General features: G+C 60.5%; 206 protein-coding genes, 5 tRNA genes, 1 pseudogene and 4 riboswitches (1 of these 216 cut by a window edge). Of the genes and pseudogenes, 96 read left to right on the top strand and 116 right to left on the bottom strand.

Annotation, left to right across the window (positions count from 1 at the left end; all coding sequences use genetic code 11):
- Both msbA and P0N66_RS01050 read right to left on the bottom strand, forming a co-directional pair.
- On the bottom strand, window positions 1–1,459 hold the 5' portion of the coding sequence (msbA, locus tag P0N66_RS01055) for a lipid A export permease/ATP-binding protein MsbA (RefSeq protein ID WP_275802097.1). It extends 263 nt beyond the left edge of the window; 1,459 of the gene's 1,722 nt are visible here — the first part of the coding sequence; its start codon is at window positions 1,457–1,459; the stop codon falls past the left edge of the window.
- Window positions 1,460–1,469: 10 nt separating this feature from the next.
- Window positions 1,470–3,128, bottom strand: coding sequence for an ASKHA domain-containing protein (locus tag P0N66_RS01050; protein ID WP_275802096.1), 1,659 nt, complete (start codon window positions 3,126–3,128; stop codon window positions 1,470–1,472).
- A 95-nt stretch (window positions 3,129–3,223) separates the two neighbouring features.
- Here P0N66_RS01050 and crcB point away from each other — a divergent pair, with 95 nt between their 5' ends.
- The 8 genes from crcB (at window position 3,224) to P0N66_RS01010 (ending at window position 9,806) form a co-directional block, all read left to right on the top strand.
- The gene (crcB, locus tag P0N66_RS01045; RefSeq protein ID WP_275802095.1) at window positions 3,224–3,607 is read left to right on the top strand and encodes a fluoride efflux transporter CrcB; all 384 of its coding nucleotides are present in this window, start codon (window positions 3,224–3,226) and stop codon (window positions 3,605–3,607) included.
- A complete protein-coding gene (locus P0N66_RS01040; RefSeq protein ID WP_275802094.1) occupies window positions 3,604–4,788 on the top strand; it encodes an LptF/LptG family permease in 1,185 nt (394 codons plus the stop codon). Before crcB ends, P0N66_RS01040 begins: the two co-directional genes overlap by 4 nt.
- The gene (locus P0N66_RS01035) at window positions 4,785–5,870 is read left to right on the top strand and encodes an LptF/LptG family permease (RefSeq protein WP_275802093.1); all 1,086 of its coding nucleotides are present in this window, start codon (window positions 4,785–4,787) and stop codon (window positions 5,868–5,870) included. The genes P0N66_RS01040 and P0N66_RS01035 overlap by 4 nt, the downstream gene beginning before the upstream one ends.
- 161 nt (window positions 5,871–6,031) lie before the next feature.
- Window positions 6,032–6,832 carry a hypothetical protein gene (locus tag P0N66_RS01030; RefSeq protein WP_275802092.1) on the top strand — a complete coding sequence of 267 codons (801 nt, stop codon included), beginning with the start codon at window positions 6,032–6,034 and terminating at the stop codon, window positions 6,830–6,832.
- Window positions 6,829–7,488 carry an ATPase gene (locus tag P0N66_RS01025; protein ID WP_275802091.1) on the top strand — a complete coding sequence of 220 codons (660 nt, stop codon included), beginning with the start codon at window positions 6,829–6,831 and terminating at the stop codon, window positions 7,486–7,488. The genes P0N66_RS01030 and P0N66_RS01025 overlap by 4 nt, the downstream gene beginning before the upstream one ends.
- Window positions 7,485–7,676: a uracil-DNA glycosylase gene (locus P0N66_RS01020; protein WP_275802090.1), complete on the top strand. Its 192-nt coding sequence runs from the start codon at window positions 7,485–7,487 to the stop codon at window positions 7,674–7,676. The genes P0N66_RS01025 and P0N66_RS01020 overlap by 4 nt, the downstream gene beginning before the upstream one ends.
- A 7-nt stretch (window positions 7,677–7,683) precedes the next feature.
- Window positions 7,684–8,757, top strand: a complete 1,074-nt coding sequence (locus P0N66_RS01015; RefSeq protein ID WP_275802089.1) for a KamA family radical SAM protein — start codon at window positions 7,684–7,686, stop codon at window positions 8,755–8,757.
- A 98-nt stretch (window positions 8,758–8,855) separates the two neighbouring features.
- The gene (locus P0N66_RS01010; protein WP_275802088.1) at window positions 8,856–9,806 is read left to right on the top strand and encodes a universal stress protein; all 951 of its coding nucleotides are present in this window, start codon (window positions 8,856–8,858) and stop codon (window positions 9,804–9,806) included.
- A 106-nt stretch (window positions 9,807–9,912) separates the two neighbouring features.
- Here the strand turns inward: P0N66_RS01010 and P0N66_RS01005 are convergent, their stop codons facing one another.
- The 3 genes from P0N66_RS01005 to P0N66_RS00995 are packed head-to-tail and all read right to left on the bottom strand — an operon-like array spanning window position 9,913 to window position 14,857.
- Window positions 9,913–12,294, bottom strand: a complete 2,382-nt coding sequence (locus P0N66_RS01005) for an ATP-binding protein (RefSeq protein WP_275802087.1) — start codon at window positions 12,292–12,294, stop codon at window positions 9,913–9,915.
- Window positions 12,295–12,296: 2 nt separating this feature from the next.
- Window positions 12,297–13,475 (bottom strand): ABC transporter substrate-binding protein, encoded by a 1,179-nt coding sequence (locus P0N66_RS01000; RefSeq protein WP_275802086.1) that lies wholly within the window; start codon window positions 13,473–13,475, stop codon window positions 12,297–12,299.
- A gap of 35 nt (window positions 13,476–13,510) precedes the next feature.
- Window positions 13,511–14,857, bottom strand: coding sequence for a sigma-54-dependent transcriptional regulator (locus P0N66_RS00995; protein WP_275802085.1), 1,347 nt, complete (start codon window positions 14,855–14,857; stop codon window positions 13,511–13,513).
- 460 nt (window positions 14,858–15,317) lie between these two features.
- On the opposite strand from P0N66_RS00995, the gene fdnG reads away from it, so the two are divergent.
- The 12 genes from fdnG (at window position 15,318) to P0N66_RS00935 (ending at window position 31,477) form a co-directional block, all read left to right on the top strand.
- Complete coding sequence (gene fdnG, locus P0N66_RS00990) at window positions 15,318–18,317, top strand: formate dehydrogenase-N subunit alpha (RefSeq protein ID WP_275802084.1); 3,000 nt, start codon at window positions 15,318–15,320, stop codon at window positions 18,315–18,317.
- Window positions 18,314–19,141: a 4Fe-4S dicluster domain-containing protein gene (locus P0N66_RS00985; RefSeq protein WP_275802083.1), complete on the top strand. Its 828-nt coding sequence runs from the start codon at window positions 18,314–18,316 to the stop codon at window positions 19,139–19,141. The genes fdnG and P0N66_RS00985 overlap by 4 nt, the downstream gene beginning before the upstream one ends.
- A complete protein-coding gene (locus P0N66_RS00980; protein WP_275802082.1) occupies window positions 19,119–19,760 on the top strand; it encodes a formate dehydrogenase subunit gamma in 642 nt (213 codons plus the stop codon). Before P0N66_RS00985 ends, P0N66_RS00980 begins: the two co-directional genes overlap by 23 nt.
- 8 nt (window positions 19,761–19,768) lie before the next feature.
- The gene (locus P0N66_RS00975) at window positions 19,769–20,746 is read left to right on the top strand and encodes a formate dehydrogenase accessory protein FdhE (protein WP_275802081.1); all 978 of its coding nucleotides are present in this window, start codon (window positions 19,769–19,771) and stop codon (window positions 20,744–20,746) included.
- A 29-nt stretch (window positions 20,747–20,775) separates the two neighbouring features.
- Entirely contained in the window at window positions 20,776–21,042 is a 267-nt protein-coding gene (locus P0N66_RS00970) for a hypothetical protein (protein ID WP_275802080.1), read from the top strand.
- A complete protein-coding gene (gene fdhD / locus P0N66_RS00965; protein WP_275802079.1) occupies window positions 21,042–21,905 on the top strand; it encodes a formate dehydrogenase accessory sulfurtransferase FdhD in 864 nt (287 codons plus the stop codon). Before P0N66_RS00970 ends, fdhD begins: the two co-directional genes overlap by 1 nt.
- Before the next feature lie 77 nt (window positions 21,906–21,982).
- Complete coding sequence (locus tag P0N66_RS00960; protein WP_275802078.1) at window positions 21,983–23,293, top strand: molybdopterin molybdotransferase MoeA; 1,311 nt, start codon at window positions 21,983–21,985, stop codon at window positions 23,291–23,293.
- Window positions 23,294–23,397: 104 nt separating this feature from the next.
- Window positions 23,398–25,323 carry a molybdopterin biosynthesis protein gene (locus tag P0N66_RS00955; protein ID WP_275802077.1) on the top strand — a complete coding sequence of 642 codons (1,926 nt, stop codon included), beginning with the start codon at window positions 23,398–23,400 and terminating at the stop codon, window positions 25,321–25,323.
- Window positions 25,324–26,958 (top strand): transglutaminase-like domain-containing protein, encoded by a 1,635-nt coding sequence (locus P0N66_RS00950; protein WP_275802076.1) that lies wholly within the window; start codon window positions 25,324–25,326, stop codon window positions 26,956–26,958.
- A gap of 283 nt (window positions 26,959–27,241) precedes the next feature.
- The gene (locus P0N66_RS00945) at window positions 27,242–28,096 is read left to right on the top strand and encodes an ABC transporter ATP-binding protein (RefSeq protein ID WP_275802075.1); all 855 of its coding nucleotides are present in this window, start codon (window positions 27,242–27,244) and stop codon (window positions 28,094–28,096) included.
- A gap of 155 nt (window positions 28,097–28,251) precedes the next feature.
- Window positions 28,252–29,913, top strand: coding sequence for a putative ABC transporter permease subunit (locus P0N66_RS00940; RefSeq protein WP_431189982.1), 1,662 nt, complete (start codon window positions 28,252–28,254; stop codon window positions 29,911–29,913).
- 40 nt (window positions 29,914–29,953) lie between these two features.
- Window positions 29,954–31,477 carry a YifB family Mg chelatase-like AAA ATPase gene (locus P0N66_RS00935; protein WP_275802073.1) on the top strand — a complete coding sequence of 508 codons (1,524 nt, stop codon included), beginning with the start codon at window positions 29,954–29,956 and terminating at the stop codon, window positions 31,475–31,477.
- Window positions 31,478–31,503: 26 nt separating this feature from the next.
- On the opposite strand, the gene P0N66_RS00930 is transcribed toward P0N66_RS00935, so the two are convergent.
- Window positions 31,504–32,397 (bottom strand): glycosyltransferase family 2 protein, encoded by an 894-nt coding sequence (locus P0N66_RS00930; RefSeq protein ID WP_275802072.1) that lies wholly within the window; start codon window positions 32,395–32,397, stop codon window positions 31,504–31,506.
- Window positions 32,398–32,614: 217 nt separating this feature from the next.
- Between P0N66_RS00930 and P0N66_RS00925 the strand changes: the two genes are divergently transcribed.
- The 6 genes from P0N66_RS00925 (at window position 32,615) to dnaE (ending at window position 40,408) form a co-directional block, all read left to right on the top strand.
- Window positions 32,615–32,995: a helix-turn-helix domain-containing protein gene (locus P0N66_RS00925; protein ID WP_275802071.1), complete on the top strand. Its 381-nt coding sequence runs from the start codon at window positions 32,615–32,617 to the stop codon at window positions 32,993–32,995.
- Window positions 32,996–33,017: 22 nt separating this feature from the next.
- Window positions 33,018–34,196, top strand: coding sequence for a homoserine O-acetyltransferase MetX (gene metX / locus P0N66_RS00920; RefSeq protein ID WP_275802070.1), 1,179 nt, complete (start codon window positions 33,018–33,020; stop codon window positions 34,194–34,196).
- Window positions 34,197–34,326: 130 nt separating this feature from the next.
- On the top strand, window positions 34,327–34,926 hold the full coding sequence (gene metW, locus P0N66_RS00915) for a methionine biosynthesis protein MetW (RefSeq protein ID WP_431189987.1): 600 nt from the start codon (window positions 34,327–34,329) through the stop codon (window positions 34,924–34,926).
- Between the two features lie 405 nt (window positions 34,927–35,331).
- Window positions 35,332–36,261, top strand: coding sequence for a cysteine synthase A (gene cysK / locus P0N66_RS00910; RefSeq protein ID WP_431189986.1), 930 nt, complete (start codon window positions 35,332–35,334; stop codon window positions 36,259–36,261).
- 13 nt (window positions 36,262–36,274) lie between these two features.
- Window positions 36,275–36,448, top strand: a complete 174-nt coding sequence (locus P0N66_RS00905) for a Trm112 family protein (protein ID WP_275802067.1) — start codon at window positions 36,275–36,277, stop codon at window positions 36,446–36,448.
- A gap of 390 nt (window positions 36,449–36,838) precedes the next feature.
- Complete coding sequence (gene dnaE, locus P0N66_RS00900; protein ID WP_275802066.1) at window positions 36,839–40,408, top strand: DNA polymerase III subunit alpha; 3,570 nt, start codon at window positions 36,839–36,841, stop codon at window positions 40,406–40,408.
- 148 nt (window positions 40,409–40,556) lie between these two features.
- Here dnaE and P0N66_RS00895 read toward each other — a convergent pair whose 3' ends face one another.
- The 5 genes and pseudogenes from P0N66_RS00895 to P0N66_RS00880 all read right to left on the bottom strand — a co-directional run bounded on the left by P0N66_RS00895 (window position 40,557) and on the right by P0N66_RS00880 (window position 48,964).
- The gene (locus P0N66_RS00895) at window positions 40,557–40,952 is read right to left on the bottom strand and encodes a type II toxin-antitoxin system VapC family toxin (RefSeq protein ID WP_275802065.1); all 396 of its coding nucleotides are present in this window, start codon (window positions 40,950–40,952) and stop codon (window positions 40,557–40,559) included.
- Window positions 40,952–41,224 carry a ribbon-helix-helix domain-containing protein gene (locus tag P0N66_RS00890; protein WP_275802064.1) on the bottom strand — a complete coding sequence of 91 codons (273 nt, stop codon included), beginning with the start codon at window positions 41,222–41,224 and terminating at the stop codon, window positions 40,952–40,954. The genes P0N66_RS00895 and P0N66_RS00890 overlap by 1 nt, the downstream gene beginning before the upstream one ends.
- Before the next feature lie 277 nt (window positions 41,225–41,501).
- A complete protein-coding gene (locus P0N66_RS00885) occupies window positions 41,502–44,480 on the bottom strand; it encodes a beta strand repeat-containing protein (RefSeq protein WP_431189985.1) in 2,979 nt (992 codons plus the stop codon).
- Window positions 44,481–44,642: 162 nt separating this feature from the next.
- A pseudogene (locus tag P0N66_RS12820) lies at window positions 44,643–45,131 on the bottom strand (flagellin N-terminal helical domain-containing protein); the annotation flags it as partial.
- Between the two features lie 245 nt (window positions 45,132–45,376).
- Window positions 45,377–48,964 (bottom strand): flagellin N-terminal helical domain-containing protein, encoded by a 3,588-nt coding sequence (locus P0N66_RS00880; RefSeq protein WP_275802062.1) that lies wholly within the window; start codon window positions 48,962–48,964, stop codon window positions 45,377–45,379.
- Window positions 48,965–49,393: 429 nt separating this feature from the next.
- Here P0N66_RS00880 and P0N66_RS00875 point away from each other — a divergent pair, with 429 nt between their 5' ends.
- Window positions 49,394–50,632 carry a Fic family protein gene (locus P0N66_RS00875; RefSeq protein ID WP_275802061.1) on the top strand — a complete coding sequence of 413 codons (1,239 nt, stop codon included), beginning with the start codon at window positions 49,394–49,396 and terminating at the stop codon, window positions 50,630–50,632.
- A gap of 40 nt (window positions 50,633–50,672) precedes the next feature.
- On the opposite strand, the gene P0N66_RS00870 is transcribed toward P0N66_RS00875, so the two are convergent.
- The gene (locus P0N66_RS00870) at window positions 50,673–53,489 is read right to left on the bottom strand and encodes a 6-hydroxymethylpterin diphosphokinase MptE-like protein (RefSeq protein ID WP_275802060.1); all 2,817 of its coding nucleotides are present in this window, start codon (window positions 53,487–53,489) and stop codon (window positions 50,673–50,675) included.
- Window positions 53,490–53,557: 68 nt separating this feature from the next.
- On the opposite strand from P0N66_RS00870, the gene P0N66_RS00865 reads away from it, so the two are divergent.
- The 15 genes from P0N66_RS00865 (at window position 53,558) to P0N66_RS00795 (ending at window position 69,348) form a co-directional block, all read left to right on the top strand.
- The gene (locus tag P0N66_RS00865) at window positions 53,558–54,730 is read left to right on the top strand and encodes a LegC family aminotransferase (RefSeq protein ID WP_275802059.1); all 1,173 of its coding nucleotides are present in this window, start codon (window positions 53,558–53,560) and stop codon (window positions 54,728–54,730) included.
- Window positions 54,731–55,369: an acetyltransferase gene (locus P0N66_RS00860; RefSeq protein ID WP_275802058.1), complete on the top strand. Its 639-nt coding sequence runs from the start codon at window positions 54,731–54,733 to the stop codon at window positions 55,367–55,369.
- On the top strand, window positions 55,366–56,391 hold the full coding sequence (gene neuB, locus P0N66_RS00855) for an N-acetylneuraminate synthase (RefSeq protein ID WP_275802057.1): 1,026 nt from the start codon (window positions 55,366–55,368) through the stop codon (window positions 56,389–56,391). The genes P0N66_RS00860 and neuB overlap by 4 nt, the downstream gene beginning before the upstream one ends.
- A gap of 8 nt (window positions 56,392–56,399) precedes the next feature.
- Window positions 56,400–57,590, top strand: a complete 1,191-nt coding sequence (neuC, locus tag P0N66_RS00850; RefSeq protein ID WP_275802056.1) for a UDP-N-acetylglucosamine 2-epimerase — start codon at window positions 56,400–56,402, stop codon at window positions 57,588–57,590.
- Between the two features lie 77 nt (window positions 57,591–57,667).
- The gene (locus P0N66_RS00845) at window positions 57,668–58,732 is read left to right on the top strand and encodes a nucleotidyltransferase family protein (RefSeq protein WP_275802055.1); all 1,065 of its coding nucleotides are present in this window, start codon (window positions 57,668–57,670) and stop codon (window positions 58,730–58,732) included.
- Window positions 58,729–59,430: an acylneuraminate cytidylyltransferase family protein gene (locus P0N66_RS00840; RefSeq protein WP_275802054.1), complete on the top strand. Its 702-nt coding sequence runs from the start codon at window positions 58,729–58,731 to the stop codon at window positions 59,428–59,430. The genes P0N66_RS00845 and P0N66_RS00840 overlap by 4 nt, the downstream gene beginning before the upstream one ends.
- Window positions 59,431–59,449: 19 nt before the next feature.
- Window positions 59,450–60,460: an NAD-dependent 4,6-dehydratase LegB gene (locus P0N66_RS00835; RefSeq protein ID WP_275802053.1), complete on the top strand. Its 1,011-nt coding sequence runs from the start codon at window positions 59,450–59,452 to the stop codon at window positions 60,458–60,460.
- 240 nt (window positions 60,461–60,700) lie between these two features.
- Window positions 60,701–61,114, top strand: a complete 414-nt coding sequence (hepT, locus tag P0N66_RS00830; protein WP_275802052.1) for a type VII toxin-antitoxin system HepT family RNase toxin — start codon at window positions 60,701–60,703, stop codon at window positions 61,112–61,114.
- On the top strand, window positions 61,111–61,494 hold the full coding sequence (gene mntA, locus P0N66_RS00825; RefSeq protein ID WP_275802051.1) for a type VII toxin-antitoxin system MntA family adenylyltransferase antitoxin: 384 nt from the start codon (window positions 61,111–61,113) through the stop codon (window positions 61,492–61,494). The genes hepT and mntA overlap by 4 nt, the downstream gene beginning before the upstream one ends.
- Window positions 61,495–61,738: 244 nt before the next feature.
- Window positions 61,739–63,544: a DEAD/DEAH box helicase gene (locus P0N66_RS00820; protein WP_275802050.1), complete on the top strand. Its 1,806-nt coding sequence runs from the start codon at window positions 61,739–61,741 to the stop codon at window positions 63,542–63,544.
- A 132-nt stretch (window positions 63,545–63,676) separates the two neighbouring features.
- A complete protein-coding gene (locus tag P0N66_RS00815; RefSeq protein WP_275802049.1) occupies window positions 63,677–64,309 on the top strand; it encodes an NAD(P)H-dependent oxidoreductase subunit E in 633 nt (210 codons plus the stop codon).
- Window positions 64,306–66,255 (top strand): NuoF family protein, encoded by a 1,950-nt coding sequence (locus tag P0N66_RS00810; RefSeq protein ID WP_275802048.1) that lies wholly within the window; start codon window positions 64,306–64,308, stop codon window positions 66,253–66,255. The genes P0N66_RS00815 and P0N66_RS00810 overlap by 4 nt, the downstream gene beginning before the upstream one ends.
- A complete protein-coding gene (hoxU, locus tag P0N66_RS00805) occupies window positions 66,252–66,977 on the top strand; it encodes a bidirectional hydrogenase complex protein HoxU (protein ID WP_275802047.1) in 726 nt (241 codons plus the stop codon). The genes P0N66_RS00810 and hoxU overlap by 4 nt, the downstream gene beginning before the upstream one ends.
- A gap of 145 nt (window positions 66,978–67,122) precedes the next feature.
- Entirely contained in the window at window positions 67,123–67,653 is a 531-nt protein-coding gene (locus P0N66_RS00800; protein ID WP_275802046.1) for an NADH-quinone oxidoreductase subunit B family protein, read from the top strand.
- Between the two features lie 141 nt (window positions 67,654–67,794).
- The gene (locus P0N66_RS00795) at window positions 67,795–69,348 is read left to right on the top strand and encodes a Ni/Fe hydrogenase subunit alpha (protein WP_275802045.1); all 1,554 of its coding nucleotides are present in this window, start codon (window positions 67,795–67,797) and stop codon (window positions 69,346–69,348) included.
- On the opposite strand, the gene hgcB is transcribed toward P0N66_RS00795, so the two are convergent.
- The 60 genes from hgcB to aprB all read right to left on the bottom strand — a co-directional run bounded on the left by hgcB (window position 69,337) and on the right by aprB (window position 117,285).
- Window positions 69,337–69,618, bottom strand: coding sequence for a mercury methylation ferredoxin HgcB (hgcB, locus tag P0N66_RS00790; protein WP_275802044.1), 282 nt, complete (start codon window positions 69,616–69,618; stop codon window positions 69,337–69,339). The two genes, P0N66_RS00795 and hgcB, sit on opposite strands and share 12 nt — an antisense overlap.
- 11 nt (window positions 69,619–69,629) lie before the next feature.
- On the bottom strand, window positions 69,630–70,769 hold the full coding sequence (gene hgcA / locus P0N66_RS00785) for a mercury methylation corrinoid protein HgcA (protein ID WP_316244673.1): 1,140 nt from the start codon (window positions 70,767–70,769) through the stop codon (window positions 69,630–69,632).
- Between the two features lie 83 nt (window positions 70,770–70,852).
- Entirely contained in the window at window positions 70,853–72,142 is a 1,290-nt protein-coding gene (locus P0N66_RS00780) for an IMP cyclohydrolase (RefSeq protein ID WP_275802042.1), read from the bottom strand.
- A 217-nt stretch (window positions 72,143–72,359) separates the two neighbouring features.
- A complete protein-coding gene (gene thiH, locus P0N66_RS00775; RefSeq protein ID WP_275802041.1) occupies window positions 72,360–73,598 on the bottom strand; it encodes a 2-iminoacetate synthase ThiH in 1,239 nt (412 codons plus the stop codon).
- The gene (locus P0N66_RS00770) at window positions 73,591–74,364 is read right to left on the bottom strand and encodes a thiazole synthase (protein WP_275802040.1); all 774 of its coding nucleotides are present in this window, start codon (window positions 74,362–74,364) and stop codon (window positions 73,591–73,593) included. The genes thiH and P0N66_RS00770 overlap by 8 nt, the downstream gene beginning before the upstream one ends.
- Before the next feature lies 1 nt (window position 74,365).
- Complete coding sequence (gene thiS / locus P0N66_RS00765; protein WP_275802039.1) at window positions 74,366–74,587, bottom strand: sulfur carrier protein ThiS; 222 nt, start codon at window positions 74,585–74,587, stop codon at window positions 74,366–74,368.
- A gap of 367 nt (window positions 74,588–74,954) precedes the next feature.
- On the bottom strand, window positions 74,955–75,353 hold the full coding sequence (rplQ, locus tag P0N66_RS00760) for a 50S ribosomal protein L17 (protein WP_275802038.1): 399 nt from the start codon (window positions 75,351–75,353) through the stop codon (window positions 74,955–74,957).
- A gap of 30 nt (window positions 75,354–75,383) precedes the next feature.
- Complete coding sequence (locus tag P0N66_RS00755; RefSeq protein WP_275802037.1) at window positions 75,384–76,409, bottom strand: DNA-directed RNA polymerase subunit alpha; 1,026 nt, start codon at window positions 76,407–76,409, stop codon at window positions 75,384–75,386.
- Window positions 76,410–76,461: 52 nt separating this feature from the next.
- Entirely contained in the window at window positions 76,462–77,091 is a 630-nt protein-coding gene (gene rpsD, locus P0N66_RS00750) for a 30S ribosomal protein S4 (protein WP_275802036.1), read from the bottom strand.
- 315 nt (window positions 77,092–77,406) lie between these two features.
- Window positions 77,407–77,799: a 30S ribosomal protein S11 gene (gene rpsK, locus P0N66_RS00745; RefSeq protein ID WP_275802035.1), complete on the bottom strand. Its 393-nt coding sequence runs from the start codon at window positions 77,797–77,799 to the stop codon at window positions 77,407–77,409.
- Between the two features lie 136 nt (window positions 77,800–77,935).
- Window positions 77,936–78,304, bottom strand: coding sequence for a 30S ribosomal protein S13 (rpsM, locus tag P0N66_RS00740; RefSeq protein ID WP_275802034.1), 369 nt, complete (start codon window positions 78,302–78,304; stop codon window positions 77,936–77,938).
- A gap of 23 nt (window positions 78,305–78,327) precedes the next feature.
- The gene (rpmJ, locus tag P0N66_RS00735; protein WP_013163652.1) at window positions 78,328–78,441 is read right to left on the bottom strand and encodes a 50S ribosomal protein L36; all 114 of its coding nucleotides are present in this window, start codon (window positions 78,439–78,441) and stop codon (window positions 78,328–78,330) included.
- A gap of 26 nt (window positions 78,442–78,467) precedes the next feature.
- Window positions 78,468–78,695 (bottom strand): translation initiation factor IF-1, encoded by a 228-nt coding sequence (infA, locus tag P0N66_RS00730; RefSeq protein WP_013163653.1) that lies wholly within the window; start codon window positions 78,693–78,695, stop codon window positions 78,468–78,470.
- A 113-nt stretch (window positions 78,696–78,808) separates the two neighbouring features.
- The gene (map, locus tag P0N66_RS00725; protein WP_275802033.1) at window positions 78,809–79,567 is read right to left on the bottom strand and encodes a type I methionyl aminopeptidase; all 759 of its coding nucleotides are present in this window, start codon (window positions 79,565–79,567) and stop codon (window positions 78,809–78,811) included.
- 15 nt (window positions 79,568–79,582) lie between these two features.
- Window positions 79,583–80,887, bottom strand: coding sequence for a preprotein translocase subunit SecY (gene secY / locus P0N66_RS00720; RefSeq protein WP_275802032.1), 1,305 nt, complete (start codon window positions 80,885–80,887; stop codon window positions 79,583–79,585).
- A 10-nt stretch (window positions 80,888–80,897) separates the two neighbouring features.
- Window positions 80,898–81,344, bottom strand: coding sequence for a 50S ribosomal protein L15 (gene rplO / locus P0N66_RS00715; protein WP_275802031.1), 447 nt, complete (start codon window positions 81,342–81,344; stop codon window positions 80,898–80,900).
- Window positions 81,344–81,529, bottom strand: coding sequence for a 50S ribosomal protein L30 (rpmD, locus tag P0N66_RS00710; RefSeq protein ID WP_275802030.1), 186 nt, complete (start codon window positions 81,527–81,529; stop codon window positions 81,344–81,346). The genes rplO and rpmD overlap by 1 nt, the downstream gene beginning before the upstream one ends.
- A gap of 27 nt (window positions 81,530–81,556) precedes the next feature.
- Window positions 81,557–82,054: a 30S ribosomal protein S5 gene (gene rpsE / locus P0N66_RS00705; RefSeq protein ID WP_275802285.1), complete on the bottom strand. Its 498-nt coding sequence runs from the start codon at window positions 82,052–82,054 to the stop codon at window positions 81,557–81,559.
- A 36-nt stretch (window positions 82,055–82,090) separates the two neighbouring features.
- Window positions 82,091–82,456: a 50S ribosomal protein L18 gene (gene rplR / locus P0N66_RS00700; protein ID WP_275802029.1), complete on the bottom strand. Its 366-nt coding sequence runs from the start codon at window positions 82,454–82,456 to the stop codon at window positions 82,091–82,093.
- A gap of 168 nt (window positions 82,457–82,624) precedes the next feature.
- Window positions 82,625–83,161, bottom strand: coding sequence for a 50S ribosomal protein L6 (rplF, locus tag P0N66_RS00695; protein ID WP_275802028.1), 537 nt, complete (start codon window positions 83,159–83,161; stop codon window positions 82,625–82,627).
- Between the two features lie 74 nt (window positions 83,162–83,235).
- A complete protein-coding gene (gene rpsH / locus P0N66_RS00690; RefSeq protein ID WP_275802027.1) occupies window positions 83,236–83,634 on the bottom strand; it encodes a 30S ribosomal protein S8 in 399 nt (132 codons plus the stop codon).
- 41 nt (window positions 83,635–83,675) lie between these two features.
- Complete coding sequence (locus P0N66_RS00685) at window positions 83,676–83,861, bottom strand: type Z 30S ribosomal protein S14 (RefSeq protein ID WP_275802026.1); 186 nt, start codon at window positions 83,859–83,861, stop codon at window positions 83,676–83,678.
- Between the two features lie 24 nt (window positions 83,862–83,885).
- The gene (gene rplE / locus P0N66_RS00680) at window positions 83,886–84,425 is read right to left on the bottom strand and encodes a 50S ribosomal protein L5 (RefSeq protein ID WP_275802025.1); all 540 of its coding nucleotides are present in this window, start codon (window positions 84,423–84,425) and stop codon (window positions 83,886–83,888) included.
- 65 nt (window positions 84,426–84,490) lie between these two features.
- Entirely contained in the window at window positions 84,491–84,826 is a 336-nt protein-coding gene (rplX, locus tag P0N66_RS00675; RefSeq protein WP_275802024.1) for a 50S ribosomal protein L24, read from the bottom strand.
- 14 nt (window positions 84,827–84,840) lie between these two features.
- Window positions 84,841–85,209: a 50S ribosomal protein L14 gene (gene rplN, locus P0N66_RS00670; RefSeq protein ID WP_275802023.1), complete on the bottom strand. Its 369-nt coding sequence runs from the start codon at window positions 85,207–85,209 to the stop codon at window positions 84,841–84,843.
- An 89-nt stretch (window positions 85,210–85,298) separates the two neighbouring features.
- Entirely contained in the window at window positions 85,299–85,562 is a 264-nt protein-coding gene (gene rpsQ, locus P0N66_RS00665; protein WP_275802022.1) for a 30S ribosomal protein S17, read from the bottom strand.
- 91 nt (window positions 85,563–85,653) lie between these two features.
- Window positions 85,654–85,845 carry a 50S ribosomal protein L29 gene (rpmC, locus tag P0N66_RS00660; protein ID WP_275802021.1) on the bottom strand — a complete coding sequence of 64 codons (192 nt, stop codon included), beginning with the start codon at window positions 85,843–85,845 and terminating at the stop codon, window positions 85,654–85,656.
- Window positions 85,842–86,258, bottom strand: a complete 417-nt coding sequence (gene rplP / locus P0N66_RS00655; RefSeq protein WP_275802020.1) for a 50S ribosomal protein L16 — start codon at window positions 86,256–86,258, stop codon at window positions 85,842–85,844. The genes rpmC and rplP overlap by 4 nt, the downstream gene beginning before the upstream one ends.
- Before the next feature lie 75 nt (window positions 86,259–86,333).
- Window positions 86,334–86,999: a 30S ribosomal protein S3 gene (gene rpsC, locus P0N66_RS00650; RefSeq protein ID WP_275802019.1), complete on the bottom strand. Its 666-nt coding sequence runs from the start codon at window positions 86,997–86,999 to the stop codon at window positions 86,334–86,336.
- A gap of 57 nt (window positions 87,000–87,056) precedes the next feature.
- Complete coding sequence (rplV, locus tag P0N66_RS00645) at window positions 87,057–87,389, bottom strand: 50S ribosomal protein L22 (RefSeq protein ID WP_275802018.1); 333 nt, start codon at window positions 87,387–87,389, stop codon at window positions 87,057–87,059.
- Window positions 87,390–87,431: 42 nt separating this feature from the next.
- Window positions 87,432–87,704, bottom strand: coding sequence for a 30S ribosomal protein S19 (rpsS, locus tag P0N66_RS00640; RefSeq protein WP_275802017.1), 273 nt, complete (start codon window positions 87,702–87,704; stop codon window positions 87,432–87,434).
- Window positions 87,705–87,730: 26 nt separating this feature from the next.
- Window positions 87,731–88,552, bottom strand: coding sequence for a 50S ribosomal protein L2 (rplB, locus tag P0N66_RS00635; protein ID WP_275802016.1), 822 nt, complete (start codon window positions 88,550–88,552; stop codon window positions 87,731–87,733).
- A 93-nt stretch (window positions 88,553–88,645) separates the two neighbouring features.
- Window positions 88,646–88,936: a 50S ribosomal protein L23 gene (gene rplW / locus P0N66_RS00630; protein WP_275802015.1), complete on the bottom strand. Its 291-nt coding sequence runs from the start codon at window positions 88,934–88,936 to the stop codon at window positions 88,646–88,648.
- Window positions 88,933–89,556 carry a 50S ribosomal protein L4 gene (rplD, locus tag P0N66_RS00625; RefSeq protein WP_275802014.1) on the bottom strand — a complete coding sequence of 208 codons (624 nt, stop codon included), beginning with the start codon at window positions 89,554–89,556 and terminating at the stop codon, window positions 88,933–88,935. The genes rplW and rplD overlap by 4 nt, the downstream gene beginning before the upstream one ends.
- Before the next feature lie 43 nt (window positions 89,557–89,599).
- Complete coding sequence (gene rplC, locus P0N66_RS00620; RefSeq protein WP_275802013.1) at window positions 89,600–90,232, bottom strand: 50S ribosomal protein L3; 633 nt, start codon at window positions 90,230–90,232, stop codon at window positions 89,600–89,602.
- Between the two features lie 38 nt (window positions 90,233–90,270).
- Window positions 90,271–90,579, bottom strand: a complete 309-nt coding sequence (gene rpsJ, locus P0N66_RS00615) for a 30S ribosomal protein S10 (protein ID WP_041719496.1) — start codon at window positions 90,577–90,579, stop codon at window positions 90,271–90,273.
- Window positions 90,580–90,605: 26 nt separating this feature from the next.
- Entirely contained in the window at window positions 90,606–91,796 is a 1,191-nt protein-coding gene (tuf, locus tag P0N66_RS00610) for an elongation factor Tu (RefSeq protein ID WP_275802002.1), read from the bottom strand.
- A gap of 58 nt (window positions 91,797–91,854) precedes the next feature.
- A complete protein-coding gene (fusA, locus tag P0N66_RS00605) occupies window positions 91,855–93,942 on the bottom strand; it encodes an elongation factor G (protein ID WP_275802012.1) in 2,088 nt (695 codons plus the stop codon).
- A gap of 96 nt (window positions 93,943–94,038) precedes the next feature.
- Entirely contained in the window at window positions 94,039–94,512 is a 474-nt protein-coding gene (gene rpsG / locus P0N66_RS00600; RefSeq protein ID WP_275802011.1) for a 30S ribosomal protein S7, read from the bottom strand.
- 17 nt (window positions 94,513–94,529) lie between these two features.
- Window positions 94,530–94,901 carry a 30S ribosomal protein S12 gene (gene rpsL / locus P0N66_RS00595; protein ID WP_013163680.1) on the bottom strand — a complete coding sequence of 124 codons (372 nt, stop codon included), beginning with the start codon at window positions 94,899–94,901 and terminating at the stop codon, window positions 94,530–94,532.
- 283 nt (window positions 94,902–95,184) lie between these two features.
- Window positions 95,185–99,240 (bottom strand): DNA-directed RNA polymerase subunit beta', encoded by a 4,056-nt coding sequence (rpoC, locus tag P0N66_RS00590; RefSeq protein WP_275802010.1) that lies wholly within the window; start codon window positions 99,238–99,240, stop codon window positions 95,185–95,187.
- Window positions 99,241–99,309: 69 nt separating this feature from the next.
- Window positions 99,310–103,431 (bottom strand): DNA-directed RNA polymerase subunit beta, encoded by a 4,122-nt coding sequence (gene rpoB / locus P0N66_RS00585; protein ID WP_275802009.1) that lies wholly within the window; start codon window positions 103,429–103,431, stop codon window positions 99,310–99,312.
- A 227-nt stretch (window positions 103,432–103,658) separates the two neighbouring features.
- Window positions 103,659–104,045 carry a 50S ribosomal protein L7/L12 gene (rplL, locus tag P0N66_RS00580; RefSeq protein ID WP_275802008.1) on the bottom strand — a complete coding sequence of 129 codons (387 nt, stop codon included), beginning with the start codon at window positions 104,043–104,045 and terminating at the stop codon, window positions 103,659–103,661.
- Between the two features lie 35 nt (window positions 104,046–104,080).
- The gene (gene rplJ, locus P0N66_RS00575) at window positions 104,081–104,602 is read right to left on the bottom strand and encodes a 50S ribosomal protein L10 (RefSeq protein ID WP_275802007.1); all 522 of its coding nucleotides are present in this window, start codon (window positions 104,600–104,602) and stop codon (window positions 104,081–104,083) included.
- 426 nt (window positions 104,603–105,028) lie between these two features.
- Window positions 105,029–105,739 carry a 50S ribosomal protein L1 gene (gene rplA / locus P0N66_RS00570; RefSeq protein WP_275802006.1) on the bottom strand — a complete coding sequence of 237 codons (711 nt, stop codon included), beginning with the start codon at window positions 105,737–105,739 and terminating at the stop codon, window positions 105,029–105,031.
- A 50-nt stretch (window positions 105,740–105,789) separates the two neighbouring features.
- A complete protein-coding gene (rplK, locus tag P0N66_RS00565) occupies window positions 105,790–106,215 on the bottom strand; it encodes a 50S ribosomal protein L11 (RefSeq protein WP_275802005.1) in 426 nt (141 codons plus the stop codon).
- 147 nt (window positions 106,216–106,362) lie between these two features.
- The gene (gene nusG / locus P0N66_RS00560; protein ID WP_275802004.1) at window positions 106,363–106,893 is read right to left on the bottom strand and encodes a transcription termination/antitermination protein NusG; all 531 of its coding nucleotides are present in this window, start codon (window positions 106,891–106,893) and stop codon (window positions 106,363–106,365) included.
- A gap of 25 nt (window positions 106,894–106,918) precedes the next feature.
- Complete coding sequence (gene secE, locus P0N66_RS00555) at window positions 106,919–107,101, bottom strand: preprotein translocase subunit SecE (RefSeq protein WP_275802003.1); 183 nt, start codon at window positions 107,099–107,101, stop codon at window positions 106,919–106,921.
- Between the two features lie 315 nt (window positions 107,102–107,416).
- Window positions 107,417–107,493 (bottom strand) — tRNA-Trp (locus P0N66_RS00550).
- A 14-nt stretch (window positions 107,494–107,507) separates the two neighbouring features.
- Window positions 107,508–107,657, bottom strand: coding sequence for a 50S ribosomal protein L33 (gene rpmG, locus P0N66_RS00545; protein ID WP_013163689.1), 150 nt, complete (start codon window positions 107,655–107,657; stop codon window positions 107,508–107,510).
- A 28-nt stretch (window positions 107,658–107,685) separates the two neighbouring features.
- A complete protein-coding gene (tuf, locus tag P0N66_RS00540; protein WP_275802002.1) occupies window positions 107,686–108,876 on the bottom strand; it encodes an elongation factor Tu in 1,191 nt (396 codons plus the stop codon).
- 62 nt (window positions 108,877–108,938) lie between these two features.
- Window positions 108,939–109,014: transfer RNA gene (locus P0N66_RS00535), tRNA-Thr, on the bottom strand.
- 60 nt (window positions 109,015–109,074) lie between these two features.
- Window positions 109,075–109,150 (bottom strand) — tRNA-Gly (locus tag P0N66_RS00530).
- A gap of 56 nt (window positions 109,151–109,206) precedes the next feature.
- Window positions 109,207–109,291: transfer RNA gene (locus P0N66_RS00525), tRNA-Tyr, on the bottom strand.
- A gap of 62 nt (window positions 109,292–109,353) precedes the next feature.
- Window positions 109,354–109,429 (bottom strand) — tRNA-Thr (locus tag P0N66_RS00520).
- 184 nt (window positions 109,430–109,613) lie between these two features.
- The gene (gene qmoC, locus P0N66_RS00515; RefSeq protein ID WP_275802001.1) at window positions 109,614–110,807 is read right to left on the bottom strand and encodes a quinone-interacting membrane-bound oxidoreductase complex subunit QmoC; all 1,194 of its coding nucleotides are present in this window, start codon (window positions 110,805–110,807) and stop codon (window positions 109,614–109,616) included.
- Window positions 110,808–110,959: 152 nt separating this feature from the next.
- Window positions 110,960–113,218 carry an FAD-dependent oxidoreductase gene (locus tag P0N66_RS00510; RefSeq protein WP_275802000.1) on the bottom strand — a complete coding sequence of 753 codons (2,259 nt, stop codon included), beginning with the start codon at window positions 113,216–113,218 and terminating at the stop codon, window positions 110,960–110,962.
- 6 nt (window positions 113,219–113,224) lie between these two features.
- Window positions 113,225–114,484 (bottom strand): CoB--CoM heterodisulfide reductase iron-sulfur subunit A family protein, encoded by a 1,260-nt coding sequence (locus P0N66_RS00505; protein ID WP_275801999.1) that lies wholly within the window; start codon window positions 114,482–114,484, stop codon window positions 113,225–113,227.
- 286 nt (window positions 114,485–114,770) lie between these two features.
- Window positions 114,771–116,786 carry an adenylyl-sulfate reductase subunit alpha gene (gene aprA / locus P0N66_RS00500; protein ID WP_275801998.1) on the bottom strand — a complete coding sequence of 672 codons (2,016 nt, stop codon included), beginning with the start codon at window positions 116,784–116,786 and terminating at the stop codon, window positions 114,771–114,773.
- A gap of 70 nt (window positions 116,787–116,856) precedes the next feature.
- Window positions 116,857–117,285: an adenylyl-sulfate reductase subunit beta gene (gene aprB, locus P0N66_RS00495; protein ID WP_275801997.1), complete on the bottom strand. Its 429-nt coding sequence runs from the start codon at window positions 117,283–117,285 to the stop codon at window positions 116,857–116,859.
- A gap of 456 nt (window positions 117,286–117,741) precedes the next feature.
- On the opposite strand from aprB, the gene P0N66_RS00490 reads away from it, so the two are divergent.
- Entirely contained in the window at window positions 117,742–118,710 is a 969-nt protein-coding gene (locus tag P0N66_RS00490) for a YkgJ family cysteine cluster protein (protein ID WP_275801996.1), read from the top strand.
- Between the two features lie 44 nt (window positions 118,711–118,754).
- On the opposite strand, the gene P0N66_RS00485 is transcribed toward P0N66_RS00490, so the two are convergent.
- The 16 genes from P0N66_RS00485 to mraZ form a co-directional block, all read right to left on the bottom strand.
- Window positions 118,755–120,212 carry a two-component system sensor histidine kinase NtrB gene (locus P0N66_RS00485; RefSeq protein WP_275801995.1) on the bottom strand — a complete coding sequence of 486 codons (1,458 nt, stop codon included), beginning with the start codon at window positions 120,210–120,212 and terminating at the stop codon, window positions 118,755–118,757.
- The gene (locus P0N66_RS00480; RefSeq protein ID WP_275801994.1) at window positions 120,205–121,980 is read right to left on the bottom strand and encodes a radical SAM protein; all 1,776 of its coding nucleotides are present in this window, start codon (window positions 121,978–121,980) and stop codon (window positions 120,205–120,207) included. Before P0N66_RS00480 ends, P0N66_RS00485 begins: the two co-directional genes overlap by 8 nt.
- Before the next feature lie 12 nt (window positions 121,981–121,992).
- Entirely contained in the window at window positions 121,993–123,159 is a 1,167-nt protein-coding gene (ftsZ, locus tag P0N66_RS00475; protein WP_275801993.1) for a cell division protein FtsZ, read from the bottom strand.
- A gap of 84 nt (window positions 123,160–123,243) precedes the next feature.
- Window positions 123,244–124,476 carry a cell division protein FtsA gene (gene ftsA, locus P0N66_RS00470; protein WP_275801992.1) on the bottom strand — a complete coding sequence of 411 codons (1,233 nt, stop codon included), beginning with the start codon at window positions 124,474–124,476 and terminating at the stop codon, window positions 123,244–123,246.
- A gap of 42 nt (window positions 124,477–124,518) precedes the next feature.
- Window positions 124,519–125,355, bottom strand: a complete 837-nt coding sequence (locus tag P0N66_RS00465) for a cell division protein FtsQ/DivIB (RefSeq protein WP_275801991.1) — start codon at window positions 125,353–125,355, stop codon at window positions 124,519–124,521.
- Entirely contained in the window at window positions 125,352–126,413 is a 1,062-nt protein-coding gene (locus tag P0N66_RS00460) for a UDP-N-acetylmuramate dehydrogenase (RefSeq protein ID WP_275801990.1), read from the bottom strand. The genes P0N66_RS00465 and P0N66_RS00460 overlap by 4 nt, the downstream gene beginning before the upstream one ends.
- The gene (murC, locus tag P0N66_RS00455; RefSeq protein ID WP_275801989.1) at window positions 126,413–127,804 is read right to left on the bottom strand and encodes a UDP-N-acetylmuramate--L-alanine ligase; all 1,392 of its coding nucleotides are present in this window, start codon (window positions 127,802–127,804) and stop codon (window positions 126,413–126,415) included. The genes P0N66_RS00460 and murC overlap by 1 nt, the downstream gene beginning before the upstream one ends.
- Window positions 127,805–127,808: 4 nt before the next feature.
- The gene (gene murG / locus P0N66_RS00450; RefSeq protein WP_275801988.1) at window positions 127,809–128,945 is read right to left on the bottom strand and encodes an undecaprenyldiphospho-muramoylpentapeptide beta-N-acetylglucosaminyltransferase; all 1,137 of its coding nucleotides are present in this window, start codon (window positions 128,943–128,945) and stop codon (window positions 127,809–127,811) included.
- A 52-nt stretch (window positions 128,946–128,997) separates the two neighbouring features.
- A complete protein-coding gene (gene murD, locus P0N66_RS00445) occupies window positions 128,998–130,488 on the bottom strand; it encodes a UDP-N-acetylmuramoyl-L-alanine--D-glutamate ligase (RefSeq protein WP_275801987.1) in 1,491 nt (496 codons plus the stop codon).
- Window positions 130,489–130,651: 163 nt separating this feature from the next.
- Window positions 130,652–131,731 carry a phospho-N-acetylmuramoyl-pentapeptide-transferase gene (mraY, locus tag P0N66_RS00440; RefSeq protein WP_275801986.1) on the bottom strand — a complete coding sequence of 360 codons (1,080 nt, stop codon included), beginning with the start codon at window positions 131,729–131,731 and terminating at the stop codon, window positions 130,652–130,654.
- Entirely contained in the window at window positions 131,731–133,242 is a 1,512-nt protein-coding gene (locus tag P0N66_RS00435) for a UDP-N-acetylmuramoyl-tripeptide--D-alanyl-D-alanine ligase (protein ID WP_275801985.1), read from the bottom strand. Before P0N66_RS00435 ends, mraY begins: the two co-directional genes overlap by 1 nt.
- Window positions 133,243–133,317: 75 nt before the next feature.
- On the bottom strand, window positions 133,318–134,943 hold the full coding sequence (locus tag P0N66_RS00430) for a UDP-N-acetylmuramoyl-L-alanyl-D-glutamate--2,6-diaminopimelate ligase (RefSeq protein ID WP_275801984.1): 1,626 nt from the start codon (window positions 134,941–134,943) through the stop codon (window positions 133,318–133,320).
- Entirely contained in the window at window positions 134,943–136,934 is a 1,992-nt protein-coding gene (locus tag P0N66_RS00425) for a PASTA domain-containing protein (RefSeq protein ID WP_275801983.1), read from the bottom strand. The genes P0N66_RS00430 and P0N66_RS00425 overlap by 1 nt, the downstream gene beginning before the upstream one ends.
- Window positions 136,935–136,958: 24 nt before the next feature.
- Window positions 136,959–137,285 (bottom strand): hypothetical protein, encoded by a 327-nt coding sequence (locus P0N66_RS00420; RefSeq protein WP_275801982.1) that lies wholly within the window; start codon window positions 137,283–137,285, stop codon window positions 136,959–136,961.
- Complete coding sequence (gene rsmH / locus P0N66_RS00415; protein WP_275801981.1) at window positions 137,282–138,193, bottom strand: 16S rRNA (cytosine(1402)-N(4))-methyltransferase RsmH; 912 nt, start codon at window positions 138,191–138,193, stop codon at window positions 137,282–137,284. The genes P0N66_RS00420 and rsmH overlap by 4 nt, the downstream gene beginning before the upstream one ends.
- A 5-nt stretch (window positions 138,194–138,198) precedes the next feature.
- Entirely contained in the window at window positions 138,199–138,678 is a 480-nt protein-coding gene (gene mraZ, locus P0N66_RS00410) for a division/cell wall cluster transcriptional repressor MraZ (RefSeq protein ID WP_275801980.1), read from the bottom strand.
- 347 nt (window positions 138,679–139,025) lie between these two features.
- Between mraZ and typA the strand changes: the two genes are divergently transcribed.
- Window positions 139,026–140,798, top strand: a complete 1,773-nt coding sequence (gene typA / locus P0N66_RS00405) for a translational GTPase TypA (RefSeq protein ID WP_275801979.1) — start codon at window positions 139,026–139,028, stop codon at window positions 140,796–140,798.
- A 164-nt stretch (window positions 140,799–140,962) separates the two neighbouring features.
- Here the strand turns inward: typA and P0N66_RS00400 are convergent, their stop codons facing one another.
- On the bottom strand, window positions 140,963–141,385 hold the full coding sequence (locus tag P0N66_RS00400; RefSeq protein WP_275801978.1) for a secondary thiamine-phosphate synthase enzyme YjbQ: 423 nt from the start codon (window positions 141,383–141,385) through the stop codon (window positions 140,963–140,965).
- A gap of 263 nt (window positions 141,386–141,648) precedes the next feature.
- Here P0N66_RS00400 and P0N66_RS00395 point away from each other — a divergent pair, with 263 nt between their 5' ends.
- Window positions 141,649–142,827, top strand: a complete 1,179-nt coding sequence (locus tag P0N66_RS00395; protein ID WP_275801977.1) for a type IV pilus twitching motility protein PilT — start codon at window positions 141,649–141,651, stop codon at window positions 142,825–142,827.
- Between the two features lie 82 nt (window positions 142,828–142,909).
- Entirely contained in the window at window positions 142,910–143,671 is a 762-nt protein-coding gene (locus tag P0N66_RS00390) for a hypothetical protein (RefSeq protein WP_275801976.1), read from the top strand.
- A gap of 41 nt (window positions 143,672–143,712) precedes the next feature.
- Here P0N66_RS00390 and P0N66_RS00385 read toward each other — a convergent pair whose 3' ends face one another.
- The 4 genes from P0N66_RS00385 to P0N66_RS00370 all read right to left on the bottom strand — a co-directional run bounded on the left by P0N66_RS00385 (window position 143,713) and on the right by P0N66_RS00370 (window position 147,876).
- The gene (locus P0N66_RS00385) at window positions 143,713–144,465 is read right to left on the bottom strand and encodes a hypothetical protein (protein WP_275801975.1); all 753 of its coding nucleotides are present in this window, start codon (window positions 144,463–144,465) and stop codon (window positions 143,713–143,715) included.
- A gap of 128 nt (window positions 144,466–144,593) precedes the next feature.
- Complete coding sequence (locus P0N66_RS00380; RefSeq protein WP_275801974.1) at window positions 144,594–146,048, bottom strand: DegQ family serine endoprotease; 1,455 nt, start codon at window positions 146,046–146,048, stop codon at window positions 144,594–144,596.
- Between the two features lie 361 nt (window positions 146,049–146,409).
- On the bottom strand, window positions 146,410–147,270 hold the full coding sequence (locus tag P0N66_RS00375) for a zf-HC2 domain-containing protein (RefSeq protein ID WP_275801973.1): 861 nt from the start codon (window positions 147,268–147,270) through the stop codon (window positions 146,410–146,412).
- Between the two features lie 36 nt (window positions 147,271–147,306).
- Entirely contained in the window at window positions 147,307–147,876 is a 570-nt protein-coding gene (locus P0N66_RS00370) for an RNA polymerase sigma factor (protein WP_275801972.1), read from the bottom strand.
- Between the two features lie 355 nt (window positions 147,877–148,231).
- Between P0N66_RS00370 and P0N66_RS00365 the strand changes: the two genes are divergently transcribed.
- The 4 genes from P0N66_RS00365 to P0N66_RS00350 are packed head-to-tail and all read left to right on the top strand — an operon-like array spanning window position 148,232 to window position 152,433.
- A complete protein-coding gene (locus P0N66_RS00365; RefSeq protein ID WP_275801971.1) occupies window positions 148,232–148,630 on the top strand; it encodes a hypothetical protein in 399 nt (132 codons plus the stop codon).
- A 25-nt stretch (window positions 148,631–148,655) separates the two neighbouring features.
- On the top strand, window positions 148,656–149,681 hold the full coding sequence (thiL, locus tag P0N66_RS00360) for a thiamine-phosphate kinase (protein ID WP_275801970.1): 1,026 nt from the start codon (window positions 148,656–148,658) through the stop codon (window positions 149,679–149,681).
- Complete coding sequence (uvrB, locus tag P0N66_RS00355) at window positions 149,678–151,687, top strand: excinuclease ABC subunit UvrB (protein ID WP_275801969.1); 2,010 nt, start codon at window positions 149,678–149,680, stop codon at window positions 151,685–151,687. Before thiL ends, uvrB begins: the two co-directional genes overlap by 4 nt.
- A 38-nt stretch (window positions 151,688–151,725) precedes the next feature.
- Window positions 151,726–152,433, top strand: coding sequence for a lysophospholipid acyltransferase family protein (locus P0N66_RS00350; protein ID WP_275801968.1), 708 nt, complete (start codon window positions 151,726–151,728; stop codon window positions 152,431–152,433).
- Between the two features lie 2 nt (window positions 152,434–152,435).
- On the opposite strand, the gene P0N66_RS00345 is transcribed toward P0N66_RS00350, so the two are convergent.
- On the bottom strand, window positions 152,436–152,885 hold the full coding sequence (locus tag P0N66_RS00345; protein ID WP_275801967.1) for a response regulator: 450 nt from the start codon (window positions 152,883–152,885) through the stop codon (window positions 152,436–152,438).
- Between the two features lie 525 nt (window positions 152,886–153,410).
- Between P0N66_RS00345 and P0N66_RS00340 the strand changes: the two genes are divergently transcribed.
- Window positions 153,411–154,883, top strand: a complete 1,473-nt coding sequence (locus tag P0N66_RS00340; protein WP_275801966.1) for an exodeoxyribonuclease III — start codon at window positions 153,411–153,413, stop codon at window positions 154,881–154,883.
- A 128-nt stretch (window positions 154,884–155,011) separates the two neighbouring features.
- Here P0N66_RS00340 and P0N66_RS00335 read toward each other — a convergent pair whose 3' ends face one another.
- From P0N66_RS00335 to purE, 7 genes are all read right to left on the bottom strand, one after another.
- Window positions 155,012–155,692 (bottom strand): ABC-type transport auxiliary lipoprotein family protein, encoded by a 681-nt coding sequence (locus P0N66_RS00335; protein ID WP_275801965.1) that lies wholly within the window; start codon window positions 155,690–155,692, stop codon window positions 155,012–155,014.
- A 76-nt stretch (window positions 155,693–155,768) separates the two neighbouring features.
- On the bottom strand, window positions 155,769–156,719 hold the full coding sequence (locus P0N66_RS00330) for an MlaD family protein (RefSeq protein ID WP_275801964.1): 951 nt from the start codon (window positions 156,717–156,719) through the stop codon (window positions 155,769–155,771).
- Between the two features lie 62 nt (window positions 156,720–156,781).
- Window positions 156,782–157,543, bottom strand: coding sequence for an ABC transporter ATP-binding protein (locus tag P0N66_RS00325; RefSeq protein WP_275801963.1), 762 nt, complete (start codon window positions 157,541–157,543; stop codon window positions 156,782–156,784).
- Window positions 157,544–157,718: 175 nt separating this feature from the next.
- Complete coding sequence (locus tag P0N66_RS00320) at window positions 157,719–158,825, bottom strand: MlaE family ABC transporter permease (RefSeq protein WP_275801962.1); 1,107 nt, start codon at window positions 158,823–158,825, stop codon at window positions 157,719–157,721.
- A gap of 5 nt (window positions 158,826–158,830) precedes the next feature.
- Window positions 158,831–160,753 carry a hybrid sensor histidine kinase/response regulator gene (locus tag P0N66_RS00315; protein WP_275801961.1) on the bottom strand — a complete coding sequence of 641 codons (1,923 nt, stop codon included), beginning with the start codon at window positions 160,751–160,753 and terminating at the stop codon, window positions 158,831–158,833.
- A 46-nt stretch (window positions 160,754–160,799) separates the two neighbouring features.
- Window positions 160,800–161,912, bottom strand: a complete 1,113-nt coding sequence (locus tag P0N66_RS00310; protein WP_275801960.1) for a 5-(carboxyamino)imidazole ribonucleotide synthase — start codon at window positions 161,910–161,912, stop codon at window positions 160,800–160,802.
- Window positions 161,909–162,418 (bottom strand): 5-(carboxyamino)imidazole ribonucleotide mutase, encoded by a 510-nt coding sequence (purE, locus tag P0N66_RS00305; protein ID WP_275801959.1) that lies wholly within the window; start codon window positions 162,416–162,418, stop codon window positions 161,909–161,911. The genes P0N66_RS00310 and purE overlap by 4 nt, the downstream gene beginning before the upstream one ends.
- A 359-nt stretch (window positions 162,419–162,777) precedes the next feature.
- Here purE and P0N66_RS00300 point away from each other — a divergent pair, with 359 nt between their 5' ends.
- Window positions 162,778–164,139, top strand: coding sequence for a bacteriohemerythrin (locus P0N66_RS00300; RefSeq protein ID WP_275801958.1), 1,362 nt, complete (start codon window positions 162,778–162,780; stop codon window positions 164,137–164,139).
- A 129-nt stretch (window positions 164,140–164,268) separates the two neighbouring features.
- Here the strand turns inward: P0N66_RS00300 and P0N66_RS00295 are convergent, their stop codons facing one another.
- Entirely contained in the window at window positions 164,269–164,949 is a 681-nt protein-coding gene (locus P0N66_RS00295) for an adenylate kinase (RefSeq protein ID WP_275801957.1), read from the bottom strand.
- Window positions 164,950–165,296: 347 nt separating this feature from the next.
- Here P0N66_RS00295 and P0N66_RS00290 point away from each other — a divergent pair, with 347 nt between their 5' ends.
- Window positions 165,297–165,737: an NUDIX hydrolase gene (locus P0N66_RS00290; protein WP_275801956.1), complete on the top strand. Its 441-nt coding sequence runs from the start codon at window positions 165,297–165,299 to the stop codon at window positions 165,735–165,737.
- A 156-nt stretch (window positions 165,738–165,893) separates the two neighbouring features.
- Here the strand turns inward: P0N66_RS00290 and P0N66_RS00285 are convergent, their stop codons facing one another.
- Window positions 165,894–166,325 (bottom strand): hypothetical protein, encoded by a 432-nt coding sequence (locus tag P0N66_RS00285; protein ID WP_275801955.1) that lies wholly within the window; start codon window positions 166,323–166,325, stop codon window positions 165,894–165,896.
- Window positions 166,326–166,619: 294 nt separating this feature from the next.
- Here P0N66_RS00285 and P0N66_RS00280 point away from each other — a divergent pair, with 294 nt between their 5' ends.
- Genes P0N66_RS00280 through P0N66_RS00270 form a run of 3 tightly spaced genes read left to right on the top strand, consistent with a single transcriptional unit; the run spans window position 166,620 to window position 169,571 of the window.
- Window positions 166,620–167,585, top strand: a complete 966-nt coding sequence (locus P0N66_RS00280; RefSeq protein ID WP_275801954.1) for a sulfite exporter TauE/SafE family protein — start codon at window positions 166,620–166,622, stop codon at window positions 167,583–167,585.
- Window positions 167,586–167,631: 46 nt separating this feature from the next.
- The gene (locus P0N66_RS00275) at window positions 167,632–169,029 is read left to right on the top strand and encodes an ATP-binding protein (RefSeq protein ID WP_275801953.1); all 1,398 of its coding nucleotides are present in this window, start codon (window positions 167,632–167,634) and stop codon (window positions 169,027–169,029) included.
- Window positions 169,026–169,571: a response regulator transcription factor gene (locus P0N66_RS00270; RefSeq protein ID WP_275801952.1), complete on the top strand. Its 546-nt coding sequence runs from the start codon at window positions 169,026–169,028 to the stop codon at window positions 169,569–169,571. The genes P0N66_RS00275 and P0N66_RS00270 overlap by 4 nt, the downstream gene beginning before the upstream one ends.
- Window positions 169,572–169,600: 29 nt before the next feature.
- On the opposite strand, the gene P0N66_RS00265 is transcribed toward P0N66_RS00270, so the two are convergent.
- The 7 genes from P0N66_RS00265 to P0N66_RS00235 all read right to left on the bottom strand — a co-directional run bounded on the left by P0N66_RS00265 (window position 169,601) and on the right by P0N66_RS00235 (window position 177,146).
- Complete coding sequence (locus P0N66_RS00265) at window positions 169,601–170,275, bottom strand: histidine phosphatase family protein (RefSeq protein WP_275801951.1); 675 nt, start codon at window positions 170,273–170,275, stop codon at window positions 169,601–169,603.
- Window positions 170,251–171,066: an adenosylcobinamide-GDP ribazoletransferase gene (cobS, locus tag P0N66_RS00260; protein WP_275801950.1), complete on the bottom strand. Its 816-nt coding sequence runs from the start codon at window positions 171,064–171,066 to the stop codon at window positions 170,251–170,253. Before cobS ends, P0N66_RS00265 begins: the two co-directional genes overlap by 25 nt.
- A gap of 155 nt (window positions 171,067–171,221) precedes the next feature.
- Window positions 171,222–172,445 carry an MFS transporter gene (locus P0N66_RS00255; RefSeq protein ID WP_275801949.1) on the bottom strand — a complete coding sequence of 408 codons (1,224 nt, stop codon included), beginning with the start codon at window positions 172,443–172,445 and terminating at the stop codon, window positions 171,222–171,224.
- 61 nt (window positions 172,446–172,506) lie between these two features.
- Window positions 172,507–173,670, bottom strand: a complete 1,164-nt coding sequence (gene bioF / locus P0N66_RS00250; protein WP_275801948.1) for an 8-amino-7-oxononanoate synthase — start codon at window positions 173,668–173,670, stop codon at window positions 172,507–172,509.
- An 85-nt stretch (window positions 173,671–173,755) separates the two neighbouring features.
- Window positions 173,756–174,679, bottom strand: a complete 924-nt coding sequence (gene bioB / locus P0N66_RS00245) for a biotin synthase BioB (protein ID WP_275801947.1) — start codon at window positions 174,677–174,679, stop codon at window positions 173,756–173,758.
- Between the two features lie 57 nt (window positions 174,680–174,736).
- Window positions 174,737–176,125, bottom strand: a complete 1,389-nt coding sequence (locus tag P0N66_RS00240) for a tRNA nucleotidyltransferase/poly(A) polymerase-related protein (protein WP_275801946.1) — start codon at window positions 176,123–176,125, stop codon at window positions 174,737–174,739.
- A gap of 52 nt (window positions 176,126–176,177) precedes the next feature.
- Window positions 176,178–177,146 carry an NAD(P)H-dependent flavin oxidoreductase gene (locus tag P0N66_RS00235; protein ID WP_275801945.1) on the bottom strand — a complete coding sequence of 323 codons (969 nt, stop codon included), beginning with the start codon at window positions 177,144–177,146 and terminating at the stop codon, window positions 176,178–176,180.
- A 295-nt stretch (window positions 177,147–177,441) separates the two neighbouring features.
- On the opposite strand from P0N66_RS00235, the gene P0N66_RS00230 reads away from it, so the two are divergent.
- From P0N66_RS00230 to P0N66_RS00215, 4 genes are all read left to right on the top strand, one after another.
- Complete coding sequence (locus tag P0N66_RS00230) at window positions 177,442–178,392, top strand: GGDEF domain-containing response regulator (protein WP_275801944.1); 951 nt, start codon at window positions 177,442–177,444, stop codon at window positions 178,390–178,392.
- A gap of 152 nt (window positions 178,393–178,544) precedes the next feature.
- The gene (locus P0N66_RS00225) at window positions 178,545–180,257 is read left to right on the top strand and encodes a 30S ribosomal protein S1 (protein WP_275801943.1); all 1,713 of its coding nucleotides are present in this window, start codon (window positions 178,545–178,547) and stop codon (window positions 180,255–180,257) included.
- Between the two features lie 26 nt (window positions 180,258–180,283).
- On the top strand, window positions 180,284–181,210 hold the full coding sequence (gene sppA, locus P0N66_RS00220; RefSeq protein ID WP_275801942.1) for a signal peptide peptidase SppA: 927 nt from the start codon (window positions 180,284–180,286) through the stop codon (window positions 181,208–181,210).
- A 22-nt stretch (window positions 181,211–181,232) separates the two neighbouring features.
- Complete coding sequence (locus P0N66_RS00215; protein WP_275801941.1) at window positions 181,233–181,511, top strand: HU family DNA-binding protein; 279 nt, start codon at window positions 181,233–181,235, stop codon at window positions 181,509–181,511.
- An 86-nt stretch (window positions 181,512–181,597) separates the two neighbouring features.
- Here P0N66_RS00215 and P0N66_RS00210 read toward each other — a convergent pair whose 3' ends face one another.
- On the bottom strand, window positions 181,598–182,215 hold the full coding sequence (locus tag P0N66_RS00210; protein WP_275801940.1) for an L-threonylcarbamoyladenylate synthase: 618 nt from the start codon (window positions 182,213–182,215) through the stop codon (window positions 181,598–181,600).
- A 199-nt stretch (window positions 182,216–182,414) separates the two neighbouring features.
- On the opposite strand from P0N66_RS00210, the gene guaB reads away from it, so the two are divergent.
- The 6 genes from guaB to P0N66_RS00180 all read left to right on the top strand — a co-directional run bounded on the left by guaB (window position 182,415) and on the right by P0N66_RS00180 (window position 191,599).
- Window positions 182,415–183,875, top strand: a complete 1,461-nt coding sequence (guaB, locus tag P0N66_RS00205; RefSeq protein ID WP_275801939.1) for an IMP dehydrogenase — start codon at window positions 182,415–182,417, stop codon at window positions 183,873–183,875.
- Between the two features lie 3 nt (window positions 183,876–183,878).
- Window positions 183,879–185,438 carry a glutamine-hydrolyzing GMP synthase gene (gene guaA, locus P0N66_RS00200; RefSeq protein WP_275801938.1) on the top strand — a complete coding sequence of 520 codons (1,560 nt, stop codon included), beginning with the start codon at window positions 183,879–183,881 and terminating at the stop codon, window positions 185,436–185,438.
- 145 nt (window positions 185,439–185,583) lie between these two features.
- Window positions 185,584–186,897 carry a GAF domain-containing sensor histidine kinase gene (locus P0N66_RS00195; protein ID WP_275801937.1) on the top strand — a complete coding sequence of 438 codons (1,314 nt, stop codon included), beginning with the start codon at window positions 185,584–185,586 and terminating at the stop codon, window positions 186,895–186,897.
- Window positions 186,898–186,920: 23 nt separating this feature from the next.
- Window positions 186,921–188,084 (top strand): tetratricopeptide repeat protein, encoded by a 1,164-nt coding sequence (locus P0N66_RS00190; RefSeq protein WP_275801936.1) that lies wholly within the window; start codon window positions 186,921–186,923, stop codon window positions 188,082–188,084.
- A gap of 42 nt (window positions 188,085–188,126) precedes the next feature.
- Window positions 188,127–190,238: a hypothetical protein gene (locus tag P0N66_RS00185; protein WP_275801935.1), complete on the top strand. Its 2,112-nt coding sequence runs from the start codon at window positions 188,127–188,129 to the stop codon at window positions 190,236–190,238.
- Complete coding sequence (locus P0N66_RS00180) at window positions 190,235–191,599, top strand: MFS transporter (protein ID WP_275801934.1); 1,365 nt, start codon at window positions 190,235–190,237, stop codon at window positions 191,597–191,599. The genes P0N66_RS00185 and P0N66_RS00180 overlap by 4 nt, the downstream gene beginning before the upstream one ends.
- A gap of 265 nt (window positions 191,600–191,864) precedes the next feature.
- Here P0N66_RS00180 and P0N66_RS00175 read toward each other — a convergent pair whose 3' ends face one another.
- Window positions 191,865–192,404 carry a CvpA family protein gene (locus P0N66_RS00175; protein WP_275801933.1) on the bottom strand — a complete coding sequence of 180 codons (540 nt, stop codon included), beginning with the start codon at window positions 192,402–192,404 and terminating at the stop codon, window positions 191,865–191,867.
- A gap of 75 nt (window positions 192,405–192,479) precedes the next feature.
- On the opposite strand from P0N66_RS00175, the gene P0N66_RS00170 reads away from it, so the two are divergent.
- From P0N66_RS00170 to cobD, 29 genes are all read left to right on the top strand, one after another.
- Window positions 192,480–193,163 (top strand): Crp/Fnr family transcriptional regulator, encoded by a 684-nt coding sequence (locus P0N66_RS00170; protein ID WP_275801932.1) that lies wholly within the window; start codon window positions 192,480–192,482, stop codon window positions 193,161–193,163.
- A gap of 224 nt (window positions 193,164–193,387) precedes the next feature.
- Window positions 193,388–194,680 (top strand): phosphomethylpyrimidine synthase ThiC, encoded by a 1,293-nt coding sequence (gene thiC / locus P0N66_RS00165; RefSeq protein WP_275801931.1) that lies wholly within the window; start codon window positions 193,388–193,390, stop codon window positions 194,678–194,680.
- Window positions 194,681–194,693: 13 nt separating this feature from the next.
- Window positions 194,694–195,023: a hypothetical protein gene (locus tag P0N66_RS00160; RefSeq protein WP_275801930.1), complete on the top strand. Its 330-nt coding sequence runs from the start codon at window positions 194,694–194,696 to the stop codon at window positions 195,021–195,023.
- A gap of 37 nt (window positions 195,024–195,060) precedes the next feature.
- A complete protein-coding gene (locus tag P0N66_RS00155) occupies window positions 195,061–195,876 on the top strand; it encodes an endonuclease III domain-containing protein (protein ID WP_275801929.1) in 816 nt (271 codons plus the stop codon).
- Between the two features lie 82 nt (window positions 195,877–195,958).
- Window positions 195,959–196,214: riboswitch (cobalamin riboswitch) on the top strand.
- 129 nt (window positions 196,215–196,343) lie between these two features.
- On the top strand, window positions 196,344–198,197 hold the full coding sequence (locus tag P0N66_RS00150; RefSeq protein WP_275801928.1) for a TonB-dependent receptor domain-containing protein: 1,854 nt from the start codon (window positions 196,344–196,346) through the stop codon (window positions 198,195–198,197).
- Between the two features lie 78 nt (window positions 198,198–198,275).
- Window positions 198,276–198,908, top strand: coding sequence for a MotA/TolQ/ExbB proton channel family protein (locus P0N66_RS00145; protein ID WP_275801927.1), 633 nt, complete (start codon window positions 198,276–198,278; stop codon window positions 198,906–198,908).
- Window positions 198,905–199,312 (top strand): ExbD/TolR family protein, encoded by a 408-nt coding sequence (locus P0N66_RS00140; protein WP_275801926.1) that lies wholly within the window; start codon window positions 198,905–198,907, stop codon window positions 199,310–199,312. The genes P0N66_RS00145 and P0N66_RS00140 overlap by 4 nt, the downstream gene beginning before the upstream one ends.
- A gap of 16 nt (window positions 199,313–199,328) precedes the next feature.
- The gene (locus tag P0N66_RS00135) at window positions 199,329–200,192 is read left to right on the top strand and encodes an energy transducer TonB (RefSeq protein WP_275801925.1); all 864 of its coding nucleotides are present in this window, start codon (window positions 199,329–199,331) and stop codon (window positions 200,190–200,192) included.
- Between the two features lie 105 nt (window positions 200,193–200,297).
- Window positions 200,298–201,263, top strand: coding sequence for an ABC transporter substrate-binding protein (locus P0N66_RS00130; RefSeq protein WP_275801924.1), 966 nt, complete (start codon window positions 200,298–200,300; stop codon window positions 201,261–201,263).
- Between the two features lie 13 nt (window positions 201,264–201,276).
- Window positions 201,277–202,284: a FecCD family ABC transporter permease gene (locus P0N66_RS00125; RefSeq protein WP_275801923.1), complete on the top strand. Its 1,008-nt coding sequence runs from the start codon at window positions 201,277–201,279 to the stop codon at window positions 202,282–202,284.
- Window positions 202,281–203,159 carry an ABC transporter ATP-binding protein gene (locus tag P0N66_RS00120; RefSeq protein WP_275801922.1) on the top strand — a complete coding sequence of 293 codons (879 nt, stop codon included), beginning with the start codon at window positions 202,281–202,283 and terminating at the stop codon, window positions 203,157–203,159. The genes P0N66_RS00125 and P0N66_RS00120 overlap by 4 nt, the downstream gene beginning before the upstream one ends.
- A gap of 60 nt (window positions 203,160–203,219) precedes the next feature.
- Window positions 203,220–203,418: riboswitch (cobalamin riboswitch) on the top strand.
- A 58-nt stretch (window positions 203,419–203,476) separates the two neighbouring features.
- Window positions 203,477–205,735 carry a ribonucleoside triphosphate reductase gene (locus P0N66_RS00115; protein WP_275801921.1) on the top strand — a complete coding sequence of 753 codons (2,259 nt, stop codon included), beginning with the start codon at window positions 203,477–203,479 and terminating at the stop codon, window positions 205,733–205,735.
- Window positions 205,732–206,361, top strand: a complete 630-nt coding sequence (locus P0N66_RS00110) for an anaerobic ribonucleoside-triphosphate reductase activating protein (RefSeq protein ID WP_275801920.1) — start codon at window positions 205,732–205,734, stop codon at window positions 206,359–206,361. Before P0N66_RS00115 ends, P0N66_RS00110 begins: the two co-directional genes overlap by 4 nt.
- The gene (locus tag P0N66_RS00105) at window positions 206,362–206,883 is read left to right on the top strand and encodes a hypothetical protein (protein ID WP_275801919.1); all 522 of its coding nucleotides are present in this window, start codon (window positions 206,362–206,364) and stop codon (window positions 206,881–206,883) included.
- Window positions 206,884–207,002: 119 nt separating this feature from the next.
- A riboswitch (cobalamin riboswitch) is annotated at window positions 207,003–207,194 on the top strand.
- A gap of 124 nt (window positions 207,195–207,318) precedes the next feature.
- A complete protein-coding gene (locus P0N66_RS00100) occupies window positions 207,319–208,389 on the top strand; it encodes a sirohydrochlorin cobaltochelatase (RefSeq protein ID WP_275801918.1) in 1,071 nt (356 codons plus the stop codon).
- A 154-nt stretch (window positions 208,390–208,543) separates the two neighbouring features.
- Window positions 208,544–209,650 carry a FecCD family ABC transporter permease gene (locus tag P0N66_RS00095; protein ID WP_275801917.1) on the top strand — a complete coding sequence of 369 codons (1,107 nt, stop codon included), beginning with the start codon at window positions 208,544–208,546 and terminating at the stop codon, window positions 209,648–209,650.
- A complete protein-coding gene (locus tag P0N66_RS00090) occupies window positions 209,643–210,470 on the top strand; it encodes an ABC transporter ATP-binding protein (RefSeq protein WP_275801916.1) in 828 nt (275 codons plus the stop codon). Before P0N66_RS00095 ends, P0N66_RS00090 begins: the two co-directional genes overlap by 8 nt.
- Window positions 210,467–211,495 carry an ABC transporter substrate-binding protein gene (locus tag P0N66_RS00085; protein ID WP_275801915.1) on the top strand — a complete coding sequence of 343 codons (1,029 nt, stop codon included), beginning with the start codon at window positions 210,467–210,469 and terminating at the stop codon, window positions 211,493–211,495. Before P0N66_RS00090 ends, P0N66_RS00085 begins: the two co-directional genes overlap by 4 nt.
- Window positions 211,496–211,656: 161 nt before the next feature.
- Window positions 211,657–213,213: a cobyrinic acid a,c-diamide synthase CobB gene (locus P0N66_RS00080; RefSeq protein WP_275801914.1), complete on the top strand. Its 1,557-nt coding sequence runs from the start codon at window positions 211,657–211,659 to the stop codon at window positions 213,211–213,213.
- Window positions 213,210–213,854, top strand: coding sequence for a precorrin-8X methylmutase (locus tag P0N66_RS00075; RefSeq protein ID WP_275801913.1), 645 nt, complete (start codon window positions 213,210–213,212; stop codon window positions 213,852–213,854). Before P0N66_RS00080 ends, P0N66_RS00075 begins: the two co-directional genes overlap by 4 nt.
- On the top strand, window positions 213,855–215,384 hold the full coding sequence (gene cbiD, locus P0N66_RS00070) for a cobalt-precorrin-5B (C(1))-methyltransferase CbiD (protein ID WP_275801912.1): 1,530 nt from the start codon (window positions 213,855–213,857) through the stop codon (window positions 215,382–215,384).
- Between the two features lie 39 nt (window positions 215,385–215,423).
- Window positions 215,424–216,980, top strand: coding sequence for a precorrin-6y C5,15-methyltransferase (decarboxylating) subunit CbiE (cbiE, locus tag P0N66_RS00065; RefSeq protein ID WP_275801911.1), 1,557 nt, complete (start codon window positions 215,424–215,426; stop codon window positions 216,978–216,980).
- A 142-nt stretch (window positions 216,981–217,122) separates the two neighbouring features.
- The gene (gene cobI / locus P0N66_RS00060; RefSeq protein ID WP_275801910.1) at window positions 217,123–217,965 is read left to right on the top strand and encodes a precorrin-2 C(20)-methyltransferase; all 843 of its coding nucleotides are present in this window, start codon (window positions 217,123–217,125) and stop codon (window positions 217,963–217,965) included.
- A 165-nt stretch (window positions 217,966–218,130) separates the two neighbouring features.
- Entirely contained in the window at window positions 218,131–218,892 is a 762-nt protein-coding gene (cobM, locus tag P0N66_RS00055) for a precorrin-4 C(11)-methyltransferase (protein ID WP_275801909.1), read from the top strand.
- Window positions 218,893–219,026: 134 nt separating this feature from the next.
- Window positions 219,027–220,031 carry a cobalt-precorrin 5A hydrolase gene (locus tag P0N66_RS00050; protein WP_275801908.1) on the top strand — a complete coding sequence of 335 codons (1,005 nt, stop codon included), beginning with the start codon at window positions 219,027–219,029 and terminating at the stop codon, window positions 220,029–220,031.
- Window positions 219,953–220,879, top strand: a complete 927-nt coding sequence (locus tag P0N66_RS00045; RefSeq protein ID WP_275801907.1) for a precorrin-3B C(17)-methyltransferase — start codon at window positions 219,953–219,955, stop codon at window positions 220,877–220,879. Before P0N66_RS00050 ends, P0N66_RS00045 begins: the two co-directional genes overlap by 79 nt.
- Window positions 220,876–222,672, top strand: a complete 1,797-nt coding sequence (locus tag P0N66_RS00040) for a cobyric acid synthase (protein WP_275801906.1) — start codon at window positions 220,876–220,878, stop codon at window positions 222,670–222,672. Before P0N66_RS00045 ends, P0N66_RS00040 begins: the two co-directional genes overlap by 4 nt.
- Window positions 222,673–222,724: 52 nt before the next feature.
- Window positions 222,725–223,672, top strand: coding sequence for an adenosylcobinamide-phosphate synthase CbiB (cbiB, locus tag P0N66_RS00035; protein WP_275801905.1), 948 nt, complete (start codon window positions 222,725–222,727; stop codon window positions 223,670–223,672).
- Between the two features lie 213 nt (window positions 223,673–223,885).
- Window positions 223,886–224,947 (top strand): threonine-phosphate decarboxylase CobD, encoded by a 1,062-nt coding sequence (cobD, locus tag P0N66_RS00030; RefSeq protein ID WP_275801904.1) that lies wholly within the window; start codon window positions 223,886–223,888, stop codon window positions 224,945–224,947.
- Window positions 224,948–224,967: 20 nt separating this feature from the next.
- Here the strand turns inward: cobD and P0N66_RS00025 are convergent, their stop codons facing one another.
- From P0N66_RS00025 to arfB, 3 genes are all read right to left on the bottom strand, one after another.
- Window positions 224,968–225,606, bottom strand: a complete 639-nt coding sequence (locus tag P0N66_RS00025) for a hypothetical protein (RefSeq protein ID WP_275801903.1) — start codon at window positions 225,604–225,606, stop codon at window positions 224,968–224,970.
- 67 nt (window positions 225,607–225,673) lie between these two features.
- Window positions 225,674–227,446: a sensor domain-containing diguanylate cyclase gene (locus tag P0N66_RS00020; RefSeq protein WP_275801902.1), complete on the bottom strand. Its 1,773-nt coding sequence runs from the start codon at window positions 227,444–227,446 to the stop codon at window positions 225,674–225,676.
- A gap of 251 nt (window positions 227,447–227,697) precedes the next feature.
- On the bottom strand, window positions 227,698–228,114 hold the full coding sequence (gene arfB, locus P0N66_RS00015; RefSeq protein WP_275801901.1) for an alternative ribosome rescue aminoacyl-tRNA hydrolase ArfB: 417 nt from the start codon (window positions 228,112–228,114) through the stop codon (window positions 227,698–227,700).
- A gap of 200 nt (window positions 228,115–228,314) precedes the next feature.
- Window positions 228,315–228,504: riboswitch (cobalamin riboswitch) on the top strand.
- Window positions 228,505–228,623: 119 nt separating this feature from the next.
- Here arfB and thiC (P0N66_RS00010) point away from each other — a divergent pair.
- Window positions 228,624–229,931, top strand: a complete 1,308-nt coding sequence (gene thiC, locus P0N66_RS00010) for a phosphomethylpyrimidine synthase ThiC (RefSeq protein WP_275801900.1) — start codon at window positions 228,624–228,626, stop codon at window positions 229,929–229,931.
- Between the two features lie 10 nt (window positions 229,932–229,941).
- On the opposite strand, the gene P0N66_RS00005 is transcribed toward thiC (P0N66_RS00010), so the two are convergent.
- Complete coding sequence (locus P0N66_RS00005; protein WP_275801899.1) at window positions 229,942–230,436, bottom strand: pilus assembly FimT family protein; 495 nt, start codon at window positions 230,434–230,436, stop codon at window positions 229,942–229,944.
- Between the last annotated feature and the right edge of the window lie 250 nt (window positions 230,437–230,686).

The raw sequence follows: 230,686 nt of genomic DNA, 5'->3' as shown, positions 1-230,686 counted from the left end.
GGGCAATGGCCAAGCGCTGGCGCTGGCCGCCGGACAGCCGGGCGCCGCCCTCGCCGATCAGGGTATCAAGCCCCTCGGGCAGGTCCATGATGAAATCGTCGGCATGGGCCGCCCGGGCGGCGGCCAGGATCTCCTCTTCGGTGCGATCAAGGTCGCCGTAGGCGATATTGTTTCGCACCGTATCGTTGAACAGGATGGTCTGCTGCTCGACGATGGCAATCTGGTGACGCAGGGAGTCCATGGTGACCTCTCGCAGATCGTGGCCGTCCACCAGGATCCGGCCGCCGGTAACATCGAAAAAACGGGGGATCAGATTGACCAGGGTGGTCTTGCCGCCGCCGCTGGGGCCGACAATGGCCAGCACCTGCCCCGCCGGCACGGCGAGATTGATCTCCTGCAGTACCGGATTCTTGCCGTCGTAGCTGAACGAGACATCGCAAAACTCGATCCGCCCCTGAAAGGGCGGCAGAGCCTTGGCGCCGGGAGCATCGGTAATGGCCGGCTTGATGTCCAGCAGCTCAAAAACCCGCACCGAGGCCGCCAGCCCCTTCATGATAGTGCTGTTGAGCCCGCTCAGTTTTTTTACCGGCTCATAGGCCATAAGCAGGGCGGCCATGAAGGCGAAAAAGGTACCGGGGGTGGACTGGCCTTCCAGCACCTTGTAACCGCTGTACCAGATGATGGCGGCCAGGGCCAGGCCGCCCAGGATCTCCATCACCGGATGCTGCAGGCTGCGCATCTGAATATCCCGGACGATAATCTTGTTGAGCTTTTCCACCAGCTTGTCAAAGCGGCTTTTCTCGTATTCCTCCATGCCGAAGGCCTTGACGATCCGCTGCCCGCCGATGGTTTCGTGCAGCGCCCGGGAGACCAGGGCCACGGTCTGCTGGTTGACGGTACTGTTGCGCCGGAACTTCTTGCCGAAATGGTAGATCACCCCCGCCGAAACCGGCAACAGCACCAGGGTCACCAACGAGAGCTGCCAGTCCAGGTAAAAGGCGACCCCCACCAGGAAAATCACCATCACCATCTCTTTCAACACCCCGACCAGCGCCTTGGAGACCGCCCCCTGAATCAGGTTGACATCGGAGATCACCCGGGAGATCAGCTCACCGGTGGGGGTCCGGAGAAAAAATGACATGGGCTGGGCGTGAATGTGAGCAAAAATCTGTTTGCGCAGATCACGAATCACCCGCTGCCCGGCGGTGTCCAACAGGTAGTGGTAGGCATAGTACATCACCCCTTTGCCCAGAAAAATCAGCACCAGGGCGAAGGGCAGCACCGCCAGCAGAGTCCGGTCGTGCTCGAAAAAGATCCGGTCCAGCACCGGCTTGACCATGTAGGCCTGGGCGGCGCTGAAAGCGGCCACCAGCACCATGCAGACCATGGCCATGGCCAACCTTCTCCGGTAGGGGTGAATCCATTGATAAATACGACGCAGCAGTTCTTTATTGTCCATATAAAGTTTTTTACTCCGGTAGCGGCACAGAGGGAAACAGGCTCCGGTCGGTATGAGGGATAAAGCGGGAACCGGAAAACCGGATCATAAACTCATGGTTGACGTTAAGTTCGATATAGGTGATAGAGCGGGAAATTTCATGGATACGCCGCCGCCCCGGCGCCTCCAGCAGATAACGCCGGGCTCCGGCCAGGGAACTGTTGCCCACCGACCGGTAAGTGTCCAGGGGCAGATCGGGGATCATCCCCAGCACCACCGCCTGGCGCGGGTTAATATGGCGACCGAAGGCCCCGGCCACGTGAATTTTGGCCAGTTCTTCAAAAGGCAGGCCCACCTGATCCATCAGGGTGCCCAAAATGGCGTACATGGCCGCCTTGGAGCGCATCAGGGCGTCCAAGTCGACCTGACTCACCGTCACCGCCCGACCATCGGCCGCCTCTCCCGGGCGGGCCACCACGAAGGCGGGGCCGTCGGGGCCGTTGAGCAACCGATCCCCCATCCGTTCGGGCCTTAACTTACCACGGATATCGATAATTCCGGCCAGAAAAAGTTCGGCCATCAAATCGATCATCCCCGAGCCGCAGATACCACGGGCCTTGGGGCGGTCGGCGACACCGCCGACTGCCTGTTGCCGCCCCCCTCCCCTTTCGGCTACCGCCGGGGGAGCGCCGATCACCTGGAAGGACAACTCCCCGCCGGCCGGATCAATCCGCACCCGTTCGATGACCCCCTCCCCGGCCCGCATCCCCATTTTGGCCACTCCGCCTTCCAGGGCCGGCCCGGCGGCCCCGGCGCAGGCCACCAGCCAGTCCCGGCAGCCCACCACCACCTCGGCGTTGGTGCCGACATCGATGAGCATGGCCGGTTCAGCCACCAGGTCCAGATCACAGGCCACAATCCCGGCCAGCAGGTCGCCGCCGAAATAACTGCCCACCCCCGGCAGCACATGCACCGGGGCGGCGGGATGCAGCTCGAGCCCCAAGTCCACCGCCGCCACCGGCCCCGGAGCGTTGACCAGCGGGATATAAGGTTCCCGACAGAGGTGATAGGGGTTCAGGTTGAGGAAAAAATGCCCCATGGCGGTGTTGCCGGCCACGCTCAGGGCTCTGATTTCTTCTTTAATCAGCCCGGCTTGGCCGGCCAGTTCCGCCGCCAGGGCGTTGACATCGCTGACCACCGCCCGATGCAAGCGGCCCAGCCCCTCGGTTGCCTCTCCGCCTTTACCCGCCGCCAGGTGCACCCGGCTTAAAATATCGGCCCCGTAGACAACCTGGCTGTTTTCCCGGGTGGCCCGGCCCAGCTCGCGCCCGCTGAGCAGGTCCAGCAACACCGCCTCCAGGTGGGTGGATCCCAGGTCCAGGGCCATGGCCGGCAGACAGGTGGGGGCGGCGGGCAGAAAGTCGACCAACTCAAAATAAGCTTGCCCATCCGGCTCAACCTCCGAGGCGGCCACCGGCAAGACCTCATTTAAAACCGCCGCCCCCCTAAAACCGGCCCTGCGGAAACCGGCCGCCACCGTCGGCAACTGCCGATAAGGCAGGACCAGGCGGGTGCCGGCAAATTCCGGCCGGGCGACAATCGCCCTTTGCAGTCGATCGACATCCCCGGTATTATCCTGCAGGCTGGGCGGGCTGGCCTCCAGCGGCAATATTCTAACCAGTGCGCTCATGAACATATCCAAGTATAATGAAAGTTTAACCAGCGCCACGATACAACAGGGGCGCCCGGCGTGCATGTAAAAATCGTAAGCAAGCGAACATCAACATGAACCAACTTATCGCCATCATGGTCGGCGGCGCCTTGGGTGCCCTGCTGCGCCACCTGATCTTTCTGCTGAGCCAGCGGCCCGGCGGCCCGGACTTTCCGGTCGGCACCCTGGTCGCCAACCTGCTGGGCTGCCTGGCCATCGGCCTGCTCTGGTATTTTTTTGAAGCCAGCCGACTGACCCATGAGTGGCGGCTCTTTTTGTTCACCGGCCTGCTGGGCGGCTTCACCACCTTTTCCACCTTCGCCCGGGAAACCGTTGACCTGGTTCGCTTCGGCGAATGGAAATCTGCCCTGGCCTACGTAATGATCAGCAATATCCTGGGCCTGCTGCTGGTGGTGGCCGGGATGCTGCTGGCCCGCCGACTGCACCAAGGTATATGAAAAAAATTCCACTGCTGCTTTATACCTATTTGCTCACCGAAATGCTGGCCCCTTTTTTTGCCGCCTTGCTGGTGATCAATGCCATCCTTTTCCTGGGCCGGCTGATTCCCCTGCTGGATGAGATTTTCGGCCTGGGCATCGGACTGGCCGATTTTATCCGGATCTGCCTTTACATGTCCCCCCGGCTGCTGCTCTTTTCCCTGCCCATGGCCGGCATGATGGGGGTTATTATCGCCTTTACCCGGATGAACGGCGATTATGAAATCATGGCTCTCAAGGCCAGCGGCATCGGCCTGTACCGGATGCTGCCGCCGGTGCTGCTGATAGGGGCCGTCACCGCCCTGCTCACTTTGGTTACCGCCACGGTGCTGATTCCCAAAAGCACCATCGCCACCAGCCAGCTGTTCTGGCACCTGGCCAAAACCAAGGTGGAGCAGGGGGTGCGACCCAACACCTTCAGCGAAGGCCTGCAACAGGTGGTGCTTTACGTCGAGGAGGTCACCCCGGACAACACCTGGCGCGGGGTCTACCTTTCCGATCTGCGCGATCCCGACCACCCGGTAACAGTGATGGCGCCGACCGGTAAACTGCAGGCCGATCCCGCCGGCCGCCGGATCATGCTGACTCTGCGCGACGGCACCATGCACCGGGACGTTGAGGACAAAACCCAGACCCTGCACTTTGGCCGCTACCATCTGGAAATGCCCATCACACCGCCCGCCGCTTTTGCCGACCGGGCTGGCAAAAACGGCATGACCCAGTCCGAACTGCGGCAGACCGCCGCCAGACTGGGACCTGAGCATTCCCGCTATAAAACTTACCTCATTGAATACCACCAGCGGCTGGTGCTACCGGCCGGCGCCTTCATCCTGGCCGTTCTGGGGCTGACCCTTACCATGCTCAGCCGAACCCCCCATCAGGCCCTGGGGGTGCCTTTCGGCCTGCTTTCCTTCATCGCCTATTATGTCCTGCTCACCGCCGCCAAAACCCTGGCGGAAGGCGGGCAACTGCCCCTGGCGCCGGCCATGTGGCTGCCCAACCTGGTGTTCGCCCTGTTCACCGTCTACCTGACCCAAAAAACCGCCCGAGAACTGGGCAACCCCTGGCTGGAACGGGGACTGGAGACAGGCTCCAGGCTGATCCAGCGCCTGCGGCGGCCGACCATGAGGACCTCGCCATGATCCTCCTGCTGGACCGCTATCTCTTTTGGCAGTTTACCCGCAACCTGGGGCTGGTACTGGGCGGGCTGATGGCCATTTACCTGCTCATAGATTTCTTTGAACGGGTGGACAGCTTTCTCGACGCCGGCCTGGGCATCGGCACTGCGGTTGCCTACCTGCTGCTCAAAACCCCACTGATTTTTGAACAGCTGATTCCCGTCTGTCTGTTGCTGGCCGGGGTCATCACCCTGGGAGTGCTCAACCGCCACAACGAATTGATGGCCCTCAAGTCCGGGGGCCTCAGTGTGCGCCGTATTGTCCGGCCACTGCTGCTGGCCGCCATGTTTTTCAGCAGCCTGGCTCTGGCCGCCGGTCAGTGGCTGCTGCCGCCGACGCTGTCGGAAACCAACCGGATATGGTACGAGGAAGTGCGCCAGCAAACCCCCGAGGGCATTGAGCGCAGTGGCCGCATCTATTACCGGGGGGCCAGAGGGATATACTCCTTTGCCCAGCCCGACGATCCCTCCGCCGGCCTGCCGGACTTTTCCTTCACCTCCTGGAGCGAAGATTACCAGCTGGCCCGTTTGCTCACGGCGACCAGCGCCCACTGGGAAGCAGGGCGCTGGACTCTGCGTGAGGGCCAGCAGAAAACACGCACCACTGATGGCCACTACCAAACCGACCTCTTTACCGAAATGACCATCGAGCTGCCGGAGAACCCGGATGATTTTTTCCTGCCGCCTTACGCCTTGACCGAGCGTCCCTTAAGCGAGCTGCTGGCTCAGGCCCGGGCCCCCGAAGAAAGCCCCAGGCGGCATGAAGCCAGGCTTGAGTTGCACCAAAAAATCTCTTATATCTTCCTGGGCCTGCCTCTGCTGCTGGTGGGGATCCCGCTGCTGCTGGCCATGCACCGGGGCCGGAGCCGCGACCTGGCCCTGGCCATTCCCGCCAGCTGTATCATGGCTTTTACCGCCTGGGGTCTGTGGAGTATCAGCCAGGCCCTGGCCGGCGCCGGGCACCTCTCCCCGGGCCTGGCGGCCTGGCTGGTGCACCTGCTGACCGGCGGCCTGGGCTTTTACTTTATCCTGCGTCAGGACTCCTGAACGTTGATAACCTCGCAAAAACCCGCCAAATACGTTGGGCGGAAACGATAAAACAAACAGCTACAAAACGCGCCCAGTCGGTGGTACGGCTTTTTACGACGCCGACCGCGCTTGCGGTCGATTAAACCGGCAAGTTCCTGCTCCTGGTGAATAATTTAATTATGTCTCAGCACCGTTTTTCCATAACTCCGATGACGGCCGACAGGCAACTTGACTGGCCCCGGATAAAGCAGGTCGGTATTGTGGGCCTGCCACCGCGGGCCGTGATAGCTCGGCTCAACCGGCACCAGACGATCATCCACGACCTGGATGAACCACTACTGGTCAAAACCGGTTCGGACGCCGCCGACCTGTTGCCCAAAGTTTATTGCGCCATCTTGCGCACCGTGGTGAGCAATGCCCGACAACTGGAGCTGGATGCCATTTTTCTCGACACCGGGGCCGGCAAATGCGACGGCGCCCGGGTTACCGCCCGCCTGCTGGCTGCTGAACTGGCCATTCCGGTGGTGGCCTGCGACAACCGAGACGCCCGGCCATTAGGCCATCCCATCTGCATAAGCGCCTTGCCCCTGCCGGAAAAAATGCGCCGGATCACCACCGGAGTAAAAACAGCGGAACCGCCCTCCGTAGCGCCCCCCCCTTGCCCTCCCCGGGCCGGATTCTGGGGGGTCCCCCCGCGGGATTTTTCGCTGCTGGAGCTTTTTCCCGCCCATACCCACATTTACGGCTGGACCCGCTGCATGGAAAACAAAACCCCAGCCGACCACGAACTGGAAAGTTATTGCAACCCGGCGGTGCCCACCGTTTTCTTTGCCCAGAGCTTTTGCCCCAAAACCGCCCTGGCCCGTTACCTGGCCGAGCGGCACCCGCAGGCTTTATACCTGGACGCCGACCAGCAGGGCGGCGGCAGCGCCCGGGCCAAAATCCAGGCTTTTTTTGAACTGTCGGGAGTTGTGTCGTGATTATCGGCGATTTCGGCACCTCCTACAGTAAGCTCCTGGATCTTGCCCAGACGCCAGCCACCCCACGGATTGTCGCCACCCGCGAGCTCGGCGATTTCCAGGTGGATCTGGCCACCGGCCACAACGCCCGCCGCTTCGGACGCGTCCAGGTCAACGAACTGACCGCCCTGGCCCGGGGAGGTGAAGCGCTGATTGCCGAACAGGATTTCGTTCTGCTGGACTGCGGCAGCCGAGACACCAAGTTTGTCCGCTACCATGCGGGCAAACTCGCGGATATGGGATGGAACGCCGAATGTGGCGCCTCCATGGGCTTCACCATCGAACTGCTGGAACGCTATTACCAGTTGGACTGCCGGACCATGCCGCTGCCCCAGCGAAGTTTCCCGGTGACCTGCGGGGTGCTGGGACTGAGCGAGATCTTTGACGCGGTGGTCAACGGGGTCTCGGAAGCCGAGGCGGTGGCCCGCCTTATTCGCGGCATTGCTCGCAACGCCTGGCGCTTTGCCGGCCAACCGGCCAAAATATACCTCTCCGGCGGGCTTTGTGCGCACCCGGTTTTTGTCGGCAGCTTTCCCTGCCCGGTGGCCCCCTTGGGGCGCTTTGTTCTGCTGGAAGGCCTGCAAAGACAAAGGAGACAACCGGGGGGTGAGGGGTGAAAGAGAGCAGAGAGCAGCGACCCTACTGTTTCCACTGCCGCCATTTTTACATTACCCATGAGCCGGCCACCCCCTACGGTTGCCGTGCCATGGGCTTCAAGTCGGCCCAGAACCCGGCCATGGTGGTCTTCAGCAACTCCGGCCTGCACTGCCAGCTCTTTGCCGCCAAATCCAACAAGAGAAGCTGACTCCGAAATGTCTGCAACCAACCGTCCTAAATGGTTACCCTGGCAGCGGCTGCTGGCCGCTTCACTAACCCGGCCGGCCGAGCTGGCCGACCGCTTCGGGCTTGACCCCGCCCCCCTGGCGGCGGTGACGGCCCGTTACCCGATGCGTATCAACCCCTACTACCTGAGCCTGATCGAGCAGCCGGGAGATCCCATCTGGCGGCAGGCGGTTCCCGACCCCCGGGAAATGAACGATACCGTCTGTCCGACCGACCCGCTGGGCGAGGAAGAACACAGCCCGGTCCCCAGCCTGGTGCACAAATACCGGGACCGGGCCCTGCTGCTGGCCGCCGGCCAATGTGCCATGTACTGCCGCTTCTGCACCCGCAAGCGCAAGGTGGGCACCATCGGCATGGCAACCGCCACCACCTCGGAACAACTGGAACCGGCCCTGGCTTACCTCGAACGCACTCCCGCCATCCACGACGTGCTGATCTCCGGCGGCGACCCCTTGCTGCTGCCCGACCGGCAACTGATCTGGCTGCTCACCCGGCTGCGCCGGATTCCCCATCTGGAAATCATCCGCCTGGGCAGCCGGGTACCCTGCACCCTGCCCCAACGGGTCACCCACAAACTGGCGGCGGCGTTGAAAAAATTTCATCCCCTTTATATCAACACCCACTTCAACCACCCCCGGGAACTCACCCCGGAAGCGGCCGAAGCCTGCCGCCGGCTGGCCGACGCCGGTATTCCCCTGGGCAACCAGACGGTACTGCTCAAGGGGGTCAATGATGACGCCGCCACCATCCGCCAGCTGATGCGCGGCCTGCTAAAAATCCGGGTCAAACCCTACTACTTGTTCCAGGGCGATCTGAGCCGGGGCACCGATCACTTCCGCACCCCGGTGGCACAAGGCCTGGCCATCATGCGGGAATTGATCGGCCACACCTCGGGCCTGGCCACCCCCACCTTCGCCCTGGACGCCCCCGAAGGCCGGGGCAAAATCCCCCTGACTCCGGACTACGTCCAGAGCCTGGGCGACAAGCTGGCTTTCGTCAACTACCAGGGCATCCCCTGCCAGTATCCTAATCCAGACGGATAAAAAACAGATCATCGCCCGAGCCAATGACTCTGATGGATCCCTGAGGTAATTGCTTTTTTTCTTGGCCGAACCCCCGGCCAATGCTATGCTGGATAATTATGAATACCGACTCAGTTTCCAGCCGCAAACTGCTGGTGGCCCTCGACGGCTCCATCCACAGCCGCAACTCGTTGCACTACCTGGCGGAGTTGTTTGCCGCCCGACCGGGGGTGCATTTCAAGCTTTTCAGCCTGGTTCCCGGGGTTCATCTGCCACCGGGCAGTGAATGGCTGAGCGAAGCCGAACGGGTCAACATGTTAAGCCCCGCCGCCCGGCAAAAGCTGGTGACCCACAAGGGGTATCTTCGCCAGGCCGCTGATTTTCTGGCCGGTAAAGGGGTGGCCCGGGAACGGCTTGAAGAGGAGGTACAGATCAGCCACGGCAACCTGGCCGCCGATATCGCCGCCGAGGCCCGGCGGGGACTGTTCGACGCCGTGGTGGTAGGCCGTCGGGGCATGACCAAGCTGGAGGAAATGTTGCTGGGCGGGGTGTCCGTCAACCTGCTGGAAAAATACCACGATATCCCCCAATGGATCATCGACGGCAAAATCGACTCCCACCGTTTCCTGGTGCCGGTGGACGGCAGTCCTTACGCCCTGCTGGCGGTGGACCACCTGGCCTTCATGCTGAAGGATCATCCCACGGCGGAAATAACCCTTTTTCACTCCACCGCCATCCTGGCCGAACGGCCCCAGAGCCGGCCGGAAGAATGCTACCGCCGCTGGGGCGAGGAGTGGTGCGCCCTGCACCTGGAACGGCCGGACAACATCTTCCACGGCCCCCGCCAGATTCTCAACGAAGCCGGCTTTCCCGAACAGCGCATCCATGAACTGGAAACCAGCAAAGGCTTTGAACCCAGCCGCCAGATCGTCCGCCAGGCCCTGATGGACGACTACGGCACCATCGTCCTGGGCCGCCGCGGCGCCGATGCCCAAAAAGGCCTGTTTCGCGGGGTTTCCGACCGGGTCCTGCTGATGGCCGAACAGGTGGCGGTCTGGGTGGTTGGTTGATCGTCTGCACTCACGTGGTGTCTGCCGGGGTGCAACATGAAAGCTGCCTGGAACCTAGGACGGTTGCTGCGGCCCCCACCCCCTGACCACAAGTCCTGCGACACGATTAGACCGGCAGGCGGACCTTGATGGCCGCCCCCCGGCCCGGCTGGCTGTCCACCGTGATCTCGCCGCCCAAGGCCTGGACAATGCCGTAGGAAACCGCCAGCCCCAGCCCGCTGCCGCTCTTCTTGGTGGTATAAAAGGGGTTGAAAATTTCCCCCTGCGCCGCCGCCACGATCCCCGGCCCCGTATCTCTCACCACCACCTCCAGCCAGTCGCCACGGCTGCCATCGGCTTCAAGCTCATCGGCGGCCAGCCGGGTGATCAACTCCAACCTGCCTTGGCCCTCCATGGCCTGAACGGCGTTGATCACCAGGTTGGTGAACAACTGGCGCAGCTTTTCCTGATCACCCAAAAACCGCGGCAACTGCCGGTCGTAATCGCGCTTCACCTCCAGGCCGGTGCAGTCCACCTGGTGGGCGGCCTGGGCAACAATTTCATTCAGCAACTCATTAACCTGCACCTCCTCCGCCGGGGCCGTCGGCTGTTCATGTTCCCGGGCAAACAACAGCAGGCTGCGGGTAATCCGGGAAATGCGCTCGGTGTTTTTGAGGATCTCCGCCACCTCCTCCTCGCCCTCGCCGCCGGCCAGGCGGCGGCGGATAATCTCCACGTTGCCGCGGATGATGGCCGCCGGGTTGTTGATCTCGTGGGCCACCCCGGCGCCCAACAGGCCGATGGCCGCCAGTTTTTCCTTGCGTACCAGTTCTTCCTGGGCCTGGATCAACTCCCGGTTCTTCTCCTCCAGGTCGCGGGTGCGGGCCGCCACCTTGGCCTCCAGGCTGCGATTGAGTTCATCCAGTTCCAGACAGGTGTGCTCCAGGACCTCGGCGGCCTGCTTGCGCTCGGTGATATCCAGAAAGGTGACCACCGCTCCTTCGATTTCGCCCTGCTCGTTGTAAATGGGGTTGGCGGTAAACTCACCGGAGAAACGGCTGCCGTCCAGACGTTGGATATGATAGTCGTCCTCATGCACACTCTGCCCCCGGCCCAGAACCTGTTCCAACAGGGCGGAGTGGGGGCCGCAGCCGCTTTCCTCTCCCCGGCGGGAGACGATGCGGTCGAAACAACGACCATTGATTTCCACCGCCGAGCCGCCCAGCAATCGGGAACCGGCCGGATTGACAAAAGAGACCCGGCCGGCGGCGTCCAGCCCCATGATTCCCTCGCCAGCAGACTGCAGGATCAACTCGTTGTCCCGCCGCAGCCGGGTCATGGTCCGCACCTGGTGGTTTACCCTCCGGCCGATCAGCCAGCCCAGGCCCAGAAAACCGCATAACACCAGGATGCTGAGCAGCAGCAGATTAAGCATCACCCGGGCCAGCATGGCTTCCGCGTGGTCGGTCATGGCGGCACTGCGCTCCCGGGCCAGATCGGCCAGCACCGGGTAAATCCGCTCGGTCCTGGCAAACAGCTCCTGGGTCCGGACTTGCAGAGTTTCCCGTTCCCGCCGCAACTGCAGCACATCACCGCTGAGCCGGAACAATCCCCCTTCCCCGGGGCGGATGGTCTGGTATTCGGGCAGCAGCACATACCCCCGGCCGAAAATCAACTCCCGCAGGGCAGCCACCCGTTCCCCTTCCAGGCCCGCCGCCGGACCGTTTTCCTCTGCCAGTAAAAAGAGCTGGCGCTCCAGACGCTCCAACACCTGCTTGAGCTGGTTGTCCCGCAAATCGGCCAGGTGATCAAGTTGGTCCTCGCCGGCCAGGGTCTCCACCAGGCGAGAGAGTTCGGCCAGTTCACTGCGGATTTCCTTGATCATTAAAGGATTGTTCTGGGGGCCGCCCCCGGCGTGCTGTTCGAGAAACTCCTGGGCCAGGGCCGGAGCCTGCTCCGCTTCGGCGGTCCGCCAGCGGCGCAGGGCCAGGGCTTCGGCCAGGCGCTGCCGGCCTTCCAGGGTTTCCGCCGCCGCCCGCATTTCCTCCAGCACCACCCGCACCCGGCCGAGGGTTCTTTTTTCCTGCTGGTCGTCGGCCACCGGCCGATAACGGCGGCGCCAGTCCACCGCCCGGCTGTGCAGCACCGTCAGTTCGGCGGCGGCCGCCGACAGATCGGCCAGGGCGGTCATACCGGGGTAATCCCCCAGTTCATGCCGCAGGTCGCTCACCGCCGTGGTGAAGGCGGCCACCGAAGCCGCTGAATCGTCGGTCTCCAGGCCTTGCAGCAGCAGGGCCAAGTCACTGCGGGCTCCCTGCCCCAAGCGCTGCAACCGGGCGGCCAACTGGCTCAGTTGTCGGTCCTCCTCCAGCAACTGAATGCGTTCCCGGTTGAGGTCCAGCAAGGTCCAGACCATCAGCCCGTTGGTAAAAACCCCGGCCAGCAGCCCGATGGCCACCAGGGTCCAGACCAGTACGGTTATCGCTCGCCGATGGTGTTGGTCGCTCATGACTATTCCGGCACCAGTTCGGCAATGCCGGCTTCTTCCAGGGGCTCCAACTCCCCGGCCCGCAACACCGTGGGCCAGACCTGGTCACTGGCCTGATGGCGTTCCGGCCCCAGGTACAGCGTCCGCCCCAGACCCAGGTCGAATTCCCCCAAGGCCTCCAGGGCCTCCACCAGGCCTTCGCGGGTGGGTTCACCATCTATCCCCGCCAGGGCCCTGGCCAACAGCCTAATCGCAATATAACCTTCCAGGGCCACGAAACTGGGGGCCATATCCTGCACATAGGTCTCGATATCCTCCCGAAAATCAGCCACCAGCGGCAACTCGCGCTGCCGGGGATGAGGAACCACCTGGGTGACCACCACCCCCTCAATCTCCGCCCCCAAGGCCCGAGCCAGAAAGTCGCCGCCGACAAAGGAAACGTTGAGCAAAAGGCTCTCCAACCCGACTTCCCGGGCCAGGCGGATGAACTTGGCACAGGGCGCGTAGGCGCCCACCATGATGATGGCCCGGGGAGTCCGCTCGGCCAGCAGAATATCGGCCAGGGCGTTTTCCACCGCCAGGGTGTTACGGGGATACCTGACATGAAGAATCTGGCGCTCATCGGTCAGGCCATGGCGCCGCAGAGCCGCCAGCCCACCGGCAAAGCCGGCGTCACCGTAGCCGTCGCGCTGGGTAAAAAAAGCGATCTCTGCCGGAGCCAGGCCGGCCTTTTCCACCAAAGCCCGGACCATGGCGGCAATCTCTTCACCATAGCTGGCCCGGTAATTGATGACATAACGCTCAGGAGGCGTCTGCCGCAATACCCCGGCCCCGGTGAAAGGGGCAAAATAGAGCACCCGGTGCTCACGGACCAGCGGCAGTGAGGCAATGGCGGTGGGGGTGCCGACGTTGCCGATGATCGCCAGCACCTTTTCCTCTTCGATCAGCCGCCGCATATTGGGAGCGGTGCGGGCCGGTTCATAGCCGTCATCCAGGGCGATCAGACGCAGGCGCCGGCCGTTGATTCCCCCCTCATGGTTGAGGCGCTCCAGGCCCAGCGCCACCCCGTCCCGCATGGCCTGCCCCAGTTCGGCGGTGGGGCCGGAAAGAGCGGTGGACATGCCCAGCACGATCTCCTCGGCCCGGCCGGCGCCCGGCAGCATGATCAACAGCATACAGAGGAGGGAGAACAAACGAGGCATAACAATCCTTCCAATTCTTCCGCGGTTCAGGAGACTCAGGGCGAAAGGCCATAGTCGAGGATCTTGCGATCCAGGGTGCGGCGGGTAATACCCAGCATGCGGGCGGCCTGGCTTTTGTTCCAGCCGGCCCGTTCCAGGATACTGGCCACCTGGCGGCGCTCGGCCTCGGCCAGGGTGACGGGAGCGCCGCCGGCCACCCCCGGTTGCGGCCGCTTGACGTGCTCCGGCAGGTCATCCGGCGTCAGGCTGCGGCTACGGGCGATGATGGTGCCGCGTTCGATGACGTTGCGCAGTTCCCGGACGTTGCCCGGCCAGGAATAGCGGCAAAGTACCTTCAGGGCCGAGTCGCTTATCCGGTTGACCTCCCGCCCCAGCCGGGCGGCGGCCCGTTCCAGAAAATGGCGGGCCAGCAGGGGGACGTCCTCGGGGCGCTCCCGCAAGGGGGGCAGGTGCAGGGTAAAGACGTTGAGGCGATAATAGAGATCCTCGCGGAACTCCCCTTGGGCCACCATCTTATCAAGATTTTTATTGGTGGCGGCGACAAAACGGACATCCACCCGCCGGGCCCGGGTGGCACCCACCGGGATGAACTCGCCGTCCTGGAGCACCCGCAGCAGCTTGGCCTGCAGGGCGGTGCTCAACTCCGCCACTTCATCCAGGAACAGGGTGCCGCCGTCGGCCTCCTCCAGCAGGCCCGAACGACTGCTGTCGGCCCCGGTGAAGGCCCCTTTGCGATGACCGAACAGCTGGCTCTCCAGCAGGTTGTCGTTTAAGGCGGCGCAATTGAGGGCCAGGAAACAGTGCCGGGCACGGGGGCCGCTCTGGTGGATTAGCGCGGCGATCAATTCCTTGCCGGTGCCGCTTTCACCCTGGAGCAGCACGTTGACATCACCGGCGGCGGCCCGCTGGGCCAGTTCAAAGGTTTCACGAAAACGGGGGCTGTCAAAAACCAGTTGTTCGGCCGCCGACGATTGATCGGCACCGACAGGCCCACTAGCCTCGTCCCGCAACCGGCTGTTTTCCAGGCAGTGCTCGATCACCGCCGCCAGCCGTTCTTCGGGAAAGGGTTTGGTCAGGTAATCAAAGGCGCCCAGCTTAATGGCCTCCACCGCCGAGTCGATGGTGCCGTAACCGGTCATCATGATCACCCCCAGATCCGGCCGCAGTCCCTTAACCCGGCTCAACACCTCCAGGCCGTCCATCTCCGGCATACGGATATCCAGCAACAGCACCCCGCCCCGCTCGCCATCTTCCGCCAGGCTCTGCAACAGCGCCGGGGCCGAAGAGTGGGTTTTGACGGCAAAACCCCACTCGGCCACGCTCTTGCGCAGGTAGCGCAACATCCCTTCTTCATCGTCACAGATATAAACCGTGCCCTTCATGCCCTGCTTCTCCAGCGCCGGTATTGTTGCCCCTTACGCGGTCACGGGGTACCGCATCTTGCGGCTCCGTCTTTCCCCTGCCGACAAAATAGCACCATCGGTCGCCGGGAACAAGCCGGTTCTCTTTTCGCGCCGTTAACATCGCGTCATTGGTTGCGGCCCCCGTCCGAATGCCGGACGAATTTCACGTTGCCCAGCCTCCCGACCGCCACTCCGTTGCTGCATCAAAAGTATACACCCACCACCAAAAGTATACATAAAATTAACCGCCCAACCCCGCCCTCCGACCGGCCGCCGCAAGCTTAACTTATTGTTTACACTGGCCACCTTCCACGTGTTTCGTCGCTGGTACATGGTTTGCAGAAGGCAGGCGGTGAAGCAGCGCGAACATTATTTAACGGCAGCGGGATTTTGCCAGCGCGTCATCGCCATTAAAGCACAGTCAAGGAGGCCTGAATCGATGAAACTGTCTAGAAGAAACCTGCTCAAACTGGCCGGCGCCAGCGCCGGCGCGGTGGCCGCCGGCGGGGTGAGCCTGGCCGGTACCAAGGCTTATGCTGCCACCAGCAAGCTGCGGATTGCCCAGGCCCGGGAATACCCTTCGGTCTGTTGCTTCTGCTCCGGCGGCTGCGGGGTGATCGCCCAGGTGGTGAACGGCAAGCTGGTCCACACCGAGGGGGATCCGGACAACCCCAGCAACCGGGGCTCCAACTGCTCCAAGGGGGCGGCGGTTCAACAGACCCATGACAACCCCGAACGGGTGACCAACGTCCTGCACCGCTCGCCGGGCTCCGACCGCTGGGAGATCCGCTCCTGGGACTGGGCCATCGACCGTATCGCCCGCCTGGTCAAGGATACCCGGGACCGCACCTTCCAGCACAGCGCCGACGGGGTGACGGTCAACCGCACCGAGGCCATCGGCAGCCTGGGCAGTTCCATCCTCAACAACGAAGACCTTTATCTGATCGCCAAGATGATGCGCGGCCTGGGGGCGACTTACATCGAACACCAGGCGCGAATCTGACACAGCTCCACGGTCGCCGGTCTGGCGGCCACCTTTGGCAGGGGCGCGATGACCAACCACTGGGTGGACTTCAAAAACACCGATGTGGCCCTGATCTGCGGCAGCAACGCCGCCGAGAACCACCCCGTTTCCTTTTCCTGGCTGCAGGAGGCCCGCGACAAGCGCGGCGCCAAGATCATCAGCGTCGATCCCCGCTTCACCCGCACCTCGGCCCGGGCCGATCTCTACTGCCCCATTCGCAGCGGCACCAACCTGGCCTTCTACGGCGGGATGATCAACTACATTTTAGCAAACGACCGCTATCATAATGAGTACATCGCCCACTACTCCAACGCCGCCTCCATCATCAAGGAGGGTTTCAGCTTTGACCCGGAAACCGGGCTCTTCACCGGCTACGACGAGGGACGCCGGGCCTACACCGACCGTACCACCTGGGATTACGAACGGGATGCCGAAGGCAAGGTCAGAAAAGACCTGACCCTGCAACACCCCCGCTCGGTGTTCCAGTTGATGAAGCGCCACTACTCCCGCTACACCGTGGAAGCGGTGGCCCAGACCTGCGGCGCGCCGGTGGACAAGCTGCGCCAGGTGTACGAACTGTTCACCTCCACCGGCCAGGTGGGCAAGGCCGGCTCCATCATGTACGCCATGGGCCAGACCCAGTTCACCTCGGGCTCCCAGAACGTGCGCTGCATGGCCATTATCCAGACCCTGCTGGGCAACATGGGACTGCCCGGCGGCGGGGTTAACGCCCTGCGCGGCCATTCCAACGTCCAGGGTTCCACCGATATGGCCCTGCTCTTCCACCTGCTGCCCGGTTACATGCCCTGCCCCACCACCGGGATGCCGACCCTTGAGGCTTACAACGCCACCACCCCGCCGGCCCCGGCCTACTGGAGCAACCGGCCCAAGTGGATCGCCAGCCTGCTCAAGGCCTGGTATGGCGAGGCGGCCAACCCGGGCAACGATTTCGCCTACGACTTCCTGCCCAAGGCCCAGGCCGGCAAGAACTACTCCCACCTGGCCCTGTTTGAAAATCTTTATAACCACCAGGATCTGGAAGGGCTTTTTGTCTGGGGCCAGAACCCGGTGGTGTCCGGCCCCAACTCCAACATGGAATCAAAGGCGGTGGAAAACCTTAAGTGGCTGGTCTGCCTCGATCCCTTTGAAAACGAGACCAGCGCCTTCTGGAAGCGCCCCGGCGCCAACCCCGCTGAAATCGACACCGAGGTCTTCCTGCTGCCGGTGACCACCTTCCTGGAGAAGGAAGGTACCGTAACCCACAGCGGCCGGCTGATCCAGTACCGCTGGAAGGCGGTGGACGGCCCCGGCAACGTCCGCCAGGAATCCTTTATCCTCGACCGGCTGGTCAAGCGGCTCAAGGCTCTGTACGCCGGCAGCGACCAGCCCCAGGACGCGATGATCAAGCACCTGACCTGGAATTACCCCGACCCGCTGCGCAGCCAGACCGATTTCATCGACGCGGTGATGCGGGAGATCAACGGCCGCAACCTGAGCACCGGCAAGCTGGTGCCCGGTTTCGGCGCCCTGCAGGAGGACGGTTCCACCGACTGCGGCAACTGGATCTATTCGGGCATGTACACCGAAGAGCTGGGCAATCGCACCCAGAGCCGGGTCCTCGACGATCCCGGCGGTTGGGGGGCGCATCCGGGCTGGGGCTTTGCCTGGCCGGCCAACCGGCGCATTATCTACAACCGCTGCTCGGCGGACCCCGACGGCAAGCCCTGGTCGGAAGAGCGCAAGTACCTGTGGTGGGACGGTGCCAGGTGGACCGGCTACGATGTGCCGGACTTTGCCCCCACCATGCCCCCAGACGCGCCGCTGGGCAAAAAGCCCTTTATCATGATGGCCGAGCGGGAGAGCCGGGTTTTCGCCATCGGCGCCTTGAACGACGGCCCGCTGCCGGAGCATTACGAGCCGGTGGAAAGCCCCACCCACAACGTCTTCAACCGTCGCCAGAACAACCCGGCCTATTTCACCGGCACCGACGGGGCCAAGTCGCTGGGCGATGTTGAAAAATTCCCGCTGATCTGCTCCACCTGGCGGGTCTGCGAACACTGGCACACCGGGGCGCTGAGCCGCAACATGCCCTGGCTGGCCGAGTTGATGCCCGAGTCCTTTGTCGAAATCGGCGAAGACCTGGCCCGGGAACGCAATATCGGCAACGGCGAGATGGTGGAGCTGGTCTCCGCCCGAGGCAAAGCTCGAGCCATGGCCATGGTCACCCCCAGGGCCCACATGTTCGAGATCAACGGCCGCAATGTCCATCAGGTGGGCCTGACCTGGCACTTCGGCTTCCAGGGCCTGGTGACCGGTGATATTGCCAACAACCTCACCCCCCACGTGGGCGACGCCAACACCGCGATCCCGGAATTCAAGGCGTTTCTTGTGGACATCAGAAAGGTGACATCATGAGCAGAATGGCAAGACTGATCGATATAACCCGTTGTACCGCCTGCCGGGGCTGCCAGGTTTCCTGCAAGCGCTGGAACCAGCTGGCAGGCGAAATCGGCGCCTTCACCGGCAGCTACCAGTCCCACGACGACCTGTCGCCGGGCCGCTGGACGATGATCAAATTCTACGAGGAAAAAAAGCCCGGCGGCGAAATGGCCTGGCACTTCCGCAAGGCCACCTGCATGCACTGCGCTGACGCCGGCTGCCTCAAGGCCTGCCCCAACGAGGCCCTGGTGCGGGAGGAAAACGGCACCATCCGCCGAATCGAGGAAAACTGCATCGGCTGCGGCCACTGCGTGCAGTTTTGCCCCTTCGATATCCCCAAGGTGGATGAGGTGGCCCAGAAGATGAAAAAGTGCACCTTCTGCTATGACCGCATCAGCAACGGCCGGGAACCGGCCTGCGCCAAGACCTGCGTGCCCCGGGCCATCGTCTACGGCACCTGGGATGAAATGGCCGCCCTGGCCGACGAGCGCCTGGCCCAGGCCCAAAAACTCTACCCCGACTCCCGCATTTACGGGCGGGATGAACTGGGGGGTCTGGGAGTAATCTACATCCTGCCGGATACCCCGGCCAAGTACGGACTGCCCGAGGACCCCAGCCTGCCCTTCACCCTGGGGCTGTGGAAAGATGTGGTCCACCCCTTCGGCAAAGGCCTGATCGGCGCCAGCCTGGCCGCCACCGGCCTGGCCTTCATTATTTCCCGGCGCAATGCCATGAAGCTGAAGGAAAGCGCGAAACTGGAGGAAGGAGGCTACGACGATGAGCAGCAAAAGAATGGTTAAACGTTTCAGCGCCGCGGTCCGGGTCAGTCACTGGTTGTACGCCGCCAGTTTCATCACCCTGGCGGTAACCGGCTACCTGCAGTTCGGCAGCGCCCTGGACTGGATGATTCCGCTGTTCGGCAGCCTGGAAGGGGCCATGGTGGTGCACCGGGTGGCGGCGGTCTTTTTGATCATCGCCGTGGTGCTGCCGCTGTTGATGCGGCCCCGGGAGGTCAGTGCCTGGCTGAACGAGGTGTTCAATTTCAGCCGTGCCGATGCCGACTTTTTAAAGGCCTTCCCGGCCAAGTTTGTCGGCGTCAAGAAGGAAATCCCACCCCAGGGTTTTTATAACGGCGGCGAGAAGATCAACTCCCTCATCCAGATTATCTGCGGCGCGGGCCTGATCATCAGCGGTCTGTTTCTGTGGCTTAGCGCCGCCCCCCCCACCATCATGTACCCGCTGCATGCCCTGTTAATGGCCATCGGGGTGGCCTCGGCCATCGGTCATATCTACCTGGCCCTGCTCAACCCGATCTCCAACGAGGCCATCGGCGGCATGATCAGCGGCGAGATTTCCGAGCAGTACATGAAGGAAAATCACGGCCGCTGGTACGAGCAAGTGTACAAAAAAAGGGTGTAAGGAGCCATATGAACACAGCCACGATCAACCCCGGGCAGAACCAACCGCCCGGGCAGGACCAACCAATGGATCTGCGGCGGACGAAGTTGCCGGCCGCCCCCCCGGAACTGGTCGCTTACTGTCGGCAACTGGATGATTGGGTCAATACGCGAACCGGGGTGCCGGAGGCGCAAGTGGCGCCTCCGGCACCGGCGGTGAGCGAGGCCATCCGCCAACTGGGCAACTCCGGCTCGCTGGAGGAAATGGGTCTGGTGGAGTTTGACCTTCTGACCCTGGCCACCAACCTGCGCCAGGTTTGCGACCTGTTCCGGGAGCATTTCCCCGACGACCCCCTGACCCCGGCCCTGGCGGCAGCCCCGGCCCTGGCCGACCTGCCGGCCAGCGACCCCGTCCACGACTGGTTTGCCGGCGCCGCCCCGGGGAAAGGCAAGCCGGGCGAAACCCGCACCGCGGTGCAGGCGCTGACCGCCACCATGCAACAGTGGGCCTACGAACGGGAGCTTGACGAGCATACCTTGCTGCAGTTGCTGCACTGGGCCGCCGCCCCCTTCCGGCGCCGGGCCGCACACCGCTACCGGGAAGATTTGGCCGGGCTGATCACCAACGAGCGGGGCCACTGCCCGATCTGCCGCCGGGAGCCGGACCTGGCGGAGTTGAGTTCCACCGAGCACGGCCGGCGCTACCTGCTCTGCCTGCCCTGCGACCTGCGCTGGCATTTCAAGCGGATGGGCTGCCCCCATTGCGGCAACGTGGATTTCGATCGCCTGGGATATCTGCTGGTGGGCAACGACCAGGCCTACAAGATTTATCACTGCGAAGAGTGCAAAGGGTACCTTAAAACCATCGACCGGCGGGACGACAACGCCCCGCTCAACAGCCCCAGCCTGCTGCTGGAAAACGCCAAAACCTGTTTTCTCGATTTGCTGGCGGTGGAGCAAGGCTACCAGCCCACCCCGGAAAAGCCCCGTGAGCAATCGACTCTATAGTGTAAAATCAAGCTGATACGAGGTTCACCATGAAAAGCGTAACCGACTACGGGGTAAACGGCCACGGAGTAAGCAGTTGCTCAAAACGCTGTTCGGAGCGTAAGATGGCCGGGTTGCCCGAGGATATGCGCCGGCAGATTGAAGCCCGCCTGCGGCTGCAAAGCCGTGACAACCGGGTTTCCTGCTCAGCCGCCCGGGGTATTGCCGCCGAGCTGGGGGTGGCGGCCCGGGAGGTGGGAAGTTTGGCCGATTTTCTCGATATCCGTATCAACCAGTGCCAGTTGGGTTGCTTTTAATGTCTGGGAAAGTAAGCCTTTTAAGCGATTACGGGGTGGCGCAAAACGCGGTATTTCATGATCGATCACCACTGAAAGCCAGTTACCAGGCACCGGTAATTCGGATCAACGACGGGGTTGAAGAGGAGATTCTCGACACCATCGCCACCGAGATCGCCTTTACCCTCAAGGTCAACGACCAGGTGCTGGTTTCCCTGCTCTGCAGCCCGGCGGAACTTGATGCCATGGCGGTGGGCTTCCTGCTTTCAGAGGGGATGATCCCCGACCGGCAAGCCCTGGTGAGCGTCCGGGTCGATGAGCAACGAGCCGAGGTGCAGGTGCAACTCAACGGGATGCCCGCCGACTGGGACGGTCTGTTCAATAAAAAAACCATCACTTCGGGCTGCGGCCAGGGGGTCACCTTCAGCAACGCCGATACCTTGGCCAGCCTGGCCCGCAGAGAACCCATCCGCATCAGCAGCGCCAAAATCTTTGCGTTGCTGAAGCAATTTGCCCACAGTTCCGAGCTTTACCAGCAGACCGGCGGGGTGCACAGCGCCGCCCTGGCCAACGGTGACGAGATTATTCTTTTTGCCGAGGATATCGGTCGCCACAACGCGGTGGACAAGCTCATCGGCAAGGCCTTTCTGCAGGGTATCGAGCTTAACGACAAGCTGCTGCTATCAAGCGGCCGGATCTCCGGCGAGATCATGACCAAGGTGATCCGCAACCGGATTCCGGTGCTGATCACCCGCACCGCCCCCACCTGCATGTCCATCGCCCACGCCGAGAATCACGGGGTGACCATGATCGGCTTTGCTCGGGGCCGCCGGCTCAACATCTATACCCATCCATTGGGCCTGATCCTCGATGACGTCCGGTAAATGGCCTGCGGCACCGCCGACTGTTTACCCTGTGCCTGTAACGAATATTCTGGTGCAACCTTTGTTGTGGGGCTCTCATGAATAACTCCAGTCACCATACCGCTGCTGCTCCGAATCTGGATATGCTGGGGCGGAGCGGGGCGGCGCCGTTAATTGAGGTATTCCAGGTATTGGCGCGGCTGCTGGCCGACCTTCCCGGGCCGGCGGTGGAAGAGGTGGAGGCCGACGAGGCCCTGGGGCGGGTCAGTGCCCGGGCGTTGCTCGCGCCGGAGGAGTTGCCGGCCCATCCCCGGTCGGTGATGGACGGTTATGCCGTGCGGGCCGCCGACACCTTCGGGGCCTCGGCAACGCTGCCGGCTTACCTCACCATCAGCGGCGAGGTGAAGATGGGCGAGATGCCCGTCGGCGGCCCGGCCCCCACCGAATGTTACCGCATTGCCACCGGCGGACTGCTGCCGTCGGGCTGCGATGCGGTGGTGATGCTGGAGCATACGGTGCCGGCCGGCGACAACCTGCTGGAGGTGGTCAAGCCGGTGGCCCCGGGAGGCAACATCATCGCCCGGGGCGACGATGTGCAACTGGGGGAAGCCCTGCTGCCCGCCGGTCACCGCATTAGGCCCTGCGACCTGGGCCTGCTGGCCGGGTTGGGGCTGCGGCGGCTGGCGGTATTCGCCCGCCCGCGGGTGGGGATTATCTCCACCGGCGATGAAATCGTACCGCCGGCAGAGACCCCGCCGCCGGGCAAAATTCGGGACATGAACATGGCCGGGCTGCTGGCCATGGTGGAAAGCCAGGGGGCCACGGCGATCAACTACGGTATTGTCGGCGACCGGGAGGCGGCCTTTGTGGCGCAAATGCAACAGGCCCTGGCGGAATGCGACCTGGTTCTCTTTTCCGGCGGCACCTCGGTGGGGGTCGGGGACCTGGGCGAGCGGGTACTGGAAAAATTGACCGCCCCCGGCATTTTAATCCACGGGGTGGCGGTCAAACCCGGCAAACCGGTGATCATCGCCGCCCACGGCCACAAGCCGGTCTTCGGCCTGCCGGGCCATCCGGTTTCGGCGGCGGCCTCCTTTGCCCTGCTGGTCCGCCCCCTGCTGGCCGGCCTCGGCGGCCGCAAGACGCCGGTGAGCGCCCCCCGCCCGGTGGCCACCGCCATCCTGCAGCGCAACCTCAACTCCGCCGCCGGCCGTACCGACCTGGTGCCGGTCAAACTGCAGACCACCCCCGAAGGCGACCTGACCGCCCTGCCGGTACTGGGCAAATCCAGTGCTCTTTCCACCCTGGTGCGGGCCCACGGGTGGATCATCATCGACGCTCACCGGCAGGGGCTGGACAGCGGCAGCCAGGTTGCGGTATATAACTTCGACAGCCCGGATTTTTTCTAAGCCGAACACCAAGGGGACATTCAAGGCCGCGCCTGGACGAAGCTACCGTCAAGGACGGTGACGACGCGCCGCTTAACCTCCCCGGCACTTACCAAAGGAATCCCATGCGCCGCAATATCTACGTTGACAATCTCCCCCTGGAAGAAGCGCAGCAGCGCTGGCAAAGCGCCCTGCGTGAACATGACTGCATCCAACCCCGGGAAGAGTTGATCCCGGTGGACCAGGCCCTGGGCCGAATCACCGCCCGGGCGGTTTACGCCCCCAACTCGGCGCCTTTTTACAACTCCGCCGCCATGGACGGTATTGCCCTCGATTTTCGGGATACCATCGGCGCCAGCGAGGCCCGGCCCCGGCGGCTGGAGACCGGCCGCTTCACCCCGGTCAACACCGGCAACGCCCTGCCCGAAGGCTGTAACGCGGTGATCATGATTGAGGACCTACAGCCGCTGGCCGACGGGGCGGTGGAGATCATCGCTCCGGCCCCGCCCTGGCAGCATGTGCGGACCATCGGCGAGGATATCGTGATCAGCGAATTGCTGCTGCCGGAAAACCACGTGGTGCGGCCCATCGACCTGGGCGCCCTGTTGGCCACCGGGGTGGCGGAAATCATAGTCAAAGTTCCCCCGGCGGTGGCGGTGATCCCCACCGGCAGCGAAATCGTCCAGCCCGGCGAGGCCCTCAGGCCCGGCAACATCATCGAGTTCAACAGCCGCATCCTGGCCGGTTACTTGAGCCAGTGGGGGGCGCAGGCCCATCGCCAGGAGATCGTCCGCGACGACCCCGAACTGCTGCGCCGCAAACTGGAAGATGTCACCGCCAACCCCGCCTTTGACCTGGTGGTAATCAACGCCGGCGCCTCGGCGGGCAGCCGCGACTTCACCGCCCAAGTGCTGGAACAACTGGGCACGGTGGTGGTGCACGGAGTCAACATCAAGCCGGGCAAGCCGGTGATTCTGGCCATTGTCAACCACAAGCCGGTGATCGGCCTGCCGGGTTATCCGGTGTCGGCGGTACTGACCCTGCGCCTGTTCGGCAAGGCCCTGGTGGACCAGTGGCTGGGGCGGGGCCCGGAAGAAAACCCGACGATCCCGGCCCTGATGTCCCGGCCCCTGCCTTCCAAGCTGGGAACCATCGATTTTGTCCGGGTCAAGCTGGGCCAGGTGGGCGACAAGCTGATCGCCACCCCCACCGGACATGGGGCCGGGGCGGTGATGACCCTGGTCCAGGCCGACGGTATTCTCACCGTACCGGCGGCCAGCGAAGGGATCGCCGCCGGCGCCGAGGTGCAGATCGACCTGCTGCGTTCGCTCAAGGAAATCGCCAACACCCTGGTCTTCATCGGCAGCCACGACAATATCCTCGATGTCATCACCAACCTGCTGCACCGCCGTCGGCCGCTGATCCGTCTTTCCTCCTCGCACGTGGGCAGCATGGGCGGCATTATGGCCATCAAGCGCGGCGAAGCGCACCTGGCCGGTAGCCACCTGCTGGATGAGGCCAGCGGGGAGTACAACGTGCCCTATATCAAAAAAATTCTCGGCGATGTGCCGCTGAAGCTGATCAACCTGGCCTGGCGCCAGCAGGGTTTGCTGGTGCCCAAGGGCAACCCCAAGGGGATCACCGGCTTTGCCGATCTCAAGCGGGATGACATCAGCTTCATCAACCGCCAGCGGGGAGCCGGCACCCGTATTCTCACCGACCTGCACCTGAACAAACTGGGCATTGCCCCGGAAGAGGTCACCGGCTACCACCGCGAGGAATACACCCACATGACCGTGGCCTCGGCGGTGGCCGGCGGCAACGCCGACACCGGCCTGGCGATCATGGCCGCCGCCCGGGCCCTGGACCTGGACTTCATCCCGGTGGCTAAAGAGCGCTACGACCTGATCATCCCCACCGCCCACGCCGCCGACCCCAAAGTGGCGGCAGTGCTGGAGCTGATTAACACCAGCCGCGAGTTCCACGACACGGTGACCGGCCTGGGCGGCTATGACCTCTCCGACTGCGGCAAACTGATGTACGAACAGTAAATGACGATTGCCCTGCGCATAGGAATTCTGCTGATCTGGGTGGTGCTGCTGGGCCTGCTGCTGGGCCGGGACTACCTGGTGGAGGAGCTGCAACTGCGGGAAACCACGGCCCTTGAGCAAGGCCGGGAGACCAGCTTTGCCGGGGTCTATTTCCGCGGTGAGCGTATCGGTTTTGTCCGCAGCCGCCTGACCCCCGGCGCCGAGGACGAAATGCGGCTGGAACAGGAAGCCTACCTGCTGCTCAACGTTCTCGATGAACACCACCCGGTGCGCCTGCGACTCAAGGCCCGGCTGGACAAGGCCCACCTGCTGCAATCTTTCGACTTCACCCTGCTCTCCCCTTTTGCCGAAACCCGGGCCCGGGGCCGGGTGGAGGGTCTGGAGCTGCTGCTGGAGCTGGATACGCCCCGGGGCGGGGTGCGCCAGGAGCGGATCCGGCTGCAGGCGCCACCCAGGATCGCCACCAACCAGCGGGCCTATCTGCTGCCCCCGGAGCTTGCCCCCGGCGACCGCTTACGGGTGAGCTATTTCGACCCCGTTTCCCTGGCCGGCCACGAACGGATTCTGGAGTACCGGGGCAAGGAACGGGAGGTCATTGAAGGGCGGATTCACAACCTGCACCGCTTCAGCGAAACCTTTGCCGGCATGCGGATCAACGTCTGGCTCAACGACCAGGGCCGGATGGTCAAGGAGCAGTCCCCGGCGGGCTTTGTTTTCCTGGCCGAACCGGAATTCCGCGCCACCGACATCCCCGCCGCCGGCCCGGAAATTCTCACCTCGGTAGCGGTCCCCCTGGAAGGCCGCCTGCCCGCCGATCTGGCCCAACGAGCACAGATGCAATACCGCCTGCTGCTGGATCAAGAGGTGGACCTGGACCTGGCCCAAGACTTTGATGTAGTCGGCGGCCGCCAACAACTTACCGGCAACATCCTGACCATCAACCGCGAGCAATGGCCCCCGCCGGTAGGATCTGAAACCTGCGCCCCGGCAGTTTCTCGGGAAGGCCGTGCCGGGGGGCCGCAATCCCCGCTGGCCGCGGATTCGTCCGCCGCCGAGCGCATGGACGCGCAGGAGGCGGCGGACGCCTCGGAGGCGGGCAGGATGCCAGCCGAGAATGAGCGGCCAGCGGGGATTGCGGCCCCCCACCAACGGAACTATCAAGAAGTAAAGGCCGCCCTGGCCGCCACCCCCCACGTGCAAAGTGATGACCCCGAGCTGGCGGATCTGGCTCGACGCATCGTGACCGAAGCGCAAACACCGGCCGCCCAAGTGGAAAAACTGGCCGCCTGGGTCCACCAAGAACTGGAACAGCGCCCGGTCATGGGCATCCCCGACGCCTTGAGCGTATTGGAAACCCGGGTCGGCGACTGTAACGAACACGCCACCCTGTTTGCCGCCCTGGCCCGGGCGGTGGGCCTGCCCACCCGCATTACCGCCGGCCTGGTTCACATGGAAGATCGCTTCTACTACCACGCCTGGAACGAAGTCTGCCTGGGCGACCAGTGGTACAGCGTCGATACCACCCTCAACCAACTGCCCGCCGGGCTAACCCATATTCGCCTGATCACCGGTGAAACCGCCGAAATGGTGCGACTGGGGGCACTGCTGGGCAAATTGCGCCTGAAAACCGAGTAAACGACAACAGGAACGGGGAACTGGCCACCAAGGGCAAAGAGCAAGCTGCGTGAATCTCGGACGGGGGCCGCGGAAACCGGTAGCGGCGGGTTCGCCTGCGGCCGGGCGCATGGACGCGCAGGAGGCCGCCAGCGCCTCGGAGGCGGGCAGGATGCCCGCCGATAATGAGCCGCTACCGGTTTCCGCGGCCCCCACCCCCTAACCAAAACCCCAAAAAATCGGCCCCTGAGATCAATCAATCAATCAGAATAATTTAACAAAAAACCTCACCCCGGGAGACGCCATGACCGGTAACGAAAAACCAGATACCCCGGCCCCGATCCTTGAAGTGAAAGGGCTTAATAAACGCTTCGGCGCCCACCAGGCGGTAAAAGACCTGGAACTGACGGTCAGCGCCGGCGAAATCTTCGGTTTTTTAGGACCCAACGGGGCCGGCAAGACCACCACCATCCGCATGCTGGTGGGCCTGCTCAAACCCGATGCCGGCCGCGTCAGCATCATGGGCCGGGATCTGGCGGCCGACCCGGCCTGGGGCAAGGCCCGCACCGGCTATATTCCCGACCGCCCTTTTTTGTATGAAAAACTCACCGGCCAGGAGTTTCTCCAGTTCATGGCCGGCCTTTACCGGCTGCCACCGGCCACTTTCAAGCGCAACGTGCCCCACCTGCTGGAACTTTTTGATCTCGACCAATGGCAGGACCACCTGGTGGAAAGCTACTCCCACGGCATGAAGCAAAAGCTGATCATCACCGCCGCCTTCATGCTGGAGCCGCCCCTGATCGTGGTGGATGAACCCATGGTGGGGCTGGACCCCAAAAGCGCCCGGCTGGTCAAAGAGCTTTTCAAGCAGCACGCCGCCACCGGCCGCAGCGTCTTCCTCTCCACCCACTCGCTGGAGGTGGCGGAAGAACTCTGCCACCGCATCGGCATCATCGTCGACGGCCGCCTCAAGGCCCTGGGCGACATGGAACAGCTTCGCTCCCTGGCCAAGGATCAGCGCGGCGACCTGGAGGATATCTTCCTGGAACTCACCGGCTCCCACGAACTGCAGGCAGTGATCAGCGCCCTGCAGGACCGCTCCGCCCAAGGGCAACTCAAAGTCGGGTCGAGCTTGGACGGGGGCCGTGAAACCCGGTAGCGCCGGTAGCGGCGGGTTCGTCGGCGGCCGGACACATGGACGTGCAAGAGGCCGCCGGATACGCGACCGCTTACGATTGACAAACCGCCATCATTACTCCATAATGCACCTTCGCTAACAAACACTAACATCCAACTTGCCGTTTATCCCTTGCCATGTTCAATCTTTTGCGTCCATTTCTGCTGAGCGCCCGCCACCGGCTGCTGCCGGGCGGCCGGCCCGGCGGTAAAGGGCTGGGTGTTCTCCTGTTCAGCCTGGCGGTGGCCGTGGCCCTTCACCTGGTGGCCCTGCGGGTGATCACCTATTTTCAGGCACAAAGCGAACTGGGGATCATCCTGAGCTTAAAAATTTTTGAAATGGCCTGGATCCTGCTTTTTGCCATGGTCATGTTCTCGGCCATGGTCACCTCGGTTTCCACCATCTTTCTCTCCAAAGACAACGAGATCGTCTTTGCCGCCCCCCTGCCGCCGGCCCGCATCTTCGCCATGCGCTACCTGACCACCAGCTTCTACACCGGCTGGATGCTTTTTTTGTTCATGCTGCCGATTCTGCTGGCCTACGGCCGGGTGTTTGACACCGGCCCGCTCTACTGGCCGCTGCTGACCCCCACCCTGCTGGCCACCATTCTGTCGGCTACCGGTACCGGTCTGCTCCTGACCATTATCCTGGTCAACCTCTTTCCCGCCCGGCGCACCAAGGATATCGTGCTTTACCTTTCCATCTGCTTCGGGATTCTGATCTATCTGATGTTCCGCCTGCTGCGCCCGGAAGAACTGGTCAACCCGGACAATTACGGACACTTCATCGAGTATCTCTCGGCCCTGTCGGCCCCCGCCGCCGGCTATTTGCCGCCGGCCTGGAGCGCCAACCTGCTGGCGCTCTACCTGCTGGACCGGGAGCTGGACCTGCTGCTGCTGGCGGTGCTGCTCCTGACCCCGGTGGCGCTGTTTTTTCTCGGCGAAGCGGCCATGAGCCGCTGGTTCTTCCGGGGCTACAGTAAATCCTGTGAATCCTTTGGCGGCGGCCGCCGCTTTGCCGGCCGACTGAGCGATTACCGGCCCCGCCCCTGGCGGCGGATCTTCCACAAAGAGGCCAAAACCCTGCTCCGGGATTCCACCGAATGGGCCCAATTTTTCATGGTCGGGGCGCTGATCATTGTTTATCTCTACAACTTCAAGATCCTGCCTTTAGACCGGGCCTTCATCCAGGAAGAATACCTGGCCAACGTTATCGCCTTTCTCAATATCGGCCTGAGCACCTTTGTCTGCGCCTCTTTGGCCGCCCGTTTCGTCTTTCCCTCCGTCAGCGCCGAGGGCGGCGCCATGGTGCTGCTGCAAAGCTCACCGTTGAGCATGCGCGCCTACCTGCTGCGGAAATATCTTTTTTATCTGCCGCCCTTTACCCTGCTGGCCCTGCTGCTGATCCTGCTGTCCAATCATCTGCTGGGGGTCAGCGGCCCCATGTGGTGGATCGCCCTGGCCCTGGTGCTGCCCCTGGCCTGGGCCTTGCCGGCCCTGGCCCTGGGTTTTGGCTCTATTTATGCCGATTTCAAGGCGGAGAACCGGGCCGCCACCCTAGGCGGCTGGGGCGCCTGGCTCTACCTGCTCAGCGCCATGAGCCTGATCATCGCCACCATTGCCGCCACCACCTATCCGGCCTGGCGCCTGCTGCGCAACTGGCTGCGGCACGGGGCCCCGGCCCCCGGCGACCTGCCGCTGCTGCTGAGCGCCCTGCTACTGGCCGCCCTGGTCACCACCGGCGTGGCGCTCTTTTTTTTCCTGAAAGGAGCCAGGGCGCTGGACCAACTGGCCCAATAAAGCGCCAAAATGCCAAATACCTGAGGGGGTAACCGGAAAAATGCTGGCTAAGGTAAAAAGCGGAGCGGTGGTCGGGGTGGACGGACTGCTGGTGGATGTGGAGGTGGATATCTCCCGGGGGCTGCCGGTGTTCACCACCGTGGGCCTGGCCGAAGGCGCGGTGCGGGAGAGCAAGGAACGGGTCAAGGCGGCGGTGAAGAACAGCGGCTATGATTTCCCCGCTCGGCGAATCACCATCAACCTGGCCCCGGCGGACCTGAAAAAGGGCGGCACCGGCTACGATTTGCCCATCGCGGTGGGCATCCTGGCCGCCGGCGATTTTCTGGACCCGGACCGGGTGGCCGACTGGTGCCTGATCGGCGAGCTTTCCCTGGACGGCGGCCTGAGGCCGACCCCCGGCATTCTGCCCATGGTGCTGGCGGCACGCCAGGCCGGGGTGGCGGCGGTGATGGTGCCCAGGGCCAACGCGGCGGAAGCGGCCATGGTACAGGGGGTAAAGCTGTTGTCGGCGGACTCGCTGGGAGAGGCGGTGGAAATCATCCAGGGGCGGCGGGAAACACCGGCCCTGGAGGCTTCCTCGCCGGTCGCAGCGCCGCCGGATTATGGGGTTGATTTTGCCGAGGTGCGGGGCCAGGAGTATATTAAAAGGGCTCTCGAAATCGCTGCCGCCGGACATCACAATATCCTGCTGCAGGGACCGCCGGGAGCCGGCAAGACCATGCTGGCCCGCCGCCTGCCCACCATTCTGCCGGAGCTTTCCTTTGAAGAGGCACTGGAGACCACCAAGATCTACAGTGTGGCCGGCGAGTTGCCCGCCGGCTGCGGCCTGCTGCAGACCCGGCCCTTCCGCTCGCCCCACCACACGGTTTCCGACGCCGGGCTGATCGGCGGGGGCAAACTGCCCCGGCCCGGCCAGGTTTCCCTGGCCCACAACGGCATCCTGTTCCTCGATGAACTGCCGGAGTTTCGCAAAAACGTGCTGGAAAGCCTGCGCCAGCCGCTGGAAGACGGCCAGGTCACCATTGCCCGGGCCCAGCAGAGCCTGCTCTTTCCCGCTTCCTTCATGCTGGTGGCGGCCCTCAACCCTTGCCCCTGCGGCCATTACCCGGGCAACGAAACCCATGAATGCACCTGTACCCCGGCCCAGATCCAGCGCTACCGCCACCGGCTTTCCGGCCCCCTGCTGGACCGCATCGACCTTTACCTGGAAGTCGCGGCGGTAAAATTTGCCGAAATGAGCGACCATCGGCCGGCGGAACCCTCGGCGGCCATCCGGCAGCGGGTGGCCCAGGCCCACGAAATCCAGCGACGGCGTTTTCCCCGCCGCAAAACCGCCTTCTACAACAGCCGCATGAAACCCGTCGACCTGGACCAACACTGCCGGGTAGACCCCGCCTCCCGGCGCCTGCTGGAGGAGGCGGTTCGCCGTTTCGGGCTCTCAGCCCGGGCCTACCACCGGATTTTAAAAATCGCCCGCACCATCGCCGATCTGGCCGACAGCCGAGAACTGACCACCGCCCACCTGGCCGAAGCCATCCAGTACCGCCGGCTGGAAATAAAATAAATGAGCTGGATAGTTACATAAATGATTTACAGCATTTGGTCCTGCTTTAAAGACAGGTACCACTCTTGCACCGTGGCCGGCGGTTCCCGGCGGGCGGCCAGCCAGTCCAGCAGTTCGGCAAAACGCTGGGCCGCCGCCGGCTGGAATGGTGGCTGCCAGGGAAGATCCCGCAAGGTGATCAGGGTGGAACTTAAAGTTTCCCGGTCGGGCAGACAGCATAAGCTGCCGGCATGCAGGCGACGCTCGGTGATTATCGCCGGCCCGGCAAAGGCGAAATCGTAAAACTGGGACAGTTGCAGGAAAAATCCCCAGTCTTCGCCCAACCCCAACCGGCTGAAGCCACCCACCCGGTTAAAGGCCGCCCGGGTAACCGCCACCGCCGAAGGTACCAGAAAACACCAGCGCAGCAGTTCATGAAAACAGGTGCCGTCGCATGCCTGCGCCGCTTCCGGAATAAAGAACTCCCCCCCGCCGACCTGGTCCTGATTACGGGTGACGCCGTACACCACCTGATGACCAGCACTCAGCGGCGGCAGCAAACAACGCACATGATCCGGGGTCCAGAGATCATCGGAGTCCAGAAACATGATGATCTCGCCGGTAGCCGCCGCCACCCCGGCGTTGCGGGCCGTTCCCGGCCCCAGCCCCGGCAGCTTAACCAGCTTCAGCAGGGGCTCTCGAGGCGCCACCTTTTTCCTCCCCCCGTGTGCCACTGCTGCCAAATGTCGGCTTTTATCCGTTATCATCTCCAGATCGGGAAAACGGGCGGCCAGCATCCGGCTGGTGCCGTCCACCGAGCCGTCATCCACCACCACCACTTCCAGCCGGGCGGCACATTCTTGCTGAGCCAAGACACTGGCCACGGCTTCAACCACCATGGCCGCCCGATCACGGGTGGGAATAACGCAACTGATCAGCATTTATCACCTTTCATTGGAATGAACTTTCTTTCCAGTCGACGACGTGGTATAACTGCTTACAATAAGGATTATTCATCATCATGGAAAAAGAAAGCAGAAAAGAGTGGTTGAATGGTGGCTTTGGCCGAAGTAATGGATTATAATCCGTTCCATTAAGTTCAGCCAGTAGTCTCGCCGGCGACCCTTACCCATCAAGCACAGCAGACGAGGTAAGCACATGGAAAGCGCGGAATTTAACAGGGCCCGTAAAAAACTTGGCAAAACCCAGAAGGAGATCGCCGAACTGCTGGGTACTTCCATCAAGGCCATCCACAGCTACGAACAGGGCTGGCGTTCCATCCCGCCCCATGTGGAGCGCCAGATGTACTTTCTGCTCTCCCGCCAGCGCGAGCTGCACGAAAAAGCCCCCAAACCCTGCTGGACGGTAAAGAAATGTCCGCCTTCCCGCAAGAAAAAATGCCCCGCCTGGGAGTTCCGGGCCGGCAAAATGTGCTGGTTCATCAACGGCACCATCTGTGAATGCCAGGCCCGCAAGAACTGGAAAGAAAAGATGGTGGTGTGCAAAAAGTGCGAAGTGCTGGCGCCGTTGCTGGCGTAGCGGCTCTAATGCGTAAACAACCATGAGTGAATATACCGCACACGACGCCTCCGGCCCCTCCGTTGGCATCGTAACCAAACAATCATATACTTTTGCCGAAAAGCCGGCCGAAGCCCTGGTGCTGGAAAGCGGCACCCGGCTGGGGCCGGTGACCGTGGCCTACGAAACCTACGGAGAGCTCTCACCCACCAGGGACAACGTGGTTCTGATTCACCACGCCCTCTCCGGCGACTGCCACGCCGCCGGCTACTACAGCAAGGCGGACACCAAGCCCGGCTGGTGGGAAACCATGGTGGGGCCGGGCAAGGGCATCGACACCGACCACTACTTTGTGGTCAGTACCAGCATTTTAGGCAGCTGCGGCGGCACCACCGGCCCCTGTTCCACCAATCCGGCCACCGGCAAGCCCTACGGCCTGGATTTCCCGGTGGTCACCGTGGGCGACATGGTGGAGGTGCAGAAAAAACTGCTGGACCACCTGAGAATCGAGCGTCTGCTGGCGGTGGTGGGCGGTTCTTTGGGCGGCATGCAGGCCCTGGAGTGGAGCCTGCGCTTTCCCGACCGGGTCGGTGGTGTTATTGCCCTGGCCACCACCATGCGCCATTCGGCCCTGGCCATCGCCTTCAACGAGATCGCCCGGCAGGCCATCATGGCTGACCCCAACTGGAACAACGGCCATTATTACGACGGCGAAAAGCCCGCCACCGGCCTGGCGGTGGCCCGGATGATCGGGCATGTCACCTATCTCTCCGATGTCGCCCTGCGCCGCAAGTTCGGCCGCCGGCTGCAGGGCAAGGAGGATTTCTCCTTCCAGTTCGACGATATCGATTTCCAGGTGGAAAGCTACCTGCGCCACCAGGGCAGCAAATTCGTGGAGCGTTTCGACGCCAACTCATTCCTTTACGTCACCAAGGCGGCGGATTATTTCGACCTGGAACGGCGGGCCGAGGCGGATTCGGCGGTCAAGGTCTTCGCCGGCGCCAAGGCCAGCTTCCTGGTGGTCTCCTTCACCTCGGACTGGCTCTATCCCACCTACCAGTCCCGGGAGTTGGTACGGGCCCTGAAAAAGAACAACCGGGACGTCAGTTTCTGCGAGATCAAGGCGGACGCCGGCCACGACGCTTTCCTGATCCCCAACCAGCGCCTGAGTCGCCTGATCGCCAACTTCCTTGAAAGGGTACGCCGTGAACAGAGCAAATGACCCCACGCGTGATCGGGAACAGCTTACCGACCCGCCTGATGATGATCGGGAACCGATTGCCAATCCGTCTCCTTACGAGCCCGACGCCGGCGGCCTGAGGCAACCGGAGGTCGCCAACGGCGAGGCGACGATGCGTTTTGACCTCTCGGTCATCGCCTCCTGGATTGAGCCGGGCAGCAAGGTGCTGGACCTGGGCTGCGGCGAGGGCGACCTGCTGTATCAGCTCAAGCAGACCAAGAACGTCGAAGGCACCGGCATCGAGATGGTGGAAGCCAAGGTGCTGCGAGGGATCGAAAAGGGGCTGACGGTGCTGCAGGGCAACATCACCGAAGAGGTGCAGGATTACGCCGCCGGCACCTTCGACTACGTGATCTTAAGCCAGACCCTGCAGCAGGTTTACGCCCCGGCCCAACTGCTGAAAACCCTGCTGGATATCGGCCACCAGGTGGTGGTGAGTTTCCCTAACTTCAGCCATTGGAAAAACCGCTGGCAGATCTGCTGGCACGGCCGGGTGCCGATCTCCAAGCAACTCCCCTTTGAATGGTACAACACCCCCAACATCCGCACCATCAGCATCGCCGACTTCCAGCGTTTCCTGAAAAAAATGGGCTGGCGGATCAAGCGGGAGACGGCCATCAACACCGACCACCACGACCGCTACGGCAACGTGGTCACCTTTCTGCCCAACCTGCGGGCGACCTACGGCATTTACCTACTGGCCAAGCGGTAAACGCGCTGCCGCGCTGCTACCAGACCTTGCCGCCTTTGCCCCGGATGGCACCCAAAAGAAAACTTTTTGGTTTTGGCACGGGATGGGGGTCACGGCAACCGGTAGCGGCTCATTCTCGGCGGGCATCCATGCCCGCCTCCGAGGCGCCCGCCGCCTCCTGCGCATCCATGCGCTTGGCGGCGGGCGAACCCGCCGCTACCGGTTACCGCGACCCCCGTCCAGTATTCACGCAGCTTGCTCCTTGCCCCGGGAGCCCCGTCCAGGTTCCATGCGACTTTCACGTTGCCTGCGATTTGCACAATCCCGCATTTACCTTTGACTTGTTTTGGGGTATTTTGTGCCCTTGCCTGCAACCAATCAAAACCCGGAAAATCCCAAAAGGAATTGCCCCAAAGGAATCGTATGATGAGCGACGAAATCAGTGAATTCAGCGCCCTGGTGGGCGATACTCCCCTGGTGCGCTTAAAAAGGCTGGGGGCGGAATGCGGGGCCGAAATTTTGGTCAAGCTGGAGTCACGCAACCCCGCCTTCAGCGTCAAGGACCGCATCGGCCGGGCCATGTTGGTGGCGGGGGAACAGGCCGGCCGGGTGGGGCCCAACACGGTGATCATTGAACCCACCAGCGGCAATACCGGCATCGCCCTGGCCTTTCTTTGCGCCGCCAAGGGGTTGCGCCTGATCCTCACCATGCCCGAGACCATGAGCCTGGAGCGCCGGGCCTTACTGAAACATTTCGGCGCCGAGCTGGTACTCACCCCCGGCCCCGAGGGGATGAAAGGCGCCATCGCCAAGGCCCGGGAGCTGGCCGAAGCCACCGCCGACAGCTTCATGCCCGACCAGTTCAGCAACCCCGCCAACCCGGAGATTCACCGCCAAACCACCGCCGAGGAGATCTGGCGGGCCACCGGCGGTAAGCTTGACTTTTTCGTGGCCGGGGTGGGCACCGGCGGCACCATCACCGGGGTGGGCGAGGTCTGCAAGGCGCGGCTGCCGAAATTCAAGGCGGTGGCGGTGGAACCCACCGATTCGCCGGTGATCTCCGGCGGCCAGCCCGGCCCCCACAAGATCCAGGGCATCGGCGCCGGCTTCATTCCCGCCACCCTGAACACCACGGTGATCGACGAGGTAATCACCATCACCAACGACGAGGCCTTCGCCGCCGCCCGCCGGGTGGCGATAGAGGAAGGTATCCTGTGCGGCATCTCATCGGGGGCCAACGTACTGGCCGCCATGCAACTGGCCCAGCGCCCGGAAAACCAGGGCAAACGGATCGTCACCGTAATCTGCGACACCGGCGAGCGGTATCTGAGCACGCCTCTGTTCGAGCAACAATAAGAAGGTCAAACCCATGCTAAACCCGCAACTGTTGGAAATCCTGGCCTGCCCCAAGTGCAAGGGGCCGGTCAAGCTTAACGAGCAGGAAAACGGCCTGATTTGCGAGCAATGCAAACTGCTGTACGAAATCCGCGACGAGATCCCCATCATGCTGATCGATGAGGCCAAACCGCTGGCAGAGAGCTAACTTCCCTTAACGGTTCCCGGGTCGGCCGCTTTGCCGGTGGCGCGGGTTTGTCCGCTACCGGGAGGGCATGGACGCCCGGAGGTAGCGGACACCCTCGGAGGCGGACAGGATGTCCGCCGAGAATGAGCGCCACCGGCAAAGCGGCCGGCCCCCCAACGGGCATTAATTGGATCCCCAACTTGTGAGCCCGTTTTCTTCCTAAGCCCGTTTGTGGGGTGATGGGCCTTTTGTTTTTCGCTCATTCTCGGCGGGCCTGCGCCCGCCTCCGAGGCGTCCGGGGGACGAACCCGCGAAAAACAAAAGTCCCATCCCCCCGAGAACTCTTCTTGGTTGTTGCCTTTCCCGCAATGAGGGTGGTTTTCACCTTTGTGTTTTATGGAGCCGCTTATTATGCCTGACGCCACCGCTACTGCCACTTCACCGCCCGCCGCCGATTTTGTCCATCTGCACGTGCATACCCAGTACAGTATGCTGGACGGGGCCATTCGTCTGGATCGCCTCTTTGCCCAGTGCAAGGAATACGGCATGGAGGCGGTGGCCATCACCGACCATGGGGCCATGTTCGGGGCCCTGGAGTTTTACGTCAAGGCCAAAAAGGCCGGGATCAAGCCCATTATCGGCTGCGAGTTTTATGTCGCCCCGGAGAGCCGCGCCGACAAGAGCGCCAAAAGCGCCGGGGCGGCGGCCCACCACCTGGTGCTGCTGGCCATGAACCATGAGGGCTACCAAAATTTAATGAAGCTGGCCTCCTGCGCCCAGTTTGAAGGTTTCCACTACAAGCCCCGCATCGACCACGAACTGCTCACCCGCCACAACGAAGGGCTGATCGCCCTCACCGCCTGCCTGCACGGCCAGGTGCCGATGCTGCTTACCCGGGGCGATTACGACGGCGCCAAGGCCGCCGCCATTAAGCTGCACGAACTTTTCCCCGACCGGCTCTATCTGGAGATGCAGGAAAACAAGATCCCCGAGCAGCAGGTGGTCAACGACGGGCTCAAGAAACTGGCCGCCGAGCTCAAGCTGCCCCTGGTGGCCACCAACGACTGCCATTACCTCAACCGGGAGGAAGCCCAAGCCCACGAGGTGCTGCTCTGCATCCAGACCGGCAAAACCATGGCCGACCAGGGCCGCTTCCGCTTTTCCACCGACGAGCTGTTTTTCAAATCCCCCGCCGAGATGAAAAAAAGCTTCAGCCACTGCCCCGAGGCCATCGCCGAAACGGTGAAGGTGGCGGCGCGCTGCAACCTGGAGTTGGACCTGGAAAGCCACCATTTCCCCGATTTTCCGATACCGGAAGGGGAAACACTGGAGAGTCTGTTCAGTAAAGACGCCCGAGAGGGCCTGGAAAAACGTTTTACCGAAATCCGCCGTCTGACCGAACTTACCCCGGAGCAGGAAGAAGAGTACCGCGCCCGCCTGGAACACGAGATCGACGTGATTTTGAAGATGGGCTTTCCCGGCTACTTCCTGATCGTCGCCGATTTCATCAACTGGGCCAAGGACCACGAGATCCCGGTGGGTCCGGGTCGGGGCTCCGGGGCCGGCAGCCTGGTGGCCTGGGCGATGCGGATCACCGACATCGACCCGATGCCCTATGGCCTGATCTTCGAGCGTTTTTTGAATATTGAACGCAAGTCCATGCCCGATTTTGACGTCGATTTCTGCCAGGAGCGGCGCGGCGAGGTCATCGAGTATGTGCAACGTAAATACGGCGGGGCCGAAAACGTGGCCCAGATCGTCACCTACGGGTCGATGAAGGCCCGGGCGGTGGTGCGCGACGTGGGCCGGGCGCTGGGCATGGCCTATGGCGAAGTGGACCGGGTGGCCAAGCTGATCCCCGAAGAGCTGGGGATCACCCTGGACAAGGCCATCGACAAGGAACCCCGGCTGGGCGACCTGATGAAGCGCGAACCCCAGATCGCGGAACTGCTCAACGCCGCCCTGGTGCTGGAAGGGCTGCAGCGGCACACCTCCACCCACGCCGCCGGGGTGGTGATCTCGCCAAAACCCATGGTGGAATACCTGCCGCTGTGCAAGGGCCCCAAGGGCGAGGTGCTGACCCAGTACGACATGAAACACACCGAGATGACCGGGCTGATCAAGTTCGACTTTCTCGGGCTGAAAACCCTCACCGTCATCGACCGGGCCGGCAAGCTGATCAAAGGTGATCTGGGCCAGGAGATCGACATCGGCGCCATTCCCACCGACGACCCCAAGACCTACAACCTGCTCTGCAAGGGCGACGCCCTGGGGGTTTTCCAGTTGGAAAGCTCCGGTATGCGCTCGTTGCTGATGAAGATGAAGCCCGAGCAGTTTTCCGACCTCATCGCCCTGGTCGCCCTCTACCGCCCCGGCCCGCTGGAATCCGGCATGGTGGAAGACTTTGTCAACACCAAGCACGGCCGCATGGTGGCCAAGTACCCCCTGCCGCAACTGGAGCCCATCCTGAAGGAAACCTACGGGGTGATCGTCTACCAGGAACAGGTGATGAAGATCGCCAACGTGCTGGCCGGCTACTCGCTGGGCGATGCCGACAACCTGCGGCGGGCCATGGGCAAGAAGATCGCCTCGGTGATGGACGCCGAAAAGGACAAGTTCCTGGCCGGCTGCGCCAAAAACGAGATCGACCCCAAGAAGGCCGAGTACATCTTTGATTTGATGGCCAAGTTCGCCGGCTATGGCTTCAACAAGAGCCACAGTGCGGCCTATGCTTTAGTGGCCTACCAGACCGCCTGGCTCAAGGCCCACTACCCGGCCCAGTTCATGGCCGCCCTGCTCTCTTGCGACATGGGCAACACCGACAAGGTGGTGCGCTACATCAACGAATGCAAGGAGCACGAGATCGAGGTGCGGCCGCCGGACATCAACGAATCCTTCCGGGACTTCACGGTCATCGACGACCGCATCCGCTTCGGCCTGGCGGCGGTGAAAAACGTCGGCGGGGCGGCCCTGGAGTCCATCATCGATATTCGCGAAGCCGATGGCCCGTATAAATCGCTGGTGGACTTCTGCCGCCGGGTGGACGGCCGCAAGGTCAACCGCCGGGTGATCGAAAGCCTGATCCGGGCCGGCGCCTTTGATTCCCTGGGGGCCAAGCGCTCGCAACTGGAGGCCATTTTAGACCGAGCTCTGGACCAGGCCCAGGCCGCCCAGCGGGACAAGTTGAGCGGCCAGATCTCGCTCTTTGCCGCCATGCCGGCCCAGCAGGCCGACCGGGCCACTGAGATCGAGCTGCCGGAAATGCCGGAGTGGGATGAAAAACATAAACTGCTGCTGGAAAAGGAGACGGTGGGGTTTTATCTTACCGGCCACCCGCTGGACAAGCACCGCCGGGAGCTGGCGTCCCTCACCGACACCGACCTGCACGGCCTGAAGGAGTGGCCGGATAACCAACCGGTCCGCATCGGCGGGCTGATCCGCCAGTTCAAGAACCACCGCAGCAAGAAAGGCGACCCGATGGCCTTTGTCACCCTGGAAGACACGGTGGATTCGGTGGAGGTGGTGATCTTCCCCAATGCCTATGCCGCGTGCGCCCACCTGCTGGGGGGGGATGAGCCCATCGTGATCCAGGGCAAGGTGCAGAAGGAGGAAAGCGGGGTCAAGATAATCGCCGACACGGTGGATGCCTTGAGTGACGCCCAGGTCAAGTACACTGACCGGGTGGTGATCCGGCTCAAGGCCGACAAGGTGGACCGCCCCCGCATCGAGGCGGTAAAAAAAACCATCCAGCGCCACCACGGCCCCTGCCGGGTCAGCCTCAACCTGCTCTTCCCCGACCGGGGCGAGGTGGAGGTGCTGGCCTCGGAAGACCTTACCATCCGCCCTTGCCGCGAGTTCAGCACCGAAGTGGAACAACTGCTGGGCTACACCGCCTTAAGCTACCGCAAAAAGGCCACCGAAGACCTCGACCCGGGCAGGGGTAACGGTAGAGGCAATGGCCGGGGCAACGGCCGCCGGTAGCCAGGCGCAGGCCGATAGCCGAACCTTCCCATTCTTCCATACGATGAACAGGCCGCCACTTGGCATGCCGAGGAACGCGCCCGGCTTGGCGGAGAAGGAAAAACCCCGGCCCTTGCTGCGGCCGTCGCCCCGAAAAAAGCGAAGGGGGTTACGAGGCCCAGTTGGATAATTTCAGACCCGGTATTCTGGCGAAATGTTTCTGGTTGTTGCTGATCAGAGTGAGATTGTGAGTAATGGCGGTTACGGCAATGATCAGGTCCAAGTCGGCCAACCGCTTGCCGTGCCCTTCCAGCTTTGCCTTTAGTTTGCCAAAGGAGGCGACGGTTTCCGGACCGGGAGCGAGCAGGGGGAACGAGTTCTCCAGGGTGCCGAGCTTGGCCAGGTTCGCATCGATATGCTGTGATTTGTAGGCGCCGTAATAAAGCTCCATCATGGTAACAGTGCTCAGATACATGGGATCATGCCGGTGAACGCGCAGATTATCCTGCACGGCAGGATCCCCTTTTAAGGCGTAAATTACAGTATCGGTATCAAGCAGAAACATCACAACCCATTGGCAAGGCGCGTGCTGTCGACGCGGGACTTTCTGGTTTCTTTGATAATCTCTGCGGCCGTCCGGCTATCCTTCCAGGAGCCGGACAGCTGCAACAGGACCTCGGCCGGGGTCGGAGTGGAAAACAGTATTTTCTGTCTTGCAACGTATGATTTTATCATAAAGACCAGTTCTTGGCTCACAGACCTGTTCTCCGCCGCCGCCAAGCGCTTTACTTGCTCGTAAAGATCATCATCAATTCCTTTTACCTGTAGATTTGCCATGTTGATCTCCGTCAAAAAAATGGGGTCAAGGCGGGACGTGTTCATGATAATTTATTCTTGTGTCATGAACATGTCAAGAAGGAAATTGGAAGGAAATTCTTGTTCTCTGCTCCCACGCAAATACATCTTCGCTCTACACCGAGCATGGCGTGAAAGAAATATGTTCATAAAATTCTTGTAGCACGCCCCGGATAAAAACAAAAGGAGGAGTGTCAGCGAAGCGGGGGCGGGCGGATGCCCGGCCCCCGGGTTGAGGTTTGTTGGTTGGTTTTCCTGGTTAGCCCTGGAGCAGGCTGAGGACGTTTTCGGCAGTGGCGTTGGCCTGAGCCATGGCGAAGCTGCCGGCCTGGTTCAGGACCTGGAACTTGCTGAAGTTGGCCGCCTCGTCGGCGAAGTCCACATCCCGGATGCCGCTCTCGGCGGCGGAGATGTTGACCCGGGTGGTGGAGATGTTGGAAATGGTCGAGGTAAGCTGGTTCTGCACCGAACCAAGGTCCGCCCGTACCTTGTTGAGATCCTTCAGGGCCGCATCGGCAATGGCGATGGCCAACTGGGCATCTGCCTGGGTAGTGACATTGACATCACTCAGGCGCTTGACCTCGGTATCGGTCTTGCTGATGGCGGCGGACTCGCTTTCTTCCACCACCTCCAGGACGCTGTTCTGGGCCACCTTGGAACCGGCGGCCAGTTCCAGGTGGTGCAGCACCTCCAACCCGCCGGCGCCGACGGTGAAATTGCTGTCTAAGATTTCACCGTGGCGGGCCACCAGCGCCCCGGCGGCATTGTACAGATCAAAGGTCAGCTCGGTGCCGGCGGCCAGCACCGAACCCTCGGCCAGCAGGGAACCGGCTCCCACCAGCATGGTGGCCCCGGAAGAAACTTCCACCTCGTCATTCACCAGCAACGAGCCGCCGATGGTGGAATTGTCAGCCAATTCGGAATTGGCCGCCAGATAGGAGCCGGCGGCCAGCTGCAACTCCCCGGAGGCCACCACCAGCGCGGAATCGTCCTCCACGGTACCGCCGATGGTGCTGCCGGTGTTGATCACCGTGCCGTCGGCCAGAACAATGTCTTCGCTGGTGGTAAGCGAACTGAACTCCACATCATCGCTGAGCACCGAATCGGTATTGAGCACCGAGCCGGCTCCGATGGTTGAACCGGAAGAGAGGGTCATGGTACCGCTGACGCTGAGGGTGGTCGAACCGACATGAATCTCCTGGTCCAAGCTGGTACCGGTGTGCAATGCACTGCCGTCGGCGATAGTGATGTTACTACCGGTGTGGGCCCAGTTGCTCCCGCCCACCGTTATGCCGCCTTCACCGAGCTTGACATCCCCGGCCAGCACGGTACCAACAATGGAGAGTTCACTGTCTGCGGCGATGGTAGAGCCGTTTGCCAGGGTTACCGTCTCTCCCGTAGCCACGGTGAGGGTGGAGTCGGTGGTGAATCCGTCGGAAAGCACGGTGCCGTCGGTGGCCAGAACGCTGTCGGCACCGATATCCGAACCGGCTGCCAGGCTCATGGTGCCACCGGTGATATTACCGCTGGCCACATGGATCGCGCCGCTGACGTTTTCCGTACCGGCAAGCAGGGTGGAACCGGTAGCGACCGTGGTATCCGCATTGTCACTGCTTAACAGCAGATCAGCCGTCAAGGCTTGGGTCGTATCCAACTCAACATTGTTATTCATCACGGAACCAGCCCCCAAGAGGCTGCCGGCGGCGATAACGTTGTTGGCTCCCGAATTTTTGAGAACCAAGTCATTGGCACCGCTCAAGCCGTCAGCGGTAAGAACAAATTGGTTCTGTAGTTGAATAAAAGGACCACCCGCCGTACTCAAAATATGCAGTGTATTGTTTGCGCCACTGTTAAAATGATCGCCTACCGTCTGATCAGCTCCCGACAGGTTCATACCTGCTGCAAGCAACAGGGCTTGGGCGCCACTGAGACTAAAACCGCTGGTACCATTAGCCAAAACGGAACCGGCCTCCAAAGTCGTGCCAGTTTTCAATGCGCTTCCAGACAATCCATTACCGGAAGCAATCTCCTTAATGGTAAAAGCGGTGCTCAGGGTGGTGCCGCTGCCGATCACTGTATCGGCGGCCAATTCGGAACCATTGCCAATGGTGCCGCTGGCAAAGGTTGAAGGTCCCGAGGTGGTCATTGAACCAGGGCCGGTAAAGGTGGTACCGGCACCCAGCACGGCATTTTGCAGGGTGGTGCCGTCACCCAAGGTGCTGCCGCTAGTGGTGGTGATAGCGCCATTCAGCTCCACCGTGGCTTCAGCAAAATTGCTCAAATCGGTACCGGCGCCAATTGTTGAGCCGCTGACCAGTTGCGAGCCGGCCCCGATGGTGGAACCACTGGACAGGCTGACGCCGCTGCCCACCACGAAGGTAGTGCCGGCGAAGACAGTACCGAAGTCGGTACCGGCGGCGATAACGCTGTCGGCGGCCAACACCGAATTGGCACCGATGGTGCCGGAAGCACTCACCGGCTGGCTGGTCCGGGCCACACCGTTGATTTCGGTGTTGGCGCCCAAAATGGAGTTGATCAGGGTGGTGCCGGCAGTGAGGGTGCTGCCGCTGGTGGTGGAGACCACCGGATGGCGCACCTCCCCGACCCCGGCAATTTCTTCCCCGGCGCCAACCTGTACATTGACCAACTCAGAACCTTGGGCCAGGGTGAAACCGTTGGGGCCGGAAACCCGCAGGGTGGACTCGATGGTGGAGCCGGAATTGACCACTGAACCGGCACCCAGCACCGAGCCGGAGGCCAGCACCGAATCGTGGGTGGTCCAGGCCCCGCTGCCCAGCACCAGGTTGCCGTCCACCGCCACTTGGGGGCCGTCCAGGGTCGGCAGGTCGCGGTCGTAGATATCGATTTCCGCCGCCCCATGCTGGCTGAGCATGATGTAACCCAGGGTAGACAGATTACTCTCCCCCCCCAGCACCGCGTTGGTGTGCTCACCGTGGGTCACTGCAATGGCCCGGCCATCCATGGAGGTCATGGTCAGGCGTCCGCCGTAATCGATGGAGGCGAACACGCCGTGCTGGTTGCTCTTCTGGTTGATGGACTTGACCAGGGCGCCGTTAGCGTCATTTTCTTGAACATCCACCTCACCGATGTGCACCCCGTTGATGGCGAAGTTGCCGTCGGTGCGACCGGCGGCAATATTTTCCGCCGTGGTGCTGCGTACTACCGCCTCGGCGCTGATGCCCAGCTCATCGGAAAGCCGGTTGATCTGGTCAACCACCGCCCCCAACGAGTTTTCCCGGCTGTTATCGTAGGCGACCTTGACGCTGCTCAAGTCATAGACCTGGTCGTTGATGCTGCTGCGGATCGACAGCGAAGTGGTGCCCACGGCATGAAAGGAAAGCTCGGCGGTGGCAACATGGCCGATCTTGATGGACTCGCTGGAGGCGATGGAAAAATTGACGGTCTCCTGGGAGTAGGCGCCGACCTGGAAGGCCTTGTTGGTGAAGTTGCCGGACAACAACTTTTGATTGTTGAAGGCGGTGGTGTTGGCGATGTTATCGAGCTGCTCCAGCAGCCGGTTGATATCGGCCTGGATGGCGGCCCGGCTCTCGCTGGTCTGGCCGTCCTGGGCGGCCTGGATGGCCTTGGTCTTGACGGTGTTGACGATGTTGATGGACTCTTCCAGGGCGCCGTCGGCGGTCTGCACCATGGAGATGCCGTCGTTGGCGTTGCGGATGGCCTGGCCCAACCCCAGGGCCTGGGACTTGAGGGAGTCGGCAATGGCCATGCCGGAGGCGTCGTCGGCGGCCCGGTTGATGCGCAGACCGGAAGATAGTTTCTCCAGTGAAGAAGAGAGACTGTTGCCGTTCTTCAGCATGTTGTTGTGGGCTGTCATGGCGGCGATGTTGGTGTTAATTCTCATGCTCATGGCGTTGCTCCTCCCTTACTATGGGGTAAACCTTGGCGGTAGCGGAAATTATTTCATCTTGCGCCGAGGTTTATGCATAATCCATGCCAACACAGCCGACAAAAAAAATAGGGGCGACGACCCATGCTGCGGCCGTCGCCCCCGGAAAAAGCGAAGGGGGACAGTTTTGCTAAACTGTCCCCCTTCGGGAAGGCGGGGGTGGGCGGTGCCCGCCCCCGGTTGAGGTTTAGTTGTTGGTTTTCAGCTTAGCCCTGGAGCAGGCTGAGCACGTTCTGGGCCGTGGCGTTGGCCTGGGCCATGGCGAAGGAACCGGCCTGGTTCAGCACCTGGAACTTGCTGAAGTTGGCTGCTTCCTCGGCGAAGTCCACGTCGCGGATACCGGATTCAGCGGCGCTGATGTTGACCCGGGTCACCGAGATATTGGAGATGGTGGAGGTCAACTGATTCTGCACCGAACCCAAATCCGCCCGAACCTTGTTGAGGTCCTTCAGGGCCGCGTCGGCGATGGCGATCGCCGTCTGGGCGCCTTCCTGGCTGGTCACGTCCACGTCGCTGAGGCGGGCCACTTCCGACGCGCTCTGGTCGAAATCGGCGGCTTCAACACTATCCAGCACCGCCAGGGTAGAACCGGCGGCCAGGACGGAGCCTTCGGCCAGGTCGATGTCACGCTCGATGCTCAGACCGTTTTCACCCACTACGAAGGCCTCGGTCAGGGTGTCGCCCACGCTCGCCACCAGATCACCTTCGTCGTCATAAAGATCGAAGGTCATGACGGTACCGGTGGCCAGCTCCGAACCCTCGGCCAGGGTGGAGCCGCCGCCCACGGTCATGGTGGCGCCGGTGCTGACCACGGCCTCCTCGGCCAGTTCAATGGTGCCACCGATGGTGGAACCGTCGGCCAGTTCCGAATCCTCGGCAATGGTGGAGCCGGCAGTCAGATGCAGCTCACCGGTGGTCACGGTGAGGGTGGAGCCGCTCTGCACGGTGCCGCCAAAGGTGCTGCCGGTGTTGATCACCGTACCGGAGGAAAGGGTCATGTCATCGGTCAGTTCCAGGGTCGCAAAGCTCACATCATCGCTGAGCGTGGAGCCGGTGTACAGGGTGGAACCTTCACCGATGGTCGAGCCGGTCGCCAAGGTCATGGTACCGCTGACCGCCAGGGTGGTGGAACCGACGTGGATCGCCTGATCAAGGTCGGTACCGGTGTGCAGGGCACTGCCGCCGGCGATGGTGGTATCACCGGTGACGGTGGTCCAGTCGGTCGCACCCACCTCGATGCCTTCACCGCCAAGCTTGACAGCCCCGGCCAGCACGGTGGAAGCGATGGAGAGTTCACTGTTTGCGGCGATGGTAGAGCCGTCTGCCAGGGTTACCGTCTCTCCCGTAGCCACGGTGAGGGTGGAGTCGGTGGTGAATTCGTCGGAAAGCACGGTGCCGTTGGTGGCCAGAACGCTGTCGGCACCGATATTCGAACCGGCTGCCAGGGTCATGTTCCCGCTCACGACACCACTGCCAACGTTAATCACCCCAGAGGTGTTGACGGTGCCGGCATGCAATTGCGAATCTCCCTTAACCACGGTCCCGGTGCCGCCCAGGGTCTGCTCGGCAGCCAAGGTTTGCTCACCCTGCAGGGTCATGGTTGCACCATCAAGTTGTGTGTTGATACCAAGGGTGCTGCCACTGGCAATGACAAGAGCGTCGATGGTGCTGCCTGAATCACCGATAATTACATTTCCAGTCAAAGCAAGCGTTTCAGATGCTGCAACGGTAGCGTCCTGCATCACCTTGCGATAATCACCACTTGCGGCTGCAAGCCAAGTGCCGCTGGCGTCGCCATCCGCATCAGTGTTAGCAAAGAAAGCCACAACATCGTCCGAATGAATCGCCGTACTTATGTTTAAAACCGATCCGGAAAGCAATTCCGTACCACCCCCCAAAACACTTCCTGCGGAATCTCCTCCTAAGCCAGTGATCCCTTGCACGGCCAACGCGGTGGCCAAAGTGGTCCCGGAGCCAATAACCGTACCATCAGCCAGCACCGAATTATTGCCGAGAGTACCACCTGCGGTGAAGTTGCTGTCTCCGCTCGTAGTCATCACCCCGGTGCCGGAAACGGTGGTACCGGCACCCAGCACGGCACTTTGCAGGGTGGTGCCACCACCCAAGGTGCTGCCGCTGCTGGTACCGGTGATAGCGCCACTCAGCCCCACCGTGGCTTCAGCAAAATTGCTCAAAGCGGTACCAGAGCCAATCGTTGAGCCGGCGGCCAGTGCCGAGTCGGCGCCGATGGTGGAACCGCTGGTCACGGTAGCCCCGCTGCCGACCACAAAGGTCTCGCCGGCGAAGGTGCCGGAAAAGGTTGTACCGGCGGCAATAATGGAATCAGCCGCCAGGGTGGAGCCGGCGCCGATGGTGCCGCTGGCGTTGACCGTACCGCTGGTCCGGGCCACACCGTTGATTTCGGTGTTGGCGCCCAGGGTGGAGCTGATCAGGGTGGTACCGGCGGTGAGGGTGCTGCCGCTGGTGGTGGTAACGGAACCGGAAACGGTGCCGATGCCCTGAATGGTATCACCCCCCTGGACGGTGATACCGGCCAGTTCGGAGCCGGTGGCCATCTCGAAGGTGCCTGCCACGGTGAGGGAAGACTGCACCGAGGAGCCGGAGTTGACAATGGAGCCGGCGGCCAGGGAAGAGCCGGAGGCAAGGATGGAATCATCGGTGGTAACGACATTTCCAGCCAGCACCAGGTTGCCGTCCACCGCCACCTGGTCACCCACCAGTTCGGCGCCGTTACGGTCGGCTACCACGATGTCCGCCGCCCCGGCCTGGTTGAGGTTGATCACGCCGATGGTGGACATGTCTGCGGTGCCGCCCAAAACGGCGGTGGTGTTCGCGTCCTGGGTAATCGAAATGGCCCGGCCGTCCTGGGAGGTAAGGGTCATTTTACCGGTGTAGTCCACCGAAGCAAAAACGCCGTGCTGGTTGGTCTTGCCGTTGATGGCCTGAACCAGGGCGCCGTCGGCGTCGTTTTCCTTTACCCCCACGTCGCCGATGTTGACACCGTTAATGGCAAAACTGGCGTCGGTACGGCCTGCAGTAATGTTGTCATCGGTGGTGGTGCTCACCACGGCTTGGGCGGTAATGCCCAACTGGTCGGAGAGCTTGTTGATCTGGTCCGCCAGGGCGCCCAGGGAGTTCTCGCGGGTGTTGTCGTAGGCGATCTCCACGGTGCTCAGGCTGAAGGTCTCGTTGGCGATGCTGGAGTAAATATCCAGCGCGGCGGTACCGGCTCCAGTATAAGTCAGGGTGGAAGACGCCACGTGCCCCAGCTTGGTGGACTCGCTGGAGGCGATGGAGAAGTTTACCGTCTCCTGGGAGTAGGCGCCGACCTGGAAGGCCTTGTTACTGAAGTTGCCGGACAACAGCTTCTGATTGTTGAAGGCGGTGGTCTTGGCGATGTTGTCCAGCTGTTCCATCAGCCGGTTGACGTCGGCCTGGATGGCGGCCCGGGACTCACTGGTCTGACCGTCCTGGGCGGCCTGGATGGCCTTGGTCTTGATGGTGTTGACGATGTTGATGGATTCCTCCAGGGCACCGTCGGCGGTCTGCACCATGGAGATACCGTCATTGGCGTTCCGGATGGCTTGGCCCAAGCCCAGCGACTGGGAGCGCAGGGCGTCGGCAATGGCCATACCGGAGGCGTCGTCAGCGGCCTTGTTGATGCGCAGACCGGAAGAGAGTTTCTCAAGGGATGCAGTAAGATTGTTGCCGGTCTTCTGCATGTTGTTGTGGGCGTTCATCGCCGCGATGTTGGTGTTGATTTTCAAGCTCATGGTTTAATCCTCCGTCCATGTGTTGTGGTGGTTGGGGAGATTCCTTTCTCCCCGCCTTTTTAGTTGCCCGGGGACAGATTTAAAATCTGTCCCCTACTGCCTTCTTACCGCTCGTGGTCACCTCCTTGTTATTGCGTTTACAATTTGCAAAGTAGCGACCCCGAACCGGGGCCGGTTCACCTTTTTCCAACCTACGTATCGGCCGCTTCCGCCGGGACTTGAAGGTTTTTTACCCGGCTTGCTTTGGCGCCCGACAACCGTAGCACTTCCACGGCTTCCGGCAGGGCGGTGAAGCATTTTTCGCAGGCGACCGGAGGAAATCGGCGTCTGACCCTAATTGGGGGGCATTTCAAGCGGCCGTTAAAGCGGTCACAATGAAGGTCTTCGAAGAGCTGGACAATTCATTAACCCTATGATAAATGAACTTTCATGAGCATCGCTGACCCGGACAATAAACTGGACATCGGAGTGGCCGCAAACCTTCCGGACCGCGACGAATCGACCGCCTTGATGGAGCCGATGGTGGTGAGCGAAAGCTCAAGACACCGCACGGCTTTGTGTGACCTCGCCATAGAACTGGCGAGCCAGGCTTTCGGGTTTCGCCGCAGTCTGCCGGAAGGGGTAATGACGGCCCTGGCTGATCTGGTCCGGGCCATGAATTGCTACTACAGTAACTTGATCGAAGGCCACGACACCCACCCGATTGATATTGAGCGCGCCCTCAAAAACGATTACAGCACCGATCCAGCCAGACGGGATCTGCAACTCGAAGCAAGGGCTCATGTCGCGGTCCAGGAATGGATTGACCATGGCGGGCTGAAGGGCCGCGCCACCACCGTCAGCGGTCTGCTTGAGATTCACCGGCGCTTCGGCGAGTTGCTCCCCGACGAACTGTTATGGGCGCAAGCCCCGGAAAGCGGCGAGAGGATCAGGGTTATCCCCGGCGCGTTGCGGGAGCGCGATGTCCGGGTGGGTCGGCATGTGCCTGTCAGCCCCGGCGCGCTGCCGCGCTTCCTGGCGCGGTTCGAAGCGGCCTATGGAGGGCTTGGCAAAACGGATCGCATCCTGGCGGCGGCGGGGGCGCATCATCGGCTGCTCTGGATCCACCCGTTTCTCGACGGCAATGGCCGTGTTGCCCGGCTGATCTCTTATGCGATGCTGCTGGAGACCCTGGATACGGGCGGTATCTGGTCCATCGCCAGGGGGCTGGCCCGCAATGAGGTCACTTACAAGAGTCAGCTTGCGGCCTGCGATATGTTGCGGCGCAACGATCTTGACGGACGCGGCCATTTGAGCGAAGAGGCGTTGGCGGAATTCACCCGCTTCTTCCTCAACACCTGCATCGACCAGGTAAAATTCATGGAAGGCCTGGTGCAACCGGACCGGTTGCGCGACCGTATTCTGATCTGGACGGAAGAGGAAATTCGGGCCGATGCCCTGCCGCCAAAGTCCGGGGCGGTGCTGGAAGCCGTACTTTATCGCGGTGAGCTGCAAAGGGGCGAAGTTGCCCGAATCACCGGCACCGGCGAGCGCCAAGCCCGCCGCGTAACGGCCGCGCTTATCGAGCAAGAGGTCCTGGCATCCACAAGTTCGCGGGCGCCACTTCGTCTTGCCTTTCCCGCCAAACTCGCCTCGCGCTGGTTGCCCGGGCTCTTTCCGGAGAAATAGAAGTCCCCTACCAGCGCGATAACCACGGGCAAATCGGGCTCTAAACCGACTCCGTTCCCGACCCCGACAGGCGTTGGGCCAGTTGCTGGTAGGCCTCCAGGGCCGCTTCGGGCTGGTTCAGGGCCTGGTAGCAGTCGCCGATTTTCTTGAGCACCTCCACGGCTTGAGGCAGGGCGGTGAAGCATTTTTCGTAGGCGGCCAGGGCGTCTTCGGCCTGGCCGGCGGCCAGCAGGGTGTCGCCGATGGTCTCCCAGTTGCGGGCGCAGTCGCGGTCCAAGGCCACGGCCTGGTCCAGGGCCGCCACTCCGGCGGGAAATTCCTGGCGGTTGAAGGCCAGGTCGGCCAGCTGGAGCTGGAATTCGGCCTCCTTGACCTCTTTGCCCAGTTGCTTCACCAGTTCCGGCAGCGCCGGGCTGAAACGGGCCGCCTTCAGCCACAGGCGGCGGGCCACCGCCGGGTTGCGCTGCTTAAAGTAACGGCCGGCATCAATATAATGGTCGGCCAGCGCCCGACGGCAGGCGACGATCTTTTCCCCCAGGGCGGGGTCCTGCCGCTCGGCGGCGGCAAAGTATTGCTCGGCCCGGTCGAACAGCGAACGGTGGGCGGCGATGGCACCGTGGTAAAAGGCCGCCAGGGCGGGGGGCGCGGTCTCGGCCGGGGCCGGGGCAGCATCGTCGGCCGCCGGGTCATGCTCAGTATCGGCGGTGCTGGGCGGCGCAATCCCGTGGGCGGCCAGGGTTTTCTCCAGCAGCATCAGGTCGCCGCTCTGGTAATAAAGCTCCAGTAGTTCCCCCAACCCGGGCCCGGCCGGGGCGCTTTTGTTCTTGCCTTTGCCTTTACCCTTGCCGCCGGCTTGGGCCTTGGCCAGTTTATCCAGCAGAAAGCCCTCCCGCTTGAGATGTTCGTGAACCTGGCGCAGCCGATCGGCAAAGGGCGACAGCACCCGGCGGCGGAAGCGGTTGATCACCCGGAAACGTTCCATATTCTTGGCCAGCCAGTCGAGGTACCGTGCCGGGTCACCGGCCAGTTGCGACAACTCGTGGTTGAGGCGGTCGCTCAGGCGCAGGCCCTCCATGGTGGCCTCATCCAGCAGGCCCCAAAGGCGGGTGCCGTCCAGCCGTTGGTTGACCTCGTCCAGCTCCCGGATTGGTTTTTTGAGTTCCCGGGGCAGCAGGTCGTACTTGCCGCAGGGCGCCTGCTGTTGCCGCATTTTTTCAATCTCCGGCTCCACCTTGACCACCAGGCGATCGAGGGTCGCCAGGTCTTTTTCCACCCGGGCTGTTTCCTTCAAAGTACGGCCGAACTCATCCAGCAGGCGACGACGGCGGGGGGTGCTGTCGCCCTGCTCGGCGGCCTTGATGGTGGTAGCGACCTCACGGGGGGCGGTACAAAACTGCTCGACAACCCTGGCCAGGGGCATTTCCTCGGCACCCTCCAGCCGCACCCCGCCCTCGGTGGCGTTGATAAAGTGAAATTGCGGCAAGGTGGCCATGTTCTGCTCGAAGGTGTACTTGAAGCCCAGAAAGGAGCGGCTGGTGCGGATCTGTCCCCGGCCGCCGTAGGCGTCTACCATCACTGAATCTTTAGAAGCCGTCAATTTGGCGGCATGTTCACCGCCGATGGCCAGCGAGGTATGACCGGCATGGCTTTTATCATCGCTGTAGGCCAGGTCCTGGCCGACAAAGATGATGGGTGAACAGCCCAGGATGACGGCGGCGGTGAAGTTGAGCTGGGCCACGGTGGCGGCCCCGGAGGTGGTCAGCTTACCGCCCAACAGGTTGTTGATCCATTTTTCCATGTTCTTGCCGGTGAAGGTCCAGTGTACCTGGCGGGCCGGGAAAACCTTGGGCACCTTGGTGTTGACCCAGGAACTGCAGACCAGGGCGGTGTCCACCGGTTGGTCGGCAACGTCGATCACCTTTTCCAGCACCAGGTCCACCATATCGATACAGCCGGTGAAATCCGGAGTTACCCCGTGCGCCATAAGGGCCGGCAGGGCTGAATCGACGGCGATGATCACCGCCTTGTCCTTGGCTTGAGGCAGCAGGTGGATGTTTTTGTCCAGGGACGGCCCGCCGGAGACCAGGATGGCCGGCACCCCGGCAAAGGCGCCTTTAAGGCGCTCCAGCAGGCATTGGTGCTGGATGGCAGTGAGGTGGCGCAGGCGGTTGTCGATGAACTTGGCGCCGTAGGCCATGGTGGTGTTGCCGCCCAGGTTGAAACTGTTGCCGATGCTGAACACCCGCTCGTGCATCCGACGGTAGGTGTCCGGGAAGGCCCGGAAGCAGGGAGCGTGCTGCAGCACGTGGATGCTTTCCAGTTGCAGCACCCGCGCCAGGGGGCTGAGCACCGCCTCCACCTCGATTTCCGGCCCCACCGCCAGCCGCACCCGGGGGTCGGTGAGCAGGGTTGTAAGATCACGGTTTTTCAGGGCCTGAATGAACAGGCCGGTTTCCGGCTCAAACACCAGCAGGTGGCGCAGTTGGGGCCGGTCGGCGAGCATGGCCACCGGGGTATACCCCAGGCCCATGCCGACAAAGGCCGCCACCCCGGTGGCCCCTTCCGGCACCAGGGCGTAGTAGCTGGCCAATTCAGCGCTGGTGTCCCGGCGGTCATGGAAGTAGATTTCTCCGCCGTCGGAACCGGGCAGAACCAGGTTGGGACAGCCGTCGGCGGCAGGCACGACGCGGCCCGGCGCTTCCTGCCGGTAATCCTGCACCGCCTGCCAGACTTGGGGATGATTTTCCCGCAGCAGGACCAGGTTTTGTTCATAATGGCTGTGCCCATCGGGATTTTGCCCGCCATTATCCTGATCCGGCGCTGCCGACGTGGTTTTGCTGACGTTTTCCTGGCTCATTGACCTTACTCCCTCGTTTTCGTTTTATCTGTGGTTGCACAGGCGACTGAATAGCGGTATAAAAAACCATGTTTTCCGAACTTATCAAGCAAATCCGCACCCTTTACCCTGGCCGGGAAGCCATTTCCCTGCATGAGCCGCTTTTTGCCGGCCGGGAAAAAGAGTACACCACCCAGGCCATCGATTCCACCTTCGTCTCCTCGGTGGGGGCCTTTGTCGAACGCTTTGAGCAGGACATTTGCGCCTTTACCGGAGCCGATTATGCCGTGGCCACGGTCACCGGCACCGCCGCCCTGCATGCCGCCCTGCTGGCGATGGGGGTGCGACCGGAGGATGAAGTGCTCACCCAGCCGCTCTCTTTCGTGGCCACCGCCAACGCCATCAATTATTGTGGGGCGCGGCCCATCTTCCTGGACGTGGAGCGCGACACCCTGGGCCTGAGCCCGGCGGCCCTGGAAGACTTTCTGACCACCCACACCATCTGCCGCGACAACACATGCTATAATCGTGCCACTCAGCGGCGGATTGCCGCCTGCGTGCCCATGCACACCTTTGGCCATCCGGTTCGGATCGAAGAGGTGGTGGCCATCTGCCGCCGCCACCACATCGCCGTGGTGGAAGACGCCGCCGAGGCCCTGGGCAGCAAGTACCGGGGGCGCCACTGCGGCACCTTCGGCGATCTGGGGATTTACAGCTTCAACGGCAACAAGACCATCACCTGCGGCGGCGGCGGCATGGTGGTTGGGCATGACAAAAAATTGACAGACCGAGTGCGCCACCTGACCACCACCGCCAAAATTCCCCACCCCTGGCAATACCGCCATGACCAGGCGGGCTACAACTACCGGATGCCCAATCTCAACGCCGCCCTGGGTTGCGCCCAACTGGAGATGCTGCCGGCTTTCCTTGCAGACAAGCGGGAACTGGCGGCGGAATACGAAAAAATCCTGGTGGCCGTTCCCGCTTTGGAATTTATCCGGGAACCGGCCGAAGCCCGCTCCAACTACTGGCTCAACGCCCTGCTGACCAGCGACCGGGAGCAACGGGACCGGTTGCTGGCCGCCTGCCATAAGGAAAAAATATTCTGCCGCCCGGCATGGGATTTGCTTAACACCCTGCCCATGTATAACGACTGCCAGACCGATAACCTGACCACCGCCAACTGGTTGGCCGACCGCCTGATCAACCTGCCCAGCAGCGTACGCCAACTCAACCGGCAAAGAACACCGGAGGCGGTGTAGATGAATAAGCTGATCCTGCTGGGCGGCGGCGGCCACTGCAAGGCGTGTATCGACGTGGTTGAGCAGACGGGACAGTATACTATTGAGGGGATTTTGGACCCGGCATTGACGGCAGGAGAGAAAATTTTAGATTGTCCGGTGCTGGGCGGCGATGAAAAAATTGCCGCCCTGGCCAACGAGCATCTTTTCTTGATCAGCGTGGGGCAAATAAAAACCCCGGCGCTGCGAGTGGCCCTGGCAGAACGCCTGCGACAGGCCGGGGGCGAGGCGGCCACCGTTGTTTCCCCCAGGGCCTATGTTTCCCGCCATGCCAAGGTGGACGAAGGCAGCATCGTTATGCCCGGCGCCACGGTCAATGCCGGGGCGAGAGTGGGCCGCCACTGCATTATCAACTCCCACGCCCTGGTGGAACACGATGCCGTGATCGGCGATTTCTGCCATATCGCCACCGGGGCGCTCATTAATGGCGGGGTGGAGATTGGAGAAGGAAGTTTTGTCGGCAGCGGCAGCATGATCCGTGAGTATCGCCGGATCGGGGCAGGCACCTTTATCGCCGCCGGTTTAAGTATCTACCATGACCTTCCCGCCGGCTCGGTAATCAAGCCGCCGCAAGCAGCAAAACAACCGGGGCAAGCATGAAAAATCCCGAAGACCACGTATTCATTATCGCCGAGGCCGGGGTCAACCATAACGGTGACCTGGAGCTGGCCAAAAAGCTGATCGACGCGGCGGCGGCGGCCGGGGCCGATGCGGTCAAATTCCAGACCTTCAAGGCGGAGAGCCTGGTGGCCCGCGACGCCCCCAAGGCAGCCTACCAGCAGCGCAACTCGGGGGGGGAAGAGTCCCAATACGAGATGCTCAAGCGGCTGGAATTGTCCGAGGAACAGTTTGTCGTTCTGCACGGCTACTGCCAGAGCCAAGGCATTGAATTTCTCTCCACAGCCTTTGACCTGAAAAGCGTCGATTTCCTGGCGAGCCTGGGTCTGGAGATCTTCAAGATTCCCTCAGGTGAGATCACCAACCTGCCCTATCTGCGCAAGGTCGGTGGGTTGGGGAAAAAAATTATTCTTTCCACCGGCATGGCCGATCTGGAAGAGGTAGAGGCGGCGCTGGCGGCCCTGGAACAGGCCGGCACCACCCGCGAGGGGATCACCGTCTTGCAGTGCACCACCGAGTATCCCACCCCCATGGCGGAGGTCAATCTGCGGGCCATGGCGACCATCGCCCGACAGTGCCGGGTAGCGGTGGGATTCTCCGACCACACTGAAGGCATCGAGGCCGCCATCGCCGCCGCCGCTTTGGGCGCCAAGGTGGTGGAAAAGCACTTTACGCTGGACAAAACCCTGCCCGGCCCGGACCACAAAGCCAGCCTGGAACCAGACGAACTGCGGGCCATGGTCCGGGCCATCCGCAATATCGAAAAGGCCCTGGGCGACGGCATTAAAAGGCCCGGCCCCTCGGAGCTGCCCAATCGAACCGTGGCCCGCAAGAGCATCGTCGCCGCCCGGGATATCAAAAAAGGTGAGCAGTTCACCGCCAAGAACCTGACCGTCAAACGGCCGGGGGGCGGCATCTCGCCCATGCGCTGGGATGAAATGCTGGGGCAAACTGCGGGCAGGGATTTCGACCAAGACGAGTTGATCACCCTTATAAAGGAATGATTCAGCCAATGAACCAGGCAGCAGCCCGAAAAATAGCGATCTTCACCGGCACCCGGGCGGAATACGGCCTGTTGCACCCGGTGATGACCCAAATCGCCGCCGATCCCGGCCTGAGCCTGCAAACCATTGTCTCCGGCTCGCACCTGGCCCCGGAGTTCGGTTATACCGCCCGGGAGATCGAGGACGACGGCTTTACCATCGACGAAAAGGTGGAGATGTTGGTCAGCGCGGACACCCCGACGGGAATCAGCAAATCCATGGGCCTGGGCCTGATTGGCTACGCCGAAGCTCTGGCCCGCCAGCAACCGGACCTGATCCTGATCTTGGGTGATCGCTACGAGGCCTTTGCCATGGCCGCCGCCGCTCTGGTGAGCCGCGTGCCCATCGCCCATCTTTACGGCGGGGAACAGACCGTGGGGGCCATGGATGACTCCCTGAGGCATGCGATTACCAAGCTCAGCCACCTTCATTTCACCAGCACCGAAAAATACCGCCAGCGGGTTATTCAACTGGGCGAATCACCGGAGCGGGTGTTTAACGTGGGTGCGTTGGGGGTGGAAAACATTCAGTCACTGGAGCTGCTGGACCGGCAGGAGCTGGAACACTCTCTTGGTTTTTTGCTGGGGGAAAATCTGTTACTCATCACCTTTCACCCCACCACCCTGGAAACGCAAACTGCCGAGGCACAATTCGGCGAGCTGTTGGCCGCCATGGCGGAATTTCCCCAATGCACCCTGATTTTCACCAAGGCCAACGCCGACACCGACGGCCGCATCATCAACCGCATGATCGACGATTACGTCGCCGCCAATCCCGACCGCGCCCACGCCTTCACCTCCATGGGCCAGGTTCGTTACCTCAGCGCCATGAAGCTGGCCCGGGCGGTGGTGGGCAACTCCTCCAGCGGCATCATCGAGGCCCCCAGCCTGCAAGTGCCCACGGTGAATGTCGGCGATCGGCAAAAGGGACGGGAACAGGCCGCCAGTATCCTGAACTGCGCCCCGGACCGAAACGCCATCACCACCGCCCTGCGCCAAGTCTTGTCTAAAGAGCTGCAACAAAAGGCGGCCAACATTGCCAACCCTTACGAAAAACCAGGCACCAGCCAGAAGATCGCAGAAACTGTAAAAATTTTTGATCTGACCGGAATTCTGAAAAAAGAATTTTATGATTTGCCCATCGAATTTCGAAATGTTTAGAAAATCAGCCACTGAAAAAACTAGATTGGTCTATTCATGACTAGACTAATCCAAATAGCATTTTAAGGAGACCGTCCATGAACAAGGACTGGCGAGACATTCTGGTGCCCCCCACCCTGCCGATTCTGGAAACCATGCGGCAGATCGACAAGACCGCCATGCAGATCGCCTTGGTGGTGGACGAAAACCAGGTGTTGCTGGGCACCGTCACCGACGGCGATATCCGCCGAGCCATCCTCAAGGGAGGGGATCTGGGCGAACCGGTGGAAAAAATCATGAACCGGCAACCCACCACCTTTCGGGCCAACGAAAGCCGCAAGGACATGCTGGTGGCCATGCGGCTGCTGAAATTTACCAGGGTGCCTCTGGTTGACGAAGAAAACCGGGTGGTGGGCCTGCAGGTGCTGGATAACCTGCTCAAACCGGCCGCCAAGGATAACCCGGTGGTGTTGATGGCCGGCGGGCTGGGGACCAGGCTGGGGCCTTTGACCAAGGACTGTCCCAAACCGTTGCTTAATGTCGGCGGCCAGCCGGTATTACAGACTATTTTAGAAAGTTTCATTGAGTGCGGCTTTCAGCGTTTTTATTTTTCGGTCAACTACAAGGCCTCGATGATCGAAGAGTTTTTCGGCGACGGCTCTAAGTGGAACGTCGAAATCCACTACCTGCATGAAGACAAGAAACTGGGCACCGCTGGCGCCTTGAGCCTGCTGCCGGAAAAACCAACTCTGCCCCTGGTGGTGATGAACGGCGACATCCTGACCAAGGTCAACTTCCAGCAGTTGCTGGACTTTCACACCGACAACCGGGCCGCCGCCACCATGTGCGTTCACAAGTACGACCTGCAGATACCCTACGGCGTGGTCAACGTGGAAAAACATCGCCTGACCAACATCACCGAAAAACCGGTGCAAAGTTTTTTTATCAATGCCGGCATTTATGTGCTGGAACCCAAAATCCTAGAATACATCCCCGCCGATACCTTTTTCGACATGCCGCAACTGTTCGACACGGTACTGCAAAATAAGCAGGAAGCTGCGGTCTTCCCTCTGCGGGAATACTGGCTGGATATTGGCCACATGACCGATTTTGAGCGAGCACAGGGAGAATTCGGCACCTTTTTCGCGGAACCAAAAGAATGATTGGCACTAAAAGCGTGCTGGCCGTTATCCCCGCCCGGGGCGGCTCCAAGGGCCTGCCCCGCAAAAACATCCTGGAACTGGCCGGCAAACCAATGGTGGCCTGGAGCATTGAAGCTGCCCAGCGGTCAAATTTTATCGACCGGGTTGTCCTGTCCTCCGAGGATGAGGCAATTATCGCCACCGCCAAGCAGTGGGGTTGCGAAGTTCCTTTCGTCCGCCCCGTGGAGTTGGCCGGGGATGAAGCGCCCACCAGCGCGGCCTTGCTGCATGCCCTCGACAATCTTGGCCGGCAATATGACTACCTGGTGCTTTTGCAGCCCACCTCGCCGCTGAGGGAGGCCAGGGACATTGATCAATGTATCGAAAAATGCCACCAGAGCGAGGCTCCCGCTTGTGTTTCCGTAACCGAAACCGACAAAAACCCGGCCTGGATGTTTTATCTGGAAGGGCAGCAACGCTTGGAGCCGGTACTGGGAACCTGGGATTTTCCCACCCGCCGCCAGGATCTAAGGCCATCGTTCGTGCTCAACGGCGCGGTATATGTAGCTGACACCGCATGGTTCAAACAAAACCATACCTTTCTGGACCGGAAAACAATAGCCCACCCCATGCCCAAGGAGCGTTCACTGGACATCGACACCGAGCTTGATCTCAAGCTTGTTCAGGCAATACTGGAAAACCAACCAATGACCCGTTAAAGGCAGAAAAAGGCAAAACATGAAGTTGCAAAACAAAAAAATTCTGGTCACCGGGGCCGATGGCTTCATCGGCTCGCATCTGGTTGAGGAACTGGTACGCCAGGGGCGTCAGGTTCGAGCCTTTGTACTATACAACTCCTTCAACTCCTGGGGCTGGCTGGACAGCTCTCCGCCGGAGATTCTCGATCAACTGGAGGTTTTTGCCGGCGATATCCGCGATCCCCACGGGGTCAAGGAGGCCATGCGGGGTTGCGATGTGGTGCTGCATCTGGCGGCGCTGATCGCCATTCCATATTCCTATCACTCCCCGGCCACCTACGTGGAAACCAACATCACCGGTACATTGAACATTCTGCAGGCGGCCCGGGAGTTGGGAGTGGAACGGGTGGTGCATACCTCCACCAGCGAGGTGTACGGCACCGCCCTTTTTGTGCCCATCACCGAGGACCACCCCATGCAGGGGCAGTCGCCCTACTCCGCCACCAAGATCGGCGCCGACCAGTTGGCCCTCTCTTTTCATCGTTCATTCGACCTGCCGGTGGCGGTGATCCGGCCCTTCAACACCTACGGGCCACGGCAATCGGCCCGGGCGGTGATCCCCACCATTATCACCCAGATCGCCCAAGGGCAGCGCCAAATCAAGCTGGGCGCCCTGCACCCCACCAGGGATTTCAACTACGTGGATGATACGGTACAGGGTTTTATCGCCATGGCGGAAGCCGATGCGGCAGTGGGCGAGGTGGTTAATATCGGCAGCAATTTTGAGATTTCCATCGGCGAAACGGTGCAGTTGATCGCCGAAGTAATGGGCCAAGAAATCGACCTGGACCTGGACCAACAACGTCTACGCCCGGAAAAAAGCGAGGTGGAAAGGCTTTGGGCGGACAACCGCAAGGCCAGGGAATTGCTTAACTGGCAACCCCAATACGGCGGCCGCGAGGGCCTGAAAAAAGGTCTGACAGCAACCGCCGCCTGGTTCCAAGAACCGGCCAACCTGGCCCGCTACAAGGCCCAGCTTTACAACCTGTAAACGCTGCCTGGAGGCAGAAGATAATAACACCGCCTCCATTTTGCTGTTGGACGAAGTGGTGCGCCAAGGCATCCTCCTCCACGAGCAGGAACCGGCAGCCAGGGAAAAATTCTGACTTTTCTCACGGAGGCGGAGCAGGTACCGGCTTGCTTTCACCGGCGGCAGCCGTTAGAGTGCGGAGAATAGGATGCCAAAACGGTATGACGGTTATGGTCACGCCAGACCGGGGCGAAAACAACAATGGAATTGATCAAACAAAAAATCGGGCGCATTCGCGAACATCTGAACCAGGTCGAAGCTCTGCGGGAGAAATGCGAACAGCGCTTTGTCGCGGATCCCGTTTACCGGGGCGCCATGCTCCATTACCTCTATTTGCTGACTGACAGTTGCATTACCCTGGCGGAGATGGTGATCAAAAAGCAACGCCTGCGGCTGCCCCAGTCATACCATGAGTCTTTCGATATCCTTGGCGAAAATGGAGTGCTGGAACGGGGTTTTGCCTACGATTTCGCCCACATTGCCGGCCTGCGCAACTTCCTGGCCCATGATTACGAAAAAATCGAGGCAGTCATTATTTGTCGTCAAGTACTGGCCAAAACGGATGATGTCAGAAGCTACCTGGAACAGGTGGAGAGGGCTTTGAACTTGAAATGAACACCCCGGACGAAATCAAGCAAATTCTCCGTACCTATGGCCACCGCATCTCCTTTGCCTACCTGTTCGGCTCATCGGCCCGGGGAGAGGCCACCGCCGCCAGCGACCTGGATATTGCCATTCACTGCCGCTCCAGCGACCCGGAGGAGTGCTTTATCGCCAAACTGGATCTGCAGGCCGATCTCTGCCGGTCCCTGGGGCGCAACGACATCGACATCCTGGTACTTAACACCGCCCCCATTTTGCTGTTGGACGAAGTGGTGCGCCAAGGCATCCTCCTCCACGAGCAGGAACCGGCAGCCAGGGAAAAATTCGAGCTTGACACCCTGCACCAGGCCATCGACTTCAAAAGCCAGCGGTTGGCGATAATCGGCGCCTAACAATCTGAGTAGCGCCCCCCGGTCGATCCCTTCATAGCTTCCCAGGGACGGTAAACCCGGCGGTGGGTAAGATGTTCGCAGCGGTTGCGACCGGGCCGGGCCACCGGGGTAAAATCGTTGCGGCCCGCCAATTCCTCGATGGCGCCCGGCGCCTTTTCCGCTTCTCTATTGCTGAAAAATAAAGTATCATGTGCTGTTACAGTTATTTTCCTCTTCTACCCCTCACCACACTTTTAAGGCTACCATGACTACCTCCGACATTCTCAGTTTTGCCCAGTTGCCCCTGGCCCCGGCCATCCACCGGGCGGTGGATGAACTCGGCTTTGAAACCCCGACCCCCATTCAGGCCGAAAGCATTCCGCCGCTGCTGGCCGGCCGCGATCTGCTGGGCCAGGCCCAGACCGGCACCGGCAAGACCGCCGCCTTTGCCCTGCCCCTGCTCAGCCAGTTGGATGTCGAAAAGAAATATCCCCAGCTGCTGGTGCTGGCTCCCACCCGAGAGCTCGCTCTGCAGGTGGCCGAGGCGATACAGAGCTTTGCCCGCCATTTACCCGGCTTCCAGGTACTGCCGCTGTACGGCGGCCAGAACATGAGCCAGCAGTTGCGCCGGCTGCAGCGCGGGGTCCAGGTCATCGTCGGCACCCCCGGCCGGATTCAGGATCACCTCAACCGGGGCACCCTCAAACTGGACCGCCTGCTGGCGGTGGTGGTGGACGAGGCCGATGAGATGCTCAAGATGGGTTTCATCGACGCCGTCGAGCAAATTTTGCAGCACGCCCCCAAGGAGCGGCAGGTGGCGCTGTTTTCCGCCACCATGCCGCCGGCGGTGCGCAAGATCGCCCACCGGCACCTGAAAAACCCGGTGGAGATCAGCATCAAGCGCACCACCGCCAGCATGGCCGCCATCAACCAGCAGTTCTGGGCGGTCAAGGGGCTGCACAAGCTGGACGCCCTGACCCGCCTGCTGGAGGCCGAGGAGTTCGAGGCCATGCTGGTCTTTGTCCGCACCAAGGTGGCCACCGTGGAGTTGGCGGAAAAGCTGGAGGCCCGCGGTTTTGCCGCTGCCGCCTTAAACGGCGACATGACCCAGCAGATGCGGGAAAAAACCGTCGAGCAAGTCAAAAGCGGGGCTTTGGATATCGTGGTGGCCACCGACGTGGCCGCCCGGGGCCTGGATGTGGAACGGATCACCCACGTGATCAACTACGACGTGCCCTACGACACCGAATCCTACATTCACCGCATCGGCCGCACCGGCCGGGCCGGGCGCCAGGGCAAGGCGATCATCTTTGTCACCCCGCGTGAGCGGCGGCTGCTGGCGGCCATCGAACAGGCCACCGGCCAGAACATCGCCCCCATCCGCCTGCCCACCCGCCAGGATATCACCGACCGCCGGATCAGCCAGTTCAAGGAAAAAATCAACGAAGTGATGGCCGAACAGGACCTGGAGTTTTTCGAGGAACTGATCGACGATTACCAGCAGGAATACGACGTCGCTCCCCGGCGGATCGCCGCCGCGCTGGGATGGCTGCTCCAGCAGGAACGCCCCCTGCAGGCCCCGGCTGAACCGGAACGCCAGACGACGGAGCGGGACGAAGATTTTGCCGCCCCCGGCGGCTTCCGCCAGCGGGAGCGGGCTCCACGCGATGATGACCGGGGCCGGAAGCGGGCCGGTGATCCCGGCCAGTGGCGGCGCTACCGCATCGAGGTGGGCCGCCAGCACGGGGTGGAGCCGGGCAATATCGTCGGCGCCATCACCAACGAGGCCAACCTTAGCAGCCGCGATATCGGGGCCATCAAGATTTACGATTTTTTCAGCCTGGTGGATCTGCCCCCCGATCTGCCCCTGCCGGTGGTGCGGCACCTGGAAAAGGTCTGGGTCCGCAGCCGCCAGCTGCAGCTGCGCCCCGACGGCGAACCGCTGCCCGAGGGCGTCGGAGCCAAAGCCGGGCCCGGCGGCCGCCCCGGCAAACCCTTAAAGCCCCGTACCGGGGTACGGCGCTACCCCCACCCCACCAGGACCGAACACCGCAAGGGCAAACGCCGGTAAAAGATTAGCCATTCACTTTTAGGGCGGGATCGTGCTATGATGGTTTCTCCAGGCTCGTTGTAGCTGGAAAAACCATCACTCGATCCGCCGCCAAAGCCGAAAAAGCGCCGGCGGCCTTACCGGGAGGGAAATATGCCACCCGCTGCTTCTGCTTCTTCCGGGCCTGCCGACACCGACCAGGCAGCCACCCCTAACATCCCCCAATGCACTCCCTCAAATACCCCCAAGCATGATGCCAGCGACAAACGCTGGCGCCCGGTGGAGGCCGCCATGCGCCGCAACGGCTACCGCCCCGGCGGTTTGATTGAGGCCCTGCACGCCGTCCAGCGCTCCTATGGTTATATCGATGACGCCTCCATGCGAGCCTTAGGCGCCACCATGCAGTTGCCTCTGAGCAAGATCTACGGAGTGGTCACCTTCTATCATTTTTTTCACCTCAAGCCCAAGGGCCGCCATACCTGCGTGGTCTGCCTGGGCACCGCCTGTTATATCAAGGGCGCCGACCGGCTGCTGCAGGCGATCAGCCGCGAGCAGCAAATGCAACCAGGTGAGACCAGCGCCGACGGCCGTTTGTCCCTGCTCACCGCCCGCTGCGTGGGCTCCTGCGGCCAGGCCCCGGCGGTGGTGATCGACGACCTGGTGCAGGGCCAGGCCGAGGGAAGCGCCATCAACCGGCAACTGGCCCGGTTAAACGGCCGTGAAGAGGAGCGCCCGGCGGCTACCGCAACAAAAGGGCCGCCAGCGGCCGGGGAGGCTCGTACATGACCCCGGAAGAACTGCAACGTATTGCCGCAGAAGAGCTTCAGGCCCGGCAACACGCCCGGCACCGGATCGGGGTCTGCACCGCCAGCGGCTGCCTCTCCTGCGGCAGCCGGGAAGTGCTGACGGCCATCAAGCAGGAAGCGGCGGACAAGCCGGAGATGAACCTGCGGGTCGAGGGAGTGGGCTGCATGGGGCTGTGCTCCCGGGGGCCGCTGGTCTGGGTACAGACCAACCCGCCCCCGACCGAAACATCAACTGCTGCTTCGGCCGATGCTTCGCCAACTGCTTCGGCACCTAATTTACCCGATGCTTCGCCTGATGATTCGGCCGATATTACGACCGATGCCTCGAGCGACCGCCCCACCGGGGCTTCGGCCAGGGCTGAATCCGCGCTCTTGTATAAGCAACTGACCCCGGACGACGCCCCGACCCTGATCGCCACCCTGGCCGCAGCTCCGGCTTCCCCGACGGCCGCTGCCGCGCCGCCGGCAACCACCGCAGAGCAAACCTCCGCTCAAGACTCCACTCAAACTTCTGCCCAAGCCCCCGCCACCGGCGACCACCCCTTGGCCCAAAAAATATGTGACCCGGCCATGCCATTCTTTAAACGCCAGGTCAAGGTGGTGCTGGATCAGTTTGAGAATATCGACCCGGAACGGCTGGAATCCTACCTGGCCGCAGACGGCTACCTGGCCCTGCTGGACTGCCTGCATCATCGCCGCCCCCCCGAAATTATCGATGAAATCACCCGCAGCGGCCTGCGGGGCCGGGGCGGTGGCGGCTACCCCACCGGCCTCAAATGGTCGACGGTGGCCAAGGCCAGCGCTTTTGTGCCCCAGGCCGGGCAGGGCCACGCCGGCAGCGGCCGCCAGAGCGCCGGTGAGGCGGAGCGGCCCGATGGCCCGCGCAAGTATGTGATCTGCAACGCCGACGAAGGCGACCCCGGCGCCTTCATGGATCGCAGCGTGCTGGAAAGCGCCCCCCACCGGGTGCTGGAGGGCATGGCCATCGCCGCCTACGCGGTGGGGGCCGATTTTGGCTACATCTATGTCCGGGCCGAGTACCCGCTGGCGGTGGAACGGCTGCGCAAGGCCATCGGGCAGGCGGAAAAACAGGGGCTGCTGGGCCGCAACATCGGCGGCAGCGACTTCAATTTCCAGGTGGAGATCAGACTTGGGGCCGGGGCCTTTGTCTGCGGCGAGGAAACCGCCCTGCTGGCCTCCATCGAGGGCCGTCGCGGCCAGCCCCGCCCCCGGCCGCCCTACCCCGCCGAACACGGCCTCTGGGGCTGCCCCACCCTGATCAACAACGTCGAGACCTTCGCCAACGTCGCCGCCATCATCAACCGCGGCGCCGACTGGTTCGCCTCTTTAGGCACCGACAAAAGCAAGGGCACCAAGGTCTTTGCCCTGGCCGGCAAGGTGGCGAACACCGGCCTGATCGAAGTGCCCATGGGGATCAGCTTAACGGAAATCGTCAATGAAATGGGCGGCGGCACCCCGGACGAAGCGGGCGGCGCCATCAAGGCGGTGCAGACCGGCGGCCCTTCCGGCGGCTGCATCCCGGCGGCCCACTTCAACCTGCCGGTGGATTACGAATCGCTGCAGGCGGAAGGTTCCATCATGGGTTCCGGCGGCATGATCATCATGGACGACACCGCCGCCATGGTGGACGTGGCCCGGTTCTTCATGGAGTTCTGCGTCGAGGAGTCCTGCGGCAAGTGTACCCCTTGCCGGGTGGGCACCAAGCAGGTGCTGCTGCTGCTGGAAAAGATCGGTCGGGGCGAGGGCCGCCCGGCGGACCTGACGCAGCTGGAAGAGCTCTGTCATCTGCTGCAGCAAACCAGCCTCTGCGGCCTGGGCCAGAGCGCGGCCAACCCGGTGCTCAGCACCCTGCGGTTTTTCCGCCGGGAATATGTTGAGTTGCTGGCTGGCGAGGAGGAAGCATGAGCGGCGGGCGGGTCATTACCCTGCAGATCGACGGGCGGGACTGCGGCGCCCGCGAAGAGCAGACCATCCTGGAGGTGGCCCGGGAAAACGGGATCTACATTCCCACCCTTTGCCACCTCAACGGCCTGCACCCGGTGGGCGGCTGCCGCATCTGCCTGGTGGAAATAGCCGGTGCACCCCGCCCGCTGCCGGCCTGTGTAACCCACCCGGTGGAAGGGATGCAGGTGACCACCGATAATCCCGAGTTGCGCCGCCAGCGGCGGCTGATCCTGGAGTTGATGCTGGCTGAGGGCAACCACATCTGCGCCGTCTGCGTGGTCAACGGCCACTGTGAGTTGCAGGAACTGGCCCTGCAGCTGGGGGTTGATCATCTGGAGGTGCCGGCCCTTTACCCCAGCCGGGAGGTGGATGCCTCCCATCCCCGTTTCGGCCTGGACCGCAACCGCTGCGTGCTCTGCACCCGCTGTGTGCGGGTCTGCGGCGAGATCGAAGGGGCCCACACCTGGGATGTCATGGGCCGGGGGCTGCAGGCGATGGTCATCAGCGATCTTAATCAACCCTGGGGCGAGGCGGAAAGTTGCACCGGTTGCGGTAAGTGTGTCCAGGTCTGTCCCACCGGGGCTTTGTTTGAAAAGGGCAAGTCGGCCGGCGAGATGGTCAAGCGCCACCTCCATTTGCCGCTGTTGACCGCCATGCGCAGGGAAGAGGAGGCCGGGGAATGAAGGTAAACGAACAGCCGCACCCCACCTTCGGACGATCAGTCAAGCTTACGTACGCGGGGGTACGCGGCGCTTGGCTGCTTGCCCGAATCTGGGGCACGGCTGTTCGTTTACAGCCCGTTAAATCAACACTTTGTTGGGGTTACAAATGAAGCGACTACGCCTGGCCACCATTTGGCTGGACGGCTGCTCCGGCTGCCACATGTCCTTTTTGGACATGGATGAGTTGCTGCTGGAACTGGCGCCCCGGCTGGAACTGGCCTACAGCCCCCTGGTGGACCGTAAGGAATTTCCCGAACAGGTGGACCTGGCCCTGCTGGAAGGAGCGGTGAGCACCCCCGAGGATGAAGCCAAGGCGCGACTGGTGCGGGCGCGCAGCCACCTGGTGGTGGCCTTGGGGGATTGCGCCTGCAACGGCAACCTGCCGGCCATGCGCAATCGACTGGACAACGCCGAATTGCTGGACCTGGTCTATCGGCAACAGGCCGAGGGAGAGGCCGGGCCGCCCACTCGCAATGTTCCCCCGCTGCTGCCCCACAGCCTGCCTTTGCACCGGGTAATCGACGTGGACCTGTTCCTGCCCGGCTGTCCGCCGCCGGCGGCGGCCATCGTTCGGGCCCTGACGGCGGTGCTGGAAGGGCGGGAACTGTCCGAGCTGCCGACCCTTAAGTTCGGATAACAGGCCGGCGGGGAACGGCCCGGGTGAAAAATTACCAAATCCGTAGGCAAACCGGGCAACGTCAACGTCGCATCGCACCTGGACGGGGGCCGTAAAACCTGGTGCAAAAACCAATCACTTTACCGCCGATGAGGGAAAAAATTGCCAACCACCATCGCCATCGACCCGGTCACCCGCATCGAGGGGCATGCCCGCATCACCATCACCCTGGACGATCAGGGCCGGGTTGAGGACTGCCGCCTGCATGTCACCCAGTTGCGGGGCTTTGAAGCCTTTTGCGTGGGGCGGCCATTTGCCGAAATGCCCTCGCTCACCGCCCGCACCTGCGGCATCTGCCCGGTGAGCCATCTTTTGGCCTCGGCCAAGGCCTGCGATGAATTGCTGGCGGTGCGCATCCCCCCGGCGGCCAGGCTGCTGCGCCAATTGCTCAACTACGGCCAACTGGTACAGTCCCACGCTTTAAGTTTTTTTCACCTGGCCTCCCCTGACTTGTTATTGGGCATGGATGCCGCCCCCGAGCAGCGCAACCTCTTCGGCCTGGCCGCCGCCCGGCCCGAGGTGGCAAAAGACGGCATCGCCCTGCGCCGCTTCGGCCAGCAGCTTATTGAACGGTTGGCCGGCAAGCGGATTCATCCCGACTGGGTGGTGCCGGGCGGGGTCAGCCGGCCCTTGAGCCGGGAGACCGCCGCGGCGATCCGGGCCGAACTGCCGGCCATGCTCACAGCAGCGCAAAACAACCTGGAGCGACTGCAGGAGGTGCTGCCGAATTTTACAGCAGAGATAGCCCATTTTGCCAACTTTCCCAGCGGCTACCTGGCCCTGGCAGGAGAGGCGGGTCGGCTGGAATACTACGACGGCCCCCTGCGCCTGGTCGATCAGCAGGGCCGGGAGCTGTTCAACGAACCGGAAGCACTGCACTACCACCGCCACCTGGCGGAACAGAGCGAGCCGGACAGTTATCTCAAATCGCCCTACTATCGCCCCCTGGGGCCCGATGACGGCCTCTACCGGGTGGGCCCCCTGGCCCGCCTCAACGCCGCCGCAAGCTGCGGCACACCCCGGGCCGACCAGGCCCTGGCCGGCTTCAAGGAACTGGCCCCGGGTGGCCCGGTGACCAGCTCATTTCACTACCATTACGCCCGTTTGATCGAAATCATCCACGGTCTGGAAAAAATCGAGCTTCTACTGGCCGACGACACCATTTACGACCCCCGGGTGCGGGCCACCGCCGGGGCCAACGCCCCTGAAGGGGTGGGAATCTGCGAGGCGCCGCGGGGGACGCTGATCCACCATTACCAAATCGACGAGCAGGGGCGGATCAGCGCGGTCAACATGGTGATCGCCACCGGCCACAACAGCCTGGCCATCCAGCAGGGGCTGCAGCAGGCGGCCCGGGCCTTCATTAATGGCGATCCGGGAGATAACACGGGAAGCGAGGGGCCGGCGGGAACCGGGGAGAAAAGGGGGCAATCCGGCGGCGCGACGGTTGGAGAAATCGGGGAAAACGGGAACATCAGAGAAGGACTGCTCAACCGCATCGAAGCGGTACTGCGCTGCTACGACCCCTGCCTGAGCTGCTCTACCCACGCCCTGGGGCAAATGCCCCTGGCGGTGGAACTGCGCCGCCCCGGCGGGGAACTTATCGGGCAACTGACCAGAGACAACGACAAAGTGGAAAGCAAACTAACAGCATGACTCCCCGGCGCCGCGTAATACCGCCTGGGCACAGCCAACGCCGATCTCCACCTGGATGGCCCCCACCGGGCAATTGTGCATGCAGGCACCGCACTCCATGCAGGCGTCGGCCTCCCACAGGCGAACTTTTTTGCCCCGGGTCGTCGGGTCCGGGACAAACACGCCATGGGGGCAGACTTCCAGGCAGGTACCGCAACCCACGCAGATTTCGGGAAAAAACTCCAGGGTACTGACCCCGGCCAGGTAAAGAAAGTCCGCCGGTTTTTTCATCCTCCCCCACCTCACAGCAAACGACCGGCCAGCAGCAGCACCACCGCCAGACCACCACCGGCCAGTTGTAACGGCCAGGCCAACCTCGCTTCTTTTCTCACCCCGGACAACGAGGTATAGGTGGAAGCGCCGGTGAACTCCAGGGCCAGGTAGGAAGCCAGGGCACCAATCAGCAACGGCCAGGCCAGGAGATCCAGCCCCGACAAAGCGAGGCTGGCACCGTCAAAGCCCATCGCGAGCGGCCCCAGCAGCGCCAGGGCCAACAGCAGCCCGGCGGTCAGACCCTTGACAGCAAAGGCCCGACCCGGCAACCAAGGCAGCAGCAGCGGGGTCAGCACCTGACCGGCCAGCACCGCCAGCAGCAAGGCCATGGCCGCCAGGACAGCCAAAGTACGCCAGGGTGGCCCAGCCAGCCAGCCGAGCAAACCCAGCAGCAGCCACAAAGGTAACAACCACGGCAGCTTCTGCACCAGTTCCACCGGGATCAACACCGCCCGCTCCCGCCAGGGAAAATATTTGCGACGCATGGCGGCGGTGGCCTGGCCGCCGGCGGCCAGGTAGGCGGGCAGGTCGGCGGCCTCCACCGGCCCGAAGCGCACCTGAAAACCGATTTCCTTGGCCACCAGGCGGGCATTGACCCCCGGCGCCGCCAGTTGCGGCACAATCAGTTGCCGATGACTGACCAGCCCCGCCAGCTGGCTTATCTGCAACTGCCGCACCAGGTTGGCGGTGCCGAAACTGCCTTTGCCCGCCGCGCACCAGACGTTGATGCCGCCGGTGTCCAGCACCAGGATCCAGGCGGCCAGCCCGGGCAAGGCACGCCGCAGATGATCGAAACTGAGTTTGTAATTGGCGCCGACCAGCACCGGCGACTCGGCCCCTGGTGATCCCAGGGCGTAAAGCCCCGGCTCCACCAGGTAGTTCATCCGCCCCAGACCGCAGCGGACCATTAGGGTTCCCAGCCGGTCGCGCCGGGAAAGGGCGGCCGCCACCTGCGGCACCGCCCCGATGGGGGTGGCCAGTTCACCGCTGACAAAGGGCTGCTGAAAAGGTGAGCGACCCTCCCGGGGCCGCCGCTCAGGCCCTCAACAGACCTGCTGGCCGGGATTCTGTGGTGGTGCTGCCATGGGCAACGGAGTAGGAGTGGACATAAAAAAAATATACCTGCAAACTCGCCCGAAGACAAGTTGCAGGTATAATCTAATTCTGAAGCCAGGCCTGGCCTGGCATTTATTTAGTGCTTGAAGGAACGCTGGCCGGTAAACTTCATGGTCACCTTGGGGTCGGCCTCGTTGCAGGCGACGATGGTTTCAAAATCGCGGGCCGAGCCGCCGGCCTGCAGGATGGCGCTGACTCCCTGGTTGATGCCGACATCGGCCCCGTCACGGAAGGGGAAGAAGGCGTCGGAGATCATCACCGAGCCAGGCAGTCCGGCCCGGTCGGCCTTGGTCTTGGCATCAATGGCCTCCTGCTGGGCCTGGTCCCGCTTGCCCTGTTGAATCTCCAGGGCCAACTGGGCGTAGGGAATGCCGTGGGTGTCGAAGCAGAGCAGGTCGGCATATTTCACATAGGCCTTGTGGACGGCGATTTCCGCCACCCCCACCCGGTCCTGTTCCCCGGTGCCAATACCAACCGTGCAGCCATCCTTGACGTAGATCACCGAGTTGGAAGTCACCCCGTGCTCCACCGCCCAGCCAAAGAGCATGTCGTCGATCTCCCGGGCGTCGGGTTCGCGTTCCACCTTGTACTCCTCACCCTTCCAGGTGGCCACCGCCGGCTTGAGGTCCGCCTCGCTGCGGATGGAGTTAACCGCCGACTGCTGGACGATCAGCCCGCCGTCGATCAGGCTTTTGAAGTCGACAAAGCGAAACTTTTCAAAGTCGGCCAGCCGGTCGAGGCGGTCGATCCGTACCACCCGCAGGTTCTTGCGCTGGCCTAAAATCTCCAGGGTGCCGTCATCAAATTCCGGGGCGCAGACCACCTCCAGGTAGTTGCCGCTCAGCAGTTCGGCGGTGGCCTTATCGCAGGGGCGGTTAAGCACCACCGCCCCGCCGAAAGCGGCGATGCGGTCGGCCCGATTGGCCCGGTTGAAGGCGTCGGCCAGGTCTTTACCGTAGGCAGCGCCGCAGGGGTTGTTGTGCTTGAGGATCACCGCCGCCGGGCGGTCCATCAGGTACTTGATGATATTGAGGCCGTTGTCGATATCGGTGAGGTTGATCTTGCCCGGGTGCTTGCCCACCTGCAGCATATCCTCGGCTTTAATGCCGCTGACCAGGCCGTGGCCCGGTTCGATGAAGCGGCAGTCGCCCAGGGTCAGGTTGCCGCCCACCAGTTCGTAGAGGGCCGCCTCCTGGTCGGGGTTTTCGCCGTAGCGGATGCCGCGCTCGTCGACACTGCCGTCATCCTGGGTCAGTTTCCAGGTGCGCTTGCGGTAAACCAGGGTCTGGTCACCGAAGGTGATGGTCATGTCCATGGGAAAATGATCGCCCAGGATGGTGGTGTACATCTTTTTCAGATCGGCCATTGATCGACTCCTCCTTGCAGTACTTTATGTTGGTGAAAGGGGCATAAACGGCAAAACAGGGCGCGATTTTCAGCCGGTTAAACTGATGACCTCGGAAAACGCGTCAAATATATCGGTCGGTAAAGAGCAAACAGGTAGTTACCAAGCACGCCCGGTCGACACCGCTGATTTTTGCGGCGCCGACAAGGTTTAGCAAAGAATCAGCATCTTGGCAAGCTTATCCGGCTGTGGCCCGGTTGTCGGTTTCCTGGAACACCGGGTCCCAATCTTTGCGGACCGGGTCGAAGCCCTTGGCCCGGATGGCGGCGGCCACCTCTTCAATACTGCGCTGGTCACCGATGGAAAACTGCTCGCCGGTGGCGCCGGTATCACCGTAGCCGCCGGGCACCGTGCAGGAGCCGGCGGAGTAGCGGGTGGGGGCCAGGCCGATCATGCCGTCGCGGAACCGGGCCTCTTCACGAGTGGAAAGCACCAGCCCGACATCTTCATCAAAGAGTCGCAGGGCAAAGAGCAACTGGCTGAGATTTTTTTCATTGACTGGCACCAACGGGGCAAAGCTGCCGGTGGCGGGCCGCAAACGGGGAAAAGAAACGGTTACCGCCGTACGCCAAGCCAGCTTACGCAAATAGGCCAAATGTAACCCCAGGGCAAGGCCTTCGGTCCGCCAGTCGGCCAGGCCCAGCAAAGCGCCCAGGCCAACCTCCCGCATACCGGCCATGGCTACCCGGGCGGGAATCTCCAGCCGACGGTCATAATCGGCCTTGAGGCCGGCTACATGGACCCGGGTGTAGGTCTGCCGATCGTAGGTTTCCTGGTAAACCGCCACCCCGGTTATACCGGCGGCAAAGAGGCGGGCATAGTCCGCCATGGCCAGGGGCTGAACCTCAATGGAGATGGAGGCAAAGCTGTGGCGCAGCCTCCCCGCCAACTCAGCCAGGTAGTCAACCCCCAGGCGGGACGGAGCCTCACCGGTCACCAGCAGGATATGGCTGAAACCGCGCTCAGCCAGAATCAAAGCTTCCTTTTCCGCCTCCGCCAGATCCAGAACCCGGCGGGGAATCTGGTTGTCCACCGAGAAGCCACAGTAAAGGCAACGATTGGCGCAATAGCTGGACAGATAGAGCGGGGCATAGAGTTGAATCACCCGGCCGAACCGCTGCCTGGTGATCCGCCCTGCGGTGGCGGCCAGCTCCGCCAAACGGGGTTCGGCCGCCGGAGAGAGCAGTGCGGCCAGGTCGGCGGAACTGCGGCGAGAACGTTGCAAGGCTCGCTCTACATCCGCCGGGGTACTGGCAGTGATGCGGGCCTGCAATTCGTTAAAATCAGGCAGAGTGAAGGGCGGTGAAGCTTTAGGGTCGGCTCCGGCAAAAGGGGCGACAGGCTTGGCCCCGACACCGGTCACTTTGGAGTTACCAGCCAAATCGCCCTGGGGTTTGGATAAGGTTACGTTATTCATCACGGAGGAAATCAAGCCCCTGCCCGGGTGAGGAAGCCTCGGCCTGTTCCCGCTGTTCGCCGGGTCCGGCTTCGTAGGCCAAGCGACCGGCCTCCACCGCAGCAGCAAAGGCCCGGGCCATCTTGACGGGATCGGCGGCGACCGCAATGGCGGTATTGACCAGTACCGCATCTGCCCCCATCTCCATGGCTTCCGCCGCATGGGAGGGGACTCCCAGGCCGGCGTCAACCACCACCGGCACCCTGGCCTGCTCGATGATAATGCCTACCTGGAAACGGGTCAAAACACCCTGGTTGGTGCCGATGGGTGAACCCAGTGGCATCACCGCCGCCGCCCCGGCATCTTGCAGGCGCAGGGCCAGAATGGGATCGGCGTTAATATAGGGCAGCACCACAAAGCCTTCGGCCACCAGCTGTTCGGTGGCCCTGAGCGTCTCCACAGGATCGGGCAACAATGTGCGGGGATCGGGGGTAACTTCCAGTTTAAGCCAGTTGGTGCCGCCCGCCGCCCGGGCCAGATGGGCCAGGCGCACGGCCTCGGCGGCATCCCGGGCGCCGGAGGTGTTGGGCAGAAAGAAAAACCGCTCCCGATCGAGTACCGCCATGATATCATCGGCGGGATCAGCCAGATCGACCCGGCGCAGGGCCACGGTCACCATTTCACTGCCGGAAGCCTCAAGGGCCGCCCGCATGACGGCAGCCGAGGCAAACTTGCCGGTGCCGGTAAAAAGCCGGGAACGAAAATTCCGGCCGGCAATATTCAGCATCTCAACCTCCTCCCACAAAACGAATCAGTTCCAACCTGGCACCGACCTTCAGCTCGGTGGCCGCCAGTTCTTCCCGGCTCAACACCCGGCCGTCCAGTTCCACCGCCACTTGCCGGGGGTCGAACCCCAGCTTTTGAACCAGGACGGCAACGGTGGTACCACGGGCCACATGGCGCGGCCGGCCGTTGCAGGTAATGGTAAAATTAGCAGTTGAATCTTCCATAATTAACCGAACCAGAGAGAGAGAGAGACCGATGCCAGAAAAATGATAAACCAGGCAAAGCCAAAAACACCGGCAAAGGTGACACCAGTTGGGACAACCGCTTGGCGCCAGGAGTTCCTGCCCCCGGGTCAATACCCTGAAAGTAACGGATCACAGGGGGCTACCGGCAAACGGTCACGGGGTGCCACAGGTTGCGAGAAGCGAGACGGCATGCGCAAATCAGTACGTGAGCCAGCTTAATCACCGCAAAATGCGGTGCCACGAGACCGCTTACCCCTGAAACAACAAAAGCCGGCAGTCGCTGCCGGCTTTTGTCATCCTATAAGGGGGGCAAGCAGGCTTGCCCTATCATATCCCGCATTGAGTCCTATTCAGCCGCAGCAACGTCTGCAACCTGATCTTCCTTCTCCTGGTAGTTTACCAGTTCGAGGATGGCCATAGAGGCGGCATCGCCCAGCCGGGTGCCGGTGCGGATAATCCTGGTATAACCGCCGGGGCGCTCCTTGTACTCCTGGCTCAAGCTGTCAAAGAGTTTGGCCACGACTTTTTTGTCGCGGACCACGGCCAGAGCCTGGCGCCGGGCATGCAGATCTCCGCGCTTGCCCAGAGTAATCATCTTGTCAGCCACCTTGCGTACCTCCTTGGCCTTGGCGGTGGTGGTCACAATCCGCTCATGCTGGAGGAGTGAAGTCACCATGTTGCGAATCATCGCTTGACGGTGGGGAGTGGTACGGGAGAGGCGATTGCCGCTTTTATTGTGTCGCATGATTATTTCCTCGTAAAGACCGCTTATGAACTATTCTTCTTCCGGCTCGTCGGCGGGCGGTTCCCAGCCGTCAATTTTCATGCCCAGATAGAGATCCATCTCGGCCAGCAGCTGCTTGATCTCGTTCAGTGACTTACGGCCAAAGTTTTTGGTTTTCAGCATCTCCGCCTCGGTTTTCTGTACCAGTTCGCCGATATGCATAATTTCGGCGTTACGCAGACAATTGGCGGAGCGCACCGACAGCTCCAAGTCTTCGACGCTGCGGTAGAGGTTCTCGTTGAGTTGGGGCTGCTCTCCACTGTCTTTGTCCTTTTTCACGGGGACAACAGCGCTTTCATCAAAGTTAATGAAAACCTGCATCTGCTCTTTAAGTATCTTGGCAGCATATGCCAGGGCATCTTCCGGGCGGATGCTGCCATCGGTGGTGATCTCCAAAATCAGCTTGTCGTAGTCGGTCCGCTGCCCTACTCGAGCCTGACTGGTAATAACCTTGACATTACGGATCGGGGTAAAAATGGAATCCAGGGGGATAACGCCGATGGGCTGATCTTCACGCTTATTGCGTTCCGCCGGCACATAGCCTTTGCCCCAGTCCACTTCCAACTCGGCATTAAACTTACCGTCACCAGTAATGGTGCAGATATGCTGGTCGGGATTCATGATCTCGACTTGCGGATCACCAATAATGTCGCCGGCGGTAACCACGCCTTTTTTCTTCTTCTCGATCCGCACCGTTTTGGCTTCGGAGGAATGCAACCGCAGCCGTACTTCCTTAAGATTAAGAAGAATTTCAGTGGCGTCCTCTTTGATCCCAGGAATGGTGGAGAGTTCGTGGAGCACACCATCAATCTTTACCGAGGTAACGGCCGCCCCTTGTATTGATGAAAGCAGAATCCGCCGCAGGGAGTTACCGATGGTGGTTGCAAAACCACGCTCCAAAGGCTGGCAGATAAATTTTCCGTAGCTTGCGGTGTGGGTATCCTGGTCAACCTCAAGCTTTTCCGGAAAAATCAGCTCATGCCAGTTGCGATAAAATGTATCGTTTTCTTTTGTCATTTCAATCCTGCTCTTCCCTGGCTGTGATTAAAGGGGGGCGGCTGGTCAGCGATTACTTGGAGTAAAGCTCGACAATCAGCTGCTCTTGAATCGGCATGGTCAGTTCCTGGCGATCCGGAGCGTTCTTGATCGTGCCGCTGAAATCTTCCTGGTTTAGTTCAACCCAGGTTGGCACTCCACGACGAGCCACGGCAGCCAGACTTTCTTTGATGGCCTCAACCTCGCGGGATTTCTCCCGAAGGGTGATCACATCGCCGACCTTGACCTGCAATGAGGGAATGTTGACCTTGTGGCCGTTGAGCAGAAAATGATTATGGCGCAGCAGATGACGTGCCTGGTTACGGGAAGCGGCGAAACCCAGACGATAGATCACGTTGTCCAGCCGGGATTCCAGCATCTGCAGCAGAATCTCGCCGGTTACTCCACGCCGACGCTCGGCTTCATCGAAATAACGGCGAAACTGGTCTTCCAGCATTCCGTAAATCCGCTTTACCTTCTGTTTCTCGCGCAACTGCAGGGCATAATCGGACACCTTGCGCAAACGCGCCTGGCCATGCTGCCCGGGGGCGTACGACCGACGCTCAAAAGAGCACTTGTCGGAATAGCAGCGGTCACCCTTCAAAAAGAGTTTCAATTTCTCCCGCCGACACTGCCGGCAAACCGCACCTGTATATCTGGCCACTTTAATTCTCCTAAGCTTAAGTCTTAGTAATACTTTATATTCTCAACTTTCTCACAGCGCCAACCCAACATTGACCGAACAAATAAACTCAGGCAAAACCCGGGCGAACACTGGTTGTAAAAGATTCAGCAGCAGTGCAAATCCGGGCACACGGACAAACGCCGCTTTTTTGCCTGATCCTGCCGATCCGCCATACGGTTCACGGTGGAAAAAGCACGTCAGTGCCGCAGTTTGCCGCAAGCAGTGCCGGCGATTATAGCAGCGCTATATCGCCGGTGCTGATCGCGGCCAGGTGCGGTGCTGACGTGCTTTTTCCTAGACGCGACGGCGTTTGGGGGGCTTACACCCATTATGAGGCAGCGGCGTCATGTCGCGAATATAGTTGACCTCGATGCCGGCAACTTGCAAGGCGCGAATGGCCGACTCACGACCGGGGCCGGGGCCGTTAACCCGCACTTCAACCTTGCGCAAGCCATGGTCCTGAGCCTTTTTCACCGCAGTTTCAACGGCATTCTGGGCGGCAAAAGGAGTGCTTTTACGCGACCCTTTGAAACCCAAGCACCCGGAGCTGCACCAGGAAATCACATTCCCCCGCGGATCGGCGAAGGTAACAATGGTGTTGTTAAAGGTTGATTTAATAAAACAGATCCCCTCGGGGATGTTTTTTTTGTCCCTTTTTTTAGGGCGTGCGGTTTTTGGCTTAGCCATTGCTGCTCCTGCTTACGTTCCTTTTAATCTTGTCGGCGTCGCTGCTGCGCCACCGACTGGACTCGCTTTGTAACGGCCTGCTTTTGCATTACCGACCAACACGTATCGCGGTCTTTGGCGCGGCGATCAAAGCTGCTTACTTCTTGGATTTAACGGCAGCCCGCCGCGGTCCTTTGCGGGTACGGGCATTGGTACTGGTCCGCTGACCACGACAGGGTAGACCTTTACGATGACGCAACCCGCGGTAGCACCCCAGGTCCATCAAACGCTTAATATCCATGCCCACTTCCCGGCGCCGATCGCCTTCCACGATATAATCGTCCTCGATAACACGCCGTACATCGGCAACCTCATTATCGGTCAGATCGTCGCTGTTGCGATTGTAGGGCAACTTGACCAGGTCCAGAATCCTGCGGGCAGAAGGGCGGCCGATCCCGTAAATATAGGTCAGCGCCACTTCCATGTGCTTGTTTTTGGGAATATCAACACCAGCTATACGTGCCAAAGTTTTCCTCCGTTACCAAAAAATTATCCCTGACGCTGCTTGTGCTTCTTGATTTTACAAGAAACCCGCAACACGCCTTTGCGTTTGAAGACTCGGCATTCGCTGCATATCTTTTTAACGGAAGCCTGAACTTTCATGACCGCACCTCGTAATGTTAAACAACCTAGCGCTTGTTCTTAGAGCGAAAGGTCACCCGGCCGCGGGTCAGGTCATAGGGAGATAGTTCCACCGTGACCCGATCACCGGGCAGTATTTTAATGAAATGCATCCGCATTTTACCGGATATATGGGCCAACACTCGATGACCGTTGTCAAGTTCAACGCGAAACATGGCGTTGGGCAACGGCTCGATGATGGTCCCTTCAACCGTAATCGGTTCTTCCTTCGACATAAGCTAACACTTATCTCCGCTTTCCGACCGCGGTGGCCGTCAAATTGAAAATTGGGCAATATAACCTAAATTAAAAAAATTGCCTCTTATTTTTTTGCGTCAGCCCGACACCCTCACAAGGCACTAAGCACTTGGGGGCCGTTATCGGTCACCGCCACTGAATGCTCAAAGTGAGCGGAATACTTACGATCGGCAGTAATCACCGTCCAACCGTCGGACAATACCTTGACGTCGAAAGTACCCATGTTGACCATGGGCTCAATGGCCAACACCATCCCGGACACCAGCCGGGGCGAGCCGTTACTGCGAACATAGTTGGGTATTTCTGGCGGTTCGTGCAACTGACTGCCGATCCCATGACCGACAAATTGACGCACCACAGAAAAACCCTGCCCTTCCACGTAGTCCTGCACGGCCCTAGAGATGTCGTTAACCCGCTTGCCCACCTGGACTTGGGCGATGGCTCGTTCCAGCGACTCCTGGGTAACCAGCAGCAGCTCCCGCACTCGCGGGGAAACATCACCCACCGGAACCGTTATGGCGGCGTCGCCATAAAACCCGCGCCACTTGACGCCAAAGTCAATACTGACAATATCGCCGGAGCGCAAAACAACTTTCGGTGACGGAATCCCATGCACCACCTGCTCGTTGATCGACACGCAGAGGCTGCCGGGAAAACCGCGATACCCCTTGAAGGCCGGCTCTCCTCCCCGTTGGCGGGCATAATCCTCCGCCCAGGCATCAAGCTGATTCGTATTAACACCCGGTTTGATCCGTTCCCGCAGCATGGACAGAGCTCCAGCCACAATCCGGTTGGCCTCTGCCATGATCTCGATTTCCGCCGCAGATTTCAGGACCGCCGCCTTAGCCATTAATCGCTCGTCATGCTATCGGCGGCCCTTGAAACGGCCCTGCTTGAGGAAACCGTCGTAATTGCGCATCATGGTGTGAGACTCAATCTGACCAATGGTATCGATGGAGACCACCACCACAATGAGCAACGCGGTGCCGCCAAAGTAAAATGGTACGTTAAATTCGTTGATCAGTACCGTCGGCAAGACGCAGATGACACTCATATAGGTAGCACCCACCACCGTCAGGCGGGTGATCACCTTGTCGAGAAAATCAGCCGTTTTTTTGCCCGGTCGCACGCCGGGAATAAAACCGCCGTTACGTTTCAGGTTGTCCGCCACATCAACGGGGTTGAAGGTCACCGCCACGTAGAAAAAGCAAAAGAAAACCAAAAAAGCGACAAAAAATACCGTGTGCGGCAGACTTCCCCAGGCCATGTAAGCGCTGGCCCGCTGTACCCAGTCGATGTGGATGAAGTTCCCCACGGTTTCCGGAAACATCATCAGGGAGGAGGCAAAAATAGCGGGAATAACCCCGGCCATGTTAACCTTCAGCGGTAGATGTGACTGCTGCCCGCCGTACATCCGCCGTCCCACCATGCGCTTGGCGTATTGTACCGGGATGCGACGTTGGGCGGTTTCCACAAAGACAATGAAAGCGGTAACCGACAACACCATGACCAGCAGCAGGGGCAGGAATACCATGGGCAATTCGCCGGTACCGGCCATCCGGAAGGTATTAGCAATAGCCGCCGGCATACTGGCCAAAATTCCGGCGTAAATGATCAGGGAAATGCCGTTGCCGATCCCCCGTTCGGTCATCTGCTCACCCAGCCACATAATAAATGCGGTACCGCAGGTCAGGGTGATCATGGTCATCAGCCGAAAACCCCAGCCCGGATCAATGACGATGGGAGCGCCGCCGGGGGCGGTCATCCCTTCAAGGCCGATGCTGATGATCATCCCCTGGACCATGGCCAGGCCGATGGTGGCATATCGAGTATACTGGGTGATCTTCTGCCGGCCGGATTCGCCTTCCTTTTTCAGCGCTTCAAGATACGGTACCACCACGGTAAGTAGCTGAAAAATAATCGAGGCGCTGATATAGGGCATGATTCCCAGGGCAAAGATGGAAAAATTCTCCAGCGCCCCTCCGGAAAACATGTTGAACATGTCGAAAAGACCGCCAACCTGCTCAAAAAAAGCGGTTATCGCCTCGCCATTGATCCCCGGAGTGGGCACCTGAACCCCGGCCCGATAGACGGCCAGCATGGCCAGAGTAAAAAAGATCCTCCGGCGCAACTCCGGTATCCCGGCGGCACTGCCTACACCTGCCTGCATTAAATATCCCTCAGGCCGCTGCGGTTATCGAACCGCCGGCAGCTTCAATTTTACTGCGGGCAGAGTCGCTGACTTTGTCCACACTGATATTCAGCGCTACCTTCAACTCGCCATCACCCAGGATTTTGATACCCTGCTCCTTGGCGGAAACCAGACCGGCAGCCACCAGAGCAGCCCGGTCAATTTGCGAGTTGGCATCGAAACGGTTGAGCTCCTGCACGTTGACCACCGCATAAACCTTACGGAAAGGGTTACGAAAGCCACGCTTGGGAATCCGCCGCTGTAGTGGCATCTGGCCGCCTTCAAAGCCGGGCTTGATACCACTGCCAGAACGTGCTTTGTAGCCTTTGTGTCCACGGCCGGAGGTTTTACCATGGCCGGAAGCGGGACCGCGGCCCACCCGTTTTTTGGGTTTACGGGAACCGGGATGCGGTGAAAGGTTGCTCAAATTCAACATTATATTTCCTCCACGTCCACCAGATGACGTACCTTGGCGACCATCCCCCGAATTTCGGGAGTATTCTTGCGAACCATGGTCTTGTGGGTTCTGGTTAAACCGAGACCGGTCAGGGTCTGACGAATTTTTTCGGTGCTGCCGATGGCGCTTTTGCGCAAGGTCAGCTTAAGTTCATTTGCAGCCATGATTCACCTCGGCCTGGTTCTATAATCTTAAAAAGTAATTTCTTCTATGCTCTTGCCCCGCATCCGGGCCACTTTGGCCGGATTACGCAACCGGCGCAGACCGTCCAGGGTGGCCTTGACCATGTTGTGGGGATTATGGGAGCCGATGCACTTGGTCAGAATGTTGCTGACTCCGGCCGCTTCAAGCACCGCTCGCACCGGACCACCGGCGATAACACCGGTACCGGCGGCGGCAGGCTTGAGCATTACCTGGCCGGCGCCGAACTTGCCCATGATCTCATGGGGAATACTGACCTCATTCATGGACACTGACTGCATATCCTTGCGGGCCTTTTCAACCCCTTTACGAATCGCTTCCGGCACCTGGTTGGCCTTGCCCAGGCCGTACCCAACCTTGCCGTTACCGTCGCCCACCACAACTATGGCGCTGAAGTGAAATCTCCGCCCACCCTTGACGACTTTGGCCGTACGGTTAATAAAAACGATTTTCTCGATCAGCTGATCATCGCTGCTGCTTTTTCTCAATTCCGCCAAGGTGACACCCCCAAGCTGATAAAATAATTAAAAGTTCAATCCGCCTTCCCGGGCGCCGTCGGAAAGGGCTTTGACCCTTCCGTGATAAATATACCCGCCACGATCGAAAACCACATCCTCCAACCCTCTGGCCTTGGCCAGCTCCGCCAGCCGGATGCCAACCTGTTTGGCCAGGGCGGTCTTGCCTTTTTCCTCGCCGGGTTGGAAATCCTTGCTCTGGGTGCTCATGGCGGCCAGGGTATGACCGGTAGCGTCGTCAATGAGCTGCCCGTAGATATGACGGGCGCTCTTGAATACCCGCAAGCGAGGACGCTGGGCGGTACCGGTAATTTTTTTTCTGATCCTTTTGATCCGTTTCTCGCGGGCCGCGGCCCTCATGCTTGTCTTTGCCATTTTTCCTTACCTGTACAACCGGTTAACACCAACCGACGCCGGTTCGCCAACCGAACGTCATCAGCAACTTTATGGTATCATCACAATAATCGCCAAACATCCTGGTCGAGAACACTGCAGCCAAGGGCCGCCAAGGCGCCCGGGCGAAGGCAGAACATTCAACTCTTATTATTTCGACTTGGTCTTGCCGGCCTTGCGGACAACACGCTCGTCCTCGTAGCGGATCCCTTTACCCTTATAGGGTTCGGGTTTGCGCACCGCCCGAATACGAGCCGCCGTTTCACCAAGCAGTTCCTTGTCGATGGACTCCAAGGTCACGGTGTTCTTTTCCACCGCTGCCTTGACGCCCTCGGGCAGGAGGAAATTTACCGTGTTGGAATACCCAACGTTAAGGTTCAGGGCATCACCTTTAACCTCAACCCGGTAACCGACCCCTTCTACCACCAGCTTTTTCGCAAAACCCTTTTCCACCCCGATCACCATGTTGTTAATGAGGGTGCGGGTAAGTCCGGTGAAGGCAATGGTCCGCTGACTGTCGTCCCGGGCCTTAACCATTACCCGACCGTCTTCCTGCTCCAAGGCAATCTCGGGACGCACCTTGCGATCCAAGGTGCCCTTGGGGCCGGTTACAGTGACCAGACTGCCCTTGATGTCCACCTTGACCTTGTCAGGGACGGTAATTGGTTCTCTGCCTATTCTCGACATCTTGTCGCTCCTTATCTGAACAGTTCCGGGGAACACGCCCCGGATACCGCCTGCTCTATCCGCTTATCGTTACCTTACCAGACTTCACAGAGCAGCTCGCCACCAATCTTCTGCTCACGGGCCTGCTTGTCGGTCATAACTCCTTTCGATGTGGACAGCACCGCAACCCCCAGGCCACTCATCACCTTGGGAATTCGGTCATGCTTGACATAAACCCGCCGACCCGGGCTGCTGCGCCGGCGAATACCGGTGATAGTACGCTCCCGGCGGTCATCGTAACGCAGGGTAATTTTCAATATACCCTGCTTACTGTCCTCACTGACCTGAAAGTCATTAATAAAACCTTCCTGCTTAAGGATCGCCGCCATGCCGGCCTTAATCTTCGAATTCGGCATTTCCAGACTGTCGTGGCCTGCCATGCCGGCGTTACGAATCCTGGTCAGCATGTCCGCCAACGGATCACTCATCGCCATCGCTTCAAACTCCTGTGTTGATGTTTTTTCAGTCCCGCCAACTACCAGCTTGACTTGGTAACCCCGGCAATCTCACCGTTAGAGGCCAGGTTGCGCAGACAGATTCGGCAAACCCCGAATTTACGGTAAAAAGCCCGCGGCCGTCCGCACAAGCCACAGCGATTGTACTCACGCACCTTAAACTTCTGCTTCCGGTTGCATTTAGCGATCATTGATTTCTTAGCCAACTCAAGCCTCCCGCCCTTATAAAGTTACTTTTTAAAGGGCATGCCCATTGCCTTCAGCAAGAAACGGCCCTCGGCGTCACTTTTGGCCGTGGTCGTTATGGCAATGTTCAAACCTTTAATCTTGTCAATCTTGTCGTAATCGATTTCGGGAAAAATAATATGCTCCTTGATACCCAAGGAGTAGTTACCCCGACCATCAAAGGCTTTAAAAGAAATCCCACGAAAGTCGCGAACCCGAGGAAGAGCCACATGCACCAGCTTGGCCAGGAAGTCATACATTCTCTCGCCCCGCAGAGTCACCCGACAACCAATGGGCATTCCTTCCCGGAGCTTAAAGGTGGCGATGGAGCGCTTGGCTCTGGTAACCACCGCCTTCTGGCCGGCAATCTGGGTCAATTCACGTCCGGCGCTCTCCACAATCTTGGGGTTCTGGACGGCCTCCCCAAGCCCCATGTTGAGGGTAACTTTTTCCAGCTTCGGCACCTCCATGATGTTGCCGTAACCAAACTCTTTCATGAGTTGGGGCACACATTCATCAAGGTAAAATTGTTTCATTCCTGCCATGCTTAAACGCCTCCAGCGCTTTCTTGCCTCTCGTTCACCGCGACAACACCGTTCGGTTCCTTAACTTATGCCGGAACCTCGACGGACTCACCGCATTTTTTGCAAAACCTCTCCCGGCTGGCATCATCCAGCACCCGGCGACCAACCCGCGATGTCTTCGCACACTTGGGGCAGATCAGCATTAAATTGGAAATCGCCACCGGGGCCTCTTTGTCGAGGATGCCACCTTGTTGATTCTGAGCACTGGGTTTGGTGTGGCGTTTGATCATGTTGATCTTGTCAACCACTGCCCGCCCACGCTTACGGTCGATGCGAATAACCTTGCCAACCCGGCCTTTGTCTCCGCCGGCGATTACCTCGACCCGATCATTAACCTTAATATGAGTTTTAGCGTTATGCATTTTTCATCCTTGCCTTAAAGAACTTCAGGAGCCAGGGAAACGATCTTCATAAAACCCTTGGGGCGCAGTTCACGGGCCACTGGCCCGAAAATACGGGTACCGACCGGGTCTCCGGCGTTGTTAAGGAGAACCGCAGAGTTCTCGTCGAAGCGCACGGTGGTATCGTCCTGGCGGCGGATTTCCTTACTGGTTCTGACCACCACCGCATTAACCACATCGCCTTTTTTAACCTTGGCATTGGGAATTGCTTCCTTAACCGAAACAACCACCACATCGCCCAGGCCGGCGTAACGCCGACCGGTGCCGCCGAGTACCCGGATGCACATTACTTTCTTGGCCCCGGAGTTGTCGGCCACATTAAGTACAGTTTGTGTCTGAATCATGATCTCACCTGCTTATCCGGCAGTCATTCAACTCGATGCCCGCTGCCGCCGGGAATCGCGCATAGAAGCATTGCTTAATTACCTGCCACTCAGACCGCTTTCTCTAAAATGGCACGCAGGCGCCAGCGTTTGCTCCGGCTCAGTGGGCGGCACTCCTCTACCAGCACCCGATCGCCGATATTACAGGTGTTTTCGGGATCATGGGCCATGCACTTGGTCTGGCGACGGATATATTTGCCGTAAAGATTGTGGGGAGTAATGGTAGTAGACTGAACCACGATGCTCTTGTCCATTTTGTTACTTACCACCAGTCCGACCCTGGTTTTTTTGCTACCTTGCTGTTCTGCACTCATTTGATCAATCCCAGCTAAAGAAGTCTCGGAGAGCCGCAGGCGGAAGTAGCCGCCCCAACTCACGATTTAATTTACGCTATCGCGGCCACTATTAATTCGCACTGCCTTCACGCAACAGAGTCTTAACCCGGCTGATGGTTTTGCGCGTCTGGCTAATCCGGGCGGTGTTCTCCAGGGGACGAATCCCATGCCGGAATTTTAGCCGGCACAACTCTTCGGAGAGTTCGCGCAAGCGGTTGGCCAGTTCTTCGCCACTTAATTCACGCAGTTCCTTAATTTTCATAACGTCGTATCCAGCTCGATAATTTTGGTGGGAAACGGCAGCTTGTTGGCCGCCAGCCGCAGCGCTTCGCGGGCCAAATCGCCGTCTACCCCGGAAAGCTCATAAAGTATCCGTCCCGGCTTGATCACCGCCACCCAGCCTTCGGGGCTGCCTTTACCTTTACCCATCCGGGTTTCAGCCGGCTTTTTGGTGTAAGACTTGTCCGGGAAAACCCTAATCCACATCTTGCCCCCACGCTTTACCTTACGGTTGATGGCAATACGGGCGGCTTCGATCTGACGGGCGCTCATCCAGCCACAGCCGACAGCCTTCAGCGCGTACTGGCCATATGCAATGGAAGAACCGCGATAAGCCTGGCCGGTCATCCGACCTTTAAACACCTTTCTGTGGGTAACTTTCTTTGGACTCAGCATATTATTAACCTATGGTCGTTAACTTTGACAACCGCGCGCAAACCCGACAAACATGTGGTCGGTGACGGCAGCAATTCAGGGCTGCACATGCTCTTCGACACCCCGGTAGTCCTCTTCAGCGAGAACCTCTCCCTTGAAGATCCAGACCTTCACCCCGATAATTCCGTAAGTGGTACGGGCTTCGGCCAGACCGTAATCGATATCGGCCCGCAGGGTGTGCAAAGGCACCCGACCTTCCCGATACCATTCACGCCGGGACATCTCAGCCCCGCCCAAACGACCGGAACAGGCAACCTTAATCCCTTTGGCACCAAACTTCAAGGCCATATTTACCGACTTTTTCATCGCCCGGCGAAAGGCAATCCGCCGTTCCAGCTGCTGGGCGATATTTTCCGCCACCAGCTGGGCATCGGCTTCGGGACGGCGAACTTCCTGGATATCAACGGCACATGCACGGCCGGTACGTTTCTCCAGGTCGGCCTTAAGGGCGTCGATTTCTGAGCCCTTCTTGCCGATCACGATGCCGGGGCGGGCGGTATGCAGCTTAATACGAATCTTCTCACCGGTCCGCATGATCTGGATCTTGGAAATGCCAGCATGAAACAGACGCCGCTTCAAATATTTTTTGAGGCTCTGATCCTCAAGTATATTCCTGGCATAATCTTTATCGGCGTACCAAATGGAATCCCAGGTCCGTACAATATTCAGCCGCAAACCGATTGGATTGACTTTCTGGCCCAAAATTATCCTCCATTAACAAATAGTTGTTCCAACGCCGGCCTTCGCTGGCGCGAAGGTTTATTGTTCGTCAAGAACAACCGTAATATGACTGGTCCGCTTGAGTATTCGCCCAGCCCGGCCCATGGCCATAGGACGAATCCGTTTAAGCATCGGGCCACCGTCCACATGGATGCTCTTGATGTAGAGATTGTCCACATCGGCAGCCTCGTTCTGACTGGCATTGGCCACCGCCGACTCGATGAGCTTGCGAAGAATTCTGGCCCCTTTCTTGGGCATGAATCGCAAGGTGTTCAACGCGGCACCCACCTCGCGGCCCCGCACCAGATCGGCTACCAACCGCGCTTTCTGCGGTGAGATCCGGATGTTCCGGACCAGCGCTTTAGCTTCCATCGCCATTCCACTCCTTAAAGATATATCAGTTAGCTTTCGCGTTTACTTTTTCTTCTTGCCGGCGGCATGACCGTAGTAGGTCCGAGTGGGCGAAAACTCGCCCATCTTGTGCCCAACCATGTTCTCGGAAACAAACACCGGGATAAACTTCTTGCCGTTATGGACGGCAAAGGTCTGGCCGATCATCTCCGGAACAATATCCGAACGCCGCGACCAGGTCTGGATAACCTTGCGGGAACCTTCTTCTCTGGCTTTGAGCACCTTTTTCATCAGGTGATCATCAACAAACGGTCCTTTTTTAATCGAGCGTGCCACTTATGCTCCCCCTGAATTAAGGATGATTAGGATCTTTTCTTAACAATATCGCGATCGCTGGTTTTACGGCCACGAGTCTTAAAGCCCTTGGTGGGCACACCCCACGGTGTGCACGGATGCCGACCGCCGGAACTCTTGCCCTCGCCACCGCCCATGGGATGATCAACCGGGTTCATAGCCACGCCGCGCACCTCGGGACGACGCCCGAGCCAGCGGCTACGGCCGGCCTTGCCCAGCTTCCGGCTTTCATGTTCAATGTTACCAACCTGGCCGATGCTGGCACGGCAAAGGCGATGCAAACGCCGCACCTCACCCGAAGGGAGCTTGACCAGCACATGGTCACCTTCCTTGGCCATCAGCTGGGCGGAGCCACCGGCGCTGCGCACCAGCTGCCCACCCTTGCCGATTTTCATCTCAATATTGTGGATGGTGCTGCCCAAAGGCATGTTGCCCATTGGCATACAGTTGCCGGGCTTGATATCCACATTGTCGCCGGCCTCAACGATGTCACCAATCCTGATGCCGCTGGGGGAGAGAATGTAGCGCTTCTCGCCATCCACATACTGTAGCAGGGCAATATTAGCGCTGCGGTTGGGATCATATTCAATACCTGCGACCTTGGCTGGGATATCGACTTTGTTGCGCTTAAAATCAATCACCCGGTACTTGCGCTTGTGGCCTCCGCCCTGATGCCGGCAGGTTATACGGCCGTTGTTGTTGCGGCCCCCGGTTTTTTTCAGGCTGCGAACCAGACCCTTAACCGGTTTTTCCTTGGCCAGATCCTCGTTTACCACGGTCACCAAGGTACGGCGGCCGGGCGATGTCGGTTTATATGTCTTCAGTGCCATCTGCAACTCCAGTCAGTTTTTTCCCGGTTGAATCAATGGTCCAGCGCCTTGCAATAAGGCTAACCAGCGGGGGGAACTTTCCCATGCGTTCGGTTACAGCTCCTCAAGAAAGTCCAGCTTGCTATCAGGACCCAAGGTAACAAAGGCCTTTTTGTAGTCGGATGTACGGCCGATATAACGCCCCATCCGCCTTTTACGGCCGGTCATATTGGCAGTCCGCACCTTCTCTACCTTGACGCTAAACAACTCTTCAACCGCCTGCTTAATTTCGCTTTTGTTGGCCCGGCGGTCCACCTGCAACACTACCTGGTTAAAACTCTCTTGCAGGCCCATGCTTTTTTCCGTCAGGCGGGGACGCTTAAGCACTTCGTAGATATTTTTCATGTCAACAGCCTCTCCCGCAGTTGCTCAATACAGGGCTGCAGCAGCACGATGTGCTTGTGCAGCAGAATGTCGTAAACGTTCACCCCCCCGGTGGGCATTACTTTGAAACCGGGCACGTTACGGGAAGAACGCTCCAGGTTTTCAATGCTCTCCGGCACCACAATGAGGGCGTTGTCGATGGCAAAGTTGCCCATAACCTCAATAAATTTTTTGGTCTTGATCTCCTCCAGTTGGAAGTCATCAAGCACCACCAGCAGGTTGTCGGCACAGCGTGAACTAAGCGCCATCCGCAGCCCCAGCTTGCGCGCCTTGCGCGGCATGGTAAAAGCATAGCTGCGCGGACGGGGACCAAAGACTGTACCACCACCTCGCCAGACGGGCGACTTGCGGCTGCCGGCCCGGGCCCGACCGGTGCCTTTCTGGCGCCAAGGCTTCTTGCCGCTGCCGGCAACATCTTTCCGGGTTTTGGTACAGGCCGTGCCGGCCCGCCGATTGGCCCGCTGCATCCGGACTATATCATGCAAAAGGTGAGGGTTGACTTCGACCCCGAAAAGGGCGTCATCCAACTCAACGTCTCCCACCTTTTCTTTTTGAATATTATATACTTCAGTGACCGCCATTTCGGTACCCCCTGTCAACGCAGCGTCAAAGCGCTACGGATCCTCACGATTTCTTGTAGATCTGAACCAGGCCCTCTTTGGCGCCAGGTACTCCACCTTTCAAAACCAGCACATTCTGCTCGGGACGGATATCAATGATGGTGCAGTTTTTCTTGGTGACAAATTCGTCACCCATCTGCCCGGGCATTTTCTTGCCCTTGATAACCCGGCTCGGCCAGGCGCTGCAGCCAATAGCCCCAGGCCGGCGATGAAACATGGAGCCATGGGTAGCCCGGCCGCCTTTGAAGCCGTGCCGCTTAACTACCCCCTGGAAACCACGTCCCTTACTGCGAGCCCGGATATCAACCAACTCGCCGACGTTGAAAACTTCGGTCATGGAAATCTCCTGACCAAGCTCATAAGCATCGGGATCTGCCACCTGGAATTCCTTAATATGATAAAACCCACCTTTACCTGCCGCCTTGGTATGCCCTTTTTCCGGCTTGTTGAGCCGCTGTTTCTTTTTGGCACCAAAACCGACCTGGATGGCATTGTACCCTTCCTTGGCCAGGGTCTTTTTCTGTAAAACCACACAGGGGCCGGCCTCGATAACGGTAACGGGAATGGCGGTCCCTGCTTCGGAAAAAATCCGGGTCATCCCCATTTTCTTACCGAGCAAACCCATAAATTTAGACATTGTTGCACCTGTCGTTTACTTACCAAGCCGTCCCCGGCTTAGAGTTTGATCTCAACATCAACACCGGCGGAGAGCTCCAGCTTCATCAAGGCATCGATGGTCTGCTGGGTCGGTTCGAGGATATCCAGCAGACGCCGATGGGTCCGCATCTCGAACTGCTCACGCGACTTTTTGTCCACGTGGGGGCCGCGCAAAACGCAAAATTTATTGATCGAGGTCGGCAGAGGAATGGGGCCGGCCACCGCCGCCCCGGTCCGCTTTGCGGTTTCAACGATCTCGCCAGTGGACTGGTCAATCAGCTTATGGTCATAGCCTTTAAGGCGAATACGTATCTTCTGGGTGTTAATCATGATTTTTCCTTAACGTCGCCTGTTTAAGCGATGATCTTATTGATAACCCCGGCGCCCACGGTGCGGCCGCCTTCGCGGATGGCAAAACGCAAGCCCTCGTCCATAGCGATGGGGGTAATCAGTTCCGCATCAACGGTGACGTTGTCACCGGGCATTACCATCTCAACACCTTCGCCCAGGGTTACCACCCCGGTCACGTCGGTGGTCCGGAAGTAAAACTGCGGCCGGTAGCCATTGAAAAACGGCGTATGGCGGCCACCCTCTTCCTTGCTCAAAATATAGCACTCGGCCTGGAACTTGGTGTGCGGGGTGATGCTGCCGGGCTTGGCCAGTACCTGACCACGCTCGATATCGTCACGCTTGGTCCCGCGCAACAGAACACCGACGTTGTCACCAGCCTGACCCTCATCCAGGATCTTCCGGAACATCTCAACCCCGGTCACCGTCGTCTTCTGGGTCGGACGGATACCGACTATCTCAATTTCCTCGCCAACCTTTACCACTCCACGCTCAATACGACCGGTGGCCACCGTGCCACGACCGGAAATGGAGAACACATCTTCCACCGGCATCAGAAACGGCAGATCCACATCACGTTTGGGCTCGGGAACAAAGCTGTCACAGGCCGCCAGCAGATCCCAGATCGGCTTGGTAGCCGCTTCATCTTCCGGATTCTCCAGCGCCTTCAGGGCGCTGCCGTGGATGATCGGGGTGTCGTCGCCGGGGAAGTCGTACTTGCTCAGCAGCTCGCGCAACTCCATCTCAACCAGCTCGATGAGCTCGGGATCGTCAACCATGTCGCATTTGTTGAGAAAAACCACAATCGCCGGCACCCCGACCTGGCGGGCCAACAGAATATGCTCACGGGTCTGCGGCATCGGACCGTCGTCGGCACCCACCACCAGGATGGCGCCATCCATCTGCGCCGCACCGGTGATCATATTCTTAATGTAGTCGGCATGACCCGGGCAATCCACATGGGCGTAATGACGCGCATCGGATTCGTACTCCACGTGGGCGGTGGCGATGGTGATACCACGCTCCTTCTCTTCCGGTGCCTTATCGATCTGATCAAATGCCGTCGCATTGGCGTAACCCTTGGTCGACAGCACCCGGGTCAGCGCCGCCGTCAGCGTCGTCTTACCGTGGTCGATATGGCCGATGGTGCCGATGTTGACATGCGGCTTCTTGCGTTCAAATTTCTCTTTTGCCATGGGTCTTCTCCTCAGCGCACTTTATTTTGTTAGCAAAATCCAGGTTGCTTAGCCAATTTTATCCCAGGCCCCGAACTCGCTTGATAATCTGCTCAGACAAGTGATTCGGAACCACTTCGTAACTGTGAAACTGCATCGTATAGTTAGCCCGTCCCTGGGTTGCCGAGCGCAGGTCGGTCGAATAGCCGAACATCTCTGACAAAGGTACTCTGGCCCGCATAACCCTAAGGTCTCCCCCCAGGCTGTCGTTGCCGATAATCGCCGCCCGGCGGCTGTTGAGGTCGGCAATGACCTCCCCCATAAAATTCTCGGGGACGGTGACCTCAACTGCCATCAGCGGTTCCAGCAACACCGGCGACGCCGCCAACAGGCCTTGTCGGCAGGCCATATTGGCCGCCACCCCGAAGGCCTGAGGGGTCGACTCGTCTTCGTGGCAAGAGCCGCCTACCAGGGCCACCTCCAGGTCGATCAGAGGAAAGCCCAGCAAAACCCCGGAGGTCATGCTGTCTTCCACCGACTTGGCGACTGCGGCCACCAAAGCCGGAGGAATGGTCTCCTCATCAACCCGGCTGATGAAACTGAATCCAGCCCCGCGCTCCAGGGGAACTAACTCCAGCATCACATGGGCATACTGCGCTTTGCCGCCCGGGGTGGGCTGATCAAATTTGGCTTCGGCCCGGGAGGTGGCGGAAATGCTCTCTTTATATGCCACCTGAGGCCGACCGACATTGACCCCAACTTTAAATTCCCGGAGAAGGCGGTCGGTGATAATCTCCAGGTGCAACTCGCCCATCCCGGCGATAATGGTCTGCCCGGTATCAGGGTCGATGCGCACCCGGAACGAGGGATCTTCCACCGCTAAACGCTCCAGGGTGGCGGCCAGCTTTTCCTCGTCCGCCTTGCCCTTGGGCTCGATAGCCACGCTGATCACCGACTCGGGAAACTCCATCAGGTCCAGAACAAAGAAATCACCCGATTCACAGAGGGTATCCCCAGTGGTGGTGAACTTGAGGCCAACCACCGCCCCGATTTCACCGGCCTGCAACTCCTTGACTTCTTCACGCTTATTGGAGTGCATGCGCAAAATCCGCCCGACTTTTTCCTGCTTGCGCTTAAGCGGGTTATAGACCTTGCCACCTACCTTCAACACCCCGGAATAGACCCGAACATATGCCAGGTTATCCACAAACGGATCGGAAGTGATCTTGAAGGCCAGGGCACCGAGCTTTTCGTCCAGCCCAACCTTGCGGGTCTCTTCCTCCCCATCCTGGTTGACTCCATGCACCGGAGGCATGTCCAAAGGCGAAGGCAGATAATGTATCACTGCATCAAGCAGAGGCTGCACGCCTTTATTTTTAAAAGCGCTGCCACACAGCACCGGCACCACCTGTAATTTCAGGGTGGCGACGCGGATTGCATGATACAGTTCGGCGGCCGTGAACGGTTGTTCGTCCAGGAATTTCTCCATGACCCCATCATCGAAGTCGGCCAACTTCTCGATCAGGGCCATACGTGCGGCCGTAGAATCTTCTTGCAGATCAGCAGGGATCGGTTCTTCCTGAACCTTGGCCCCCTGCGAAGCCTCATCAAAAAGCAGCATCTTCTCATTTACGAGATCGATGACGCCATGAAATTTTTCTTCATGACCCACCGGCAGTTGCAGCAAAAGCGGGACCGCCTGCAGCCGGTCGATCATCATCCGCAGGCAGCGCTCATGGTCGGCACCGCTGCGATCCATCTTGTTGATAAAGGCAACGCGTGGCACACGGTAGCTGTCCGCCTGCCGCCAAACCGTCTCCGACTGTGGCTCAACGCCGCCTACGGCACAAAAAACGGCCACCGCTCCATCAAGCACCCGCAGGCAACGTTCAACCTCGACGGTGAAATCGACATGCCCAGGCGTATCAATGATGTTGATGCGATGGTCTCGCCAAGTGCAAGTGGTGGCGGCGGAGGTAATGGTAATGCCGCGTTCCTGCTCCTGTTCCATCCAGTCCATGATGGCGTTACCATCGTGGACTTCACCCATTTTGTGCGAGCGACCGGTGTAGAACAGGATGCGCTCGGTGGTTGTGGTTTTGCCGGCATCAATATGGGCCATGATGCCTATGTTGCGCAACCGCGCTAAATCATCTTCTACCGCCACGGCGCTTTCTCCTTGACCATAAGACCCCGTCCATCGAGGCCTGCAAAAAAGGGCGTATTTAACCTGCTCACCCCTTGTTTGTCAAGGAAAAGAAGGCTACCAGCGGTAGTGAGCAAAGGCCTTGTTGGCCTCGGCCATCCGATGGGTATCTTCTTTTTTCTTCACTGCCGCACCGCGGTTTTGGAAAGCATCGGCCAGTTCCGCCGCCAGCTTTTCCGCCATGGACTTACCGGGGCGCTGCCGGGCAAAGCCCACCAGCCAGCGAAAGGCCAAGGCATTGCGTCGCTCGGGCCGCACTTCCACGGGGACCTGATACGTAGCGCCACCAACCCGGCGGGACTTCACCTCAAGGCGTGGTCGGATATGGTCAACAGCGCCTTCAAAGACTTCAACCGGCGAAGCTTCTTTGATTCGTGACTCAAGCAAATCCATGGCATCGTAGAAAATGGTACGGGCAGTATTTTTCTTGCCATTGAGCATCATCCGGTTGATAAATTTAGACACCATCACCGAATTAAAGCGCGGATCGGGATCAACCGGTCTTTTGGGAACAACTCTGCGTCTCGGCATTGCTAACTTCTCCTATCTCACTTGGGCCGCTTGGCGCCGTATTTGGAACGACCCTGCTTACGATTGGCCACGCCGAGGGTATCCAGGGTGCCACGCACCACATGATAACGAACACCGGGAAGGTCCTTGACCCGGCCACCGCGAATAAGCACCACCGAGTGCTCCTGCAGGTTGTGGCCGATACCCGGAATATATGAGGTTACCTCAATCCCATTGGTCAACCGCACCCTGGCCACCTTCCGCAAAGCGGAGTTGGGCTTCTTCGGGGTGGTGGTATAAACCCGCACGCACACGCCCCGTTTCTGGGGGCAGGCCTTCATGGCCGGGGTATTGGTCTTCTTGACCCGTTTCTTCCGGCCCTGACGGACCAGCTGATTAATAGTAGGCATTACAAGCAACTCCTGAATTGTTTCGTAGCCGAACATTCACTCGCCCGAAAGCGGGAAAACGGCATGTTTACCCGAAGCGACCGCCGTTGTCAATCAAATATTGCAACCAACGCCGGGATCGACAAGCTCAAAAATTTTTTGCTCAAGGGTGCAAAAGCAAAAACCGAGCTGCAAGGCGAGTAAACGCACGTCAGTGCCGCAGGTTGCGGCAAGCGGACCGGCGCCGCGTACACCAGTACGCAAGCCGGGTCCGATCGCCGCAAGATGCGGTGCTGCCGTGCGTTTACTCTTCGATGGCGTAGCGTTCGACGCCGGTCCCGGCCGGAATCAGCCGGCCCATGATAACGTTTTCCTTAAGGCCATTGAGCAGGTCGATCTTACCGGCCATGGCGGCGTTAGTCAGCACCTTGGTAGTCTCTTGAAAGGAGGCCGCCGATATGAAGCTATCGGTGGACAGCGAGGCCTTGGTGACCCCCAGCAGCACCGGTTCGGCGGTGGCCGGACGGGCTCCTTCGGTAAGCAGCTTTTCGTTTTCCTGGTTAAACCGCCACCACTCCACATGCTCACCCAGCATAAAGGTGGAATCGCCGACACTGGTGATCTGTACCCGGCGCAACATCTGGCGGACAATTACCTCGATGTGCTTGTCGTTGATTTTCACCCCCTGCAGGCGATAGACCTCCTGCACCTCGTTAACCAGGAACTTGGCCAGTTCCTTGACCCCCATAACCCGGAGGATATCGTTGGGGTCAGGAGATCCGTCCATAAGGGGTTCACCGGCCTTGACGTAGTCGCCCTCGTGGACAATGACGTGCTTACCTTTGGGGATAAGGTACTCCTTGGGTTCACCCACTTCCGGGGTAATGACCACCCGTTTTTTCCCTTTGAGATCCTTACCGTAACTGACCTGGCCGTCGATCTCGCTGATCACCGCGTATTCCTTGGGTTTACGCACCTCAAAAAGCTCGGCAACCCGTGGCAAACCACCGGTAATGTCCTTGGTTTTGGTGGTTTCCCGAGGGATCTTGCCCATGATGGTACCAGGCTGAACCTCGTCATCTTCCTTGACCCCGATGATGGTGCCCACCGGCAAAGAATAACGGGCAGGAGTGCCGGTCTTGGGAAGCTTGGCGGTTTTACCGCTTTCATCCTTGAGCGTGATCCGCGGATTGTGCTGCCCGGCCCGGGACTGGGTAATTGCCATACTGGCCTTACCGGTTACCGGGTCCACCCGCTCCTGCATGGTGACCCCTTCGATGATGTCACCGAATTTGATTCGGCCGCCGATTTCACTGACCACCGGAATGGTGTAGGGATCCCATTCGGCGATCTGGGTGTCGGGCGCCACCTCGGTGTCCTCATCGACATAAAGGTTGGCCCCATAGTTGATATGATAGCGCTCACGCTCCCTACCCTTGGGCCCGATAATCGCCACCTCGCCATTGCGGGTCATGACCACCAAGTGGCCAGCGGCGTTTCTTACCGTATGCATATTGATGAACTTGGTCGTGCCGCCGTGACGGGCCCGGACTTCTGCCTGCTCGGCGGACCGGCTGGCGGTACCACCGATATGGAAGGTACGCATGGTCAACTGGGTGCCGGGTTCGCCGATGGACTGGGCGGCGATGATGCCCACCGCCTCGCCGATATTGACCATGTGCCCGCGGCCCAAGTCGCGGCCGTAGCATAGGCTGCAGACCCCACGATGGGACTTGCAGGTCAGTACCGAGCGAATCAGTACCCGGTCAATGCCGGCCTCATCAATGACAGCCACCTTGTCTTCGGTTATTTCCCCGTTGGCCTCAACAATGGTATCACCGCTGAAGGGATCAACAATGTCGTCCAGAGCCACCCGGCCCAGGATACGGTCACCAACCGGCTGAATCACCTCGCCTCCCTCTATCAGGGCCTCGATGACAATGCCGTCCAGAGTGCCACAGTCCCGTTCCACAATGGTGGCGTCCTGGGCGACATCCACCAGGCGACGGGTGAGATAACCGGAGTTGGCGGTCTTCAGCGCCGTATCGGCCAGACCCTTACGGGCACCGTGGGTGGAGGTGAAATATTCCAGTACGCTCAGCCCTTCACGGAAGTTGGCCTTAATGGGGGTTTCAATAATCTCCCCGGAGGGTTTGGCCATCAGGCCCCGCATGCCGGCCAGCTGCTTGATCTGGTCGCGACTGCCCCGGGCGCCGGAGTCGGCCATGATGAAGATGGAGTTAAAACTGGGTTGCTCCACCAGTTTCTTGTCCTTGTCCCGCAGGTACTCCACCTTCATCTCGTCCATCATGTCGTTGGCCACCTGGTCGGTGGTGCGGGACCAGATATCCACCACCTTATTGTACTTCTCGCCGGGAGTGATCAGACCATCACGGTACTGCTGGTCAACGTCTAGTACCTGGGCTTCAGCTTTTTCCAGCAGTTCATCCTTGCTCACCGGAATCTTCATATCGTTGAGGCAGATGGAAATCGCCGCCCGAGTTGAGTATTCATACCCCATGTCTTTGAGCCGATCGGCCAGAATAACCGTGGCCTTAGTGCCGGCATGGCGGTAGGAGTAGTCGATAAGTTTGGCCAGCTGCTTCTTGCCCAGGTTCTGGTTAACCAGAGAAAAAGGCAGCCCGGCGGGCAACAGTTCTCCCACCAGTATACGACCAGGGGTGGTATCCATCAGCTTACCATCCACCCGCACCTTGACCCGAGCCTGCAAATGTACCTCGCTGAAATCATAAGCCAGGCTGACCTCGCCGGGCGAGCTGAAGGTTTTCCCCTCGCCCCTGGCAAAATAACGCTCCCGAGTGAGATAATAAAGCCCCAGGACGATATCCTGAGAGGGAATGATGATGGGCTCCCCGTTGGCCGGCGAGAGGATGTTGTTGGTGGACATCATCAGCACCCTGGCCTCCATCTGGGCCTCCACCGTCAGCGGTACATGCACCGCCATCTGGTCACCGTCAAAGTCAGCGTTAAAGGCGGTACAGACCAAGGGGTGAAGCTGAATGGCCTTGCCTTCCACCAGGATCGGCTCAAAGGCCTGCATACCCAAACGGTGCAAAGTGGGCGCCCGGTTGAGGATCACCGGATATTCGCTGACCACTTCATCCAATACGTCCCATACCTCCTTGGTACCCTTTTCCACCATTTTACGAGCACTTTTAATGGTGGTAACCAGCCCTTTGGCCTCCAGGCGGTTGTAAATAAAGGGTTTGAACAACTCCAGTGCCATCTTTTTTGGCAAACCGCACTGGTGCAGCCGCAGGTGGGGGCCGACCACGATCACGCTCCGACCCGAGTAATCCACCCGTTTACCAAGCAGGTTCTGCCGGAAACGGCCTTGCTTGCCCTTGAGCATATCGGAAAGTGATTTCAGTGGTCGCTTATTGGGTCCGGTGATCACCTTCCCCCGTCGACCGTTGTCAAAGAGTACATCCACCGCTTCCTGCAGCATCCGCTTTTCGTTGCGGATGATAATTTCCGGCGCATCGAGCTCCAGCAGTCGCTTTAAGCGATTATTACGGTTAATGACCCGACGGTAGAGATCGTTGAGATCGGAGGTCGCAAAGCGCCCTCCTTCCAGGGGTACCAGCGGTCGGAGATCAGGCGGCAGCACCGGAATCACTTCCAGGATCATCCACTCAGGCCGGTTGCCCGACTCCAGGAAAGCCTCAGTAACGTTGAGACGTTTGGCCAGTTTCTTGCGTTTAGCCTCGGAACCGGTTTCCCGCATCTCGGTGCGCAGTTGCTTGGACAGCTCGCCCAGGTCGATGGCCGACAGCATTTCCCGCACCGCCGCCGCCCCGATCCCGACCTTGAACTTGTCCGGGAAAGCTTCCCGGGACTGGCGGTAATCCTCCTCACTGAGCAAGCTGCCGGCCGTAATGGAAGGCTCACTGGAACTGATGACCACGTATGAGTCAAAGTACAAAACCTTTTCCAACTCTTTCAGGGTCATATCAAGCAGGTTGCCGATCTTGCTGGGCAGGCTCTTGAGGAACCAGATGTGAGCCACCGGCGCGGCCAACTGGATATGCCCCATCCGTTCACGGCGCACCTTGGACTGGATCACCTCCACTCCGCATTTCTCGCAGACCACGCCGCGGTGTTTCATCCGCTTGTACTTGCCGCAGTTACATTCATAATCCTTCACCGGCCCGAATATCTTGGCGCAGAACAGCCCGTCGCGCTCGGGCTTAAAGGTACGATAGTTGATGGTTTCCGGCTTTTTGACCTCGCCGTGGGACCAATCCCGGATTTTTTCCGGACTGGCAGTGGCGATGCGTACAGCCTTGAATTTTGTCGGTGATTTCGGTTTGGCGAAAAAGCTGAAAAGTTCTTCCACGGCAACACCCTTCTATCTATTTAAAGAGACCCCGACTTCAGGTCGAAAACATCTTTCCCGGACCGGTTTTTACTGCTCTTTTTCTTTTTCCTTAACAGGGGGCAGTTCGTCCAGCAGTTCCATGTCCAGGCAAAGGCCTTGCAACTCCTTGACCAGGACGTGGAATGATTCTGGTAAACCCGCCTCCAGGAAGTTGTTGCCCTTGACGATGCGCTCATACATCCTGGTCCGGCCGGTGACGTCGTCGGACTTGACGGTGAGGAACTCCTGCAGGGTGTAAGCCGCCCCGTAAGCCTCCATGGCCCAGACTTCCATCTCACCCAGCCGCTGACCGCCGAACTGCGCCTTGCCGCCCAGCGGCTGCTGGGTTACCAGCGAGTAAGGTCCGGTGGAGCGGGCATGAATCTTGTCATCCACCAGGTGGTGGAGTTTCAGCATGTACATGGCGCCAACGGTGACCTGGTTCTCAAATTTTTCACCGGTCAGCCCGTCATAAAGATCAAGCTGGCCGATCTCATCCAGGCCGGCCTCCACCAGCAGCCGTCGGATCTCGTCTTCTCTGGCCCCGTCGAAGACCGGGGTGGCCATGTGCAGACCGGTACCCATACGGGAAGCCAGATCAAGCAGATCATCATCGCTCAATCCGGCCAGCAGTTGCTCGTATTCTTCCTTGCTGTAGACCGTCGCCAGCTTCTTCTTGACCGCCTTAATATCCCGGGCTTCGGCCAGGAGCTGCACCTGTTCGCCCAGCTTCTTGGCGGCCAGGCCCAGGTGAATCTCAAGCAGCTGCCCCACATTCATCCGCGAGGGTACCCCCAGGGGGTTAAGCACAATATCCACCGGGGTGCCATCGTCAAAGTAAGGCATGTCCTCTTCCGGCAGAATGCGGGAAACCACACCCTTGTTGCCGTGGCGGCCGGCCATCTTGTCTCCCACCGCCAGTTTACGCTTGATGGCGAGGTAGACCTTGACCATTCTGATCACCCCAGGCGGCAGATCATCACCCTTCTGCAGCCGTGAGATCCTGGCTTCATAGCGGCCACGTACCACCTTCACCTGGCTTTCATGGCGATCAAAGAGCAGATTGATCTCCCCTTCCAGGCTATCCCGCCCGGCGTAATCTAGTTTCTTGATTTCCGATGGACTCAGTTTTTCAAGAACCTCCCTGGTGATTTTTTTATCCTTGGCCAGCAGTTCTTCGCCTTTGCGATTTTTGACCGCACTCTTGACTTTTTTACCCACCAGCAGGTCGGCCAGGCCGTTGCGCACACTGCGGGCCAGGAGATTCAGTTCATCTTCAAGGTCACGCTCCAGGGCTTTAATCTCAGCCTCCTCGATGGCCAGGCTGCGCTCGTCCTTTTCCACCCCTTTGCGGGAGAAGACCTTGGCATCCACCACCACTCCCTCGACGCCCGGCGGTACCCGCAACGAGGTATCCTTTACATCGCCGGCTTTTTCGCCGAAAATCGCCCGCAGCAGTTTTTCCTCCGGTGAGAGTTGGGTCTCACCTTTGGGGGTAATCTTACCCACCAGGATATCCCCGGCCTTAATCTCGGCGCCGACCCGCACAATTCCCGACTCATCAAGGTTGCGCAGAGCTTCCTCGCTGACGTTGGGAATATCCCGGGTAACCTCCTCCTTGCCCAGCTTGGTGTCCCGGGCCACGGTTTCAAACACTTCAATGTGAAAAGAAGTGTAGGTGTCATTTTTCAGCAGCCGTTCGTTGACCAGGATGGAGTCTTCGTAGTTATAACCCCGCCAGGGCATGAAGGCGACGGTGACATTCTTGGCCAGGGCCAGTTCACCATGGTCGCAGGCCGGGCCATCAGCCAGGATATCACCTTTATTGACCCGCAAGCCTGGTTCCACCAGGGGACGCTGAGTAAAACAGGTGTTCTGGTTGGATTTCTTGTATTTTTCCAGCCGATAAATGCCGATGCCGGTGGTGAAGCCATCGGTGCCGGGCTCATCGTAGCGGACCACAATACGGTTGGCATCAACCTCTTCCACCACCCCGTCACCGCCGGCCAGCAGGCAGACCCCGGAATCACGAGCCACGGCGGCTTCCAGGCCGGTGCCCACCAGAGGCGCCTCGGAACGCAGCAACGGTACCCCCTGGCGCTGCATGTTGGACCCCATCAGGGCCCGGTTGGCGTCATCGTTTTCCAGAAAGGGCACCAGAGAGGCACCGACACTCACCAGTTGATTGGGAGAAACGTCCATGTAGGTTACTTCATCGGCAATACTGATCATAACCTCGCCGCCCTGACGGGCAATCAACGGGCCTTCGACCAGTTTGTTCTTGCCGTCGGTGGCGGTGCGGGCCGGAGCAATGACCTGATCTTCTTCACCAAGGGCGGTCATGTAGTCAATCTGGTTGGTGATCTTTCGGTTTTCCACCTTCCGGTAAGGGGTTTCAATAAAACCATACTCATTTACCCGGGCATAGGATGCCAGGGAGACAATGAGGCCGATGTTGGGACCTTCCGGGGTCTCCACCGGGCAGATCCGGCCATAATGGGTGGGATGCACGTCGCGCACCTCAAAACCGGCCCGTTCCCGAGAAAGTCCTCCAGGCCCCAGGGCGCTCAATCGCCGCTTGTGGGTAACCTCCGATAGCGGGTTGGTCTGATCCATGAATTGGGAGAGCTGGCTGGTCCCGAAAAACTCCTTGATCGCGGCGGTGATCGGCTTGGGATTGATCAGGTCGTGGGGCATCAGGCTCTCCACTTCCTGGAGGCTCATCCTCTCCTTGATGGCCCGCTCCATGCGCACCAGACCCATGCGGTACTGGTTTTCCACCAGTTCACCAACGGTGCGCACCCGGCGGTTACCCAGGTGATCGATGTCATCAATGGGCCCCTGGCTGTCCTTGAGCCGCACCAGGTGCAGCACCGACAGCATGATATCCTCCACGGTCAGGGTGCGGATATTGATATCGGTATCAATCCCCAAGCGGGCATTCAACTTAAATCGGCCCACCACCGACAGGTCGTAAAGTTCCGGGCTGAAAAAGAGATTGTTAAAGAAACTTTCCGCCACTTCCGGAGTAGGCGGGCTGCTGGGCCGTAAACGACGGTAAAGTTCGATCAGGGCGTCTTCCCGGTTTTCTACCCGGTCCAGGGCCAGAGTTTTACGGAAGGCATCGCTGATCTTGATGCCATCGATCAACAGGATATCAAAGTTTTTAATTCCAGCGGCAACGATTTCCTCCAGCATGGTTTCGGTCAATTCGGTGTTGACCGGAATCATCACTTCGCCGGTTTCAGGATTGATGATCGGACCAACGGTAACCTTGCCCACCAGATCGGCGGTCTCAATTTCAAGCCCGGTAACTCCGGCATCGGCAATCTTGCGGGCCAGGGCCTTGCCTACCTTGCGGCCCTTGCGGGCCAGCACTTCACCATCGGCAGGGCTGATCAAGTCATGGGGCAGGCGTTGGCCCACCATGGTTTCTGGGTCAAATCCTTTTTTTAATTTGCCATCCTCGATGCTAACCGACTCGGTCTGGTAGAAGTAACGCAGCAACTCCTCGCTGCTGTAGCCCAGGGCCTTGAGCAGAGTGGTAACCGGAAATTTGCGCCGCCGGTCGATGCGGACATAGAGAATATCTTTGGCATCAAACTCCAGATCAACCCAAGAGCCCCGCACCGGGATGATCCGAGCGGAATAAAGCAGTTTGCCGCCAGCATGGGTCTTACCGCCGTCATGGGTATAAAACAACCCCGGCGAGCGCTGCAGCTGGCTGACAATAACCCGCTCGGTGCCGTTGACCACAAACACCCCGGCCTTGGTCATCAGCGGGATGCTGCCAAGATAGACCGACTGTTCCTTGATGTCCCTGATACTCTGGGCTCCGCTGTCGGGATCGGTGTCGTAGGTCACCAGACGCACCGTCATTTTAACCGGCACCTCATAGGTCAACCCGCGCTGAATGCACTCTTCGACGGTATACTTAGGTTCCCCAAAAGTATAGTTGACAAATTCCAGGGAACAGGCATCTTTAAAGTCCTTGATGGGAAAAACGCTTTTAAAGATCCCCTGCAGGCCTTCGTCAAGGCGTTGTTCCGGGGGAGTTTCCATCTGCAGAAACTTTTCAAAGGAACGGCTCTGCATCTCAATAAGATGCGGCTTTTCAACAATCGCCCTGGTTTTGGCAAAATTCTTGCGGATTCGTCTGATCATCTGCATTCAGAAATACCCTCGTGTTTTGTTGAGAGCTGGATATGGAGGTTGCCGCACTGTTTCCGCGACAACTCTTGCGGGCAAGAGCAATAAACGAAAAACGCAACAACGCCGCCGGGCTTTCAACCCTGCAGCGTTGCTGCTGATCGTTGCTGTTCCGGGGGTTCCGGAGCGAGGCGCCAGCAGTCACTGCCAGCGCCTCGACCCCGCCCGGGCAGGCCAAATTTAAAAAATTATTTGATTTCCACCGTGCCGCCGGCTTCCTCGATCTTCTTCTTGATCTCTTCAGCTTCATCCTTGGTGACCCCTTCCTTGACGGGCTTAGGGGCACCTTCCACCAGTTCCTTGGCTTCCTTCAGGCCAAGAGAAGTGATGGCGCGAACTTCCTTGATGACGCCGATCTTTTTGTCGCCGGCAGAGGTCAGAATTACGTCAAATTCGGTCTTCTCCTCCGCAGCCTCAGCATCACCACCACCGGCAGCGGCCGGGCCGGCAGCCATGGCCACCGGTGCCGCGGCAGATACGCCAAATTTCTCTTCCAGTTCCTTGATCAGCTCGGAAAGCTCGAGCACACTCATGTTGGAAATAAATTCAATCACATCATCTTTGGTTACAGCCATGATTCAAATCCTCCTGTTATACTGAAAACAGCAAATTAATTGGTTTGTTCTTTCTGTTCTTTGATCGCCTGCAGCAGATAAACAGCTTTCTGCGGCACCCCGTTGAGCACCCGGACAAAACCGGTGGGTACTGCCTGCAGCAGCCCCAGGAACTGAGCCCGCAACTCATTGATTCCCGGCAGTTTGGACAGCGCGGTCAAATCTTCCGGACGGAGTTCCCTGCCGTCCAGGACGGCGGTTTTGATCACCAACTTGGGGTTGTCTTTGGCAAACTTGACCAGCACTTTGGCCGGCGCCACCGGATCTTCACTCAGAGTTAGCGCCGTGTTGCCTTGCAGATGACCGCTCAGGGGCTCAAAGGGAGTGCCCTGGATTGCTCTGCCAAGCAAGGTGTTTTTAGCCACCTTAAGTTCAGCGGAACTGTCACGCAGTTCTCGTCTGAGCTGCTGCATCGAGCTGACGGTCAAGCCCCGGTAGTCGGCGAGCACCGCCAGTTTTGCCGTGGCAAAGCGGTCACTCAGTTCTTGAACTACCCCAGCTTTTTCCTCTCGCTTCAAATTCTCAACCTCCTTTTTAATGCAATGGGTTAAGGGCCACAAGCAGTGGAGATCGACAACAACAGACAGGAGGGCGGGTTTGCTGTAACCGGCCAGTCAACCGGCGTGGTCCCAGCTTAAAAACTGCCGGATTGCTCGCGCTTTAACATGCAAGCGCTGCTGACCGACATAAATAACTTTTTGTTTTGCCCCGTCGGTATCGCGTTGCTCTGCGTCCTACCAACTATTTTGTCCATCTCGGCAGGCCGGCGCCGCCTCGGCGCCGCTTAAATCGGTCATATTCGAACCGACACCTGCTGTCTTCAACGTCCAATCTGCTCACTTCAATATATAAACCCCCCCGCCCGAAGGTGGATGACGGTCACCAGAGACTGGGAGCCTCCATCATCACCGACCGGCAAAGGAAGATTACGGTGCATGGTTTACTCAAGCCTTCTTGGTTTCCGCCCTGATGGCCACCGGATCGAGCCGAAACCCCGGGCTCATGGTGGTTGAAATACTGGCCCCGCGCAGATAAACACCCTTGCTGGTGGCCGGCTTGAGTTGAATCACCTTGTCTATAAAGGCAAGAATGTTTTCTTTAAGCTTGTCCGAACCGAAGGAAGACTTGCCGACCATGGCATGAAGAACCCCGGCTTTGTCAACCTTGAAATCGATCTTACCGGCCTTCATCTCGCTGACCACCCGGGCGACATCAAAGGTAACGGTGCCCAGCTTGGCATTGGGCATCAGGTTGCGAGGGCCGAGAACACGGCCGATCTTGCCCACAGTTCCCATCATATCCGGGGTGGCAATGGTCTTGTCAAAATCCAGCCAGCCTCCTTGGATCTTTTCCACATATTCATCACCACCGGCGTAATCGGCACCGGCATCCAACGCTTCCTGCACCTTGTCGCCTTTGGCAAAAACCAGGATGCGAGCGGTCTTGCCGGTACCGTTGGGCAAAACCATGCTACTGCGAACCATCTGGTCGGCATGGCGGGGATCAACTCCCAGACGCAGCGCCACATCCACTGATTCGTCAAACTTGGCATACTTGGCTTTGAGCAATAGCTCAAGGGCCTCGTCAAGTTCGTATAGTTTCAGATTATCACGAAGTTGCACACTGTTATTGTATTTCTTGCCTCTCTGTGCCATGACTTATCACTCCATATTCATTCGGGATTTTTTAGCAAACACCGTTAGTTTCAGTCCACCACCGTGATGCCGCAGCTTCTGGCCGTTCCTTCAACAATTTTTATGGCCTGCTCGACATCGTAGCAGTTAAGATCCGGCATTTTTTTCTCGGCGATTTCTCTAATCTGATCCCGACTGACTTTGGCCACCCTCTCTTTTTTGGGGTGACTGGAGCCCTTCTTAATGTTAAGAGCCTTGAACAACAATGTTGAGGCCGGCGGTGTTTTGGTGACAAAAGTAAACGACTTGTCCACAAAAACCGTAATCACCACCGGGATGATGGTGTCGCCTTCGGCCTGGGTTCTGGCATTGAAGGCTTTACAGAATTCCATGATGTTAACCCCGTGCTGACCCAAGGCCGGGCCCACCGGCGGCGAAGGATTGGCCTTGCCGGCTGGAATCTGCAGTTTGATGTATCCTTGAATCTTTTTCGCCATTTTTGTGCTCCTTGACCACAATGAAATACGGTTTCTTATGATGGGTCTGAACACCCGCCACCTGCGACGGGCTCCCCAGGTGCAGCCGCGGGGCCGAGGCCAACCGCGCCATACCTCCATAACAGGCATCACTGCCTGGTTATGGCTTTAAAACTTCGAAACTTGAATAAACTCCAACTCCACCGGGGTCTCACGCCCGAAAATCGAAACCCGCACTCGCACCCGACCTTTATCAGGATTAACCTCGTCAACCACTCCCTGAAAGTTGGCAAATGGGCCATCAATTACTCGCACCTGGTCCCCTTCCTCGAAAGAGACCTTGGGTTTGGGCTTCAGGGCTCCATCCTGAATGCGTCCGATAATCTTCATGGCATCGGAGTCATCCAGAGGTTCGGGGTTGAGATCATTACCAATAAAACCGGTAACCTTGGGGGTGCCGCGCACCGTATGCCAGGTTTCATCGTTGAGATCAACGTTAACCAAGATATAGCCGGGGAAAAATTTGCGTGAAGAAGTCTTCCGGGAACCCTTAACCATCTCCACCACCTGCTCGGTGGGCACCAGAATTTCACCGAACATCTCCTGCTGGCCGGCGTTTTTGATCCGTTCCTGTAAGGCTGTCTTGACCTGCTCTTCAAATCCAGAGTAGGTGTGCAGTATGTACCAGCGTCGTGCCATGAGCTCCCTCGTTTAACAGCCCGTCTCAGCGCAGTATCGCGCCGACCAGTTTACCCAGCACCAGGTCGATAGAGCCCAGATAAATCGCAACCACGATCACCAGGGCGATGACCACGGTGGTGGACATTAACGTTTGTTTCTTGCCCGGCCAGACCACCTTGACGAATTCCTGGCGGACCTCAGCCATGAACTGTCTGATCTGAGCCACCCTTGAGCCGGCACCTGGGTTGCGGACCTCTACCTGCTTGTTTTTACTATCTTCCGCCTTGGCCGCCATATACTCATCGCTCCCGTTTGCCTGATAGCAAAACTCATCAAGCCGCACGAACGTGCTTTTATCACCATGCCGGACCGGGCCCGGTTATCTCTATAATTCGCTAACATCCGGCTGTCCGCAAAGCAATCCAGGCGGTCATACCTTGGTATGCCGCCGGGTTTACTTTTCCGGTGTCTCTATCGCCATGTCATAATCTGGGACAAGGACAAAGGACAAGAGGGGTAAAACACCGGCTGTCAGAATTGATGGCAGGCCAGGAGGGATTCGAACCCCCAGCCCTCGGATTTGGAGTCCGATGCTCTACCAATTAGAGCTACTGGCCTGCACAACTGCTTGCTTACTTGGTTTCCTTGTGCGGAGTATGGGACCGACAAAACGGACAGTACTTTTTAAACTCAAGCTTGTTCGGGGTCCGCCGCTTATTTTTGGTGCTGGTGTAATTGCGGCGTTTGCAGGTTCCGCAACCCAGAGTAATTATGTCACGCATCGCTTTGTCTTCCTTTTAACGCCTTAAATCAGGCGATGATCTTATTGATAACCCCGGCGCCCACGGTGCGGCCGCCTTCGCGGATGGCAAAACGCAAGCCCTCGTCCATAGCGATGGGGGTAATCAGTTCCGCATCAACGGTGACGTTGTCACCGGGCATTACCATCTCAACACCTTCGCCCAGGGTTACCACCCCGGTCACGTCGGTGGTCCGGAAGTAAAACTGCGGCCGGTAGCCATTGAAAAACGGCGTATGGCGGCCACCCTCTTCCTTGCTCAAAATATAGCACTCGGCCTGGAACTTGGTGTGCGGGGTGATGCTGCCGGGCTTGGCCAGTACCTGACCACGCTCGATATCGTCACGCTTGGTCCCGCGCAACAGAACACCGACGTTGTCACCAGCCTGACCCTCATCCAGGATCTTCCGGAACATCTCAACCCCGGTCACCGTCGTCTTCTGGGTCGGACGGATACCGACTATCTCAATTTCCTCGCCAACCTTTACCACTCCACGCTCAATACGACCGGTGGCCACCGTGCCACGACCGGAAATGGAGAACACATCTTCCACCGGCATCAGAAACGGCAGATCCACATCACGTTTGGGCTCGGGAACAAAGCTGTCACAGGCCGCCAGCAGATCCCAGATCGGCTTGGTAGCCGCTTCATCTTCCGGATTCTCCAGCGCCTTCAGGGCGCTGCCGTGGATGATCGGGGTGTCGTCGCCGGGGAAGTCGTACTTGCTCAGCAGCTCGCGCAACTCCATCTCAACCAGCTCGATGAGCTCGGGATCGTCAACCATGTCGCATTTGTTGAGAAAAACCACAATCGCCGGCACCCCGACCTGGCGGGCCAACAGAATATGCTCACGGGTCTGCGGCATCGGACCGTCGTCGGCACCCACCACCAGGATGGCGCCATCCATCTGCGCCGCACCGGTGATCATATTCTTAATGTAGTCGGCATGACCCGGGCAATCCACATGGGCGTAATGACGCGCATCGGATTCGTACTCCACGTGGGCGGTGGCGATGGTGATACCACGCTCCTTCTCTTCCGGTGCCTTATCGATCTGATCAAATGCCGTCGCATTGGCGTAACCCTTGGTCGACAGCACCCGGGTCAGCGCCGCCGTCAGCGTCGTCTTACCGTGGTCGATATGGCCGATGGTGCCGATGTTGACATGCGGCTTCTTGCGTTCAAATTTCTCTTTTGCCATGGGTTTTCTCCTCAGCGCACTTGGTCATGGTTTGTTCGCGACCGGAAACGGTCTAATTCGGCTGGAGCCCACGACCGGACTTGAACCGGTGACCTCTTCCTTACCAAGGAAGTGCTCTACCTGCTGAGCTACGTGGGCAACTTATCTGATACAGCAAAACACCAACGCCGGGACAACGCCCGGCGGCCACAAACAGGCTGGAGCGGGAAACGGGTCTCGAACCCGCAACCCTCAGCTTGGAAGGCTGATGCTCTACCAATTGAGCTATTCCCGCCTTTATCATTCCCGGTCTACCCAGGCCGTACATAAAAGCAATGTGAGTACGGGATATGGTGGAGGGGGGAGGATTCGAACCTCCGAAGGCTTAGCCGACAGATTTACAGTCTGTTCCCTTTGACCGCTCGGGAACCCCTCCACACCTGCATCACAAAACAATAATTTCATAAGCAGCCTGCTGCGAGCTACCGGCTTCCAAACTGGAGCTGGCGATGGGACTTGAACCCGCAACCTGCTGATTACAAATCAGCTGCTCTGCCAGTTGAGCTACGCCAGCTGCGCAAGACGCGAAATACTACACGCTCATCGGGCAAACATCAACCATTTTTTTTACAAATTTCGCCCGCCACCCCCCCACGCAACTCCCCCTACGTGTGGGGCCCAAAGGGGCAATGGCAAACAAAATACCCGCGGGTCATTACGACCCGCGGGCTGATGTAACGTCAAACCGGTGGATACTACTAATCCTGCTTTTGCACGTAGCCGCTGGCCCGGTATTTCTCGAAGGCCATGGCGAAGGTCCGGTAGAACATATGCGCCAGCTTGGTGTAGGGCGTATAAAGGAACAGCATAAACACCGACACCAGATGCATGAAGTACAAGAGATAGGCCATCACCGCCACATCTCCCAGCCGGAAAATCTGCGCCGCCATCCCGGTGACACCAACCGCCATCACAATGCCGATGGGATACCAGTCGTAAAATGTAGGGGTGGTGTTGTTTTCACGCTCCGTCCGGGAACGGTTAACCCAGAGGATGCCCACCCCGACGATCAGGGCAATACCGGCCACGTTGGCCAGAATCTTGAAGGGGTCGGCAAAGGTCAGCGGCACGTGCAGACCCTCAATAAATAGCCCGAAGACATCCTTGCGAATCATGGCATAAGCGGTGACCGCCAGGAGGGCAATAAAAGCAAAGACAAGCGGCATGTGGCCGGTAACCCGGTTACGATTGGTGCCGCACTCATTAAAACGTTTATGAGTCATAATCTCCTTGACCGACGGCCAGATAAACTCACTGATGAACTGGGTCACCGAGGGGCGGAAGTTGCGTTCGGTGGCTGGAAGTTGGGCCGCCATCCCTTTCCACATGTTCGATATGCCACGATAAAAAGCGTAAATGGCAAAAAGGAGCGTGGGTACAAAGATCAACTGAATCAGCAGCGTAGTCACCGGCAGGACATAATAGGCGTCACCAAAGAAGTATCCAAAGTTGATATCTCCATCCGGTAACTTCATCCCGCCGGAAAGCCACCAGACAATCCCGATGATAAGAGTGGGAATCAGAATCATAATGGGCAGATTTTTGCCCTGGCTGCAAAGTTTGGCCAACCCCTGGGGAAAACCGTAATGGGTGTAAGCATAGGCCCGGATGGCACCGAGTACATCACCGGGCTTGGCGCCCCGCGGGCAGTTGGTGGTGCAATCACCGCACTGATGACAGAGCATCACGTCGGGATCAGCCACCAGCTTCTCCTTAAGGCCCCACTGGGACCAGATCATTTCCTTGCGGGGAAAAGGTTTGTCATCCCCGGACAAAGGGCAGACCACCGAGCAGGTGGCACACTGGTAACACTTTTTCAGGGTGTCACCGCCGGCGTTTTTCAAATACTTTATAAACTCGAGATCAGGCTGGACCTTCATTCCCTCAGACATATTGCTGCCTCCCGTTGTCTCCCTTCAGCATTCGTAGACCCGGCCGAGCACGCCGGCGGGTCACGACACAATTATCAGTTGGCCATTAAATATAAAATATCGGCCGGCGGTTCAAGAAAAAAACAAAACCGCCGGCCGTTTATGCATCCCGTTTAGAAACCCTTGAAGGGGTTGGGGCCGAGTTCCATGATCTCGTCGATGAATTCGTTGATCACGTCGGAAACCTTGTCGTAATCGGTAATCGCCACTTGGCGTACGGCGCAGCGCTCCGGCTCCAGACCTAAGGAACCCAGGGTTTCGCCGATGTTGGCCATTCGTTTGTCGGCGATTTCACTGCCCTTCACGAAGTGGCACTGGTAATCATCGCCGAACTTGCAGCCCAGCAGCAGAGCGCCGTCCATCCCGGAGGACATGGCGTCCTTGATCCACACCATGTTCACCGAACCCAGACAGCGTACAGGGATGATCCGCACCAGGCTGTTGAGGCTGACATTACGCATGGCCGCCATGTCGATACAGGGATAGGCGTCGTTTTCGCAGACAAAGGCGACGATCCGCAGTTTATCCTCATCGTCATCGGGCACATCCACCGCCTTGACCATGGAGCCGATCATGTCGATGCTGTAGTTCTTGAAGCTGATAATCCGCTCGGGACAGGCGCCCATGCAGGTACCGCAGCGCCGACAGCGGGTGGGGTTGGGCAACGGGGTACCCTTCTCGTCGTCATCCAGGGCGCCGAAGGGGCACTCCTCGGTGCAACGCTTGCACTGGGTGCAGCGCTGGAAGTAAAACTCCGGATAGGAGTTGTCACCGGAGCGAGGATGTACGGACACCCCGCGATCGGAGCTTTCAATACACTGAATGGCCTTGAGGGCCGCGCCGCAGGCGTCATCAATGGTCTCCACCATATCGGTGGCCTTGCGTACGCCGCCGCAGGTGTAAACGCCGGTTCTCCTGGTTTCGTAGGGAAAGCAGATGAAGTTGGAGTCGGCATAGCCGTCAAACAACTCAAGATCCAGGAAACCCGGGCCCTGACGATAGGAAAGATTGATGGTGGAAGCATCGGCGGTGGTGGGCCTCATACCGGCCCCCAATACCACCATATCCACCTGCAGATCCAGGTCTTCCTGCAGCAAGGTGTTTTTGGCTTTGACCACCAGGGCGCCGCCCTCTTCCTCAACCCCAGTAACCGTGGCCTTGGTCATGAAAATGCCGTCGTTGTTCTGGGCTCCTTTATAAAACAACTCCATGTTGCCGGGCGTCCGCATGTGCTGGTAGAGGATGTAGGCCTTGCCGTCGGGGTTGTCCTCCCGCACATAACCAGCCTGCTTCAGAGCAACCATGCTGGTAACCGAGTTGGCATAGGGGAAATCCTTGTCGTTGTCCTCACCACCGGGGCTCTGGATGAAAGCCACGTTGGCCGGCACCTTGCCCTCTTTGGCCAGCTTTTCAAACTCGGCGTTGGTGACCACATTGGCAAGCTTGCCATGCCCAAGGTGTTCAAACTCGGAAACATCGGCGGGAACCCAGCCGGTGGCCAGGATAACCGCCCCCACCACCTCGGCGTCGGGGTTGCCCTCGGTGTATGGTCTGAAGCCCTGGTTGGGGTCTTCCATTTCACCTTTTTCAATCTTATCCTGCTCGTCCACCGTTACCCGGAAGGGGGCATCCCATTCGGTCCGGGTGCCGGTGGTCTTGAGGGTAATTTTGAAATCCCCGGGAGCCCCGGCAACGCGGGCCACCTCGGTACCGGTTTTAACGGTAATCCGGGAATCTGTCTCAACGGCACTGACCAGTTCCTGAATACTGGATTCCTCCAGGCTGCTCCAGGGAGCCTTGGTGGGCAGTTGCTTGCGCCAACCAAGGGCTTTACCACCAAGCTTGTCGGTTTTTTCCACCAGCAGTACGTCGTGGCCGGCTTTGGCCGCTTCCCGGGCCGCTGTCAGACCGGCAATGCCACCGCCCATCACCAGAATCCGGCGATTGGTGGTTTCCTGTTGAGAAGCTTCAGGAATATCGATTTTCTTGGCCTGGGTGCAGGCCATGCGCATGTAATCCTGGGCCAGTTCATTGGTGAACTCGTTGATCACCTCCTGGCTGCGCTCCTCGCTGGGCTTTTCCATGGACCAGACCACGCCTTCACGCAGGTTGGCACGGACAGTGATGGTACCCTCGCCGAAGTTAAACTCTTCCTTCCAGACCCGGGGTGAGCAGGCGCAGATCACCGGGATGTTGACCCCGTCGTTGGCCATATCATCCTTGATCACCTGGCGCCCGGCCTCGCTGCAGACCGCCTCGTGGGTTTTAACGGGCATGCCGTTTTCTTCGGCAATCCCGCTCAGTCCCTCTACGTCCAGGGCTTCCCCGATGCCGCAGCCCGTGCAAATATATACACCGTACTTCTTATCCATAGTCAATTACCTCCTCGACGCTTGAATCGCTTTCATTGCCGCGGCCGTGGCGCTCTGGGCGCAGGTGACCACGTCGGACGCCTTCTTGGCGCAACCGGCGGAAATCATGCCTTCTTCCTGGGAGACGACGAAATTGTTATCGTCCGTCGTCAAGCCAAGCGCCTTGGCCTGGTCACTGATGGCAGGCTGCATGCCGGTGGCCAGCACGGCCAGGTCAACCTTGGCCTGAGCCTTGTTGCCGGTCACCGCGTCTTCGGCAATAAGTGTCACCGAGCCGTCGTTTTCGGCCACGATATCGGCCACCTTGCCCTTGATCCAGGTGATGTTTTCATCGGCCATCAGTTTTTCCCGGAATTTTTCATATTTGCCGGGGGTCCGCAGGTCAATGTAGAAAACGGTGATGGGCGCCTCGGGGTACTGGGCGCGGATATAGTTGATCTGCTTCATGGAAGCCATGCAGCAGATGTAGGAGCAGTATTCAAGGTGATTCTCGTCCCGAGAGCCAGCACACTGCACAAAGGCAAAGCTGGCGGGCTCGGCGTTGTCGCCGGGGCGCAGAATCTTGCCGCCGGTGGGCCCGTTGACCGAGGCCAATCGCTCCATCATCATATTGCTAATGATGGCCTGACTGGAGTTGAACTTGAGATTTTCCAGGTTGTTCGGGTCATAGGGATTCCAGCCGGTGGCCCAGATAATGCTGGCCACATCCACAGTGATCTCCTTGGCCTGCATGTCCAGTTCAACGGCGTCGTACTTGCAGGCGCCCACGATGGCGTCAAGACTGGCGCTGCTGCAGGCATCCTTGTCCAGCACATACCGGGCCGGGAAGGCATGCTCGTGGGGTTTGCGGATGGCCTTAACCTTGTCCATGCCGAAGTTGAAGGGGTTGTCCACCTCGTCCTGGCAGGCATCCACGCAGGCGTTGCAACAGGTGCAGTTGCTGTTGACGTAACGGGGGTTAACGGTGAGGGTAACCTGATAATTGCCCGGCCCGCCACTGACGCTTTTGACTTCGGTCATGGTGTGGACCCGGATCTTGCGGTTGTTTTTAATCCGCTGGTAGTTGATTTCCAGCCCGCAGGACGGTGGGCAAAGCTTGGGAAAGTACTGGTTGAGCTGAGCCACCCGGCCGCCCAGAGAAGGGTTTTTTTCCACCAGGAAGACGTCTTGCCCGACTTCGGCGGCCTCGAGAGCAGCGGTTAAACCACTGATCCCGCCACCGACGACCAATACAGCACCTGAGGGTGCGCTGCGTTCATCTGTCATGCCTCTCCTCCATTCTTTTGAAGATAGATAGATCCTACTTAACAGGCTTCAAATTTATTTGCCTCAAGCCACGACTCATCAAGTTGAGCGGTCGCCTCAAGCAAATAACCCGGGCAAATAAGCCCCGGTGCTGGCCATTAAAACGTAGGAGATAAACCAAGTCAGCCACGCTGGCAAGAATATTTCAGCCTGGCTTACAGAAAAAATCTCCAGGTACCGCCATGTGGCGGCACCTGGAGATTTTCCGTTAGCAGTCAAACTTCATCGGTTCAACCTGCAAGTGGAATTATACCCACGGCTCGGTTTCAACGATGTTGATGCATTCGACCTTCTCACACTTCCACTCACCCGCCTTGGGATCGTAGGTGGAGTTAACGAAGGCCTTCCAGTTCTCTTCGTCGACGTTGGGGAAGTCGGAACGATAGTAGAAACCGGGGTAGCGGGATTCCTTGCGGAACTCGATGTGGCGGATGTGGGTTTCCACACACCAGATGCGGTGGTAGTTCTCCCAGGCCCGCATCAGTTCGTGCAGGTCGCCGGCGGCCATCTGCTCGGCGTCTTCACGCAGCATGCGCAGCAGATCCAGGCAGATGTTGAGCAGCTTGCCAGAGGTCATGTAGTAGGTGGCAACACCGCCGCCGTACTCGTCGGTTGCCTTCATCAGGCGCATCATCAGACCGGCGGGCTTGCAGTAGTTGGGGTTGACGTTGGCCGCGGTGGAGGCGCCAACATGCTCCAGGTAGCGCTTAACCGGAGCGTAGATCTCGTCGGCGTACTCCTGAGCGCTCTTGGGCAACTCGGGCTTGAAGTCGGCATTGTCACGGCAGAATTTAACCATCTGCTTGGCTACGATGCGGCCTTCGGCGTGCGAGCCGGAGGAGAACTTATGGCCGGAGGCGCCAACGCCGTCACCGGCGGTGAACAGCCCGTCAACAGTGGTCATCCGGTTGTAGCCCCATTTGTACTGGTGGCTACGGGGACCATCGACGGTGGGAACCCAGTCCTCATCGGGACCGGAGGTCCAGATACCACAGCAACCGGAGTGGCTGCCCAGCATGTAGGGTTCGGTGGGCATGATCTCGGAACCAACCTTCTCGGGCTCGATGTTCATACCTGCCCACAGACCGGCCTGACCAACGGACATATCGAGAAAGTCTTCCCAGGCCTCACTCTCCAGATGCTTCCAGAACTTCTTCACGTCTTTCTCGTCCATGCCGGCAGCCCGACGCTCTTCGAGGAAGGCGTTAAGGGCAACGTCGGTGGCCATGTAGATGGGCCCGCGACCGGCCTTGAGCTCGTTGAGCAGCAGGTGATTGCGCAGACAGGTGGGGGTCACCGGGGAGCCGCCGTAAGGCATGTACTTGTTCAGCTCTTCCTGGGCAGAGTCGGCGTTGGCGTAGAACTCGCCCAGACCGTTCTGAACCTTGGCCTTGAACAGGAGGAACCAGGCGCCTACCGGGCCGTAACCGTCTTTGAAACGGGCCGGGGTGAAGCGGTTTTCCATCATGGTCAGGGTGGCGCCAACCTGGGCGCACATGGTGTAGGTGGAACCGGCGTTCCATACCGGGTACCAGGCCCGACCCTTACCTTCACCGGTGGACCGGGGACGGAAGATGTTAACGGCACCACCACAGGCGCAGAGTGCGGTCTTGCAGCGGAAAACGTGAACCTTGTTTTCACGGGTGGAGAAACCAGCGGCACCGGCGATCTGGTTTTCCTTGTTCTTGTCCAGGATCAGCTTAACGATGAACACGCGCTCCATGATGTTCTCTTCGCCCAGCGCGGTCTTGGCCGGCTCGGCGACGATGCACTTGTAGGACTCGCCATTGATCATGATCTGCCATTTACCGGTCCGTACGGGGGTGCCGCCTTCACGCAGGGTGGGGGCGGGCTTGGCGCCGTCCAGGTTGTCGCCCTTGTCGTCCTTCTTCCAGATGGGCAGACCCCATTCCTCGAAGAGCTTGACGGACTCGTCAACGTGACGGCCCAGGTCGTAGATCAGGTCTTCGCGAACCACACCCATCAGGTCGTTGCGGACCATCTTTACGTAGTTTTCGATCTTATTCTCACCGATGTAGGTGTTGATGGCGGACAGCCCCTGGGCCACGGCGCCGGAGCGCTCCATGGCGGCCTTGTCAACCAGCTTGATCTTCAGATCGGCGGGGGCCCACTTCTTGATTTCAAAAGCGGTGCCGCAAGCGGCCATACCACCGCCGATGATCAGTACATCGACGTCGTGCTCAACAACTTCGGGATTGGCGACTGCGGGCAACTCGCCCATCGGCTTATTCGGCAATGCCATAATATAATCTCCTTGTTTGGGATTTTCAGATCTTGTTGTTCACTGATTACCTGTTCAGTCGTAGCTGCCCTTACTTGGCCAGCATGGTCGGGGCCGGCAGGTCCTGCTCCAGAGTCAGCTTCTCGTCATCCAGGTTCTCGCCCTTAAGGTCGGTGTACGCATTGGCGGCACCTTCGGCGGTGGTCCGGATGGGGAACTTGAAACGCTTCATGTTGCCGTTCCGGAACTTAACGGTCCACATGATGGAGTCGGAGCTCCGCATGGGATGCACGAAACCGCCCATGGGCACGAAGTCGTCATAGCCGCGGACGGCGATGGCGCCCTGCGGACAGATTTTCACGCAAGAGTAACACTCCCAGCATGCATCGGGCTCCTGGTTATAAGCCTTCATCTCGTCCTTGTTCAAGACCATCAGGTCGTTGGGACAGATGTACATGCAGGCAGTCTTATCACCGCCCTTGCAACCATCACACTTTGAAGGATCCACATAGCTCGGCATTCACTAACCTCCTCAATAATTGAGTTTGAATTTTGTCGATCCGGCCACCCCCAGACGGGGATCGCAAGACCTACGACACCTTTTCCAGACAACTTTTCACCACTAAAAAACCGCCCCCGGCAAGCTGTCGTACCCTACGACAGAAGCAACAATCGGCAAACCTGCAGCAAAACCTGCATCGTCCGCCTCCGCACGGTTTACCCTTGCCTGGGCCGGAAATAAAACGTTCTTTTTCAGAAAACTGAAGGGGCGCTCATATTTTCTAACTCAGGTTTCTATAATTTTTCACCTGTCAAATGTCAAGCAAAAAACTCCCGGCGGCTGGTTGACGGAAAAGCCGTTTAACAATTGACACCAACCGCCCAGATGAGTATCTTTGTGGGTTTATATTTCGATCGCCAGCAAACGACCATTGCGGCCAGCCAAGGCCCGACCACCACGAGGATGTACCAAATCATGAGCAAACCGGAATCACCCCCTGACCAGTCGACGCTTCTCAGCCGCAATCCCAGCAATATCATGCCTCATAAGCTTGACCTGGACAGCAACCTGAAGTTCAGCTGTCACCCCGGGGTCGCATGCTTCACGGCCTGCTGCGGCAACATCAACATCGTCCTGACCCCCTACGATATCCTCCGCATCCGGCGGGCTCTAAACTTGCCGGCCGCCGAGTTTTTACTTCGCTTCACCACCCCGGTCTATCTGGAAAAAACTGACCTGCCCGGGGTGCGAATCAATCTTGACGAAGATGGTCGCTGCCCCTTTGTCACCGAGCAGGGTTGCACGATTTATGAACACCGCCCCACCACCTGCCGCTACTATCCGGTGGGGATGTCCTACTTCCGGGAATCACCGGAGAGCAAGGAAGAGAGCGCGCCGGCCGAGGAGTTTTACTTTCTGGTCAAAGAGGACCACTGTAAGGGCCACGAGGAAGAGAAGGTGCAAACCATCCGGGAATGGCGGGGCGACCAGGGCATTGATGAATCCGACGTCATGAACAAGGAATGGATGGAACTGGTCATGCGCCGCAAGTCCTTCGGCCTCCAGGCCACGCTGAGCGAGCCGGCCAAGCGGATCTTTTTTATGGCCAGCACCGACCTGGACAAGTTCAGGGAGTTGGTGCTCAGCGACAGCTTTCTCTCCTCCTACGAACTGGATGAGGAAACCCAGAAGAAACTCCGAGAAGATGATGTGGAGCTAATGCTCTTTTCCTTCCGCTTCCTGGCCGCCACTATCTTCGGCATCCGCGACTCCGGCCTCAAGGTGAGGGAGGAACGACTCAAGCAGAAGGTGGAGCAAATAAAAAAGAATCGAGCGGAGAAGGAACAACGGGCCGAGGAAACTTACCAGGAATTGCTCAAGGACCACGAGGAACTGAAACAGCGGGTCGAGAGCAAAAAGAGCGGCAAGGGCCCGGGCCAGTAACGCCCTCCCGGCCGGGAACTGTTTCCCAAGACCGCGACAAGACATCAGCCCCTGGCGTGCTTTCCCAAAATGAGCCGGAAACAGGACCCGCTCCCCGGCTCACTTTCCACTTCAATCCGACCTCGGTGGGCGTCGATAATATTTTTCACGATGGCCAGCCCCAACCCGGTGCCCCGGTGCTTGCCGGTATGAAAGGGGCTGAAAATCTGCTCCCGCTCTTCCTCCCTGATTCCCTCACCGGTATCGACAATCTCCACCACCTGCCCGCCCCCGATCATCTTGTGCAACCTCCGACTGCGCAGGGTCAGGGTGCCGCCGTCAGCCATGGCCTGGACGGCATTGAGTATGATATTCAGCAGTGCACGGTATATCTGCTCCCGGTCAAGCTGCAGGGTCGGCAGACTTTCGGTAAGCTCCAGGGAGGCCGTAATTCCCCGGTTTCGCAATTCCGGGGCCAGAAATTCCAGGGCCTGCCGAATGATCTCGTTGATGGACTCCGGGGCACGGTTCAGGGTCTGAGGGCGGGCGAAATCGAGAAACTCCCGCACAATCCCGTCCAGCCGGCCGGTTTCGCTGACGATGATCTCGGCCAGATGTTCATTGCCCGGGGCCTCCTTGCGCACCCGTTTGCCTAAAATCGCCGCCGTACTGCGGATAATCCCCAGTGGATTCTTGATTTCATGGGACACCGAAGCCACCATGCGGCCCAGGGTGGCCAGTTTTTCACTGTCATGCAGCTGCTGCTCCAGCCGCCGACGCTCTTCGGCCCGGGCCTCCATGATTCTTTCGGCTCGGCCTACAATAATACGCAAAACGATAAAGAGGGCCGCCATCATCAGCATCGAGATCAGGATTACCGCCCCCTGGAACCTGGCGATGGCCTCCATGTCTTCCGACAGGTCCTGCACCACCTCGATTACCCCCATAATGATATCCGGCTTATCTTCCATGGGGGTATATTGAATGAAAGGGATAAAGGTGTGCAACTGCGAAGTGGCCGGGGTCACCCAGGGCAGCGCCCCCCAGGGCTCCCCTTCGGTGACCAGACGCGAAGCACTTTCCCCGGCCAGGGCGTTACGGTATTCCCGGCCGCCCGCATCCCGCTGTCCGATCTTCTCGCTGTCGGTACTGTAGGAAATAATATTTTCCCGGGAATCGTAGATGGTTACCGTTTGAATCCGCATCCCGTAAGTGGTGTTGCGGACCACCGCATCCAGCAGTTGATGCTGCTCCGGGGTGCGCAGGGCGATTTTGCCGTAATGCAGCACAGTGGGCACCACGAACTGCTGAAAAACCTGATGGCTCAAGTTTTCGGTGACCACCAGCGCGTAAGCTTCGCTGCGCTCCAGCAGGGTTCTTTTGGCATAATCGGAAATCAACAGGGAAAGCACCAGGGCAAAAGCTAAAAAAACCGCCAGGCTGGAAAAAGAGAAAAATTTTACCAGCCGGAACGGCTTCAGGGCTGCTAGTTTACTTCCCTCGGCCTGCTTGCCTTCAACCACCACACACCCCGCAACGTCGACAGCTTTCCACCCGGCAGGCCTCGGTGACAGCACCACTGAGCCCCCGCTGATATTCTTTGAAGAGATACTCCGGCTTGATACCCGGTGCAATAATTTCCCAGGGGAACCGTTCATCGGCCGTACGGCTACGACCGGCATACCAGTCAGGGTCAATCCCGTGGGTGGCCAGGGCACGGCTGGGCCGGGCTTCAACTCCGGTCGCCGCCAGGCGCAGCAGCGCCTGCCCCAGGCGCCGGTCACCCCTGGCGACAATGGCTTGCCAATAGGCATGTTCCGGAGATTCGGCGCTGAGCTTGACATTGGCCTGGCTCTTCAACTCCCGCTTCAGCAACTGCAGACGGCGGCGCAGCAATAACACTCCGGCGAAGGGGGCATACTGGAACGGGGTCCAGGGCTTGGGCACCAGGGAACTCACGCTGAGTTGCACTTCAGTGAGCCAGCCGCGGCGGCGGCCTCCAGCCAGCAATCGGCGGTGCAAACGGCCGATCATGGCCACCAGTTCCATCAGGTCGGCATCCTCTTCGCCGGGCAGCCCGATCATGCAGTAGAGCTTAATGGTTCGCACATCGATGGCGGCCAACGCCTCGGCCGCCCGCAGGATATCTTCCTCGGCCAGATTCTTGTTGATCACCCGTCGCAAACGCTCCGAGGCTCCATCGGGCGCCAGCACCGCCGTTTTGACCTCGCTCTGTTTGAGCAAACGCAACAGTTCGGGGGTTATGGCGTCGGCCCGCAGAGAGGAAAAAGAGAGCCGACAACCGGCAGCCTCGATTTGACGGCTGATGGCCGCCAGCGTCTCGGGGGCGGCCATCTCCATGCCCAACAGACCAACCCGTTTAATATCCGGCGGCCGCCGATTGAGGGCGGCCTCGATGGCCACCGGCGACCACAAGCGCGGCGGCCGGTAGACAAAACCGGCGGCGCAAAAACGGCAACTGCGGCTGCATCCCCGCCCCAATTCGACCACAAAGAGGTCGCTGAACTCGGCCCGAGGACTAAGCAAACGCGAATAGCCGGCAACCGCCGGGGAGTTTTGCAACACCGGTTTGATTCTCGGCGGCACTCCAGGCGCCGCCATCATGTGCGCCAGGCGACCGTCAGCAAGGTAGTGCGGGGTATAAAAGCGAGGCACGTAGCAGCCGGGACAAGAGGAGGCCAGATCGTGGAGCAGGGTGATGCGCGAAGAGTGGCCGGCGCCTCCGGCGGAGGCAATCTCTGCCCGGTAATGGCTCACCAGCCGCGCAAGCACCGGCGGCAGCAGCGCCTCCGCCTCACCGATCAAAAAAAGGTCGGTGGCCGGAGCCAGCGGTTCCGGGTTCATCCAGGTCGCCACCCCGCCCCCGATCACCAAGGGGTGATGCTCTGACCGACGTTCGGCATCCAGTTCCACTCCGCCGGCGGACAGCAAACGCAACAGGTTTAAGGTGTCGCCTTCAAAGGAGATTGAATAGCAGATCAGCGAGAAATCACCCAGGGGGCGCCCTGACTCCAGGGAACGGGGCACCTCTCCGGCGGAGGGGAGCACGAAACGCTCGGCCAGGATTTGCGGGTGTTCATTGAGCAGGTCATAAACCAACTGCCAGCCGAGGTTGGAGGCGGCCACCGGGTACGTATTAGGGAAAATCAGGGCCACCGTCAGCCGGTGGCCCCATTTCTGACGCCAGGTTCCACGCTCGCCCTGCAGGAGGTCGGGGGGCGACGACTCCTGCCGGCGGCCGCGGACGCGACGCGCGCGGCCGGCACCCATCACCGACGGCCGTCAGCTTTCATTTTTGCGCAAAAAGGTGGGCCGATCAAAATCTTCATCGGTCATTAATGAAGGAAAGGCTTTGCGGCCGCCTTTAGCGGCCGCCTCACGGTTGCAGCCACTGCCCGTTCCGGTCATCGGCAGGCTCTGCACCCTGGCCTCCCGCTTACCGGCACCGGGCAGGGGCCGGATATTGTCGGCAACATCCTCAAAATCCTCCACCGCCCGAATGCCGGTGGCGATCACCGTCACCCGCAGTTCATCACCCAGGTTGTCGTCGAAAATAACCCCGAGGATAATATTGGCATCCTCATGGACCTCGTCATAAATCTTGGTGGTCGCCTGGGTCACCTCGGCCATGGTCAGGGTATCCTGGCGAGCGGAGATATTGACCAGCACTCCCTTGGCCCCATCAATACTGATATCCTGCAGCAGCGGACTGGCAATGGCCATGTTCACCGCCTCACTGGCCCGATTTTCTCCGACCCCTTGCCCGGCGCCCATCAAAGCCGGCCCCATTTCATTCATCACCGTGCGGACATCGGCAAAGTCCGGGTTGATGTAGCCGGGCAGGTTGATCAGGTCGGTGATTCCCTTAACCGCCTGGACCAGGACATCATCGGCCATCTTCATGCCGTCGATGAAGCGGGTGCCTTTCTGGGCCATGGAGATCAGCCGGTCATTGGGAATGGTGATGATGGTATCCACATGGGCCTTGAGCTCCTTCCAACCGGCGTCGGCATTTTTCATCCGTTTCTTGCCCTCGAAGGCAAAAGGCTTGGTGACTACCCCGACGGTGAGAGCTCCCAATTCCTTGGCCACTTTGGCCACCACCGGTGCCCCACCGGTACCGGTACCGCCGCCCAGGCCGGCGGTGACAAAAACCATGTCGGTATCCTCCAGCAGCTTGCGGATTTCATCAATGGACTCCTCCGCCGCCTCCTGACCCACGTCGGGCCGAGCCCCGGCCCCCAGGCCCTTGGCCAGATTGGGCCCAAACTGCAGCCGGACATCGGCCTTGGACTGTTCCAGGGCCTGCATGTCGGTGTTGCCGGCAATGAACTCCACGCCCACCAGGCCACTTTCAACCATGGTATTAACCGCGTTACCGCCACCGCCGCCGATACCAAACACCTTGATCCTCGCCCGCGATTCAGTCTCCGCTAGCTTAAAAGACATAACCTGCCCCCTTAAAATGCTGGTTGCTGCTGCTATCCAGGCAATTATTTCCTGTTCCCCGGGCCGCCGACGACGCCCCGAAACTTAAATCACTTTTTTGAACCACTCCTTCATCCTGCTGCCCAGGCGGGAAAACATCCGCCCGGAGCGGGCTCCAAAACCGGTGGCCGGATCATGCCGGGAGCCGTACACCAGCAAGCCAACTGCGGTGGCCCACTGGGGAGAGTCAATCATCTCCTCAAGGCCCTCGACATTTTCCGGATATCCTACCCGCACCGGCAGGTCGAAGATCTGTTCGGCCAGGTCTTCCAGGTGCTCCAGTTGGGCGGTGCCGCCGGTCAGCACCAGACCAGCATTGACAAGTTCCTTGTAGCGGGAGTCGACCAGTTCCTGATTGATCAGGGTCAGCATCTCTTCCACCCGCGGCTCCAGGATCTCGCCCATCACCCGGCGGGACAGCCGCCGGGATTTGCGTCCGCCCACACTGGGCACTTCAATGATCTGATCCTTGTCGATCATTGAGGCCAGAGCGCAGCCATATTCCTCCTTGAGCCGCTCCGCCTCTTTAAGCGGGGTGCGCAACCCAACCGACAGATCGTTGGTCAGATTATGGCCGCCCAACCCCAGCACAAAGGTATGCTTGATGGTGCCGCCGGCAAAAACCGCCAGATCAGAGGTGCCGCCGCCGATATCCAGCAGCCCCACCCCCAGCTCCATTTCTTCCCGGGTCAGCACCGCCTCCGCCGAGGCCAGCGGCTCCAGCACCACGTCGGCAACATTGAGCCCGGCCCGGTTGCAGCACTTGACGATGTTGTGCACCGCGGTCACCAGGCCGGTGACGATGTGCACATCGGCCTCAAGCCGGACCCCGGTCATGCCGATGGGATCCTGGATATCGGGCTGGCCGTCGACGATGAACTCCTGGGGCAACACGTGGATGATCTCCTGGTCCGGCGGCACCGGCACCGCCCGGGCGGCATCAACCACCCGGTCGATATCATCCTGGCGAATCTCGCCGGAACGAATGGGGATCAGTCCATGGGAGTTAAAGCCCTTGATATGACTGCCGGCAATCCCCACATAGACCGAACCGATCTCACAGTCGGCCATCTGTTCGGCCGCTTCCACCGCCTTGCGGATAGAATCCACGGTGGATTCTATGTTTACCACCACCCCTCGGCGCAGCCCCACCGAAGGGGCACGGCCCATGCCGATTATCTTGATCTGCCGGCCGAGCACTTCGGCCACCACCGCACAGATCTTGGTGGTGCCGATGTCCAGGCCGACCAGCAGTTCTCCCCGTTCCTCACGACTCATACGAATTTTCCTCTTTTCCTCTCACCTGCTTCAGCCGGGCGCTCAGCCGCCGCTGGTTTTCTCCACCAGCACCTGGCCCGGCAGATAATCCATCCGGATGGCCGCGGTTTCCGCAAACACCCTTTCTTTGTACAACCAGTTCAGCACCCGCACCAGGCGGTTATAGCTCAGCGCCACCTCCGGCTCCCGGCCCAGGTACACCGGGAAGGGACGGCTGACCAGAAAAAGGGTCACGGCACCGTCCGCCGCCAGGTTGAGTTCTGAAATCCCCTGGGCCGGCAGAATCACTCCCCCCCGACCTGCCAGCCGGATCAGATGCAGCGCCCGCCACAGGGCCCTACGCTGCTCTTCCGACCAGGCATCAACCTCTCCCAGGCCGGTGACCACCGGAAAGTCCAGCTCCTCCGGAGGTTCTGCCGGCGCAAAGGGCAGCCCCTGGCGATCCGCGTAATAAAGCCCGTCCGGCAAACTGAGGATGGCCAGCGGCCGTCGCTCTTTAATGGTTATCTGCAGGCGGCTTGGCCACTCCCGGCGAATCTCCGCCGACTCGATCCAGCCATGGGCCTCGATGCGCCGGCGCAATGTGCCGACCGACAAGGCCAGCAGGTTACTATGGACATCCAGGCCGCTCAAGGCCAGAACCTCCTTTTTGGTGGTCCGCACCCCACCGTCGATCCTGATCGAAGTAAGCTGAAAAAAGGACGACTGCCCCAGTTGCTGCAGCAACAGCATGCCGCTGAACCAGGCCACCAGCAGCATGGCCGCCAATCCCAGACCCAGCACCGCCAGTTTGCCGACAAAGCCAGAATTCGCGGCTGACCCGGGGCCGCCCCGACGAGTTAGCCATTTTTTTTGTCTTACCGGTTTTCTGCCTCTCATTCAAACCCCAGTAAATGAACCTCCGGTTTCAGTTCCACCCCGCTGTGCCGCCGCACTTCATCCTGCACCCGGACCGCCAGCGCGTGCAGGTCCTCAGCCCGGGCTCCACCCAGGTTGACCAGAAAATTGGCGTGGGCCGGCGAGACTTCGGCCCGCCCCACCCGTCTCCCTTTCAACCCCGCCGCTTCGATCAGGCGACCGGCGTAATCCCCGGGGGGGTTTTTGAAAAATGAACCGGCACTGGCAACCCCCCCGGGCTGCGCGGCCCGACGCCGGCCCAGATGCCGCCGGACATTTTTTTTTATTTCCGCCGCCGGCTTGGGCTCCACGGCCAGAATGGCCGCCCCGACCACCTCAAACGGGGCCAGGCCTTGCAAGTGGCGGTAAGTGAAACTGATTTCAAGCTTTGGTCCCATTTGCTCGGCTGGCACTTTTCCCCCCAAAACGGCTGCCGCTCGTAAGCCGGGGCGGGACGGGGCCGCCGTTCTAGTCCCGGAGGCGGAAACCAGCTCCAGGGCCACTACTTTTTCGCCCAGCGATTGCCCAAAGGCCCCAGCGTTCATTACCACGGCGCCGCCAATGCTGCCGGGAATACCAGCCAGGAATTCCAGCCCCCCCAAACCGTTCCTGATCGTCCAGTTCAGCAAGGCCGCCAGGCTGCAGCCGGCCTCCACCCTTACCAGGTAAACATTTTCCTGGGGCCGCCCCATCGCTGGCGTAACCGGCAAAAGCTCGATTTTACCCAAGCGCCGATCCAGCACAATGGCCACCCCGGCATAGCCCCGGTCGGCCACCAGCAGATTGCTCCCCCGGCCAAGCACCCGCCAGGGGCAACCCTGGCGCTGGAGAATCGCCAGCAGCACCGTCAACTCCCGTAAGTCACTGGGGCGAGCCGTAATCGCCGCCGGTCCGCCCACCTTGAAGGTGGTCAAAGGAGCCAGGGGTTCATGTCGACGCAACGCACCGGACCAGTTTTCAGAGAACAGGGGGCAGCGATCAGCCGCGGCCAGGCAATCTCCGGGCAAGCGCCGGAGCAATTCGCATCCCGCTGCCGCCACTAAGCCGCCTGGTCCTTGGCCGATAAAGCGGTGAGCACGCTTTCTCCCAGCCGCCAAATATTACCGGCCCCCAGGGTCAGGACCACGTCACCGCGCCGCAGCATTGACATCACCGCCGCCGACTGATCGATCAGGCCAGGCACATATTCCACCTCTTTCTGGCCGTGTCGGCGAATGGCTTGGGCCAGCGCCGCACCGGCCACCGTGGCGATGGGATCCTCGCCGGCGGCATAGATATCGTCCAGCAGCAACAGATCGGCATCGTGGAAAGAGGTACAAAAATCCTGCAACAGCCCGGCGGTACGGCTGTAGCGGTGAGGCTGAAACAGCACCACCAGCCGGCGCTTGGGCCAGGCCTCACGCATAGCCGCCAGGGTGGCCCGGATTTCGGTGGGATGATGCCCGTAATCGTCAACCACGGTAATGCCGTCAACCTCACCTTTGACCTCCAGCCGTCGCTGCACCCCGCTGTAGGTGCTTAAAGCCCGGGCGATGACGGTGAAGGGGATTTCCAGCTCCAGACCCAAGGCGATCACCGCCAGGGCGTTGTAAACGTTGTGCCGGCCCGGCACCGCCAGGGTCACCTGCCCCAGCCGTCGACCTCGCTGCCAGACCTCGAAGCGGGAGATAAAACCGCGGGCGACTATTTCCCGGGCCTGGACATCGGCCTGGCTGCTCAGCCCGTAGGTAATGGTGCGTTTGCGCACCAGGGGCAGCAGGGCGGCCACATTGGGGTCGTCGAGGCAGAGAATGGCGGCACCGTAAAAGGGAATCCGGTTGATGAACTCCAGAAAGGCCGCCTTGACCGCCTCCAGGTCATGATAATGATCCACATGCTCCAGGTCGATGTTGGTCACGATCTCCAGCACCGGCGAGAGCTTCAAAAAGGAGCCGTCAGACTCGTCGGCTTCGGCCACCAGAAAATCGCCCTCGCCCAGTTTGGCGTTGGAGCCGAAGCTGTTGACCTGGCCGCCGATTACCACCGTGGGATCAAGCCCGGCCTCGGCCAGCAGGGTGCCGGCCATGGAAGTGGTGGAGGTTTTGCCGTGGCTGCCGGCAACGGCAATCCCGTTGACCTTGAGTCGCATCAGTTCAGCCAGCATCTCAGCCCGGGGAATCACCGGGACCAAGGCCTCATGGGCGGCCACCACCTCGGGATTATCCGATTTGACCGCCGATGAGGTCACCACCACATCGGCTTTGGCAATCCAGCGGCGGTCATGGCCGATGTTGATCTCTCCGCCCAGCTCCCGCAACCGCCTGGTGATCCGGCTCTCCCGCAGATCTGAACCGCTGACCCGGTAGCCCAGGTTGAGCAGCAGTTCAGCAATACCACTCATGCCTATGCCGCCGATGCCGACAAAATGAATATGCTGATTTTTACGATACATTTGGTTATTTTTCCCCTCTTGCTCGATTTCCGCCCACCGCCAGGCCCTGAGCGATGATTTCGGCGGCGGCCTGGGGCCGGGCCATTTTACGGGCCTGAGCCGCCATTTTTATCCTGGCCTCTTCATCAGCCAGCAGTTCCCTGATCTGCCCGGCCAGATCCCGGGGGCTCAGATCTTTTTCCGGCAACAGCCGAGCCGCCCCCTGGTTTACCATGATCTCGGCATTGCGCCGTTGATGATCATCGGCGGCGTGGGGGTATGGGATCAGCAACGCCGGTTTGCCGAACAGGGCCAGCTCCGCCAGGGTGGTGGCCCCGGCTCGGGAGACCACCAGGTCGGCGGCCAGGTAAGCGGCGGCCATGTCGTTAACAAAGGTCTGCACCTCGGCTTCAACCCCGGCCTGATGGTACTGTTCGGTCGCCATCTCCTGGTCATGACGCCCGGTCTGATGTCGGATGGCCGGGGTTATGCCCTGGGCGGCCAGCAACCGGGCCGCCTCCACCATCAATTGGTTAACCCGGTGGGCTCCCTGGCTCCCCCCCAGCACCAACAGGTGATTGGTGATTTTTTTTTCCTTTGCCGGTGAAACCTTGCTGCTCTCCGTCATCTCGGCCTGCCTGGCCGCCGCCAGCAGTTCCAGACGCAGTGGATTACCCACCAGGATGGTCTTGGCCGCAGGGAAATAACCGCTCTGATCCGGCAGCGAGAGAAACACCCGGTCGACGAAACGGCCCAGCAAGCGATTGGTAAGCCCAGGTACCGAATTCTGTTCGTGAATACAGGACGTTATTCCCAGCACCCGAGCGGCCAGCAGCACCGGCCCGGTAACATAGCCACCAACCCCCAGCACCAAGTGGGGCTTAAATTTCCGCAGCAGCAGCAACGCCTGCCATAGCCCAACCGGAACCCTGGCCAGGGAGACCATCTGGCCGGCCCAGGAGATCCCCTTTAGGCCACTGCCGGTGAGAGTGGCCTGACGATAAGGCTTATCCGCCAAGGCCCGGCGATCGATCTCTCGGCCGGTACCAATGAAGAGCACCTCGCTGTCGGGATAGCGGGCCAACAATTCATCGGCCACGGCTATCCCCGGGAACAGATGGCCGCCGGTGCCGCCACCGGTAATCACCAGTCTGACGGCCATCAGCCTCTCCTCGCAGAGGCCGGCACCGCCAGGTATGTTCCCACCAGCCTTTTCATGCAAACATCGCCTCCATCACCGGGCAGTGCCCCGGCAGACCGCCGCCACCGTCACCATTAACCGCCAGTTCCCGGACTACTCGGCGGAAAACCTCACCCCGTTGGGTATAACTGGTAAACATATCGAAGCTGGCACAGGCCGGGGACAGCAGCACCGCATCACCAGGAGCCGCCAGACTAGCGGCAAGCCGTACCGCCGCCGGTAAGTCTTCCGCCTCGGTGACCGGCACCGTCGGCGCCAGGGCGGCCCGCATTTTTTCCCGGGCCGAACCGATCAAAACTACGGCCCGCACCTTTTCCTGCACCGCCGACAGCAGCAACCGGTAGTCACCGCCTTTGTCCAGCCCACCGGCAATCAGCACCACCGGCCCGGTGATCCCCTGCAGCGCCGAATTGACCGCTCCGATGTTGGTGGCCTTGGAGTCATCGTAGTAGCGCACTCCTTCCACCGTCGCCACCAAAGCCAGGCGATGGGGCAGCGCCCGAAAGGCGGCCAGGGCCGGCGCCACCGCCGCCGGCGGGCAGCCGGCCAGGCGGGCCGCCAATACCGCAGCCAGGGCATTCTGGCGGTTTGGTTCTAGCGCCAACTCATTGTCTGGCAAGGGGTACTCTTCGTGCTCTTCACTCTTCCCGGCCAGGCCAAGCCGGATAACTCCGGCCGCTCCCCCGGGCACCGCGCCATTTTTTTCTTCAACCACCAGTGGCCCGGCAAAGCCCCGGCCGCCAAAGCTAAACACACTGGCCGCCGGCGGCGCCGCCGCCAGCAGGCGGGCGATTTCCGGGTCATCACGGTTGATCACCGCCCGCTGCTCCGATCCCTGGTTGGCCAGCAGCCGCCATTTGGCGGCGGCGTAGGCGGCGTAATCGGGATAACGGTCGAGATGATCCGGAGAAATATTGAGCAGCACCCCGATCTCAGGGCAGAAATCGCCGGCACTGTCCAGCTGGAAGCTACTCACCTCCAGCACTGCCCAGTCCGCCTCTTGGGGGCCGGCCAGGTATTTGCACAGCGGAGTGCCCAGGTTACCCCCAACGAAAACCTGATAACCGGCGGCCCGCAGCAGATCACCAATCAGGGTGGTAACGGTGCTCTTGCCGTTGGTGCCAGTAACGGCAATCACCGGGGTACGGAGATAGCGCGAAGCCAGGGCCAGTTCGCCGATGATCGGCACCCCGGCGGCCCGGGCCATTGCCAGGGCAGGGATATCCAGCGGCACTCCGGGACTCAACAGGATAACATCGACCCCGGCAAAAAGCTCCGGCGAGTGCCCTCCCACTTCGCAATACACTCCCCGTGCCTGCAGCCACTGCACAGTTTCGCTGTTCGACGCCATCGCCCTTCCCTCTTCGGAGACCGAAATTCTGACGCCCTGCGCCAACAGGAACCGCGCCGCCGCAATCCCGGATTTACCCAGGCCCACCACCAGCACATGTTTTCCTTCCAGATTCACCGGGGAGTTCATTTTCTCACCTTTACCGTCGCCCATTTTTCCGACTCAACAGTTCAACCGGGCCAATAACCTACTAAATTAACGGAGCGGTAATCGTTCAGCAGTGCCGCAGGTTCGGGTAAGCAGCCAAGCGCCGCGTACCCCCTGTACGCAAGCTTGGCTGATCGCCCGAAGATGCGGTGCTGCTGGACGATTACCTTTATCTCAACTTCAGGGTGGCAATGGCCAACAGCCCCAGCACAATGGAGATAATCCAGAAGCGAACCACAATTTTGGGTTCCTGCCAGCCTTTTTTCTCAAAATGGTGATGAAAGGGGGCCATTAAAAAAATTCTTTTACCCCCGCTCAGCTTAAAAAATCCCACCTGGAGAATAACCGACAGCGCCTCCAGGACGAAGATCCCTCCAACCATGGCCAGCAGAAACTCCTGCTTGGTAATAATCGCCACCATCCCCAACGCCGCGCCAATGCCCAAGGAACCGGTATCTCCCATGAAAACCTGGGCCGGGAAGGTGTTGAACCACAGGAACCCCAAGCAGGCTCCCACCAAAGCACCGCTGAACACTGCTACTTCTCCTGCTCCCGGCACATGCGGGATCTGGAGATAAGAAGCCAGCACCGCATGCCCGGCCAGATATGAAAAGACCAGATAAACTGTGCCGGTTATTACCACCGGGCCGGTGACCAGGCCATCCAGACCGTCGGTAAGGTTAACCGCATTGGAGGCCCCCACCACCACCAACAGGGCGAACAGGCAGTACCAGACGCCCAAGTCCGGCCGGAATTCCTTGAAAAAAGGAAAGCTCAAATGGCCGTCAAAGCCGGGCAACCAGAACATAACCGCCATCGCCGACCCGGCCCCGGCGGCCTGTAGCAGCAGCTTGCCCCGCACGCCCAAGCCCTGGCTGTTTTGCTTGTGGATCTTGCGCCAGTCATCGTAGGCTCCAATGGCCCCAAACCAGAGCAATACCGCCAGGATCAGCCATACAAAACGGTTGCCAAGGTCGACCCAGAGCAGGGTGGTTACCGCCACTGCGGCCAGGATCAACAAGCCGCCCATGGTGGGGACCCCGCTTTTAGAGTAATGACTCTCCGGCCCGTTCTCCCGGATCACCTGGCCGATCTGGCGGGCCTTGAGCCAGGCAATGAAAGGCGGCCCCAACACCAGCACCATGAAAAAAGCGGTCAGCGCCGCCCCGATACAACGAAAGGTGATGTACCGGAAAACGTTGAGCACGCTCAAGTATTCATGCAGCGGATAAAGCAGATGATAAAGCATTACCCCTGCTCCCGCCCGGCACTCAGGGCCTCAACGATGGTTTCCATTTGCATGCCGCGGGAGGCTTTGAGCAGCACCAGATCATCGGTTTTAAGTTTGCCTTTGGCCGCCGCCTCCAACAGCCAGGCGCCGATTTCCTTTTTATCGACACAGGCCCGTACCCGGCCGGCATCCATCCCGGCCCGACGGGCGGCGCGAGCCGTCTCACCGGCAAACTCACCCACCGTCAGGAGGTAATCAAAACCAAGCCGGGCCACTTTCTCGCCGATAAAGCGATGGGCCGCCGAGCCATGGCTGCCCAGTTCCAGCATGTCTCCCAGGATCGCCACTACCTTGCGGTTACGACGGAGGTTATGCACCGTCTCAAGGGCGGCCAGCATGGATGAAGGGTTGGCGTTGTAGGAATCATCAATCAGTTTCAGCCCGGCAACAAAAGGCTGAATCCGCAGCCGCTTGGCAAATGGCCGATAACTTTCCAGGCCAGCCACGATCTCCCGCGGTTCAAGCCCGGCAGCCACGGCCAGGGCGGCGGCCGTCAAGGCATTCTGCACGTTGTGAGCCCCCAGCGCCGTGATCTTCACCCGTCCCCGCCACTGATCGGCGATGGTCAGGGTAAAGCTCATGCCTTCCTCACCCCGACTGCGCAAATGGGTGGCCCGCACCATGGCGCCGGGTTTGCGGCCGAAGGTAATCCGGCGCTGGGGCAGTTTGTCGGCCAGCCGCCATACTCTGGGGTCGTCCCGGTTGACCACCAGCGTGGTCCAGGGACGCATGCCACAAAACAATTCCCCTTTGGCCCGGGCCACCCCGTCGACATCAACCAGCCCGGCCAAATGGGCTTCCTGAACATTGGTGATACAGGCAATATCCGGCTGGGCAATTTCCGTCATCCGGGCAATCTCGCCAAAGCGATTCATTCCCATCTCCAGCACCGCCGCCTGATGGTGCGCATCCACCGGCAACAAGGAAAGGGGCAGACCGATGAGGTTATTGAGATTACCCCGAGTTTTTAAAACCCGTTGCCGACCCCACCCCTGCTCCATGACGGCGGCGGTCATCTCCTTAACCGTTGTCTTACCGGAACTGCCGGTAATGGCCAGCACGGTCAGCTCTTTCATTTGCAACCGGCGGTAATGGGCCAGATCCCCCAGGGCCTGCAAAGTATCAGGGACCAGCACCACCGGTACCGGTACCGGCTCCGTCGGGGTCTTTTCCAGCACCAGGCCGGCAGCCCCTTTGTGAATAACCTCCGCCGCAAACTGGTGGCCATCAAAATTTTCTCCCCGCAGGGCGATGAAAAGATCACCCGCTTCGATGGTTCGGCTGTCGGCCGAAACCAGGCGAAAAACCGCCTCCGTGCAATTCCCCCACAGACGACCGCCGGTGGCCAGCAAAACCTGGTCCAGGGTCCATACCGGATTCTGGGCCAAAGCAAAGCCGTAGCCGAATTCCGCCCGCCGACAGGCTCGCCACCGCGGCTGGCGCTCGCTCAAAGTTCGTGCCGGCTCCATTTCTCCCCCTCTTGAATAAAATTGGCAAGCATGCAGCAACCCCTTATTTTTTTGACGAAGTAAAAAGCTTGCATTCTAACCCGCCTGGGTCATTACCGCCAGTTGTTCTCTTACCTCCTGCCGATCGTCAAACATCAGACAGCGACCCGCGATCACCTGCGTGGTTTCATGACCCTTACCGCAAACCAGCACCACATCCCCGAGTCGAGCGTGAAAAATAGTGTCCCGAATTGCCTGGCGACGGGAGACCAGCAGGTCGTAGCCCCGGCATTTTCTCGCCTCGCCCCTTTCGCCTTTCAACAGGTTTTCCAACCGCCCCCGCCGGACTCCCGCCCCTTCAAGACCCCGCTGGATATCAGCCATGATGGCGGCCGGCTGTTCACTGCGGGGGTTGTCCGAGGTGAGAACCACGATGTCCGCCAACCCGGCAGCAACTTGCCCCATCAGCGGGCGCTTGACCTGATCCCGGTCGCCACCACAGCCAAAAACAACGATCAGCCGGCCCGGGGTCAACTCACGCAAGGCCTTCAGTACATGCCCCAGGGCATCGGGGGTGTGGGCGTAATCCACCAGCACCTCCACCCCGCGGCCGGAACTGAAACGCTCCAAACGACCAGGGGGCGGCGACGCTCCACCCAAAGCTGCGGCGATGGTTTCGGGGCTCATCCCCAAGGCCAGGCCGACCCCGGCCACCCCCAAGAGATTATCCAGATTAAAGTCGCCCACCAGGGTAGAGCGCAGTTGCCATTCCCCGGCCTCACTATGTAGCTCCGCTTCAATGCCGACCAGGCTCAGACGGCGGCGCAACAAGCGCAGTTCTGCCCCCCGGGCGCCACAGCGCCACAACCGCAACTCTCCAGGCTGGGGCCGACGACTGGCGGTTGCCGGTATGACCCTGGGCAACAGCTCCGCAATCAGCCTTTGATTCCAGACATCGCCTGCCGCATCATCCTGTTCAGCCCGGCCGTCCAGCACTACTGCCGCCCCACCGGGCTTTAAATAATGATCAAACAGACGTTTCTTGCCGGCAAAGTAACTGGCCATATCGCCATGGTAATCCAGATGCTCGTGGCTGAGATTGGTGAACAGCGCGACATCGAAGGCAATGCCCGCCACCCGTTGCTGCTCCAGAGCATGGGATGAAACTTCCATGACCACATGGCTTACCCCGGCATCGGCCATCTCCCGCAACAACTGCTGCAGACTTTCCGGATCCGGCGTGGTATGGGTGGCCGGCATCACCCGGTGCCGGTAACGGTAATTGACCGTGCCGATCACTCCGGGCTCTCCGCCTGACTGGCGGATCAACTCTTCCAGCAGATAGGAGGCGGTGGTCTTGCCATTGGTGCCGGTGATGCCGATCATCGTCATCTCCCGCGCCGGGAAACCGCGTAATGCCGCACACAACCGGCCAAAAGCGGCCCGGGTATCGGCGGTGGCCAGATGCAGCACTTCCCCCCCCTGCCCCACCGGCGTACGGCAGCCCGTCTTGCAGAGCACTACCCGGCAACCCTGCTTCACTGCGGCAGCGAGATAGTCATGGCCATCCACCCGGGTACCCGGCAAAGCCACAAAAAGCGAACCGGGACCAGCCCGGCGCGAATCAGCGGTGACCGACGTTACCTCCGGTGCCCCGTCTTCCCGCCCGGCCAGCACCGTATAATCAACCGCCGCCGCTTTGAACAATTGGCGCACCTTCATTAATTTGACCCGGCTGCTACCATCTCGCCACCGGGCACCCTGAGCTCGATAACTCCTTCATCCACGCCCCGGAGCGAGGCGCCGGGCGGTGGCTCCTGATAAACCACCCGGCCGCTGCCCTTTACCTGGAAACGCAGACCGGAAGAATGTAAAACCTGTAAAGCCTTACGCAAGCTCAACCCCACCACATCAGGCATTTTCTCCGGCGCCCGGCGTGCCGTTGCATGCATCTGCAACTCACCGGTTTCCTGCTTCTCCAGCCACTTATGATACAGGGCTTCCTCCCGCGCCAGAATCGTTGCCGATGCGGGAAGAGGAGCTGACTGGTTAAGCCTGTTGCTCCATTGGTCAAGATCGCGAATCACTCCCGCCAACGGCGAGGGCAATTCAAGATCAAGGCCGGCCCGTTCAACAAAGATCAGGGCCGCCAGCACCGGTTTCTCCCTCGGGGCCAGCCCCAGCATCACCGCCTGGTAGCGTTTGGGCCGGTCGGACAGTTCGGCCGCCGTTTCAGCGGGCTGATTTTCCTGCACCCCCCCTGATCCGGGCGGCGATTCCGCATTCATAGCCGCTAATTCGGCAGTTTGGAGAGCAAGAGGCCCGACTTCGGCCACCAGGCTCTCATAAGTGGCCACTTGGCCGCTGCTGCCAGTTTGATTTAATAGCTCTTTGAGCGCCCAGGTTCCGGTTGCCGCCGGCGCCGTCTCAACAGCCACTGCCGACTGCCGCGGCCAAAACTCCTCCCCATCCCAGAACCCTTTGATCACGTGCGGCTTCACCGGGCTGCCGGCGTTAACCAACCGGCTGAAGGAGGCCAGCAGTGAGACCCCATTTACGGCGGCCCTATTATCCTGGAGCAACTGCCGGCACCCTTCCCCCTCAATATCCTCGGCCTGCATGATTTGCCCCATACTTCTGCCTTCCAACAGATCCAGGTCACTATCCTGGCATAGCCCGACCTGCCGCAAAAACTCTTCCGACCAAAAACTACCGGTCCGGCTGTTGCCGCCAAGGAAGGCTGAAGCGTAAACATCCGGCGCGAGACGATACCACAACCCCTCCCTCGTGGCCGTCCCTGCTCCGCCAGCCAAGCTAGTCGCTGGGCGCACACGGTCATCTTCGCCAGCTGCCCGCTGAAAAAGTTCACGCAGGGCGCCGATGTGAACCTGGATGACGGCCCGATTGAGCCGCTCTTCAGCCCCGGCGGCCCAGAAACGATTGGGATCGTAGGCCGGCAGACTGGCCATGGCCAGCACCGCCCCGGTGGCCACTTCCATTACCAATCCGGCAGCAGCAGCACCGTCCACCGAGCGCAGCACCCGCGCCAAGCGATGTTCCAGTTCGCGCTGCAAGGCAATATCCAGGGTACTGACCAGATGCACCCCGCCGCCGGCCGTTACCCGGTCGGGAACCCCGGCGGCGGCCAGACGGATATCACTGACTCCGCCCCGCAGAATATTATCGTAGGAAAGTTCGATACCGGCCAGCCCCTGTTCATCCTTGACAAAGCCAACCGCATGCGCGGCGCCGTCGCGATGGGGGTAGTATCGATGGGAACCCGGCATGACGTAAATGCCGGGCAACCCCAGGCCCAGCACTTCGTCCGCCACTTCCTGCCTGGTCTGGCGGCTCAACCACACGAAGCTGCGCTCACTGCGGAAAGAGTCCAGCAGGACCTGTGAGTCCAGGTCCAGCAGTCGCGCCAGTTCAACCGCTGTTCCCTCCGGATCATTGATCTCAAGTGGCCGGGCGTAGAGGGAACTGAGGCGGAAACTAAGGGCCAGGGTATCGAAGTGGCGATCGTAGATGTTATTGCGCCGCAGAGTGGAACTCTTCACCAGCGTCTCTCCGTGGTAGCCGGCGGCCAGCCTCTTTTGATCGGCCCCAGAGAGACTCAAGAAACCCCAGACGACCAAGCCGAGCACCGGCAACAGCAGGATCAAAAAAAGCATTTTTTTGCCACGCTGTCTGGCGCTCATGGTCCTGGGCATATCTGTTCTCCTTAACTCATTGCACTAGGGACGCTGAATCTGTCCTTTCCCCGGTGGATACAACCCCTGCCGGGCCGCCTCTTTTTCGATCCGCTCCCTGGCCTGTAGGATGTCTCGCTGCCGGCTTAACTCCCGATGTTTCTCCAACAAATCCTCCTGTCGTGCCTGCTCAGCCACCACCGCCGCCTGCCCCTGATGCACCGACCAGGCCAGCCACAAAACCGCCATCGCCAGCACCAGCAAAGGCACCGCACCGACTTTGAGCTTCAGGTGGTGGCCCCATTCCCGGACAGGCGACCGGGGCGCCCGGGAATGAGCGCCACCCCGACGGTTGCCGCCGTGGCGGATCATGCTGCCTCGCTGCAGCGTTCAGCCACCCGCAGCTTGGCGCTGCGGGCCCTGGGATTGCGCTGCAATTCCGCCACCCCCGGCTGTATCGGCCGAGGGGTGAGAACTGCCAGCCGCGGATCTTCCCGAAACGCCCGCTTGACCAAACGATCTTCCAGTGAATGGAAAGAGATCACCGCCAAACGGGCTTTGGGAGACAGGTGCGACGGAGCAGCGGCCAGGATTTTCTCGAGATTTTCAAGTTCTCGGTTGACCGCAATCCGCAGGGCCTGAAAAACCCGGGTGGCAACGTGAATGTTACGGGGATGAAAACGACGGGGCACCGCAGCAGCCACCAGTTCAGCCAACTGCACGGTATTCTCGATGGGGGTATGCCGCCGCTGTTCCACCAGCCGCCCGGCAATCCGCCGGGCCTGACGCTCTTCCCCGTAATAATAAAAGATGTCGGACAGTTCAGCGGCGCTCATATCCCGGAGCAGATCCGCCGCCGTAAGTTCCTGGCGGCGATCCATCCGCATATCCAAAGGTTCCGGCCGCCGGAAGCTGAATCCCCGCCCCGGCCCAGCAGCCTCCCCGGAACTGTCCAACTGCAGCGAGGACAGCCCCAGATCAAGCAGCATCCCGTCGATATGGCTGATCGCCAGTTCGGCCAAGGTCGCCTCCAGTTCGATAAAGTTGCGCGGCTGTAGATGCAGCCGGTCGCCGAAACGGGCCAGATTACGACCGGCCCGGGCCAGGGCCTCTTCATCCCAGTCAAAACCGATGAGTTGGCCGGCCGGGGCGCTGGCTTCCAGGATGGCGGCGGCATGCCCTCCCATCCCCAAGTTGCCGTCAACGTAAATCCCGCCGCTGACCGGTGCCAGCCAGAACAGGGATTCGGCCAACAGCACTGGTTGATGGGCGGTATCCATCAATTCTAAAAAAGCCCCAGCTCCAGCAGGGACTGCTCAAATTCCACAAACTGTTCACTGGTCGGTCGGCTGACCTGATCCCAAGTCTCCTTGTCCCAGATCTCGAAATAGGAGATCATGCCGTTAACCACCACATCTTTGTGCAAACCGCATTCATCGCGCAGGTTGGGGGGCAGCAAAATGCGGCCCTGACGATCAAGAGCGCACTCCACCACGCCGCCGATCATGTAGCGCATCATCTTAAGTTGCTGGGGGTGCTTTTTCCCTTGCGCCATCAGGCTTACTTCCAGCTCTTCCCAAGTGGGCAGAGGATAGGCCTTCAAGCAGGTCTTCCAGGGCATGACCATCAGCCGCTCGTCGTACTGCTTGCGCAAAACGTCTCGGAAGCGGGTGGCGATACTGAGCCGCCCCTTGCCGTCCAGAATATGTTCCGAGCGCCCCCGGAAATGATACACCGGGGTGCGCGGCCTGCCTTCACCTGTCAATCAACTTTCCTCCGCTGAAACCCACGTTATACCCGGAAAAACCTCATCTCGCCCCCCTTTGCCCCCCTTTGCCCCACTTTGCACCACCAAACACCTTATAGTGATAAACAACCGGGGGTGTCAAGAAAAAAAAGCGGTTAGGCTTGGTCGGGAAAATTGTTTTTCTGCTTGCTTTGTTGGCAAAATCAATTTAGAGTGTCCCGTTTTTTCGGCACCTGTAACAAGTTGCCGGTTTCCGCCGTAAACTCTCACCATGTACCAGCGGTCAGGATCGCCCCGGCGACCGTCACCCCTCTACCCGTGGTTGCAGTCAAAACGGCCCACCCACCAGCCCCAACCGGAAGAATATGACCAGTCAACAAGAGATCAGAAACGTCGCCATTATCGCCCATGTCGACCATGGAAAAACCACCCTGGTGGACCAGCTTTTTCGCCAAAGCGGCATGTTTCGGGAGAACCAGCAGGTCGCTGAACGGATGATGGACTCCATGGACCTGGAAAAGGAGCGAGGAATCACCATTTCCGCCAAAAACGGCACCTTCCTGCACAAAGGATACCGCATCAACATCATCGACACCCCGGGCCATGCCGATTTTGGCGGCCAGGTGGAACGGGTGTTGCGCATGGCCGACGGCTGCCTGCTGCTGGTGGACGCCCAGGAAGGCCCCATGCCCCAGACCTATTTTGTGCTGAAAAAGGCCCTGGCCGCCAACCTGCCGTTGATCGTGGTGGTCAACAAGATCGACAAACCGGCGGCCAGGCCCGACTGGGTCGTGGACCAGGTCTTTGATCTCTTTGTCAAACTTGGCGCCCCGGATGACCTGCTGGATTTCGCCGTGGTCTACGCCTCGGCCAAAGACGGCTACGCTTCCATGACCCTGCCGGTTAACAAACAGGACATGAGTGCCATTGCCGATCTGATGGTGGAGCAGATCCCCGCGCCCACCGGCGACGCCGACGGCCCCCTGCAGATGCAGGTCAGCTCCCTGGACGCCTCTCCCTACCTTGGCCGCCTGGCCATCGGCAAGGTCACCGGCGGCAGCCTGAACATCAACCGCAGCGTGCTGGTGTGCAAGCGCGACGGCTCCAGCAAGCCAGCCCGGATCACCAAGATTTACCGTTTTGAGGGCAACGCCAAAGTGGCCACCGACCAGGCGATCTGCGGGGAAGTCGTGGCGGTGGCGGGAATGGACGACATCACCGTGGGGGAAACCTTCACCGACCCGGATAACCCCAAGCCGCTTCCGCTGATCGACATCGACCCGCCCACCATCGCCATGAACTTCCTGCCCAACGACTCACCCTTTGCCGGCCAGGAGGGCAAATTCGTCACCTCCCGGCACATTGAAGAGCGGCTGCGGCGGGAGACCATCTCCGACGTGGCCCTGCAGGTCAGCCCGCTGCAGGAAGGAGTCGGCTTCAAGGTGGCCGGCCGGGGAGAGTTGCATCTTTCCGTCCTTATTGAAACCATGCGGCGGGAAGGCTACGAGTTACAGGTGACCAGACCCCAGGTGATCATGCGGGAGGAAGACGGGGTCAAGCTGGAACCCTACGAAGAGCTGACCATCGATGTCGACGAACAGTACAGCGGCACGGTGATTGAAAAACTGGGCAGCCTCAAGGGCAAAATGCTGGAGATGCACCAGGAAAACGGCATGACCCGACTGCTCTACAAAATCCCCACCCGGGGGCTGCTGGGCTACCGCTCCCAATTCATGACCGACACCAAAGGGATGGGGGTGATGAACTACGTTTTTGCCGAATACGGACCATATGCCGGCGAGATCAAAAACCGCACCAACGGCACCCTGCTGGCCATGGAAAACTGCACCACGGTGGCCTATGCGCTGTTCAACCTCCAGGACCGGGGGCGACTCTTTGTCGGCCCCGGCGAGCGGGTCTACAAAAACCAGATCGTCGGCGAAAACAGCCGCGAGGGGGAAATGGTGGTCAACCCGGCCAAGGGCAAGAAGCTGACCAACATGCGGGCTTCGGGCTCGGATGAAAACGTGGTCCTGACCCCGCCGGTGAAGATGAGCCTGGAAGACTGTATTGCCTACATCAACGACAATGAACTGGTGGAGGTAACCCCTGACTCCATCCGCCTGCGCAAGGTTTAACCCGTAAGCGATCAAGGAGCACCGCATCTTGCGGCGATCGAGCCGGCTCACGTACTGATGTACGCTTTAACGTCCCGCTTGCCGCAACCTGGGATACCCCGCGATCGCTTACTCCACGGTGGAACCTGTGATCACTCAACCCGACGGGCCCGGAGCAGCCCCGCTCATTGGCCCAGCAGATGCAGCAGCACCTTACGGCGATGAGGGGCGGTGCGGTGTTCCCACAGATAAATCCCCTGCCAGGTGCCCAGAACCAGGGCGCCGTCAACCAGCGGAATGCCGATGGAGGTTTGGGTCAGGGCGCAGCGGACATGGGCCGGCATGTCGTCGGGCCCTTCACTGCGGTGCCGCCAGTCGGGCTGACCATCCGGCACCAGGCGGTTCATAAAAGTCTCCAGATCATGAAGGACATCGGGGTCGGCATTTTCCTGAATCACCAGGGAAGCCGAGGTGTGCAGACAGAACACCGTCAGCAGGCCGTTGCGCATCCCGCTGTCGGCCACAAAAGCCCGAACTTTGCCGGTGAAATCGTACAATCCCCGGCCCGCACAATGAATCTCCAGGGGGTAGGTCTTATGTTTCGCCATTCTCCGCTCCCAGCGTCAATTTGATTTAAACCACCACTGCCAGCCTACCCCGACGGCCGTCATCATGTCAACTGTCGGGTCTTGCACAGCGGACAAGATCAAAAGGTAAGCGATCACGGGGTTTACGAGTACGCGGTCAAAGTCACATGGCGACAGGACGGAGGGCCTATTGGGGTTGACATTCCCCCCGGTAGCAGCTATAGGGCAATTATCCTCCCTCTCCTGACAATCAGACCAACCCGCAGGGCAACAAAGGGCAAGCGATGAAAGAAGCGGAGATTAACTACTGGATTTCCTCCATGCTGGAGAGCTTCGACAATGCCTCCGACCTAAATGTCACCGTTAACCGCCCTTTGCAGGTGGAAAGCTCAGGACGCCTCACCCCGGCAGCCGTCACCCCCCCGGTGGAAGAGCTGACCCCCTTTCAGACTGAAGTATTCGCCCTCAACCTGATCAAAAAAAACAAACGGCTGCTCAACGAGCTGATTGAACGCGGGTCCTGCGATCTTTCCCACGAACTGGACGCCAAAGCCCGTTTCCGGGTCAACGTATTCTTCCGCCAAGGCCACCTGACTACAGTCCTGCGGCGCCTGAGCACCGAAGTCCCCACCATTGAGCAACTGGGGCTACCCGATTCTCTTAAAAAAATCAATATCGACCGCACCGGCTTCATTCTGGTCACCGGTGCCACCGGCACCGGTAAATCCACCACCCTGGCTGCCCTGCTGGACATGTTCAACAACGAACGGCCCGAACACATCGTGACCCTGGAAGATCCCATCGAGTTCGTACACCAGCATAAAAAGGCCACCTTCAACCAGCGGGAACTGGGCACCGACTTTGACGACTTTGCCTCCGGCCTGCGGGCAGCCCTGCGACAGGCCCCGAAAATCATACTGGTGGGCGAGATGCGAGACCGGGTCAGCATGGAAATTGGCCTCACGGCGGCGGAAACCGGCCACCTGGTGCTCTCCACCCTCCATACCATCGACGCCGGCCAGACCATCAACCGTATCCTGGGGATGTTCGAACACCATGAACAGGGCCAGATCCGCAACCGGCTGGCGGACACCCTGCGTTGGGTCGTTTCCCAGCGGCTGCTGCCCAAGGTGGGAGACGGGCGAGTGGCGGCCCTGGAAATCATGGGCACCAGCTTACGGGTTCGGGAACTGATCTTAAATGGTGAACAGGAGGACAAAACCTATTACGACGTGATCTCCGACGCCCGGGCGGCTGGTTGGCAAACCTTCGACCAGCACATCCTGGATCTTTACGAACAGGGGCTGATCACTGAAAAAACCGCCGTTGCTTATGCCAGCCGCCGCACCACCATCAACCGCGGGTTGGACCAGATCAAAGCGGCCAAGGGCGAGGAAACCAGCAAAATAAAAGACCTGAGCATGGAAGAAAACGAAGCTCAGCCCGGGCGCCGGCGGCGCTGAAGCTTTACCCGAACATGACCGCCACCCAAAAGCGAGCCATACCCGGCGACATCGCCCCAACTGAATTACCCGGGAGAACAGAATGCTGTCACAATGCCCCCACTGCCATAACAAGCTGCAACTGACCGAGGCGCAACAGGAAAAAGTCGCCCGGGCCGTTGGCGCTTTACCCGCAGGGAAAACCCTGAAAATAAGCTGTCCCATCTGTAATGAGCCCATCCATTTGCGGCATGACGGCAACCTGGCCCAGGCAGCCAAAGATGAGCCCACCCCCAAAGCCACCAAGGCAGCGGCGCCCGCTCAAACCCCACCGGCCACTCCTGACGACCTGCCCCCCAAGGCACCCCAACCGCCGGATATCAGCCTGCTGCGACAGCAGGAAGAGAGCCGCACCGACGAGGCCATCGATGATGTGCCCTTGGCCATGGTTCTGATGCCCGACGACGATAAACGCCAGCGGGTGGCGGCAGCGCTGGAAGAACTGGAATATCAGGTGGAATACCCGCCATCGGCAGCGGCGGCCATCGAGCGGATGCGGTTTGTCAATTTTGCCGCCGTGGTTCTGCACAGCGATTTTGAAGGCGATAAGCTGGCCGATTCAAGCTTTCATCGGCACATGCGCAGGATGCCCATGGCCAGCCGCCGACTGCTGCTTTACGTACTTGTCGGGCCGAATTTGCACACCCTCTACGACCTGGAAGCCTTAACCCTCAGCGCCAACCTGACGGTCAACGAACATGATCTCGAACGGATCAAGCTGGTTCTGAAAAAAGCCCGCCACGACTACCGACAGCTTTTCGGCCCGCTCCTGCAGGCCCTGCAGGAGCACGGTAAACTGGGCTGACCAGATCCGGGGAAAAGCCCCCGGCCCCGGTTCCGGACTCGCTACCTGAGCGGCAACCGAATGATGTGCTGCTGCTGTCCGATCTGCAAGGCCAACCGCAGTTCTTCAACCGTATCAGCCTCGGCTCCCGGTTCGCCGGGGAAAAACAGCACTCCGTAGCCGATCTGATTGGGCCGGATTGGCCCGCTGGTCAGGGATTTTTCAGCCAGGTCGCGACGCACCCGGGCACCGATGGCGGCATAGCCTTCGGCCCCGCCGCCCAGCACCCCACCGGCCACCCCGATGGCTGCCCCTTTACCGGCGGCGGCCCCGACATTTTCGCCGGTTACCAGTCCGAAAGCCGCTCCCACCACGGCCCCGGCCGCCCCCAGCAACAGGGCCGGCCGCCCGGCTTCCCGCACTGTTTCGCCCACCTCCACGTGGCCCTTGGCCCGGGCGTGGGCCCGGTCCTGGGACAGTACGGGCCAGGCCCGGTTCTCCTGGTCGACCAGGAAGGTCTGGCCGGTATTGACCACCACCTCATCGGCGCTGTCATTCTGAAAGGTCAACTGCACCGGCAACAGCCCGGCTCGCCGGGCGTTAAAGCCGAAAGCTTCCTGGGCCTGCTTGGGGTCAACAAAAGCCAGGGCGCTGACCATCACCCCGTTGATCTCCACCGCCCCCCGTTCCGGGTCGGGCAGATCCAGTGGCGCCACCCGGTCACGATAGGCACAACCGCCCACCACCAACGAAACCAGCAACACCAGCCCGCCAAGCAAACCCCACAAACGACCTCCGGCCGGGCTAACGGACATGACCATCTCCTCCCTTGTAAATTTGCAATCCTTACTTAAGCCGCGGCCTGGACGATCAGCCTGACCCACTCAGTTCGACGGCGAAGGTCAGGCTGATCGTCTGGCATACAACGCTGCCAGGCTTTCACCTAGCGGATACTGATCGCCACATAGCGGTGCTGGCCGCCGCGGTTAACCAGCAGCAGCACCTCGCCCTTCTCCAGAGCCTGTTCCATCATTTCGCCATACTCGGCCAGGTTGCCGACCGGCTGTTGGTTGACCTCAACGATCACCTCCCCGCGGCGCAAACCAGCCCGCTGCGCCGGCGAACCCGGTTCAACGTGGGAGATCAGCACCCCGATCGGATCCTTGAGGCCCAACGAGCGGGCCACTTCTTCGGTCAATTCCTGGGCCCCCAGGCCCAGTTTTTCTTCGGCTTCCTGGGTACGGGGCACCGGCAACTGATCGTCTTCATCAAGTTTACCGATGGTGACCAGCAAATCTTGTTCCTGGCCCCGGCGGATCACCTTCACCAGCACCTCCTGCCCCACCGGGGTCTGAGACACCAGGGTGGGAACCATACTCATCTGGGTGATCTTTTTACCATCGTACTCAACAATCACATCACCAGGGCGCATGCCGGCCTCGGCCGCCGGACTCTCCGGCGAAACCTCGCCCACCAGGGCGCCAATGGGCCGATCCAACTGAAACTGGCGCGCCAATTCCGGGGTCACGTGTTGAATCAACACCCCCAGCCAACCCCGAGTCACGGTGCCATGCTCACGGATCTGGTCAATGATATTTTTGGCCATGTTCACCGGAATTGCAAAACCGATGCCGATGTTGCCCCCCCCTCGGGAGTATATGGCGGTATTGATCCCCACCATCTCACCCTGCAGGTTAAACAGCGGGCCGCCGGAATTACCGGGGTTGATGGAGGCGTCGGTCTGGATAAAGTTTTCATACGGACCGCTACCCAACGAGCGCCCCTTACCACTGACAATCCCAGCGGTGACGGTCTGCTCAAAACCAAAGGGGTTGCCGATGGCGATTACCCAGTCACCCACCCGCAGAGCATCGGAGTCACCCATCTTGACGGCGGGCAACGCGCTTTTGGCCTCGATTTTAAGCAGGGCCAGGTCGGTTTTAGGATCCCGCCCCACCACCTCGGCGTCATATTCCTCGAAATTGGTCAGCCGGATATTAATGGAATCGGCGTTCTCCACCACATGGTTATTGGTGACAATGTAGCCGTCAGGCGAGATGATCACGCCGGAACCCAGACTGGTACGCTGCATCTCCCGCGGCGGGGTTCCCCGGGGCGGCCGGGAGTGGGGCGAAGGGGAATCGAAAAAACGCCTGAACAGTTCCGGCAGTTCTTCTCCTTCAAAGAAAAAATGATGGGGTGAACTGGGAGCCTGAACCGTCTGGGTGGTATAAATATTGACCACTGACGGACCGAGCTTCTCCGCCAGATCGGCAAAGGAAGGCGGAGGCGCCGCCCGACCGGTAGTGGCCACCAGCATCAACAGGGCTGTAAGGGAGAACATTGTCAACAGGCGAGCCGCAGTCCCGGCCCGAAGCGTGGTAATTGAGCGGTTCATGGAATCTCCTTAAAATATTTTTTATGATTGGTAACGGTACGGTTGTACTCTAACGGCTGCCCGGCCGTTGTCAAGCCAGGCCGGCGGCTGCAAAAAAGGGGACCGCTGCGATCGGGCAGGCCGCAGCGGTCCCTGGAGGGCCCTTCGCCATGAAAGCAAAGGGGAAAGGAAGAAACAGGCGCGTTAAGCAACGCACCTGCAACCAGGACAGCGTCTGATGCAACAATGTTCCGGAAAAATATCGACGCCGACTGCAGATCAAAATGGTCGGCGTCGCAAAAAGCCGCGCCGCCGACCGGGAACTCTTTATAACTGACTGTTCTTTTGTTTCCGACCAACATGTTTGGCGGGTTTCTAAAAATTATTCCGGCTGCCGGAAGCGAATGGCCACCTTGACCGACTCCAGGTCCTGGGCGAAATCGGGCGACAGAGCCGCCACCGGAGCAATGGCGGCGGACTTGCCGGCCAGCAGTTCTCGCAGCCGGGGGAGTTCACAGGGAGGCAGTTCCAGCAGCATCATATCCCGGCCGGGATACCCCACCCGCCAAGAGGACTGGGAATTACAGTCCGCAAGAAAGCTATCCAGATCATCACCTTGATTCACCTCGAAAACCACCAGCACATCGGGCCGTTGCATATTTAGTCCTGGAAGTGACGAGCGATGGGACGGAACGGTATCATAAGTGTGACCGGGAGTAAAATCGGGGGCAACGATGGGCGCCTGATAGCGGCGGGGAGAAGTGGCGGCCAGGGTGGCATCGGGCAGCGGCAGCCGGGGGCTATCGCCGACCAGGCCGGCAACCTGGCTGGCCCGGGGCTGGCTGTCGGTCACCGGCGCTTCCAGGGGGGCGGCCAGCGGCCAGGGGATCATGGAGTTCTTCACCAGCACTGCCAGCAGCATGGCGGTAGCCACCGTACCGGCAGCGGTGGGCACCGACACCGAAAAGTCCTGCCGTTGCCACCAGGCCAGCAGCCGGGCCAGCCAGGTCGGAGCAAACGCTTTTCGCCGCTCCACCGCAGCCATAATGCCGGGCAACAGATCCGGCGGAGCCGGCAGGGGCTCCAGGTCGTAAAGCCGGTCCATGGTGGCCTGAAAAAGGCGCCATTGCCGAGCACAGTCGGCGCAGGCCACCAGATGACCATCAAAGGCCGCCTGCTCTTCTTGTGTCAGTTCCTGGTCAAGACGGGCAGTGTACAGCGAAGGGAGCTGGGCACAATCCATAGATATCCTCTGAAGATGGTTTTACCACGGAGACGATTACAAAATTTTTTCCAAACGGCTTTTCAGGGCCAGACGGGCCCGGTTCAGCTTAGACTTCACCGTCCCCAACGGAATCGCTAAAATATCGCCGATTTCGTCGTAAGAGAGTTCTTCGATATCCCGCAACAGGATGATCTCCTTTTCCGCCGGCGCCAGCTCGGCAATGGCGAGGCGCACCAGCCGGTCCTGATCACGGCGACCCAGCAACCCCTCCGGAGATTCGCCGTCGGTCAGGTGCAGAGGATAATCGGGGTCATCAACCGAGCTGCTGCGAAAAAATCCGCGCCGCTGCAACCTTTTGTAACGATTACGGCAATGATTAAGGGCCAACTGATAAAGCCAGGCGCCAAATTTGGCTTCATCCCGCAGACTGGCCAAAGAACGATGGACGGTGATAAAAATATCCTGGGTCAGATCTTTGGCCTCTTCTTCGTCTTTGACGTAGTTGAGCGCCAGATTGTAAATCCTTCCCTGGTGCAGCCGAACCAAGTCGGCAAAGGCCCGGTCATCACCATTTCGCAGGGCTCGAACCAGTTCCGCGCTTTCGTTTTCTTCCTGTTTAGGCATCCGGAATAATAGAGGTCCGAGGTTCCTTCCGTAGTTAACGGACAGCCGGTACTCCTCGAAAGTTCCCGCCCCCGTTCAGTTTTTTATTAAACGGGTACATGGTAGCCGCAGACCCGCCGCAAAGCAAGCTCGAGTTTTTGGTAAATGTTCAGCCGCACCGCATCTTGCGGCGTTCGGCCCAGCTTGCGTACCAGTGTACGCGGCGCCGGGCCGCCTGCCGCAATCTACGGCACCTGAACGTTTACCGACTGGCACAACTGCTGGGAAAAAGCACGGCAACGTTGCCAGGGCTTGAGGTACTGTGTTAACCTGTCGACCGTTTTTCAGACCCGTGCTTAACAATTGCGAGGTGGTTATGAGCCAGGAATTCGATATTGAAAAAATCATCCACGATCTGCGAAAGATCATGCCCTTTAAGGATACCACCCAGGAAAGCGATATCGTGCTGATCATCGCCGATCAGCTCTTTTACGCGGTGGTCACTGAAATTGTCCGTGACGACAGCCGTCGGGACGAATGGTGGCATGTCACTTTTCAGTTGCTCACCATCCCGCCCCGTCAGGTAATCTGGACCCTGCGGGAGGAACAGTTCACTGGCCGGGAAGTTTTCACCATGGGCGGCGAGAAGCGTTATATCAAGGCGATTTCCTGGCGCCCCAAAGATACAGCGGCGCCGGCGGAAAGTTCCACCAAGCCTGCCAAACCAGGCAAGAGCGCGCCGCGCCGCAAATCTCATCTGAAAGTTATCAAGTAGCGACCGGCCAAGGAAAACCGCCGCCATGAACCCAGAACGGGACCTGATCACCGCCATCACCCGCCGCGCCGCCGCCTTCGCCCCGACGTCTCCCCCCGCCGGTCTGCGGCAGGGCATCGGGGATGATTGCGCCATCTGGAAACCAAGTCCACAACAGGACTCCCTGATTACCACCGACACCCTGGTGGAAGGGGTACACTTCGATCGCCGCTGGCACCCGCCCCACCTGCTGGGCCGCAAAGCGGTGGCGGTGAACATGAGCGACATTGCCGCCATGGGCGGCACTCCCCGTTATGTGCTACTTTCATTGGGGCTGGGAGACCAAGAAGACCCGGCCTGGCTTGATGCCATGCTGGACGGACTGGCCGAAGCAGTGGCCGCCTACGGCGCCGTGCTGATTGGTGGCGACACGGTCAACAGCCCCGAGCGGCTGCTGCTGTCGGTGACCGTCATCGGGGAGAGCCCGGAATCGCGAGCCTGCCTGCGCTCCAGCGGTCAACCCGGCGATTCGGTCTGGGTGGGTGGGCCTTTGGGGCTGGCCGCCGGCGGCCTGGAGCTTTGCCGCCAGGGGCTGGCCACCGACCCCCGGTGGCAGCCGGCGGTACAGGCCCACCTCGATCCCCAGGCCCAGGTGGAGTTGGGGCAAAAGCTGGCGACAGCAGGGCTGGTGCACGCCATGATGGACCTTTCCGACGGCCTGGCCACCGACCTGGCCCACATCTGTACAGCCAGTGGGGTCAGCGCCGAAGTGGCGGCGGCGTTGCTACCGATCCCGGCCCTGGTCCACCGGGCCGCCGCCGTCTGCCAGGCCGACCCCCTCTCCTGGGCGCTGGGCGGCGGCGAGGATTACCACCTGCTCTTTACCGCCGACCCGGCCCATGATCCGGCCATCAGCAATCTGGCTGGTACCGTTGCCGGTGCCACCCTGACCCGCATCGGTTGCCTGACCGCCCCGCCGGCCGGCGGCCCCGGGGTGATTCTGCGGGACGCAGACGGCACCGGCCGCGAAATCAGCTACCGTGGCTACGATCATTTTCGAGCTGCCCCATGACCAGTTCCACCAGTTTCAACATGGTCACCGATTTCACCCCCGCCGGTGACCAGCCCCGGGCCATCGAACTGCTCAGCGGGGGGGTGGAACAGGGGGCGCCCCACCAGGTGCTGCTGGGAGTTACCGGTTCGGGCAAGACCTTCACCATGGCCAGGGTCATCGCCGCAACCGGCCGTCCGGCTTTGATCCTGGCCCCCAACAAGACCCTGGCCGCCCAGCTTTACTCCGAATTCAGGGAGCTCTTTCCGCATAATGCGGTGGAATACTTTGTCAGCTACTACGACTACTACCAGCCAGAGGCCTACATTCCCCAGAGCGACACCTACATTGAAAAGGACTCGGCCATCAACGACACCATCGACAAGATGCGCCACGGCGCCACCCGGGCCCTGCTCACCCGCCGGGACGTGGTCATCGTGGCTTCGGTCTCCTGCATTTACGGCCTGGGTTCGCCGGAAGAATATCTGAACATGCACCTTGCCCTCAAGGTCGGAGAGGATTATCCGCCGGTGGAGATCCAGCGCCGCCTGGTGCACATGCTTTATGAACGCAACGACTATTCATTTCACCGCGGCACCTTCCGCGTGCGGGGCGATGTCGTCGAGATTTTCCCGGTCCATGAAGAGGAACAGGCCCTGCGGGTGGAGTTGTTCGGCGACACCATTGAGGCCATCCGGGTGGTTGATCCCTTGCGGGGAGTGATCCATGCCGAACTGCAGGAAGCCACGGTTTTCCCCGGCAGCCATTTCGTCACCTCTAAAGACCGGCAGCGGCAGGCCATCACCACCATCAAGTCCGAACTGCAGGAACGCCTGCGGGAACTGGAGGCGGCAGGCCGCCTGCTGGAGGCCCAGCGCCTGGAACAGCGTACCAACTTCGACCTGGAGATGCTGGCTGAGCTGGGCTACTGCCACGGCATTGAAAACTACAGCCGCCATTTCACCGGCCGCCCGCCCGGCGCGCCGCCGCCCACCCTGCTGGACTACTTCCCCGATGATTATCTGCTGCTGGTGGATGAATCCCACGTCAGCATTCCCCAGGTGCGGGGCATGTACCGGGGTGATCGCTCCCGCAAGGAAACCCTGGTCGAATACGGCTTCCGGCTGCCCTCAGCGTTGGACAACCGCCCCCTGATGTTCGATGAATTCACCGCCCGGGTGCACCAGGCCATTTACGTTTCCGCCACCCCCGGCGACCATGAGCTGGAGATGGCCCAGGGGCGAGTGGCGGAACAGATCATCCGCCCCACCGGCTTGATGGATCCGGCCATCGAGGTCCGCCCCGCCACCGGCCAGGTGGACGACCTGCTGGCGGAAATCCGTAAACGTGGAGAGCGTGACGAGGCAGTGCTGGTTACCACCCTGACCAAACGGATGGCTGAGGATCTTTGCGAGTATTACACCAACCTCGAGGTCCGGGTGCGCTATCTCCATGCCGATATCAAGACTTTGGAACGGATGGAACTGCTCCGCGACCTGCGGCGGCGGGAATATGACGTGCTGGTGGGGATCAACCTGCTGCGGGAGGGGTTGGACCTGCCCGAGGTGTCCCTGGTGGCAGTACTGGATGCCGACAAGGAAGGTTTTCTGCGCAGCGAGCGCTCGCTGATCCAGACCTGTGGCCGGGCTGCCCGCAACGCCGACGGGCTGGTAATCCTTTACGGCGACCGGGTCAGTGAAGCCATGGCCCGCACCATCGCTGAAACTGAGCGGCGACGGGCCATCCAGGCCGAATACAACCGGGCCCACGGCATCACCCCGGCCACCATCCGTTCCCGGATCAAAGACATCATGGCCAGCATCTACGAACAGGATTACGCCACGGTGGAAGTTGCGCCGCAAACCGGGGAGCCCAAGCCGACCTTTAAAAATCTGGCCGAACTGCGGCGGGAAATCAGGGAATTGGAAAAGGCCATGCAGGAGGCGGCCCGGGAGCTGGCCTTTGAAGATGCTGCCGAACTGCGGGATCGCATTAAGGCCCTGAAAGAAGAAGAACTCAACTGGTAATCGGCCCGTCAGGGGCCGGCAGGCGAAACGGAGTCGCCATGGCCATCAAAAACCCCTTTCTGCACAACCTGGCCCGCCGCCTGGCCCCCTCTCTCTATCATCTGGTCAGCCGGGGACTATTTGCCTCCTGCCGGGTGCGAACCCAGGGCCTGGAACACCTGCAGGACTGCCTGGCCCAGCAGCCTTTCATTTCCGCCTGCTGGCACTATGCGGTGTTTTTTCACCTTTACCAGGTCAAGCGCCAGCAGTTGTCCCTTGATCCGGCGGCGCGCTGGGTACTGATGGTCTCCGCCAGCGATGACGCCGAGCTGCTCAGCGGCGCCCTGCGGCTGATGAACGCTGAACTGGTGCGGGGTTCTCGGAACCGGGGGGGGGTGGCGGCCCTCAAGGGGATGATCGCGCAGGTAAAAAACGGGGCCAACGCCGGCATCATCGCCGACGGCTCGCAGGGACCGGCCCGCATCGCCCAGGCCGGGGCAGTCCTGCTGGCCTCCCGCACCGGCGCCCCGATCCTGCCTTCGGCCTGGGCCGCCGACCGCTGCTGGCGCCTACGCTCCTGGGATCGCACCATGATCCCCAAGCCGCTGGCCCGGATCAGCTACCACTACGGCCCGCCCCTGGCGGTACCGGAAGGAATCAGGGGGGAAGAGACGGAACAGTACCGGCTGGAACTGGAGAAACGGCTCAACGCCCTGTACCGGGAAGCCATGACCGCCGTCGGCCAGGAGACGGGGGAGCAGCCGTAAAACTACCCCATCCCCGGCAGACGCACCAAGCCACACCAGTATCGCTCCACCCCCTTGAGGGCGGCATTAAATTCATCCATTCCGGCGGGTTTGACGATGTAGCCGGCGGCCCCGGCCTGATAACTGGCACTGACGTCGTGATCACTGTCCGAGGTGGTGAGAATCACCACTGGAATCGCAGCCAGAGCGGGATCGGCTTTCAGGGCCGCCAGGAATTCACGGCCGTTCATCCGCGGCATGTTCAAATCCAGGAGAATCAGGTGCGGACGGGGGGTAGAAGCAAACTGTTCTCCCTGGCGACGCAAGAAGTCCAAGGCCTCAAGCCCGTCCTTAACATGATGCAGCTTGCAGGGAGACTCGTTTTCTTCCAGGCCGATCTGCACCAGGTGCGCATCCGCCGGTTCATCCTCCACCAGCAGAATCTCGAAGATTTTTGTCTGAAAATGTCTCATGGAACCGTATCCTCATCCACCCGCTCGGTGGTTCAGCCATTACCCCAACCGCAGCAGGTTGACGGCGAACCAGCCCCAAAACCATCATTAAACCAGACAAAGCTGCCGGCGCCGCAAAGAGCGGCGACGCCGGCGGGGCACGGGTTTAACTGCTTATTTTCGTATTACCGACCAACAAAATGGCGAGTTTTCACAAGGTAATCAAGGTTGACGATATCTTATTCCCAGTTTTCGCACAACCACGTTTTTGCCACGCCGATACCAGTCCTGATGGTTTAGCCCAAGTCCGCCAAACATCTGCTCGGCACGACGCAAACAGCAAAAAAGACCGGTATTTTTTGCTGGCCACAGGACCTTTTTTGGTTTAACGACCCCAAGGGGATACCGGAAGTGCCGGGCAATATTACCAGGTTACTGAACATCGGCTGCATGGCAAGCAGATAAAAAGGAAGATGAGCACGGTCAAACTATTTTCATATAACCAATTCACAGGGTTTGTCCCATAAGCGATCACGGCAGGAGCAAATGAAAAATCGTACCAGTATTGACATGGAACGGGCAATTGCCCGCCTGGAAAAGGAGGTTCCCAAGTATCGGGTGCCGGTGGTTGACCTGATCGCAGTCCAAAGCAAAGATCCTTATAAGGTGTTGGTGGCCACCATTCTTTCAGCCCGCACCCGCGACGAAACCACCGCAGCCGCCGCAACCCGCCTTTTTGCCCGAGCCCCAAACCTGGCCGACCTGGCCAAGCTGAATGAAGAGGAGCTGCGCGACCTGATCCGCCCGGTGGGTTTCTTTCGCGCCAAGGCCGGTTACCTGGCCCGCCTGCCGGCGGCGCTGACCGCCGGGTTCGGGGGAAAAATTCCCGACACCGTCGAGAAGTTGATCCAACTGCCGGGGGTGGGACGCAAGACCGCCAATCTGGTGGCGGCGGTGGCCTACGCAAAACCGGCGATTTGTGTCGACACCCATGTCCACCGGATCATGAATATCTGGGGTTATGTCGACACCACCACCCCCGAAGCGACTGAAAAGGCCTTGCGGGCCCAGTTGCCGCTTAAATACTGGCGCCGCATCAACTCCCTGCTGGTGGCTTTCGGCCAGGAAATCTGCCGACCGGTAGGCCCCCACTGCGATCGCTGCCCGCTGACCGATCTTTGCCCGCGCTTGGGAATCACCCCCCGCAAACCGCCGCAACCAAATACTGGCAGAATCTCACCCTCAGCCGGAACGCCCTTGCGGCTGGCGTCCTGGAACGTCAACGGACTGCGGGCCATTGCCAAAAAGGGGTTTACCGAAATTGCGGCCGAACTGGACGCCGACCTGCTGGCCATCCAGGAGATCAAGGCCCATCCGGAACAATTGCCCCTTACAGTGCGCCAGCTACCGGGCTACCAGGCTTTCTGGCTACCGGCGCAACGCCGGGGATACTCCGGGGTGGCTATTTACAGCCGGCTGGAACCGCACAGGGTGATCTACGGGATGGATCTGGGGGAAGAATACGAGCAGGAAGGCCGGGTGCTGACCTTGGAGTTTGCCGACTTCTTTCTGGTCAACGCCTACCTCCCCAACGCCCAGCCGGCACTGGCCCGGTTGGACTTTAAGTTGGATTTCTGCCGCCGCTTTCAACAGTTCACCCAAGGTCTGGCGGTCAAGAAAAACGTGGTGATCGGCGGCGACTTAAACGTCGCCCACCGGGAAATCGACCTGGCCCGGCCCAAAGAAAACGAACAGCACCCGGGATTTTCCCGAGAGGAAAGAGCCTGGCTGGACGGCTTCCTGGCCGCTGGCTTCACCGATACCTTCCGGATGTTCAACCAGGAGAGCGGCCATTACACCTGGTGGAGCTACCGGGGCGGCGCCCGGCAACGCAACGTGGGCTGGCGGATTGATTATTTCTGCATCGACGACGCCGGCCAAAAGCGGGTGCGGGAGGCCGGTATCCGCCCGGAGATCATGGGCTCGGATCACTGCCCGGTGACCCTGACCCTGGCGTGACTGTAGCCGTTCAACAGCGCCCCATCCAGTCGGCGGCTAGCGCCGACTGGCCGAGCTCTGGTACCATTTGCTGCCAAATTCCGTCGCTAAACATGACGGTGCTGGCAAGCTTTATCCCGCGCCGGCGATCATGAACAACTGTCGGCGCCGCCGGCAAGAGCCTCCTGCACCTCCGGGGACTCCAGCCAGGCCCGCAGTTCGTCGGCCAGTTGCTGCAGGCCGCGGCGATGGGCGTCCACCCCGCCAAAAGCATCCGGGCTGGCCGCCGGCTGCCGGATGGTAAACCACCGCGGCCCAATTCTCCGGCCGACCGCCCCCGGCAGCTCAGCCCGCACTTCCAGCAGGGTATAACTGTCGTGGGCCTCCCGGAAAACCTGAATGAATTCGTCCAAGGTCAACCGCACCCGGCAGGTTGCCGGTAAAGCCGGCCGGCGCTCCCGATGGCGGGCGTCCAGCACCATTGGTCGGGAGCCGGCGGCAAGCTCCGGGGCAAAGGACAAATACCGCTCCAGGCTCCGGGTGATCATCTCACCCGGCTCCGCAACCCAGCGACTCTCACGGTACTCACGCCGGCGCAGGTCGTCCCGGTAGGCCAGGCGATACTGCATGGTACGGCTCCGCAACCAGGAAGGAGCCTGCACCTCCACCCGCGGACCGGCTTCCCGAGCCGCCACGGCGGTGGCCCAAGGCTCTCCTTCCGTAGTGAGCAAACGCAATTCATAATAAGCCGGGGCCGGTGGCGGCGCCGCCACCAGGCCACAACCGGTTAACCACAGCAAGTTCAATGACAACAACAACCAGACACGCATCTCTTCCTCCTCCGGCCCACACCTACCCGCCCCGCATTTTGTGGAACACAGGACATTTGCCATGCTCGCCAGCCGCTCAGCGACTGCCTTCCCCCGGCCCCGGCTCCGGTTCCTCCCGGCCCCGCAGGAGAATCTCCGGATTAAGTTCGATCTCTTCCAGCAAGTACCCCAAACGCCGGGAGCCGGCACTGATATCATCCAGCATCCGGTCGATTTTGGGTAACGTCTCAGCCTGCAGCTGCTCTCCGGTCCGCCCCAAATCGCGGCCGAGTTCATCCACCACCCCTTCCAGGCGGGCACTCATGCCGTCAAAGGAGACCAGCAGGGCACGAAAATCCTGGGCCGCCGGCACCGCTTCGGTCCCGAACTGCTCAAAGCTCTCCAGCGCCGCCGCCAGCCGTCGGCGATTGTCCGGCCCCGCCAGTTCCTGCAAGGCCTCGAGCGTAGCCGGCAGGCCGGTCAGGGTCTGGTCAATCCGCTCACCGGCCGCCGTCAACTGCGCGACCATCTCGTCAAACTGCCCTCGATTTTCCTCGGTGAGGAATCGTGCCAAATTATTGGCCATCAGCTCGAGACCCTGCATGGCATCCAGGGCAGCTTCGGCGATTCGGGTGAGCATGCTGGGCTCCAGCGGCAAACGGGGAGGCCGGCCCGGTCGGTCGACCAGGGGGCGCGAATCGGCACCATCATCCTCCAGTTGGACATAAGCCACCCCGGTCACCCCCTGGCTGTCCAGAACCGCCATGGTGCCATGGGTCAGGGGAAGTTCCTCGCGCACCCGGATGGTCACCAGAATTTGCCGCGGTTCGTCGGGGTCCAGCCGGATATCGGTGACCTTGCCCGCCGCCATCCCCCGGAACCTGACGTCGGCCCCCACGTTGAGATTGCCGATATTGCCTTTGGTGACCAAGATATACTCCCGGGCCAGCTCACGTTCTCCGGCAAACCACCAGATGGCAAGCACCATCGCCGCTCCCAGCAGCAGCACAAAAATACCTGCCGCCAGAGCGTAACTACGATTTTCCATCGTTTTCCCTTCCAATAGTCCTTGATTGGAGTCGTTCTAAACAAGCGACCTGTCGGCAACCGTCAGTCCATGGCGGCCGACGGTCCGAAAAAACGTTCAATAAAGGGATGCCGCAACTGCCGGGTCTCTTCCAAGGAAACGGCGCTGATGATTCGCCGGTCGGCCAGCACCGCCACCCGGCCGGCCAGAGAACTCAGGGTGGCGACGTCATGGGTTACCAGCACCACGCTGATTCCCAGTTGCCGCTGCAGCCGCCGGATCAACCGGACAAAGGCCGCACTGCGGTCGGGGTCCAGGCCGGAGGTGGGCTCATCCAGCAACAGCAATTCCGGCTCCATGGCCAGGGCCCGAGCCAGAGCCACTCTTTTCACCATCCCCCCGGAGAGTTCCGCCGGCATCAGCAGGGCATGCTCCGGCTCCAGTTCTACCATGGCCAGCTTGTACGCCACCAGGTCGCGGATCTCGTTCTCACGCACCACCCCGAGCTCCCGCAAGGGAAAGGCAATATTATCGCCCACATTGAAGGCAGAAAACAAGGCCCCTTGTTGAAAAAGCACCCCAAATCGCCGGCGCCTGTTCTGCTGGTCCAGATAATTCCCGGCCCACAAAGGCTCGCCAAACAAAAAAATCTCCCCGGCCGCTGACCGGTTGAGACCGATGATGTGACGCAGCAAGGTGGTTTTGCCACTGCCGGAACCACCCACCAAGGCCACAATCTCATCGGCCCACACCGTCAGATCCACTCCGTCCAACACCAGATTGTCCCCAAACTGGCACACCACCCCCCTCAACTCCACCACCGGCGGCGCCAAACCTTTAACCATCACTGTTTTCCCCGCATCTCAGCCACATATACCCAGACAAAATTTATCCTCCCAGGAATCGAGCCGGAAAACTTGCAGCCGGGCCGCCGATTCGGGCCAGCGGGCCAGCGCCGCGCATCCCGAGTGCGCAGGCCGGGCCGATCGCTGTTTTCGGCGGCGCAGCGGTAAGTTTTCCTCAGAGAGGAACACCGACATTGCGCAGGGCCACCGCAAACATGGCATCCACCAAAATCACCGTGGTGATGGCGGTGACCACCGAAGCGGTGGTATTGCTCGCCAGACTTTCGGTGTTGGGGCGGATGCGCAGCCCGAAATGGCAGGCCACCAGCGCGATCAGCAGCCCGAACACGGCTCCCTTGCCGAGACCGATGTAGAGGTTGGCCATGGGCACCACCTGGGGCAATTTTTCCAGAAAAAAGGCAAAACTGGTCCCCAGTTGCACCTTGGCCGACAGCATGCCTCCAAGCAGGGCCACCGCCGAGGTCCAGAGCACCAGCAGCGGCATCACCAGGGTCAGGGCCAGCACTTTGGGCAGCACCAGGCGAATGGTGCGGGAAATGCCCATGGTCGCCAGGGCGTCGATCTCTTCGGTAACCCGCATCACACCAAGCTGGGCGGTCATGGCCGAACCGGAACGGCCGGCCACCAGAATCGCCACCAGCACCGGCCCCAGTTCCCGAATAATTCCCAGCCCCAGGATGTCCACCAGATAGGCCTCCACCCCGAAGGCCTCCAGTTGCATGGCCGACAGGTAGGAAAGCACCACCCCGATCAAAAAACCCACCAGGGCCGCCACCGGCATGGCCTTAACCCCAACCTTGTGCACATTGGCGGAAAGTTCTTTCAAAGGCCACTGCCGGGGATGACGGAGCAGAAACAGCAGGTCCAGGGTCAACTGCCCCAGTAGCGTGACCAAGTCGCGGGCATGGTGCAGAAAGGAGAACAACAATGATCCCAGCAGAACCAGGGCCGCCAGGGGGGTAAAAAGCGGTGGCCGGGGCAAAGGCTTGCCGCTGTGGGCCGCCACCGCGGTCAGCACCCCCCGCAGTTCTTCGCTAATCTCAAGCTCACGGGGCCAGCGCCGCCCCCAGCGCTGCCAGAGCAGCATGGCGCCAAAACTGTCCAGCCGCTCAACTTCCTGCAGGCGCCAGGGTGAACCAGCCGGCACCGCCTGCAGCTGCAGCCGGATCTGCGCCAGGTGCCGGGCCAGCTCTCCCAGCGTCCAGGTGCCAGTCAGCCGACAGTAGCCACGCGCATCGATTTCCAGACTGGGACGCGCCATGGACCTCAGCCATCCCGGTTCAGCACCTGCCGGACCTTGGCCAGCAGATCGTTATCGTTAATGGACATGGGCTTATAAAGCAGCGGGGTCTGCCGGTCGAGAGCAACCTTCTGCCGCAGCAGATCGGGAGCATAGCCGCTGGCAAAGAGGCAGCGCGTCCCGGGCGCCAAGGCGGCAATGGCATCATAGGCTTCCTTGCCGTTTAAGCGGGGCATGATCAGGTCAAAGAGCAACAGATCGATCTCTTCCCGGTGGGCCTTGAATTTGGCCACCGCATCCTCGCCGTCCACCGCCTCGATCACCCGATAGCCGAACTTCTCCAGCACCGCCCGGGTCATCCGCCGGATGGTGGCGTCGTCCTCGGCCACCAGAATGGTCTCTCCGGCACCCCCCAGGCAAGCCTGACCTGCCGGACCGACTGTGCCCTCCGTGCCCTGGCCTTCACTGGCCAGCAAAGGCAGGTAAATCCGAAAAGTGGTGCCCTTGCCCGGTTCGCTGTACATCTGGATATAACCTTCATGTTGCTGCACAATCCCATAAGCCACCGCCAGGCCCAGGCCGGTCCCCTGCCCCACCCCCTTGGTGGTGAAAAATGGTTCAAAAACCCGCAGACTGGTCTCGGCATCCATTCCCTGGCCGCTGTCTGAGACACTTAACAAGGCATAGGCCCCCGGCTTGCCGTAACCATGGTCGGCAATAAATGCTTCATCCAGTTCGATGCGACTGGTGGCCAGACTGAAGCTGCCCCCGCCCGGCATGGCGTCCCGGGCATTGGTGGCCAGATTGAGCAGGACCTGCTCAATCTGGTGGGCATCGGCCAGTACCGGCAGCTCTCCCTGGCTCCGTTCAACCCGCAGATCAATGTCTTCACCGATCATCCGCTTGAGGAATTTCTCCACCTGGACCACAATCTCGTTGAGCTCCACCGGTTTGCGTTCGCTGGACTGCTTGCGGCTGAACAGCAACAGGCCCTTGGTGAGGTGCGCCCCCCGTTTGGCCGCCGCCATGATCTGCTCCAGATTACCCCGCATCACTTCATCAATACCGGGAGTAAGCTGGCTGATCTGACAGTAGCCGATGACGGCGGTCAGGATATTATTGAAATCATGGGCAATCCCTCCGGCCAGGGTGCCCACCGATTCCATTTTCTGGGCCTGGCGCAACTGCTCCTCCAGCTTGCGCTGTTCGGTGATATCGCGAGCCGTGGAAAGGGTTCCGGTCACCCGGCCCTGGTCATCCTTGAGCATCCGTGACCACCAGGCCAGCAGCCTGGCCTTGCCGTCGCGCCGTCGCTGCCGGCTTTCGCTATAAACCACTTCATCACCCGGCTGAGGGGGGTAAGCAATCTCAAAAGCGGTCTGTCTCTCGACAAAAAAATCCGCCGCCGTACGCCCCAGCAGATCATCGCCAAAAAAGGCGAAACCAGCGGCATTGGCCCAAGTATATGTCTTTTCGGTATCCACCTCAACAATGATATCCGGCACCGCCGCCAGCAAAGCCCGCTGGCGTTGCTGGGAGGCCACCAGCCGGGCCTCCAGCTGGGCCCGCACCCGAGCATGGCGAATGGCCCGCAACAGGTCGTCGCCGGTCACCCTGCCCTTGACCAGATAATCCTGGGCTCCGGCCTCCAGGGCGTTCAGGGCAAATTCATCATCGGCATGGCCGGTAAGCACCACGATGGGCACAGCAGGGGCCAGGGCTTGGACGGCTCGTACCGTCTCCAGGCCGCTGGAGTCCGGCAGGGTCAAATCCAACAGAATCAGCTCCGGCGTCAGCCGGTCCAGGTAAGACTTGGTGGCCGCCAGGCTGTCGGCCACCTCCAGGATGTATCGCTTGGGGGCCGCCTCGGTCAGCAAGTGCCGGATCAAAGCGGCATCGCCGGGTTCATCCTCCACCAGCAGAATATGGCACTCGCTTGTTTTACTCATCTTAATCAGCCTTGAGTCTTCGCCGGTCGACAGCGCCACCGGCTGGTCAGCGCATTTCCAGAGCATCGGTAAGACGCCGCAGCGCGGCGGGCAGATCGACTCCCGCCGGCAGCCGCAGAGTGGCATGGCCCACTTTACGGCCCGGCGCGGCTGACTTGCCGTAAGCATGCAGGTGCAGCCCAGGGTACTGCAACAGGTCCGCCGTGGCCGGCAACTCGCCGATGAAATTGAGCATCGCCGCCTGCCCTACCAGCTCCGTCGACCCCAACGGCCAGCCGAGAATGGCCCGCAGATGGTTGGCAAACTGGCTGGTTTCCGCCCCCTCAATGGTCCAATGCCCGGAATTGTGCACCCGAGGAGCGATCTCGTTGGCCACCAGCCCCGCTTCGGTCTGAAAAAACTCGAAGGCCATTACCCCGACATAGGAAAAGTGCTCCATAATCCGCCGGGTATAATCTTCGGCCAGGGTTTGCAGCGGATCGCCGGCCCGCGCCAGAGAGAGGTGCAAGATGCCGTCCCGGTGGGTATTTTCCGCCAGGGGATAAAAAACCATCGCCCCGTCACGTCCCCGGACCGCCACCTGGGAAACCTCGCGCGCAAACGACACAAAGGACTCCAGGATCAGTTCGGCGCCCCCCAAAACCTGCCAGGCCGCCGCCAGATCGCTTTCCCGGCGCAGTACCAGCTGCCCTTTGCCGTCATAGCCCAGGCGACGGGTTTTCAGCACCGCCGGCAGCCCCAATTTGGCCGCCGCCGCCTGCAACTCTCCTTCACTGCCCACCGCCCGGTAGGCGGGAGTAGGGATGCCCAACTGCGCAAAACACTCCTTTTCCCGCAAGCGATCCTGGGCCGTTTCCAGCACCGCCGGCCGGGGGAAAACCTCCACCCGGTCAGCTAAAAACTCCAGGGCGGCGACCGGTACGTTTTCAAACTCGAAGGTCACCAGATCAACTTGTCGCGCCAGGGCCGCCAGGGCCTCCTGGTCGTCAAAGGCCGCCACCGTGAGGGGAGCCACCTGCCCGCCGCAGGCGGCAGAATTGGGGTCCAGCATGGCAAACTGCAGCCCCAGAGGATATCCGGCCAGAGCCAGCATCCGGCCCAACTGGCCGGCCCCGATAATCCCTACTCTGCCCGCATCGGTAACATCTCCCCCCTTCATGAGCCACTCTCCACCGATCGCCGGGGATCGGGGTCGGCCAGCACCGTTGCCGTCTGCTCCTGGCGGAACTGCTCCAGGGCGGCAGCCACCGCCTCATACTTGTTGGCCAGAATAGCGGCGGCCAGCAGGGCGGCGTTTTTGGCCCCGGCCGGACCGATGGCCAGAGTGCCCACCGGGATCCCACCCGGCATCTGGACGATGGACAACAGGGAATCCAGGCCGTTGAGGCTTTTGGACTGCACCGGCACCCCCAGCACCGGCAGGGCAGTGCGCGCCGCCACCATACCGGGCAGGTGGGCCGCCCCACCGGCGCCGGCAATAATCACCTCCAGACCGCGCACCTTGGCCCCGGCGGCGTATTCAAACAACAACTCCGGCGTCCGGTGGGCGGAAACCACCCGCACCTCGTGGGGAACCCCCAATTCTTCCAGGGTTTCAGCCGCCTGCCGCATGGTCTCCCAGTCGCTGCGGGAGCCCATAATTACTCCAACCAGAACTTTTTTCATAATCCAACTCTTTTTGGGTTCAGCCAAGGGAAAGGATCCGAGATCAAACTGCTAACCCGGCGTTTTATCTCAGTATTTTTTATCAACAGCAACCGCCCGCAAGACTCCGGAGCCCCCGGCATGCCCTTACACGGCGGGAGCAGTTCCGACGAAAAGCACACGGGCCACCAGAGCACAATACTGCCGAAATTATAGTAAACATATCCCTTTTGGGAAAGTTAATATATACAAAGCAACAAACTCTGTTTATTATCTGTTTACCCAAATGGTAAACAACCATGTTCGGCAGACACCCATTACCCCCTTTAGCGGTTAAACAGATAAACAGATTTAAGTTTTGTTTTTGCTTTTAGACAACCATGTTAAATCAAGCTGCTTCCAACAAAAACTCCACCCTGCAGCGTCTTCTCTCCGGCAGCGGCAGCGCCATGGGATTTCGCTGGTTCATCCTGGTGCTGCTGCCGGTCCTGCTGCTGCTGGCCATATCCGGCCAACGCGCCATTGCCGGCTGGGAGCGGGACAACCTCACCCTGGCTTTCCTGGCCCTGGTGGCGGTGCTGGGCCTGCTGTTTTTACTGACTGCCTATATTCGCCAGACTCAGCTTAACCGCTTGCGCGCCACCCAGCGCAACATGGTCTTTGGTCTCGCCAACCTGGCGGAAATGCGAGATCCCGACACCGGCAAGCACCTGGAACGCACCCGGGGCTACGGGGTAATTCTGGCCGACACCCTGCGCCGGCAACCCAAATACCGCCGACTCATTGACGACCGGTTTATCGCCAACCTTTATGACGCCGCCCCCCTGCATGACCTGGGGAAAGTTGGGGTTCCCGATCGGGTGCTGCTGAAACCAGGTCGCCTGGACCGGGAAGAATTCGCTGTCATCCAGACCCACACCACCATCGGGGCCGGCATTCTCGAGCGATTAATGGAAAAAATCGACGAACCGGTCCCCTTTCTGACCATGAGCCACACCATCGCCCTCCATCATCACGAAAAATATAACGGTTCCGGCTACCCGGCCGAGCTGGCCGGCGAGGACATCCCCCTTGAGGCCAGGATCTATGCCTTAGGTGACGCCTACGACGCCATCCGGGCCAAGCGCCCCTACAAAACGCCGGTAACCCATCTGGAAACGGTACAGCGCATTTATGCCTCCCGGGGCACCCATTTTGACCCCGACATCGTCAACGCCTTCCTGGACTGCGAAGAGCATTTTATGGAACTCTTTGACTCCTATCAGGCTTACGACGATATCTACCTCCACCGGGACTCGGCGAATGCACAAGATGGCGGCGGCATCGAGCCGGCTGTGGTCTGGAGCCGGGAATTTGAACTGGGGGTGGACATCATCGACCGGCAGCACCGGGAGCTGATCGAACGGATTAATCAGTTGCTGAACGCCGTGCGCCAGGGCAAGGGCCGGGAGGAAAGCATGACCCTGCTGCGTTTTTTGCAGGAATACGTGGTGGAGCACTTCCAGTCCGAGGAAATTTACATGCGTCGCAAAGGTTACCAGGACTACGAAGCGCACAAGGAAATGCACGACACTTTTGTCGCGGATTTGCACGAGTTGATGGCGGAGGTGGAAAAAACCGGCATCACTTCCGAACATGTGGTGCTGATTAACAGGCGGGTGATCAACTGGGTGGTGGCCCACATCTTTCTGGTGGACAAAAACCTGCGGGCTTGCCAGCGGCCGGTTGAAGTAAAAGAATAAAAAAAGAGCCGGCCCCGCAGCGTTAAGCCACCAAAAAAAATGCGGGCCGGCCCTTTCCGGGACCGATTAAATCAATCATCACCGACATGAATCGCCCGGAAGCGGCGGTTCGCCAGTTCAGTTCTTAATCTAGTTCAGCTCTTTCATTATCGCCTCGGTCACCTCGCCGATGGAAGGCCGTCCATCCACCGAAATCACTTTGGTCCCGCCGCCCAACTGCTTGAAAAAGTTGACCGCCGCCATGGTGCCGGTCTGATCGTCGTAATAGATGTCATGCCGCTTGTCGATGGCCACATCATCTTGGTCGTCGGGGCGGACCTTAAGATCGCCGCCGCAGACCCGGCAGACCATCTTGCCGTCCTTTTCCACCGGCTTGATGGCATCAAAGGCGATATGATTGGGATGGTTATTGTCGTTAACGCAGAGCCGGCGGCCGGTAATCCGCAGCTTGGCCACGTCACGGGGCAGCACGATTTCAACTACGTAATCAAGCTTCATGCCGGCGTCAGCCAGGGCCTTGGCCAGGGTTTCGGCCTGAACCTTGTTGCGGGGAAAACCGTCCAGAATCCAGCCCTGCTTGCAGTCATCTTCCTGGAGACGATTGAGAATCATCGGAATGGTGATATCATCGGGCACCAGGTCACCGCGGTCGATGTACTCTTTGGCCTTCTGGCCCAGTTCGGTGCCGCCGCCGATATTCTGCCGGAAGATGGCTCCCGATTCAATGTGGGGCATACCATATTTTTTCTGTACAATGGCGCCTTGGGTGCCTTTGCCGCTGCCGTTGGGTCCAAAAACCAGAACGTTCATCGACTCACTCCTTTTGCGTGTTTTTTTTAAGAAAAACGGAAGGTCCGTGTTCGCTGCAACCGGGTTAAAATCACCGCGAACTATAAACCACGCCGGAGTGAATGCCAAATAAAAACTGAGAAAAAATGAATAGCGCCTCAGCCGGCACAGGCGCGCCGAAACTCGGCAATCAAAGCCTTGCGGGCGGCGGTATCGAGACGGAAATAAAAGGGACTTAGCATCAGAACTTTTATCGCTTCCCGGGCTGTCATGGCGTCCTCCTTGACTGATGTAAGGTGAATGAACCCTTGCATAGCTGATCGGTCGACACCCCGGAAAAATTAACCCAAAAAGTGAAAGAGCCCAATATGAGCAAAACCATCATTCAATGTCCTAAGTGTGGTCACGCCTGGCCAGTCTGGCACAATCCCCGGCCGACGGTGGACATTATCATCGAAACGGAAGGTGGTATCGTGCTGATCAAACGCAAAACCCCCCCGGCGGGCTGGGCCCTGCCGGGGGGGTTTGTCGACTACGGAGAAAGTCTGGAGGCAGCGGCGATCCGCGAGGCCAGCGAAGAAACCGGACTGACGGTCCGCCTGCGCCGGCAGTTGCACACTTACTCCGATCCCAACCGGGACAGCCGGGCGCACACCATCAGCACCGTCTTCCTGGCCGAATCCGTCGGCGGCACCCTCCAGGCCGGCGACGACGCCGCTCGGGCCGCCGTTTTTCCGCTGGACAGCCTACCGGACCTGGTCTTTGACCATAACCGGATGGTGGCCGACTACCGGCAACCGGGACGCTAACCGCTACGAACTGATTTAAAGGTGAAGTAACTACCCTGCTCATTCTGGCACGTAACTGAACAGCCGTGCCCCAGGTTGCGGTAAGCCAAGTCGGCGTAGCGTACATCAGGTACTCAAGCCGACCTGATCGCCGCAAGATGGGGTGCTGCTGGACAGTTACAAGGGGTAATCCACCAGCGCGTCGTAATCCAGCAGTTCACCACCGCCGGCCCCGGCCACAAACTCTTCCGCCTCTTCCCGGGCGACAAAGGCCAGCGGCCGTGACTCTCCCGGCACCGCCACCACATAATAAGCCTCGGTCATCAGGACTTCAGCGCCGGAGTGGTAATCAAAAACCTTAGCAGTGAACTGAAAGGTTGAAAGCTCGGTGGCACACAGTTCATGGTTGCGCCAGTGGACAGCGCAGGCGATATCGGGATAGGCCCTGACCCCGTAAATGTCGGCCACCACCGAGTACCTGCGTTCATCCCCAGTCACCGGCGAGGCCATCTGGCGGCACTCCGCAATTTCAGCCGCAGCCACCCCGGGACCACCCGGAACAATCAGCAACAAAGCGAGAAACGCCATTATTATTGTTGCCTTACTCATTATCTCCTCCTTTTTCACCCGGCAGAATTCAATATCCCTGTCGGGCCGGCCGGTTTCAGGTTATCTCCCAACGGCCTGAATTTTATAACCAGCGAAAAGATAAAGCAAGCCAAATATGCCACAAAGTATCAGACAAAAAAGCCCCCCCCACGCTGCTTGGCCAAAACCAATTACTTTGACGGAGCCCCGGCGGGCCCAGCTAGCTGCTTGACAGCTCTCGACGAGCAGGCTAGTTTGTGTGAATTCAGCCAGATACCGCGACAAACCAGCACATGCCCGGAGAACCCAGCCATCATGTATTTCCCCACCGCCGGCATTGAAGTCAGCCTCTGGATCCCCCCCCTGGTGGCGCTGGTCATCTCTTTTTTTACCTCCATGGGCGGAGTTTCCGGTGCCTTTCTGTTGCTTCCCTTTCAAATGTCGTTCCTGGGTTACACCACGCCTTCGGTCAGCGCCACCAATCAACTGTTCAATATCGTTGCCATTCCCGGCGGCGTATACCGTTATTTTAAAGAAGGGCGGATGGTCTGGCCCCTGGTCTGGGTGGTGGTGGCCGGCACCCTGCCCGGGGTGCTGCTGGGGGCCGTGATCCGCTTAAGCTGGCTGCCGGACCCGGATCTATTCAAGCTCTTTGCTGCTGCCGTACTGCTGTACATAGGCAGCCGCATGGTCACCGACCTGCTGCGCCCAGTCCCCGCCAGCGCCGGTCAGCTCTCCGCTGAACAACGCTTCCAGGAGCTGGTGCGCAAACATCGCCAAAAGACCAGTGCCACCCCCCATGACAAGCATGAGCCGCTGCCGGTGGTTCATGTTACCCATTTCAACCTCAAGCGCCTTGGCTACACTTTTTACGGTGAGCGGTTCGACATCCCTTTCTGGGGAATTTTCGGCCTGAGCCTGCTGGTGGGAGTAGTGGGCGGAATTTACGGCATCGGGGGCGGCGCCATCATCGCCCCGTTCTTTGTTTCCGTTTTCGGTTTGCCGGTGTACACGGTGGCTGGAGCGGCCCTGACCGGCACCTTTGTCACTTCCGTGGCCGGGGTGGCTTTTTACCAGTTACTGGCCCCTTTTTATCCGGATCTGGTCGTCGCCCCGGACTGGTTGCTGGGACTGCTCTTCGGCCTGGGCGGCCTGGCCGGCATGTATCTGGGGGCCCGCTGCCAGAAGTTGGTGCCAGCCCGGGCCATCAAATGGCTGCTGTGCCTGATCCTGCTGTTCACCGCCGGTAAATATGGCGCTGACTTTTTGTTTAACCTGTAGACCCGGGCCGGCAACCGCCGGCAAAGCATAAAATCGTTGAACGTTAATGAATAAAAAATCTTTTGCCAAATCGGTCCAAGGCACTGAAACCAGTTCCGGCATCGCCCTCAACTGGCTGCTGCGCTTACGCTGGTGGGTAATCGCCTGTCAGATCATGCTGGTGCTGGCTATTTTGCTGCTTTTCCATGTCGCCATTCCCCTGCCGGTGCTGGGTCTGATCATCAGCTTTGCCATCGGCAGCAACCTCTACTTTCACTATCTGGTTCGGTTCAAAGGCGGGGTGGGAGAACAGGCCATCATTGTGGTGATGTTCCTGGATGTCCTGTTGTTCACCGCCCTGCTCTACGTAACCGGCGGCCCGATGAACCCCTTTACCTTCCTCTACCTGGTCCACATCTCTCTGGGAGCCATCCTGCTGCGGCCGGCCTGGGCCATAACCCTGGCCGGGTTGGCCTCGGTGGCTTACGCCGCCCTGTTTCTACTGCCCGCTTATGCCCCTTCCCAAGATCTGGGCCTGGTGGCCCTGGATACCGTTTTCGCCCCCTGCCATGTCCCCAGTGAACAGATTTTTCTTTTCGGCCGAGAGATCTCGCCCCATCTGCAGGGAATGTGGGTGGCCTTTGCCATCACCGCCTTTTTTATCGTATTCTTTGTCAGCCAGGTTTACAAAGCACTGGAGCGCCACCGCCAGGCTATGCAGGAACTAAAAGAAGAACAACGCAAAACCGAAAAACTGGCCTCTCTGGCTACCCTGGCCGCCGGGGCGGCCCATGAACTGGCCACTCCGTTGGCCACCATAGCCGTGGCCAGCGGCGAGATGCGACATCAGCTGCGCAGCCTCGGCACGCCGCTGCACAAACCGCCCTCCGAGGAAGATCTGCCGGCGGCTGAACTGCTGGAAGATGTTGAGCTTATCCGGGAACAGGTTGAACGTTGCCGTGAGATTCTCTACCAAATGGGAGCCGACGCCGGCGAACACCTGGGAGAAGGAACCACGCTGTTTCCGGTAAGCCGGGTGGTGGAACAGGCCTTGAACACCTTCAGCCCCGGCGAGCAGGAACGGATCCTGGTGGACAACCAGGTGGCGGACCTGATGGTCAGGATGCCGCTGCGCACCTTCAGCCGGATCCTGCGGGGACTGCTGAAGAACGGCCTGGAGGCCTCACCGCCGGGCTGGGAAATTGAACTGAACTGCCGCCAGGAAGGGCGCTTTCTGGTCTTCAGCATCCGGGACCAGGGCGAGGGCATGGACGCAACCGCCATGAAGCGGGCCGGGGAGCCTTTTTTCACCACCAAAGAAGTGGGCAAGGGGATGGGGCTGGGGCTGTTTTTGGCTAAAACGGCGGCGGAGCATTTCGGCGGCGGCCTGAGCATTGAATCCCGGCGCGGCCGGGGTACCACAGTAAGCTTACGTTTGGAGGCCGAAAGGATTAAGGCACAATGAGCACCAATAAACAGACCCTCCTGCTGGTGGATGACGAGATTGATTTTCGCAAACGGCTGGGCAAGGCCTTTGCCCGGCGAGGATTCACCGTCTACGAGGCCGAAGGATACGAGCCGGCTCTGGAGCTGCTCAAAAAGGAAAAGCCGGCCCTGGCGGTGATCGACCTGCGCATGCCGGGCAAGTCCGGATTGGAGCTGGTAGCCGCGGCCGCCGGGCTGGACCAGCCGCCGGCCATGGTGGTGCTCACCGGTTACGGCAGCATTGCCACCGCCGCCGAGGCCATTCGGTTGGGCGCTCTTTCTTACCTGCCCAAGCCGGCCGATGTCGACGACATCCTCCAGGCCTTCAGCCTCGACCCCCAAAGGGCCCCGGATCCCCCGGCGGAGGATTTCACCGCCCCTTCCCTGGCGCGGGCCGAATGGGAGCACATCAACCGGGTGCTCAACGACTGCCACGGCAATATCTCCCAGGCCGCCCAGCGGCTGGGTTTGCATCGCCGCACCCTGCAGCGCAAGTTGCATAAATACCCGCCCAAAAATTAGTAATCGTGACGCAACGGATGATTTAGCGATTAAAGAGCATTAAGCAGCTTGACCACCGGCAGTTGTTCCCACATTTCAATGATATTGAAACAGGCCAGATCCTGTTCCAGCCGGAAAATATTCTCCAGCGGCATCCCCAGCAGGTGACACAAAATCACCCGATTGATGCCGCCATGGGCCACCACCCCAACGTTCCGACCCGGGTGCCGGGCCAGGATGGCCTCCAAAGCGGTCCGGCCCCGGTGGGCCACCTCTTGCGTGTTTTCCCCCTCGGGCGGGGCAAAGCGGACCGGATCGGCGGCCCAGGCGGTGAACGCCTCGGGAAAATCGCGTTTGATCTCGGCAAAACTCAAACCTTCCCATACCCCGAAATGGCGCTCCCGCAAATCATCTTCCACCACCGGGGTCAAGCCGTGAGGGGCGGCAATCAGTTCCGCGCTCTGCACCGCCCGGCTGAGGGGTGAGCAGTAAACCACATCCAACCCCTCCTCGTTGGCCGCCCCTTCCTGGTCATGGACCACCCGCAGATAGCTTTGCCGGCGCTCTTGAAGCATGACCGCCAGCACCTCCCGCAAACGGCCGGCGGTGCGCCTCACCTGCTCGTACCCCCGCGCCGACAGGGGCACATCCAGGCTGCCTTTATAACGTGGAATATCCGAACCTTCGGTTTCCCCGTGCCTTACCAGACAGAGAGTCGTAACCATATCAGCACCAGTAACAGAAAAAGGATCTCCGCCAGTTCGTTGACCGCCCCCAGGCTGTCGCCGCTCATTCCCCCGAATTTTTGACGACCAAAGGCAATCGCCAGGCGGCTGAAGAGATAAAGCCCCGCCGGCAGCAAAAGGTAGAAGAGAAAAGAGTAAGCGGGCAGAAAACCGGCCAGCAGCCAACCGACGGCCAGCAGCGGCAGCAGCAGCGCCGCCACGTTCCAGGCCAGTTCCCGGCCGCCCACCGCCCCGATAAAGAGCCTGCCAAGCCCTTCGGGACGTGCCGGTTGCGCCCGGTACATGGCGGTCACCATCGCCCACTTGCCGCAAGCAGGCAGCAGCAGCAGGCTGGAATAGTAAATGGCGTAGGAGGAATGGGAAAGACTCTGCAGAGCAAAATATTTAAGCACCAGGACAAAGAAAATGGCCAGCACCCCCATGACCCCGGTGGCCGGATCCTTCATCACCTCCAGCCGCCGGCTCAGGTCCCGCTCCCGCTCGCCGCTGCCCTTAACCGCCAGAGCATCAAAACAGTCGGCCAGGCCGTCGAGATGAAAGCCGCCACTGATCAGCACCAAGGCCAGCACCACCAGCCACAGGGCAAGATCGGGATGAAACAGCAGCCCGGCAACCAGTTCCACCACTATCAGCAGCACCCCCTGCAGTAACCCCACCGCTGTAAAGGCGGCGGCACTGCGGGTAATATCGCGCTCGGCAAGCAGTTTGCCGCCGCCAGGAAGTGGCAAAATGGTCAAAAAGCGCGCCGCCGGTAGAATATCTTTCAGCACTCCAGACTCCTATTTAACCTGATAATGCCGGTGCCGCCGGCGACCTCTTCGCCCCACTCCCCAAACTGACGACCAGTAATCAGCGAGGGCAGGTCTGGATTTTTCACGCTGAAAAAATGGTTAGTTATCATGGCAATATAATCGACAACATCAGGCTAACCCAACCTTCCGCCCGGCGCCGGGGCCAGCCAGGCCAGACCGGCGCTGGCCAGGCTGTAGACGGCCATGGTTAGGGCCAGTACAGTCACACCCAGCCCGCTGTCCAAGAGCAGGCCGGCCAGGATGGGAGCGGCGGCGGTGGCGGCGATCACCGCCGCGTGTACCAGGGAGCGGATGGCTCCCAGGTGCAGGACACCATAGCGGTCGGCCCAGATGGTGCCGCCGGCGGTGGTGGCCAGGCCGATACTGGTGCCCAGCAGGGGCAGGTAACAAAACAACACCCAGGCCCCGGCAAAGCCGGCCAGCAGCAACAGCCCCAGAGACATGGGCAGCAAAGAAAGAGGCAGACTGCGGCGGGAACCCACCCGGTCCACCAAAGGGCCGGCGACCACCAGGCTCAGGAAATGCCCGGCGGCAAAGGCGACAAAGGCGCCGGCCAGCAGTTCCAGGGACCAGCCGCGAATGATGGCCACCGCCGACTGGTGAAAGAGCATGGCGGTGACCACAAAAGGAGTCGCCATCACCGCCGGCAACAACAGATAAAAGCCGCGATCGCGCAGAGCCTCCGCCCTGGTGTACTGACGCGGACCCGCCTGGTCGCCGGCAGCGGGCCGGACCAGGGGCGGCGTTTCCCGGCTCAACCCGCGCAACAGGGGCAGAATAAGCAGCGGCAGAACCACCGCCGCCGCCAGCCACGGCCAGCGCCAGTCTCCCCGGAGCATCAGCATCACCGCCACCGCCGGCAACAGCGCCTCGGCCAGGGGGATGCCCATGGCCCCCAGGGCCACCGCCTTGCCTCGGTGGGCGGCAAAATAGCGGGCGGCGGCGGTCATCCCCAGGTGCGCCACAAAGCCCTGACCGGCAAAACGAATGAGCACAAAACCGACAAACAGCACCCACGCCCCGGGGGCCAGCCCGATCAACAGACAACCAAGCGCCAGCAAGCCAACCGCCAGGTTGACCGCTCGGCCCAAAGACCAGGTGTCCACCAGGGAGCCAAGCCGCAGCAGCAGTAAAGCGCCCACCAAGGTAGCACCGCTGTACAGCCCGCCGTAAAACGTATGGGAAAGATTAAAGGCAACCCTCAGTTCTTCCCCGAAGATCGAAACATAAAAAGTCTGGCCAAACCCGGAAGTGGCCACCGCCGCCAAGGGAAACAGGGCCAGGCGGGGATGCACCTGAAAAAGGGCGGCAAACCCCCGAATAAAGTCCTTGATCAACCTCAACCTCGTAGCATTTGGGCCTTGGCAGGCCGGATATTACCGACAGCTGAAGGGACCGTCAGCATTTTTGCAACTCCGTGGCAATGATCGCCGACGCCGCGCTGAGATCGTCATGATCAAGGTGGTTGGTCACGGAAAAGCGCAGTCTGGCCTGCCCGGCTGGCACCGTGGGCGGGCGCACCGCCGCCGCGTAAACCCCACGCTGCCGCAGGCGTTGGGCAAGGTCCAGGGCGGCCTGATTGTCGCCCACCGTTAAAGGCACGATCTGGGAGGGGCCCAGTCCGGCCTTGATCCCGCCCCGGGTCAGACCGCTTTTAAAAATCTCCACCCGCCGCCACAACTCCCGGCGCAACTCTGGTTCATCGGCCAGCAACTGGACGGCGGCCAGGGCAGCGGCGGTGCTGGCCGGCGGCAAAGCGGTGGAGAAGATAAAGCTCCGGGCCCGGTTGAGCAAAAAAGAGACCAGGCGCTGTTCTCCGGCCACGTAGGCCCCGTAGCTGCCCAGAGCCTTGCCCAGGGTGCCCATGACCAGATCGACCCGGTGGGCCAGGCCTTCCGCCGCCAGCAATCCCGCCCCGTTGTCGCCAAACAGCCCGGTGGCATGGGCTTCATCCACCAGTAGCCGGCAACCATATCGCTCCTTGAGCGCCACCACCTCGGCCAGGGGACAGATATCGCCATCCATACTGTAAAGCGACTCCACCACAATCAGGGCCTCTTTGCCGCCCCGGTGACGCTTGATCAGATCCTCAAGGTGATTGCAATCGTTATGGGCAAACCGGTGCAATCTGGCCCCGGAGAGCTGGCAGCCGTCGTGAATGCTGGCATGGTTGAGCCGATCGCCGAAAATGACGTCGTGTCGTCCCACCAGCGCCGGGATCAAGCCGACATTGGCCAGGTAGCCGCTGCCAAACAGCAGCGCCGCTTCCTGCTCCTTGAGCCGGGCCAGGGCCGCTTCCAGTTCACGATGGAGAGCAAAATCACCGCTCATCAGACGGGCCGCCCCGGCCCCGGTGCCGTAACGGCTCAGGGCATCGGCGGCGGCTACCAGCGGCAGAGGATGACGGCTCAGGCCCAGATAGTCATTGGAGGAGAAATCAAGCAGATCAGGGCCGGCCGCCGACAGTCGCACCCGGCCGCCGTCGGGATGCTCCAGCTCCGGCAACTGCCGTAAACGTCCATCTTTTTGCTGACGCTTGAGATAAGCGGCTATATCAACCATGCAAAAACCTCGGCCAATCAGCGCCCAACGTCGTCAAAACGTGGGGGTGCCGAACATTTAGCGGACAACAGGATAGATTGACAGACTAAGCCCAGAACTGCTGCATTTCCCGGGCAAACTTGCGATCGGCCGCCACACTGCGGCCCCGCTGGGTAAGGTAGCCGCCGATCATCATGCCGTCGGCCCCGGCCTGGAAGGCGGTGGCCAGGAAGTCTTCCAGAGCCGTTTCCCGCCCCCCGGCCAGGCGAATACAAACCTTCGGCAACAACAGCCGGAACATCGCGATACTGCGCACAATATCCCGCACCGCCAAAGGCTCGGCGCCGGCCATCGGGGTGCCCGGCAGGGGAATCAAAAAATTCAGCGGCACCGAATCCACCGCCAGTTCACGCAACCTCAGGGCCATCTCGATGCGGTCATCCTCGCTTTCCCCCAGCCCAAAAATTCCGCCGGCGCAAACCTCCAATCCGACCTCCTGGGCCGCCTGAATGGTGGCAATCCGGTCGGCGAAGGTGTGGGTGGTGGTAACCTGAGGGAAAAAGCGTTCCGAGGTTTCCAGGTTGTGATGATAGCGGGCCATCCCCGCCTGTTTGAGGCGCAGCAGGGCGTCACGGTCAAGAATGCCGAAGGAACCGCAGAGTTTGATCTCCACCCGCTCACGGATCGCCGCAAAGCGTTGGGCCACATCCTCCACCTCGGTCGCCGACAGCCCCCGGCCGCTGGTCACCATGGAAAAGCGCGAAGCCCCCGCTTCCTTGGCGGCTTCGGCGGCGGCGACAATCTCGGCGCTCTCCTTAAGTGGATAAATCGGGGCGTCGGTCTGGTAGTGCGATGACTGCACGCAGTATCGGCAGTCCTCGCTGCATTTGCCCGATTTGGCATTGATGATGCTACAGAAGGAAAAGGAATCCGCCCGGTGGGCAACTTTGACCACCGTCGCCCGGGCCAGCAGTTCAGCGGTGGAAAGTTGCCGCCACTGTTCCATTTCAAGCCGGTTGACTTCGTTCATCCTGATGATTCTCCCGATGGCCGCTGGTCGGTGGCGTGCTGCCGACACTGACCGAGGTTACCTCTTTAAGCCGAAAATTCCGCCTTTGGCGGTGGCAAACGCCGGCGCTCGTCCTTCCCGGCGACCGCTCACCCGGGCTCTTTTTTTTCTGGCCGGGGTCGGCGGCGGCGCCACGGCGTTGAGATCCGGCAATGGCTCGCCGGCCACGGCAGCCCGGTAAAGTTCGTAAAAAGCCAGGCAGCGAGGAAAGTAGCCTTTTTTGGTCAAACCGCGGGGCCAGGACGGCTCACCCAAGCCGCCCTGGTCTTCGGCTGCCTCTGTTCCGGCGCGGGGATCGTTGGCCATCAGCAGAGGCAAATTGGCCAGCAGCAGGGCCAGGGATTCCTTGGTGTGCCGCTTGATATTCAGGGGCAGCAGAACCGCGTCCAACTCCGTCCGCAACTGCCGGGAAAAACGGTAGGCCGTGTTACGGTCGGGACAGCTGGCCAGCAGACTGAACCGCGCATCGGCCCAGGGAAGCAGCAACATGGCAAAAATTATTTCCTCGGCGGGCACCTTGCCGGCGGCCACGGCCCGATCAACCACGGCCATCAACTGCAGCAGCAACTCGGCCAGCGGATGGGGATCGGCAAGCTTCTGATGCGCCAGCCGAGCCGGGTCGGGTGCCGGCAATATCCCGCGATAGAACGGAAAGAGCTCAAAGAAGACGCCGCTGGCCAGACCCAGTTCCACCCAGCGCCGGCTGGCCCCGCCCTGCAGATCTTTGCACAATTCATCGCGCAGACGGGAGTCGGGGCAAAGCTGCAGCTTGTCCAGATGGCGCAGGATGGCCAGCCAGGTTTCCTCCTCAATAACAAAGTCACTACGGGCGGCGTGGCGAATGGCACGCAGCATTCGCACCGGATCACGAATCAGGCGCCGGTCCGGATCACCCACCAGACGCACCAGCCCACGGTGCAGATCTTCCACCCCACCGGTGTAGTCGATGACCGAAAAATTCTCAATCTCATAGAACAGCGCATTGATGGTCAGATCCCGACGAAAAGCGTCCTCGGCAGGATCACCAAAGGTGTTGTCCGAAGCCAGGGTTTCGATCTCGACGCCGTTGAGGTCAAATTCGCTGCGACAGCGAAAAGTGGCCACTTCGATGATCTTGCCCCCATGAAAAAAGACCTGCACCAAACGGAAGCGGCGGCCGATGATCCGGCTGTTGCGGAAGATTTTACGCAACTCACCGGGCCGGGCATCGGTACTGATATCGAAATCCTTGGGTTTTTTCCCCATCAACAGGTCCCGCACCCCGCCACCCACCAGGTAGGCGCGAAAACCTTCGTCCCGCAGGCGGTGCATGACTTTGAGGGCCTCGCGGTCGATATCGGCGCGGGAAATACAATGTTCGGAACGGGGGATCACCCGGGGCTCGGGTAATGATAAATCTTCGCTCATGGGCACCAGATCACGACAACCAAGGGGCAACGGCCAACAACTTCCCGGCCGACTACCTTGGCTCCTTATACACGGATTCCGCCTGGCTGACGAACTGGTCAAAAACTTCCTGGACGGTCATAATTTCCTTCATCTTCCAGACATTCTCGCCGGAGAAGAACAGCCCCTCTTCCAGGTCACCTTCACAGGCCTTCATCAGGCGGTCGCTGATGCAATAGACATGGTCACACTTCTTCAGGCACTTCCAGCGACACTCTTTGGTTTTGAGCTCTTCGGCGGCGGCCAGCCGTTCGACGAACGGGGTTTTGATGGCCCGACCGGGCAGCCCCACCGGGGAGCGGATCAGGGTTACATCTTCGGGCCGGGCCTTGAGCATGGCCTGCTTGAACGTGTCGTCCACCGAGCACTCCTCGGTGAGCACGAAACGGGTGGCGATCTGAACCCCGTCGGCGCCGTACTGATCCATCATCTCGGCCATTTCAAAACCGTTGGTAATACCGCCGGCGGCAATCAGCGGCACCTTCTTGACCACTTTGCGAATCTCAGGAAAAAGATCGCGCAGGGCCTGATCGGTGCCCAAGTGACCGCCAGCCTCTTTGGCTTCAACAATGATCGCCGCCGCCCCCAACTTTTCCGCCAGGCGGGCGAAGGCGGGCGAGGAGACAATGGAGACAATGGGTGTATTGGTTTCTTTGCCGATCTTGAAGATATCCCGGGAAAACCCGGCCCCGGTGATGATCATGTCCACCCCTGCTTCGATGGACCCCATTACCAGATTATAAAAGTTCTGCATGGCGAACATGATGTTCACCGCGATAATCCCGTCGGTTTCGCTTTTGGCTTTGCGGATGTCCGCCTGCAACTCTTCCAGCGGCAGGCCGGACCCACCGATGGTCCCGATGCCGCCGGAGCGGGCAACCGGCACCGCCAGGGCGGCGGTGGAAACGCGAATGGACATACCCCCCTGAATAAGGGGAACCGGGGCGGTAAAAGAACCGATTTTAAGAGGAGGAAGCTTCATCTTGAAAAAACACTCCGAACATGACTGATCGGCTCCGGGCCGTCAAAAAACCTGAAGAACCTTGACATAACGAGGCGATTCTGTTTGCCAGTTCGATCAGAATTATGTTTCAATAGTTATGGCAGCCAGTGATCAGCAAAAAAAGCAGTGACTCTACCGGCCCGGGTATACTTAACGAGGCTGACGACCATGATCGTCTTGGCAAAAGCTTGAACGCTCTCTTCTATGACAAAAAGCGCAAAAAGGCAATGATTTTTGCGCTAAACCCAAAAAAACCCGCAAGGACTGAGCTTTTATGAACCAGGCCGACTCCCCCTTCACCCTTGAGCCTGATTTTCCGGTCAAGATTCTGGTCGTGGACGACGACCCTCAGGTGCTTAACCTGCTTCTCACCGCCATTGAATCATTCGGCTTTCAGTGCCGGACCGCCAGCGACGGGGTTGAAGCCATGGAAAAGCTGCAGGAGGACGAGTTCTCCTTGGTGATCACTGACCTGACCATGCCCCGCATGGACGGCATGACCCTGCTCAAGCAGGTCAAAAATCTTTACCCACGCCTGGATATCATTGTGGTGACCGGATATGCGGAAAAATTCAGCTACACCGACGTCATTAAAAAGGGCGCCTGCGACTTCATCGCCAAGCCCTTTAATATCGACGAACTCGAGGCCAAACTGCACCGGGTGCTGCGGGAACAGACCATGGTGCGTAAGCTGGAACAGCTCTCCATGCGCGACGCCCTGACCGGGCTCTTTAATCGCCGCGGCTTCGAGGTCAAGCTCGACGAAGAGGTGCCGCGGGCCCACCGGCAGAACTACCCGCTCTATGTGGCCATCATCGACATGGATAAATTTAAAAAATATAATGATGAGTTCGGCCACCAGGCGGGTGACCGGGCTCTCCAGGCCATCGGCCGCCTGTTGCTGAGAAGCACCCGGGACAATGTTGACTGGTGCTGCCGTCCGGGCGGCGATGAGTTCTCCGTTATCCTGCCATACGCCGATAATGAACAGGCCCTGGCTGTGGCCCGGCGAATTCTGGAGCAGTACCGGCGGGAGCCCTTCGGTGAGACCACCCTAAGCATCGGCCTGGCCCGCTTTCACCGCCACCGGCAACACACCATGGGGGAAGACATCGAACATCTGCTGGACCGGGCCGACCGGGCCATGTACCGCAGCAAACAGGCCGGCGGCGACCGAATCAACTGCGACCTCTCACTCACCACCCAGGACTGCTCCCGCCCCTGACACTCCCATTCCATCGCCACAACCCGCCCCCAGACGGGGTTTTACCGCTGCCTCCAATACCTTCCCAGGTAATAATAAAATAATTTGTATTTCCACCATCCCTCTGGTATATAGGCACATCGTATTTCCATAATTCAAGGAGGATTGTTTACATGTCAACCAACACAGACACAATAGAAACCGCAGGTGGTGAATCCTTTGCCGATCTGTTTGAACAGAGCATCCGGGTAGCGGATGTGGGCGAAGTGGTCAACGGCGAAGTCATCGCTGTGGGCAAAGATTATGTCCTGGTGGATATCGGGGACAAAGCGGAAGGCGAAATCGACATCAGTGAATTCCGCAACGAAGAAGGCCAGATCGAAGTCAACGTCGGCGACACCTTCGAGGTTTTCGTGGAGAAACGGGAACCGGAAGGCGGACTTAAACTTTCCCGCGAACGGGCCATCGGCATCAAGGTATGGGAAGAAATTGCCCGGATCCAGGAAGCCGACGGCACCATCACCGGCCGCATCGACAGCCGGGTTAAAGGTGGCCTTTCCGTGGACATCGGCGTACCGGCCTTTCTCCCCTATTCCCAGATCGACCTGCGCCCGGTTCGCGATCTCGACGCCATGATCGGCGAGAGTTATGAATTTAAAATTCTCAAGTACAACCGCCGCCGCAACAACGTGGTCATTTCCCGGCGGGCGATCATGGAAGAGGAACGCAAGAAACTGCGCGAAGAAATGCGCACCAGTCTGGAAGAAGGTCAGGTTCTTGCTGGCTCGGTGACCAACATCACCGACTACGGAGTCTTTGTCGACCTCGGCGGCATGGACGGACTTTGCCATATCACCGACCTCTCCTGGGGCCGGGTCTCCCATCCTTCCAAGATGTACAAGGTGGGCGATGAAATCCAGGTCAAGATTCTCAAATACGATAAAGAAAACGACAAGGTATCTTTGGGGGTCAAGCAGCTCAAAAGCGATCCCTGGGAGACCATTCAGCAACGCTACCCGGTGGGTGCCAAGGTGCCCGGCAAGGTGGTAAGCATCACCGATTACGGCGCCTTTGTCGAATTGGAAGAAGGAGTTGAAGGCCTGGTGCACATCTCAGAGATGTCCTGGTCGAAAAAATCCCGCCATCCTTCGAAGATCGTCGGCGTCGGCGATGAGGTGGAAGTGGCGGTGCTCAACGTTGATCCTGAAGCCAAACGGATCTCGCTGGGCATGAAGCAGCTCCAGCCCAACCCCTGGGACATGGTGGCGGAAAATTATCCGGTGGGCTCCATCATCGAGGGCAAAATCAAGAACATCACCGATTTCGGTATTTTCATCGGCATCGAGGAAGGGATCGACGGCCTGATCCATGTCTCCGACCTTTCATGGACCGAGCGCATCAAGCACCCCGGCGAAAAATACGCCAAGGGTGAGACCATTCAGGCAGTAGTGCTCAAGATCGACAAGGAAAACGAGCGTTTCTCCCTGGGCATCAAGCAGCTGCAACCCGATCCCTGGGAAGCGGCGGTGGAGAAATATGCCATCGGCACCAAGATCAGTGGCAAAATCACCAATGTTACCGACTTCGGGGTTTTCGTCGAGCTTGAAGAAGGCATCGAGGGCCTGGTACATGTCTCCGAGTTGAGCAAGGAGAAGGTGGATACCCCGGTGGGCCTCTACAACGTCGGCGACACCCTGGAAGCCCGGGTAATCAACGTCTCGGCCAAGGACCGCAAGATCGGCCTGTCCATCAAGGCGTTGAGCGGCGAGGGTGAAGCGGCCCGCATTGAAGAGTACAAGCAGCAGCAGGCTAAAAGCGGCCCTTCCACCTTGGGAGATCTACTCAAGGAAGAGATGGAAAGCCAGGAAAAGACTGAAGAGTCCTGATCCCAGCCGCTCGAGGCCGCGCAATCATGGACGACAAAAGCTCATTCCGGCAAAGACATCCACTGCTCTCCGGCTGCCTGACTCTACTGGTGGCCGGGCTGCTGTTCTGGGCCGGAGTGAGCTTTTTAATCGGCTCACTGTTGCGCGATTCATCCATGTTCAGCTCGAGCCGGCACTCCGAAGGCGTTGGAGTAATCGAAGTCCGCGGGGTGATCGGCACCGCCGATCAGCTAATCGAACAGCTGACCGATTTTCGTCGCCAGGACAAGATCAAAGCCATTGTGCTGCGTATTGACAGCCCCGGCGGGGCCGTCGGCGCCTCGCAGGAACTGTTTGCCGAGGTAAAAAGGACCAACCAGGTTAAACCGGTGGTGGCCTCCATGGGTTCGGTGGCGGCTTCGGGCGGACTATACGCGGCCTTGGGAGCCGAGCGGATTATCGCCAACCCCGGCACCTTGACCGGCAGCATCGGGGTGATCATTAAATTCGCCAACCTGGAGGAGCTGCTGCAGAAAATCGGCTATCGTAGCGAAACCATCAAAAGCGGTGAACTTAAGGATACCGGAGCCGTGGATCGCCCCCTGACCCCCGGTGAAAGGGCGATGCTGGCCGAGATGATCCAGGGGGTTCACGCGCAATTCGTCGGTGACGTGGCCCAAAGTCGCGGTTTACCGGTCGAGCAGGTGGAAAAGTTTGCCGACGGTCGGATTTTCACCGGCGGCCGAGCCCTGGAACTGCAACTGGTTGATGCTTTGGGCAACCTCAACGACGCCGCCATGCTGGCGGCGGAACTGGGTGGGCTGGACGGGGAACAGGTTCCTCAGCTGATCTACCCACCCCGCCGGGACTTATCGCTGCTTACTTTACTGCTGGGCGGCAAGTTGACCAGCCGGCTGGCGCCGTCCCTGGACCCGACACCGGTACTGGCTTACGAATGGACCATATCACCATAAATCAACTGCAAGGAAAACAAACATGCTGAAACGGGATCTCATCAACGCCGTCGCCGAAGAAATGCCCGGTTTTCTGAAGAAAGATCTGGACCAGGCCCTGGACATCATGCTGGAAAACATTCTCCAGGCGCTGGAGGAAAACCGCCGGGTGGAAATAAGAGGATTTGGCAGTTTTTCGGTCCGCGAGCGCAAGGCTCGCACCACCAAAAACCCCAGAACCGGTAAGGTGATGCACATTCCGCCCCGTAAAAACGTTCATTTCACCATGAGCAAATCGCTGAAAGACGGCCTCATCGACTGATGACGCCGTTTAAGGCCGGCACGGCGAGGCCCGGCCGGCCTATAGCCCGCGCGCCGGCCGGGCCCCGCCGCGCAAACGCAACCAACTCATCCCAAGCCTTCCAGGCTTCCCTTGCCGGGCCGCAGCACCTGCAGATCGTCGTCTTCCAGGCTGACCACGGTGGATGGCATCGAGTGGGCCAGCGGCCCGCTGTCGATGATCAGGTCGACCTGCTTGGCATACCTCTCTTCCACCTCATAGGCATGAATCAGTTGTCGGCCGTCGAGATCGTCCGGGGCCGCGCTGGTAGTCAGAATCGGGTTACCCAGGCCGTTAACCAGTTCCATGCATATCCGGTGATCCGGCACCCGGATCCCCACCGTCTTCTGCTTGGTCATCATGATTTTGGGAACCAGCTTGGTCGCCGGCAAAACAAAGGTATAAGGACCGGGCAGACTTTTCCGCAGCACCCGATAACCGGTATTAGAAACATGGGCATAGGTGCTGACATCTTTCAGGTCGGCACAGATAAAACTGAACGGCCTCGCCAAAGGCCGCTGTTTGATCTGGTAGATCCGCTTGACCGCCTTCTGGTTGAAAATATCACAACCAATACCGTAAACCGTGTCTGTCGGGTAGCAGATAACCGCCCCTTGGCGTAAGGCCTCGACTACCTGTTTAAGCAGACGGGGCTGGGGGTTGTCGGGGTTGATGTGCAACAGCAAATTCTCTTCCTCCTGCTGTATTGAAGCGGTTAATACCACAAACTCGCGGCGCCCCGGTGTTCGACAAGGACCGCCAGCGCCGAGGATTTTAGCCGATCACCGCAGCGGACGCAAAAAGTAAATTTACGCCGCCAAGCAAAAAGGTTAGTATACAGAGTTTCTACCATCGTTACTTTTCTTAGCCGCTAGGAGTTAGCCCATGCCGCTCGACAACCTGGAAACCGCCTACACCTTCGATGATCTATTGCTGGAACCAGGCGCCTCCGAAATCCTGCCCTCTGAGGTTGATCTCTCCACCCGTCTCACCCCCGCCATTGACCTTAAAATCCCGCTGGTCAGCGCGGCCATGGACTCGGTAACCGAACACCGTACCGCCATCACCATGGCCAGGGAAGGGGGGCTGGGAATTATCCACAAAAACATGAGCATCGACGAGCAGGCGCGGGAGGTGCGCAAAGTTAAAAAGTCCGAATCGGGGATGGTAATTGACCCTGTAACGGTGGATGAAAACCGTACGGTGCGAGAGGTCAACGAAATCATGGGCAGCTTCCAGATCTCCGGGGTGCCGGTGCTGCGTGACGGCAAGCTGGTGGGGATTGTCACCAACCGCGACCTGCGCTTTGTCACCGATGAAAATCTTAAGGTCCGAGATGTGATGACCAGCAAAAACCTTGTTACCGCCCACCCCGGCATTACCCTGGAGCAATCCAAAGCCCTGCTGCACGAGCACCGGATCGAAAAGCTGTTGGTGGTGGATGATGACGGCAATCTCCAGGGCCTGATCACCATTAAGGATATCGAAAAGATCAGGCGCTACCCCAATGCCGCCAAGGACGACCTGGGCCGGCTGCGGGTCGGCGCCGCCATCGGGGCCAACACCACCCTTGGCGATGTGGAAAAGCTGGTGCAGATGGGGGTGGACGTGGTGGTGCTGGACTCCGCCCATGGCCACTCCAAAAACATTCTCGACGCCCTGCGCCGCATTAAAGACGCTTTTCCCGAATTACCGGTGATCGCCGGCAATGTGGCCACCGCCGAAGGCACCGAAGCCCTGATTAAGGCCGGCGCCGACTGCGTGAAGATCGGCGTCGGTCCCGGCTCCATCTGCACCACCCGCATCGTGGCCGGAGTCGGGGTCCCGCAACTGACGGCCATCAACAATGCCGCCAAAGTGGCCGACCGTTACGGAATCCCCCTGATCGCCGACGGGGGCATCAAATTTTCCGGCGAAATAACCAAGGCCATCGGCATCGGGGCCAGCGTCATCATGATCGGCAGTCTGTTTGCCGGCACCGATGAAGCGCCGGGCGAAACCTTCCTTTATCAGGGGCGCACATACAAGGGTTACCGGGGAATGGGCTCACTGGGAGCCATGCAGAAAGGCAGCAGCGACCGTTATTTTCAGGACCAGGCCGAAAGCCAGGCCAAGCTGGTACCGGAAGGTATTGAAGGCAAGGTGCCTTACCGCGGCCCCCTGTCCACCATGATTTATCAGCTCATGGGCGGTCTGCGCTCCGGCATGGGCTATGTGGGGGCGGCTAAGATTGGCGACCTGCGGGGCAAGGCCAAATTCGTCAAAATTACCGCCGCTGGGCTCAAAGAAAGCCATGTCCACGATGTCATCATTACCAAAGAAGCCCCCAACTACCGTTTAGGATAGAGCATGGATATTCACAGTGAAAAGATTTTGATTCTGGATTTCGGGTCACAGTATACTCAGTTGATCGCCCGACGGGTGCGGGAAGCTCATGTCTATTGCGAGCTGCATTCCCATGATATGGATATGGCCGACATCCAGGCCTTTGCCCCCCAAGGAATCATTCTCTCCGGCGGCCCCTGTTCGGTTTATGACCCCGGCGCCCCTACCTTTGATGAACGGCTGCTGGAACTGGGTGTGCCGGTCCTGGGCATTTGTTACGGGATGCATGTCATGGCCCGTCACTTCGGCGGCGAGGTCACCGCCGCCGGTAAACGCGAATTCGGCCACGCCGAACTGGAACGCACCGATAATAGCGGGCCGCTGTTCGATGGTTTTTTTGTCGAGGAGAAAAGTCCGGTCTGGATGAGTCATGGCGACCATGTCAGCAAACTGCCGCCGGGTTTTACAGTGGCCGCCGCCACCGCCAATGCGCCGGTGGCGGCCATTCAGGATCCGGGCCGGCAGCTTTACGGCGTACAGTTCCACCCCGAAGTCAACCACACCCCCCGCGGGGAAATCCTTATCGATACCTTTGTCCGCAAAATCTGCGCCTGTCATGGTCACTGGACTCCGGGCCAGATTATTGAAGACGCAGTGGCCCGGATCCAGGAAAAGGTGGGCGCCGACCGGGTCATTCTGGGTCTTTCCGGCGGCGTTGATTCATCGGTGGCCGCCGCCCTGATTCATCGAGCCATCGGCGACCAGCTTACCTGCGTTTTCGTAGACACCGGGCTGTTGCGCCTGGGCGAGGGAGATCAGGTGATGGCCACCTTTGCCGAAAACATGGGGGTCAAAGTCCTGCGTGTTGACGCCGAGGAGCGTTTTCTGACCGCCCTGATCGACGTCGATGATCCGGAGCAGAAGCGCAAAGTGATCGGCAACCTCTTCATCGCCATTTTTGAAGAGGTGGCGGCCGGCAAGCTGGAAGATGCCCGCTGGCTGGCCCAGGGCACCATCTACCCGGATGTCATTGAATCCGCCGGCGGCAAAACCGGCAAGGCCCAGAACATTAAAAGTCATCATAACGTCGGCGGCCTGCCGGAGAAAATGAAGCTGCAACTGCTGGAGCCCCTGCGGGAGCTGTTTAAAGACGAAGTCCGGGCCCTGGGCGACGAGCTGGGGCTGCCCCGGCAGATGGTCTGGCGTCACCCCTTCCCCGGCCCCGGCCTTGGGGTGCGGATTCTGGGTGAAGTCAAAAAAGAATATGCCGATATCCTGCGCCAGGCCGACGCCATCTATATTGAAGAACTTTTCCAGAGCGGCTGGTACGATAAAGTCAGTCAGGCCTTTGCGGTGTTCTTACCGGTACGCAGTGTCGGCGTGATGGGGGATGGCAGGACTTACGAAAATGTCGTGGCTCTGCGGGCCGTTGAAACCAAGGACTTTATGACCGCCTCCTGGGCCCAGCTACCCTACGACCTGCTGGCCCGGATCTCCACCAGGATCATCAACGAGGTCCGCGGGGTCAACCGGGTGGCCTACGATATTTCTTCCAAGCCGCCCAGCACCATCGAATGGGAGTGAAAACGGGCGGAAGCACCGCATCTTCGGGCGATCGACCCGACTTGCGTACCGATGTACGCGACGCCGGGCCGCTTACCCGAACCTGCGACACTGCCCCCCGTTTTCACGAACCTTTTGGTGATTAAAAACCATAAGGAAATAATGGATGAATAAACGCGCAGGCAAAAAAGATCATGAGGAATTGGAACAGGCCAACCTGCTGCTGGAGAGCTTTGCCCGCATTGCGGAAGTAATCAACGCCCCGCGGCTCAGCTTAAAACGTCGCAGCGAGAAGATCCTGCAAATTATTCTGGACTATCTCGGGGTGGAACACGGCTCCATCATGATGCGGGAAGGTCGCAAGTATCTGGTGGTGCTGGCCGCTAGCCGGCCGGAACTGGTGGGCTGCCGACAATCCCTGGACAGTAATTCGGTGGCCGCCTGGGTGGCCCAGCATCGTGAACCGTTGTTCATCTCCGATATCGACAATGATCCCCGCTTCGCCAAGCGTGCCACCGGCGAAAGCGGCCAGTACCGTAAGAACTCCCTGCTGTCGGCACCGATTATTCACCAGCAAAAGGTCATCGGCATCATCAACGCCACCGACAAACGGGGCGACAAAGATCTGCTCAAACAGGACATCGGCCGGCTGCTGGATTTCAGCAGTGTCATTCTTTCTCTGCTGGTCCAGCAGGATTTGCAGGAGCAGGTGCGCAAGCAACGCAACACCCTGCGGGAACGCAACAGGGAGTTGCACCGGCAACAAAAATTGCGAGCCGAACTTTCCCGCATGCTGGTCCATGACCTGAAAGGGCCGCTGTCGGAAGTGGTGGCCAACCTGGATATCCTTTCCTACAGCGTCGAAGGCGAGATGGGCGAATTTCTACAGTCCGCCCAGGTTGCCTGCAATAAAGCGGTGCGGATGGTCAACAACCTTACCACCATCGATAAAATCGAAGACGGCGGCTTCAAACCGATTCGGGAAACGGTAACCGCCGATGCCCTGATCAAGGAAAGTTTGAGCGACATCAAGGGGATGGCCACCATCCGCGGGATCACCTTAAATCCCGTGCTGCCGGCGGACCCGGCCCCGGTCCTGCACCTGGACCGGGTTTTGATTCTTCGGGTGCTGCAGAACCTGCTGGTTAACGCCCTGGGCTACAGCCCCGCCGAAACCGAAATCAGCTTCGGCTACCAGCTTGTCCCCAACCGCAAACAGGTGGAGTTTTTTGTGCAGGATCAGGGGCCCGGCATTGCCGCCGACAAGCTCCCCTCCATTTTCGAAAAATACCAGCGTATTGCCGACCGCCAGGACGCCTTGGTGGGTACCGGCCTGGGGCTATATTTTGCCCGGTTGACCGTGGAATTGCACGGCGGCGCCATCGGTGTGGAAAGCACTCCGGGGCAGGGCAGCCGCTTTTATTTCTCGTTGCCCGTTACCAAATGGAACGCCGACAACACTTCTGAAGAGCTTTTTTAAGGGGCAGGATCACTGAAGACAGTATGACAATTTATGATCCGAAAGAAATGACCTTCCTCATCGTCGACGATGTGGACAATATGCGTCGCTCCATCCGGGCCATGCTTAAACTGCTGAATTACGGCAAATCATTTCACGAAGCCGCCAACGGGCGGGACGCCTGGAAACTACTGCAGAGCGATAACCTGCAAGTCGACTTTATCATCTCCGATTATCACATGCCCCATGCCTCGGGCACGGAACTGCTCAACCTGCTGCGCTCCAACCGACGCACCCGCAATATTCCCTTTCTGATGATCACCGCCGAGGCCAATATGGATATTGTGGCGGAAGCGGCGGAGCATGACGTCGATGCCTACCTCACCAAACCCTTTGTTACCGCAACGCTGGAGCAGAAAATCAATGAACTGCTCGAGCGGACCCGCAACCCCTCGCCCCTTACCCGCCATCTTTCCACATCTCGGGACCTGGAGGAAAAGGGCGACTTGGCGGGAGCCATCACCGAAGCCAAAAAAGCGGCCTCGTTAAACGCTCATTCCTCTCGGCCTTTCCGGGAACTGGGCCGCCTGTTTGCCAAAAAGGGCGAGATTCAGAAGGCCCAGGCCTGCTTTGAACAGGCCATCCAGCGCAACCGCCTGGACGTCACCTCCTACCACGCCCTGGGCCAGATTGCTTTTCGTCGCAATAACACCGAAAAGGCTATCGGCTATTTTTCTCGGGCCATGGAGATCAGCCCCCGCCACACCGACCGGGCCCTGCAGTTTGCCAAGCTGCTGTTAAAAAAAAACCAGCCCCAGGAAGCGGAAAAAATCCTCAAACTGGTGCTCAAGCATAAAACCAACGATATCGACTTCAAGGAAGAGGTGGCGGAAATCGCCCTGCAGGCCGGGCTCGCCAACCTGGCGCTCAAAGCTTTCAGGGAGGTGATCAAAGCCGATTCCCAGCGCAGTTATTTGCACAAGAAAATCGGAACCGCTTTGATAAACGCCGGAGAATACGCCGAAGGCACCAGGATGCTGGAAACGGCGGCGGAAAAAACTCCTCAGGATATCCAGCTGATGCTGCGTCTGGCCCGGGCCTATCTGGAGATGAAAATGCCCATGCGGGCCGACAACTGGGCTTCCCGGGCACTGCGCATGGACCCCAAAAACCATGAAGCACAGGATATCCTGAAAAAATGCTCCTAGCCGCATCCAAGCCGGCACAACCTGACCGCGACGGTGACCACCATGGTTGAGCAACATCATGAGGTGCTATTGGCCATTCAGGCCGATCCCGTCGTCGGTGAAGAACTGCTGGCGGAAAAATGGCCGGAATTTTTTTACGGCTTACGGGCTCTGCTGCGTGACGATGGCCGTGAACAGGAAGATGAGCGGGAAAATCTGCTGCTCTTTCGCTTTCCCAACCCCACCATAGCTTTGACTTCACTCTTCAGGCGGCTTAAAGAAGTAAAAAAACGAGTAGGTTGGGACCATAGCCGGGGTCCGGCCCCACTCCGGCTGATCATGTGTCTGCCCAACCTTGAAACTTTACCACCCCTGCTGACGGGCGACGATCCCACCACCTGGCACCGGCTGCCGGCGGAAGTTCCCCATCTAAGCAGCAAACTCAAGGAGCAGTGGCGGCAACTGGCCGATCCCGACCGCATCGGCTTTCACACCCTGGGGGAGGAACAAGAGGGGATCACCCCGCTGCTGTTCAGTGATGAAAAGTCACAGCCACAGCGACCGCCCCTGTTCCCCCACCGGCACCTGCCGAGACAGGGCAAGCTGACGCCCTGCTTTTACTGCAGCCAGACCAGTCACGAACCGGCCGCCTGCCCGGCAAAGATGCTGACCATGCAGAGCCAGGGGCTGCCCACGGTGGGTTATCTTCCCCTGGAGGAACTCGGAGAGCATTTTGCCGAGGCCATGAGACGGCAAGGGGAGTTGAACGGACAGCTGCTCACCGGCATCAGCCCCGGGCAACTGCGCAAAGACCACCTGCTGCGGGTTTATGCCAGCTATTTCGATCTTAACAAAGTTTTCCAGCCTCGCTTTCTGGCCGGCATCGCCTTCACCCCCCACAGCCAATGGTGGGAACTGGGGCGCCCGGAGGCCATTGCTTCGGACAACAGCAGCCTTTTTGTGGGGCTGGATTGTCTACGGGTAGGGCAATACCGCCAGGCCGACGATCTTTTCATCAATGAAAGCCGCCGCCCCCGCGGCAAACAGCTTTACGCCGCCATCGGCCGGGCCCTGGTGGCCCTGGAACAGAACCGCCTGCAGGACATGGGCCACTACCTGGCCAGCGCCCTCAAGTTGGCCATCACCAACAAGGACCGCATCTACGTCTGTCTGCTGCTTTACCGCCTGTACCGCCTCCAGGGTGATTTCTGGAAAGCCGCCCACAGCCTGGATAATATTCTGTCCATCGACCGGGAATGCGCCGAGGCCATCTACCGCCAAATCCAACTGGCGGTGGCCGAGGATTCGTCCCACGAGGCCCTGCACCGCATTGGTTCTTTGGTGGCGGATGAAAAGCTTTACTTTATCCACATTCTGATGGACCCGGAACTGTTGCCGATTCAAAACGAAATTGACAACATTCTCCACACCCGCCTGCAAAACCAGCGTCAAGAGGCGGAAGAAAACCTGGCCCAGACCAGGGCGGTGGCCGATGAGATGGAACACTGGCTGGAGCCGGAGGCGGCGGAACTAAAGGAATTACGCGATGACCTGGCCCTGCTTGAGCAGCAACAGCAGCAGGAAAGTTATTACGACCTGGTTGATATCGCCCTTAAAACCAAAAAAATCAATCAGCGCTGTTACCGCCTCCAGGAAGCCAGAATCGATGCCGTCCATGAACGGGTTGTGGCCGCCGGCAAGCGGCTGGTCAGTTTCAAAACCTTCTGGCAAAGCTATCCCTACCCCTCTTTTTTCCCGGAATTCCCTGAAATCCTGAAAAGCCTGCAGGCCTTGGCCGCCAAGGCCTACCAGGGGCGGCAAAAAAACCTGACCGGGGCCAGCTACCGCGCCCTGGTTGAGGACCTCAACGAGAGCGAAGAAAAGTTTAATCGCCTCAAAGAGTTAACCGTGAGGATGATCTGGGTCCGCAACCTGTTCAACGCCGGCAAACAGTTTCTTCGCTCCCTGGTGGCGGCGGAACTGGCCCTGATCAGCCTGACGGTGGTGCTGCTGGCCGTACTGCTCCTGCTCTCGGCGGACTCCCCCGCCGCCTCCGGCCTGGCCGCAGTCCTGCGGGACCCGGCAGTACAAAAGCGCATGCTGACCACGGTCACCCTGGTGCTGGCCCCCTTTATCGCCCTGATTCACACCCTATGGCGCAGCCTGGAGCGATGAGCCCAACCCCGCCCGGCCACCCTGCCGCTCGGCGCGACAAGCGGGAGATCTTCGGCTGGGCGATGTTTGATTTTGCCAATCAGGCCTACACTCTGCTGATCATCACCGTGGTCTTCGGCGATCTGTTCACCACGGTGATCGTCGGCGATCGCGGGGACGACTACCGCCTGGGCAACCTGCTCTGGAGCCTGGCCCTGGCCACCAGCTATTTCCTGGTGGTCCTGGCCGGTCCGGTTTGCGGTGCGGTGATGGACTATACCGCCAGCAAAAAGCGGTTCCTGTTCGCCAGCTACCTGATCACGGTGGCAGCCACCGCTTTACTGGTGCTGGTCACCCCCGGCGCCATCGTACTGGCCCTGGTCCTGATCATTGTTTCCTGTTTCGCCTATTCCATCGGCGAAAACTTCATCGCCTCGTTTTTGCCCGAACTGGGCCCGCCGGAGGATCTGGGTAAGATCTCCGGCTTTGGCTGGGCTTTGGGTTACCTCGGCGGTCTGGCGGCGGCCGCCTTCACCTTGGCCTTCCTGGGGAACGCCACGGCGGAAAACTTTGACCGCATCCGCTGGGTCGGCCCCTTTGCCGCCGGATTTTTTCTGATTGCCGCCCTGCCCACCTTTCTCTGGCTGCAGGAACGGGGCACCCCCCAGCCGCGGCCGCCCGGGCAGAGCTACCTGGAGCTGGGACTTCAACGCACCGCCGCCACCCTGCGGGCCATTACCCAGTTCCGGGATCTGGCCATTTTTCTGCTGTCGCTGTTCTTTGCCATGGCCGCCATCTACATCATCATAAGTTTCACTTTCATCTACGGGGCCCAGGTCATCGGCTGGGATGAACGGACCCGCAACCTGATGTTCATCGTGGTGCAGCTCACTGCCGCCGCCGGCGCTCTGGGTTTCGGCTTTCTACAGGACCGCCTGGGGGCCAAGCCCATGTACCAGATTACTCTGCTGCTCTGGGTGCTGGCCATTATCGCCATCTGGGGCACCCCGCAACTGACCGCCTGGCTCAATCACCGTTTCGGGCTGAGTTGGGAAGTGCAGCACCTTTTCCTGGTAGTCGGCTGCCTGGCGGGGGTCAGCCTGGGCGCCACCCAGTCCGCCAGTCGCACCCTGGTTGGAATCTTCTCACCGGCCGGTAAAAGCGCCGAATTTTTCGGTTTCTGGGGATTGACCAACAAACTGGCCGGCATGCTCGGAATTGCCGCCCTAGGGCTGTTGCAGACCCTGGTTGGCCTGCAGAAATCGATTTTGCTGTGCGCCTTCCTGTTTATCATGGCACTGGTCATCTGCCTGCCGGTGAACCAGGCCCGGGGCCGGGCCGCCGCCGGACAATGGCACAACCATCAGCCGGCAAAAGGTTAAACGGCACACCAGGTGGAAGCGTGGGCCAGGACGGCGGACATAACCGCAGCAGGGGAAAAATCTTGATTGCACTACAAAAAGAGGATATACGAAGGAAACTGAAAAAATTCGCAACCATCCAGCTCACTCTGGCACGTGACTGAACAGCCGTGCCCCAGGTTGCGGTACGCCAAGTAGGTGTAGCGTACATCAGGTACTCAAGCCGACCTGATCGCTGCAAGATGGGGTGCTGCTGGACAGTTACAAAAATTATACGATCCGGCCGTTAGCGGGGCGGCTCACCGGGGACGGGCAGCAGGGGCAGGATTGCCGGTTCCCGCGGCAAAAAGATTCTTTTGATTTCTTCATCCCGGACCATCTGCTGGAGGAAACGGGAGCCGGCTTCCAGATGGGGTTTAAAGTATGAATCGGCCAACACCGGCATCACCGGGCTGGCCACCCCGGAAAAAACGAAATAGAGAAAAGCCACCAGCAGGTAAGCTTTGCCCAGGCCGAACAAACCGCCGCTGACCCGGTCGAACCAGGAAGTGAGGGTAAAATTGACCACCCGGCGCAAGCCAAAAGTCAGCGCCCGGATGACCAGGTAGGTCACCCCGGCCAGCACCAGATAGGAAAGCAAAAAGGTCAACCGCGACGGTTGGACCAGGGGGATCAGCTTCATCGCCTCACCGGCAAAGTTACCGGCCACGATAAACGCCAGGATCAGGGCGACCACCGGCGCAAGCTGGCGGACAAAACCAACCCATCCCCCCCAGGCGATGAAGAAAACCACTACGGCAATGATGCCGGCATCAAGTACGGTCATAATGTTATAACAACAGCAGTAGTTTAAAGGATTGGCACATATGCCCAACCAAAACTCGTTCACACAAAAATTGCAATGAATATCGTCGATTTTCTTGCCACCGTGCCCCTGTTCAAGGGCTTAAGCCGGGAACAGTACAACCACCTGGCGATGATCGCCACCGACCAGGAATTTGCTAAAAGCCAGAGTATTTTTGCTGAAGGTGACCCCGGTGAGGGTTTTTTTGTGGTCATGACCGGCCAGGTTAAAATCTACAAACTTTCCATTGAAGGCAAAGAACAGATCCTGCACATCTTCGGGCCTGGTGAACCTTTTGCCGAGGCGGCGGTTTTCATCGGCTCCCCCTACCCGGCCCACGCTCTAGCCCTGACCCCCAGCCGGGTGCTGTTTCTGCCCCGCCGGGCCTTTATCGAGTTGATCAACCGCCAGCCCGAGCTGGCCCTTAACATGCTGGCCGCCCTCTCTTTGCGCCTGAAAAAATTCGCCCAATTGATTGAGGAGTTGTCGCTGAAAGAGGTTCCCGACCGGCTGGCCGCCCACCTGCTGTCCCTCAGCGACCAGCAGCAGGGCCGGGATCAGGTGCTGCTGCCGGTAAGCAAAACTCAGCTGGCCGGCCTGCTGGGCACCATTCCCGAAACCCTCTCCCGCATATTCAATAAAATGGCCAAGGCCGGGATGATCAATACCGACGGCCCCAAGATCACCATTCTCGATCGCGAGGCGCTGGAGGAACTGGCCGGCGGTGAACGCAAACTGTGACCGGGCGTCTCCGAGCCGCTGCCGTCACCCCCCACAACGTGGGATGATTTTGCGAGCTGGCACTCGTTTTGCGTTGACAGCCAGCCGAACAGCCAGGTAGAATGGCTCTTTTTTTGGCCTAAGCAGACGCAATTGAATTTTTCAGCCGTACAACTCTGTTGCCCCCGATCAACCATCACGCCTCCAGCGCCAACACCAGGCGGTCGGGAGGGGAGTTAATAAACATGAGCATTCGCGAAGACGCCATCAATGGCCAGGTATCCCCGGTATTCGAACAGTGCGCCGCCCTTGAAGGGGTCAGCGTTGACACCCTGATGGCCGGGGTGGCGGCGGGAGAAATCTGTATCCCCAAGAACCACCATCATGATTTTCCCCGGGTTACCGGCATCGGCAAGGGTCTGAAAACCAAGGTCAACGCCAATATCGGCTCCTCCAAAGACCACCCCGAACTGGACAACGAACTGCAAAAACTCTGCGTCTGCCTCAAAGCCGGGGCGGATGCGGTGATGGACCTGAGCATGGGCGGTGAGATCAGCGCCATCCGCCGGGAAATCCTGAATAATTGCCCGATCCCATTGGGCACCGTACCCATCTACCAGAGCATCGCCCAGTTCGTCGAAAAGGAAAAGAAGAAAATCGGCGAAGTCAGCGTCGATCATATCTTTCAGACCATCGAAGAGCAGGCCCGCGATGGGGTGGACTTCATGACCATCCACTGCGGCATCACCCTGGATACCTTGAAGCGCATCGACAACCACCAGCGGCTGCTGGGGGTGGTCAGCCGGGGCGGCTCCTTCACCATCGAGTGGATGAGCCACAACAACCGGGAAAACCCCATGTACGAGCATTTTGACGACCTGCTGGCGATCCTTAAGGAACACGAGGTGACCCTGAGCCTGGGCGACGGCATCCGGCCCGGCTGCCTGGCCGACGCCACCGACCGCGGCCAGGTCCAGGAGCTGATTCACCTGGGCGAATTGACCCAGCGGGCTTGGGAGGCCGGGGTGCAGGTGATGATCGAAGGGCCGGGCCACATGCCGCTGGACCAGATCGAAGCCAACGTACTGCTGCAAAAACGGCTATGCCACAACGCCCCTTTTTATGTCCTGGGGCCGCTGGTCACGGATATCGCCCCGGGCTACGACCATATCACCGGCGCCATCGGCGGGGCCATCGCCGCCTCCGCCGGGGCCGATTTCCTTTGCTACGTCACCCCGGCCGAACATCTTAAGCTGCCCAGCTCCCAGGATGTTCACGACGGCGTGATCGCCTCGCGGATCGCCGCCCACGCCGCCGATATCGTCAAAAAGGTGCCCGGCGCCATGGAGCGTGACATTGAGATGGCCAAGCGCCGCTGCGCCCTGGACTGGAAAGGCCAGATCGAACTCTCGGTTGACCCGGACAAGGCCCGGCGTTATCGTGAGGAAGGCAACACCTACACTGGGGATGCCTGCAGCATGTGCGGCTCGTTCTGCGCCATCAAGGTCTACAAGCAGGCCACCCGCAGGAGAGAATAAGAGGGGGGAGTACATGGAGTTTCTAGCTTCTATCGCCGAGTCGATTAACAGCACGGGAGTTCCCGGTCAGATCAGAAACGTAGAAGTGATGGCCCTGTTCACCAATCCGTGGTTCATGGTGCCCTTTGTACTGTTTGTCGTTTACAAGCTCTACCGGCAGGCGGTCAACACCCTGGTGCTTACCGCGCTGGTCGTGGCGCTGTGGATCCTTACCGGCAGCCCGATGATGGAAGGGCTGATTATCGACGGCGAACTGCAGCTGAACAAAGTGCTGCCGGTGGCGGGCGTCGGACTGCTGGCCGCGGTGATCGCCGTCTATTTTCTCTTTATCCGTTCCGATTGAGCCCCGGCGGCCCCGCCCGGGCCCCGGCCGACCCGATATGCACCCCCTGGCAAGCATTTACCGGCAACTGCTGAAGCACTTTGGTCCCCAGCACTGGTGGCCCGGCGACACTCCCCTGGAGATCATGGTCGGCGCCGTGCTGACCCAGAACACCTCCTGGAGCAATGTCGAAAAGGCCATCGTCAACCTCAAGGCAGCGGGCCTGCTGCCGACCCGGCTCGCCCCCGGTGCGCCGATGCTCCCGGCGGCGGGCGCGACGTCTGCCGCCGGGTCATACACTCACCAGCCAAATGAAACCTTGACGGAGCCCTGCCCCCCCGGCAACGGCCTGACCGGCCGCGGCCACTCTTACGCAAAGTACTGCGAAGAGACGGAGCAGGACCACTGCCTGGCCGCCCTGCGGGAACTGCCCCCCGAGGTGCTGGCCGGCCTGATCCGCCCGGCCGGCTACTACAACCTCAAGGCCCGACGGCTGCATAATCTGCTGGCCCGGGTTGCCGACCACCACGACAGCCTGAAGGATTTCCTGTCTCAACCTGCCACCGAACTGCGGCAAGAGCTGCTGGCGGTCAAGGGCATCGGCCCGGAAACCGCCGATTCCATCTGTCTCTATGCCGCCGGCAAACCGGTTTTTGTGGTGGACACCTACACCCACCGCATTTTCAACCGCCATCAACTGGTGCCGGAAGAGGCCGACTACTACACCATCCAGGAAATTTTCACCGACGCCCTGCCCGCCGACCCGGCCCTGTACAATGAGTACCACGCCCTCATTGTCCGTCTCGGCAAGGAGTTCTGCCGTAAACGCAACCCCCGTTGCCCCGAGTGCCCACTTCATTGCACAACAGACTGAATTATTGTTGCTTTATTGCCAAAAGACGGCGGCCAAAGACCAGAAAACGCTTGACTTGGCAGCCGATTTCCGCCATTTGTATGAGCTTTACAATTATCCAGGTGCTCACTGCGAGCTTAATAGGGAATCCCGTGGGAATCGGGAACGGACCCGCCGCTGTGATCGGGGACGAAAGCCGCCCGGTAACAAACAGCACGACCGCTGCTTGATTACCGACCGTAAACGGCAACAATGCCAGCTTACGGAATAATGTCACTGTCCGCCAGTTCGGGGATGGGAAGACGCGGCCGGTAGGATGAACCGAGAGTCAGAAGACCTGCCCGGATATGTGGAAGCCGCCCCCGCGGAAAAGGGGTAAGGCCGCCGATCTTGTGGAGAAACAGGGAATCCCGGATCGATATTAACTATCGGTGCGGGGTTTTTTTATTGCAACCCCGGAACCGTCAGCAACCAAAAGGGGTAAAGCAATGAAAAAAACCATCCGTATCGCCGGTCTGGGCGCCCTGCTGGCCCTGCCGCTGCCGGCCGGAGCGGCCATCGAGGGCCATGAACCGGAACCACTGATGGAAGAGGTGGTGGTCACCGCCAGCCGGACGGCCCAAAGTGTGGACGACACCCTGGCCGCCGTCAGCGTCATCACCCGCCAGGACCTGGAAAAAGGCCAGTTTACCAGCGTGCCGGAAGCGCTGGCCACCGTGCCCGGCCTGCAGATCAGCCGCAGCGGCGGCCGGGGCCAAACCGCGGACATCTATCTGCGCGGCACCTCCACCAGCCAGACCCTGGTGTTGGTGGACGGGATGCGCCTGGGCTCCGCCACCCTGGGCCGTGCCTCCCTGCAGCATATTCCCGTGGACCAGATCGAGCGGATCGAAGTGGTCCGCGGACCGCGTTCCACCCTATACGGCTCCGACGCCATGGGCGGGGTCATTCACATCTTCACCCGCCAGGGAAAGGATGATCCGCAGGGCAACATCAGCGTCGCTGCCGGCAGCCACCGCACCTATGAAGCCCGGGCCGCGGTCTCCGGCACCACGGGCGACAGCCACTACAGCCTGGCCGCCGGCCATATTGACTCCGATGGATTTGACGCTCGCCGCAACAATGTTCCCGATCCCGGCATGCCCGGTTTTTTCACCCCCGATGAACCGGACCGGGACGGCTACCGGGAAAACAGCTTAAGCATGCGCCTGGGGCACCGCTTTGCCCCCGGTCACGAATTGGAGTTTCACGGCCTGCATTCCTCCGGCACCACGGAATTTGACGGCTGGGGGGAAAACGAAACCGATTTCCGCCAGCAGGTGCTGGGAGTAAACTGGCAGCTGCGCCCCGCCGATTTTTGGGACGTCACCTTAAAGGCCGGTCAAACCCGGGATGACAGCAAAAATTACAGTAACAGCGATTTTTCCAGCCGCTTTGACACCAAACGGAACCAGCTAAACTGGCAGAACGACTTCTTCCTCGACGGCCACAACACTTTGACCGTGGGGGTGGACTACCATAAGGACAAGGTCAGCAGCAGCACTGACTATGAGGAAGACAGTCGCGATACCACCGGGGTTTATGCCCAGCACCAGCTCAATTACGGCCAGCACGGCCTGCTTTTGGGCGTGCGCCACGAAGACAACGAGCAGTTCGGCAGCCATACCACTTACAATGTTGGCTACGGGCTGGAACTGCCGCGCGATATGCGACTGAGCCTCAATTACGGCACGGCTTTCCGAGCACCGACTTTCAACGAACTGTACTGGCCCGCCGACCCCGTTTTTGGTGGCGGCGGCAACCCCGACCTGGATCCGGAAGAGTCGAAAAGTTATGAGGCGGCCCTGCAGCAAAGCTACTCCCAGGGCCACTGGCGTATCGGGGTTTTCCGCACCGATATAGACCAGTTGATCAGCGGCTGGCCGCCGGAAAACGTTGACCGGGCGCGCATTGACGGCCTGGAACTGGAAACCGGTCATCACCTGGGAGAGCACTGGCAGCTCGGGGCCATGGTGACTATTTTAAGCCCCAAAGACCGCGACAGCGACCTGCTGCTACCGCGCCGCTCCCGCAGGACGGCCGCCGTCAACCTGGATGGCGACTTCGGCCGCCTGCGCAGCGGCCTGACCCTGCAGGCCTTCAGCAAAAGTTATGACGACGCGGCCAACGATACCCGGCTGTCCGGCTACGCCCTGCTGCACTGGCGGGCCGGCTACGATCTCACCGACAACTGGCTGCTGCAGGGCAAAATTGACAACCTGCTGGACAAGGATTACGAGGAAGTAGCCACTTACAACACTCCCGGACGCACCTATTGGGCGAGCCTGAACTACCGGTTCTAGGCTCCGCCCGGTGGCCCTGGACCACAGCCGGGGCGAACATGGCTGCTCTCCGGGGGCGATCATCTGGGGATTTTGAAAATGCTGGAATTATTTCACAGCGGTGGGCCGTTGATGTATCCCCTGCTGGCCTGCTCGGTCATCGCCCTTACGGTGGTGATCGAGCGGGCCGTCTTCTGGGCCGGGGTGGAGTATCATCGGCGGCGGGAGTTGGTGGACGAGGTGCTGGAGTTGAGCCGGACCGACCGTTTGGCGGCGGTGCGGGAAAAGGTTGCCGGCTGCCGGGATTACGTGATCCGGATTCTGATCAGCGGCATTCTCCACCGGGACTTTTCCCCGGCCAAGGCCATGGAGGCGGCGGCGGCTGATGAAATGCAGCGGATGCGGCGCTTCATGGGGGTGCTGGACACCATGATCACTGTGGCGCCGCTGCTGGGGATCCTGGGCACCGTGGTGGGGATCATCAGCTCATTTGAGATGCTGGAAACGGCCGGCATCGAGGAACCGGGTAAAGTCACCGCCGGCATCGCCCAGGCCCTGATCACCACCGCCACCGGCCTGAGTATTGCCATTTTCTCCGTTTTCCCCTACAACTACTTCAACGCCCGGGCCGAAAACGCCGCCCTTAACATCGAAAAATACGCCACCAGCCTGGAAATTATTTTTCAGAAAACGGCGGAGCAAACGCCGGACCGAGCCACCGCGAAATCATGAAGATTAGGCCCGCAACCGGCAAAAAAGCCCGAATCGAGATGCTGCCGCTGATCGATATCGTCTTTCTGGTGCTGGTGGTCTTTATCTACGCCATGCTCTCCATGGCCGTGCACCGCGGCCTGCCGGTTACCCTGCCGCAATCGGCCAGCGCCGCCCCGGAGCAGGAAACCACGCTGACGGTTAATATCCAGGCCGACGGCGAAATTTTTGTTAATCGCCAGCCGGTGGCCCGTGACCAGCTGGCTGACCACCTGCGCGCCGCGGCCGCCCGGGAGCCGGCCACCACGGTGGTGCTGTTTGCTGACCGGGATTTGAGCTACCAGCAGCTTTTCGCGGTCCTGGACAAAATAAGCGAGGCCGGACTTGAGCGGGTTTCGCTACAGGCCGAGGCCATCGACCATTGAAAGGTCACAAAAAACCATGCAAAGGATGTTGATGGCCATTGCCCTGGCCCTGTTCGGCCATACCTTACTGTTCTGGTGGGGCAGTGACTGGTCCTGGCGGCCGGAGCCACCGGAAGGCACCCGGCAAGCACCCATGCAGTTGGCGCTGAGTGCCCGTCCCGCGCCGGAACAGGCAACCGGATCCGAGACCCGACCTCCCCCTCAGCCCGAGCGGGCACCGACTCAGGAAACTACGGCGGCAACGGACCCGCGACCGGCAACGTCAACAGCGACAGCCCCCGATCCCGAGCCAGGACCGGAACCGGAAGCAAAACCGGTACTGCAACCATCAGAACTTAAACCGGAGTTGGAGCCCGAACCCCCAAAAGCGCCGACCAAGAGGCCGACGGCTTCGAGCACGCCGAAACCGCCGCCCGAGCCACCCCGGCAAATCATTGCCGAAGCGGTGGAGCCAACCGGGGAGTCCGCAGAAGAGGAGCCCGCCGAGGAACCCACCAGCGCCCAAGCGACGGCGACCACCATTGCTCCGACGCCGCCCATCAACGCTGGGGAGGCGGCAAGCACCCCGGCTGGACGGGAGACAACGGCCGCCACCACTGGTGAGATTATCGAGGCCCACCCTCTCTACCGGGAAAATCCACCACCGCCTTATCCCCGCGCGGCCCAAAGACGGCACCACCAGGGCACCGTCATCCTGGAGGTGCTGGTTAACCGCCAGGGCCGGGTGGAGGAGTTGCAGGTGGCCGAATCCAGCGGTTATCCTCTGCTGGACCGTGCGGCGGCCAACGCCGTGGCCGACTGGCGATTTGAACCCGGCCGGCGCAACGACCAGGCCGTGGCCAGCCGGGTGCTGGTACCGGTTCGCTTTGCTTTACAATAATGTAACTATCCAGATCACAACCAAGGTCGGCAAACAAGCATGATTAATTTCACTATCACCACTCACCATAATCCCCAGCGGCCAACCATGAGGAATAAGGCCGATATGGATAACGTCGACAGGCACCGTCAGAGTTGGCCAACCCTGGCGATACCGTGGCTACTCACGCTGGCGCTGATCCTGCTGCTGCCGCCCATGGCCGCCAGCGCCGCGGAACAGCGGCAAATCGTAACGGACCCCACCGGCCGGGAGGTGACCATTCCGGCCACGCCTGAGCGAGTTATTTCTTTAGCCCCGGGCATCACCGAGATGATTTTTGCCCTTAAACGGGATGAACTGCTGATGGGCACTACCCAGTTCAGCAACTATCCGCCGGCGGCCAAAAAAATTCCCCGCGTCGGCTCCTATGTCCTGCCCGACCTGGAACGGATCGTGTCCCTGCGCCCGGATCTGGTGCTGGCCACCAGGGACGGCAACCCTCGGCAACTCATCCAGCGGCTGGAGAATTTAGACATTCCGGTCTTTGCCATCGACCCGCGTAATCTGGCGGAGATCAAGGTAAGCCTGCTGGCCCTGGGATCGGTCCTTAACGCCGAAGACCAGGCCACCGCTCTGGCCGTCGACATGACCCGGCGGCTTGACCGCCTGGGGGAAATAACCCGGCACATCAAGCACCGGCCCCTGGTCTTTTTCCAGGTGGACGCCGCGCCCATGGTCAGCATTGGGGAAGAGACCTTTTTACATGAACTGATCGGGCTGGCCGGCGGCCGCAACGCCGCCGCCGGCGGCACGCTTTATCCCCGGTTCGGCTGGGAAGAAATCCTCACCCTGCAGCCGGAGGTGGTAATCATCACCTCCATGGCCGGCGGCCAGAGCCCGGAGAAGCTGCTCCAGATGTGGCGGCGCTGGCCCCAACTGGAAGCGGTGCGGCACAACCGCATCCATGTGGTGGACGCCGACCTCTTCGACCGCCCCACCCACCGGCTGCTGGACGGCCTGGAGATCCTGGCCCGGCTGATCCAGCCGCAACTGTTCAGCTCCGAGCTTGATAATTTTAAGGAAATTGAATAGGATAGCATCCTCTATGACCACACCCACCTTTCCCTCCCTGCTGAAAACCCTGCCCCTGGTGTTGCTGGGCGGCGTTCTGGCCTTAGCCGGCGCCGTTTTTCTGGGACTTAGCGGCGGTTCATCGGGCCTCAACCCCGAGGCTCTCTGGCGCTTACTGGCCGACCCCGAGAGTGCCGATCCGGTGACCGCCGCCATCATCTGGCAAATCCGCCTGCCCCGGGTTATCCTGGCCGCCGCTGCCGGCGCCGCCCTGGCCCTGGGCGGGCTGGTCTTCCAGGCCCTGCTGCGCAACCCCCTGGCCGAGCCCTACATTCTGGGGTTAAGCGGCGGCGCGGCGGTGGGGGCGATTCTGGGGATGATGGTCGGGCTGGCCAACTTTCCCGGTATAACCCTGCTGGCCTTTGTCGGCGGCATGGTGACCCTGGCCCTGGTACTGGCCATCGCCGGCGGTCGGCGGGGTACCGGCAAGGATACCTTGCTGCTGGGCGGGGTGATGATGAACGCCTTCTGCGGTTCGTTGATCATGCTGCTGCTGGCCGTCAGCCAGGATGACCAGTTACGCTCCATCATGTTCTGGCTGATGGGTGATCTCTCCCGGGCCGAACCGGGGCAGTTGCCCATCCTTTTACTGTTACTGCCCATGATGCTGCTGATCATGCTGCTGGCCCGGCCGCTCAACCTGCTGCTCATGGGCCGGGAAGCCGCCGCCACCCTGGGGGTCAGCGTCGGGACCGTTTCCCTGACCCTGCTGATGGCTACCTCCTTCATGGTGGGGGTGATCGTCAGCCAGGCCGGGCTGATCGGTTTTGTCGGCCTGGTGGTGCCCCATATTTTCCGGCTGCTGGCCGGTCCCGACCACCGGGTGTTGATTCCCGCCTGCCTGCTGGGAGGCGCCGCCTACCTGGTGGTCTGCGACCTGCTGGCCCGCTCGCTGCCCACCGGCGGGGAGTTGCCGGTGGGGATTGTCACCGCCCTGATCGGCGCCCCGGTCTTTATTTTTCTGCTCTGGAAGACGAAATGATGGGCAAACGGCAAGCACGACCTTCTTCTCTGCCGCCTAACGCCGGACAATTCTTTCCGGCCCCGGCAACCACCACGGCCGCCAATACCGCCATTGCCGCGCACAACGTCAGCCTTGCCTTTCAGCAGACGGCCATTTTGCACCGGCTTTACTTCACCGTCGAGCAAGGAGAGTTTTTCCTGATCATCGGCCCCAACGGCAGCGGCAAGACCTCGCTGATCAAGCTGCTGGCCGGCCTGCTGACCCCCACCAAAGGTTCCATTGAGGTGCTGGGGCAAAGCCCCACCGGCCGCCGGCGGCGGCAGTTTGCCCGCCAGGTGGCAGTACTTCCCCAGCAGCTTCCGGCTGAATTCCCCTTCCCGGTAGCAACCACGGTGCTGATGGGCCGCGCCCCCCACCTGCGCCCCTGGGAACTGGAAGGCCGGGCCGACCGCCAACTGGCCCGCCAGGCCATGGCCTTCACCGATATCGAGCACCTGGCCTCCCGCCGCCTGGACCAACTCAGCGGCGGCGAGCGGCAGCGGGTCTTTATCGCCCAGGCGCTGTGCCGCCAGCCGCGCCTGCTGCTCCTGGACGAACCCACCGCCGCCCTGGATCCGGCCCACCAGATTATGATTCTGGATCTGTTGACCAGGCTATGCCGGGAACAGGGGATCACGGTGGTCATGGTCTCCCACGACCTCAACCTGGCAGCCATGTACGGTGATCGCCTGTTGATGCTGGCCCGGGGCCACTTGGCCGGCCTGGGACCACCGGCCACGGTGCTGGAGCGGGGCCGGCTGGAGGAAACCTACCAATGCCCCTTGATGGTCGACGAAAATCCCCTGGGGCAAGTGCCGCGGGTCTGCCCGATTCCGGAAAAGTACCGGCTCTAGCAAACACTACATTTTGTGTTGACCGTCAAGCCATAACACGATATACAGTGGTGCAAGCGGTTTCCAAACTTGCTGACCGGTTGGTCGCGGGTAAGGATGCAAAGGGAATCCGGTGCAAATCCGGAACTGTCGCGCAGCGGTGATCGGGAACGAACGTTATCATAACCACTGGCCAAATCATACCAGCCGGGAAGGGATAATCAGTAGGTAAGCGCTTAGGCCCGAAAGTCCGAAGACCTGCCGTGAAACCAAGGCCGCCGCCTTCGGCGGTTCGCCACCTTTTTTATTATTGCTACCTCGCGTAAAGGAGCAGCATCATGGTTCACGTTCCAGCTCAATCCCGGCAACAACCAACAGTCGACCACCAGCCCGCGCCCGCCGGGGCCGCCGCCTCTTCTCAACTTTTTAACGTCATCCGCAAGCGGGACCAGCGGCTGGTGCCTTTTACGGCGGAGAAAATCACCAACGCCATCCACAAGGCCGGTGAGGTCACCGGCGAACTGGGCCCCCCCGAGGCCCGGCGGCTGACCATGCAGGTGCTGGCCATCGCCCAGAATCTGTTTGGCAGCAGCCAAGGCGCCGACCCCGCCCCTGTTTCCCCGGCCAACCCCGTGCCGTCGGTACCATCGGTACCATCGGTGGAGGAAATCCAGGATCTGGTGGAGGAGGTGCTACTCTCCTCGCCTTACAAGAAAACCGCCAAGGCCTACATCCTTTACCGCGACCAGCACGCCCGCATCCGGGAGATGGTCACCCAGACCGACCTCGATCTCATCGACGGCTATCTGCAGAAACTCGACTGGCAGGTGCAGGAAAACTCCAACATGTCCTACTCGCTGCAGGGGCTGAACAACTATATCTCCAGCGAGATCAGCAAGAACTACTGGCTCAACAAGATCTACCCCGCCGAGGTGCGCCGGGCCCACCAGGAAGGGGATCTGCACCTGCACGACCTGGGCCAGCTCTCGGTGTACTGCGTGGGCTGGGACCTGCGCGATTTGCTCAACCAGGGCTTCACCGGCGCTCCGGGCAAGGCGGAAAGCGGCCCGGCCAAGCATTTCCGCAGCGCTTTAGGCCAGATCGTCAACTTTTTCTACACCCTGCAGGGGGAAGCCGCCGGGGCCCAGGCCTTTGCCAACTTCGACACCCTGCTGGCCCCCTTTATCCGCGCCGACGGCCTGGGTTACCGGGAGATCAAGCAGGCCCTGCAGGAGTTTGTCTTCAACCTCAACGTCCCCACCCGGGTGGGTTTCCAGACCCCCTTTACCAACCTCACCATGGACCTGCAGCCGCCCAGGGCCCTGCGGGAAGCGCCGGTGATCATCGGCGGCGCGGAAAGCGACAGCTGTTACGGTGAATACCAGGCCGAGATGAACCTGCTCAACCAGGCCTTCCTCGAAGTGATGGCCGAGGGCGACAGCAAGGGGCGGGCCTTCACCTTTCCCATCCCCACCTACAACATCACCGCCGACTTCAACTGGGATGACCGGAGCCTCGACCGCCTCTGGCGCACCACCGCCCGCTACGGGCTGCCCTATTTCGCCAACTTCGTCAATTCGGACATGAGCCCCGACGATGCCCGCTCCATGTGCTGCCGGCTGCGGCTGGACACCCGGGAGCTGGAAAAACGGGGCGGTGGCCTGTTCGGGGCCAACCCGCTCACCGGCTCCATCGGGGTGGTGACCATCAACATGGCGGCCCTGGGCTACCGGGCCAAGGATGAGGCCGATTTCTTCCAGGGCCTGGAAAAGCTAATGCAGATCGCCCGCACCAGCCTGGAAACCAAGCGCAAGGTGCTGGAAAATTTTACCGCCAAGGGGCTATATCCCTATACCCGCTATTACCTGCGCCAGGTGGAGCAGCGCTTCGGCCGTTTCTGGGACAACCACTTCTCCACCATCGGCCTGATCGGCACCAACGAGGCCTGCCTCAACCTGCTGGGCGAGGATATCGGCACCGCGGCGGGCAAGGATTTTGCCTTGCGGGTGCTGGATTTCATGCGGGAGCGCTTAAGTAAGTTCCAGGAAGAGACCGGCAACCAGTACAACCTGGAGGCCACCCCGGCCGAGGGCACCGGCCACCGGCTGGCCAAGCTGGACGCCCGCCGCTTTCCCGAACTGGCCGCCAGCCTGACCTGCTGCGAGGAAAACCGCCTGCCCATCTACACCAACTCCACCCAACTGCCGGTGAACTACACCGAAGATATTTTTCAGTTGCTGGACCACCAGGATGAACTGCAGGCCAAATACACCGGCGGCACCGTGGTCCACTGCTTTCTGGGCGAGGCCGAAATCGAGGCCGACACAGTAAAGTCCTTTGTTAAGACGGTCTGCTCCCAGTACCGCATCCCCTACTTCACTCTGACCCCGGTGTTTGCCATCTGCCCCCAGCACGGTTATCTCGCCGGCGAACAGCATCGCTGTCCCCACTGCCAGGCGACTACGGAGGTTTATTCCCGAGTGGTGGGCTACCTGCGGCCCATCCAGCAGTGGCACGAAGGCAAACAGGCCGAGTTCGCCTACCGCAATCACTACCGGCTGAGCACCGCCTGTCGGGCCGACACGCCGCATTCATGATCATCGGCGGATTCCATCCGGCCAGCTTCAACGATTTCCCCGGCCGGGTGGCGGCGGTGATCTTCACCAGGGGCTGCAACTTCCGCTGCCCCTGGTGCCACAACGCCGAGCTGATCCCCGCCACCGCCCCGGCCGGCGCCGACCATTACGACTCCGAGGAAATCCTGGCCCGTCTGGCGGCCCGCCGGGGTAAACTCGGCGGCGCGGTGATCAGCGGCGGCGAGCCCACCCTGCAACCGGATCTGCTGGACTTTTGCCGGGAGATAAAAAAGCTGGGGCTGGCGGTGAAGGTGGACAGCAACGGCAGCCGCCCGGAAATTCTCGAAAAACTGCTGGCGGCCCGGGTGGTGGATTTTTTGGCCATGGATATCAAGGCGCCCTTGGCCAAGTACGAGCAACTGGCGGGAATCAGGGTTGACACCGAAGCCATCCGGCGTTCTATTGCCCTGATTGCCGCCGGCGGGGTGGCGCATCAGTTTCGCACCACCGTGGTGGAAAACCTGCTCGACGAAACCGACCTGGCGGAAATTCGCCGTCTGGTGCCGCCCGGCTCCCCGCACAAAACCCAAACCTGCCGCCCGCCGCAGCCGGCCAAACCGGCCAAACCGGCCAAACCGGAGAGATAAATGAACTCACTTACCGATCGCATTATCCGCGCCGCCCGGCTTGACCATGAACTGTACCGCGAGGTCAAGGAAGACCCCAACGCTTTGGGCCCGGCTCTCAATGTGGTGTTGCTTTCCAGCCTGGCCGCCGGCATCGGCTCACTGCAACTGGGAGTCATCGGCTTGGTCACCGGCACCGTGGCCGCCTTTGCCGGCTGGCTGATCTGGGCCCTGGTGATTTACCTGGTGGGCGCCAAGATTTTGCCCGAAGCCCGCACCAAAGCCAGCCTCAACCAGTTGCTGCGGGTGGTCGGTTTTGCCAGCGCGCCTGGCATCCTGCGGGTACTGGCCGGCATTCCTTACCTGGGCGGAGTGGTGATCTTTGCCATCTCCCTGTGGATGCTCACCGCCATGATCATCGCCACCCGCCAGGCCCTGGATTATGAAAGCGCCTGGCGCGCCGCCGGCGTCTGCCTGCTGGGCTGGGTGCTCCAGGGCATGGCCATTGCTCCCTTTCTGCTTATGATGAGCCAGCAGATGTAGCACGCCTCCCGCTCCGGCCGCGCCAACTGGCGTGAAAAAACCATAAACGCAAAAACAACCCCATACCAACCGCCAACCGGAAAAAGCTTGACTAAAAACAGCAATTTCGTAATGCTTGACAGTTGAAAAATTACCCAGGTGCTCGCTTGAGCTTGATAGGGAATCCCGTGTGAATCGGGAACGGGCCCGCCGCTGTGACCGGGGACGAAAGCCGCCTATGATGTCACTGTCCTGCTTTTTGAAGGGATGGGAAGACGCGGCCAGTAGGATGAACCGTAAGTCAGAAGACCTGCCTGGGTAATAGTTAATCGGCGCCACTCCCGTGGAACAGGGGTCGGCAACAGATCGCGTGGACAACAGGGACTCCCGGATCGATAATTTATCGGTGCGGGTTTTTTTATTCTCCGGCACCGAGCAATTGCTTTCGGAGGAATAATGATGACCTGTCCAGCAACCCCCAGCCAATTTCCAACCGCCACCCCTGCCCTCACTGTCACCCGCCGTCAGCCATCGGCAACCAGATCGGCGCTCCCGGCCCTGCTGGCCGCCCTGGCCCTGCTGCTCACCCTGGTGGCCGCGCCCCCGGCCCAAGCCAAGGTCAACGTACCGTCGGAAGAGACGGCCATCGTACTGGCCGTCTTCGGCACCAGTTTTCCCGAGGCCGTGGGCGGCATTCTCAACATTTACCACGAGGTGCGGGTTGCCTACCCCGAAACCACGGTGCGGCTGGCCTTTACCTCTAACATTATCCGCCGCATCTGGCACTCCCGCCGCGATGACCAGGAGTTCCTGGCGGCCCACCCTAAGATCCCACGGGAAATTTTTGCGGTCAAGGCGCCGCTGGCCACCATCGCCGACCTGGTGGACGAGGATTACGGGCACATCATCGTCCAGCCCACCCATATCGCCGCCGGCGAGGAGTTCAGCGACCTGGCCTCCCTGATCCACGCCCTCAACACCGTCACCACCGTCAAGGAGCGTAACCGGCCCTTCCAGCAGATCATCCTGGGCCGCCCGGCCCTGGGCCAGCCGGGAATCAAATTCCCTTACCGCCAAGACCTGGAGCGGGCCGCCGCCCTCATGGCGGTGGATATCGAGCAGGCCCGACAAAACAACAGCGCCCTGGTGTATATGGCCCACGGCAACCGCACCTTTTCCACCGGGGTCTTTTTTGAGCTGGAACACCTGATGCGGCAACACTACCCCGAAACCCCCACCTACTTCACCATGGCCACCGGTTTTCCGGACCTGGAACACACCGCCCAACGCCTGGCCGACGACGGCGCCTCCCACGCCCTGCTGGTTCCCTTCATGACCGTGGCCGGCGATCACGCCCGCAACGACATGGCCGGGGATGATGAGGACTCACTGCAATCGTTGTTGCAGGCCAGGGGAATCGGCAGCACCGCCAAGCTGGAGGGCTTGGGTGAAAGAACGGACTTTGCCCGGATTTTCGTGGACAATATCCGGGATGCGGCCACGGCGGCTGGCATTGAGCTGAAATAGCAGATGTCCGCGTGGCCGGGGACAGATTTTAAATCTGTCCCCTTGTGAGCCTGCTCCATCGACGCCGCGGCTTTTTGCGGTACCGACAAAAAAGAAAAAAGTCGCGTGAGGGGGACAGGTTGCAAATCCGCCCCCCTCACTGCGGCTTGTCAGAATGGAAATTATTTTGCCCGACACCCAGTCGCCAACTCCGGTTATCGAAAAAAACGGGCGAACCGGCCACGCAAACCGGGCCAAGGTCCGGGCGCCGCTCACCGCGCTGGTGCTGAGCTGCGCCCTGCTGGCCATGACCCTGCTGGCCGCCGGGGCCGGCTACATGGAGATCGGCGTAGGCGAGATTATCCGGGTGCTGCTGGCCCAACTGGGCGGCCGGCCGGAGCTGCTGGCCGAGATCGACCAGGCAGTGCCCTTCGTGCTGATGGAGGTCCGCCTGCCGCGGATCCTCACCGCCGCCCTGGTGGGGGCGGCCCTGGCGGCCTGCGGGGTGATCTTCCAGGGGATCCTGCTCAACCCCCTGGCCGACCCCTACACCCTGGGGGTCTCCTCCGGCGCCGCCTTCGGGGCCTCACTGGCCCTGGTGGCCAACCTGGCCTTGAACGAGTATTTTTCGGTGCCGCTGTTCGCCTTTATCAGCGCCGTGATTACCCTGTTCATCGTGCTGCGGCTCTCCACCTTCAACGGCCGGATGTCCACCACCACCCTGATTCTCTCGGGGGTCATCGTGGGGGCCATTTTATCGGCAGGGATCAGCTTTTTGAAATACCTGGCCGACGAGCAGGTGGCGGTGATCGTCTTCTGGCTGATGGGCAGCTTCGCCTCCCGGGACTGGTTCGATGTGCTGCGGGTTGCCGCCGTGCTGCTGGTCTCGGTGCTGATCTTTGCCTACTACGCCCGGGACCTCAACATCATGTCCCTGGGCGGCCGCACCTCCGACGCCCTGGGGGTGGAGACCGCCCGGGTGCGGACCATCCTGCTGGTCACCGCCTCGTTGCTGGCGGCGGTCTGTGTTTCGGTGTCGGGGATCATCGGCTTTGTCGGCCTGATCATCCCCCACCTGATGCGTTTTGTGGTGGGGCCGGACAACCGGCGGCTGCTGCCGGTTTCCCTGCTGGCCGGGGCCCTGCTGATGCTGGGGGCCGACACCGTCACCCGGGCGGTGCTGCCGGTGGAAGTGCCCATCGGGGTGCTCACCGCCCTGCTGGGCGGCCCCTTTTTCTGCTTTATTTTCCGGCAGAAGCAGCGGAGGTACCGTTTTGGCTGAAACCGGCGGCTTTCAACTCCATAACGTCTTTTTCGCCTACGACGAGACCACGGTACTCGAAGAGATCAACCTGGAGCTGCCGCCGGGCCGCTTTTACGGCATTGTCGGCCCCAACGGCTGCGGCAAGACCACCCTGCTGGACCTGCTCACCGGCACCCAACGGGTGCGACGGGGCAGCGTGCTCTTCCAGGGTCGGGCCATCGACACCTACCGCCGCCGGCCCCTGGCCCGGCAACTGGCCCTGGTCCCCCAGGAGTACGCCATCGATTTTGCCTTCACCGTGGAGGAGGTAATCCTCATGGGTCGTCACCCCCACCTGCCCCGCTTCGGCCAGCCGGCGGCGGCGGACTGGGAGATCATCGACCGGGTGATGGCGGAAATCGGTATTGATCACCTGGCGGGACGGCCGGTCAACGAACTCTCCGGCGGGGAAAAACAGCGGGTGGCGGTGGCCCGGGCCCTGGCCCAGCAGACCCCCACCCTGCTGCTGGACGAGGCCACCGCCAGCCTGGATATCCGTTACACCCTCAACATTCTGGGAGCCCTGCGGCAGCGGGTCAGCCGGGGCGAGCAGACGGTGATCGCGGTGCTGCACGACCTCAACCTGGCGGCGGCTTTTTGCGACCATCTGGTGTTTCTCAACCGGGGCCGCATCCAGGCCGCCGGCCCCACCGACCAGGTGTTGACCCCGGCCACCATCGCCCGGGTCTTCGGGGTGGAATGCGCCGTCAGCCACGATTCGTTCAGCAACGCCGCCCGGGTTTCGTTCAACCTGACGGCTCACAAGCAGCCGATACCGGCGGCGGAGGCCCGGCAATGATGATTTTACCGAACATCATATACAGGAAGTCACTGCGACCTTTGGGCACCGCCTTGATGCTGTGCCTGGTGGCAATACTTTTGCCGGGCATTGGGGAGGCCGGGGCCGGCGAGCGGCCGGAATCAACCGCCGAAAGACAATCAAGCCCCGTGGTGGCAGACAACTCCGGCCGCGAGATCGTGGTGGAGCAGCCCTTCCGGCGTATCATCTCGCTTTACCCGGCCCACACCGAAAACCTGGCCGCGCTCGGGCTGGACCAGCAAGTCATCGGCATCGGCCTCAGCGACGATCATCCGCCCCACCTGCTGGACCGCCCCCGTTTCAGCTACCGGGAGGACCCGGAACGCTACATCGGTCATCGCCCGGACCTGGTACTGACCCGACCCATGATCGAACGGGCCTACCCCCAGTTGATCGCCAAGCTGGAACAGGCCGGCATCACCGTGGTTTCCCTGCAACCCACCTCCATGACCGGCATTTTTGACTACTGGCGGCAACTGGGCATGCTCACCGGCCGGGAGGCGGCGGCGGAAGGGATGATAGCCCAATTCCAACGGGAACTGGCCGCCATCCGCCAACAGGTGGACGATATGCCTGAAGAGCAGCGCCGGCGGGTCTTTTTCTCCTCGATTCATCGCCAAATGAAGACCTTCGCCCCGCAAAGCATCGCCATGTTCGTACTGGAAGAGGCCGGCGGCCGCAACGTGGCCACCGACGCCCCCCGGGTGCGCCAGACCAATATCGCCGACTACGGCAAGGAGCGCATCCTGGCCAAGGGCGATGAAATCGACCTCTTCCTGGCCCAGCAGGGCCGGATGAACCCGGTGGACCGTGAGATCATCAAAAACGAGCCGGGCTTCGGGGCCATCCGGGCGGTGCGGGAAGGCGAGATTCACCTGATCGACGAACGTCTAGTCTCCCGCCCCACCCTGCGGATCATCCAGGGCATCCGCCAGGTGGCTAATATCCTCTACCCGGATTTTTTAAACCAGGCGCCCCCTAACACCCAAAAAGGGAATCCCTGATGACGACTAGATCGCCGCAAAATGCAGGGCGCGATTCCGGAGTGCCGCAGATTGCGGCAAGCGAGACGGCGCCGCGTGATCGGGGACAGATTTCAAATCTGTCCCCTTGCAAGCCGGCTCGATCGCCGCAAGGTGCGGTACTCCGGGATCGCGCCCCAGGGGTGATAATCGCTGGCACCCATAGCGGCTGCGGCAAGACCACCGTCACCCTGGGGCTGCTGGCCGCCCTGACCCGGCGGGGCACCCCGGTGCAGCCCTTCAAGTGCGGGCCGGACTTCATCGACCCCACCCTGCACCAACTGGTCACCGGCCGTCATTCCCCCAACCTGGATCTCTGGATGACCGGCCCCGACTACGTCCGGCAAGCCTTTCAGCGCCACTGCCGCCCCGGCGACCTGGGCCTGGTCGAAGGGGTGATGGGGATGTTCGACGGCGGCGAGTCCTCCGCCGCCGCCCTGGCAAGTTGTCTAAAGCTGCCAGTGGTGCTGGTCCTGGATGCCAAGGCGGCGGCGGAAAGCGCGGCGGCGGTACTCAAGGGATTTGAGCTGTTTGCCCCGGAAATCGCCCCAACGGCGGTAATCCTCAACCGGGTGGGCAGTGAACGTCACCGGCGGCGACTTTACCTGGCCATCGAACAGCACTGCCAAAGCGAGATCATCGGCGATCTACCCCGCGACCTGGAGTTCACCATTCCCGAGCGCCACCTGGGCCTGCAGATGGGCTCGGAATCACCGCTGTCGCCGGCGGCCCTGGAAAAACTGGCCACGGCCATCGAACAGCATGTAGATATGGACCGGCTGCTGACGTTGGCCGCCGACAAACAGAAAGGGAAATTGGGGTCAGACACCAATTTTGTCGAGGGAAATTGGGGTCAGACACCAATTTCGCCAAAGGGAGCGGACCAGCGCTCGGAGGAGTCCAAGGATCCAACGAAGCCCGTTGAGGGCCGTTCGTCAATCCCTTTTCGCTCATTCTCGGCGGACATTCTGTCCGCCTCCGAGGCGTCTGCTGCCCGGCAGCAGACGAACCCGCGAAAAGGGACCGACGAACCGCCCGGGGACTATCCTTGGAAGTTTTCACCCCCGGTACGGCTGGGAGTAGCCCGGGATGCGGCCTTTTGCTTCTACTACCTGGACAATCTGGAACTGCTGCAAGACGCCGGGGCCGAACTGGTGTTTTTCAGCCCTTTAACCGATCGCAAATTACCACCCGATCTGGACGGAATTTATCTGGGGGGCGGTTATCCGGAGCTTTATGCCCGGGAACTGGCCGCCAACCGGGAAATATGCACGAATATCCGGGGTTTTGCCGAGACCGGCGGGGCAATCTACGGCGAATGCGGCGGCTTCATGTATCTCTGCCGGGGAATCGAGGATTTCGACGGCAACTTTCACCCCCTGGCCGGAGTTTTTCCGGTCCGGGCCAACATGGGCCGCCGCCTGGCCGCCCTGGGGTATCGGGAGGCCGTCACCGCCCAAAGTGGACTTTTCGGCCCCGCCGGTACCCGGCTGCGGGGCCACGAATTTCATTATTCCCGCATCGAACCCATGCCGGAACATATTGAGCGGCTGTACCACAGCACCAACCTCGACGGCGACGCGGGATCGGCAGCCTACCGCCGGCACAACACGGTGGCCGGCTACCTGCACCTGCATTTGGGCTCCAACCCGGAGGCCGCCGCCGCTTTCGTAAAAAATTGCCAGGACAACAAACCATGAGCATAACCATTCAGCAGATTAAACCGGCGGAAATCGAGGCTGAAAGCTTTCGCATCATCGACCGGGAACAGGGCGCCCACCCTTTCGATGCGCCGACCTGGAGCATAGTGCGGCGGGTGATCCACGCCACAGGCGATTTTTCCTTTGCCGACAACCTGCGCTTCGGCCCCGGCGCTCTTACCGCCGGACTGGCCGCCATCCGGGCCGGCAAGAACATCCTCACCGATGTCAACATGACCGCCACCGGTATCAGCAAGCACCTGCTTGCCAGCCACGGCGGCAAGGTGCTCTGCGGGGTGGCCGACCCGGAGGTGGCCGAACAGGCCCGCCGCCGGGGGCTGACCCGCTCCGAGGTGGCCATCGATAACCTGTTGCCGGAAAATATCGGCATTGTCGCCATCGGCAACGCCCCCACCGCCCTGCTGCGGGTCATGGAACGGCGGGAGACCCTGGCGCCGGAACAGCGGCCGGACCTGATCATCGGGGTGCCGGTGGGCTTTGTCAACGCCGCCGAATCCAAGGAACTGCTAAGCCAACAGGATTATCCCCATATCACCGCCCTGGGCCGCAAGGGCGGCAGCCCCACGGCGGCGGCCATTGTCAACGCCCTACTGCGGTTGGCCACGGCGGAGGCGGACTGAATGGCGCGGCGCCTGCGTAGCGGCTATACCACCGGAGCCTGCGCGGCGGCGGCGGCCAAGGCGGCGGTGCTGTTTGCCGGGCGCGGCACGGCGCCGGAGCGGGTGGAAATCCCCTTTCCCGACGGCAGCCGCCATGGCTTTGCCGTCCATCGCAGTTGGCAACAGCCGGGCCCGGGGGAAGGAAATTTAGGAACATTGGGGTCGGAAAATTTGGGGTCAGACACCAACTTTGCCACCAATTTTGTCAAGGAAGAAAAAGAAACACCCGGCGGTGATCGGCTCCGGCCGGCCGGAGCCGAACAAGGCAAAATATTCGTCGCCTCCGTCATCAAGGACGCCGGCGATGACCCCGATGTCACCAACGGAGCGGAGATTGTCGCTATGGCCACGCCGGAGGCCACGTTTCAGTCCATGGCCGATTGCCGGCACGATTGCGTGGAACTGGACGACGGCCAGGCAACTTCCGCCGCCGATTACGCACCAGCACAAGAACCGGCCCAATCGCCGCAAGATGCGGGGCCAGAAGAGAATCACATGAATCAACCCGAAGTAAGCGGTCACGGGGTGCCGCAGGTTGCGGCAAGCGGGACGGCGATGCGTGCTCCAGCACGTGAGCCGGCTCGATCGCCGCAAGATGCGGTGCCCCGTGATCGCTTACGGATTGTGCTCTGCCGGGGGGACGGGGTGGGCTGGGTGAGCAAGCCCGGCCTGGCCATCGCGCCGGGGGAACCGGCCATCAACCCGGTGCCTCGGCAAATGATCGGGGCGGCGGTGCGGGAGGCCCTGGCGGATATCACGGCCGGTGGCGACTCCGGCTTCCGCCCGGCGGCCTTGCGCCTCACCATCGCCATCCCCGGCGGCGAGGCCCTGGCGAACAAGACCCTGAATCACCGGCTGGGGATCATTGGCGGGCTGTCCATCCTGGGAACCACCGGCATCGTTCGCCCGGTTTCCGCCGCGGCCTGGACCGCCACCATCGCCGCCTCGCTGGATGTGGCCAGGGCGGCAGGCCTTAAGGAAGTGGTGCTGGCCACCGGCCGCACCTCGGAAAAGGGCGTGCAACGACTGCTGGCCCTGCCCGACGAGGCCCATGCCATGATGGGCGATTACCTGCATTTCTCCCTCACCGAAGCGGGTAAACGCGGTTTCAGGCACCTGCACCTGGCCGGGATGTGGGCCAAGATCGTCAAGGCGGCCCTCAAGATTCCCCAGACCCACGTCCGCCACGGGGCCCTGGAGGTGCGGCAGGCCGTCGAACTGCTGGTGGAACTGGGCGCTTCCCCGGCCCTGGCGGCCGAACTGGCCGAGGCCAACACCGCCCGGGAAATCCTGGTCCGCCTGCAGGCAGCGGGAGCCGAGGCGCTGATCGACGGTGTCTGCCGCCGGGCCGCCGAATACGCCACACAAACGGCCGGCATTCCGGTCACCGTTTACCTGGTGGACGGCCACATGAAAATACTGACCCGGGTGGAGGCAGGGCAGCATCAAGGTTCCATAGAGCCTGGACAGGGGCCAAGGCCAAGGAGTTAAGACCATGCAGACAGATCAAGCGGAGCGCGCAAAGAAAGCATGACCCGGGCAAGCATCATAGTTATCGGCGTCGGCGACGACGGCCTGAGCGACCGACAGCGCCGGGCCCTGGCCGGCTGCCGTTGTCTGATCGCCGGTGAACGGCTTCGGCCGCTGGCCGCCGGGTTGGATATCCCGGTGGTACCGGTCACCCCGCTAAAGCGAGCCCTGGCCGCCATCGGTGAACATCTGCCACTGGGGGACGTGGGGGTGCTGGCCAGCGGCGATCCGCTCTTTTTCGGGATCGGCCGTACCCTGTTGCAAAACTTTGCCCCGGAGCAACTGGCGTTTCTGCCGGCACTCTCCACCGTGCAGCAGGCCTGCGCCCGCTTCCGGCTGCCCTGGGACGATGCCCGGATCATCAGCCTGCACGGCCGGACAACCAGCAAGGCCGACGTTACTGATCACGGGGTGGGGCAGGTGGCGTCTGCTGGGACGGCGATACCTGCTTCGACACGTGAGCCGGCCCGATCACCGCTTTCGGCGGTGTTCCGTGATCGTTTACAGGCCGACTGGTGGTCGGCCACCGGCGCCCTTTTGACGGCCCCCAAGACCATTATCTTCACCGATGGCCGCCGTTCGCCGGATGTAATCGCTGCCCGCCTGCGGGACTACCTGACGCTGGTGGGCGCCGAGCAGGTATTGGCCGCCACCCGGGTGCTGGTGGCGGAAAACCTGGGTGGCCCGGAAGAACGGCTGACCACCGGCAGCCTGGACGACATCGCCGGGCAGCGGTTTGCCCCGCTTAATATCATGATTCTGCTGCGGGCCGAAGGATCCGTAAACGTTCAGCAGCTTGCTGGACCTGGTGAACATCGGCAGGAACCCGCAAGCGGCGACGGTGAACCGGCAAGCAAGGTGGCGGGGAAATTAGCCGCCGCCGGGCCAAGCAACGGGCCAGCGAAGGCGACCGCCGAGCTTCCAGCCGCCCTGGGCCTGCGAGCCGAGGAAATACGCCACAGCCGGGGGCTGATCACCAAGGATGAGGTGCGGGCCGTCACCCTGCACAAGCTTCGTCTGCCCGCTGCCGGCGTCTTCTGGGATCTTGGCGCCGGCAGTGGCTCGGTGAGCCTGGAGGCCTCCCGGCTGGCCCCCGGCCTGGCCGTTTACGCGGTGGAGCGGCGGGAAGAGGAACTGGCCAACATCAAGGCCAATATCGTCAACCTGGCCGCCTTCACCATCCGGCCGGTGGCCGGTGAGGCCCCGGCGGCCCTGGCCGCCCTGCCGGACCCGGACCGGATTTTCATCGGCGGCAGCGGCGGCTGCCTGGCGGAAATTCTCGCCGCCGCCCTGCCCCGCCTGCGCCCCGGCGGCCGGGTGGTGATCAACGGCGTCACCGCCGCCACCAAAGCGCAGGCCCCGCTTCTGCTCCATCAGCATGGCTGTACGGTGGAAGTAACGGAAGTCAGCATCAGCCGCCGGTGGGAGACAGTCACCAGCCCGGCGGATGCGACGGGTACGACGGGCACGGCAGATCCGGCGGGTACGGCGGCGGCCGACCCCGGCACCGAAATCAGGCTGAACCCCATCAGCATTATTTGCGGCCAAAAACAATGAAGAGGACGACCTCACTAAAATCGGCCAGCGGGCCAGGGCAACGTCAAAGTCGCATGGCTTCCGGACGGGGGCCAAACCCACTGACCTTGAAGAATTTCCAGCCAATGAACCACAACCACAAATGAGAAAAGAGTTGACCAACATGGACCTTAAAAGCGAACCCGCAGCTACCGGTTTCACCACCCCACCCTCCCCGAACACCCCGAACTCTCCGGGAGGACGGCACCAACCGGCCAAGGGACCAAGCGCTACCAAGCCCGCCGTGGCCGGCACCCTCCATATTATCGGCGTCGGCCCCGGCGACCCGGAGCTGCTGACCCTGAAGGCCGTTCGGCTGCTGAAGCAGGCGCCGGTCTGGCTGGTGCCCAAAGGCTGCCGGGAAGGCGACAGCACCGCCCTCAACATCCTGGCCCAGGTGGTGGACCCCGCCGGCAAGGAGGTGATCAGTCACCATTTCCCCATGCTCAAGATTCGCATGAACCAGCCCCCGGCCCCGGAAGTGGCCGCCGCCTGGCGGGCAGCGGCGGAGTTGGTGCAAGAGCGGCTGAGGGCCGGGCATGACGTGGTCTTTCCCACCCTGGGCGACCCCGCCATCTACAGCACCGGTTTTTATCTCTGTGAAACCCTGCTGGAACTGGCCCCCAAAGCCAGGGTGGAGATCATCCCCGGGGTTTCGGCCATGGGCTCGGCGGCGGCCTCGATCCGGCAGCCCCTGTGCCTGGGGGATGACCGCCTGGTAGTGCTTCCGGCCACCTTTGAAAACGGCCGCCTGCGCGAAACCCTGGAGAATTTCGAAACCGTGGTGCTGATGAAGGTCCACCGGGTGATGGACCGGCTGGTTCCCCTGCTGGCGGAAATGCAGTTATTGGACAAGGCGGTGCTGGTTGAAAAATCCGGCCAGGAGGGCGAGCTGATCAGCCGCGACCTGACCGCCGCCATGAACCGGGAGATGCATTATTTTTCCACCATCATCGTCAGAAAATAAACCGTAAGCGGTTACGGGGCACCGCATCTTGCGGCGATCGGGCCGGCTCACGTACTGATGTACGCTTCGCCGTCCCGCTTGTCACAACCTGCGGCACCCCGTGACCGCTTAGCAGTTAACCACTTTGATTTGGTAAACGGACCAGCAACCTTTAGAGGAGCAACTGTGAACAATTCCGCCAACATCATCCATTTTGTCGGGGCCGGACCCGGTGATCCCGAGCTGATCACCGTCAAGGGCCAGCGGCTGCTGGCTGAAGCCGAGCTGATCGTCTATACCGGCAGCCTGGTGCCGGAAACCCTGCTGGCCGGCCTGACGGCGGAAATCCACAACTCCGCCGGCCTGACCCTGGATGAGGTGATCGAGCTGCTGGCCGCCGGCTGGCGCCGGGGCCAGCGGGTGGTGCGGCTGCACACCGGCGACCCAGCCATTTACGGGGCCATCGGCGAGCAGATGGCGCGGCTGGGCGAACTGGGCATTCCCTGGCGGGTAGTGCCGGGGGTCAGTTCGGTGACCGCCGCCGCCGCCGCCCTGAGCGCCGAATTAACCCTGCCGGAGGTGAGCCAAAGCGTGATCATTACCCGCCGGGGCGGCCGCACCCCGGTGCCGGAGCGGGAACAGCTCCCCGCCCTGGCCGCCTGCCAGGCCACCATGACCATTTTATTAAGTGCCGGGATGATGGACGAGGTTACCGCTGACCTGCTAATCGGCGGTTACCCGGCCGACACCCCGGCGGCGGTGGTGGCCAATGCCAGCCAGCCGGAAGAGCTGATCGTTCGCGGCACCCTGGCCGATATTGCCGGCAAGGCAAGAGAAGCGGGAATCAGCAAGACGGCGATCATCGTGGTGGGCAAGGTGCTGACGGCGGGCGCGCCGCCGGCGCTGTCCAAGCTCTATGATCCGGATTTTTCCCATGGTTACCGATAAACGGGCGACCACAGGGCCGAAAGCGGTTAACAGCCCGGCTTGCACAGACGAACTATGCGGCACCGGCCTGCTTGCCGCGACCTGCGGCCCTGCTACACCTTTACCATCTTATTGGGGTTAACCGAGAACTGTTGATGAAAATCGGAATTCTAGCCATAACCGCCGGGGGGCGGAAGCTGGCGGCACAGCTGGCGGCCGAGCTGGACGGGGCCGAGCTGGTGCCGGTGGACGACGGCATCAAGGCCGCCCTGGCCGGGGCCTGGCGCCGTTACCACGGCCTGGTCTGCGTGATGGCCACCGGCATCGTGGTGCGGGCCGTCGCCCCGCTTTTGCGCGACAAACATCAAGATCCCGGCCTGGTGGTGGTGGATGAAGGTGGACAGCATGCCGTCAGCCTGCTTTCCGGTCACCTGGGCGGGGGCAACGAGTTGGCCCGGCGGGTGGCGGCGGTCTGCCGGGGCCGGGCGGTGATTACCACCGCCTCCGATGTGCTGGGCCTGCCGGCCCTGGATCTCTGGGCCGACGGCCAGCAACTGGTTCCCGCCCACCCGGAGGTGATGACCCGCGCCGCCGCCCGGCTGGTCGATCAGGGCGCCCTGCGGGTCTACAGCGAGACGGCGGTGGACAGCCTGCCCGCCGGGCTGGAACTGGTCGCCGAACCGGCGGCGGCGGAGATCATCGTCTCCATTCGCACCGACTGGCCGCCGACCACCCTGCTGCTGCATCCCCGCTGTCTGGTGCTGGGCATCGGCTGCAATCGGGGCACCCCCGCCCAAGAGATGGCGGCGGCCATCGACGAACTGCTGGCCGCTCATCGGCTGGCCCCGGCGGCCATCCGCAACCTGGCCAGCATCGATTTGAAACAAGACGAACCGGGCCTGCTGGAACTGGCCGCCAGCCGCCGCTGGCCCCTGACTTTCTACAGTAAAGACGAACTGAACCAAGTGGCCGGCCTCAAGCCGGCGCCGGCGGTACTCAAGGCCACCGGCGCCGGCGGGGTGGCCGAACCCGCCGCCCTGCTGAGCAGCGGCAACCATCAACTGATGATAAGGAAACAAAAATGGCGCAACGTGACTCTGGCCCTGGCCCGGGCAAAATTTATCTTGTCGGCACCGGTCCCGGCGGCCCGGAACACCTGACCGGGGCGGCCATTGCCGCCCTCAACGACGCTGACTGCATCGTCGGCTACCGCACCTACCTGGAACTGATCCCGGATCTGCTGGCGGGCAAGGAGGTGATTTCCTCGGAGATGATGAAGGAGGTAGAACGCTGCCGCCGGGCCCTGGAGCTGGCCGAAGAGGGACGAACGGTGGCCCTGGTCTCCGGCGGTGACCCCGGCATCTACGCCATGGCCGGGCTGGTCTTTGAGCTGGCGGGGGCAGAAGACGGAAGACGGAGGACAGATGACCGGGAAGGGGCGAACGAACCCTTGTTGACCGGGAGAGGGGGGGTAAACGAGGACGAAATTTCCGCCGGTGACGCGCAAAACCAACTTCACGCTAAGGCTCGCACCGGCAGGGGAAAGGACCGGGGCAACATCAACATCGAGGTGATCCCCGGTATTGCCGCCCTCAATGCCTGCGCCGCCCGGCTGGGAGCACCCCTGATGCACGACTTTGCCGCCGTCAGCCTGTCGGACCTGCTGACCCCCTGGGAGACCATCGCCAAGCGGTTGCAGGCCGTGGCCGCGGCCGATTTTGTCACCGTGATCTACAACCCCCGCTCCAAGCGGCGCACCGAGCAGATCGTCAAGGCCCGGGAGATTTTTCTTGAGCACCGCGACCCGCAGACCCCGGTGGGCATTGTCACCGCCGCCACCCGGCCGGAGGAAAAGATCATCCTCACCACCCTGGCGGAGATGCCGTTTGCGGACATCGGCATGCAGTCCACGGTGATCATCGGCAATGCGCAGAGCTACACCTGGAACGAGCTGCTGATTACCCCCCGGGGCTACGGCAGCAAATATAATCTGCAACCGGCGGCATGACCACCATGTTCCCTGTCAACCACGGCCATAAAAAAGGCAACGTATCCAATCACGATGTCCACGGGGTAAGCGGTCACAGGGTGCCGCAGGTTGTGGCAAGCGAGACGGCGAAGCGTACCTCAGTACGTGAGCCGGCTCGATCGCCGCAAGATGCGTTGCCCTGTGATCGCTTACAGGGCAACGGCCGGCGGGCCGCCGCCATCATGCTCCAGGGCACCGGCTCCGATGCCGGCAAGTCGATCATGGCCGCCGCCCTGTGCCGCATCCTGCTCCAGGACGGGGTGCGGGTGGCGCCCTTCAAGGCCCAGAACATGTCGCTCAACTCCTTTGTCACCCGTGACGGCCTGGAGATGGGCCGGGCCCAGGTGGTCCAGGCCCAGGCCGCCAGAATCGACCCCGACGTGCGGATGAACCCGGTGCTGCTCAAGCCCTCCAGCGAGGTGGGCAGCCAGGTGATTGTTAACGGCCGGCCGGTGGGCAACATGAAGGTGGCGGAATATATTGCTTACAAGCCCCAGGCGGCCGCCGCCGCCCACCGGGCCTACGACGAGCTGGCGGCGGAGTACGACGTCATCGTCCTGGAGGGGGCCGGCAGCCCCGGCGAGATCAACCTCAAAAGCCACGATATCGTCAACATGGAGATGGCCCGCTACGCCGCCGCCCCGGTGCTGCTGGTGGGCGACATCGAGCGGGGCGGGGTGTTTGCCTCGCTGGTCGGCCATTTTGAATTGATGGAACCCTGGGAGCGGGAACTGCTGGCCGGTTACGTGATCAACCGTTTTCGTGGCGATGCCAGCCTGCTGGACCCGGCCCTGGAGTTTATGATCAGCCGCACCGGGCGGCCGGTGCTGGGGGTGGTGCCCTATCTTAGTGATCTGGGCCTGCCCCAGGAAGATTCGGTGAGCTTCAAGCAGGGGCTCTACACCCGTAAAAGCACCGGCCCCGCCGACCTGCGCCTGGCGGTGATCGACCTGCCCCATATCTCCAACTTCACCGATCTCGAACCCTTCCTGGCCGAACCGGACGTGGCCATCGGCCTGGTGCGACGCCCCGAGGAACTGGGTGAAGCGGATGTCATCATCCTGCCGGGCAGCAAAAACGTCATCGCCGACCTGGCCTTTTTGCGCCGCACCGGCCTGGATGTCGCCATCACCGAAGCCGTGACGGCGGGCAAATGCGAGATCGTCGGCATCTGCGGCGGCTTCCAGATGCTGGGCCGGACCATCGCCGACCCCCTGGGCCTGGAAACCGTCACCGGCAACCCGGATATCAACAGTACCAGCCGTAGCAATGACCAGCACCAATCCCCGCCGCCACAGGCGACAACCGCCACCGCCAACAACGGGGAGCCGGCATCACCGCCGGCGACCGCCACCTGCCGGGTCACCGGCCTGGGCCTGCTGCCCCTGGAAACCACCTTGGCTCCGGAGAAAACCCTGGTGCAGCGGCGTTTCACCCACCTGGCCTCGGGCCTGGAGGTCCACGGCTACGAAATCCACCACGGCCAAAGCCAAGTGGAGGGCGCCCCGGCCCTGCAGGACGGCCCCACCCCGGAAGGCGCCTGCTCCCCCAACGGCCTGATCTGGGGCAGCTACCTGCACGGAATCTTCGACGCCGACCACTTCCGCCGCTGGTTCATCGACCGCCTCCGCCAGCGTAGGGGGCTGACCCCTTTAACAAAAATCCAGGCCCCCTACGACCTGGAACCGGCCTTCGACCGCCTGGCCGCCACCGTCCGCCAGGCCCTGGACATGGAGCAGATTTACCGCCTGCTGGATAAAGGGAATCCATGACACCTGAGCAAGATAAAATCCCGCCGTTCCTCGCCTCGTGGGAGTGGCTGTGATGCTTACCTTTTCCCCCCTGATTGTCGCCCTGGCCTTTTTCATCGACGCTCTGGTCGGTGACCCGCCGCGGCTGCCCCACCCGGTGCGGCTGATCGGCGCCGTCATTGTCCGGCTGGAAGCCTTGCTGCGGCGGCTGAAAAATTTGCGGCTGGCCGGAGTGCTGCTGGCGGCGGTGGTGCCCCTGGGCGCTTGGGCGGCGGGGCTGGCCCTTACCCGTTTGGCAAGCGGCGGCGGGGGCTGGGCGGGGCTGCTGGCGGCTTTGCTGGTGCTTTATCTGGCCGCCGCCACCATCTCGGCGCGGGAGTTGCTGCTGCGGGTGCGAGAGGTTCTGGTCTGCGATGATCTGCAACGGGCCCGGGAACTGCTCAGCCATATCGTCGGCCGGGACACCGCCGCCTTGGATGCCGACGGGGTGCGGCGGGCGGCCCTGGAAACCCTGGCGGAAAACGCCTCCGACGGTATCGTCGCACCGCTATTCTACCTGGGCCTGGGCGGGCTGCCCCTGGCCCTGGCCTACAAGGCGATCAATACTCTGGATTCCATGGTGGGGTATAAAAATGAAAAATACGTCGAACTGGGGCGGGCCTCGGCCCGGCTCGATGATCTAGCCAACTATCTGCCGGCCCGGCTCACCGCCCTGCTGATCATCCTGGCCGTCTGGCTGCTGGACTACGGTCGACCTAGCCGGGCCACCGCCGCCTGGCGGATCATGCGGCGGGACGGCCGCAACCACGCCAGCCCCAACAGCGGCATTCCGGAAGCGGCCCTGGCCGGCGCCCTGGGTATCCAGTTGGGCGGCCCGACCAGTTATTTCGGCCAACTCAAAGACAAACCCTTTATCGGCGACAACCGGCATGATCTGCGCGCCGCCGGCCAAGACGCCCGGGCCATCATCCGCCTCACCGCCCTGCTGGCCCTGCTGACGGCAATCCTGCTAGCTTCGTAACCGAACAGCCGCACCGCACCTTGTGGCGAGCAGCCAGGCTTACGTACAGGAGTACGCGGCGCCTGGCTGCTTGCCACAATCTGCGGCACGGCTGCTCGGTTACGGCCCGTTACATCAGCAAGTTATTGGCTCTGGTGTTTTGGTTACCCGGGGCTTACGCCGGAGAACTGTACCGCTGAACGTTTACCACAAGTGCCACCACGAGGTATTTTCATGCAATTAACCACCACCCCCCACGGCGGCAACCTGCGCCAACTGGCCGCCCAAGCCGGACGCCCGGAAGAGGAACTGCTGGACTTCAGCGCCTCCATTAACCCACTGGGGATGCCGCCGGCGGCCCGCCAAGCGATCATCGACACCATCGACCGGCTGGGCCATTACCCCGACCCCCTGGCCGGGCAACTGGTAGCGGCCATCGCCGAGGCCTACCGGGTCAACCCCGAGCTGCTGCTGGCCGGCAACGGCAGCACCGAGCTGATCTACCTGGCCCTGCGGGTACTCAAGCCCCGCCGGGTGCTGCTGACCGCCCCAGGGTTTGGTGAATATGAACGGGCCGCCCGGCTGGCGGGGGCGGAAATCAAGTGGCTGCGCTTGAGCAGGAAAAAGGAGTTTCGCATCGAACCGGCACCCTTCATTGCCGCCATGGCCGACTGCGACCTGGCCCTGCTCTGCAACCCCAACAACCCCACCGGCCACGCCTTAAGCCGGGACGAAGTAACGACCATTGCCGACGCCGCCAAAAGCCACCGCTGCCACCTGCTGCTGGATGAGGCCTTTGCCGACTTCTGCCCGGAGGTCTCCCTGCTGGGCCATTGCCACAATACTCACCTGCTGATCCTGCGCTCCCTGACCAAGTTCTACGCCCTGCCCGGCCTGCGGCTGGGCTTTCTGCTGCTGCCGCGCCGCTTGCGCGCCGCTTTCCTGGCCAACAAGGAACCTTGGAGCGTCAACACCCTGGCCGAAGCGGCCGCCGGCGCCGCCCTGACCGATGAAGAATTCGCCCACCGCAGCCGCCGCTTCATGGCCGAGGAACGGCCCTGGCTGGCCAACGAACTGGCCCGGCACACCGGCGCTAAAGTCTACCCCGCCACCGCCAACTACCTGCTGCTGGAAACCCCCCAAGCCCCCGCCCTGCTCACCGGGCTGCTGCGGCAAGGCATCGCACTGCGCGACTGCGCCAATTTCCGCGGCCTCAATGCCCATTTCTTGCGCACCGCCGTCCGCAGCCGCCGGGAAAACCAGCGCCTGCTGGCGGCCCTGGCTGTCATCTTGTAAAATGCGGGGATCAGGACGGCCTAAAAACCGTATTCGCTCAACAGTTCGTCGACCAGATCCTGCTTGAGCGAAGACGGAGTGCTGTCGTTATACACCTCGCGCAACAGTTCCTTTTTCTTCTCGATATTGGCCGCCGAACTGTCTTTCTTAAGATTTAACACCACCAGCACCTCAATGAGCCAGTCTCGCACCTGGTTGAGATCGGCGATCTGCTTTTCCATCCGCTGCCGGGCGACATCCTGGTACGACTGGGAGGCAATGATATCATAAACCGCCGCCTTAATTTCAGCCACTAACGCCACATTGTCGGCTTGTTCCTGCTGGCCTGTGCCACCAAGCCGCTGCTCCAGCAGCTCGGCCTGAACAATCACCCTGTCGGCCTTGTCCAGCACCTCCCCGGTGGCCTGTTCCATCAACTCCACCACATCCCGGGCATTACCGACCAGAAAAGGCGCCTGCTCTCCGGCATTGGCCAGCGGCGTCTGCATGGTCCGCATGTTGAGCAGCATGGTGTTGATCTGTCTGGCCAGCACCGAAAGCAGCCCCTCGGCGTCAATTTCCGGCGGAGTTTCCTTAAAATCACCCCGGAGCAGGGCATCGGTAATGTCCACCAGGGCCTTGAGCTGTTCTTCCATTTGCGGATTGTGGTCGTTTGCCATTTAGTCACTCATCCCTTGAAAATATAGGCAGCCAAAATCCGGCAGTTGCCTCGTTTACTCTCAACCGTTAGCGATAACGTGACTGCTCCCGGTAAAACTGCTGCTTATCAGCATACATCCTTTTATCCGCCTCTTTGAGCAGGGTCGCGCTGTTTGCCTCACCGACATCAGCGTCAATACCGGCCCACCCAAGGCTGAGGGTAATGGGAAATTTTTCGCCGTTGTCCAAATCCAGCTGCTGGTGGCGGAAAACCTGATTTTTCAGGCGCTGGACAAAATGGCCGGCATCAACCTCCGGGCAGTTGGACATCAACAGCACAAATTCGTCCCCCCCGGTTCTGGCCACGATATCGGTGGGCCGCAGGCTTTTCTTTAGTTCCTGCGCAACGGTAACGATCAACCGGTCGCCGGCCTCATGGCCGTATTCATCGTTTAGTTTTTTAAGCTTGTTAACATCGGCCAGGACCAATGAGTAAGGGGTGCCGTACTCGTTGAACTTGTCCTGTTCCTCTACCAGGGCCTTATTAAGATAGCTGCGGTTAAACAGCCCGGTAAGCCCGTCGGTATTGGCTTCATCTTCCAGTTGCCGCAACAGGATCTGGTTCTGGAAATAAGCGCCCAGGGGCTCAAGAACCAGTTTGAGCTTATCTTTTTGCTCCTCGGCCAGCACCCCTTCCATGATCACCAGACCGATCCGCCGGCCCGTGGACCCCACCAACGGCAACTGGGTTCCTGCGGACCAGGGAAGCACCGGGGATGGGACCAGCCCAGCCGATAGATCCTGAGAAAACTCCCTGGTAAGACAGGCCTTCCTGATCCGCTCGAAATCGGCCGCTTCTATTCCCCGCTGCTGGCTCAGCCAGAGCACCCCCGGCCGGGTACTATGCACCAGTACGGCCGCCGCCCCCCGGTGCAGCACCGGCAAAATGGAATGCAGGAAATAGACCGCCACTTCCAGGCCGTCATTTTCCTGTTGCAGATAGGTGCCGAAATCCACCAGCAGCGAAAGTAATTGATTCTTGTTGGCAATTTCCTCGCGATGTTCGCGGATCTGACTGATCAGTTTCACCTGCCGGGTGTTGTCGCGAAAGAGCAGCAACCCGCCCCGGCCGTTGGGCCCGGCAGAAAAGATCTCGGTAACAATCCGCCCGTCGATCTCGTGACTTTTTTTCTGCCCGGCGGCCCAGGCGAAGCCGTGCCGGGCCGGGCAATCCGGACATGGCGCGGCGCGCCCCAACAAAGCGAAACACTGGGAGTTATCGACGGCCAACATCTTTTCCGCCTCACTGTTTTTCCGCTCGACACGAAAGGCTTCATCCACCGCCACCAGGGCATCGGGCAGGTTGTTCATCAATTGAGCCAGAAAATCCTGCTCGGCCGCATTGCGACGGCGGCTGCGCTCAAGCAGCACATTTTTGGCCAGCAGCTCTTTTTTATGTAACTCAGAGCGCCTGAGCAGACTGATCTCTTCCGTCACATCATGGATGGTCAGCAACTGATATCCCTGCCACGACCGGCAGTAGATTTTAAGATGCATACCACCGTTTTTCCCGTTAATGGTAAGCGCCTGGCGACCTTGACGAGCGCCGGCGGCAGCACCGGCCGCAGGGCAGGTGGCGCAAGTAACATCGTCTTTAGCGAACAGGCTTTGGCAGACTTTCTCCGCCAGCTCCACCCCGGCACGATCCAGCATTTCCCTGGCCCACTGATTGGCAAAAAAAAGCCGGCCATTATCATGGCAGAGCAATAAACCGGTCTGGATCATATCCAGCAGTTGCTCGGCGGGAAGCTCAGTGTCTGCGGGAAGCTCAGTGTCTATGGAATTAACCGGGGTCTGCATCTGTCACTCAAGTAGAAAATAAAGCCGATAAGCCGAAAACCACTTTGACCGTCATTACATGGCCGTGGCCATAGACGCACCAGGCTTGATTGTAAACTTTGCCAAGAACAGAAAACTACAACAAAACTTACCTTAACATAAAGTTGACACAGCCGCGAGATCAAAGCAACCATTAATTTTAGACGTAATCACAAATGGTACTTCAATGTAACATTGCCCGAGGAAAACATTAAACTACCTGACAAAAACATTCAATCACCGGAGCCAACCTGCTTGCGCAGCCCCTTGATCCTGGAAGTGCGGGTTTTGGCGTCCATCCGTTTTTTCCTGGCGGCCTTGGTGGGGCGGGTGGGTTTGCGTTTCTTAGGCTCCCTGGTTACCGCCGCGATCAGTTCGCGCAAACGCTGGCGGGCCTCCTCCTTGTTCTTCTCCTGGCTGCGATGGCGCGCCGCCTTGATCACCACCACCCCGTCGGCGGTGATCCGCCGGTCGCTGAGGGCCAGCAGCCGCTCCTTGTAAAGCTCCGGCAGGGAGGAGGCCCGGATATCAAAAAAGAGCTGGATGGCGCTAGCGACCTTGTTGACGTGCTGCCCGCCCGGCCCGCCGGCCCGGATGGCGGTAAATTCCAGTTCCGTTTCCGGTATGGTCAGTGTTCTGTTAATGCGCATATTTTTCACCTTTTCCGGCAAGCTTTTGCTTGCAACCACCAACGTTGCCGGCCACACCGGCCCGCCTGCCACAATCGCAGGGACCCGTCAAAGTCATTGCTGTGGCCCGGGGGTGGCGGCCGACTTTGACGTTGCCCTGGCCGAGGTCGACAAGAAGCTTGCAAGAAACTCGGGTTCCGGCTAACTTTGCCAGGTTTGCAAAAAGCAGTCAACCAAGGGGTGCCTCCGGCCATTGCCGGGGGAGAATAGGAAACCGGGTGAAAATCCCGGGCGGTCCCGCCGCTGTAAACGGTTAGCGATCTCGAATAAAGCCACTGTTCCGCTGAACGGGAAGGCTCGGGAAAGCGTTGATCCGTGAGCCAGAAGGCCTGCCCCTTGGTCGGAAACCGGTTCCCGCGCGTGACGGGACCTTTCTGGAGATGATGGAAAAGTCTCCAGCCATTTTAGCATGGCTGGGGGCTTTTTTTGTTTTTGCCCCCGCCACAACCTTGAACAAGGAGAACAAGGTCATGGCAACTCAGATTGAACGGGCAAGGGCAGGAGAAATTAGCGACGAAATGGCCCAAGTGGCCGCCGCCGAAGGGGTGGCCGTGGAAATGGTGCAAGAGGGCGTCGCCCGGGGCACCATCGTCATTCCCTGCAACCACGGGCGGCAGCAGCGGGCGGTGGGCATCGGCCGAGGCCTGAGGACCAAGGTCAACGCCAGCATCGGCACCTCCAGCGACATCATCGATTTCGCCGCCGAGGAGACCAAGGCCAAGGCCGCCGAAGAGGAAGGGGCCGACACCCTGATGGAGCTGTCGGTGGGCGGCAATCTTGACGAAGTCCGGCGCCGGGTGCTGGCCGCCACCGCCCTGCCGGTGGGCAACGTCCCCCTCTACCAGGCCTTCTGCGAGGCCTCCCGCCGCTACGGCAACCCCAACAAGCTGGATGAAGAGCTGTTGTTCGACCTGATCGAACAGCAGTGCGCCGACGGCATCAGCTTCATGGCCATCCACTGCGGCATCAACCTCTATACCATCGAGCGGCTGCGCAAACAGGGCTACCGCTACGGCGGCCTGGTCTCCAAGGGCGGCACCCAGATGATCGCCTGGATGCTGGCCAACAACCGCGACAACCCCCTGTACACCCAGTTCGACCGGGTGGCGGAGATTTTGCGCCGCCATGACGTGGTCCTGAGCCTGGGCAACGGCATCCGGGCCGGGGCCATCCACGACTCCTCGGACCGAGCCCAGGTGGCGGAACTGGTGATCAACTGTGAGCTGGCCGAACTGGGCCGGGAGATGGGCTGCCAGATGATGGTGGAAGGGCCGGGCCACGTGCCCCTGGATGAAATCGAGGGCAACATCCAGTTGCAGAAGCGGATGTCCGGTGATGCCCCCTACTACGTGCTGGGGCCGCTGCCCTGCGATATCGGGGCCGGTTACGACCACGTCACCGCTGCCGTCGGCGCCGCTTCCTCCTCCCGCTACGGCGCCGACCTGATCTGCTACATCACCCCGGCCGAGCACCTGGCCCTGCCCAACGAGGCCGATGTTCGCGAGGGCGTGCGGGTGGCCAAGCTGGCAGTCCACATGGGCGACATCGTCAAGCTGGGCAACCGGGCCAAGGACCGGGACCGGAACATGAGCCGGGCCAGGCGGGACATGCAGTGGGATCAGCAGTTTGAGCTGGGTCTGTTCGGCCCGCAAGCCCGCCAGATCCGGGACAGCCGCAGCCCCGGGGACCAGAAGACCTGCACCATGTGCGGCGAGTTCTGCGCCGCCAAGAACGCCGAGGCCATCTTCAGCGACTGCACCAGCCCGGCCAAGCGGTGAGTCAAACTGTTCAGGGAATGATTCCGGTGTTGCGGATTACTTTGACCGCCCGATAACCGACGGTCACATCGACATGGGTGCCGGGTCGAGCCGGTGGGTCGCCGACGTAGGGCCGGCCCTGGCGATCGAAATAGACGGCCTGGAAGGAATCGACAAAATTCAGCCGTTCGGCCACCACGGTGATATCTTCCTCGCCGGGAAGAATACGGTGGGTCTGCTCGCCGTCGGCCTCGATGACAACCATTTGATAGCTGCCCCCGTTGCGCCGGATGCCCCAGAAACGGGGATCTTCCGGCCCCTGCGCCTCCATGGCCCGCGCCTGGGCGTATCGCAAATGGGTTTTCAGATCGGCGACCTGGGCATTGTGTTCGGGGCCGCCCCCTCCTGTCCGACTGAAAAACACAGCCGCCAGCAGGGCCCCAACGAACAGGACAATCACCAGTTGGGGCAGGGCAAACCCACGGCAAGGATGTCGATGGCTGAATTTAAAAACTTGTAATCTCATGGTTTCTCCTTAAAACAAGTTGCGACCGACGTCTTTTAAGCGATAAGTTAGCAATTTTGAGAGCTTGACAGTGCCACCCGGATCGACCATGTTGATCCGGGTTTTTTGATCCAACCTTAACCCGAGAGTTTTGCTTATGCTAGCGGTTTTACCGCTTTATCTGGCCCTCGGCGCGGTGGCCGGGGTGCTGGCTGGGCTGCTGGGGATCGGCGGCGGGCTGGTGATCGTGCCGATGCTGGTCTTTGCCCTT

The organism is Desulfurivibrio dismutans (genome assembly GCF_029210385.1).
Lineage (GTDB): Bacteria > Desulfobacterota > Desulfobulbia > Desulfobulbales > Desulfurivibrionaceae > Desulfurivibrio > Desulfurivibrio dismutans.
The sequence above is the reverse complement of the archived record's forward strand: the minus strand, read 5'-3'. Positions and strand labels throughout refer to the sequence as shown.

Excerpts from the sequence above, each read along its gene's own strand:
- P0N66_RS01050 (WP_275802096.1), bottom strand. The coding sequence starts at position 3,128 with ATGAGCGCACTGGTTAGAATATTGCCGCTGGAGGCCAGCCCGCCCAGC.
- crcB (WP_275802095.1), top strand. The coding sequence starts at position 3,224 with ATGAACCAACTTATCGCCATCATGGTCGGCGGCGCCTTGGGTGCCCTG.
- P0N66_RS01040 (WP_275802094.1), top strand. The coding sequence starts at position 3,604 with ATGAAAAAAATTCCACTGCTGCTTTATACCTATTTGCTCACCGAAATG.
- P0N66_RS01035 (WP_275802093.1), top strand. The coding sequence starts at position 4,785 with ATGATCCTCCTGCTGGACCGCTATCTCTTTTGGCAGTTTACCCGCAAC.
- P0N66_RS01030 (WP_275802092.1), top strand. The coding sequence starts at position 6,032 with ATGTCTCAGCACCGTTTTTCCATAACTCCGATGACGGCCGACAGGCAA.
- P0N66_RS01015 (WP_275802089.1), top strand. The coding sequence starts at position 7,684 with ATGTCTGCAACCAACCGTCCTAAATGGTTACCCTGGCAGCGGCTGCTG.
- P0N66_RS01010 (WP_275802088.1), top strand. The coding sequence starts at position 8,856 with ATGAATACCGACTCAGTTTCCAGCCGCAAACTGCTGGTGGCCCTCGAC.
- P0N66_RS01005 (WP_275802087.1), bottom strand. The coding sequence starts at position 12,294 with ATGAGCGACCAACACCATCGGCGAGCGATAACCGTACTGGTCTGGACC.
- P0N66_RS01000 (WP_275802086.1), bottom strand. The coding sequence starts at position 13,475 with ATGCCTCGTTTGTTCTCCCTCCTCTGTATGCTGTTGATCATGCTGCCG.
- P0N66_RS00995 (WP_275802085.1), bottom strand. The coding sequence starts at position 14,857 with ATGAAGGGCACGGTTTATATCTGTGACGATGAAGAAGGGATGTTGCGC.
- P0N66_RS00985 (WP_275802083.1), top strand. The coding sequence starts at position 18,314 with ATGAGCAGAATGGCAAGACTGATCGATATAACCCGTTGTACCGCCTGC.
- P0N66_RS00980 (WP_275802082.1), top strand. The coding sequence starts at position 19,119 with ATGAGCAGCAAAAGAATGGTTAAACGTTTCAGCGCCGCGGTCCGGGTC.
- P0N66_RS00975 (WP_275802081.1), top strand. The coding sequence starts at position 19,769 with ATGAACACAGCCACGATCAACCCCGGGCAGAACCAACCGCCCGGGCAG.
- P0N66_RS00970 (WP_275802080.1), top strand. The coding sequence starts at position 20,776 with ATGAAAAGCGTAACCGACTACGGGGTAAACGGCCACGGAGTAAGCAGT.
- fdhD (WP_275802079.1), top strand. The coding sequence starts at position 21,042 with ATGTCTGGGAAAGTAAGCCTTTTAAGCGATTACGGGGTGGCGCAAAAC.
- P0N66_RS00960 (WP_275802078.1), top strand. The coding sequence starts at position 21,983 with ATGAATAACTCCAGTCACCATACCGCTGCTGCTCCGAATCTGGATATG.
- P0N66_RS00955 (WP_275802077.1), top strand. The coding sequence starts at position 23,398 with ATGCGCCGCAATATCTACGTTGACAATCTCCCCCTGGAAGAAGCGCAG.
- P0N66_RS00950 (WP_275802076.1), top strand. The coding sequence starts at position 25,324 with ATGACGATTGCCCTGCGCATAGGAATTCTGCTGATCTGGGTGGTGCTG.
- P0N66_RS00945 (WP_275802075.1), top strand. The coding sequence starts at position 27,242 with ATGACCGGTAACGAAAAACCAGATACCCCGGCCCCGATCCTTGAAGTG.
- P0N66_RS00940 (WP_431189982.1), top strand. The coding sequence starts at position 28,252 with ATGTTCAATCTTTTGCGTCCATTTCTGCTGAGCGCCCGCCACCGGCTG.
- P0N66_RS00935 (WP_275802073.1), top strand. The coding sequence starts at position 29,954 with ATGCTGGCTAAGGTAAAAAGCGGAGCGGTGGTCGGGGTGGACGGACTG.
- P0N66_RS00930 (WP_275802072.1), bottom strand. The coding sequence starts at position 32,397 with ATGCTGATCAGTTGCGTTATTCCCACCCGTGATCGGGCGGCCATGGTG.
- P0N66_RS00925 (WP_275802071.1), top strand. The coding sequence starts at position 32,615 with ATGGAAAGCGCGGAATTTAACAGGGCCCGTAAAAAACTTGGCAAAACC.
- metX (WP_275802070.1), top strand. The coding sequence starts at position 33,018 with ATGAGTGAATATACCGCACACGACGCCTCCGGCCCCTCCGTTGGCATC.
- metW (WP_431189987.1), top strand. The coding sequence starts at position 34,327 with ATGCGTTTTGACCTCTCGGTCATCGCCTCCTGGATTGAGCCGGGCAGC.
- cysK (WP_431189986.1), top strand. The coding sequence starts at position 35,332 with ATGAGCGACGAAATCAGTGAATTCAGCGCCCTGGTGGGCGATACTCCC.
- P0N66_RS00905 (WP_275802067.1), top strand. The coding sequence starts at position 36,275 with ATGCTAAACCCGCAACTGTTGGAAATCCTGGCCTGCCCCAAGTGCAAG.
- dnaE (WP_275802066.1), top strand. The coding sequence starts at position 36,839 with ATGCCTGACGCCACCGCTACTGCCACTTCACCGCCCGCCGCCGATTTT.
- P0N66_RS00895 (WP_275802065.1), bottom strand. The coding sequence starts at position 40,952 with ATGTTTCTGCTTGATACCGATACTGTAATTTACGCCTTAAAAGGGGAT.
- P0N66_RS00890 (WP_275802064.1), bottom strand. The coding sequence starts at position 41,224 with ATGGCAAATCTACAGGTAAAAGGAATTGATGATGATCTTTACGAGCAA.
- P0N66_RS00880 (WP_275802062.1), bottom strand. The coding sequence starts at position 48,964 with ATGAGCTTGAAAATCAACACCAACATCGCGGCGATGAACGCCCACAAC.
- P0N66_RS00875 (WP_275802061.1), top strand. The coding sequence starts at position 49,394 with ATGAGCATCGCTGACCCGGACAATAAACTGGACATCGGAGTGGCCGCA.
- P0N66_RS00870 (WP_275802060.1), bottom strand. The coding sequence starts at position 53,489 with ATGAGCCAGGAAAACGTCAGCAAAACCACGTCGGCAGCGCCGGATCAG.
- P0N66_RS00865 (WP_275802059.1), top strand. The coding sequence starts at position 53,558 with ATGTTTTCCGAACTTATCAAGCAAATCCGCACCCTTTACCCTGGCCGG.
- P0N66_RS00860 (WP_275802058.1), top strand. The coding sequence starts at position 54,731 with ATGAATAAGCTGATCCTGCTGGGCGGCGGCGGCCACTGCAAGGCGTGT.
- neuB (WP_275802057.1), top strand. The coding sequence starts at position 55,366 with ATGAAAAATCCCGAAGACCACGTATTCATTATCGCCGAGGCCGGGGTC.
- neuC (WP_275802056.1), top strand. The coding sequence starts at position 56,400 with ATGAACCAGGCAGCAGCCCGAAAAATAGCGATCTTCACCGGCACCCGG.
- P0N66_RS00845 (WP_275802055.1), top strand. The coding sequence starts at position 57,668 with ATGAACAAGGACTGGCGAGACATTCTGGTGCCCCCCACCCTGCCGATT.
- P0N66_RS00840 (WP_275802054.1), top strand. The coding sequence starts at position 58,729 with ATGATTGGCACTAAAAGCGTGCTGGCCGTTATCCCCGCCCGGGGCGGC.
- P0N66_RS00835 (WP_275802053.1), top strand. The coding sequence starts at position 59,450 with ATGAAGTTGCAAAACAAAAAAATTCTGGTCACCGGGGCCGATGGCTTC.
- hepT (WP_275802052.1), top strand. The coding sequence starts at position 60,701 with ATGGAATTGATCAAACAAAAAATCGGGCGCATTCGCGAACATCTGAAC.
- mntA (WP_275802051.1), top strand. The coding sequence starts at position 61,111 with ATGAACACCCCGGACGAAATCAAGCAAATTCTCCGTACCTATGGCCAC.
- P0N66_RS00820 (WP_275802050.1), top strand. The coding sequence starts at position 61,739 with ATGACTACCTCCGACATTCTCAGTTTTGCCCAGTTGCCCCTGGCCCCG.
- P0N66_RS00815 (WP_275802049.1), top strand. The coding sequence starts at position 63,677 with ATGCCACCCGCTGCTTCTGCTTCTTCCGGGCCTGCCGACACCGACCAG.
- P0N66_RS00810 (WP_275802048.1), top strand. The coding sequence starts at position 64,306 with ATGACCCCGGAAGAACTGCAACGTATTGCCGCAGAAGAGCTTCAGGCC.
- hoxU (WP_275802047.1), top strand. The coding sequence starts at position 66,252 with ATGAGCGGCGGGCGGGTCATTACCCTGCAGATCGACGGGCGGGACTGC.
- P0N66_RS00800 (WP_275802046.1), top strand. The coding sequence starts at position 67,123 with ATGAAGCGACTACGCCTGGCCACCATTTGGCTGGACGGCTGCTCCGGC.
- hgcB (WP_275802044.1), bottom strand. The coding sequence starts at position 69,618 with ATGAAAAAACCGGCGGACTTTCTTTACCTGGCCGGGGTCAGTACCCTG.
- P0N66_RS00780 (WP_275802042.1), bottom strand. The coding sequence starts at position 72,142 with ATGGCCGATCTGAAAAAGATGTACACCACCATCCTGGGCGATCATTTT.
- thiH (WP_275802041.1), bottom strand. The coding sequence starts at position 73,598 with ATGAATAACGTAACCTTATCCAAACCCCAGGGCGATTTGGCTGGTAAC.
- P0N66_RS00770 (WP_275802040.1), bottom strand. The coding sequence starts at position 74,364 with ATGCTGAATATTGCCGGCCGGAATTTTCGTTCCCGGCTTTTTACCGGC.
- thiS (WP_275802039.1), bottom strand. The coding sequence starts at position 74,587 with ATGGAAGATTCAACTGCTAATTTTACCATTACCTGCAACGGCCGGCCG.
- rplQ (WP_275802038.1), bottom strand. The coding sequence starts at position 75,353 with ATGCGACACAATAAAAGCGGCAATCGCCTCTCCCGTACCACTCCCCAC.
- P0N66_RS00755 (WP_275802037.1), bottom strand. The coding sequence starts at position 76,409 with ATGACAAAAGAAAACGATACATTTTATCGCAACTGGCATGAGCTGATT.
- rpsK (WP_275802035.1), bottom strand. The coding sequence starts at position 77,799 with ATGGCTAAGCCAAAAACCGCACGCCCTAAAAAAAGGGACAAAAAAAAC.
- rpmJ (WP_013163652.1), bottom strand. The coding sequence starts at position 78,441 with ATGAAAGTTCAGGCTTCCGTTAAAAAGATATGCAGCGAATGCCGAGTC.
- infA (WP_013163653.1), bottom strand. The coding sequence starts at position 78,695 with ATGTCGAAGGAAGAACCGATTACGGTTGAAGGGACCATCATCGAGCCG.
- map (WP_275802033.1), bottom strand. The coding sequence starts at position 79,567 with ATGGCTAAGGCGGCGGTCCTGAAATCTGCGGCGGAAATCGAGATCATG.
- secY (WP_275802032.1), bottom strand. The coding sequence starts at position 80,887 with ATGCAGGCAGGTGTAGGCAGTGCCGCCGGGATACCGGAGTTGCGCCGG.
- rplO (WP_275802031.1), bottom strand. The coding sequence starts at position 81,344 with ATGTTGAATTTGAGCAACCTTTCACCGCATCCCGGTTCCCGTAAACCC.
- rpmD (WP_275802030.1), bottom strand. The coding sequence starts at position 81,529 with ATGGCTGCAAATGAACTTAAGCTGACCTTGCGCAAAAGCGCCATCGGC.
- rplR (WP_275802029.1), bottom strand. The coding sequence starts at position 82,456 with ATGGCAAAGACAAGCATGAGGGCCGCGGCCCGCGAGAAACGGATCAAA.
- rplF (WP_275802028.1), bottom strand. The coding sequence starts at position 83,161 with ATGTCGAGAATAGGCAGAGAACCAATTACCGTCCCTGACAAGGTCAAG.
- rpsH (WP_275802027.1), bottom strand. The coding sequence starts at position 83,634 with ATGGCGATGAGTGATCCGTTGGCGGACATGCTGACCAGGATTCGTAAC.
- rplE (WP_275802025.1), bottom strand. The coding sequence starts at position 84,425 with ATGGCAGGAATGAAACAATTTTACCTTGATGAATGTGTGCCCCAACTC.
- rplX (WP_275802024.1), bottom strand. The coding sequence starts at position 84,826 with ATGCATAACGCTAAAACTCATATTAAGGTTAATGATCGGGTCGAGGTA.
- rplN (WP_275802023.1), bottom strand. The coding sequence starts at position 85,209 with ATGATTCAGACACAAACTGTACTTAATGTGGCCGACAACTCCGGGGCC.
- rpsQ (WP_275802022.1), bottom strand. The coding sequence starts at position 85,562 with ATGAGTGCAGAACAGCAAGGTAGCAAAAAAACCAGGGTCGGACTGGTG.
- rpmC (WP_275802021.1), bottom strand. The coding sequence starts at position 85,845 with ATGAAAATTAAGGAACTGCGTGAATTAAGTGGCGAAGAACTGGCCAAC.
- rplP (WP_275802020.1), bottom strand. The coding sequence starts at position 86,258 with ATGCTGAGTCCAAAGAAAGTTACCCACAGAAAGGTGTTTAAAGGTCGG.
- rplV (WP_275802018.1), bottom strand. The coding sequence starts at position 87,389 with ATGGAAGCTAAAGCGCTGGTCCGGAACATCCGGATCTCACCGCAGAAA.
- rplB (WP_275802016.1), bottom strand. The coding sequence starts at position 88,552 with ATGGCACTGAAGACATATAAACCGACATCGCCCGGCCGCCGTACCTTG.
- rplW (WP_275802015.1), bottom strand. The coding sequence starts at position 88,936 with ATGAAAAATATCTACGAAGTGCTTAAGCGTCCCCGCCTGACGGAAAAA.
- rplD (WP_275802014.1), bottom strand. The coding sequence starts at position 89,556 with ATGGCGGTCACTGAAGTATATAATATTCAAAAAGAAAAGGTGGGAGAC.
- rplC (WP_275802013.1), bottom strand. The coding sequence starts at position 90,232 with ATGTCTAAATTTATGGGTTTGCTCGGTAAGAAAATGGGGATGACCCGG.
- tuf (WP_275802002.1), bottom strand. The coding sequence starts at position 91,796 with ATGGCAAAAGAGAAATTTGAACGCAAGAAGCCGCATGTCAACATCGGC.
- rpsG (WP_275802011.1), bottom strand. The coding sequence starts at position 94,512 with ATGCCGAGACGCAGAGTTGTTCCCAAAAGACCGGTTGATCCCGATCCG.
- rpsL (WP_013163680.1), bottom strand. The coding sequence starts at position 94,901 with ATGCCTACTATTAATCAGCTGGTCCGTCAGGGCCGGAAGAAACGGGTC.
- rpoB (WP_275802009.1), bottom strand. The coding sequence starts at position 103,431 with ATGCAGATGATCAGACGAATCCGCAAGAATTTTGCCAAAACCAGGGCG.
- rplL (WP_275802008.1), bottom strand. The coding sequence starts at position 104,045 with ATGGCTGTAACCAAAGATGATGTGATTGAATTTATTTCCAACATGAGT.
- rplA (WP_275802006.1), bottom strand. The coding sequence starts at position 105,739 with ATGGCACAGAGAGGCAAGAAATACAATAACAGTGTGCAACTTCGTGAT.
- rplK (WP_275802005.1), bottom strand. The coding sequence starts at position 106,215 with ATGGCGAAAAAGATTCAAGGATACATCAAACTGCAGATTCCAGCCGGC.
- nusG (WP_275802004.1), bottom strand. The coding sequence starts at position 106,893 with ATGGCACGACGCTGGTACATACTGCACACCTACTCTGGATTTGAAGAG.
- rpmG (WP_013163689.1), bottom strand. The coding sequence starts at position 107,657 with ATGCGTGACATAATTACTCTGGGTTGCGGAACCTGCAAACGCCGCAAT.
- tuf (WP_275802002.1), bottom strand. The coding sequence starts at position 108,876 with ATGGCAAAAGAGAAATTTGAACGCAAGAAGCCGCATGTCAACATCGGC.
- qmoC (WP_275802001.1), bottom strand. The coding sequence starts at position 110,807 with ATGTCTGAGGGAATGAAGGTCCAGCCTGATCTCGAGTTTATAAAGTAT.
- P0N66_RS00510 (WP_275802000.1), bottom strand. The coding sequence starts at position 113,218 with ATGGATAAGAAGTACGGTGTATATATTTGCACGGGCTGCGGCATCGGG.
- P0N66_RS00505 (WP_275801999.1), bottom strand. The coding sequence starts at position 114,484 with ATGACAGATGAACGCAGCGCACCCTCAGGTGCTGTATTGGTCGTCGGT.
- aprA (WP_275801998.1), bottom strand. The coding sequence starts at position 116,786 with ATGGCATTGCCGAATAAGCCGATGGGCGAGTTGCCCGCAGTCGCCAAT.
- aprB (WP_275801997.1), bottom strand. The coding sequence starts at position 117,285 with ATGCCGAGCTATGTGGATCCTTCAAAGTGTGATGGTTGCAAGGGCGGT.
- P0N66_RS00490 (WP_275801996.1), top strand. The coding sequence starts at position 117,742 with ATGAGCAAACCGGAATCACCCCCTGACCAGTCGACGCTTCTCAGCCGC.
- P0N66_RS00480 (WP_275801994.1), bottom strand. The coding sequence starts at position 121,980 with ATGGGTGCCGGCCGCGCGCGTCGCGTCCGCGGCCGCCGGCAGGAGTCG.
- ftsZ (WP_275801993.1), bottom strand. The coding sequence starts at position 123,159 with ATGTCTTTTAAGCTAGCGGAGACTGAATCGCGGGCGAGGATCAAGGTG.
- ftsA (WP_275801992.1), bottom strand. The coding sequence starts at position 124,476 with ATGAGTCGTGAGGAACGGGGAGAACTGCTGGTCGGCCTGGACATCGGC.
- P0N66_RS00465 (WP_275801991.1), bottom strand. The coding sequence starts at position 125,355 with ATGAGAGGCAGAAAACCGGTAAGACAAAAAAAATGGCTAACTCGTCGG.
- murC (WP_275801989.1), bottom strand. The coding sequence starts at position 127,804 with ATGTATCGTAAAAATCAGCATATTCATTTTGTCGGCATCGGCGGCATA.
- murG (WP_275801988.1), bottom strand. The coding sequence starts at position 128,945 with ATGGCCGTCAGACTGGTGATTACCGGTGGCGGCACCGGCGGCCATCTG.
- murD (WP_275801987.1), bottom strand. The coding sequence starts at position 130,488 with ATGGGCGACGGTAAAGGTGAGAAAATGAACTCCCCGGTGAATCTGGAA.
- mraY (WP_275801986.1), bottom strand. The coding sequence starts at position 131,731 with ATGCTTTATCATCTGCTTTATCCGCTGCATGAATACTTGAGCGTGCTC.
- P0N66_RS00435 (WP_275801985.1), bottom strand. The coding sequence starts at position 133,242 with ATGGAGCCGGCACGAACTTTGAGCGAGCGCCAGCCGCGGTGGCGAGCC.
- P0N66_RS00430 (WP_275801984.1), bottom strand. The coding sequence starts at position 134,943 with ATGAAGGTGCGCCAATTGTTCAAAGCGGCGGCGGTTGATTATACGGTG.
- P0N66_RS00425 (WP_275801983.1), bottom strand. The coding sequence starts at position 136,934 with ATGCCCAGGACCATGAGCGCCAGACAGCGTGGCAAAAAAATGCTTTTT.
- P0N66_RS00420 (WP_275801982.1), bottom strand. The coding sequence starts at position 137,285 with ATGATCCGCCACGGCGGCAACCGTCGGGGTGGCGCTCATTCCCGGGCG.
- rsmH (WP_275801981.1), bottom strand. The coding sequence starts at position 138,193 with ATGGATACCGCCCATCAACCAGTGCTGTTGGCCGAATCCCTGTTCTGG.
- typA (WP_275801979.1), top strand. The coding sequence starts at position 139,026 with ATGACCAGTCAACAAGAGATCAGAAACGTCGCCATTATCGCCCATGTC.
- P0N66_RS00400 (WP_275801978.1), bottom strand. The coding sequence starts at position 141,385 with ATGGCGAAACATAAGACCTACCCCCTGGAGATTCATTGTGCGGGCCGG.
- P0N66_RS00395 (WP_275801977.1), top strand. The coding sequence starts at position 141,649 with ATGAAAGAAGCGGAGATTAACTACTGGATTTCCTCCATGCTGGAGAGC.
- P0N66_RS00390 (WP_275801976.1), top strand. The coding sequence starts at position 142,910 with ATGCTGTCACAATGCCCCCACTGCCATAACAAGCTGCAACTGACCGAG.
- P0N66_RS00385 (WP_275801975.1), bottom strand. The coding sequence starts at position 144,465 with ATGTCCGTTAGCCCGGCCGGAGGTCGTTTGTGGGGTTTGCTTGGCGGG.
- P0N66_RS00380 (WP_275801974.1), bottom strand. The coding sequence starts at position 146,048 with ATGAACCGCTCAATTACCACGCTTCGGGCCGGGACTGCGGCTCGCCTG.
- P0N66_RS00375 (WP_275801973.1), bottom strand. The coding sequence starts at position 147,270 with ATGGATTGTGCCCAGCTCCCTTCGCTGTACACTGCCCGTCTTGACCAG.
- P0N66_RS00370 (WP_275801972.1), bottom strand. The coding sequence starts at position 147,876 with ATGCCTAAACAGGAAGAAAACGAAAGCGCGGAACTGGTTCGAGCCCTG.
- P0N66_RS00365 (WP_275801971.1), top strand. The coding sequence starts at position 148,232 with ATGAGCCAGGAATTCGATATTGAAAAAATCATCCACGATCTGCGAAAG.
- thiL (WP_275801970.1), top strand. The coding sequence starts at position 148,656 with ATGAACCCAGAACGGGACCTGATCACCGCCATCACCCGCCGCGCCGCC.
- uvrB (WP_275801969.1), top strand. The coding sequence starts at position 149,678 with ATGACCAGTTCCACCAGTTTCAACATGGTCACCGATTTCACCCCCGCC.
- P0N66_RS00350 (WP_275801968.1), top strand. The coding sequence starts at position 151,726 with ATGGCCATCAAAAACCCCTTTCTGCACAACCTGGCCCGCCGCCTGGCC.
- P0N66_RS00345 (WP_275801967.1), bottom strand. The coding sequence starts at position 152,885 with ATGAGACATTTTCAGACAAAAATCTTCGAGATTCTGCTGGTGGAGGAT.
- P0N66_RS00340 (WP_275801966.1), top strand. The coding sequence starts at position 153,411 with ATGAAAAATCGTACCAGTATTGACATGGAACGGGCAATTGCCCGCCTG.
- P0N66_RS00335 (WP_275801965.1), bottom strand. The coding sequence starts at position 155,692 with ATGCGTGTCTGGTTGTTGTTGTCATTGAACTTGCTGTGGTTAACCGGT.
- P0N66_RS00330 (WP_275801964.1), bottom strand. The coding sequence starts at position 156,719 with ATGGAAAATCGTAGTTACGCTCTGGCGGCAGGTATTTTTGTGCTGCTG.
- P0N66_RS00325 (WP_275801963.1), bottom strand. The coding sequence starts at position 157,543 with ATGGTTAAAGGTTTGGCGCCGCCGGTGGTGGAGTTGAGGGGGGTGGTG.
- P0N66_RS00320 (WP_275801962.1), bottom strand. The coding sequence starts at position 158,825 with ATGGCGCGTCCCAGTCTGGAAATCGATGCGCGTGGCTACTGTCGGCTG.
- P0N66_RS00315 (WP_275801961.1), bottom strand. The coding sequence starts at position 160,753 with ATGAGTAAAACAAGCGAGTGCCATATTCTGCTGGTGGAGGATGAACCC.
- P0N66_RS00310 (WP_275801960.1), bottom strand. The coding sequence starts at position 161,912 with ATGAAGGGGGGAGATGTTACCGATGCGGGCAGAGTAGGGATTATCGGG.
- purE (WP_275801959.1), bottom strand. The coding sequence starts at position 162,418 with ATGAAAAAAGTTCTGGTTGGAGTAATTATGGGCTCCCGCAGCGACTGG.
- P0N66_RS00300 (WP_275801958.1), top strand. The coding sequence starts at position 162,778 with ATGTTAAATCAAGCTGCTTCCAACAAAAACTCCACCCTGCAGCGTCTT.
- P0N66_RS00295 (WP_275801957.1), bottom strand. The coding sequence starts at position 164,949 with ATGAACGTTCTGGTTTTTGGACCCAACGGCAGCGGCAAAGGCACCCAA.
- P0N66_RS00290 (WP_275801956.1), top strand. The coding sequence starts at position 165,297 with ATGAGCAAAACCATCATTCAATGTCCTAAGTGTGGTCACGCCTGGCCA.
- P0N66_RS00285 (WP_275801955.1), bottom strand. The coding sequence starts at position 166,325 with ATGAGTAAGGCAACAATAATAATGGCGTTTCTCGCTTTGTTGCTGATT.
- P0N66_RS00280 (WP_275801954.1), top strand. The coding sequence starts at position 166,620 with ATGTATTTCCCCACCGCCGGCATTGAAGTCAGCCTCTGGATCCCCCCC.
- P0N66_RS00275 (WP_275801953.1), top strand. The coding sequence starts at position 167,632 with ATGAATAAAAAATCTTTTGCCAAATCGGTCCAAGGCACTGAAACCAGT.
- P0N66_RS00270 (WP_275801952.1), top strand. The coding sequence starts at position 169,026 with ATGAGCACCAATAAACAGACCCTCCTGCTGGTGGATGACGAGATTGAT.
- P0N66_RS00265 (WP_275801951.1), bottom strand. The coding sequence starts at position 170,275 with ATGGTTACGACTCTCTGTCTGGTAAGGCACGGGGAAACCGAAGGTTCG.
- bioF (WP_275801948.1), bottom strand. The coding sequence starts at position 173,670 with ATGGTTGATATAGCCGCTTATCTCAAGCGTCAGCAAAAAGATGGACGT.
- bioB (WP_275801947.1), bottom strand. The coding sequence starts at position 174,679 with ATGAACGAAGTCAACCGGCTTGAAATGGAACAGTGGCGGCAACTTTCC.
- P0N66_RS00240 (WP_275801946.1), bottom strand. The coding sequence starts at position 176,125 with ATGAGCGAAGATTTATCATTACCCGAGCCCCGGGTGATCCCCCGTTCC.
- P0N66_RS00235 (WP_275801945.1), bottom strand. The coding sequence starts at position 177,146 with ATGAAGCTTCCTCCTCTTAAAATCGGTTCTTTTACCGCCCCGGTTCCC.
- P0N66_RS00230 (WP_275801944.1), top strand. The coding sequence starts at position 177,442 with ATGAACCAGGCCGACTCCCCCTTCACCCTTGAGCCTGATTTTCCGGTC.
- P0N66_RS00225 (WP_275801943.1), top strand. The coding sequence starts at position 178,545 with ATGTCAACCAACACAGACACAATAGAAACCGCAGGTGGTGAATCCTTT.
- sppA (WP_275801942.1), top strand. The coding sequence starts at position 180,284 with ATGGACGACAAAAGCTCATTCCGGCAAAGACATCCACTGCTCTCCGGC.
- P0N66_RS00215 (WP_275801941.1), top strand. The coding sequence starts at position 181,233 with ATGCTGAAACGGGATCTCATCAACGCCGTCGCCGAAGAAATGCCCGGT.
- guaB (WP_275801939.1), top strand. The coding sequence starts at position 182,415 with ATGCCGCTCGACAACCTGGAAACCGCCTACACCTTCGATGATCTATTG.
- guaA (WP_275801938.1), top strand. The coding sequence starts at position 183,879 with ATGGATATTCACAGTGAAAAGATTTTGATTCTGGATTTCGGGTCACAG.
- P0N66_RS00195 (WP_275801937.1), top strand. The coding sequence starts at position 185,584 with ATGAATAAACGCGCAGGCAAAAAAGATCATGAGGAATTGGAACAGGCC.
- P0N66_RS00190 (WP_275801936.1), top strand. The coding sequence starts at position 186,921 with ATGACAATTTATGATCCGAAAGAAATGACCTTCCTCATCGTCGACGAT.
- P0N66_RS00185 (WP_275801935.1), top strand. The coding sequence starts at position 188,127 with ATGGTTGAGCAACATCATGAGGTGCTATTGGCCATTCAGGCCGATCCC.
- P0N66_RS00180 (WP_275801934.1), top strand. The coding sequence starts at position 190,235 with ATGAGCCCAACCCCGCCCGGCCACCCTGCCGCTCGGCGCGACAAGCGG.
- P0N66_RS00175 (WP_275801933.1), bottom strand. The coding sequence starts at position 192,404 with ATGACCGTACTTGATGCCGGCATCATTGCCGTAGTGGTTTTCTTCATC.
- P0N66_RS00170 (WP_275801932.1), top strand. The coding sequence starts at position 192,480 with ATGAATATCGTCGATTTTCTTGCCACCGTGCCCCTGTTCAAGGGCTTA.
- thiC (WP_275801931.1), top strand. The coding sequence starts at position 193,388 with ATGAGCATTCGCGAAGACGCCATCAATGGCCAGGTATCCCCGGTATTC.
- P0N66_RS00160 (WP_275801930.1), top strand. The coding sequence starts at position 194,694 with ATGGAGTTTCTAGCTTCTATCGCCGAGTCGATTAACAGCACGGGAGTT.
- P0N66_RS00155 (WP_275801929.1), top strand. The coding sequence starts at position 195,061 with ATGCACCCCCTGGCAAGCATTTACCGGCAACTGCTGAAGCACTTTGGT.
- P0N66_RS00150 (WP_275801928.1), top strand. The coding sequence starts at position 196,344 with ATGAAAAAAACCATCCGTATCGCCGGTCTGGGCGCCCTGCTGGCCCTG.
- P0N66_RS00145 (WP_275801927.1), top strand. The coding sequence starts at position 198,276 with ATGCTGGAATTATTTCACAGCGGTGGGCCGTTGATGTATCCCCTGCTG.
- P0N66_RS00140 (WP_275801926.1), top strand. The coding sequence starts at position 198,905 with ATGAAGATTAGGCCCGCAACCGGCAAAAAAGCCCGAATCGAGATGCTG.
- P0N66_RS00135 (WP_275801925.1), top strand. The coding sequence starts at position 199,329 with ATGCAAAGGATGTTGATGGCCATTGCCCTGGCCCTGTTCGGCCATACC.
- P0N66_RS00130 (WP_275801924.1), top strand. The coding sequence starts at position 200,298 with ATGGATAACGTCGACAGGCACCGTCAGAGTTGGCCAACCCTGGCGATA.
- P0N66_RS00125 (WP_275801923.1), top strand. The coding sequence starts at position 201,277 with ATGACCACACCCACCTTTCCCTCCCTGCTGAAAACCCTGCCCCTGGTG.
- P0N66_RS00120 (WP_275801922.1), top strand. The coding sequence starts at position 202,281 with ATGATGGGCAAACGGCAAGCACGACCTTCTTCTCTGCCGCCTAACGCC.
- P0N66_RS00115 (WP_275801921.1), top strand. The coding sequence starts at position 203,477 with ATGGTTCACGTTCCAGCTCAATCCCGGCAACAACCAACAGTCGACCAC.
- P0N66_RS00110 (WP_275801920.1), top strand. The coding sequence starts at position 205,732 with ATGATCATCGGCGGATTCCATCCGGCCAGCTTCAACGATTTCCCCGGC.
- P0N66_RS00105 (WP_275801919.1), top strand. The coding sequence starts at position 206,362 with ATGAACTCACTTACCGATCGCATTATCCGCGCCGCCCGGCTTGACCAT.
- P0N66_RS00100 (WP_275801918.1), top strand. The coding sequence starts at position 207,319 with ATGATGACCTGTCCAGCAACCCCCAGCCAATTTCCAACCGCCACCCCT.
- P0N66_RS00095 (WP_275801917.1), top strand. The coding sequence starts at position 208,544 with ATGGAAATTATTTTGCCCGACACCCAGTCGCCAACTCCGGTTATCGAA.
- P0N66_RS00085 (WP_275801915.1), top strand. The coding sequence starts at position 210,467 with ATGATGATTTTACCGAACATCATATACAGGAAGTCACTGCGACCTTTG.
- P0N66_RS00075 (WP_275801913.1), top strand. The coding sequence starts at position 213,210 with ATGAGCATAACCATTCAGCAGATTAAACCGGCGGAAATCGAGGCTGAA.
- cbiD (WP_275801912.1), top strand. The coding sequence starts at position 213,855 with ATGGCGCGGCGCCTGCGTAGCGGCTATACCACCGGAGCCTGCGCGGCG.
- cbiE (WP_275801911.1), top strand. The coding sequence starts at position 215,424 with ATGACCCGGGCAAGCATCATAGTTATCGGCGTCGGCGACGACGGCCTG.
- cobI (WP_275801910.1), top strand. The coding sequence starts at position 217,123 with ATGGACCTTAAAAGCGAACCCGCAGCTACCGGTTTCACCACCCCACCC.
- P0N66_RS00050 (WP_275801908.1), top strand. The coding sequence starts at position 219,027 with ATGAAAATCGGAATTCTAGCCATAACCGCCGGGGGGCGGAAGCTGGCG.
- P0N66_RS00045 (WP_275801907.1), top strand. The coding sequence starts at position 219,953 with ATGGCGCAACGTGACTCTGGCCCTGGCCCGGGCAAAATTTATCTTGTC.
- P0N66_RS00040 (WP_275801906.1), top strand. The coding sequence starts at position 220,876 with ATGACCACCATGTTCCCTGTCAACCACGGCCATAAAAAAGGCAACGTA.
- cbiB (WP_275801905.1), top strand. The coding sequence starts at position 222,725 with ATGCTTACCTTTTCCCCCCTGATTGTCGCCCTGGCCTTTTTCATCGAC.
- cobD (WP_275801904.1), top strand. The coding sequence starts at position 223,886 with ATGCAATTAACCACCACCCCCCACGGCGGCAACCTGCGCCAACTGGCC.
- P0N66_RS00025 (WP_275801903.1), bottom strand. The coding sequence starts at position 225,606 with ATGGCAAACGACCACAATCCGCAAATGGAAGAACAGCTCAAGGCCCTG.
- P0N66_RS00020 (WP_275801902.1), bottom strand. The coding sequence starts at position 227,446 with ATGCAGACCCCGGTTAATTCCATAGACACTGAGCTTCCCGCAGACACT.
- arfB (WP_275801901.1), bottom strand. The coding sequence starts at position 228,114 with ATGCGCATTAACAGAACACTGACCATACCGGAAACGGAACTGGAATTT.
- thiC (WP_275801900.1), top strand. The coding sequence starts at position 228,624 with ATGGCAACTCAGATTGAACGGGCAAGGGCAGGAGAAATTAGCGACGAA.
- P0N66_RS00005 (WP_275801899.1), bottom strand. The coding sequence starts at position 230,436 with ATGAGATTACAAGTTTTTAAATTCAGCCATCGACATCCTTGCCGTGGG.